The organism is Prevotella sp. oral taxon 313 (genome assembly GCF_003043935.1).
GTDB lineage: Bacteria > Bacteroidota > Bacteroidia > Bacteroidales > Bacteroidaceae > Prevotella > Prevotella jejuni.
This window is the reverse complement of the sequence record NZ_PYXE01000002.1, coordinates 115,343-342,231: the sequence shown is the minus strand read 5'-3', so window position 1 is coordinate 342,231 and position 226,889 is coordinate 115,343. Positions and strand designations below refer to the sequence as shown.

220 protein-coding genes, 3 tRNA genes and 1 pseudogene (1 of these 224 cut by a window edge) are annotated in these 226,889 nt (G+C 38.1%); 95 read left to right on the top strand and 129 right to left on the bottom strand.

What is annotated here, in order from left to right; translation table 11 throughout:
• The first annotated feature begins 39 nt into the window (after positions 1 to 39).
• Genes AXF23_RS15755 through AXF23_RS15745 form a run of 3 tightly spaced genes read left to right on the top strand, consistent with a single transcriptional unit; the run spans position 40 to position 1,465 of the window.
• The gene (locus AXF23_RS15755) at positions 40 to 735 is read left to right on the top strand and encodes a LexA family transcriptional regulator (RefSeq protein WP_107624712.1); all 696 of its coding nucleotides are present in this window, start codon (positions 40 to 42) and stop codon (positions 733 to 735) included.
• Positions 736 to 749: 14 nt separating this feature from the next.
• Complete coding sequence (locus AXF23_RS15750) at positions 750 to 1,007, top strand: hypothetical protein (RefSeq protein ID WP_107624711.1); 258 nt, start codon at positions 750 to 752, stop codon at positions 1,005 to 1,007.
• 44 nt (positions 1,008 to 1,051) lie between these two features.
• Positions 1,052 to 1,465: a hypothetical protein gene (locus tag AXF23_RS15745; RefSeq protein WP_107624710.1), complete on the top strand. Its 414-nt coding sequence runs from the start codon at positions 1,052 to 1,054 to the stop codon at positions 1,463 to 1,465.
• 449 nt (positions 1,466 to 1,914) lie between these two features.
• Here the strand turns inward: AXF23_RS15745 and AXF23_RS15740 are convergent, their stop codons facing one another.
• The 5 genes from AXF23_RS15740 to AXF23_RS15715 all read right to left on the bottom strand — a co-directional run bounded on the left by AXF23_RS15740 (position 1,915) and on the right by AXF23_RS15715 (position 8,805).
• Positions 1,915 to 2,127, bottom strand: coding sequence for a hypothetical protein (locus AXF23_RS15740; RefSeq protein WP_107624709.1), 213 nt, complete (start codon positions 2,125 to 2,127; stop codon positions 1,915 to 1,917).
• A 478-nt stretch (positions 2,128 to 2,605) separates the two neighbouring features.
• Complete coding sequence (locus AXF23_RS15735) at positions 2,606 to 3,778, bottom strand: serine hydrolase domain-containing protein (RefSeq protein WP_107626170.1); 1,173 nt, start codon at positions 3,776 to 3,778, stop codon at positions 2,606 to 2,608.
• Positions 3,779 to 4,271: 493 nt separating this feature from the next.
• Positions 4,272 to 6,860, bottom strand: coding sequence for an ATP-dependent chaperone ClpB (gene clpB / locus AXF23_RS15730; protein ID WP_107626169.1), 2,589 nt, complete (start codon positions 6,858 to 6,860; stop codon positions 4,272 to 4,274).
• Between the two features lie 725 nt (positions 6,861 to 7,585).
• Positions 7,586 to 7,897, bottom strand: coding sequence for a DUF3592 domain-containing protein (locus AXF23_RS15720; RefSeq protein ID WP_107626167.1), 312 nt, complete (start codon positions 7,895 to 7,897; stop codon positions 7,586 to 7,588).
• Positions 7,894 to 8,805, bottom strand: a complete 912-nt coding sequence (locus AXF23_RS15715; RefSeq protein WP_107626166.1) for a tRNA modification radical SAM protein MnmL/YtqA — start codon at positions 8,803 to 8,805, stop codon at positions 7,894 to 7,896. The genes AXF23_RS15720 and AXF23_RS15715 overlap by 4 nt, the downstream gene beginning before the upstream one ends.
• A gap of 55 nt (positions 8,806 to 8,860) precedes the next feature.
• On the opposite strand from AXF23_RS15715, the gene AXF23_RS15710 reads away from it, so the two are divergent.
• The 6 genes from AXF23_RS15710 to AXF23_RS15680 all read left to right on the top strand — a co-directional run bounded on the left by AXF23_RS15710 (position 8,861) and on the right by AXF23_RS15680 (position 22,027).
• A complete protein-coding gene (locus tag AXF23_RS15710) occupies positions 8,861 to 11,050 on the top strand; it encodes a S9 family peptidase (protein ID WP_199222217.1) in 2,190 nt (729 codons plus the stop codon).
• A 723-nt stretch (positions 11,051 to 11,773) separates the two neighbouring features.
• Positions 11,774 to 13,849 (top strand): GDSL-type esterase/lipase family protein, encoded by a 2,076-nt coding sequence (locus AXF23_RS15705; protein ID WP_370445520.1) that lies wholly within the window; start codon positions 11,774 to 11,776, stop codon positions 13,847 to 13,849.
• Positions 13,850 to 14,762: 913 nt separating this feature from the next.
• Positions 14,763 to 15,842, top strand: coding sequence for an efflux RND transporter periplasmic adaptor subunit (locus AXF23_RS15700; protein WP_107626163.1), 1,080 nt, complete (start codon positions 14,763 to 14,765; stop codon positions 15,840 to 15,842).
• Positions 15,843 to 19,037 carry an efflux RND transporter permease subunit gene (locus AXF23_RS15695; protein WP_107626162.1) on the top strand — a complete coding sequence of 1,065 codons (3,195 nt, stop codon included), beginning with the start codon at positions 15,843 to 15,845 and terminating at the stop codon, positions 19,035 to 19,037.
• Positions 19,015 to 20,445: a TolC family protein gene (locus tag AXF23_RS15690; protein ID WP_107626161.1), complete on the top strand. Its 1,431-nt coding sequence runs from the start codon at positions 19,015 to 19,017 to the stop codon at positions 20,443 to 20,445. Before AXF23_RS15695 ends, AXF23_RS15690 begins: the two co-directional genes overlap by 23 nt.
• 1,243 nt (positions 20,446 to 21,688) lie before the next feature.
• Positions 21,689 to 22,027 (top strand): energy transducer TonB, encoded by a 339-nt coding sequence (locus AXF23_RS15680; RefSeq protein ID WP_146156770.1) that lies wholly within the window; start codon positions 21,689 to 21,691, stop codon positions 22,025 to 22,027.
• 232 nt (positions 22,028 to 22,259) lie between these two features.
• Here the strand turns inward: AXF23_RS15680 and AXF23_RS15675 are convergent.
• Positions 22,260 to 22,332, bottom strand: a tRNA-Lys gene (locus AXF23_RS15675).
• A gap of 232 nt (positions 22,333 to 22,564) precedes the next feature.
• Positions 22,565 to 22,638 (bottom strand) — tRNA-Thr (locus tag AXF23_RS15670).
• A gap of 256 nt (positions 22,639 to 22,894) precedes the next feature.
• Here AXF23_RS15670 and AXF23_RS15665 point away from each other — a divergent pair.
• From AXF23_RS15665 to AXF23_RS15615, 10 genes are all read left to right on the top strand, one after another.
• Positions 22,895 to 23,428, top strand: a complete 534-nt coding sequence (locus AXF23_RS15665; protein WP_009011273.1) for a DUF4199 domain-containing protein — start codon at positions 22,895 to 22,897, stop codon at positions 23,426 to 23,428.
• 110 nt (positions 23,429 to 23,538) lie between these two features.
• Positions 23,539 to 24,492, top strand: a complete 954-nt coding sequence (locus tag AXF23_RS15660) for a glycosyltransferase family 2 protein (protein ID WP_107626158.1) — start codon at positions 23,539 to 23,541, stop codon at positions 24,490 to 24,492.
• 41 nt (positions 24,493 to 24,533) lie between these two features.
• Positions 24,534 to 25,037 carry a DUF6452 family protein gene (locus tag AXF23_RS15655; RefSeq protein WP_107626184.1) on the top strand — a complete coding sequence of 168 codons (504 nt, stop codon included), beginning with the start codon at positions 24,534 to 24,536 and terminating at the stop codon, positions 25,035 to 25,037.
• Entirely contained in the window at positions 24,991 to 25,683 is a 693-nt protein-coding gene (locus AXF23_RS15650; RefSeq protein WP_107626157.1) for a DUF6048 family protein, read from the top strand. Before AXF23_RS15655 ends, AXF23_RS15650 begins: the two co-directional genes overlap by 47 nt.
• A gap of 151 nt (positions 25,684 to 25,834) precedes the next feature.
• Positions 25,835 to 26,851 carry an FAD:protein FMN transferase gene (locus AXF23_RS15645; RefSeq protein WP_107626156.1) on the top strand — a complete coding sequence of 339 codons (1,017 nt, stop codon included), beginning with the start codon at positions 25,835 to 25,837 and terminating at the stop codon, positions 26,849 to 26,851.
• A gap of 52 nt (positions 26,852 to 26,903) precedes the next feature.
• Positions 26,904 to 27,569 carry a Crp/Fnr family transcriptional regulator gene (locus AXF23_RS15640; protein ID WP_089366048.1) on the top strand — a complete coding sequence of 222 codons (666 nt, stop codon included), beginning with the start codon at positions 26,904 to 26,906 and terminating at the stop codon, positions 27,567 to 27,569.
• 890 nt (positions 27,570 to 28,459) lie between these two features.
• Positions 28,460 to 30,544, top strand: a complete 2,085-nt coding sequence (locus tag AXF23_RS15630) for a M3 family metallopeptidase (protein ID WP_107626154.1) — start codon at positions 28,460 to 28,462, stop codon at positions 30,542 to 30,544.
• Positions 30,545 to 30,675: 131 nt separating this feature from the next.
• Entirely contained in the window at positions 30,676 to 31,179 is a 504-nt protein-coding gene (locus tag AXF23_RS15625) for a dCMP deaminase family protein (protein WP_009011266.1), read from the top strand.
• A gap of 161 nt (positions 31,180 to 31,340) precedes the next feature.
• Positions 31,341 to 33,011, top strand: coding sequence for a S41 family peptidase (locus AXF23_RS15620; protein WP_107626153.1), 1,671 nt, complete (start codon positions 31,341 to 31,343; stop codon positions 33,009 to 33,011).
• Between the two features lie 5 nt (positions 33,012 to 33,016).
• The gene (locus tag AXF23_RS15615) at positions 33,017 to 33,559 is read left to right on the top strand and encodes a 5-formyltetrahydrofolate cyclo-ligase (protein ID WP_107626152.1); all 543 of its coding nucleotides are present in this window, start codon (positions 33,017 to 33,019) and stop codon (positions 33,557 to 33,559) included.
• A gap of 376 nt (positions 33,560 to 33,935) precedes the next feature.
• On the opposite strand, the gene AXF23_RS15610 is transcribed toward AXF23_RS15615, so the two are convergent.
• The 3 genes from AXF23_RS15610 to AXF23_RS15600 all read right to left on the bottom strand — a co-directional run bounded on the left by AXF23_RS15610 (position 33,936) and on the right by AXF23_RS15600 (position 36,856).
• Positions 33,936 to 34,637, bottom strand: coding sequence for a hypothetical protein (locus AXF23_RS15610; RefSeq protein WP_009011263.1), 702 nt, complete (start codon positions 34,635 to 34,637; stop codon positions 33,936 to 33,938).
• A gap of 14 nt (positions 34,638 to 34,651) precedes the next feature.
• Positions 34,652 to 35,593 (bottom strand): hypothetical protein, encoded by a 942-nt coding sequence (locus AXF23_RS15605; RefSeq protein WP_107626151.1) that lies wholly within the window; start codon positions 35,591 to 35,593, stop codon positions 34,652 to 34,654.
• 114 nt (positions 35,594 to 35,707) lie between these two features.
• Complete coding sequence (locus tag AXF23_RS15600) at positions 35,708 to 36,856, bottom strand: replication initiation protein (protein ID WP_107626150.1); 1,149 nt, start codon at positions 36,854 to 36,856, stop codon at positions 35,708 to 35,710.
• Between the two features lie 452 nt (positions 36,857 to 37,308).
• Between AXF23_RS15600 and AXF23_RS15595 the strand changes: the two genes are divergently transcribed.
• Complete coding sequence (locus AXF23_RS15595) at positions 37,309 to 38,265, top strand: LuxR C-terminal-related transcriptional regulator (RefSeq protein WP_107626149.1); 957 nt, start codon at positions 37,309 to 37,311, stop codon at positions 38,263 to 38,265.
• 55 nt (positions 38,266 to 38,320) lie between these two features.
• Positions 38,321 to 38,935: a response regulator transcription factor gene (locus AXF23_RS15590; protein ID WP_107626148.1), complete on the top strand. Its 615-nt coding sequence runs from the start codon at positions 38,321 to 38,323 to the stop codon at positions 38,933 to 38,935.
• Between the two features lie 38 nt (positions 38,936 to 38,973).
• Here AXF23_RS15590 and AXF23_RS15585 read toward each other — a convergent pair whose 3' ends face one another.
• From AXF23_RS15585 to kdsA, 3 genes are all read right to left on the bottom strand, one after another.
• Entirely contained in the window at positions 38,974 to 40,320 is a 1,347-nt protein-coding gene (locus tag AXF23_RS15585) for a phospholipase D-like domain-containing protein (RefSeq protein ID WP_199222216.1), read from the bottom strand.
• Between the two features lie 87 nt (positions 40,321 to 40,407).
• Complete coding sequence (locus tag AXF23_RS15580; RefSeq protein WP_107626146.1) at positions 40,408 to 41,379, bottom strand: KpsF/GutQ family sugar-phosphate isomerase; 972 nt, start codon at positions 41,377 to 41,379, stop codon at positions 40,408 to 40,410.
• A complete protein-coding gene (gene kdsA / locus AXF23_RS15575) occupies positions 41,376 to 42,134 on the bottom strand; it encodes a 3-deoxy-8-phosphooctulonate synthase (RefSeq protein WP_107626145.1) in 759 nt (252 codons plus the stop codon). Before kdsA ends, AXF23_RS15580 begins: the two co-directional genes overlap by 4 nt.
• A gap of 281 nt (positions 42,135 to 42,415) precedes the next feature.
• Here kdsA and AXF23_RS15570 point away from each other — a divergent pair, with 281 nt between their 5' ends.
• On the top strand, positions 42,416 to 42,967 hold the full coding sequence (locus AXF23_RS15570) for an outer membrane beta-barrel protein (protein WP_107626144.1): 552 nt from the start codon (positions 42,416 to 42,418) through the stop codon (positions 42,965 to 42,967).
• Positions 42,968 to 43,854: 887 nt separating this feature from the next.
• Here the strand turns inward: AXF23_RS15570 and AXF23_RS15565 are convergent.
• Complete coding sequence (locus AXF23_RS15565) at positions 43,855 to 46,218, bottom strand: mechanosensitive ion channel family protein (protein WP_107626143.1); 2,364 nt, start codon at positions 46,216 to 46,218, stop codon at positions 43,855 to 43,857.
• Positions 46,219 to 46,402: 184 nt separating this feature from the next.
• Between AXF23_RS15565 and AXF23_RS15560 the strand changes: the two genes are divergently transcribed.
• The 11 genes from AXF23_RS15560 (at position 46,403) to AXF23_RS15510 (ending at position 58,019) form a co-directional block, all read left to right on the top strand.
• Complete coding sequence (locus AXF23_RS15560) at positions 46,403 to 47,293, top strand: ATPase (RefSeq protein ID WP_107626142.1); 891 nt, start codon at positions 46,403 to 46,405, stop codon at positions 47,291 to 47,293.
• A 284-nt stretch (positions 47,294 to 47,577) separates the two neighbouring features.
• Positions 47,578 to 47,928: an NADH-quinone oxidoreductase subunit A gene (locus tag AXF23_RS15555; RefSeq protein WP_089366034.1), complete on the top strand. Its 351-nt coding sequence runs from the start codon at positions 47,578 to 47,580 to the stop codon at positions 47,926 to 47,928.
• Complete coding sequence (locus AXF23_RS15550) at positions 47,919 to 48,848, top strand: NADH-quinone oxidoreductase subunit B (RefSeq protein ID WP_089366033.1); 930 nt, start codon at positions 47,919 to 47,921, stop codon at positions 48,846 to 48,848. The genes AXF23_RS15555 and AXF23_RS15550 overlap by 10 nt, the downstream gene beginning before the upstream one ends.
• 18 nt (positions 48,849 to 48,866) lie before the next feature.
• Positions 48,867 to 50,441 (top strand): NADH-quinone oxidoreductase subunit D-related protein, encoded by a 1,575-nt coding sequence (locus AXF23_RS15545; protein WP_009011250.1) that lies wholly within the window; start codon positions 48,867 to 48,869, stop codon positions 50,439 to 50,441.
• Between the two features lie 44 nt (positions 50,442 to 50,485).
• Positions 50,486 to 51,577, top strand: coding sequence for an NADH-quinone oxidoreductase subunit NuoH (nuoH, locus tag AXF23_RS15540; RefSeq protein ID WP_107626141.1), 1,092 nt, complete (start codon positions 50,486 to 50,488; stop codon positions 51,575 to 51,577).
• A 12-nt stretch (positions 51,578 to 51,589) separates the two neighbouring features.
• The gene (locus AXF23_RS15535) at positions 51,590 to 52,126 is read left to right on the top strand and encodes a 4Fe-4S dicluster domain-containing protein (RefSeq protein ID WP_009011248.1); all 537 of its coding nucleotides are present in this window, start codon (positions 51,590 to 51,592) and stop codon (positions 52,124 to 52,126) included.
• Between the two features lie 12 nt (positions 52,127 to 52,138).
• Entirely contained in the window at positions 52,139 to 52,678 is a 540-nt protein-coding gene (locus AXF23_RS15530) for an NADH-quinone oxidoreductase subunit J family protein (RefSeq protein WP_107626140.1), read from the top strand.
• On the top strand, positions 52,675 to 52,983 hold the full coding sequence (gene nuoK, locus AXF23_RS15525) for an NADH-quinone oxidoreductase subunit NuoK (RefSeq protein ID WP_004360908.1): 309 nt from the start codon (positions 52,675 to 52,677) through the stop codon (positions 52,981 to 52,983). The genes AXF23_RS15530 and nuoK overlap by 4 nt, the downstream gene beginning before the upstream one ends.
• Before the next feature lie 13 nt (positions 52,984 to 52,996).
• A complete protein-coding gene (locus AXF23_RS15520) occupies positions 52,997 to 55,051 on the top strand; it encodes an NADH-quinone oxidoreductase subunit 5 family protein (protein ID WP_107626139.1) in 2,055 nt (684 codons plus the stop codon).
• Between the two features lie 4 nt (positions 55,052 to 55,055).
• Entirely contained in the window at positions 55,056 to 56,567 is a 1,512-nt protein-coding gene (locus AXF23_RS15515; RefSeq protein ID WP_009011244.1) for a complex I subunit 4 family protein, read from the top strand.
• A gap of 12 nt (positions 56,568 to 56,579) precedes the next feature.
• The gene (locus tag AXF23_RS15510) at positions 56,580 to 58,019 is read left to right on the top strand and encodes an NADH-quinone oxidoreductase subunit N (protein WP_107626138.1); all 1,440 of its coding nucleotides are present in this window, start codon (positions 56,580 to 56,582) and stop codon (positions 58,017 to 58,019) included.
• A gap of 842 nt (positions 58,020 to 58,861) precedes the next feature.
• Here the strand turns inward: AXF23_RS15510 and AXF23_RS15505 are convergent.
• A complete protein-coding gene (locus tag AXF23_RS15505) occupies positions 58,862 to 59,266 on the bottom strand; it encodes a DUF3127 domain-containing protein (RefSeq protein WP_107626137.1) in 405 nt (134 codons plus the stop codon).
• A gap of 210 nt (positions 59,267 to 59,476) precedes the next feature.
• Between AXF23_RS15505 and dnaN the strand changes: the two genes are divergently transcribed.
• The 12 genes from dnaN to AXF23_RS15445 all read left to right on the top strand — a co-directional run bounded on the left by dnaN (position 59,477) and on the right by AXF23_RS15445 (position 79,469).
• Complete coding sequence (dnaN, locus tag AXF23_RS15500) at positions 59,477 to 60,601, top strand: DNA polymerase III subunit beta (RefSeq protein ID WP_009011235.1); 1,125 nt, start codon at positions 59,477 to 59,479, stop codon at positions 60,599 to 60,601.
• 94 nt (positions 60,602 to 60,695) lie between these two features.
• On the top strand, positions 60,696 to 61,550 hold the full coding sequence (locus tag AXF23_RS15495; protein ID WP_107626136.1) for a 3'-5' exonuclease: 855 nt from the start codon (positions 60,696 to 60,698) through the stop codon (positions 61,548 to 61,550).
• 4 nt (positions 61,551 to 61,554) lie between these two features.
• Complete coding sequence (gene coaBC / locus AXF23_RS15490; protein WP_107626135.1) at positions 61,555 to 62,766, top strand: bifunctional phosphopantothenoylcysteine decarboxylase/phosphopantothenate--cysteine ligase CoaBC; 1,212 nt, start codon at positions 61,555 to 61,557, stop codon at positions 62,764 to 62,766.
• Positions 62,744 to 63,628: a type IX secretion system protein PorD gene (locus AXF23_RS15485; RefSeq protein ID WP_107626134.1), complete on the top strand. Its 885-nt coding sequence runs from the start codon at positions 62,744 to 62,746 to the stop codon at positions 63,626 to 63,628. Before coaBC ends, AXF23_RS15485 begins: the two co-directional genes overlap by 23 nt.
• A gap of 63 nt (positions 63,629 to 63,691) precedes the next feature.
• Complete coding sequence (recN, locus tag AXF23_RS15480; RefSeq protein ID WP_107626133.1) at positions 63,692 to 65,365, top strand: DNA repair protein RecN; 1,674 nt, start codon at positions 63,692 to 63,694, stop codon at positions 65,363 to 65,365.
• A gap of 20 nt (positions 65,366 to 65,385) precedes the next feature.
• Complete coding sequence (locus tag AXF23_RS15475) at positions 65,386 to 67,068, top strand: tetratricopeptide repeat protein (RefSeq protein WP_107626132.1); 1,683 nt, start codon at positions 65,386 to 65,388, stop codon at positions 67,066 to 67,068.
• An 88-nt stretch (positions 67,069 to 67,156) separates the two neighbouring features.
• Positions 67,157 to 67,231 (top strand) — tRNA-Arg (locus AXF23_RS15470).
• Positions 67,232 to 67,471: 240 nt separating this feature from the next.
• Entirely contained in the window at positions 67,472 to 68,647 is a 1,176-nt protein-coding gene (locus AXF23_RS15465; RefSeq protein WP_107626131.1) for a site-specific integrase, read from the top strand.
• Positions 68,648 to 68,832: 185 nt separating this feature from the next.
• Entirely contained in the window at positions 68,833 to 76,542 is a 7,710-nt protein-coding gene (locus tag AXF23_RS15460; protein WP_107626130.1) for a zincin-like metallopeptidase domain-containing protein, read from the top strand.
• 11 nt (positions 76,543 to 76,553) lie between these two features.
• Entirely contained in the window at positions 76,554 to 78,044 is a 1,491-nt protein-coding gene (locus AXF23_RS16535) for a glucosaminidase domain-containing protein (protein WP_158267712.1), read from the top strand.
• 38 nt (positions 78,045 to 78,082) lie between these two features.
• The gene (locus AXF23_RS15450; RefSeq protein WP_107626128.1) at positions 78,083 to 78,703 is read left to right on the top strand and encodes a hypothetical protein; all 621 of its coding nucleotides are present in this window, start codon (positions 78,083 to 78,085) and stop codon (positions 78,701 to 78,703) included.
• A gap of 49 nt (positions 78,704 to 78,752) precedes the next feature.
• Positions 78,753 to 79,469, top strand: a complete 717-nt coding sequence (locus AXF23_RS15445; protein ID WP_107626127.1) for a hypothetical protein — start codon at positions 78,753 to 78,755, stop codon at positions 79,467 to 79,469.
• An 86-nt stretch (positions 79,470 to 79,555) separates the two neighbouring features.
• Here AXF23_RS15445 and AXF23_RS15440 read toward each other — a convergent pair whose 3' ends face one another.
• The 5 genes from AXF23_RS15440 to AXF23_RS15420 all read right to left on the bottom strand — a co-directional run bounded on the left by AXF23_RS15440 (position 79,556) and on the right by AXF23_RS15420 (position 83,510).
• Positions 79,556 to 79,768 (bottom strand): hypothetical protein, encoded by a 213-nt coding sequence (locus AXF23_RS15440; RefSeq protein WP_107626126.1) that lies wholly within the window; start codon positions 79,766 to 79,768, stop codon positions 79,556 to 79,558.
• 4 nt (positions 79,769 to 79,772) lie between these two features.
• Positions 79,773 to 80,531, bottom strand: coding sequence for a DUF4099 domain-containing protein (locus AXF23_RS15435; RefSeq protein WP_146156769.1), 759 nt, complete (start codon positions 80,529 to 80,531; stop codon positions 79,773 to 79,775).
• A gap of 99 nt (positions 80,532 to 80,630) precedes the next feature.
• Positions 80,631 to 81,560 (bottom strand): BsuBI/PstI family type II restriction endonuclease, encoded by a 930-nt coding sequence (locus tag AXF23_RS15430; RefSeq protein ID WP_107626124.1) that lies wholly within the window; start codon positions 81,558 to 81,560, stop codon positions 80,631 to 80,633.
• On the bottom strand, positions 81,548 to 83,011 hold the full coding sequence (locus AXF23_RS15425) for an Eco57I restriction-modification methylase domain-containing protein (RefSeq protein ID WP_107626123.1): 1,464 nt from the start codon (positions 83,009 to 83,011) through the stop codon (positions 81,548 to 81,550). The genes AXF23_RS15430 and AXF23_RS15425 overlap by 13 nt, the downstream gene beginning before the upstream one ends.
• Positions 83,012 to 83,126: 115 nt before the next feature.
• Complete coding sequence (locus tag AXF23_RS15420) at positions 83,127 to 83,510, bottom strand: VPDSG-CTERM exosortase interaction domain protein (RefSeq protein ID WP_107626122.1); 384 nt, start codon at positions 83,508 to 83,510, stop codon at positions 83,127 to 83,129.
• A 162-nt stretch (positions 83,511 to 83,672) separates the two neighbouring features.
• On the opposite strand from AXF23_RS15420, the gene AXF23_RS15415 reads away from it, so the two are divergent.
• Positions 83,673 to 84,686: a glucosaminidase domain-containing protein gene (locus tag AXF23_RS15415; RefSeq protein WP_107626121.1), complete on the top strand. Its 1,014-nt coding sequence runs from the start codon at positions 83,673 to 83,675 to the stop codon at positions 84,684 to 84,686.
• A gap of 9 nt (positions 84,687 to 84,695) precedes the next feature.
• Positions 84,696 to 86,147 carry a coiled-coil domain-containing protein gene (locus AXF23_RS15410; protein WP_107626120.1) on the top strand — a complete coding sequence of 484 codons (1,452 nt, stop codon included), beginning with the start codon at positions 84,696 to 84,698 and terminating at the stop codon, positions 86,145 to 86,147.
• Between the two features lie 13 nt (positions 86,148 to 86,160).
• Here AXF23_RS15410 and AXF23_RS15405 read toward each other — a convergent pair whose 3' ends face one another.
• The 11 genes from AXF23_RS15405 to AXF23_RS15355 form a co-directional block, all read right to left on the bottom strand.
• Positions 86,161 to 88,341 carry a type IV secretory system conjugative DNA transfer family protein gene (locus AXF23_RS15405; protein ID WP_107626119.1) on the bottom strand — a complete coding sequence of 727 codons (2,181 nt, stop codon included), beginning with the start codon at positions 88,339 to 88,341 and terminating at the stop codon, positions 86,161 to 86,163.
• Between the two features lie 6 nt (positions 88,342 to 88,347).
• Positions 88,348 to 89,046, bottom strand: coding sequence for a hypothetical protein (locus AXF23_RS15400; protein WP_107626118.1), 699 nt, complete (start codon positions 89,044 to 89,046; stop codon positions 88,348 to 88,350).
• Positions 89,043 to 89,759: a hypothetical protein gene (locus AXF23_RS15395; RefSeq protein ID WP_107626117.1), complete on the bottom strand. Its 717-nt coding sequence runs from the start codon at positions 89,757 to 89,759 to the stop codon at positions 89,043 to 89,045. Before AXF23_RS15395 ends, AXF23_RS15400 begins: the two co-directional genes overlap by 4 nt.
• Positions 89,740 to 90,246 (bottom strand): PH domain-containing protein, encoded by a 507-nt coding sequence (locus AXF23_RS15390; protein WP_107626116.1) that lies wholly within the window; start codon positions 90,244 to 90,246, stop codon positions 89,740 to 89,742. Before AXF23_RS15390 ends, AXF23_RS15395 begins: the two co-directional genes overlap by 20 nt.
• A gap of 4 nt (positions 90,247 to 90,250) precedes the next feature.
• Entirely contained in the window at positions 90,251 to 92,224 is a 1,974-nt protein-coding gene (locus tag AXF23_RS15385; RefSeq protein WP_107626115.1) for a hypothetical protein, read from the bottom strand.
• A gap of 54 nt (positions 92,225 to 92,278) precedes the next feature.
• Positions 92,279 to 92,845, bottom strand: a complete 567-nt coding sequence (locus AXF23_RS15380) for an OmpA family protein (RefSeq protein WP_107626114.1) — start codon at positions 92,843 to 92,845, stop codon at positions 92,279 to 92,281.
• Positions 92,846 to 93,099: 254 nt separating this feature from the next.
• The gene (mobV, locus tag AXF23_RS15375; RefSeq protein ID WP_107626113.1) at positions 93,100 to 94,629 is read right to left on the bottom strand and encodes a MobV family relaxase; all 1,530 of its coding nucleotides are present in this window, start codon (positions 94,627 to 94,629) and stop codon (positions 93,100 to 93,102) included.
• Between the two features lie 473 nt (positions 94,630 to 95,102).
• Positions 95,103 to 95,465 carry a hypothetical protein gene (locus AXF23_RS15370; protein ID WP_107626112.1) on the bottom strand — a complete coding sequence of 121 codons (363 nt, stop codon included), beginning with the start codon at positions 95,463 to 95,465 and terminating at the stop codon, positions 95,103 to 95,105.
• Positions 95,466 to 95,516: 51 nt separating this feature from the next.
• Positions 95,517 to 96,200 carry a hypothetical protein gene (locus tag AXF23_RS15365; RefSeq protein WP_107626111.1) on the bottom strand — a complete coding sequence of 228 codons (684 nt, stop codon included), beginning with the start codon at positions 96,198 to 96,200 and terminating at the stop codon, positions 95,517 to 95,519.
• 11 nt (positions 96,201 to 96,211) lie between these two features.
• A complete protein-coding gene (locus AXF23_RS15360; RefSeq protein ID WP_146156768.1) occupies positions 96,212 to 96,631 on the bottom strand; it encodes a hypothetical protein in 420 nt (139 codons plus the stop codon).
• A gap of 28 nt (positions 96,632 to 96,659) precedes the next feature.
• Positions 96,660 to 97,691, bottom strand: coding sequence for a hypothetical protein (locus AXF23_RS15355; protein WP_158267711.1), 1,032 nt, complete (start codon positions 97,689 to 97,691; stop codon positions 96,660 to 96,662).
• A gap of 209 nt (positions 97,692 to 97,900) precedes the next feature.
• Here AXF23_RS15355 and AXF23_RS15350 point away from each other — a divergent pair, with 209 nt between their 5' ends.
• The 5 genes from AXF23_RS15350 (at position 97,901) to AXF23_RS15330 (ending at position 100,833) form a co-directional block, all read left to right on the top strand.
• Positions 97,901 to 98,113 (top strand): hypothetical protein, encoded by a 213-nt coding sequence (locus tag AXF23_RS15350; RefSeq protein WP_107626108.1) that lies wholly within the window; start codon positions 97,901 to 97,903, stop codon positions 98,111 to 98,113.
• Between the two features lie 117 nt (positions 98,114 to 98,230).
• On the top strand, positions 98,231 to 98,815 hold the full coding sequence (locus tag AXF23_RS15345) for a ParA family protein (protein WP_233251351.1): 585 nt from the start codon (positions 98,231 to 98,233) through the stop codon (positions 98,813 to 98,815).
• 213 nt (positions 98,816 to 99,028) lie between these two features.
• Positions 99,029 to 99,394, top strand: a complete 366-nt coding sequence (locus AXF23_RS15340; RefSeq protein WP_107626107.1) for a hypothetical protein — start codon at positions 99,029 to 99,031, stop codon at positions 99,392 to 99,394.
• Positions 99,395 to 99,672: 278 nt separating this feature from the next.
• A complete protein-coding gene (locus AXF23_RS15335; RefSeq protein ID WP_146156767.1) occupies positions 99,673 to 100,395 on the top strand; it encodes a hypothetical protein in 723 nt (240 codons plus the stop codon).
• Positions 100,396 to 100,470: 75 nt separating this feature from the next.
• Complete coding sequence (locus tag AXF23_RS15330) at positions 100,471 to 100,833, top strand: GntR family transcriptional regulator (RefSeq protein ID WP_107626183.1); 363 nt, start codon at positions 100,471 to 100,473, stop codon at positions 100,831 to 100,833.
• Positions 100,834 to 100,962: 129 nt separating this feature from the next.
• Here the strand turns inward: AXF23_RS15330 and AXF23_RS15325 are convergent, their stop codons facing one another.
• The 29 genes from AXF23_RS15325 to AXF23_RS15175 all read right to left on the bottom strand — a co-directional run bounded on the left by AXF23_RS15325 (position 100,963) and on the right by AXF23_RS15175 (position 118,023).
• Entirely contained in the window at positions 100,963 to 101,400 is a 438-nt protein-coding gene (locus tag AXF23_RS15325) for a protein-export chaperone SecB (protein WP_146156766.1), read from the bottom strand.
• 4 nt (positions 101,401 to 101,404) lie between these two features.
• Positions 101,405 to 101,809, bottom strand: coding sequence for a hypothetical protein (locus tag AXF23_RS15320; RefSeq protein ID WP_107626105.1), 405 nt, complete (start codon positions 101,807 to 101,809; stop codon positions 101,405 to 101,407).
• Positions 101,806 to 102,204 carry a hypothetical protein gene (locus tag AXF23_RS15315; protein ID WP_107626104.1) on the bottom strand — a complete coding sequence of 133 codons (399 nt, stop codon included), beginning with the start codon at positions 102,202 to 102,204 and terminating at the stop codon, positions 101,806 to 101,808. Before AXF23_RS15315 ends, AXF23_RS15320 begins: the two co-directional genes overlap by 4 nt.
• Positions 102,205 to 102,447: 243 nt before the next feature.
• Positions 102,448 to 103,722: a type II toxin-antitoxin system HipA family toxin gene (locus AXF23_RS15310; protein WP_107626103.1), complete on the bottom strand. Its 1,275-nt coding sequence runs from the start codon at positions 103,720 to 103,722 to the stop codon at positions 102,448 to 102,450.
• 3 nt (positions 103,723 to 103,725) lie between these two features.
• Entirely contained in the window at positions 103,726 to 104,043 is a 318-nt protein-coding gene (locus AXF23_RS15305; RefSeq protein ID WP_107626102.1) for a helix-turn-helix domain-containing protein, read from the bottom strand.
• A gap of 171 nt (positions 104,044 to 104,214) precedes the next feature.
• Entirely contained in the window at positions 104,215 to 104,379 is a 165-nt protein-coding gene (locus tag AXF23_RS16040) for a hypothetical protein (RefSeq protein WP_158267710.1), read from the bottom strand.
• Between the two features lie 10 nt (positions 104,380 to 104,389).
• On the bottom strand, positions 104,390 to 105,001 hold the full coding sequence (locus AXF23_RS15295; protein WP_158267709.1) for a P-loop NTPase family protein: 612 nt from the start codon (positions 104,999 to 105,001) through the stop codon (positions 104,390 to 104,392).
• Positions 104,964 to 105,926, bottom strand: coding sequence for a DUF7833 domain-containing protein (locus tag AXF23_RS16035; RefSeq protein WP_158267708.1), 963 nt, complete (start codon positions 105,924 to 105,926; stop codon positions 104,964 to 104,966). Before AXF23_RS16035 ends, AXF23_RS15295 begins: the two co-directional genes overlap by 38 nt.
• A 22-nt stretch (positions 105,927 to 105,948) precedes the next feature.
• Positions 105,949 to 106,488: a hypothetical protein gene (locus AXF23_RS15285; RefSeq protein WP_107626098.1), complete on the bottom strand. Its 540-nt coding sequence runs from the start codon at positions 106,486 to 106,488 to the stop codon at positions 105,949 to 105,951.
• Positions 106,489 to 106,498: 10 nt separating this feature from the next.
• Positions 106,499 to 107,191 carry a DUF2786 domain-containing protein gene (locus AXF23_RS15280; protein WP_107626097.1) on the bottom strand — a complete coding sequence of 231 codons (693 nt, stop codon included), beginning with the start codon at positions 107,189 to 107,191 and terminating at the stop codon, positions 106,499 to 106,501.
• 69 nt (positions 107,192 to 107,260) lie between these two features.
• Positions 107,261 to 107,476 (bottom strand): hypothetical protein, encoded by a 216-nt coding sequence (locus tag AXF23_RS15275; RefSeq protein WP_107626096.1) that lies wholly within the window; start codon positions 107,474 to 107,476, stop codon positions 107,261 to 107,263.
• Positions 107,477 to 107,513: 37 nt separating this feature from the next.
• Positions 107,514 to 107,735: a hypothetical protein gene (locus AXF23_RS15270; protein ID WP_107626095.1), complete on the bottom strand. Its 222-nt coding sequence runs from the start codon at positions 107,733 to 107,735 to the stop codon at positions 107,514 to 107,516.
• A gap of 69 nt (positions 107,736 to 107,804) precedes the next feature.
• Positions 107,805 to 108,374 carry a hypothetical protein gene (locus tag AXF23_RS15265; protein WP_107626094.1) on the bottom strand — a complete coding sequence of 190 codons (570 nt, stop codon included), beginning with the start codon at positions 108,372 to 108,374 and terminating at the stop codon, positions 107,805 to 107,807.
• 260 nt (positions 108,375 to 108,634) lie between these two features.
• Positions 108,635 to 108,835: a hypothetical protein gene (locus AXF23_RS15255; protein WP_107626092.1), complete on the bottom strand. Its 201-nt coding sequence runs from the start codon at positions 108,833 to 108,835 to the stop codon at positions 108,635 to 108,637.
• Complete coding sequence (locus tag AXF23_RS15250; protein WP_107626091.1) at positions 108,835 to 109,305, bottom strand: hypothetical protein; 471 nt, start codon at positions 109,303 to 109,305, stop codon at positions 108,835 to 108,837. The genes AXF23_RS15255 and AXF23_RS15250 overlap by 1 nt, the downstream gene beginning before the upstream one ends.
• Positions 109,306 to 109,354: 49 nt before the next feature.
• Positions 109,355 to 109,579, bottom strand: coding sequence for a hypothetical protein (locus tag AXF23_RS15245; protein ID WP_107626090.1), 225 nt, complete (start codon positions 109,577 to 109,579; stop codon positions 109,355 to 109,357).
• A 31-nt stretch (positions 109,580 to 109,610) separates the two neighbouring features.
• Positions 109,611 to 111,206, bottom strand: a complete 1,596-nt coding sequence (locus AXF23_RS15240) for a DNA cytosine methyltransferase (protein ID WP_107626089.1) — start codon at positions 111,204 to 111,206, stop codon at positions 109,611 to 109,613.
• A gap of 88 nt (positions 111,207 to 111,294) precedes the next feature.
• Positions 111,295 to 111,621 (bottom strand): hypothetical protein, encoded by a 327-nt coding sequence (locus AXF23_RS15235; protein WP_233251350.1) that lies wholly within the window; start codon positions 111,619 to 111,621, stop codon positions 111,295 to 111,297.
• Positions 111,622 to 111,682: 61 nt separating this feature from the next.
• Positions 111,683 to 112,543, bottom strand: a complete 861-nt coding sequence (locus tag AXF23_RS15230) for a hypothetical protein (protein ID WP_107626088.1) — start codon at positions 112,541 to 112,543, stop codon at positions 111,683 to 111,685.
• Between the two features lie 405 nt (positions 112,544 to 112,948).
• A complete protein-coding gene (locus AXF23_RS16440) occupies positions 112,949 to 113,290 on the bottom strand; it encodes a hypothetical protein (protein ID WP_233251349.1) in 342 nt (113 codons plus the stop codon).
• A 10-nt stretch (positions 113,291 to 113,300) separates the two neighbouring features.
• Positions 113,301 to 113,705 carry a YopX family protein gene (locus AXF23_RS15215; protein WP_107626086.1) on the bottom strand — a complete coding sequence of 135 codons (405 nt, stop codon included), beginning with the start codon at positions 113,703 to 113,705 and terminating at the stop codon, positions 113,301 to 113,303.
• Between the two features lies 1 nt (position 113,706).
• Positions 113,707 to 114,177, bottom strand: coding sequence for a hypothetical protein (locus AXF23_RS15210; protein WP_107626085.1), 471 nt, complete (start codon positions 114,175 to 114,177; stop codon positions 113,707 to 113,709).
• 1 nt (position 114,178) lies between these two features.
• Positions 114,179 to 114,379, bottom strand: coding sequence for a hypothetical protein (locus tag AXF23_RS15205; RefSeq protein WP_107626084.1), 201 nt, complete (start codon positions 114,377 to 114,379; stop codon positions 114,179 to 114,181).
• A 5-nt stretch (positions 114,380 to 114,384) separates the two neighbouring features.
• Positions 114,385 to 115,254, bottom strand: a complete 870-nt coding sequence (locus tag AXF23_RS15200; protein ID WP_107626083.1) for a phosphoadenosine phosphosulfate reductase family protein — start codon at positions 115,252 to 115,254, stop codon at positions 114,385 to 114,387.
• A 190-nt stretch (positions 115,255 to 115,444) separates the two neighbouring features.
• On the bottom strand, positions 115,445 to 115,648 hold the full coding sequence (locus AXF23_RS15195; RefSeq protein ID WP_107626082.1) for a hypothetical protein: 204 nt from the start codon (positions 115,646 to 115,648) through the stop codon (positions 115,445 to 115,447).
• Entirely contained in the window at positions 115,645 to 115,845 is a 201-nt protein-coding gene (locus AXF23_RS15190) for a hypothetical protein (RefSeq protein WP_107626081.1), read from the bottom strand. Before AXF23_RS15190 ends, AXF23_RS15195 begins: the two co-directional genes overlap by 4 nt.
• A 127-nt stretch (positions 115,846 to 115,972) precedes the next feature.
• Entirely contained in the window at positions 115,973 to 116,587 is a 615-nt protein-coding gene (locus AXF23_RS15185; RefSeq protein WP_107626080.1) for a hypothetical protein, read from the bottom strand.
• A gap of 112 nt (positions 116,588 to 116,699) precedes the next feature.
• Entirely contained in the window at positions 116,700 to 117,725 is a 1,026-nt protein-coding gene (locus AXF23_RS15180) for a toprim domain-containing protein (RefSeq protein WP_107626079.1), read from the bottom strand.
• Between the two features lie 37 nt (positions 117,726 to 117,762).
• Positions 117,763 to 118,023, bottom strand: coding sequence for a helix-turn-helix domain-containing protein (locus AXF23_RS15175; RefSeq protein ID WP_107626078.1), 261 nt, complete (start codon positions 118,021 to 118,023; stop codon positions 117,763 to 117,765).
• Between the two features lie 334 nt (positions 118,024 to 118,357).
• On the opposite strand from AXF23_RS15175, the gene AXF23_RS15165 reads away from it, so the two are divergent.
• Complete coding sequence (locus AXF23_RS15165) at positions 118,358 to 118,693, top strand: helix-turn-helix domain-containing protein (protein ID WP_107626076.1); 336 nt, start codon at positions 118,358 to 118,360, stop codon at positions 118,691 to 118,693.
• Between the two features lie 51 nt (positions 118,694 to 118,744).
• Here AXF23_RS15165 and AXF23_RS15160 read toward each other — a convergent pair whose 3' ends face one another.
• From AXF23_RS15160 to AXF23_RS15085, 16 genes are all read right to left on the bottom strand, one after another.
• A complete protein-coding gene (locus AXF23_RS15160) occupies positions 118,745 to 119,194 on the bottom strand; it encodes a hypothetical protein (RefSeq protein ID WP_107626075.1) in 450 nt (149 codons plus the stop codon).
• Positions 119,195 to 119,241: 47 nt separating this feature from the next.
• The gene (locus tag AXF23_RS15155) at positions 119,242 to 120,066 is read right to left on the bottom strand and encodes a Fic family protein (RefSeq protein ID WP_107626179.1); all 825 of its coding nucleotides are present in this window, start codon (positions 120,064 to 120,066) and stop codon (positions 119,242 to 119,244) included.
• Positions 120,067 to 120,173: 107 nt separating this feature from the next.
• A complete protein-coding gene (locus tag AXF23_RS15150) occupies positions 120,174 to 120,560 on the bottom strand; it encodes a hypothetical protein (protein ID WP_107626074.1) in 387 nt (128 codons plus the stop codon).
• Positions 120,560 to 121,126, bottom strand: a complete 567-nt coding sequence (locus tag AXF23_RS15145) for a Panacea domain-containing protein (RefSeq protein WP_107626073.1) — start codon at positions 121,124 to 121,126, stop codon at positions 120,560 to 120,562. The genes AXF23_RS15150 and AXF23_RS15145 overlap by 1 nt, the downstream gene beginning before the upstream one ends.
• Positions 121,127 to 121,232: 106 nt before the next feature.
• Positions 121,233 to 121,421: a hypothetical protein gene (locus tag AXF23_RS15140; RefSeq protein WP_107626072.1), complete on the bottom strand. Its 189-nt coding sequence runs from the start codon at positions 121,419 to 121,421 to the stop codon at positions 121,233 to 121,235.
• A gap of 16 nt (positions 121,422 to 121,437) precedes the next feature.
• Positions 121,438 to 121,725 carry a helix-turn-helix domain-containing protein gene (locus tag AXF23_RS15135; protein ID WP_107626071.1) on the bottom strand — a complete coding sequence of 96 codons (288 nt, stop codon included), beginning with the start codon at positions 121,723 to 121,725 and terminating at the stop codon, positions 121,438 to 121,440.
• A gap of 820 nt (positions 121,726 to 122,545) precedes the next feature.
• Positions 122,546 to 122,968, bottom strand: a complete 423-nt coding sequence (locus AXF23_RS15130) for a hypothetical protein (RefSeq protein WP_146156764.1) — start codon at positions 122,966 to 122,968, stop codon at positions 122,546 to 122,548.
• Positions 122,965 to 123,507 (bottom strand): Panacea domain-containing protein, encoded by a 543-nt coding sequence (locus tag AXF23_RS15125; protein WP_107626069.1) that lies wholly within the window; start codon positions 123,505 to 123,507, stop codon positions 122,965 to 122,967. The genes AXF23_RS15130 and AXF23_RS15125 overlap by 4 nt, the downstream gene beginning before the upstream one ends.
• A 126-nt stretch (positions 123,508 to 123,633) precedes the next feature.
• Entirely contained in the window at positions 123,634 to 123,924 is a 291-nt protein-coding gene (locus AXF23_RS15120; protein ID WP_107626068.1) for a hypothetical protein, read from the bottom strand.
• A gap of 1,323 nt (positions 123,925 to 125,247) precedes the next feature.
• The gene (locus AXF23_RS15115) at positions 125,248 to 126,234 is read right to left on the bottom strand and encodes an ATP-binding protein (RefSeq protein WP_233251348.1); all 987 of its coding nucleotides are present in this window, start codon (positions 126,232 to 126,234) and stop codon (positions 125,248 to 125,250) included.
• Between the two features lie 108 nt (positions 126,235 to 126,342).
• Positions 126,343 to 126,621 (bottom strand): AlbA family DNA-binding domain-containing protein, encoded by a 279-nt coding sequence (locus tag AXF23_RS16435; protein WP_233251347.1) that lies wholly within the window; start codon positions 126,619 to 126,621, stop codon positions 126,343 to 126,345.
• Positions 126,622 to 126,651: 30 nt separating this feature from the next.
• Positions 126,652 to 126,825: a transcriptional regulator gene (locus AXF23_RS15110; protein ID WP_107626067.1), complete on the bottom strand. Its 174-nt coding sequence runs from the start codon at positions 126,823 to 126,825 to the stop codon at positions 126,652 to 126,654.
• 148 nt (positions 126,826 to 126,973) lie between these two features.
• Positions 126,974 to 127,552 carry a hypothetical protein gene (locus AXF23_RS15105; RefSeq protein ID WP_107626066.1) on the bottom strand — a complete coding sequence of 193 codons (579 nt, stop codon included), beginning with the start codon at positions 127,550 to 127,552 and terminating at the stop codon, positions 126,974 to 126,976.
• Between the two features lie 1,389 nt (positions 127,553 to 128,941).
• On the bottom strand, positions 128,942 to 129,646 hold the full coding sequence (locus AXF23_RS15095; RefSeq protein WP_107626064.1) for an SH3 beta-barrel fold-containing protein: 705 nt from the start codon (positions 129,644 to 129,646) through the stop codon (positions 128,942 to 128,944).
• A gap of 6 nt (positions 129,647 to 129,652) precedes the next feature.
• On the bottom strand, positions 129,653 to 129,991 hold the full coding sequence (locus AXF23_RS15090) for a hypothetical protein (RefSeq protein WP_107626063.1): 339 nt from the start codon (positions 129,989 to 129,991) through the stop codon (positions 129,653 to 129,655).
• Between the two features lie 1,454 nt (positions 129,992 to 131,445).
• Positions 131,446 to 131,757, bottom strand: coding sequence for a hypothetical protein (locus AXF23_RS15085; protein WP_107626062.1), 312 nt, complete (start codon positions 131,755 to 131,757; stop codon positions 131,446 to 131,448).
• Positions 131,758 to 133,070: 1,313 nt separating this feature from the next.
• Between AXF23_RS15085 and AXF23_RS15080 the strand changes: the two genes are divergently transcribed.
• Genes AXF23_RS15080 through AXF23_RS15070 form a run of 3 tightly spaced genes read left to right on the top strand, consistent with a single transcriptional unit; the run spans position 133,071 to position 134,611 of the window.
• Complete coding sequence (locus tag AXF23_RS15080; RefSeq protein WP_107626061.1) at positions 133,071 to 133,415, top strand: helix-turn-helix transcriptional regulator; 345 nt, start codon at positions 133,071 to 133,073, stop codon at positions 133,413 to 133,415.
• Positions 133,399 to 134,106: an ImmA/IrrE family metallo-endopeptidase gene (locus AXF23_RS15075; protein ID WP_233251346.1), complete on the top strand. Its 708-nt coding sequence runs from the start codon at positions 133,399 to 133,401 to the stop codon at positions 134,104 to 134,106. Before AXF23_RS15080 ends, AXF23_RS15075 begins: the two co-directional genes overlap by 17 nt.
• Positions 134,096 to 134,611, top strand: a complete 516-nt coding sequence (locus AXF23_RS15070) for a PIN domain-containing protein (protein WP_107626060.1) — start codon at positions 134,096 to 134,098, stop codon at positions 134,609 to 134,611. The genes AXF23_RS15075 and AXF23_RS15070 overlap by 11 nt, the downstream gene beginning before the upstream one ends.
• Before the next feature lie 380 nt (positions 134,612 to 134,991).
• On the opposite strand, the gene AXF23_RS15065 is transcribed toward AXF23_RS15070, so the two are convergent.
• Positions 134,992 to 135,282, bottom strand: a complete 291-nt coding sequence (locus tag AXF23_RS15065) for a hypothetical protein (RefSeq protein WP_107626059.1) — start codon at positions 135,280 to 135,282, stop codon at positions 134,992 to 134,994.
• Positions 135,283 to 136,648: 1,366 nt separating this feature from the next.
• Between AXF23_RS15065 and AXF23_RS15060 the strand changes: the two genes are divergently transcribed.
• A complete protein-coding gene (locus tag AXF23_RS15060; protein WP_107626058.1) occupies positions 136,649 to 137,515 on the top strand; it encodes an SDH family Clp fold serine proteinase in 867 nt (288 codons plus the stop codon).
• Positions 137,508 to 137,711: a hypothetical protein gene (locus AXF23_RS15055; RefSeq protein WP_107626057.1), complete on the top strand. Its 204-nt coding sequence runs from the start codon at positions 137,508 to 137,510 to the stop codon at positions 137,709 to 137,711. The genes AXF23_RS15060 and AXF23_RS15055 overlap by 8 nt, the downstream gene beginning before the upstream one ends.
• A gap of 396 nt (positions 137,712 to 138,107) precedes the next feature.
• Here the strand turns inward: AXF23_RS15055 and AXF23_RS15050 are convergent, their stop codons facing one another.
• The 5 genes from AXF23_RS15050 to AXF23_RS15030 all read right to left on the bottom strand — a co-directional run bounded on the left by AXF23_RS15050 (position 138,108) and on the right by AXF23_RS15030 (position 143,439).
• Entirely contained in the window at positions 138,108 to 139,364 is a 1,257-nt protein-coding gene (locus tag AXF23_RS15050) for a DUF2971 domain-containing protein (protein WP_107626056.1), read from the bottom strand.
• 19 nt (positions 139,365 to 139,383) lie between these two features.
• Complete coding sequence (locus AXF23_RS15045; protein WP_107626055.1) at positions 139,384 to 140,757, bottom strand: RNA-binding domain-containing protein; 1,374 nt, start codon at positions 140,755 to 140,757, stop codon at positions 139,384 to 139,386.
• A gap of 30 nt (positions 140,758 to 140,787) precedes the next feature.
• Positions 140,788 to 140,961, bottom strand: coding sequence for a transcriptional regulator (locus AXF23_RS15040; RefSeq protein ID WP_107626054.1), 174 nt, complete (start codon positions 140,959 to 140,961; stop codon positions 140,788 to 140,790).
• Between the two features lie 148 nt (positions 140,962 to 141,109).
• Positions 141,110 to 141,688 (bottom strand): hypothetical protein, encoded by a 579-nt coding sequence (locus AXF23_RS15035; RefSeq protein WP_107626053.1) that lies wholly within the window; start codon positions 141,686 to 141,688, stop codon positions 141,110 to 141,112.
• 1,331 nt (positions 141,689 to 143,019) lie between these two features.
• On the bottom strand, positions 143,020 to 143,439 hold the full coding sequence (locus AXF23_RS15030) for a hypothetical protein (protein ID WP_107626052.1): 420 nt from the start codon (positions 143,437 to 143,439) through the stop codon (positions 143,020 to 143,022).
• A gap of 1,503 nt (positions 143,440 to 144,942) precedes the next feature.
• Here AXF23_RS15030 and AXF23_RS15025 point away from each other — a divergent pair.
• The 20 genes from AXF23_RS15025 to AXF23_RS14930 all read left to right on the top strand — a co-directional run bounded on the left by AXF23_RS15025 (position 144,943) and on the right by AXF23_RS14930 (position 168,543).
• Positions 144,943 to 145,341, top strand: coding sequence for a hypothetical protein (locus AXF23_RS15025; RefSeq protein ID WP_146156763.1), 399 nt, complete (start codon positions 144,943 to 144,945; stop codon positions 145,339 to 145,341).
• Between the two features lie 13 nt (positions 145,342 to 145,354).
• Positions 145,355 to 145,717, top strand: coding sequence for a DUF4134 family protein (locus tag AXF23_RS15020; RefSeq protein WP_107626050.1), 363 nt, complete (start codon positions 145,355 to 145,357; stop codon positions 145,715 to 145,717).
• Positions 145,718 to 145,881: 164 nt separating this feature from the next.
• Positions 145,882 to 146,172, top strand: a complete 291-nt coding sequence (locus AXF23_RS15015; protein ID WP_233251356.1) for a DUF4134 domain-containing protein — start codon at positions 145,882 to 145,884, stop codon at positions 146,170 to 146,172.
• Positions 146,173 to 146,178: 6 nt separating this feature from the next.
• Positions 146,179 to 146,487 carry a DUF4133 domain-containing protein gene (locus AXF23_RS15010; protein ID WP_107626048.1) on the top strand — a complete coding sequence of 103 codons (309 nt, stop codon included), beginning with the start codon at positions 146,179 to 146,181 and terminating at the stop codon, positions 146,485 to 146,487.
• Complete coding sequence (locus AXF23_RS15005) at positions 146,481 to 149,426, top strand: TraG/VirB4 family ATPase (protein ID WP_107626047.1); 2,946 nt, start codon at positions 146,481 to 146,483, stop codon at positions 149,424 to 149,426. The genes AXF23_RS15010 and AXF23_RS15005 overlap by 7 nt, the downstream gene beginning before the upstream one ends.
• 16 nt (positions 149,427 to 149,442) lie before the next feature.
• Complete coding sequence (locus AXF23_RS15000; protein WP_107626046.1) at positions 149,443 to 152,160, top strand: hypothetical protein; 2,718 nt, start codon at positions 149,443 to 149,445, stop codon at positions 152,158 to 152,160.
• A 51-nt stretch (positions 152,161 to 152,211) separates the two neighbouring features.
• Positions 152,212 to 153,000 (top strand): hypothetical protein, encoded by a 789-nt coding sequence (locus AXF23_RS14995; RefSeq protein ID WP_107626045.1) that lies wholly within the window; start codon positions 152,212 to 152,214, stop codon positions 152,998 to 153,000.
• A gap of 12 nt (positions 153,001 to 153,012) precedes the next feature.
• Positions 153,013 to 153,759 carry a DUF5045 domain-containing protein gene (locus AXF23_RS14990; RefSeq protein ID WP_107626044.1) on the top strand — a complete coding sequence of 249 codons (747 nt, stop codon included), beginning with the start codon at positions 153,013 to 153,015 and terminating at the stop codon, positions 153,757 to 153,759.
• A 69-nt stretch (positions 153,760 to 153,828) separates the two neighbouring features.
• Positions 153,829 to 154,995 carry a hypothetical protein gene (locus tag AXF23_RS14985; RefSeq protein WP_107626043.1) on the top strand — a complete coding sequence of 389 codons (1,167 nt, stop codon included), beginning with the start codon at positions 153,829 to 153,831 and terminating at the stop codon, positions 154,993 to 154,995.
• Between the two features lie 6 nt (positions 154,996 to 155,001).
• On the top strand, positions 155,002 to 155,619 hold the full coding sequence (gene traK / locus AXF23_RS14980; RefSeq protein ID WP_107626042.1) for a conjugative transposon protein TraK: 618 nt from the start codon (positions 155,002 to 155,004) through the stop codon (positions 155,617 to 155,619).
• 17 nt (positions 155,620 to 155,636) lie between these two features.
• Complete coding sequence (locus AXF23_RS14975) at positions 155,637 to 156,005, top strand: hypothetical protein (protein WP_107626041.1); 369 nt, start codon at positions 155,637 to 155,639, stop codon at positions 156,003 to 156,005.
• An 11-nt stretch (positions 156,006 to 156,016) separates the two neighbouring features.
• Complete coding sequence (traM, locus tag AXF23_RS14970) at positions 156,017 to 157,318, top strand: conjugative transposon protein TraM (RefSeq protein WP_107626040.1); 1,302 nt, start codon at positions 156,017 to 156,019, stop codon at positions 157,316 to 157,318.
• A 60-nt stretch (positions 157,319 to 157,378) separates the two neighbouring features.
• Positions 157,379 to 158,239 (top strand): conjugative transposon protein TraN, encoded by an 861-nt coding sequence (traN, locus tag AXF23_RS14965; RefSeq protein ID WP_107626039.1) that lies wholly within the window; start codon positions 157,379 to 157,381, stop codon positions 158,237 to 158,239.
• Positions 158,240 to 158,252: 13 nt separating this feature from the next.
• Positions 158,253 to 158,795, top strand: coding sequence for a hypothetical protein (locus tag AXF23_RS14960; RefSeq protein ID WP_107626038.1), 543 nt, complete (start codon positions 158,253 to 158,255; stop codon positions 158,793 to 158,795).
• Between the two features lie 54 nt (positions 158,796 to 158,849).
• Positions 158,850 to 161,297 (top strand): hypothetical protein, encoded by a 2,448-nt coding sequence (locus AXF23_RS14955; RefSeq protein ID WP_107626037.1) that lies wholly within the window; start codon positions 158,850 to 158,852, stop codon positions 161,295 to 161,297.
• Between the two features lie 71 nt (positions 161,298 to 161,368).
• The gene (locus AXF23_RS14950; RefSeq protein ID WP_158267707.1) at positions 161,369 to 162,502 is read left to right on the top strand and encodes a M23 family metallopeptidase; all 1,134 of its coding nucleotides are present in this window, start codon (positions 161,369 to 161,371) and stop codon (positions 162,500 to 162,502) included.
• Positions 162,503 to 162,505: 3 nt separating this feature from the next.
• Positions 162,506 to 165,109 carry a hypothetical protein gene (locus AXF23_RS14945; RefSeq protein ID WP_107626035.1) on the top strand — a complete coding sequence of 868 codons (2,604 nt, stop codon included), beginning with the start codon at positions 162,506 to 162,508 and terminating at the stop codon, positions 165,107 to 165,109.
• A gap of 196 nt (positions 165,110 to 165,305) precedes the next feature.
• A complete protein-coding gene (locus tag AXF23_RS14940) occupies positions 165,306 to 165,611 on the top strand; it encodes a helix-turn-helix domain-containing protein (RefSeq protein WP_107626034.1) in 306 nt (101 codons plus the stop codon).
• Positions 165,608 to 166,942, top strand: coding sequence for a type II toxin-antitoxin system HipA family toxin (locus AXF23_RS14935; protein ID WP_107626033.1), 1,335 nt, complete (start codon positions 165,608 to 165,610; stop codon positions 166,940 to 166,942). Before AXF23_RS14940 ends, AXF23_RS14935 begins: the two co-directional genes overlap by 4 nt.
• Before the next feature lie 404 nt (positions 166,943 to 167,346).
• Positions 167,347 to 168,543 carry a site-specific integrase gene (locus AXF23_RS14930; protein WP_107626032.1) on the top strand — a complete coding sequence of 399 codons (1,197 nt, stop codon included), beginning with the start codon at positions 167,347 to 167,349 and terminating at the stop codon, positions 168,541 to 168,543.
• 94 nt (positions 168,544 to 168,637) lie between these two features.
• Here AXF23_RS14930 and AXF23_RS14925 read toward each other — a convergent pair whose 3' ends face one another.
• From AXF23_RS14925 to AXF23_RS14695, 47 genes are all read right to left on the bottom strand, one after another.
• Positions 168,638 to 169,069: a hypothetical protein gene (locus AXF23_RS14925; protein WP_107626031.1), complete on the bottom strand. Its 432-nt coding sequence runs from the start codon at positions 169,067 to 169,069 to the stop codon at positions 168,638 to 168,640.
• Positions 169,069 to 169,623: a glycoside hydrolase family 108 protein gene (locus AXF23_RS14920; protein WP_107626030.1), complete on the bottom strand. Its 555-nt coding sequence runs from the start codon at positions 169,621 to 169,623 to the stop codon at positions 169,069 to 169,071. Before AXF23_RS14920 ends, AXF23_RS14925 begins: the two co-directional genes overlap by 1 nt.
• 13 nt (positions 169,624 to 169,636) lie before the next feature.
• A complete protein-coding gene (locus tag AXF23_RS14915) occupies positions 169,637 to 169,861 on the bottom strand; it encodes a LysR family transcriptional regulator (protein ID WP_107626029.1) in 225 nt (74 codons plus the stop codon).
• A complete protein-coding gene (locus tag AXF23_RS14910; protein WP_107626177.1) occupies positions 169,858 to 170,127 on the bottom strand; it encodes a MerR family transcriptional regulator in 270 nt (89 codons plus the stop codon). Before AXF23_RS14910 ends, AXF23_RS14915 begins: the two co-directional genes overlap by 4 nt.
• 5 nt (positions 170,128 to 170,132) lie before the next feature.
• Positions 170,133 to 170,414, bottom strand: coding sequence for a VanZ family protein (locus AXF23_RS14905; protein WP_146156761.1), 282 nt, complete (start codon positions 170,412 to 170,414; stop codon positions 170,133 to 170,135).
• On the bottom strand, positions 170,411 to 170,887 hold the full coding sequence (locus AXF23_RS14900) for a hypothetical protein (RefSeq protein ID WP_107626027.1): 477 nt from the start codon (positions 170,885 to 170,887) through the stop codon (positions 170,411 to 170,413). Before AXF23_RS14900 ends, AXF23_RS14905 begins: the two co-directional genes overlap by 4 nt.
• A complete protein-coding gene (locus AXF23_RS14895) occupies positions 170,880 to 171,368 on the bottom strand; it encodes a DUF4376 domain-containing protein (RefSeq protein WP_107626026.1) in 489 nt (162 codons plus the stop codon). Before AXF23_RS14895 ends, AXF23_RS14900 begins: the two co-directional genes overlap by 8 nt.
• A 12-nt stretch (positions 171,369 to 171,380) precedes the next feature.
• Positions 171,381 to 172,667, bottom strand: a complete 1,287-nt coding sequence (locus tag AXF23_RS14890; RefSeq protein ID WP_107626025.1) for an RNA-directed DNA polymerase — start codon at positions 172,665 to 172,667, stop codon at positions 171,381 to 171,383.
• A 369-nt stretch (positions 172,668 to 173,036) separates the two neighbouring features.
• Positions 173,037 to 180,449 (bottom strand): leucine-rich repeat domain-containing protein, encoded by a 7,413-nt coding sequence (locus tag AXF23_RS14885; protein WP_107626024.1) that lies wholly within the window; start codon positions 180,447 to 180,449, stop codon positions 173,037 to 173,039.
• Positions 180,449 to 180,955, bottom strand: coding sequence for a DUF6712 family protein (locus tag AXF23_RS14880; RefSeq protein ID WP_107626023.1), 507 nt, complete (start codon positions 180,953 to 180,955; stop codon positions 180,449 to 180,451). The genes AXF23_RS14885 and AXF23_RS14880 overlap by 1 nt, the downstream gene beginning before the upstream one ends.
• Positions 180,945 to 182,117 carry a hypothetical protein gene (locus AXF23_RS14875; protein ID WP_107626022.1) on the bottom strand — a complete coding sequence of 391 codons (1,173 nt, stop codon included), beginning with the start codon at positions 182,115 to 182,117 and terminating at the stop codon, positions 180,945 to 180,947. The genes AXF23_RS14880 and AXF23_RS14875 overlap by 11 nt, the downstream gene beginning before the upstream one ends.
• 21 nt (positions 182,118 to 182,138) lie before the next feature.
• On the bottom strand, positions 182,139 to 182,534 hold the full coding sequence (locus AXF23_RS14870; RefSeq protein ID WP_107626021.1) for a hypothetical protein: 396 nt from the start codon (positions 182,532 to 182,534) through the stop codon (positions 182,139 to 182,141).
• The gene (locus tag AXF23_RS14865; protein ID WP_107626020.1) at positions 182,535 to 183,131 is read right to left on the bottom strand and encodes a hypothetical protein; all 597 of its coding nucleotides are present in this window, start codon (positions 183,129 to 183,131) and stop codon (positions 182,535 to 182,537) included.
• A 14-nt stretch (positions 183,132 to 183,145) separates the two neighbouring features.
• Complete coding sequence (locus tag AXF23_RS14860; RefSeq protein WP_107626019.1) at positions 183,146 to 184,207, bottom strand: hypothetical protein; 1,062 nt, start codon at positions 184,205 to 184,207, stop codon at positions 183,146 to 183,148.
• A 20-nt stretch (positions 184,208 to 184,227) separates the two neighbouring features.
• Positions 184,228 to 185,433, bottom strand: a complete 1,206-nt coding sequence (locus tag AXF23_RS14855; RefSeq protein WP_107626018.1) for a Clp protease ClpP — start codon at positions 185,431 to 185,433, stop codon at positions 184,228 to 184,230.
• 153 nt (positions 185,434 to 185,586) lie between these two features.
• The gene (locus tag AXF23_RS14850) at positions 185,587 to 185,817 is read right to left on the bottom strand and encodes a hypothetical protein (protein WP_107626017.1); all 231 of its coding nucleotides are present in this window, start codon (positions 185,815 to 185,817) and stop codon (positions 185,587 to 185,589) included.
• Positions 185,818 to 185,824: 7 nt separating this feature from the next.
• Positions 185,825 to 189,145 (bottom strand): phage tail tape measure protein, encoded by a 3,321-nt coding sequence (locus tag AXF23_RS14845; protein WP_107626016.1) that lies wholly within the window; start codon positions 189,143 to 189,145, stop codon positions 185,825 to 185,827.
• A gap of 11 nt (positions 189,146 to 189,156) precedes the next feature.
• Positions 189,157 to 191,241 carry a hypothetical protein gene (locus AXF23_RS14840; RefSeq protein WP_107626015.1) on the bottom strand — a complete coding sequence of 695 codons (2,085 nt, stop codon included), beginning with the start codon at positions 191,239 to 191,241 and terminating at the stop codon, positions 189,157 to 189,159.
• 3 nt (positions 191,242 to 191,244) lie between these two features.
• Positions 191,245 to 192,348 (bottom strand): hypothetical protein, encoded by a 1,104-nt coding sequence (locus AXF23_RS14835; RefSeq protein WP_107626014.1) that lies wholly within the window; start codon positions 192,346 to 192,348, stop codon positions 191,245 to 191,247.
• A complete protein-coding gene (locus tag AXF23_RS14830; RefSeq protein WP_107626013.1) occupies positions 192,345 to 192,854 on the bottom strand; it encodes a hypothetical protein in 510 nt (169 codons plus the stop codon). The genes AXF23_RS14835 and AXF23_RS14830 overlap by 4 nt, the downstream gene beginning before the upstream one ends.
• Positions 192,851 to 193,276: a hypothetical protein gene (locus tag AXF23_RS14825; protein ID WP_107626012.1), complete on the bottom strand. Its 426-nt coding sequence runs from the start codon at positions 193,274 to 193,276 to the stop codon at positions 192,851 to 192,853. Before AXF23_RS14825 ends, AXF23_RS14830 begins: the two co-directional genes overlap by 4 nt.
• Positions 193,260 to 193,808, bottom strand: a complete 549-nt coding sequence (locus AXF23_RS14820; protein WP_146156759.1) for a hypothetical protein — start codon at positions 193,806 to 193,808, stop codon at positions 193,260 to 193,262. The genes AXF23_RS14825 and AXF23_RS14820 overlap by 17 nt, the downstream gene beginning before the upstream one ends.
• A 2-nt stretch (positions 193,809 to 193,810) precedes the next feature.
• A complete protein-coding gene (locus AXF23_RS14815) occupies positions 193,811 to 194,989 on the bottom strand; it encodes a PBSX family phage terminase large subunit (protein ID WP_255413689.1) in 1,179 nt (392 codons plus the stop codon).
• 2 nt (positions 194,990 to 194,991) lie between these two features.
• Positions 194,992 to 195,396: a hypothetical protein gene (locus AXF23_RS14810; protein ID WP_107626009.1), complete on the bottom strand. Its 405-nt coding sequence runs from the start codon at positions 195,394 to 195,396 to the stop codon at positions 194,992 to 194,994.
• A 20-nt stretch (positions 195,397 to 195,416) separates the two neighbouring features.
• Positions 195,417 to 196,328, bottom strand: a complete 912-nt coding sequence (locus AXF23_RS14805) for a GREB1-related protein (protein ID WP_107626008.1) — start codon at positions 196,326 to 196,328, stop codon at positions 195,417 to 195,419.
• Positions 196,325 to 197,101 (bottom strand): ParB N-terminal domain-containing protein, encoded by a 777-nt coding sequence (locus tag AXF23_RS14800; protein ID WP_107626007.1) that lies wholly within the window; start codon positions 197,099 to 197,101, stop codon positions 196,325 to 196,327. Before AXF23_RS14800 ends, AXF23_RS14805 begins: the two co-directional genes overlap by 4 nt.
• A gap of 189 nt (positions 197,102 to 197,290) precedes the next feature.
• Positions 197,291 to 197,944 carry a toprim domain-containing protein gene (locus tag AXF23_RS14795; protein ID WP_146156758.1) on the bottom strand — a complete coding sequence of 218 codons (654 nt, stop codon included), beginning with the start codon at positions 197,942 to 197,944 and terminating at the stop codon, positions 197,291 to 197,293.
• Positions 197,945 to 197,964: 20 nt separating this feature from the next.
• Entirely contained in the window at positions 197,965 to 198,717 is a 753-nt protein-coding gene (locus AXF23_RS14790; protein WP_107626005.1) for a DNA-methyltransferase, read from the bottom strand.
• Positions 198,718 to 198,728: 11 nt separating this feature from the next.
• Complete coding sequence (locus AXF23_RS14785) at positions 198,729 to 200,093, bottom strand: PcfJ domain-containing protein (RefSeq protein WP_158267705.1); 1,365 nt, start codon at positions 200,091 to 200,093, stop codon at positions 198,729 to 198,731.
• The gene (locus AXF23_RS16030; protein ID WP_158267704.1) at positions 200,047 to 200,217 is read right to left on the bottom strand and encodes a hypothetical protein; all 171 of its coding nucleotides are present in this window, start codon (positions 200,215 to 200,217) and stop codon (positions 200,047 to 200,049) included. Before AXF23_RS16030 ends, AXF23_RS14785 begins: the two co-directional genes overlap by 47 nt.
• Positions 200,217 to 200,876: a Cas9 inhibitor AcrIIA9 family protein gene (locus AXF23_RS16025; protein ID WP_158267703.1), complete on the bottom strand. Its 660-nt coding sequence runs from the start codon at positions 200,874 to 200,876 to the stop codon at positions 200,217 to 200,219. The genes AXF23_RS16030 and AXF23_RS16025 overlap by 1 nt, the downstream gene beginning before the upstream one ends.
• Before the next feature lie 2 nt (positions 200,877 to 200,878).
• A complete protein-coding gene (locus tag AXF23_RS14775; RefSeq protein WP_146156757.1) occupies positions 200,879 to 201,208 on the bottom strand; it encodes a DUF6633 family protein in 330 nt (109 codons plus the stop codon).
• A 190-nt stretch (positions 201,209 to 201,398) separates the two neighbouring features.
• Positions 201,399 to 202,091, bottom strand: a complete 693-nt coding sequence (locus tag AXF23_RS14770) for a helix-turn-helix domain-containing protein (RefSeq protein WP_107626002.1) — start codon at positions 202,089 to 202,091, stop codon at positions 201,399 to 201,401.
• Positions 202,088 to 202,441: a VRR-NUC domain-containing protein gene (locus AXF23_RS14765; RefSeq protein WP_107626001.1), complete on the bottom strand. Its 354-nt coding sequence runs from the start codon at positions 202,439 to 202,441 to the stop codon at positions 202,088 to 202,090. The genes AXF23_RS14770 and AXF23_RS14765 overlap by 4 nt, the downstream gene beginning before the upstream one ends.
• Positions 202,442 to 202,443: 2 nt before the next feature.
• Positions 202,444 to 204,159: a DEAD/DEAH box helicase gene (locus tag AXF23_RS14760; protein WP_233251345.1), complete on the bottom strand. Its 1,716-nt coding sequence runs from the start codon at positions 204,157 to 204,159 to the stop codon at positions 202,444 to 202,446.
• A 6-nt stretch (positions 204,160 to 204,165) separates the two neighbouring features.
• Positions 204,166 to 204,753 (bottom strand): hypothetical protein, encoded by a 588-nt coding sequence (locus AXF23_RS14755; RefSeq protein WP_107626000.1) that lies wholly within the window; start codon positions 204,751 to 204,753, stop codon positions 204,166 to 204,168.
• A 15-nt stretch (positions 204,754 to 204,768) separates the two neighbouring features.
• Positions 204,769 to 205,185 carry a NinB/YbcN family protein gene (locus tag AXF23_RS14750; protein WP_107625999.1) on the bottom strand — a complete coding sequence of 139 codons (417 nt, stop codon included), beginning with the start codon at positions 205,183 to 205,185 and terminating at the stop codon, positions 204,769 to 204,771.
• Entirely contained in the window at positions 205,185 to 205,745 is a 561-nt protein-coding gene (ssb, locus tag AXF23_RS14745; RefSeq protein ID WP_107625998.1) for a single-stranded DNA-binding protein, read from the bottom strand. Before ssb ends, AXF23_RS14750 begins: the two co-directional genes overlap by 1 nt.
• 1 nt (position 205,746) lies before the next feature.
• Entirely contained in the window at positions 205,747 to 206,703 is a 957-nt protein-coding gene (locus AXF23_RS14740) for a hypothetical protein (RefSeq protein ID WP_107625997.1), read from the bottom strand.
• A 6-nt stretch (positions 206,704 to 206,709) separates the two neighbouring features.
• Positions 206,710 to 207,048 carry a hypothetical protein gene (locus tag AXF23_RS14735; protein ID WP_107625996.1) on the bottom strand — a complete coding sequence of 113 codons (339 nt, stop codon included), beginning with the start codon at positions 207,046 to 207,048 and terminating at the stop codon, positions 206,710 to 206,712.
• Positions 207,049 to 207,050: 2 nt separating this feature from the next.
• Entirely contained in the window at positions 207,051 to 207,731 is a 681-nt protein-coding gene (locus tag AXF23_RS14730; RefSeq protein WP_199222215.1) for a Rad52/Rad22 family DNA repair protein, read from the bottom strand.
• Between the two features lie 127 nt (positions 207,732 to 207,858).
• Positions 207,859 to 208,095: a hypothetical protein gene (locus tag AXF23_RS14725; RefSeq protein WP_107625995.1), complete on the bottom strand. Its 237-nt coding sequence runs from the start codon at positions 208,093 to 208,095 to the stop codon at positions 207,859 to 207,861.
• Positions 208,092 to 208,268 carry a hypothetical protein gene (locus AXF23_RS14720; RefSeq protein WP_233251344.1) on the bottom strand — a complete coding sequence of 59 codons (177 nt, stop codon included), beginning with the start codon at positions 208,266 to 208,268 and terminating at the stop codon, positions 208,092 to 208,094. The genes AXF23_RS14725 and AXF23_RS14720 overlap by 4 nt, the downstream gene beginning before the upstream one ends.
• 28 nt (positions 208,269 to 208,296) lie before the next feature.
• Positions 208,297 to 208,626, bottom strand: a complete 330-nt coding sequence (locus tag AXF23_RS14715; protein ID WP_233251354.1) for a helix-turn-helix transcriptional regulator — start codon at positions 208,624 to 208,626, stop codon at positions 208,297 to 208,299.
• 222 nt (positions 208,627 to 208,848) lie between these two features.
• A complete protein-coding gene (locus AXF23_RS14705) occupies positions 208,849 to 209,091 on the bottom strand; it encodes a hypothetical protein (protein WP_107625992.1) in 243 nt (80 codons plus the stop codon).
• A 512-nt stretch (positions 209,092 to 209,603) separates the two neighbouring features.
• Positions 209,604 to 209,843, bottom strand: a complete 240-nt coding sequence (locus tag AXF23_RS14700; RefSeq protein ID WP_107625991.1) for a ribosomal large subunit pseudouridine synthase B — start codon at positions 209,841 to 209,843, stop codon at positions 209,604 to 209,606.
• 42 nt (positions 209,844 to 209,885) lie between these two features.
• Positions 209,886 to 210,074 carry a hypothetical protein gene (locus tag AXF23_RS14695; RefSeq protein ID WP_146156756.1) on the bottom strand — a complete coding sequence of 63 codons (189 nt, stop codon included), beginning with the start codon at positions 210,072 to 210,074 and terminating at the stop codon, positions 209,886 to 209,888.
• Between the two features lie 182 nt (positions 210,075 to 210,256).
• Between AXF23_RS14695 and AXF23_RS14690 the strand changes: the two genes are divergently transcribed.
• From AXF23_RS14690 to AXF23_RS14610, 17 genes and pseudogenes are all read left to right on the top strand, one after another.
• Positions 210,257 to 210,967: a S24 family peptidase gene (locus AXF23_RS14690; protein ID WP_233251343.1), complete on the top strand. Its 711-nt coding sequence runs from the start codon at positions 210,257 to 210,259 to the stop codon at positions 210,965 to 210,967.
• Between the two features lie 109 nt (positions 210,968 to 211,076).
• Positions 211,077 to 211,643 carry a S24 family peptidase gene (locus tag AXF23_RS14685; protein ID WP_107625989.1) on the top strand — a complete coding sequence of 189 codons (567 nt, stop codon included), beginning with the start codon at positions 211,077 to 211,079 and terminating at the stop codon, positions 211,641 to 211,643.
• Positions 211,644 to 211,941: 298 nt separating this feature from the next.
• Positions 211,942 to 212,343 (top strand): hypothetical protein, encoded by a 402-nt coding sequence (locus AXF23_RS14680; RefSeq protein ID WP_107625988.1) that lies wholly within the window; start codon positions 211,942 to 211,944, stop codon positions 212,341 to 212,343.
• Between the two features lie 548 nt (positions 212,344 to 212,891).
• Entirely contained in the window at positions 212,892 to 213,362 is a 471-nt protein-coding gene (locus AXF23_RS14675; protein ID WP_146156755.1) for a hypothetical protein, read from the top strand.
• Between the two features lie 318 nt (positions 213,363 to 213,680).
• Entirely contained in the window at positions 213,681 to 214,121 is a 441-nt protein-coding gene (locus AXF23_RS14670; protein ID WP_370445519.1) for a hypothetical protein, read from the top strand.
• 465 nt (positions 214,122 to 214,586) lie between these two features.
• Positions 214,587 to 215,024: a hypothetical protein gene (locus AXF23_RS14665; protein ID WP_107625986.1), complete on the top strand. Its 438-nt coding sequence runs from the start codon at positions 214,587 to 214,589 to the stop codon at positions 215,022 to 215,024.
• A gap of 225 nt (positions 215,025 to 215,249) precedes the next feature.
• On the top strand, positions 215,250 to 215,471 hold the full coding sequence (locus AXF23_RS15875) for a hypothetical protein (RefSeq protein WP_146156754.1): 222 nt from the start codon (positions 215,250 to 215,252) through the stop codon (positions 215,469 to 215,471).
• Between the two features lie 2,302 nt (positions 215,472 to 217,773).
• A complete protein-coding gene (locus AXF23_RS14655; protein ID WP_107625985.1) occupies positions 217,774 to 218,301 on the top strand; it encodes a hypothetical protein in 528 nt (175 codons plus the stop codon).
• 413 nt (positions 218,302 to 218,714) lie between these two features.
• Positions 218,715 to 218,999: a hypothetical protein gene (locus AXF23_RS14650; protein WP_107625984.1), complete on the top strand. Its 285-nt coding sequence runs from the start codon at positions 218,715 to 218,717 to the stop codon at positions 218,997 to 218,999.
• The gene (locus AXF23_RS14645) at positions 218,996 to 219,463 is read left to right on the top strand and encodes a hypothetical protein (RefSeq protein ID WP_107625983.1); all 468 of its coding nucleotides are present in this window, start codon (positions 218,996 to 218,998) and stop codon (positions 219,461 to 219,463) included. The genes AXF23_RS14650 and AXF23_RS14645 overlap by 4 nt, the downstream gene beginning before the upstream one ends.
• Before the next feature lie 111 nt (positions 219,464 to 219,574).
• Complete coding sequence (locus AXF23_RS14640; RefSeq protein ID WP_370445518.1) at positions 219,575 to 222,088, top strand: RHS repeat-associated core domain-containing protein; 2,514 nt, start codon at positions 219,575 to 219,577, stop codon at positions 222,086 to 222,088.
• A gap of 89 nt (positions 222,089 to 222,177) precedes the next feature.
• Positions 222,178 to 222,531, top strand: a complete 354-nt coding sequence (locus AXF23_RS14635) for a hypothetical protein (RefSeq protein WP_146156752.1) — start codon at positions 222,178 to 222,180, stop codon at positions 222,529 to 222,531.
• Positions 222,532 to 222,593: 62 nt separating this feature from the next.
• Positions 222,594 to 222,953, top strand: coding sequence for a DUF6078 family protein (locus AXF23_RS16430; RefSeq protein WP_233251342.1), 360 nt, complete (start codon positions 222,594 to 222,596; stop codon positions 222,951 to 222,953).
• 418 nt (positions 222,954 to 223,371) lie between these two features.
• Positions 223,372 to 224,205: pseudogene (locus AXF23_RS14625) on the top strand (hypothetical protein); the annotation flags it as partial.
• 82 nt (positions 224,206 to 224,287) lie between these two features.
• Positions 224,288 to 225,214, top strand: coding sequence for a hypothetical protein (locus tag AXF23_RS14620; protein ID WP_233251341.1), 927 nt, complete (start codon positions 224,288 to 224,290; stop codon positions 225,212 to 225,214).
• Between the two features lie 141 nt (positions 225,215 to 225,355).
• Positions 225,356 to 225,877, top strand: a complete 522-nt coding sequence (locus AXF23_RS14615) for a hypothetical protein (protein ID WP_107625980.1) — start codon at positions 225,356 to 225,358, stop codon at positions 225,875 to 225,877.
• Between the two features lie 350 nt (positions 225,878 to 226,227).
• Positions 226,228 to 226,889: the 5' portion of a hypothetical protein gene (locus AXF23_RS14610; protein ID WP_107625979.1), read on the top strand. 568 nt of this gene lie beyond the right edge of the window; only the first 662 of its 1,230 coding nucleotides appear in the window; its start codon is at positions 226,228 to 226,230; its stop codon lies beyond the right edge, outside the window.

Below are 226,889 nucleotides of genomic sequence, written 5' to 3'. Positions count from 1 at the left end.
CAAATATTTAGGCAATTATTTTACGCAAAATGTTTAATTATGGAGAAAAAGGATAGACTTTTAAAGCTTATAGAACACTATTCTGACGGAAATAAGTCAGAATTTGCTCGTATAATAGGCGTATCTCCACAGGCTGTTAATACATGGATTAGCCGGAATACCTTTGACATTGATATTGTTTATGCAAAATGCGTAAACATTTCTCCAGAGTGGCTCCTCACAGGCCAAGGTCCCATGCTCAAACCCACAACAGAAGAGTCACAAGTAAAGGTGAAGCCTATACACCAACCTCGCAGCATAGAGAAAAAAGAAGATACGCAAGTAGTATATCTCTATGACTTTGAAGCTACTGCAGGACTGAAGGCCCTCTTTGACAACAACAAGCAGAATATCATTGATACTATTAAGATTCCTAATTTACCCAAGTGTGATGGTGCTATTCGTATTGTTGGTGATTCTATGTATCCCTTGCTCAAGTCTGGCGATATTATACTGTATAAGCAGCAGTCAACCGATATGAATAATCTACTCTATGGAGAAATGTACCTGCTTTCTTATGATATTGATGGAGAAGACTATATTGTGGTAAAATACATCCGCAAGTCTGATAAGGGCGAACCATTCGTAACGCTCGGCTCAGAGAATCCTGCTTATGCAGCAAGGGATATCGACTTTCGCCGTATTACTGCTCTTGCCCTCGTCAAGGCATCTGTACGCATTAACTGTATCATTTGATAAACATATATACTATGATAGACCCGGAGAAGACTGAACTTGAAGAGTTCTTGAAAGAATATGCCAGAGTACGCTGTAATGCAGTGTTCTTTGTAGAAAACTATTGGAACAAGTTACATCCTGACAAGCCTGTTATATTGACAGATGACGAGAAACAGCAGTTATACGATAGGTATAGAATGGTTCCACTGGTTCATGATATCACAGCCTATACAAAACGCTTGGAAGAACTGCGTGCAAAGGGCTACAAAGATTGGGAGATTGATGCATAACTATTTTCAATTATAATACGTCTAATAACTTAAGTTTATATTATATGAAAGAGAAAAAGAAATGGAGTGAGAGGACTCCACAAGAGAGGAAAAAGGCAAAGCTTAATCTTTCTATATTAGCGGTTATTGGCTTAATCGTAATATCAGTATTAATTGCAGGTGCATTTAGCGATTCGCCAGAACCACAAGAGAAGAAAGAACCTGTGGCTGTTGTTCACAATGATGTATTAGATGCTTCAGTACGCCAGGTAAAACAGTTCTTAAAAAAGAATCTGAACGATCCTGAAAGCTATGATGGTGTTGAATGGAGTCCAGTATCACAGAACCCACACACTAAATGGTTCATAGTACGTCATAAATACCGTGCAAAGAATCAATATGGTGCAACACAGATCTACAACCAAATCTTTACACTTGACAGCCTGGGCACAGTTATAAGCATTTCTGATGTTGAATAAGGTGCACGATAAGGCGCAAAAGTGAGCACGCACACACTTTTGTTGGGTGTAATACATCAAAATTAGCCTAAAAGCCTTGAAAATAAAGGAAATTCGACAATATGTCTATTAACGAGATATGATATTATACCCCTCCTTATACGGAATAAATGGGGGGGGTAAATGATTAAAAATAGGGTCTATCCGCTTTTTTTCGTCTTTATTAGGGGGGTGAATGTGGTCAAAAACATAAAAAAAGTGTCACCCCTAATGTCACCCCTCTTTACACATTTCGTTTTACACTGTCACTCCAATCGTCACCCCTAATGTCACTCCAAAGCCATTTTTTACCTTAAAAACACACCTTTACAACCCAATAAAATAAAGAAAACGGCTTTCAACCGTTCAGAAACGTATTGAAATCCGTTCAACTATCGTTCAATCAGCGTTTTAGCTGTTTATACATACCCTTATTTTATCACCTTTGAGCGTATAAGCTCACCAGCCCTGATACAAGCCTTTTTGTTCAGTACAACCCCTCCCTTGCTCAGTCCTACACGCTCCAGCGAGCTTTGCTTAATACCAATCTCCTCAGCCGTCAAAACGCTGTAAATCGCAGGAATTGAGCCAAAGTAATAATTCTTCCTCCCTTTCATCAATTGTACGTGTATTACCTTTGTCATAGTTATCTCTTTTTGTTTGCAAATATACAAAATAGTTACTATATACGATATTTTAATCATATAATATTTTACTAAATGCGTAAAATAAAAGGTAAGCTGTAAATAACCTACCTCATCAATTTATACATAAAACAACCCTGTCAAAGCTATTTGCTTCGCCTTTGTCGCCGTCAATACTCCTTACACTATTAAGTACACATATTCAGGCTTAAAACGTCCCAAATCGCCCCATTTACCCTCCTATGTAACATTTTTCTCTCAAACACCATTCAAACGCTCATCGAATGTAACGCAAATGTAACACGATTGTAACATTTCGTTTTGCACCTCATTCATCCTCTAATATTCCGTAACTCTCTGATAAACAAACAATCTAATCACGTCCACCCAAACATCGTATTTACACATTTCGTTTTACCCCCCTTATTACTTGTCATTACCTACAAAATATATTCAGAATTTTAACTACTTATTTTGTTTAGAACAATTTGTCGCACAAGGAGTCGAAAAATGACATTTCCCACCCCATCCAATTGTAGTTGTTTCCTATTCGGGCAATAATCACATTCTTCTTCTGATTAATATAAATGAATTGGTGTCCGACACCAAACGCATAGAAAGAAGAGTTATCGGCATTGTTATCGCGATACTGATGGTACCAGCAATAATGATAACCTTTATTCTCGGTAGTCTTTTCTAAGCTCTTGTCTATCCACTCCTTGCTGACAATTTGCTTCCCATTCCACGTACCATCATTCAAATATAATCTTCCTATTTTTGCAAGGTCATACACGTTTGTAGCAATACCTCCAAAGCCTTGTGTGTGATGATGCTTACGACTGTCTATTGTAACCCATGCATCGCGTTCCATACCTAATGGTTTCCATACCTTCTCACTCATATAGTTTGCATAGGTTTTACCTGTAGCTCGTTCAATAATCCAAGAGAGTAGAGCTGTTGTTAAACTGTTATATTCATATTTCTTGCCAGGCTGACTTTTAAACTTTATGTGTCGGAAAAGTCGGGTGAAGTCGTGCCCATATTGCAGTTGAGTTATCTTGAATATTTTAAACAAACCTTTTAGAGTCAATTCATAGTCCTCGTAAAAATCGAAACCAGCCTGCATATTCAGTAGGTGGACAATCCGTAACTTTTTGAATGTAGCATTGTATTGTGCCAATTCTGGAATATAATCAGTTACATAGTCGTCTACGCTCTTGATATAACCTTCATCTACGGCAATACCACAAAGAAGCCCCGTCAACGATTTGGAAACAGAGAAAATGGTAGCATTCTTTCTTGGATAAAAAGGCTCTGTCCATTGGTCGTAAACAATACTGTCGTTATGAATAATAAGCAATTGCCCATCTTTTCCAAACCATTGCTCAACGAGTGAATCTATTCGCATCTCCTCTGCATTTCCTGCCTTTTTGTGAGTTATATGCATACTTCTATCTATGCAACGATGCGATGCAGCAAGTGGAAAATGAAGCGGATTGTTTCCTTTGAAAATAGTGTCTCGTTCCAACTTCTGATATTCATATATATCTGGACCAGAAGGACCATCGAGTGTGAGTCCACGGAATACGCTGCAACTACTGAACAACAACATTGCTACAATAAATAGAACGTTATATGCTTTTGATGCCATAATGAAAATGTATTTAAGTTTTATAGCACAAAGTTACAAAAAAATATTCGGCTCTATAACGAATCGTGTGGGTAATTAAGTTTAAGCTCCCCTGTTATGAAATAGACCATATACTTAAAGTTTTCTGTATTTACGAATCCCCTTGCCCTTCTTTTAAGAAGTTGCTTCTGATAGGCTCAAAGCCTGTGTAAATATCTCGGTACTATTCATATGACAAAGGTAATATTTTCTCTCCATAGTGGATAAACCACAATAACCCTTTTATCATGTCATATCATCGAGCGGATACTCAGCACCAATGGTGCGGACGGTGAACACCAACAGTGCGGACGGTTATGACACGTAGAATTACTAAGGATAATAAAACATGTTGGTCGCGAAGAAGCCTAAAGGAGAACAGAAATTTACGTCATAAAGCTCTATAGTAGTATCAGTCGAAATGTCGGATGAAACAAAAAAAAGGAGTGTGTCAAATGACACCCTCCCTTTTATATTAGTTTCTAAATACTAAGCCCTCGCCAAAGCAATCAATGACTACTGGTTTGTCACGATTGACAGTACCTGCAAGCAATGATTTGCTGAGGTCGTTCAATACGTAACGCTGGATAGCTCTCTTGACAGGACGCGCACCGAACTCTGGGTCGTAGCCAACATCTGAAAGATAGTTGATGGCTGGGTCGGTCCATTCGAGATTGATACCTTGTGGTTCCAACATCTCCTTAACTCTTTCGAGTTGCAAACGAACAACACCACCAATCTGATTCTTTGTCAATGGCAAGAACATAATTGTCTCGTCAATACGATTGAGGAACTCTGGACGAATAGTCTTCTTCAACATATCCATTACTGCAACTTTTGCCTTATCAATTACCTCCTCACGGTTAGTATCGTTAAGATGTTCAAACTGTTGCTGGATGTATTGTGAACCAAGATTAGACGTCATGATGATAATCGTATTCTTGAAGTTCACTGTTCGCCCCTTATTATCTGTCAATCGACCATCGTCCAATACCTGCAGAAGAATGTTGAATACGTCAGGATGTGCCTTCTCAATCTCATCAAAGAGAACCACTGAGTAAGGTTTACGGCGTACAGCCTCAGTCAACTGACCACCCTCGTCATAGCCTACATATCCTGGAGGTGCACCGATGAGTCGAGTTACACTGAACTTCTCTTGATACTCACTCATATCAATTCGCGTCATCATAGACTCGTCATTGAAAAGATAATCAGCCAATGCCTTTGCCAACTCGGTCTTACCTGTACCCGTTGTACCTAAGAAGATGAAGGAAGCAATAGGCTTCTTCGGATCTTGCAATCCTGCACGTGAGCGACGAACAGCATCTGCTACAGCTGTGATAGCCTCATCTTGACCGATGACACGCTTGTGCAACTCATCCTCTAAGTGGAGCAACTTATCCTTCTCACTTTGTAACATTCGGGTGACAGGAATACCCGTCCAGCGACTTACCACCTCAGCGATATCATCCGCAGTAACTTCCTCACGCACCATTGCCTCACCGCCTTGTGTTGCTTGCAACTGCTGTTGAATATTCTTGATATCATCCTCCAGTTGTTTCAAACGAGAGTAACGAATCTCTGCAACACGCTCGTAATTGCCCTCACGCTCAGCACGATCAGCCTCATACTTGAGCTGCTCAATCTCTTGCTTGTCTTGTTGAATCTTATTCACCAATCCACGCTCGCCTTCCCACTTAGCACGGAAACTATGTTCCTGCTCTTTGAGTTCGGCAATCTCCTTGTCGAGTTGTGCAATCTTTTCCTTATCGTCTTCCCGTTTAATCGCCTCACGCTCAATCTCCAGTTGTTTCAAACGACGAGTAATCTCATCCAACTCCTCTGGAACAGAATCACGCTCCATACGTAGTTTTGCGGCTGCCTCATCCATCAAGTCGATAGCCTTATCAGGTAAGAAACGATCTGATATATAACGCTCAGAAAGTTTTACAGCTGCTATACAAGCGTCGTCTTGAATACGAACCTTGTGATGGTTCTCATAACGCTCCTTCAATCCACGAAGGATAGAGATGGCGTCCAATTCGTCAGGTTCATCCACCATAACTGTTTGGAAACGACGCTCAAGAGCCTTATCTTTCTCAAAATATTTCTGATATTCATTCAGGGTTGTTGCACCGATAGCTCTCAACTCGCCACGTGCTAAGGCTGGTTTAAGTATGTTAGCAGCATCCATGGCACCTTCGCCACCACCTGCACCAACCAATGTATGAATCTCGTCAATGAAGAGAATGATGTTACCATCAGCCTGCATCACTTCCTTAACCACACTCTTCAATCGCTCCTCGAACTCACCTTTATACTTAGCACCAGCCAACATCGCACCCATATCCAATGAGTAGAGTTGCTTATCTTTCAAATTTTCTGGCACATCACCACGAACGATTCGCTCTGCTAAACCCTCAACAATAGCGGTCTTACCAGTACCTGGCTCACCAATGAGAATAGGGTTATTCTTTGTACGACGAGACAGAATCTGCAATACTCTTCGAATCTCCTCATCACGACCAATCACTGGGTCGAGCTTGCCTGCACGTGCATCCTCGATAAGGTTGCGGGCATATTTCTGTAATGACTGATAATTCTCATCACCACTTTGCGACTGCACCTTCTGACCTTGACGAAGGTCGTTGATAGCTGCCGTCATCTCCTTCTCTGTGCAACCCGCATCTTTCAATATCCGACTTGCGGTGGAATTTACAGCCAACAGAGCGAGCAACATCGGTTCAATGCTCACAAATTCATCGCCCATTTTCTGCGAAATATCCATCGTGCGTTGCATTACCTGATTGGTTTCAGAAGAGAGATAAGGTTCACCACCAGATACTTTCGGTAAGTGGCTCATCTCATTCTGAATGGCACTCTCCACAGCTTGTGCGTTCACACCTAATTTCTGGAAGACGTAATTAATCACGTCCTTTCCCTTTTCCATCACACCAGCCAAAATATGCACTGGTTCAATGGTCTGCTGTCCATTTCTCTGTGCAATATTTATCGCACTCTGAACAGCCTCTTGTGCTTTTATTGTAAATTTATCAAATGTCATATCTAATATCCTTTCTTTATTCCCTTTCCCTTGTATAGGATCAGGTATTAAGTTCTTTTTTTTAATTTCTGATGACTATATATCAAATCATGTGCCCATGCCTTGTATCTGACAAAATGACACTGCTTACAGTCAAATTGTCAGTTGATTGTTTCTTGAAAAGGGAAGCTAAGAGAGGATGAGAGAGTGTGCTTCTCAATGTTCAATTCTCTTGGCGTTTACAGTATATAAATGCACAGATATAAATAAGTATGCCCCAGAGAATATAGAAAATCCTTTCGTAAGGCATATCTGTTTGTTCCATCCAAAGATAAATGTAGTAGAGTAGGGATGATAGGGCAATTATAAGAAATGTATATTTCCTTTTTCTGCTTATTCCATATACTGAGAATGAAAGGATAAAACTAATGACAAAGAGCAAGGAGCTATAAAGGTATAGAATACCAGTCCCTACATCGTGCCCATTCCTAAAGTTTTCTTGTACAAAGCTAACCCCAAGAATATAGATAACGGTTAAAGTTGAAATTATTATACCTTTGCTAAGTTTATTCATTAGTTTGATTGTTCTTAGTTCTTTAAGTCCTCTTTCTTTTTGCTGTAAACAAGTGCACAGTTATACACAAGTATGCCTCAAAGAATATAGCAAAAACCTTTCATTTGGCGTTTCCATTTATTGTATCTATCGGTACAGGGTAGATATTTGATGCCCTATAGGCTGGAGCTTGTTATTTATTCTTCCTTATATAGGCTTCACTATTGTTAGGGTTACTTTTTTGATAATAGACGGTAATAGTGTCACCAATTTGTAGGCTTTCATATTCTCCATATCGTTTACCATTCCCTTTGTAGGTTTTCTTATCGATAGTATATAAATAAGAAAAGTAAGGAGTAGCGCGAACTTTATATAGTTCATTAACTACACCTTTGGTATAAGCTGGGTCTTCAATTATTCTACTGCTCTTCCATAATTGCCACAAAGACAATCCTGTGAGTGAGATAACAATATAGACAATTGAAAGTTTATGCCTTCTTTTCATTTATCTAATAGCTCTTTATTATTCAGACATTCTTTCATATAGTTATGAAGACGATGTGTAAACTCATAATTCTTCAGTCCCCATTTAGGTGCAATGAGCAGTTCTGGAGGACTCTGACTGACGAAACGTTCAAGAACGAGGTCGGATCTGAGAAGGCTAATATAATTTGCAATGAGCTTGATATACTCTTCAACCGTATAAAGATTGAATGGTTTTTCAGCGTACATCTTTGCAAGACGAGTGCCACGGATAATCTGCAACTGATGAATTTTCAGTGTTGTTAACGGGAGAGAAGAGATGATTGGTGCTTGTCTGAGACTTTCTTCGGCATCCTCGCCAGGCAGACCAAGGATGATATGTGCTCCAACACGAATACCACGTTGGGCAGTCTCCTCAATTGCTTTACGTGCACAAGCAAAGTCGTGACCACGATTCACGAGTCGTAAAGTCGCATCATTGCAGGTTTCCACACCATATTCAACGATGAGAAACGTTCGATGATTAAGTTCTTCAAAGTAGTCTAACAGATCGTTATTGATGCAGTCAGGCCGTGTACCGATGACAAGTCCGACAATATCCTCTACTGCAAGAGCTTCTTCATAAAGTTTTTTGATATGTTCATTAGACCCGTATGTGTTTGTATAAGCTTGGAAATAAGCAAGATACTTCATATCAGGATACTTGTTAGAGAAGAATCTTTTACCATCTTCAAGTTGTTGAGTAACACTTTTACCATTGTCGCAATAGGCCGGATTAAACGTTTGGTTGTTGCAATAGATACAACCACCATGTCCAATTCTCCCATCCCGATTAGGGCAGGTAAAGCCAGCGTTAACCGAAATCTTTTGTACCTTATAAGGGAACTGGGTACGCAGCCAACTCCCAAAGTCGCAATAATATTGTTCCATTCGTTTGCAAATATACAGATTATTTTATATTTTTGTGCTGTTAAAACTTGAATTTATGAAACGAATATTACTTATGTGTTTATCGGTGCTAAGTGCACTTCAGTTGACAGCTGGGGAACCTATCTCTTTGAAAGACATTACTAATGGTGCCTTTGCAACTAAGCGCATCTCTGGTGTTAACCCTTTAGAGGGTACCTCAGAATATGCACAAATCTCGTCTGATGGGCGTCAAGTGGTGAAGTATTCTTTTAAGACAGGTAACGCAACAGGGGTTATCTTCGACCTCGCTGATGCCAAGGGCGTGCAGTTAAGTTCATTTGATGATTATCAGATCTCGACAGATGGCAGTCGACTATTATTACAGACGAATACTAATCGTATCTATCGTCGTTCGTTTACAGCCGATTTCTATCTCTATGATGTTAAGACGAAGCAGTTGAAGAAACTGTCACATGATGGTTCAGAGCAGATTCCCACCTTCTCACCTGATGGTCGTCAGATTGCTTATGTTCATCAGAACAATATCTATATAACGGATGGTGAGAACGTAAAGCAAGTTACTACCGATGGTGAATTTAATAAGATAATCAATGGTTTACCTGACTGGGTGAATGAAGAGGAGTTCGGCTTTAACAATGCACTTGCTTGGAGTGCGGATAGTAAGACGTTAAGTTGGATCAAATATGATGAGAGCGAGGTAAAGAGTTTTACCCTCCAGCTCTATAAAGGTTCTCATCCAACCTTTGAGATGTTTGATGTCTATCCTGGTGACTACAGCTATAAATATCCAAAGGCAGGTGAGGCAAACTCAAAGGTGAACGCTTGGTCTTACAATTTGACCGATGGCGCTGTGCGTAAATACGATTTACCATTGGCTGCCGATGGTTATATTCCACGTATTAAGACAACTTTCGATGCCAATAGAATCATTGTCTATACAATGAATCGTCATCAGGACGAGCTAAATCTCTATGCTGCTAATCCGCTTACAGGTACTTGTAAGTTACTGATAAAGGAGAGTGTACCTAAGTATGTGAAGGAAGAAGCGATGGAAGGGATTAGTATTATGAAGGATTATATCCTTGTTCCTTCTGACCGTGACGGCTATATGCACCTTTATTTATATGATAAGAATGGCAAGCTTATACGCCAGATTGATAAAGGAAACTATGATGTAACAGAGATTTATGGGTATGATGCAAAGACAGGTAATACCTACTTCCAAGCAGCAGCACGTAAGCCAATGCAGCGTGAGATATATGTTGCTGATAAGTCAGGAAAGTTGACTTGTCTTTCTGCTCGTGCGGGATGGAATGTAGCATCATTCTCTGGTGATTATAAGTATTTCCTCAACACATGGAGTGATAGCAATCATCCATACGTGTTTGCCATCTATGATAACAAGGGAAAGCAAGTGCGTGAGGTCCTCAATAATGATGAGTTGCAGGCAAAGTTGGCTAAGTATGGCAACACAGGAGTTGAATTCTTTACGTTTACAACCTCTGAGGGTGTGAAACTAAATGGCTGGATGGTGAAGCCTGCCAACTTCGATGCAACAAAGAAGTATCCTGTTATTATGCATCAGTATAGCGGTCCTGGCAGTCAACAAGTTGTCGACAACTGGAGTGTAGGGTCTATGGGTAGCGGTGCAATGTTCGACTACTACTTGACACAAAAGGGTTATATTGTTGTAACAGTAGATGGACGTGGCACTGGTGCACGTGGTGCAGCGTTCGAGAAGTGTACTTATCTGAGACTTGGAGACTTAGAGTCAAAGGATCAAGCAGAGGCAGCTTTGTGGTTGGGCAAGCAGAGTTACGTTGATGCTTCACGTATAGGAATATGGGGTTGGAGCTTCGGCGGCTTCAATACATTGATGAGTATGAGTGAGGGACGTAATGTTTTCAAGGCTGGTGTGGCCATCGCTCCACCAACAAACTGGCGCTATTATGATTCTGTTTATACTGAGCGTTATATGCGTACACCACAAGAAAATGCTGAAGGATACGCCATAAATCCTATTAATCGTGCTGAGAAGCTTCATGGAAAGCTTTTGATATGTCATGGCTTAGCAGACGATAATGTTCATCCACAGAACACATTTGAGTATTCTGAAGCCTTAGTACAAGCCGACAAGGATTTTAAGGAGAATCTATATACAAATCGTAATCATGGTATCTATGGTGGAAACACACGTAACCATCTATTAAGACAGGTCGCTGAGTGGTTCATCAATAATTTGTAATAGATACTTTCTATAGACGAATGTTCTTGATTTTGGTTGATAGAAACCCTGGGAGTTGTAACTGACTCTTGGGGTTTCTTGCTATAATGACCCTTCTTGTATGGGTCCATTAAGTCTATTGCAACTGTATGCTTGTATTTATTAACCGCTAAAGTATGGGATGGTCGTAAGTGTATTACGGTAGATGGGTATTGTAAAGATATCTACTATTATTAATAAGGTATATAAAAAAAGAAAAGCGATGGCCTTCACAGGAAATCGCTTTATTACTCAATAGGTATTAGTCTTTAAAGGTAAAAGATTGTTTTCAGGATAACAGTCACAAAGATATAGTAATTTTACGGCTTCTGCAAACTTTTAGTAGATTATTTTTTCATCAATTAGATGTGTGCGAACACATGTTCTTTTAATTTCTTTCCAAAGGCTTCAAAGCGTCTGTTTTCTTGTTTTTAAGGGCTTTCTTTAGTGTTTAGTGACGATGTGGAAATACGACATTTGAAGTTAGAATGATAAAGGTTTTTTGCGTTATGTGGGTAAGAAACTGACTTAATAATTCTTCCGTATAGTTTTCTTCTTTGTGTGATAAAATACTCGTGATGGCTCTTTTTATTAATTATAGTATCCCTTTTATTCATAATTTATCGTTAACTTTGCAAAGACATACTTTCGTCTTTACTTTAAAGTAAAAATCAAAATCTATCATTACTACAAATATACATGATGATGAAACAAAGGATTCTCTTAGTATTAGGTTTGTTCTTAACTGTCTTAACCGCCGTTGCAGGAGGAAGAATTAAGGTGGCATGTGTAGGCAACAGTGTTACTTGGGGCTTAACGATTGCCGATAGGGAGAAGAATTGTTACCCCTCTCAGCTACAGCAGATGTTGGGAAACCAGTATGAAGTCAAGAACTTTGGGCACTCTGGCGCAACGTTGTTGAGTCACGGACATCGTCCATATATTGACCAAAAAGAGTTTCAAGAGGCTTTGGACTTTAAGGCAGACTTGGTTGTTATCCATCTTGGGCTCAATGATACAGACCCACGAAATTGGCCAGAATATAGCGAGGAGTTCAATGCAGACTATATCCGTTTGATTGATAGCTTCCGTCAGGCTAATCCGAAAGCAAAGATTTGGCTTTGTCAGATGACACCTATCTTTGACCGACATCCACGTTTTGAAAGTAGTACACGTGATTGGTACGACCAGATACAGCGCCATATTCGGCAGGTGGCTAAGGCCACAGGACTCCCACTCATCGACTTAAACACACCTTTATATAGTCGTCCTGACCTTCTTGCAGATGCTATTCATCCTAATGCAGAGGGTGCGAAGATTATTGCTGAGGCTGTCTATGGTGCACTGACAGGCAACTATGGTGGTCTTGCTGTCTCACCGTTGTACACGGATGGCATGGTTGTTCAGCGCAACAAACCTATTGTTTTCCGTGGAATAGCTAACACAGGCGAAACAGTTAAGGTCTCTTTCAATGGTCATACGCTCTCGGCTTTGGCGGATGGGGCAGGGAAGTGGAAGGTTTCATTCCCTAAACAAGAGGCTGGCGGCCCTTATAAGGCTGTGATAAGTACAAAGAAACAGAAACTGACGATTAAAGACATCTATGTAGGAGAGGTATGGCTTTGTTCAGGACAGTCGAATATGGAGTTGCCAGTGAGTGCTGTACAGAGTAGAGAACAAGACCTCAACGAAGCAGAGAAACAGACACGTTTACATCTGTTTAATATGTCTGCTATCTATCTAACAACCTCTGTTTCATGGTCGGTAGGTGCTTGCGACTCTGTCAATCGGCATCAGTATCTACGTGTTGGCCCTTGGAGTAATTGTACACGAGCGTCTTTGAGTGGCTTCTCTGCTGTGGCTTATCATTTCGGTAAGAAGTTGGCTGATAGTCTACAAGTGCCTGTTGGCATTATTTGTAATGCTGTTGGGGGTACGACTACGGAGTCATGGATTGATCGCCATACATTAGAACAGCATGTGCCTTCCATCCTTCATGATTGGTATCACAGCGATTTCGGTATGAAATGGGCACGTGAACGAGCCTTGCAGAATGTCAAGTTGAGTAAGAACCCGCTGCAGCGCCACCCCTATTCACCTGCCTATATGTTCGAGACAGGATTACTTCCTTTGAAAGGTTATGGTGTCAATGGTGTTATATGGTATCAAGGTGAGTCGAATGCCCATAATATGGAGCTACACGAACGTCTCTTCCCATTGTTGGAGAAGAGTTGGCGTAGTTTCTTCCATAACCCAGAACTACCATTCTATTTCGTTCAGCTTTCAAGTCTGAATCGTCCTTCTTGGCCTCGTTTCCGAGACTCTCAACGACGTATGGCATCAAAGTTACATAACACGTGGATGGTTGTGACAACCGACTTAGGCGACTCTTTAGATGTTCATTACACAAATAAGCAGCCTGTAGGTGAGCGTCTTGCCCTACAGGCATTGAACCATAGTTATGCTTACAAGATAGAGTCTGAGGGACCTGTCTGCCATTCTGTATCCGTAAAAGACGATGGTCTTGAACTGCAATTTACGCATGCACGGTCGTTGTCAGCTCATGGTAACCATCTTATTGGGTTTGAAGTGGCAGGAGCAGATGGCGTCTACTATCCTGCAGAAGCCCAGATAACGTCGGCTAACACAGTTCTCGTTAAGTCCTCTTCTGTATCTCGCCCTGTCTCAGTTCGGTATGGTTGGCAACCTTTCACACGTGCCAACCTTGTGAATGAAGTTGGTTTGCCATGTAGTACATTCCAATGGAAGATTAGACGGTAAATACCTCAATCATGTTTCTCTCCTCACCCACAAAGAGGAGTGTGACGAGTGAGGTAACCCTTATAGGGCTACTCGCAAAAGCACTTGGGTTTTTCATTTCTCATAGAGTACACAGCGATTTTAGTCTCTTTTTGTACATGGGGAAAACTCAAGAAGGGCGATAGACATACAGAGAGTGCAGGGCACTTTTGCCAATATTGACTGTAATCTCTGTGCTATCTCATACTTGAACAGACCTCTGTGTGGCTCAACCTGTGAGGTACAAGTCAGTGTCGTTCTGTTAGAAAAATGGCCGAGACATCCCTATAAGATTACTGATAAAAGACGAAGAAAGGCTAAACGTGTAAGAAGATATTGTAAATAATTATTGATAATCATTTCTCTCTCCATTTGAGAAGAGGCCAAGAATGATAAAAGAAAAGGCCCTTCTTTGTTCGAGAACATGCCCTTCTTGGGTGCAGAAGACGCTCTTCTTGAAGCAAGAGGGGCGTCTTCTATAATGATATTCGTAATAGGTTGATTTATTACATGTTATAGTCTTGCGTTTAAGAGGTGATACACCCCTACATTAAGCGTATTTACCTCAATGCTATGTAAAGATATTTTACGATTATATAGGCTCTTTCGAAAAGTGGAGAAGCAAGCGATAAATTCTGATGAAGATAGCGAGAAGGGCAGAAGGTATGGCATATACTGTTTTTTCAAGGTAAGACTTTTGTTCTTCTAATTTGTGGGTAAGATTAATAAAGGTATTGACCTCCCGTGAGAAAGATACTTCCGAAGTTGTGAGAAGGTCGCTGGAAAGAATATTTTTATCTATGGAGAATACTTTTATCACAAATTATTATTGCGTGAATAAATATTTTATTGTACTTTTGCAGATTAGTTAAAACGGGATAATAGATAATAGATTATGGTACAGAGAATTTGTTTTCTTTCTTTACTTTCTATCCTTTTATGGAGTTGTCATTCTAAAAAAACAGAAGAGAATACGAAGGCTGTCTTTACAGCAACAACTCCAATGGTAACTAATATTAGTCTTCCTCAAAGCTATGTGGCTAACATTCAATCATTAAGAAACATTGAGGTGCGCTCACAGCAAGAAGGAATACTACAGCAGATATACGTAGATGAGGGCCAGATGGTACGTGCCGGACAACCTTTGTTTCGTATTGCTATAGTAGGAGAAGACGAGGAGATTGCGAAAGCAAAGTCTGCGCAGGAACAAGCTGAGATAGATTTGCAAAACACAAGTCGGCTTACAGAGAACAACATCGTATCTCCCAACGCGCGTCGAATGGCCAAAGCAAAGTACCAGTCAGCAACAGCAGATTACAAACTCGCCGTTTTACACAAACGATTATCTATTATTCGAGCACCTTTTAGTGGTGTTTTAGGAAGGATACCACAGAAGGTTGGTAGTTTCATTCAGCAAGATGATTTGTTGACGACACTGTCAGATAACTCTAAGATGCAGGTTTATTTTAACATCTCAGAGAGCGATTACTTAGACTTACAGCAACATCCACAACTTTATATGCAGTTACCTTTGAAGTTGCTGTTGGCCAATGGCAGTACCTTCCCAGCCAGAGGAAGCATAAAAGACATATCAGGACAATTCGATAATGCGACAGGAACGATATCTGTTCGTTCGCTATTTGCTAATCCCAAAGGCTTACTACGTAACGGACAGTCGGGAACTGTACAGCTACTTGTACAGAAGAAGAATGCTATCGTTATCCCACAAGAAGCTGTCTACGAGTTGCAAGACCGCAAGTATGTGTTCGTCGTTGATAAGAATAACATTGCTCATCAACGCCAGATACAGATTTCAGCTGAGTTGACAGGAGTCTATGTCATCTCATCAGGCCTTACAGCGTCAGACCATTATCTAATTGATGGTATACAGAAAGTGAATGATGGTGACCACGTGCATACTCGCTTCGTGACACCACGACAATCAATAAAGTCAAACGAAATCGCTATTCAATAAATGTTCAAGATATTTATTCGTCGACCGGTTCTATCTATTGTGATAGCACTGGTCATTGCTTTTATTGGAGTTCTGTCTTTGTTTAATCTTCCGATTACGCAGTTCCCTTCCATCTCACCGCCTAAGGTGAATGTGGTAGCTGATTATCCAGGAGCAAACAATGAGTTGTTGATTAAGTCAGTGATTATACCATTGGAGCAAGCCTTGAATGGTGTTCCTGGTATGAAATATATAGAGAGCGATGCAGGAAACGATGGTGAAGCAGAAATAAACGTAGTTTTCAAGTTAGGTACTGACCCTAATGTAGATGCTGTAAACGTACAGAACCGTGTTTCAGCAGCTACGAATAAATTGCCACCTGAGGTCATACGAGAGGGTGTTAAAATCTCACGTGAGGAGCCTAACATCCTTATGTACATTAATCTCTATAGCGATGATCCAAGTGTAAACCAAGATTTCTTATTCAACTACTTTGATATCAACATCTCTCCAGAGCTGTTGCGTGTAGATGGAGTGGGCGACCTTGATATTCTTGGTACGCGTAGTTATGCTATGCGTGTATGGTTGCATCCAGATAAGATGGTAGCTTACGGCTTGTCAACGGATGATGTTAGTGATGCGTTGGAAGACCAGAACATAGAGGTCTCACCAGGTAAATTAGGTGAGAGTGGTGGTACACGTCCACAGGTGAAGGAGTTTGTCTTGAAATATCCAGGTCGTTACACCACTGCAGAAGAGTATGGGAATATCATCATCAAAAGCAATGCGAACGGTCAGGCTGTTCGATTGAAAGATATTGCCGACATACATCTTGGCAGTGAAGTCTATGATATCTATTCAACGCTCAATGGTCGTCCGTCAGCAGCTGTGACGTTGAAACAAGCATACGGAAGTAATGCAAGCAACGTCATAAAGCAAGTCAAGCAGGTGATGACTCGCCTTCAGAAAGACATGCCAAAGGGTATGCATTATGAGTATAGTTATGACATAAGTCGCTTCCTTGACGCAAGTATAGATAAGGTAGTCCATACATTATTTGAAGCCTTCATACTTGTAGCCCTTGTTGTGTTCGTCTTCTTAGGCGATTGGCGTTCGGCTGTAATACCGATTATGGCGGTCCCAGTGTCTTTGTTGGGTAGTTTCATTGCGATGCTTGTTTTCAACATCACACTTAACATGATATCGTTGTTTGCCCTTGTAATGGCGATTGGTATTGTCGTTGATGATGCTATTGTGGTTATAGAGGCCGTGAATGTAGAGATATCGCGCAATAAACTGACACCTGTTGAAGCAACGGAGAAAGCAATGAAAGAGATTAGTGGTGCCATTATTGCCATCTCTCTTGTTATGGCTTCCGTGTTTATTCCAGTGGCATTCATGGGTGGTCCAGAAGGTATGTTCTATCGTCAGTTCTCTATAACGATGGCATCCAGCATTCTCTTCTCAGGTTTTGTGGCACTGACCTTGACACCTGCTCTCTGTGCGCTCATCCTCACAAAGGAGCAAGAGAATCATGTCAAGTTAGGATTTATAGGTAGATTATTGCAACGCTTCAATGCTCAGTTTAATGTTGGTAGTAAGAAGTATGCACACGTCTTACAACATACTGTGAAGCATAAGGCTTTCACGATGATTGCTGTTCTCGTTTTCTGCGGTCTTGCTTATTGGGTTAATCTCGGGCTTCCATCAGGCTTCATCCCACAAGAAGACCAAGGAATGATTTACGCAGTCATTGAGACACCACCAGGCTCAACTATTGAACGAACAAATGAGGTTGCTCGTCAGTTGTTAGCAATAGCGGAGAAAGAGGAAGGAGTAGAGAGTGTTTCTTCACTTGCAGGATTTGAGATTCTCTCTGAAGGAACAAGTGCTAACTCTGGTAGTTGTCTTATTAACTTAAAGGATTGGAAGCATCGTAAGCGTACAGCAAAGGAGATTATCGAAGACCTCGAAGATAAATGTAAGGTGATAACGACAGCCAATATTGATTTCTTCGAACCGCCTTCAATTCCTGGTTATGGCGCTGCCAGTGGTTTTGAGCTACGATTGCTTGATAAGACAGGTAATAATGATTATCACGAGATGGAGCGTGTGAGCAAAGACTTTGTCCGTCAGTTGAACAAGCGTCCGGAGATAGGAAATGCCTTCACGTTCTATTCTGCAAGCTTCCCGCAGTATATGCTCAATGTCAATGATGCCATGGCATTACAGAAGGGAGTTGAACCTGGTAAGGCTCTCAACAGTCTTTCTATATTAGTAGGTTCTGATTATCAGACGGGATTTATCAAGTTTGGTAAGCCTTACAAGGTTATTGTTCAGGCAGCACCTCAGTATAGAGCCTTCCCAGAAGACCTGCTTCATCTTTATACAAAGAATGATGCGGGAGAGATGGTACCCTATTCTGACTTTATGTCACTCAACAAGACCTATGGTATGAGTGAGATTACACGTCATAATCTCTATAACTCTTCAGAGGTGACAGGTGCTCCGGCACCTGGTTACTCAAGTGGTCAGGCACTAAAAGCTATCAGTGAGGTTGCCCAACAGTCGCTTCCTAAAGGATATGACTATGACTGGGCAGGAATATCAAAGGACGAGGTAGATCAAGGTAACACGGCAATCATCATCTTTATTGTGTGCTTGGTTTTCGTCTACTTAATCTTAGCAGCACAGTATGAGAATTTCTTACTCCCACTGCCAATTATCATCTTCTTACCAGTGGGTGTGTTTGGAGCATTCTTATTGTTGAGGCTGTGTGGGTTAGAAAACAATATATATGCACAGATAGCATTGGTCATGCTTATCGGACTCTTGGGTAAGAATGCGGTGTTGATGGTAGAATACTCCGTACAAAGAAAGAATATGGGACAGTCCATTGCACAAGCTGCTATAGAAGGAGCTGTGGCACGTTTCCGTCCAATTCTTATGACCAGTATTGCGTTTATAGCCGGACTTATCCCGCTCGTCTTTGCTACTGGTGCTGGTGCTATTGGTAATAAGACCATTGGAACGGCAGCTGTGGGTGGTATGATGATAGGAACCATGTTCGGATTGGTTATTATTCCTGGTCTTTATTATATCTTTGCTTCAATGGCCGATAAGATTGTGCATTATCAAAAGGATAAACCTTTAAGCGAAGAGAAAGATAAACGATATCATAAAGAAGTAACGAATGATGATGAAGAAGAGAAATAACAAGTGTCTCGCCTATGGTCTCATGACACTTATATCATTGTTGGGCGTGGTTGCTTGTAAGACTCCACAAGCAACATTGCCAAACGATACAGTAAAGGCTTCTATGCCTGTTGCTACAGCTGATACAGTGACGGCTATACCCCTATGGCGCGACTTCTTTAAAGATCCAACGCTATGTGCACTGATAGATACAGCGCTCGCAAATAACCAAGATCTTAAAATAACGCTTCAAGAGATGGCCATTGCTAAAAGCAATATCTTGGCGAAGCGTGGACAGATGTTGCCTTCAGTTACGGCTAATGTTGCTGCCGGTGCATCTAAGGCGGGCCGATATACAGCAGAAGGAGCTGGTAATGTGGGTACGGAGATTACGCCAGGACATAATGTGCCAAACGTTGTTCCTGATTTTGCACCTAATCTACATTTAGATTGGAGTGTCGATTTATGGAACCAACTTAATAGTACGAAGCGTGCAGCTGTTGAACGTTATCTTGCATCAGAAGAAGGACAAAGGACAATAAAGAGCCAACTCGTTGCTGATGTGGCTGAGAACTATTATGCTTTGTTGGCACTTGATAATAAGTTGGATATTATGCAGCAGTACATTGCTTTGCAGAAGAAAGCTGTACAAATAGCACGTGTTCAGAAAGAGGCAGATGCTGATACCCAGTTAGCTGTTGAGAAGTTTGAGTCAGAACTGGCTAAGGCTTCTGCTGAGGAGTATCAACTTCGACAGGCTATCACTGAGACAGAGAATAATCTGAATTTGCTTTTAGGTAGATATCCTACTCCTATTACGCGTAATAAGAATGTCTTGATGGAACAGTCATTGCCTAATACGTTGCAAGCAATCCCTGCAAGTCTACTACTACATCGGCCTGACATTGTTGCTGCTGAGCACCAACTTAGAGCTGCCAAATGGGATGTCGAAGCTGCACGAAAGGCTTTCTTGCCTTCTCTCAATATCTCTGCATCTTTGGGACTTGACGCTTTTAATCCTAAATACTTGCTTCAGCTGCCTAAGTCTTTAGCCTTCAGTGTGGTGGGGGGATTGACGGCTCCGCTGATTAATAAGAAAGCTATTCAAGCAAACTTTGACCAAGCTAATGCATTGCAATTGGAGGCTTTATATAATTATGATAAGACCTTGCTCACAGCTTACAGTGAAATGTCTACTTTGCAAGCCCGTGCACGTAACTTGGCTCAATACCAAGTGTTGAAGAAGAAACAGAATGATGCTTTGACCAGAGCCGTCTCTGTCTCTCAACAACTCTACAATTATAATCGTGCTACCTACTTAGAGGTTCTTGATAGTGAGCGCGACCAACTTGATTGCCAGGTAGAACTTGTTGATACACAACTGCGACAACTGTCAACGCTTATTGACCTCTATCGGGGTTTCTTCTAAGCTGCATCAGTCTGTTGAACGATCATAAGATGCGAGAGAGAGGCAAACAGACTTTTTGAAGTTGCTGTCATTTCTGTCATCATATACTCCTGTTTATATGTTTGGATATGAAGCTTTTACGCTAAATGTTAAAAATGACAGCAACAGAAAATAAAAATAAATTAGGGGTTTGTAGGTACTGATAGTGTTACTTTACATTGATGAATAATCATTGTGTGGCTTTGTTTCTATATCTCTCATCGATGTTTATAAAGAAGTGTATATTTGTCGTCGGGAGTGGTCTGCTTTATTACTAATTATTCTTCAATTTATCTTGAGATTTGATAGTAATAATGTATTTGCAAGATAATACAAAGCACAGCGTCTGTAGCTATTGAGATTTACAGATGACAAAAAGTGTTTGATGAAGAAAAAGTACAGCATTGTTGATGTTGCTACAATCTGAATTGTCTTTTGAAAGGTATAGGGAAAAGGATTTCTTCAGTCTCCTTTGAAGTAAGATATTAGCACATGTAAGCAGGGGAAGAATAGTACTGCGCCATTAGCGTAGGTCTTAAAGGTATTTGAAAATTAAGATTAGGACAGTAAGGTGGATAAATCAAAGTCTAAATAGATTGACGTAATGGGCATTTATAGTATATCAGGATTTTTGACGATATGTCTGGTTTGCTATCTCTTCTACTGTTTAAGACGATTACAAAGCAAAAAGACTTCGACCATTTCTGCTGCTTGTATCCTCTTATGTCTTCTTCTTTTGGGTATTATTGGATTATTTTACAGTCTTTTAGAAGGAGTAAATTATATTATAATAGGCATTATCATGATATGGGTTTGTGCCAAGTCTCATCATTCTGGGGGAGGTGGTGAGTATATGTATATAAGAGGCTGGATAGGTGCTATTGTGTCACTGATATATGGTATATTAAAGGTACTGGGCATGTTATAAGTGAACTGTTAGTGGTATAAATATCTTTATACGGGTTGAAAACAGAAATCTATCATCTGACAAGAAGCTCTTGTATAATGCGAAATTATAGGTTCTACACATGGTATTTGGTAAATAGTTTATGAGGTATAGCACTAAACGATGCTTATAAATTGCCCACATGTTTGTGAAAAATGATAAGTAAAGAATAAGATAATGAGGCTCTTAAGACATATAGTCCCAATATTGATTATTTTCTCTTTAATCAGTTGTAGAACAAGTCATCTACAACAAGAACGTCCTTTGATAATCTCCAATATGGATATTCATTATGATAATACCGCTGGAGTATATTTCCCAAGTGTATTCCTCAGAGGTAGGGTAGAGAAGTATATATGTCATAATTTCTCATGGAGGAGAGCTGGATATGTATATAAAAATGGTGTACAGGGAGAGAGTGTTGTTCAGTTTGATTATGATGCATCAGACAATAAGATAAAAGATGTACGAGTGTTAATGTCTACCAATATTTTGTCTGTTGATGAAGAGCTTATTCATAGTGTAAGCGCAATTCGTTTCGTTAATGCTATAAAGGGCGATAGAAAGGTAATCGTTAGGTTCTTGTTGCGCATAAAATATAATGAAATTGGAAAATAAGTGATAAAAAGAATCCCATCTTAAATCTCTTTTTTTCATTTATGTCCGATTGAATTATGATTATATTTGCCTTAGTGTAAGTTCCATGGATAGGATAGGGGATGTGGCAGAAAAGAATAATCAGTAAGGATTGTAATGCCCTTGAATGAATGAGAAGTCTTTCAACTGTATTTGAATAATGGGATATAAAAAAAGAGAATAACGATATAGTTACTCTCTTATCTTACTTTAGTGATCCGCATGGGGCTCGAACCCATGACCCCAACATTAAAAGTGTTGTGCTCTACCAGCTGAGCTAGCGGATCTCCCTGTGCTCTTATTAAAAGCGAGTGCAAAGGTAGTGAGAATTTTTGATAACACCAAATTATTTATAACTTTTCTTGCCTCTTTAAGCAGTAAATAGATGAAATATACTGATTTGAGGCGTTTGGTAATTAAGTATCTGATGTATTAAGGTTCATTGATATTAATAAAAAGCGAAAGAGGATATGCCTCACGACATATCCTCTTCTATGTTCTTAGTCATTTTATTATTTGAGCCTCTTGTCGGATTCGAACCAACGACCCCGAGATTACAAATCACGTGCTCTGGCCAACTGAGCTAAAGAGGCGGGGGTGGACAAGCGATTCCTATCGCACCGCTACAACCTTCTGCCCTTGCTCCGTTCCCGTCCTGGGGGATTCAAAGGGAGCTGGTCGTAGGAGACTTGTCCGTGTTGTGCTTATCTCAAATAAGCGGGTGCAAAGTTAGTGATTTATTTTTATACCAGCAAGGAGACGTTAATACAATTTCTGTTTTTTAACAAAAAAAATTAAATTTAATAGTGTCCTACATTATTTATAATAAATAATACGTACTTTTGTAACATGATTCATGAAGATTATAAACAGTTGACAGCATACGCTCGATATGATGGTATTTATCTTGCTATCATTTGGGCGGCAAGTTTTGCTTGTCTTTTAGGTATAGAGGCATTACCAGTTTTGGCGCAATTTAGTTTTTTACTTATTCTTTCGACCCCTTTCTTCGTAGCTTATCGATTGAAGATATTTCGTGAGGAAGGGCGTAAAGGCGTTATATCTTTCCGTCGAAGTCTGTTCTATTGTCTACGTGTTTTTTTCAATGCAGCAATTATCTTTAGTTTTTTGCAGTGGTTGTATATGCGTTTCTTAGACAATGGAAAGCTACTCATGATGTTTAGTAATATCTATTCGAGTGCGGAAGGGAAAAAGACACTTACTGCTATGGGTTTCTCGTATAACCAGTTCATGGCGATATTACCAGATGTTTTACAACCTTATTCTATAGCTTCCAGCACTTTTATCACGGCAGTTTTGTTTGGAGCAATTTGTTCGTTATTGATAGCTGGTGTCATGTCTAAGAATGTTAAACGCCAATAGTTATAAGATTATTAGGTAAATGGATGATAGATATTATAGGTCATAATCCTTATCTTTCAGTCTGAACTCCTAAATACTAAATTGATAATAGAAAATTCCTAATACATAATATGGATATATCAGTAATTGTTCCTCTTTACAATGAGGAGGAAAGTCTCCCCGAATTATACGCTTGGATTCAGCGTGTCATGAAAGCTAATGGCTTCACTTATGAGGTTATTTTTGTCAATGATGGCTCTAAAGACAAGAGTTGGGACGTCATTGAAGATTTGCATCGTAAGGATGCTGAACATGTGCATGCAATCAAGTTCCGTCGTAACTACGGTAAGAGCCCTGCACTCTATTGTGGCTTTAAGGCAGCGAAGGGTGATGTTGTTATTACAATGGATGCCGATTTACAAGACTCTCCTGATGAGATACCAGAGCTTTACAGGATGATCATGGATGAGAAATACGACCTTGTAAGTGGCTATAAGCAGAAACGTTATGACCCATTAACCAAGACTATCCCTACAAAACTATTCAATGCGACGGCACGTAAGATAAGTGGAGTACACAACCTGCACGATTTCAATTGTGGATTAAAGGCCTATCGTAGTGATGTCGTGAAGAATATTGAGGTCTATGGGGAGATGCATCGTTATATTCCTTACCTTGCCAAGGAGGCAGGCTTCGCACGTATTGGAGAGAAGGTGGTGCATCATCAGGCACGAAAGTATGGTAAGTCAAAGTTTGGTATTAATCGTTTCTTCAATGGTTACCTTGACTTATTGACCCTTTGGTTTCTTACTAACTTTGGTAAAAAGCCAATGCACGTCTTTGGTTTGATGGGTTCTTTTATGTTCTTCATCGGTTTTATCGCTTTTCTTTGGTTAATTGTTGAGAAGATTATAATGCTTCTTGGAGGAGAATATGGCGACTTACTCTCAAATCATGCATCCTTCTTTATAGCCTTGGTAGCGATGATATTAGGTACACAACTATTCCTTGCAGGATTTATAGGCGACCTTATAAGTCGTAGTAATCCAAAGAGGAATGACTATCAGATAGAGAAAGAAATGTAGGATGATAAGCCTTGCTTTTAAGCAGTTAACAAATTACAATGATGAACTACAGAAAGATTAAGCAGGTATTGAGCAAAGTCTTCATGTGTATTACCTTCTTAGGAGGAATGGTATGGATGAGTTCTTGTTCTGATATTGACTGTCCTGTAACCAATGGTGTATGGTCAAATTATGTCGTAAAGGGCGATACTTTGCACGATACACTTACTATATCAGCCATTCGAGAGAATAAACCTGATACGGTACTACTGAATAAACAGGTAAACACAACGAAGTTTAGTCTTCCTATGAGTTATAATGGAGAAACAGATAAGCTTCGTTTTGTATTTACAAGTAAGGCTGGAGTGACAACTATAGATACGGTTACGATATCGAAAACCAATATAAGTCATTTTGAAAGTGTAGATTGTTCGCCAACTTTCTTCCATACGCTCACAGCTGTTACAGCAAAGGGAACACGTGTGAAGAAGGTTGATATTAATAATCCAAACGTTGACTATGATGGTACGAAAGAGCATATATTTATCAGTTTTACTAATCCTTAATGTACTGTTCCTATTGACTCCGATGGTAGCCAATGCGCAGCGTCGCCCATCACTACCAAAGGTTAAGGAAGATAGTATCCCCTTTTTTAGAGGAGTAGCTGTTGGTGTCGACCTTGTTGGACCCGCTATGCGTTGGCTTGCCTCATACGGTCAGTATGAGGGAATGGTACGTGTTAATCTGAAGGATAGGTATTATCCCGTGATAGAAGTGGGTGTTGGTCAGGCTGATAAGACGGACGAAACCACAGGGACAACCTTCAAAACAACTGCACCCTACGGTCGTGTGGGGTGTGATTTTAATATGTTAAAGGATAAACATGACGCATACCGATTCTTAGTAGGCGGTAGAGTAGGGTACACATCATTTAAGTATGATGTACTTAGTCCTGGTATTCTTGACCCTATTTGGGGCACTCAGTCCCCTTATGGTAATCTTGGTAATAAAGGACGTCAGCTTTGGGCCGAGCTTGTTGGTGGTGTAGATGCTAAGATATGGGGGCCTATTCGTATGGGGTGGAGCGTTCGTTATAAGCTTCGCCTTGCTCGTAAGATGAGCGAAATAGGCGAACCTTGGTATGTCCCAGGTTATGGTCGTAGTGGTTCATCACAGCTTGGTGCAACCTTTAATGTTCTTTTTGAATTATAATAAGATAAGTTGTTAGAAATAAGATATATATCTTCAGATGTCTCAATAGCATCTTCATGTGACTATCAAGAGGGTTGGTTGTTCATGTGTTAAGGATATTGTTCTCTATTTCTAACATGAGTATTGATACTAAATTAATATAAAAAAGGAGATGAATAAGAAGAGATTATATTGGCAGATACCATTCCTTTTGATGCTAATCATTGGGTCTATAGTTATTGTTAGCTATCAACATTCAATGCCTTACCAGCACAATAAGGGATTTATCTTTGGTACTACCTATAATATTACCTACCAAAGTGATGAAGATCTCCAGCCACAGATAGAGGCAGAACTTAAGAAGGTTAATCAGACCTTCTCAACTTTTGAACCCAACTCAATGATTTCCTTGATTAATCAAAATAAGTCTGTAAAGGTAAATGAGATGTTCAGAGAGGTCTTCACACTTGCTGAAACGGTTTCAAAAGAGACTGATGGTGCATTTGATATTACTGTTGCACCGATGGTTAATATGTGGGGCTTTGGATTTAAGACGGGTCAACATCCATCTAAACAGGCTATCGACAGTCTTCATCAAATTGTTGGATATAATAAGGTGAAATTGGTTGGTAATACCGTTCAGAAGGATAACAAACGTATTATGTTAGATTGTTCTGCTATCGCAAAAGGCTACGGCTCAGATGTTGTTGCCCGTTTCCTGCGTCGCAATGGGGTAGAGAACTTTATGGTAGAGATAGGTGGCGAGATAGTTACGAAGGGTAATAGCGAGCAACGTTTACCATGGAAGATAGGTGTAACAAAGCCGACGGATGATAGTTTGAATACCAATCAAGAGATTCAGACGGTACTGAATGTTACAGATAAAGCCATGGCAACGAGTGGTAATTACCGTAATTTCTATTATAAAGGAGGTAAGAAATATGCTCATACCATCGACCCTAAAACTGGTTATCCAGTACAACATTCCCTTCTCTCTGCCACAGTCTTAGCCAAGAACTGTGCTACTGCTGATGCCTATGCTACCTCATTTATGGTGATGGGAGTTGAGAGGGCACGCCAGTTACTTGATCGTCATCCTGAATTGATGGCCTATTTTATTTACTCAGATACGAAAGGTAATCTGAAAACATGGTATAGTCCTTCTATGAAAGGGAAATATGTAGAATAAGACATATTCGCTTTCTCTTTTGAAAGCGAATATATATTATCTTTCAGAGTCAATGCTTCAGCTCTACGATAAACTTCTCGAACTACCACTTTTCATCGGTATTAGTACGGATGAATTGGCTGATATCGTGGGACAAACAAAGTTTGGCTTTTACAAGTTAGTGGCCGATAAGTCGCTTGTCAGTACGGATGATAAATGTACACATCTCTTTTTTCTGATGAGTGGAACACTCCGTGTGGTTAGTCATGCGGATAATTATTGTTATCGAATAGAAGAAGAATTGTCGGCTCCTGCCGTTATCCAGCCCGAACATCTCTTCGGTCTTATGCAAAGATACACAAAGGACTTCACTGCACAGACCGATTGTAGCCTCTTGTCTTTGGATAAGACTGAGGTCTTACGCCTGCTTGATAATTACCTTATCTTCCGTCTTAACCTTCTTAATAGTATATCTATGCAAGCACAGCGAATGGGGCGTATTCCATGGCGTCAGCAGCCTATCGATATTCGTCAACAGTTTGTAAGTTTCCTTCGCCTACGTTGTCTCACTCAAGCTGGTAAGAAGGTGTTGAGGATAAGGATGGAGGATCTTGCCATAGAGTTACACCAGAGTCGCCTAAATGTTTCTCGAATGCTTAACACTCTGCAGCGAGAAGGATTCTTAACGATGAGTAGAGGGATTATTACAATCCCACAGTTGGAGACTCTACGAACGTAATCTTTCCTCGAAATCGGCATAGATTACTATTTTCTCTATTATCCTTTGTTTGTCCCATTCAGCTTTTTGATGGATGTTTCAAACAGTTCTTATTGTCTTAGTGGATGCTATTTGTGTGTGAAATCTTGTGTCTGTCTGTGAGCAAATGAGCACACTCTATTACATTGATAAGTATCTCCCTGTTTACAGCCCATCAATCTATCCATACTTCTGGATAGTTGGTAAATACGTAAAAAAACATTACATCGTATGAAACTAAACATCCTCATGAAAGGAGTATATTGTTTCTTAAAACAGAGTTTGTAACCTACAATAAATCAGCATGTTATAAACAGCTTTGAAGAAGACGCCTTTCATGCTTCAAGAAGGGCGTCTTCAACGTGCAAGAAGGGCATGTTCTTGATCGCAGTTAGGCCTCTTCTTGTTTCTTCTTCGGCCTCTTTTCAAATAGAGTGGGGATTGTTTGTTGAAATAACTCAACAAATTTAGCTTGTTCAAATAGCGTTCTTTCTTCTTTTATCGACAGCTTCGTAGGGCTCACCTCACTAATTGTTCTCCTCTTTGTGGGAATGGGGACGGATGGAGAGACAGGCTGTATAGGGGTAAGTTCACTAATCATTTCCCTTGCTGGGAAGGTGGAAAGAAAGAGAGCCTGTCCCTATGAGTATTGTTGATTACAATCAACACCATCTTTGTTAATCATCAATAAGAATGCAGAAAAAGACAAGAAAGGGAGGTGTAATTCATCACTAAAATTACATTATCCGCTTAGTTCTTATCCATAACACACCATTGAGAAACAAAATTGCGTTAAATTCCACCTTTTTATATGGGTTTTCTCCTTTTTTTGAGTTATCTTTGTAGATTAAAATAAGAGAAAGTTAATAGAGATGATAGATAACGAATTAGATAAGAAAGAACGTGTAAATCCATTCTTTCTACCTTACGATACGCCGCATGACACAGTGCCTTTCGATCGCATAACACTTGCTGATTATGAAGAGGCAATGATGGAAGGCATCCGTCGCGATGATGAAGAGATTGAGAAGATAATTAATAATCCAGACGAACCAACCTTCGACAATACGATTATTCCCGAAGATGAGGTGAAGGGTCGTAAGCATTATTATGACTTGCTGAGCCGTGTTGAGAGTGTGTTCTTTAATATGCTTAGTGCTGAGACATGTGATGAAATGGACGCATTGGCACAGAAGATGAGTCCAATTCTTACTAAGCATAATAATGATGTCAGCTTAAATCCAAAGATATTCGAGCGTGTTAAGTATGTCTACGAGCATCATCGTGAGTTGACACAAGAAGAGAATTGTCTGTTAGAGAAAAGCTATGAGGGCTTTGTACGTAGTGGTGCGTTGTTAGATGAAGCTGGAAAGGACAAGTTGCGTAAGCTAACAGAAGAAGCATCCATGCTTTCATTGCAGTTCTCACAGAATGTTCTAAAGGAGAATAAAGCCTATACGCTACATCTCACAGACGAGAAACAGCTTGACGGACTACCTGATACAGCACGTGAAGCAGCGCATGAAGCAGCAAAAGAGCATGACTTAGAAGGATGGGTTATCACCTTGGATGCACCAAGTTATAGTCCTTTCATGATGTATAGTACGCAGCGTGAACTACGTCAAGAACTCTTTATGGCACGCAATACACTTTGCATAAAGGATAATGACACCAATAACCTGGAACTCTGCAAACGTCTGATTAATCTGCGTAGGGAGATTGCACAGCTTCTTGGATACGACACCTTTGCTGATTATGTGATGAAACATAGAATGGCAACAACGGTCGAGAATGTGTATAAACTCCTCAATGACCTCATTGAAGCATACAAACCAAAGGCTATCGAAGAACGTAAAGAGATCGAGACATTGGCTAAAGAGCTTGAAGGGGACGACTTTAAGATGGAGCCTTGGGACGTGGCTTATTACAGTCAGTTGCTTAAGAAGAAGAAATACGACCTCGAACCAGAGATGCTTCGACCCTATTTGGAATTGAACAATGTGATTAAGGGTGTCTTTGGATTAGCTACACGTCTCTATGGTATCACCTTCAAAGAAAACAAGGAGATACCTGTCTATCATCCTGATGTTAAGCCATACGAGGTGTATGATAAGGATGGTAGTTATTTAGCCGTACTGTATGTAGACTTCTATCCACGTAAGGGAAAGCGTGATGGAGCGTGGATGACGGAGTTCCAAGGACAATGGATAGAGCGCGATGGCACGAATGTACGTCCTCACGCATCACTTGTGATGAACTTCTCTAAGCCTACAAAGGATAAGCCTGCCTTATTGAGATTAGGCGAGGTCGAGACCTTCTTACATGAGTTTGGCCATTCTCTTCATGGCATCTTTGCGAATACACGCTTTGAGAGTCTGTCTGGTACCAATGTATGGTGGGACTTTGTTGAGCTTCCTTCACAGTTTATGGAGAACTTTGCAGTAGAGAAAGACTTCCTTCGCACGTTCGCTTTCCATTATCAGACAGGTGAGCCAATGCCCGACGAGTTGATAGAGAAGGTAATAGCCAGTCGTAATTATGGTGCCGCAATGGCTTGTCTACGACAAGTAAGCTTCGGCCTGTTGGATATGGCTTATTACACATGTAAGGACGAGTTCACCGATGATATTATTCCTTTTGAGAAGCAGGCTTGGGCACCAGCTATCATCGATGAACAGCGTATGGATACATGTATGACGGTGCAGTTCTCTCATATCATGGCGGGAGGATATGCTGCTGGCTATTACAGTTATAAGTGGGCTGAGGTACTCGATGCCGATGCTTTCAGTGTATTCAAGAAGGAGGGTATCTTCAATCAAGAGGTTGCCCAGCGTTTTAGAGATAATGTTCTCTCACGTGGTGGGACGGAACATCCAATGGTTCTCTATAAGCGTTTTCGTGGTCAAGAGCCTACTATTGATGCCCTGAAAGAACGTGACGGACTTACAAAAGCATGAAGGTAAGGCTTTCCTCGATGCCCTTTAAGGAACGACTATGGTTGAGGGAAAAGCTATTGCCATCTATACTTCTTAAGTATCGCATCGTGCTCTCATTGCTAAACAGCAAAGTATAAAATCATAATAAATAAATGAATAACAAGCATATAACAGAATCTTCATCAGCTTCTTCTTCCTTATTAGAAGGGAGAAGCAAGTCTGCTGTCGACTATCGTTACCTTCGTATGGCTCGAATATGGGCTGAGAACTCTTATTGCAAACGTCGTCAAGTAGGTGCGTTGGTCGTTAAAGACAAAATGATTATCAGTGATGGCTATAACGGAACACCGAGTGGTTTTGAGAATGTATGCGAAGATGAGGAGGGCATAACAAAGCCTTACGTACTCCATGCTGAAGCCAATGCAATCACAAAACTTGCTCGAAGCGGTAATAATAGCGAAGGTTCAACTCTCTATGTTACGGCCTCTCCTTGCATTGAGTGCGCAAAGCTCATCATTCAAGCAGGTATTCGCCGAGTTGTATATGCTGAGAAGTATCGTCTTACGGATGGTATAGATTTACTGACAAGAGCTGGTGTTGAGGTTGAATACAAGAGTCTTGAGGAGGACAATGATCCCACTTCAGATTCTATTTAATATGTATGCCAAATGCTTGTAGCCGTGTGATAGCGAGGAACAATCGGTCTTACAGATTCGAAAAAGATTGTTCCCACTATTATCAGAACCATATTTTATAGTTGAATTATCGAATACTCTTTTAATTATCTCCTCTTCAGAAAGAGGGAGTTAAGGCTTTTATGAATCAGAATAAGAATAATCGTTTCATGCCGTTACTAATGGCGCTTTGTGTTGTCATTGGTATTTTTATTGGTACTTTCTATGCCAATCATTTCTCTGGTAACCGACTAAACATCATCAATAATGGTAGTAGTCGACTCAGCAACCTGCTGCACATCATTGATGATCAGTATGTTGATTCTGTTAATATAGACGAACTTGTAGACAAGGCAATCCCTGAGATATTATCAGAACTCGACCCACACTCTGTTTATATTAGTGCGAAAGATGTCCAACTGGCGACCGACGACTTGAAAGGCTCGTTCTCTGGTGTTGGTATTGAGTTCAATATTCGACAAGACACATTACGCATTCAGAATGTTATTAAGGATGGTCCTGCTGATAAGGCTGGGTTATTAGCTGGCGATAAGGTTGTTAGCATCAACGGAAAGTCGTTTGTTGGTAAGATTGTCACTAATGAAGAAGCAATGCATAGACTAAAGGGTCCGAAAGACTCTAAGGTCAAGATTGGTGTTAAACGATATGGTGAACAAGGTGTTAAGATGTTCACTGTGACACGTGGCGACATTGCTGTGAAGAGTGTTTCTGCAGCTTATATGCTCAATGATACGACAGGTTATATTCGTGTCAAGAGCTTTGGCGAACGCACTTATGCTGAGATGTTGGCTGCCTTACAGTCGCTTAATATCCGAGGTGCCGACCACTTGGTTATTGACCTTCGTGATAATGGAGGCGGTATATTGGAGGCTGCGGTGCAGATGGCTAATGAGTTCCTTCCAAAGAATCGATTGATAGTATATACGCAGGGCCGTAAGAGTCCACGTGAAAATTATCGTAGCGATGGGAAAGGAAGCTATCAACATATACCAATGGTTGTACTCATCAATGAAGGAACAGCTTCTGCAGCTGAGATCTTTGCTGGTGCTATGCAAGACAACGACCGTGCTATCATTGTTGGACGTCGTTCTTTTGGTAAGGGTTTGGTACAGCAGCAAATACAGTTTAATGATGGTAGTCTGATAAGACTGACCATAGCACGTTACTATACTCCATCTGGTCGTTGCATACAAAAGCCATTTAAGCCGGGTGATAACGCCGACTACGATAACGATATACTAACTCGTTATCAGCATGGAGAGTTCTTCTCACAAGATAGTATTAAACATCAAGGTCCTGCCTACCATACTAACAATGGACGCATAGTCTATGGTGGAGGTGGCATAACGCCTGACATCTTTGTTCCAGAGGATACTTCTAAGGTGACATCTTACTATAAAGAGGCTGTGGTAAGCGGTTTGATGCTGCAATATGCGTTCAATTATACAGATAAGAATCGTAAGAAACTAAGCGGTTTCGGTGAGGTCTTGCCTTTAGCCAACTACTTAGACCATCAGAACCTCGTAGGTGATTTCGTCGGATTTGCCGAGAAGAACGGATTGCGTCGTCGTAACTTGATGATTATGCGGTCACATTCTTTGTTACAGGAGTATCTCAATAGCCGTATTATCTATAACATTCTTGATGAACAAGCATGGATAGAATATGTCAATCGAAACGATGCCATGATTAAGGCGGCCGTTAATGCCTTTCATCCCAAATCTCTTCTGCTTCTTAAACCGAGGCCGAAGAGTACGGATAAGTCTATGCTAATGCGTAAAAGAAAAGTGTAATAGCTATGGAACAAAACGAGAAATCCCTTCTTCGCAAGGAAGTAAGAGCACGAAAGAAACAGTTTACTGAAAAAAAACTGATTGCTCAGTCGGAGCCACTCATTAAGCGTGTGTTAAGTCATCCACGCCTACAAGAGGCAAAGACAGTCCTTTTATACAATTCACTGGCAGATGAGGTCTATACACACGACCTCATCCTGCAGCTTCACCAAGAGGGGAGAAGGGTTCTTCTGCCGGTAGTTATAAGTGATACAGAGATGGAACTTCGTCTTTACAAAGGACAAGATTTCTTCAAGTCAAGTAGTTATGGCATACTTGAACCTATTGGAGAACCTTTTACAGATTTCTCTTCTATTGAATTTGCACTCATTCCTGGTATGGCTTTTGATGGTCAAAAGAACCGTTTAGGACGTGGGAAAGGGTATTATGATAGGTTCCTTCCACTACTAATAAATGCTTATAAAGTGGGTATCTGTTTTCCTTTCCAGTTCTTGCCAACTATTCCAACAGAGCCAACTGACCAAAGGGTTGATGAGTGTATCTATTAGGTTTTATGAGAGAACGAAGTGGTTATGTGGCTTAAACCCTTAGTTCTCTTATTGTCTTAATGATGTTAACCAATCTCTTCTCTTATCTTCTGCTATGGTGAGGTGTGTTAATAGTAATGGTATGGAGCGTTAATACTAACGAAAATAGGTGATAACATCAGTCTGTCTGACGATAAGATACCTTGCAATGTGTTGTTAGTATGAGTGCAGGGTATTGTTAGAAAAAGTGTGTACTATCTAAGGTAAACATAGTGTACTTGGTTAGTTGGATGTTATCTATTGGTTTACAATATGATATAACACGCTATATGGCATAATTAAAGGAGTCTGCCATATAGCGTAATTAGTCTAAGTGAGCAAAGAGATAATGCTAAGTCTAAACCAAGTCTTCGTAGGCTTGGTTCATTTCATTCATTAAGTTCTCAAAGTTATCAGCGTTTAATGATACCTTTCTGAACATCATTTCTAAGTTTTCTTCCTCAAAGTTAACAGGCGACTCATGGAGTAAAGCCATCATTCCCGCTATCATTAATCGATAGACAGTAGCCTGATGTAGACCATTGACTCCTGTTTTAGCTTGTGTTATCCCTAAGGCGTAAGCTTGCATCTGAACCCGAACAATAGAACGAATGGCCAACGATACGGGTACACAGTCTTTGTCTATCAAAGCTGGACAGTCTACATAGTAGTCTTCTACAGACTGTAAATGTCCATTAAGTAAAGAGAATATTTGCTTCTGATATTCAGCAGTTACGAGAGTATAAAGTTCTTTACTTCCACAAGCATAACGTAAGAGTATCTTTGCTGAAGTAGTCTCTGAGAAATGACGTCGCTTCATATCTTCAGTCACAAACTCAAGGTCTGAATAGTTTAGACGTATGAGAATAGGAAAGAGAACAGACACGAATTGAGTAGAGAGGTTGTCGAAGTTGTTTACTAAAAGCTGTTTGTACTCCTTCGGTTCAATCCGTTTTTTCCCTGGATATAAGGCATCTACTTGTCCTGAAAAGAAAGAATGAAAGTAGCCTCTAACCATTGCAGAGGCTACTCTTGAACGACTAATATCTGTTATTCTCATATTATCTTTTACTACTACCTATGTCCACCAAAACTGCTGTTGTTACTTGGTACGTTTGAACGACTTGGGGTTGATGGAGCCTGATTGCTATTTGCTGGTGCGCTTGGGAATGATGAACGTGATGCATTCCCAAATGATGAACCACCGTAATTACCTGATGATTGACGACTTGGAGCAGGGTATTGCTGCTGTTGAGGTTGATATACAGGTCTGTTAGACTGCTGTCTTGGTCCATCAAACTGCTGATTATAAGAGCTATTTGGCGTAGAATAGGTGTTATTTCTTCTTGCATTGCCAAAGCTACTATACCCGTTATTTTGCTGTGGAGTATTCCAAGCACCGCTATTCTGATATATGTCCTGGTTCGTTCTGGTACGATTTGTTACGATAGGAGGGTTACGGCGTGCACCGAAACGGCCTGCGTAATAGCTGTCATTATATCTGTTTCGCCCGCCACGATAGGTATAGTATTCTGCAGGAAGGGAGCGATAATAATAGTTGCGGTCTGCATAACGATTATAAACCCTATATGCATAGTTGTTATTATACCAATAAACAGGACGATAGAAATAGTCTTCACCTATATAATAGTTATATTGGCGTGCATTTAAGACATAGAACAAGTCACTATTGCGACGTGTCCAATAGTCACCGTAAAGAGAGCGCTCACCCTGCATGTTAAGGAGGTAGTCAAGATTAATCTCGTACACTGCTTGATATTGTGCATCGGTAAGTCCAAGTTCGTAAGCCATCTTGTCTGACAAGAAAAGCGCTTGTCTACGTGCCTCTTCATACCCAATTCGACCGTATGTGCTGCTGTATCCAACGTTATAACCATCATCGTAAACAGCCATAGGACCACCATAACCACCACTGGCAGATAGGTATGCGCCACATGAAGAGAGTGAAAGACTTAGGAGACCTAAAGCGAATGTATATAAAATGTTCTTTTTCATATCTGTAACCTTTAATGTAAACTACTTTTGTTCATTCTCTATTGCAAAAGTAGTCTTTTGGTTTCAAATATCTTATAGGCAAATTCCTATTCGGTTGGGGAAAGTTCCTATAAGTTATTCCACTTCCTCTACGATGGTGTTAGGGACTTCCTTTGATTTCAACATTTCATCAAGACTTTTGAAAGTGTAGGCTGCCTTGTCTTTTACAAACGTCTTAGAGAAACGGTCGCGTAGGCTCATGAGTTTTTGTACAGCTTCTTGATAAGTCTCGGCGGTAATGCGGTCTGCCATTGCTTGTGCATTCACAGGGGTGAAATCGAAGTATTGTACGAGGTACTGTTGGAACTGTCGACGTTGAGTTTGCGTCATTTCCTGCAACTGTACATTCATCTTATCCTTTGCACGATGTATGATGAAGATTAGCTCATCAGGCTCACCACCACGTTGTCCACGGTCATATTTCTTCTCATACTCAAAATGGCAATCACAGAACCCACGCTCTGCAAGTTCCTTTAATTCCTGCATTGCTGGGTCAAGAACACGGCGGCAGAAATCAGAGAATTTCTTGTAGTTGTTTTCCAAACGAAGCATCTTGCGGAACTCGAAGGTCTTGATAACAGTACGACCTTTGTCCACCCATGATTCGATGAACATATAAATACGCTGCGTATAACGGTTCTTACAAGCGAAGACAATCTGTTTTCCTAAACGATGATAACCAAAGTCTAATGATACAAGACGCTCGGCAACAGTATGATCGAGCTTTAGAATGGCGTATTTGTTATAGGAACGATCCTCTGGTATATATACATCACAAAGATTAGTAGCCTTGGTGTACTTTCTTCCTTCAGCCGTTTTATATGGGATTTCGACAGGTATTGAAGCCAACATCTTCAGTGAGTTACGTAACTGTGGATAGTGGTTCGGGTCAACACCTAATTCCTTGAAAGGTAGCTTGATAGGCATACGTCCATCCTCATCCAACTCATCCGTGTGGAATAAGTCAAGCTGAAAGCCTCGCTTATTGTTCAATATTCCATGCAAGATAGACTGTAGACTCTCAACAATAGACACCAAAATTCTAACCTGAATGAGCGAATAGTCATGGCGCATCATGGTCACAGCAATAGGCTGAAGAAGCCATGTCTCTTCTTCTATTGGGATAAGATCATTCGAGATAGTACGGCTTTTTAAGGGAGCTTTCTGTGCTTTTGCACCGCGTTTACGCGTTACCTTTCTTACGGCTGTTTTATCTGTTGTCATATTAACTGTCTTAGCTTATCATGTATCTTATAACACTTTACAAGCTACAAAGATACCGCTTTTATTTGGAACAAGCCACTAAAACAACAAAAATAGTTTCTTCTTAGTTTTTTGATGGCTATCTTGTAGATGCTGTTCTATTAATAAGTAAAGCCTCTTTGGGTAACTCGTTGTATGGTGTTAAGCCTTATTACGATTGGTGTTTACAATTAACAAATTTCGTGTGGTGTATTACTACGTTTTAAAAAGAGCGCCGAAAGAGTTATATAAGGTAACATGATATATATCAAGTAGGTAGGGATAAGGAAATAGTGGATAGCAAAGTAGTACTCTTTTTGTGCTTTCCTCGAGGATAATAATTAATGATAAAAAACCAAATACTTTACGACTACTATTGCATTATTGACTTTTTTTTTGTTATTTTGCATACGATATCATTACGAAGTAACAAGATGAAGAATCAGAAGATGTATGAGCCTGATGATAAGATGATTTATCTTATCAGAGATAATTATGACTTATTACAAAGCTTAGGGTGCTTTGGAATAAGTTTGGGCTTTGGTGATAAGACCGTGAGAGAGGTTTGTGATGATCAGAATGTAGACACTTACACATTCTTGGCAGTCGTTAATTTTACGATAAATGGATATAAAGCTTTTGATGATGTAGACCGATTGTCAATCCCAACCCTTATGCAATACCTGCGAGCAAGCCATACTTACTATCTTGAATACAAGTTACCTTTCATACGGAAGGAGCTGTGTGCGTCTTTGGATGAGACTGATAATCTTGCTCGTCTAATCCTTCGTCTATATGATGAATATGCCCATTCTATCCATAATCACATGCAGTATGAAGAGAAGAATGTGTTCCCATACGTGGATTCGCTGCTGAATGGTGAGTCAAATGACGCATACGATGTCGAGACTTATTCTAAGCATCATAGTCAAACAGATGTGAAGTTACGTGAGTTGAAGAGTATTATTATCAAGTATCTACCTTCTGATACGCATCATAATAATCGTCTGACAGCTACTTTATATGATATCTATAACTGTGAAGCATGGCTTGAACAACATGCTTTAGTAGAAGAAGAAATCTTCATACCAGTGATTAGACGCTTAGAACAAAAGAGTAAGCAGAATGACGTAAGTGTGAAGATATCAAACATGATTACGCAGAGTCCTCTGTCTGATGAGGTACTTAGCGATCGTGAGAAAGATGTTATCGTTGATGTAGCGCAGGGTATGACGAATAAGGAGATAGCCGATCATCTTTGTATCTCAACGAACACAGTGATTACACATCGTCGTAATATTGCACGTAAGCTACAAATACATTCACCAGCAGGATTGACGATTTATGCAATTGTTAATAATCTTGTGGATATCAGTAGTGTGAAGCTATGATGAGTAAGAACAAGTAGGAAAGGAGAAATTCTCAGTTACTTAAAAACAAATACGAATGAAACATCCTTCTAACTTGGATATGGGTCGTCCTAAGATAGCCATAGTCGATTCCAATACACTTGTCATCTTGGGCTTGAAACAGCTTCTACAGAATGTAATGCCTATTATGACTGTAGAGTCGTTCTCTACTTTTCAAGATTTTGAAAAGGCGCAAGTAGACTCGTTCTATCATTACTTTGTATCGCAAGTAATTGTCTTAGAGAACAGGCAGTTCTTCTCTCAATGTATCCATAAAACTATTGTTTTGACAATTACGAAAGACCCTAATTCACAGCTCTCAGGCTTTCATAGCTTCTGTATCAATGTGCCTGAGGATGAGCTTGTCAAGGCAATCTTAAAGATAGTACAGTATGGTCATTCTGGTGGAAAGAACCTTCCAGAACTTCCTCAGGTACTAAAGAATAAGATACTGAGTAATCGTGAGATAGAAGTTATGTCGTTAATTGTACAAGGATTGATTAACAAAGAGATAGCAGAAAAGCTGAATATAAGTCTGACAACAGTAATAACGCACCGCAAGAATATTATGGATAAACTCGGAATGAAGAGTGTATCTGCTTTGACAATCTATGCTGTTATGCACGGTTATATAGACATAAACAAGATATAAGAGCTTAATCTCAACCTTTATATATCTCCTTTCTGTTATTATAAGAAAGGAGATAATAGATGAGCAAACCATCCACGGAAACGTTGCCAAGGTGTGCGCCATTGTTTCCACTTAGTTTCTGTCAGTTTAAAACTATCTTTCTTTTGTACTTCAAAAAGGGTATCTAACTCGTGAGTCGTACATGCGTCTATAATGACAGCATTCTCTTCACGGTCCCAACGAAGACTTCTTGCATTAAGATTGGCCGACCCAACGGTACAGAATTGACCATCTACAGTAATAATCTTTGTGTGGTGGAAGCCTTTCTCATACAGCCAAACAATACATCCTTCTTTCATTAATTTGTGTGCATTATAGAACCCACAGTCAGGGGTTAGAGGGATATCACTCTTCACACTGAGTAGTATCTCCACCTTTACACCTCGTTTAGCAGCATTGCGTAAAGCCTTCTTCAAGGCCCTACTTAGTGTGAAATAAGGGTTGATAAGCTTGATACTATCTTTCGCATCATTGATAGCATTAACATAGAAGTAGCGGATAATATCTTTTGATGTATGTGGTTCACGGTTGATGATACCAACCATTTTATTCCCAACAGTACCACAAGTGTCTTGTTTTAAGCCTTTTATATAATCGGCATTAGATACACCACGATAGTATTTTGCACCATGTATCTTCTGTCCAGATGCCAAATACCACATTCTTAGAAAGATGTTTTGAAGCGTGTTAACCTCATCTCCCTCTATACGACAGTGCATGTCATGCCATGAACCAACGACTTTTGTCCCATTGATGTAGTAGTCTGCCACATTCATCCCACCTGTGTAAGCCACCTTCCCATCAATGACAACAATCTTGCGATGGTCACGATTGAAGATATCATGCAACCATGGGAACTCCATAGGCTTGAACTCGTAAATCTGAATGCCCTTTTCACGGATAGACTTCAAGTTCTTTTTCTTCATAGGGCGATTATTGCTTGCATTACCAAAGCCGTCGAAGACTGCCCTCACCTCAACCCCCTCTTTTGCTTTTGCTGCTAAATGCTTAATCAACTCCTCGTTGATAGAGTCATTACGAAAGTTGAAGTATTCCAAATGAATACTCGAACGTGCTTGGTCAATCGCCTTAAAAAGGTCATTAAACTTTTCCCTTCCTGTTGTAAGTAAGGTTACGGAGTTGTTGTGAGAGAAGCGTACACCTTTCTTTCTAAGCTGGTTAACAATCAAAGAATCAGCCCTATCTGCCGTCATCTCATGTCTTTCAGCTAAAGAGCCTTGAGCCTCTGTCTGTGCTGAAAGACGTGTTGGACATATTATACTATATAGTGCCATCACCGTTGTGATGGTTTTTCTTATGCTAAAACTTACTTTTATCTCTCTCATTTTTCGTCGATAGCAGTAGCAATCTATTGTTGTAATAGATTGTCCCACTCAATATAAATACATAGATAAGATAATCGCATCTTATCTTTACAGCATACAGCTATAATGGTCTACAACACCTAAAAGGTGTTTCTCCTTATCGCATACCAATACAGTATGGATCTTGTTTTGCTGCATAATATGCTGAATCTCTGTTATTTTTGTTGTTGGCAAGACCGTTTTAGGGCTCTTTGTCATAATGTCACTGACCGTATGATCAAAGAATTCTGCCTGCCAATGCTCCATAGCTCTACGGATATCGCCATCAGTTATCAGTCCTATCACTTTCCCATTATCAACTGATACACCCAAGCCAAGCTTACCTTTACTGACATGTATGATTGCTTCGCCTAAGTGCATATCCTTTGGTATGATAGGAAGCTCGTCTGAACGCATAACATCTTGTGCTGTTGTCAGTAGGCGTTTACCTAACTCTCCACCTGGATGGAACTGTGCGAAGTCCTGTGGCTTGAAGTTACGAACACGCATGAGAGCAACTGCTAATGCGTCACCCATGACCAGTGCTGCTGTTGTCGAGCTGGTTGGAGCAAGGTTGAGAGGACAGGCTTCTTTCTCGACCCATACTTTTAGGTGGGCTGTAGAATACTTTGCCAATAGAGAATTAGGGTTGGCACTCATTCCAATAATAGGGATATCCATGTGAAGAACTATCGGAATGAAACGGAGCAATTCGTCTGTTTGACCAGAATTAGACAAGGCTAAGACGACATCCTCCTTGGTCATTACTCCCAAGTCACCATGATAAGCGTCTAAGGGATTGACGAAGAAAGCAGGTGTACCTGTTGAAGAGAGTGTTGCCGCTATTTTTGCACCTATATTTCCACTCTTGCCAACACCGGTAACAATGATTTTACCCGTACAATGATACATCAAGCTAACGGCCTTATCAAAGTTCTCATCCAACTGATTTATTAAGTTGAGTGTTGCGTCTGCCTCCTCTTTTATACATTGTGTAGCATACGCTCTGACTTGTGTCAATCTCTCTTCTGCTTCCATCATATTAGTTTTCCTATTAATTCGTCTAACTTTTCAAGCTCTAACATATTGGCTGCATCAGACAATCCTGCGTCTGGTGTAGGGTGGACCTCAAAGAAGTAACCTGTTGCACCGAACGCTTTAGCTGCCAAAGCCATTGATGGTACGAACTTGCGATCGCCCACAGTTTTCCCATCTCCAGCGCTTGGCCTCTGTACACTATGCGTACAATCCATAATGACATCAGGAACAATCTCTTTCATGTCAGGTATGTTTCGAAAATCAACAACAAGGTTGTTGTATCCAAAACAGTTCCCACGCTCCGTCAGCCACACCTCTTTAGCTCCGCTCTCTTGGCATTTCTGAACAGGATAACGCATGTCTCTGCCACTAAGGAATTGTGCTTTCTTTATGTTTACAATCTTGCCTGTCTTTGCGGCAGCCACTAATAAGTCTGTTTGTCGACATAGGAAGGCTGGTATTTGAATGACATCAACAACTTCTCCGACGGCTTTAGCCTGATAACTCTCATGAATATCAGTCAACAGGCGTAGTCCATATTTATCCTTGATAGCCTGTAACATCTCAAGACCCTTCTCAAGTCCTGGGCCGCGAAAGGAGTGTATGCTCGTTCGATTAGCTTTATCAAAGCTCGCTTTGAAGATGATATCGATGTCGTATTTGTTGTTGAGTCGCACTAACTCTTCGGCTACAATGCCGAGAAGCTCTTGACTTTCTATAACGCAGGGACCTGCAATGAAGGTAGGTTTATTCATCATTATTCGATTATATAAATAGCTTCTTTTACCATGAAGGGCTGATATTTTCTGCCAGAAGCGAGTACAAAGTTATATATAATAAGGTGAAGAGACAAGTAATTAACGTTCATTTAGATGTTTAAAGTAAAACTTATGCGTAAAATTTGGCAGTTTAATAGAAAACCCTTTACTTTGCACACAGAAAACAAAGCTTATTGTCTCTTACGGCTTAAACGGTTGTTGAGAGATATAGCACAAGGTAAAACAGATATAATTCAGTATTAATTAAAAAGTTTTCTATTATGAAAAAGATTTTATTGTCATTTGCAGTAGCATTTGTTTCACTTGCTGCAAGCGCACAGGTTTACGTTGGTGGTAGCGTTGGTATTGCTTCTTCTAAGACAGACGGGTCTGATGCTGTTACTACTTATCAGTTCCTCCCAGAGGTTGGTTACAACATCAACGGTGACTGGGCAATTGGTACTACACTCGGTTGGGGTAAGGGTGACCCTGTAGAATATGAGGGTGAGTCTCGTAACTACGTTAAGGTTGCACCATACGCTCGTTACACTTTCGTACGCTCTAAGTATGTAAATGCTTTCGTAGATGGCGGCTTCGGTTATGCTCATTACAATCACGCTCACACTCGTGGTGCTTCTATTAATGAGTGGGAAGCTGGTTTGAGACCAGGTCTCGCAGTTAACCTCAGTCCAAAGGTAAGCTTTGTAACTCACGTTGGTTTCGTAGGTTGGAAGTCTTCTAAGGCTGATGTAAGTGGCGCTAAGGCTAACAATGTTTGGGGTGCTTCTCTTAATGGTAACAATATCACCTTCGGTGTATATTACAATTTCTAATCAATAGAGTTGAAGAAACTTAATAAGTATATGGAGGAACGCTGTTTAGCGTTCCTCTTTTCGTTTCTGTTTCTTTCTCTTGTGGTGCCTACCTGCATGCCAAAACCTATATTTCTCTGTGAAGGAAGAAAGACCTCTTTTTTAGCTATCATCGTTTCCAGTAGATTAATTTAGTATTCTCTCTATACTTCAAAAGAATTAGTAGGCTTGTGAAAAGTCATTACAAAACATTGAGTAAATCATTCTCAAGAAAAGAGTATAATCTCTCCTAAATGTTAGCCTGTAACTCTCACGAAATCAGCATATTACAAGTAGCGTTGAAGAAGACGCCCTTCTTGCCCCAAGAAGGGCGTCTTCTATGAGCAAGAAGGGCATGTTCTCAATTGCAAGTAGGCGTCTTCTATTACCTTATAGAGCATATAGTGGATTCTAAGGAAGTAAAAAAAGTAGCTTTCTCTCCAGTCTTTCCGAAAGAAAGGGAGTATCTACCGAGATAGAACTCGCTGTTATATTGTATTCAATGAGCAAAGAGAGTGAACATCACTCCAGCTTTTGCTTGTCTTGTTCTCCAACTTGCCTTTTAACGAGGAAGGAATTTATTAGCTAAAGGTGAGTATTAGCAAGATGAGTAAAATGTATTCTTTTACTCGCAGATCATACTAATTTTTGCGCACAGCAATACAATATAACGAGGTGTTCTGCCCTCGAAGTTTTTCGTGTTTATACTCCGTACTACTCGTGTACATATTCCTCCCGTTCGTAAGAAAGGAACTTAAGGCTTGTGTTAGCTGCCATGAAAGAATAGAATGAGTCACTGATAACTAATTATATAGTAATGGTATTATTCAAGCTTTGATGCGTTTTGAATACATGAATAGTCCCGTCACTTAATTATTATTTTGTTGTTTGATAGTGATTTCACGCTGTGGGAATGGGATTTCAATGCCATTCTTATTAAGCGTCTCGTAAATACATTCCATGATATCACCAATGTCACTACCTCGTGTAAATACATTCAGCCAAACAATAATGCTCAATGTAATGCAGCTATCATCAAAACTTTTAAGTCTGACAACGACTGGTTGTGCTTCGTAAGTGACTCCCAATGAAGTTATAGCGTCTGTAAGAAGAGCTTTTACCTCCTTAATATTAGTCCCGTACGCTACTCCAACCTCAAGGATATCCAACTCATAACCATGATTCTTTGTCATGTTCTTGTAGTTTTTGGTGAATAGTTGTGAGTTTTGGAAAGCAATAACCGAACCATCGAGTGCTTCTATCATAGTCGATGTATAGCTGATAGAGCTTACCCTACCACGAATGTCATCACAAATGATGTAGTCGCCAATCTTGATACGACCAGCCATCAGAGAGATGCCATAATAGATGTTTTCGAGGATATCCTTCATCGCAAAACCTATACCCGTTGACAGTCCACCCGTCACAACGACCAACCATGTGCTGCTGACCTTGATGATGCTAAGTGTAGTTAATAGCCATGCACCCCAGATAACAACCTGTAATACATTGATATACATTGTTGCGCGTGCTTCAGCTGTTGATGGGTCGTTTCGTTTGAGATACAGTTTAATTGCATCACGAATCGTTAGGTTTAGATAATTAAATACGAACCAAAGAATGGTTACAACGGCTATGGCGTAGACACTAATCTTTATGTTCGTAGAGTCAATGAAGTTGTCACGAATCAAATCCCAAGTCAACCCACTAAGATTGAACACGTCTGTTGCCCAATAAACAGCCATAAAGAAAGATATGACCAAAGCAATTGGGATGAGAACAATGTCTATGAAGTGTAGTGCCCATACCTTTATAGGCGATAAGTTCTTGATAGGGTGTTTAGCTCTATATTGATTCAGATAGTCTTTGAAGAAGGCGATTGTAAGAATACATGCCAATTGCATTGACCACCAGATAATTACTTGTACGGCAAACATCGTATATCCTATCCATGCACTCACAAGTGAGAAGACAAAGACAAGTTGAGACATATAAGCGAAGTTCAGGTCGTAACGAGGTACAAGCTTGTGATATCTGTAAATCATTCTTGCCTGCCACAAGGTGTCGATAAGTAATAGAGGCGGGAAGAGGAGCGTCACGATAGAGCTTGGGAGCATTACAATACGGAAGGTAATGACGAAGAACCCAATCATTATCAATGGATAGTAGATGCGATAAGCGTTGTGTGTCTGTGAGCCTTCTACACGCAGGAGCAGGGAAGCAAAGATAACTGTCAGCATCCATGTGTACTCTAAGAGTAGGCTGCAAGCCATGTGTACGAAATTAGAAGGTGAGAACAATCTGATGATAACAAGTATGATACTAAACGTAATCACGGAAGCCAACATAATAATACACGTACGCTTTGCAAGGAAAGCATGACTTTTCTGCTCAAACCTATTGGTCTTCATGACCTTAGTCACTAAGAAGCGAATACTCAGATAGTTGATAAGGATGGCTATTAAACCATAAATGAGTATCATACTAAAAAGTGTGATAATCCACTTTACATCCCATTGTGAGGCAACAACAGGGTCGGAAGTGTATTTTTCGGAGAGTGTTGTGTTCATTTGGTTGAAGCGTAGTCGGGCAGTCTTTAAGAACTTGAAATAGTTGTCTCCAGAGTTCGTAAAGATACCAGACTGTATCTCCTCGTACCTTTTCTGTGCGTAGGCATCGAGTGCTTCTAATTGTTGTTGGCTAAACTTATAGTATTGGATGTATTCTTGATAGGAGTCGTTGCGCTCTTTTAGCATCCTTCGAATACTTGCTGCAAGGGTAAGACAGACGTTACGGTCGGTCTTCATCTTAGGCGTGAGACCAAAGATATACATCGTACTAAGTACGTTGATCAATGAGTCGTAGCGTGCTATCTCTTCATTACTTTCTGTGATAAGGTCGTGGAAGGGACGGGTCTTGGTTTGAAAGTCTTTCCATAATTCGGTTGCTTGTTGGCAGGCATAAGTAAGGTCGAAGATGTTATCCGTCTTTTGAGAATAAAGCATCAAGGATATTTGGGCAGACTTATCACCAATCTCCTTCAGTTGACTTGTAACTTGTTCGGTAATAAATCTTGATTTATTCAGCTGTTTTGTTTGTTCTAAATGCTGCGCAATCAGTTCAGAGCGTAGTACTTGTAGAGAGTTTTTCAGTGAGTCCTCTTGTAGAACAGCATGTATTGGCAGTGTGAGGATGAAAAGTAATATAGTGATAAAAAATAGCTTTTTGCGCATATCTGTTTTACTCTAAAAAGGGTTGTTATGTATTATATAGGTGTACAAAGATACGGAAACTTTGGCATTTAGGGCTGTATAGGAATGTAAAATGATACTAAAGATACCTTTGTTTGTGCTTTTCTTATCTCACATGGCGTGTAAACGAATAAAAAATAGTAAGTTTGCACGAAAAAAGAACACTATGATATTAATTGCCGATAGTGGAGGTTCTAAAACAGACTGGGCATTGATAAGTCTGCCAACAGATACCAGTAAGTGCGTTCTGAGAGTCCGTACACAGGGATTGAATCCTTTTCATCAGTCGAAGGATGTCATTTTACATACATTAGAACAGGAGCTAATACCAGCGTTAATCAAGGCTACTGAACAAAACAACAATTCTCTAAGGGAGGCTGATATAATCAAGTTGGTCACACAGATATACTTTTATGGGGCTGGATGTACAAAGAGTCTTTCACCCATTGTAAGTGAAGCACTCAGCATGGCATTCCCTTCTGCTTCGGTGAAAGTAGAGAGCGATTTGTTAGGTGCAGCTCATGCAGTATGCGGACATGAGGCCGGAATCGCTTGTATATTAGGTACTGGTGCTAATAGCTGTCAGTATGATGGCGAGCAGATTGTAGCAAATATCCCCCCTTTGGGTTATATCTTGGGAGACGAAGGCAGTGGGGCTGTTCTTGGAAAGTTATTACTCAATGGCATCTTCAAAGGCGATTTGCCAACAGAGATACGTGATCTGTATTTAGAATGGAGCGGATTGAGCTATCCTGAAATTATTGATAAAGTATATCGTCAACTACTTGCAAACCGCTTTTTAGCAGGGATTTCAAGATTTATCAAAGACAACTTGCAACATACTGAATTAGAGGCTTTAGTAGAATATAATTTCGATAATTTCTTTAAGAAAAATATCTTGAAGTATAAATCATCTCCAATCCGTACTATTTCAGCGGTTGGAGGGATAGCAGCAGCTTTTGAACCGCAATTAAGAGCCAGTGCTAATCGCTTCGATTATCAAGTTGGTAAGGTGATAGCCTCACCTATAGAGGGTTTGATTGAATATTATTCTTAGGATGAATTGTTAATTATGACCAGTGAATCTGATATTTATGTAGCCTGTTCTCTCTGCCCTTTGGGTACAATAGGAATTTAATACAATGTATTTAACAAACAGCCGATTATCGTCTTGTAAATATGGCAATACGTCGTTTGTAAAGTAGAGTTTGCAAAAAGTGGTATGTTTTTCTGTTCAAAATGCAGTTGTTCTCAAATAATTTTGTAACTTTGCAGATGTTTTAAAACATATTACATTAAGAGCAAGATTGCACAATTAAATTATAGCTATATATAAAGTTTATGTATTTCACACTTTTTGTTACCGTTTTGATAACGGCCGCATTCTTGGTAGTGGCAGCTTATGCTATCGCTAAGTTGATTGGCCCGCGTTCATACAATCCTGCGAAGGGTGAGCCTTACGAGTGTGGTATACCGACTTACGGAACCTCTTGGTTACCAGTACATATCGGTTACTACCTCTTTGCTATCCTTTTCTTGATGTTTGACGTGGAGACAGTATTCCTCTATCCATGGGCAGTCGTTGTAAAAGAAACCGGTCCACTTGCACTTGCTACGATTGGTTTCTTTATGCTGGTATTAGTATTTGGTCTTGCGTATGCTTGGCGGAAAGGAGCACTTGAATGGAAATAAGAAAGCCAAAAATCAAGTCTCTTCCATACGAAGAATGGAAAGACAATGACACGCTTAGCAAAATGGCAAGCGAATTGAACGATGGTGGTACAAACCTTGTTCTCGGTAACTTGGATCAGCTCATCAACTGGGGTCGTAGTAATTCTCTTTGGTCGCTAACCTTCGCAACATCATGTTGTGGTATTGAGTTTATGTCTGTTGGATGTGCACGTTATGACTTCTCTCGCTTCGGATTTGAGGTTACACGTAACTCACCACGTCAGGCTGACTTGATTATGTGTGCTGGTACAATTACGAATAAGATGGCTCCAGCATTGAAGCGTCTGTATGATCAGATGGCTGAGCCTAAGTATGTAATTGCTGTCGGTGGTTGTGCTATCTCTGGTGGTCCATTTAAGGATAGCTATCACGTTATGCGTGGTATTGATGAGATTATCCCTGTGGATGTTTATATCCCTGGTTGTCCTCCACGTCCAGAGGCCATTATCTATGGTATGATGCAGCTTCAACGCAAGGTGAAGGTCGAGAAATTCTTCGGTGGTGTTAACCATAAGCAGACAGCTGAAGAGCGTGAATTAGGTAAGAGTAATTCTGAACTCATCTTTGAAGAGAAGTTAGGTATTAATCCAGAGGAGATAAAGGAGAAGCGTGAGGCTGCTTGGAACGAGGCAAAGAAACCTGCTCCAAAGCCAGCACGTCCTGTCGCTAAGCCTGCTCCTGCTGCTGTTAAGCCTGCTGAAGCAGCTGAGAAACCAAAGGAAGCTGCGGTTGCATCTTCTTCAGAAACTGTTGTTCCAAAGAAAGATACGATTGTTGTTGACCAGCCTGTAACAAAGGAAGATGTTGAAAAGTTGGGTAAAGAAATCGATCAGATAGGTGCAACAGGTAAGGTTTCAGACGAGACTTCTACTAATAATTAATATATAAGGTACGCGAGAATGAAATTAGAAAATAAAGAGTTCGGTTTTGATAGCTTTGCTTCTGAGATGGCAAAGCTAAAGAATGAGAAGCATTTCGATTACCTTGTAACTGTTGTCGGTGAAGACTTTGGTGCAGAGGAAGGTCTTGGATGTATCTATATCCTTGAGAATACAAATACTCATGAACGTTGCTCTGTAAAGCAACTTGCAAAGAAGGTAGGGGAGGAGTCTGTTATTCCTTCTGTCTATCAGCTTTGGAATGATGCAGACTTATTAGAGCGTGAGGTTTATGATTTCTATGGTATCAAGTTCCTTGGTCACCCTGATATGCGTCGTCTCTACCTAAGAAACGACTTTAAGGGATATCCACTCCGTAAGGATTATGACATGGATCCAAAGAAGAACATGTACACAACGGAGGATGATGTAGAAGTTGATACAACAACAGAATGGAATCTCAATAATGAAGGTGAACTTGTTCAGACACAACATGCGCTGTTCACTGATGATAATTTCGTTGTGAATATCGGTCCTCAGCACCCATCTACTCACGGTGTGCTCCGTTTGCAGACTGTGTTGGATGGTGAGACTGTAACCAAGATCTATCCACACTTGGGATATATCCATCGTGGTATTGAGAAGCTTTGTGAACAGTTCACATATCCTCAGACCTTGGCATTGACTGACCGTATGAACTATCTGTCAGCAATGATGCATCGTCACGCACTTGTTGGTGTTATAGAGGAAGGTATGGGCATTGAGTTGTCTGAGCGTATCCTCTATATCCGTACTATTATGGATGAGTTGCAGCGTATTGACAATCACCTCCTTTATACATCTTGTTGCGCTCAAGACTTAGGCGCCCTTACAGCTTTCCTTTATGGTATGCGTGATCGTGAGCATGTATTGAATGTAATGGAAGAGACGACTGGTGGTCGCCTGATACAGAACTATTATAGAATAGGTGGTTTGCAGGCTGATATAGATCCAAACTTTGTTTCAAACGTGAAAGAACTTTGCAAATACTTACGTCCAATGGTACAAGAGTATTTGGATGTCTTTGGTGATAATGTCATTACTCACCAACGTTTCTGCAATGTTGGTGTAATGGATGAGAAGGATTGTATTAGTTATGGTGTGACTGGTCCTGCTGGTCGTGCAAGCGGTTGGAAGAATGATGTTCGCAAGAACCATCCATACGCCATGTATGACAAGGTTGATTTCGAACAGATAACCTTGACACACGGCGATTCTATGGATCGTTACTATTGTCATATACAGGAGATTTATCAGAGCCTTAATATTATTGAGCAGTTGATTGATAATATCCCTGAGGGTGAGTTCTATATCAAACAGAAACCAATCATCAAGGTTCCTGAGGGACAGTGGTACTTCTCTGTTGAGGGTGCAAGTGGTGAGTTTGGTGCTTATCTGGATTCACGTGGTGACAAGACAGCATATCGTTTGAAATTCCGCCCAATGGGTCTGACACTTGTTGGCGCCATGGATAAGATGTTACGTGGTCAGAAGATTGCCGACTTGGTGACTACTGGTGCTGCGCTTGACTTCGTTATCCCTGATATTGACCGCTAACATGGTTATCAATAAAGTAATCAATTAAGAATTAAATTCATACTATGTTCGATTTTAGTATAGTTACAAAATGGTTCGATGAATTGCTTCGTGTCACTTGTGGACTAAGTAATTTTTGGGCCGTTCTGATTGAGTGCGTTGTGGTGGGATTGGCAATACTTCTTGCTTATGCTTTACTTGCAATAGTGCTTATCTTTATGGAGCGTAAGGTCTGCGCCTACTTCCAGTGCCGTATTGGTCCTGTCAGAGTAGGATGGTGGGGAACTTTACAGGTCTTAGCCGATGTGTTGAAGATGTTGATTAAGGAAATCTTTGCTGTAGATAAAGCGGATAAGCTACTTTATTATATGGCACCTTTCTTGGTTATTATCGCATCTGTCGGTACATTCTCTTTCCTTCCTTGGAATAAGGGTGCCCATATCCTTGATTTCAATGTTGGTATTTTCCTGGTGACCGCCATTAGTTCTATTGGTGTTGTTGGAGTATTCATTGCTGGATGGGGTAGTAATAATAAATATTCAGTCCTATCTGCTATGCGTGGAGCAGTACAGATGATTTCATACGAATTGTCATTAGGTGTATGTTTAATCTCGGCTGTTATCCTAACACAAACAATGCAGATTTCAGGTATAGTCGAAGCGCAGACAGGTCCTTGGCAGTGGTTGATAGTACAAGGACATATCCCAGCTATCTTGGCTTTCCTTGTATTCTGTATTGCGGGTAATGCGGAGGCTAATCGTGGTCCATTTGACTTGGCAGAGGCTGAGAGTGAGTTGACAGCAGGTTACCATACAGAGTATAGTGGTATGGGATTTGGTTTCTACTACTTGGCTGAGTACCTTAATCTTTTTGTTGTATCAGGTATTGCATCTACAGTGTTCTTAGGTGGTTGGGCTCCTTTGAACATTGGCTTGGATGGCTTTGATGCTGTTATGAATTGCATTCCTGGTATTGTTTGGTTCTTAGGTAAGACATTCGTAGTAGTATTCTTATTGATGTGGATAAAGTGGACGTTCCCACGTCTTCGTGTCGATCAGATTCTTAAATTAGAGTGGAAGTATCTTTTGCCGCTATCACTGATTATCCTCGTATTAATGACAGTGTGTGTAGCATTTGGTTGGACATTCACTAAGTAATGGTTAAAGAGAATGGAAGATAAAAAACAATCATATTTTGGTGAAGTCGGGAGTGCACTCAAGACTCTTGCTACAGGTATGAAGGTGACCATGAAGGAATACTTCACACCAAAGTCTACCGAGCAATATCCTGAGAACCGCAAGACGACTCTTCACGTAGCTAAGCGTCATCGTGGACGTTTAGTATTTAAGCGTGATGAAGAAGGAGTGTATAAATGCACTGCTTGTACTATGTGTGAGAAGGCCTGTCCTAATGGTACTATTAAGATACTATCTGAGATGGTTACCAACCCTGAGACAGGTAAGAAGAAGAAACAACTTCTTGATTATGAGTATGACTTAGGCGATTGTATGTTCTGTGAGTTGTGTGTTAATGCTTGCAACTTTGATGCAATCGAGTTTACGAATGATTTCGAGAATTCTGTTTTCGATCGTTCTAAGTTGGTATTACACCTTGATAAGGAAGTATATAAAGGTGGTTCATTACCTGACCTTATCGATGGAGGTGCTGACTGGAAGGTTGGAACGTTCAATACTAAAAAGAAATAAAGGTTTAGAGATATGGCAAGATTAATTATGTTTGCGGTACTCGCCGTTATTATACTGGCTTCAGCCGTATTCTGTGTATCGACGAAGCGCATCATGCGAGCAGCAACAGCATTGTTGTTTGTTCTCTTTGGCGTTGCAGGTCTCTATTTCCTGCTTGATTATACGTTCCTTGGAGCTACTCAGATCAGCATCTATGCTGGTGGTATCACTATGATGTACATTTTTGCTATTCAGTTAGTAAGTAAGCGTACATTACAAGGATTATCTGAGCGTTGGTTAGGAAAGCGCACTTTCCTTGCTGCTATTATTGCTTTAGTAGGTTTCGGCACAGTAATCTTAGTTTTGTTAAAGAATGAAGTCTTGCGTTACACAGCTGTAGACGGAAGTGCTTTTGCAAACGAGATTACAATGAAAACTATTGGTGATAACTTAATGACAGCTAAGAAATATGGATATGTTCTCCCATTCGAGTTCATTTCTTTATTCCTTTTAGCTTGCATCATCGGTGGATTAGTTATTTTGAATATCAAAAAGAAGGAGGAAAGCAAATGATACCTGTAGGATATTTCTTTGTCCTTAGTGGACTCTTGTTCTTTATCGGAGTATTTGGTTTCGTAACCCGTCGCAACCTTGTTGCAATGCTTATCTCCGTAGAGTTAGTTCTTAATAGTGTCGATATCAACTTTGCTGCATTTAATCGTCTACTTTTCCCTGATGGTTATGAGGGTATGTTCTTTACACTCTTCTCTATCGGTGTAAGTGCGGCTGAGTCAGCTGTTGCGCTCGCTATTATCATCAATGTTTACCGTCATTTCCACAGCGATCAGGTGAACAGTATTGAAAATATGAAATTATAAAAAGAAAACAAATATGTTTGATTACGCATTTTTGATACTTCTTCTCCCGTTCTTGAGTGCTATTGTACTCGGATTGTTCGGAATGAAGATGCCTCGCAAGGTTGCTGGTATCATCGGAACCTGTATGTTAGGAACATTATTTGTTCTTAGCCTTTACACTGCTTACCATTATTTCTTTTATACTGGTGAATATACAGCAATGGGCGAGACATTCAATGTAACTGATGGTCGCTTGGCTAATGGGGCATACCCAACTGTAACAGTCTTCAACTTAACATGGTTGAAGTTTACTGACCTTCTTACATTTAACATTGGTTTCCGTCTTTCTCCAATTAGTGTAATGATGTTAATCGTCATTACTACTGTCAGCTTGATGGTTCACATCTATTCATTCGGTTATATGGCTGAGCGTGATGAGAACTATAAGTTCGAAGAGTATGAGCACGGCTTCCAGCGTTTCTATGCCTACTTGTCACTCTTTACGATGTCAATGCTTGGCCTTGTCGTAGCAACCAATATCTTTCAGATGTATCTCTTCTGGGAGTTGGTAGGTGTATGTTCATATCTGTTGATTGGATTCTATTATCCAAAGCATACTGCAGTACATGCCAGTAAGAAGGCATTCATTGTTACACGATTTGCAGACTTATTCTTCCTAATTGGTATATTGTTCTTCAGCTTCTATGTAGGAACATTTAATTACGATCTTAGCGTTAATCCTGGACTTACTGAGACTTTGAATAGCTTAGCCAAGAATCCACATTTAACTTGGGTACTTCCTACTGCGCTCTTCTTGATGTTCATTGGTGGTGCAGGTAAGTCTGCAATGTTCCCATTACATATCTGGTTGCCAGATGCTATGGAAGGTCCAACACCTGTATCTGCTTTGATTCACGCAGCTACGATGGTTGTTGCTGGTGTATTTCAGGTTGCATCATTGTTACCAATCTATGTGCAGTTTGGTGCACAGGAGCAACTCCATTGGATTGCTTGGATAGCAGCATTTACTGCCTTCTATGCAGCAGCAGTAGCTTGTGCTCAGCGCGACATTAAGCGTGGTTTGGCATTCTCAACCATATCACAGATTGCCTACATGCTTGTTGCACTTGGTGTTTGCTTCTATGACAGTAAGCATGGTTCTTTTAATAGTGCAGAATATCTCCACCACGGAGGTCTTGGCTATATGGCAGCAATGTTCCACCTCTTCACTCATGCAATGTTTAAGGCTCTGCTCTTCCTTTGCTCTGGTGCTATCATTGTTATCATTGGTAGCAACTTTAAAGAGTATATGGGTGGTTTGCATAAATACATGCCAATAACTAACATCTGCTTCCTTATTGGTTGCTTGGCAATTGCTGGTTTTCCACCATTTGCTGGTTTCTTCTCTAAGGATGAGATCATCTCAGCATGTAATGCACTTCCTGGTGTAGAAGGACAGGCTTTAAAGTGGATAATGACACTTGTAGCTGGTATGACAGCATTCTATATGTTCCGTCTCTACTACGTAATCTTCTGGGGTGAGTCTTACTACGAGCAGGACCCAGAGAACCGTCGTCGTCCACAGGAAGTACCTTTCGTAATGTGGGGTCCATTGGTATTCCTCGCAATTATCTCTATCACTGCAGGTTGGATTCCATTTGGCCACTTTGTGAGTGCTAATGGTCTCAGCTATGATATCCATATTGACAGGAGCATCGCTGCAACCAGTATCTTTGCCGCACTTATCGGTTTCGCTCTTGCAACTTGGATGTATGCTGGTAAGAAGCAACCTGTTGCAGATGCGTTACAGCGCACCTTCCCACATTTACATAAAGCAGCTCTCAATAGATTCTATATTGATAATGCTTGGCAATTCTTTACACATAAGATTGTGTTCCGTTGCTTCTCTATTCCAATCGCATGGTTTGATCGTCACGTTATTGATGGCACCTTCAATTTCATGGCTTGGGGTACACAGGAGGCTGGTGAGTCTATCCGTTCATGGCAGAGTGGCGACGTTCGTCAGTATGCCGTATGGTTCATCACTGGTACAGTAGCATTAACATTAGTATTACTTTGCTTGATTTAAAGAAATGAGTTGGATATTAACTGTATTTGTAATTATCCCCGTCCTGATGCTCTTAGGCTTATGGGTAGCCAAGAATGACAATCAGGTACGCGGTGTGATGGTAGCTGGCGCTACAGCACTTTTGATAGGTGCAATCTGGCTGACCGTTTATTTCGTTCAGCAACGCAACGCAGGTAATCATGATGCGATGCTGTTAACAAATTCTGTGATGTGGTTCAAGCCTTTGAATATTGCTTTCTCGGTAGGTGTAGATGGTATCTCTGTCGTGATGATTCTGCTTTCTGCAATCATCGTCTTCACTGGTACTTTTGCCAGTTGGCAGCTTGAGCCTATGAAGAAGGAGTATTTCCTTTGGTTCGTACTCTTATCTTCAGGTGTATTTGGCTTCTTTATCTCTACGGATATGTTCACGATGTTCATGTTCTATGAGGTTGCGCTGATTCCAATGTACCTCCTCATCGGTGTGTGGGGTACTGGTCCAAAGGAATATTCTGCAATGAAGCTTACCTTGATGTTGATGGGTGGTTCTGCTCTCTTAGTACTTGGTATTCTTGGTATCTACTATTTCAGTGGTGCTACCACAATGGATGTCACAGAATTAGCACGTATGCATGCTATGCCTAAGAACATACAGAACATCTTCTTCCCATTGGTATTCATTGGCTTCGGTGTACTTGGTGCATTATTCCCATTCCATACATGGTCTCCTGACGGTCATGCTTCAGCACCTACAGCGGTATCAATGCTCCACGCTGGTGTATTGATGAAGCTCGGTGGTTATGGTTGTTTGCGTATTGCAATGTTCCTTATGCCAGATGCTTTGGAGATGTGGGCACCAGTATTCCTCGTGTTGACAACTATCTCTGTTGTATATGGTGCACTTTCAGCTTGTGTACAGACTGACTTGAAGTATATCAATGCTTATTCTTCAGTATCACACTGTGGTATGGTACTCTTCGCTTTGGTTATGACCACACAGACAGCTATCACAGGTGCAATTCTTCAGATGCTTTCACACGGTTTGATGACAGCTTTGTTCTTTGCATGTATCGGTATGATTTATCACCGTGCAGGAACACGTGACGTACGTTACCTTGGTGGTCTTATGAAGGTTATCCCATTCTTGGCTGTATCTTATGTAGTCGCAGGTCTTGCTAACCTTGGTTTGCCAGGTTTCTCAGGCTTCGTTGCTGAGATGACAATCTTCGTAGGTTCATTTGAGAATGCAGGTATGTTCCACAGAGTAGCCACAATCATTGCTTGTACAGCGATTGTTATCACCGCAGTGTACATCTTGCGTGTTGTAGGAAAGATACTCTTCCAGAAAATTCCTAATAAGAAGTTCTATGAATTGCATGATGCTACGTGGGACGAGCGCTTTGCGATTGGCTGTCTGATCTTCTGTGTTGCAGGCTTAGGACTATGCCCACTCTTCTTTGAGAATATGATTTTGGATGCGGTTCATCCTATCTTTGAGCACATTATCACGTATATACCAAATTTGGGTAATCTTTAATAAACGGGCGAAATGAATTATAGTGATTTCTTTAAGATGATTCCGGAGGCAAGTCTTGTTGCCATCCTGATAGTTTTGTTCGTTGCTGACTTTGCAACGGCAAAGGCTGAAGAACGCAAGTGGTTCAATCCGCTGGCTTCTATACTCTTGCTTCTGAACACATTTGTGTGTCTCTATCCTATGGGTACACAACATCTGTTCGGTGGTATGTATGTAACAAGTTCTGCTGTCAACGTTATGAAGGCCATCCTTTCTATGGGTACCTTTATCGTTGTAGTACAGAGTCGTACCTGGGCTGCAAAGACTGGTAAGGAAGCTGAGTTCTATATGCTCATCGTTTCAACATTGCTTGGTATGTTTGCGATGATGAGTGCAGGCAATTTCGTAATGTTCTTCCTTGGGCTCGAAATGGCGTCTGTACCATTGGCATGTGCCGTTGCTTTCGATATGTATCGTAAGAACTCTGCAGAAGCAGCAGCCAAGTTTATTTTGACAGCAACCTTCTCAAGCGGTGTAATGCTCTATGGTATCAGTTTCCTATATGGTCAGTTTGGTACACTTTACTTCGAAGATATTGCTGTAAAGATGCAGGCGACTCCATTGACAGTCATAGGTCTCGTATTCTTCTTCAGTGGTCTTGGCTTCAAGATTTCCCTTGTTCCATTCCACTTCTGGACGGCAGATACCTATCAAGGTGCGCCAACAACTGTTACTGGTTATTTGAGTGTTATCTCAAAGGGTGCTGCAGCCTTCACGTTGTTGAGTATTCTCTTCCATGTCTTCGGTGGCATGATGGAGTACTGGCACGTGTTGCTGATGATTGTAGTTGTTCTTTCAATTACTATTGCCAACCTCTTTGCTGTACGTCAGAATGAGTTAAAGCGTTTCATGGCATTTAGTTCTATCTCACAGGCTGGTTATATCATGTTGGCAGCTATTGGTAATAACTGGGCAAACTCTGTTGCTGCTCTTAGCTACTACGTTTTGATTTATGTTGTTGCCAACATGGCAGTCTTCACCATCATATCAGTCGTAGAGCAGAACAATGGCGGCAAAACCGACATTAGTGACTACAATGGATTTTATCAAACCAACCCACGTTTGAGTTTCTTGATGACCTTAGCGATGTTCTCTCTCGGTGGTATCCCTCCGTTTGCAGGTATGTTCTCTAAGTTCTTCATCTTTATGTCAGGTGTAAATGGTGCTGATATCAATACAACAATGGGTGCTTGGGCGTATGGCGTTGTATTCATAGCATTGCTCAATACGGTCATCTCACTTTACTACTATCTCAAGATAGTAAAGGCAATGTATATTGTTCGTACAGACAACCCATTGCCTAAGTTCAAGAGTGATTGCAATACTAAGTTTGCGTTGGCAGTCTGCATGGCAGGTATCCTGCTCTTCGGTGTTTGCAGCTTTGTATATGAATGGATTGCAGCAGCAGTTTAAGAGCTTCTGATTTATTAAAATAAGTAATATGAATCGCCTAAGGATTTCGATGGATCCTTAGGCGTTTTGTGTTTTTATAATGGCTTGTTCTTATTGCTATATGAAAACATTTCTTTATCCATAGACGTTCCATATTTTACAAGTTGATAAGCTGTATATTCTTCCCTTTCAATCTTGAATTATAGTATTAATGTTTGAAATATTTCTTGTTATTTCTCCGCTCGTATTGTGTTATTCGTGAATACAATTGTTTCTCACCCCCAAGTGGCTTTTAATGTTTAATTGTAGTGAATGTAGTTGATAGTTAGAGAGATGCAATGTTGTGAAAGGCAAAGGATGTAAGTGTACACGCCTCTTTACTTTTATACTGATATAGAATGTTTGTTGTTGTGTATTTAATGCTCTCTATGTCTCCTCTTTGTCCTATCATTTAGTATTGTTTTTCTTGATGACAAATACTTTACAAAAACACAGTAAGTAAGGCCTTAAAATCAAGGAGAAAGTTTAATGTCTTTAGTTTTGTATCTATTTGATAATTAAAAGATTATAGAGACGACTGTAGAAGGGGCCTGTCAAGGTGTAAGAAGAGCCTTAGTAACACGCAAGAAGGGCGTTTCCTATAAGCTACTTAGGCATGTTCTTTAAGACAAATAAGGCTTGTTTGAAATATAAAGGTGATTTTATTTTTACAAAAGGAATTATCTTCGCACCTTCTTATAACGCAAAATACTATTATAGAGTAAAGTAGTATTTTATCAAAGATAGTTTTCTAAAAACAAAAAGACAGACTCTGTTAAATCGGAGAGCCTGTCTTTTGTTGTATCGGAAATAGTGTATTTCTATTAGAATGGTAGGTCGTCAGTAGAGTTCTCCTCCGGTTGTGCAGGAGGGAATGGGGCTGGTTGTGATTCTGCTGCAGGTACTGGCTGCGGATTAATAGGGGCAGCTGCTGCAGGTGCACCAGCCATTACAGCCGTAGCATCAACACGCTGAATGTTCCATGCACGAATATTGTTAAACCAACGACCGTTGTATTCATGTGCATCAATATCGAAGCTAACATTGAGTTCTTCACCTGCTTTAATAGCAAACTGTTCAATTCTGTCAGCGCCAAAAACATCGAAAACCATCTTTTTGGGATACTGGTCATGGGTTTCGATGACATACTGTTGTGACTTCCATGGTCCTCGAGCAGAAGTTCCTTCACGTGCAGGGAGGACAGCGATTACTTTTCCTTGTAAATCCATTTATCTACTTGTTTTGGTTATTTTAATACTTTATTCTGTTTGCGAAATTACTAAAATAGTTCTAAAAACCGAAACTTTTATACTTAATTTTTGTTTTTCACGGCGCTTTTTTGTATTTTTGTACGATGAAGAAGAAAGACGACTATGATGAGAAGTCTGGTGTCTTAATTCGGATATACATAATATGAATATTAACTAAAATACATACTAATGAGATTTAACCTTTCAAGTACTGCATTGAGCAGCCGGTTGTTGACTCTCTCTCGAGTAATAAATAGTAAGAACTCTCTGCCTATTTTGGATTGTTTCTTGTTTGAAGTTCATGATGGACAGCTTACAATAACAGCATCTGACAGCGAGAATGTCATGCGTGGAACATTGAACCTTGAGAATTGTGAGGGCGAAGGTGATTTCGCAGTGAACAATCATACGATTCTTGATGCTGTGAAAGAACTTCCAGAACAACCACTAACATTGGATGTTAATTTGGATGAGATGAAGATATATGTTACCTATCAGAATGGTTCATATAATTTTCCTATTCTTGGAGCAGATGAGTATCCGAAGGCTCAATCAGTGTCTGAGAATGCAACAACCATCACACTTCAAGCTGAGATGTTGTCTGATAGTCTGACACGTTCACTCTTTGCAACAGCGCAAGATGAGCTTCGCCCAGTTATGAATGGTGTTTACTTTGATTTGAAGGAAGATGCTTTGGCTGTTGTAGCCAGTGATGGGCACAGACTTGTAAGGAATAAGATTTTCTCTATTAAGAGTGATACTCCAGCCTCATTCGTCCTACCTAAAAAGCCTGCTTCATTATTGAAGAATGTGTTGGCAAAGGATGGTGGAGATGTTATTATTCGTTTTGATGAGCGTTCAGCAGAGATTTCTTTTGCCGAAGGTAATCTTTCTTGCCGTTTGATAGAAGGTAAGTATCCTAATTATAATAGCGTAATTCCTCAGGACAACCCTAACCAAGTCACGATTGATCGTAAGACTTTGATTGGTGCTTTGCGTCGTGTGTTGCCGTTTGCGAGCGATTCTTCTCAGCAAATTCGCTTCCATGTGTCAGCTGGTCTGATGGAGTTGAATGCTGAAGATATTGATTTCGCAACAAGTGCAAAGGAGAGTGTCACCTGTGGATATGGTGGTAATCCTATGAGCATAGGCTTTAAGGGTTCAAGTATGCTTGATATTTTGAATAATATTGAGAGTGATGATGTCATTATACAGTTGGCAGATCCCTCTCGTGCTGGTGTTATTGTACCAGACAAACAGCCAGAGAATGAGGACATTCTCATGCTGATTATGCCGATGCTATTAAGCGATTAAAAGAGTAATAAAATAAATCTTATTGGGGGGATGGCTGTGTATCTCTATATAGCCATTCTCCTTTATGATTATATATAGGGTTATACACAAACGTATGAAGCTGAATTTGACAAAGCCATTGATAGTCTTTGATTTGGAGACAACAGGGCTTGACCTCGTAAACGACCGTATTATTCAAATCTCTTACATCAAGGTTTATCCTGATGGAAGGGAGGAAAGAGAGAATATCTTTATCAATCCTGGAAAGCCTATACCTACAGAAGTAACGTTGTTAACAGGTATTTCGGACGAGGATGTGGCTAATGCGCCTACCTTTAAGCAGAAGGCAAAGGAATTATCAGAGAAGTTTGCAGGATGTGATTTTGCTGGCTTTAATTCCAATCGATTTGATGTTCCGATGTTGGCAGAAGAATTCTTACGTGCGGGTGTTGATTTTGATTTCTCAAAGTGTCGTCTGATTGATGCACAGAATATCTATCATAAGATGGAGCGCCGCAATCTTGCTGCAGCATATAAGTTCTATTGTGGCAGGAAAATGGAGGATGATTTCGAAGCGCATAGAGCTGATCAGGATACTGAGGCTACATGGCGTGTTCTGCAGGGTGAGCTTGATATGTATGCTCCCGGTAGGCAGGAAGAAGAAGATCGTTCGCTGAATAATGACATGGATGAGCTTGCAGAGTTCTCAAAAATGAATGATTTTGTAGACTTTGCGGGTCGTATGGTATGGCGTGATATGATAGATAAAGAAGGTAATCAGCTATTGGATGCCGCAGGAAAACCACGCCGACATGAAGTGTTTAACTTTGGTAAATACAAAGGTTGGGATGTAGCTGAGGTGTTACACAAAGATCCTGGTTATTATAGTTGGATGCTTGCAAGCGATTTCACCTATAACACAAAGCAGGTGTTGACGCGTATTCGACTAAGAGAGTTTAATAATAGATAAGGTGATGTTGACGGGGAAGAAAATAGTTTTAGGCATAACAGGTTCTATAGCGGCTTATAAGAGTTGTCTTATTATTCGTGAGCTGATAAAGAGTGGGGCAGAGGTACAGGTGGTTATCACCCCTGCTGGTAAAGAATTTATTACCCCTATCACATTGTCAGCCTTGACACATAAACCTGTCGTAAGTGAGTTTTTCTCGCAGAAGGATGGTACGTGGAATTCCCATGTAGACCTTGGGTTATGGGCAGATGCTATGGTCATTGCACCTTGCACAGCTGCTACGTTAGGCAAAATGGCAAATGGAATAGCTGACAATATGCTTATTACTACTTATCTCTCTATGAAAGCACCTGTCTTTATTGCGCCAGCAATGGACTTAGATATGTATAAGCATCCTTCTACACAGAAGAATATTGAGACACTGCGTAGCTTGGGTAATTATATAATAGAGCCAGGTAGCGGTTTTCTTGCCAGTGGTTTGGAAGGGAAAGGGAGGATGGAAGAGCCAGAGAATATCATCAAGGCATTAGACAAATTCTTTTCTGTTTCATCTGAGTCACAGTCTGCTTTAGATGACCTAAAAGATAAAAAAATTCTTATAACAGCTGGTCCTACATACGAAAAGATTGACCCAGTACGTTTTATAGGTAATTATTCGTCTGGTAAGATGGGCTTCGCTTTAGCTGAGGAATGTGCCCGACGTGGTGCAAAAGTGGTGCTTGTAGCAGGACCAGTAAGCCTTACGTGTTCTGATGGTATCCAACGAGTAAATGTTGAAAGTTGCGAGGAAATGTATGAGGCTGCTGTCGGAGTATTCCCTGATTGCGATGCTGCGATACTTTGTGCAGCTGTTGCTGACTTCCGACCTGAGGCGATTGCAGAAGAAAAGATTAAGCGTGTAGGTGACGACTTAGTCTTAAAGCTGAAGCCAACACAGGATATTGCTGCGACAATAGGGCGTATGAAGGAAAAGAGTCAACGCATTGTTGCATTTGCATTGGAGACGAATGAAGAAGAAAATAATGCTCAAAGAAAGTTGGAAAAGAAGAATGCTGATTTCATCGTATTGAATTCAACGAGGATACCAGGGACGACTTTTCAGGCAGATGATAACCAAATAACGATTATCAACAAAGAAGGTAAGAAGCGTTATGCAAAGAAACCAAAGACAGAAGTGGCTCGTGATATTATTGATGAGCTTGTTGCTATTCTCTAATAGAGAATTATCAGCACAGGAGTTGAATGCAAAAGTGACCGTGAATCATAATCAGATTCAGGGTACGGATGCTTCTGTCTTTGAGAATTTACAACAGACTTTAGAACAGTTTATTAATACTCGTCAATGGACTCATTATCAGTTCCAAAGAAAGGAACGTATAAACTGTAACTTTAATATTACTGTTAGTAAGTATGACCCAGGTAATAACCTTTTTACTTGTACGGCTTTAATTCAGGCAAACCGCCCTGTTTATAATGCAGCCTACACTTCTACGCTCTATAACAATCAAGATGGAGATTTCAATTTCACCTTTGCTCAATTCGATCAGATTGAGTTTAATGAGGAGAATATAGATAATCAATTGACAGCACTGATAGCCTATTATGCTTATCTTATTATAGGATTAGATTTAGACTCTTTCGCTCCTATGGGTGGTGAAGATATTCTTCAGCGTTGTATGGTTCTGACGAATAATGCACAGAATCTTAACTTTACGGGTTGGAAAGCTTTTGATAATTCACGTAATCGGTTTGCTATCATTAACGACTATCTTGATGGAGCAATGAAACCATTTCGCCAGTTACAATATGACTATTACAGAACAGGATTGGACGAGATGGCTAACAATGCTGAACGTGGACGTACAAACATAACTATGGCATTGGAAAATGACTTAAAGAAAGCACATGTAAATCGCCCGATAAGTATGTTACCACAGATATGGACAGACTATAAAAAGGACGAATTGGCTAATATATACAAAGGGAAAGGAACACAGAAAGAAAAGGAGTCGGTTTATGATATCCTCTTTGGTATCAATGCCAGTCAGAACATTACATGGGACAAAATAAAACAGTAGTAATTCTATTGTAGTATGAAATAGTCCTATATTCTAATTTCACTTAGTATTATTGATAAATATATGCTGAAACATCTATATATAAAAAACTATACGTTGATAGACCAGTTGGATATAGCCTTTCATTCTGGTTTCTCGGTTATTACTGGTGAAACAGGTGCGGGTAAGAGTATTATCCTTGGTGCTATCGGATTATTGTTAGGTAATCGAGCTGATAGCAAACAAATTAAACAAGGAGAGAAGAAATGTACTATTGAAGCACATTTTGACCTTTCTAACTATGGTTTTGATTCTTTCTTTGCAGAACATGATATTGATTTCGAACCAGAAGATACAATTGTTCGTCGTGAACTAACGGCTACGGGTAAGTCTCGTGCTTTTATTAATGATACGCCAGTGTCGTTGCAGATGATGCGTGCATTGGGTGAGCAGCTAATAGATGTTCATTCACAGCATCAAAACCTATTGTTACAGAAGGATGATTTTCAATTGAATGTTATAGACATCATTGCTCAAGACAGTAAGGAACTGGCTGCTTATCGTTCAGCGTTTCAGCAATACAAAGAGGCTGAACGACGTCTGTCAAGTGTGAAAGAGCAGATCTCAAAGGCACAGGAAAACGAAGAGTTTATGCGTTTTCAGTTTAGTGAATTGGATAACGCAGGGTTGGTTGAAGGCAGGCAAGAAGAGTTGGAGCAAGAGAGTGAGACTCTCTCACATTCTGAAGATATCAAAACAGCTTTCTATGAAGCTGATAATCTGCTGAATGATGATGATAGTGGAGTTATTAGTAAGCTTGGAAAGAGTCTGGATAGTCTTGGTGATATAGAGAAGGTGTATCCTAAAGCACAAGAACTGGTACAACGACTGTCATCAGTACATATAGAGTTGAAGGATATTGCAGGTGAGGTTAGTAGTGAAGTTGAGAATATCGACTTTGACCCTTCACGTTTGGATAGTATCAATCAGAAGCTTGACTTACTGAATACACTTGAACAGAAATTCCATGTTTCTACAGAGAAAGAGCTCATCGAGATTCGTGATAATATTGCAGAACAGCTTAAGAATATTGATAACAGTGACGAAGAACTGGATTTACTTGAACAAGATGTGAAAGCAAAACTTGTAGCTTGTGAAAAGCAAGCAGAGAAGTTAACAGGGCTAAGACATAAAGCTATAAAGATTGTTGAAGAACAGATGAAGAGCCGTCTTATACCACTTGGTATTCCTAATGTTAGGTTTAAGGTTGATTTGTCGCCTAAGGCTCTATCATTAGATGGCGCAGACAAGGTTCAATTCCTTTTCTCTGCCAATACAAGTACAGCTATGGAACCAGTAGCACAGGTGGCTTCCGGTGGTGAGATTGCTCGTGTGATGTTGTCGTTAAAAGCAATGGTAAGTGGAGCAGTGAAGTTACCAACAATTATTTTTGATGAGATTGATACTGGTGTTAGTGGTAAGATTGCACAGAAGATGGCGCTCATCATGCAAGAAATGGGCGATAATAATCGTCAGGTTATTTCTATCACTCATCTTCCACAGATTGCTGCTTTGGGTAGCTCACATTATAAGGTTGAGAAAGAAGAAACAGCAGAAGGTACTCGTAGTCACATGCGTGAGTTGACACAAGAGCAGCGTGTGACAGAGATAGCACAGATGCTTTCGGGAGCTGATATCTCTGATGCAGCTTTACAGAATGCTCGTGAACTGTTAGAATTAAGCAAGAAGAAAAAATAACACCTTACTAAAAACATACAATGAAAGAAAGAATGAACATGAAACTAAGAACTTTAATTTTGGCCATTTCACTTGTGTTTGGTGTATCTACAAGCCTTTTCGCACAGCCTGCTGCTGTGAAGAAAGCTGCAGATGCAGCCTTTACATTGACAACTTTTAAGGCAGATGGCAGTATTTTGGCAACTTCTAATGGTGTTTGCATAAGTACTGATGGTATTGCTGTCAGTCCATGGAAGCCTTTTATAGGTGCTGATAAAGCTGTTATTGTAGATTCGAAGGGACAGAAGCATGACGTGGAATGTCTGCTTGGTGCGAATGAAATCTATGATATAGCAAAGTTTCAAGTGAGTGGTAAGACTGCTGCTGCACCTTTAGCAACAACTGTTTCTGCAGGTGACGAGGTTTGGCTTACTCCTATACTTAAAAGTGGAAATGCTGAGAAAGCCAATGTGACAAGCGTTGAAAAATTCATGGATAAGTATAACTATGCTATTTTAAGCTCATCTGCAACAGATAAGATGAATGGTGTTCCGGTCTTTGATAAAAAGGGACAGGTTATAGGTTTGTACAATAAATCTGGTGACTCCCAGAGTTCCACGGATGCTAACTATGCGAAGGACTTTGTTCTTAAGGGTCTTTCACAGAATGATGTAACGCTTCGACAGAGTGATATACGAATCGGTTTACCTAACACGTTGGAAGAGGCTGTTGTTGCTTTGATGCTTTCTTCAGAGAAGCCTGCTAATATACATGAGGCTATTGTCAACGAATTTATTACTAAGTTCCCACAGTCAAATGATGGATATTATGCGTTAGCGAACATACAGATTGCTAAAGGTGAGGTCGCAAATGCTGATAAAACAATGCAGACTGCTATCGGAAAGGTTACTGCAAAGGATGAAGCTCACTATAATTTTGCTCGTCTTATTTATCGTAATGCGTTTATCCCTGAGTTTGAGGAAAAAGCTAAAGCTATTGGGTGGACACTTGATAAGGCTTTGGATGAAGTCCAAAAGGCTCAATCTGCAAAAGCCAATGATGCTTATCGCCATTTGCAAGCACAAATTACTTATGCAAAGGGTGATTATGCAAAGGCTTATACAGACTTTGAGGCACTAACTAAGACGAAATTTAATAATCCAGAGTTGTATTTGGAAATGGCACAGAGTCGCCAACATCTGGGAGGTACTGATCAGGAGATTCTCGACTTGCTCAATAAGAGTATCGAACTTTGTGATACGCCATACGTATCTACTTCTGCACCATATTTCTATACACGTGGACAACAGCTGGAGAAGATGGGGGAGTATCGAAAGGCTGTACAAGATTATTATACGTATGAATATTTTAATCAAGGACGTCTTGGCGCAGCATTCTATTATATGCGTGAACAGTGTGAGGTGAAGGGACGTATGTGGCAGCAGGCACTACAAGACATTCTTGTTGCATCACGACTTGACCCTAAAGAAGCATTATACCCAACGGAGGCAGGAAGCCTTTTGTTACGTTTAAATAAGCTTGATGCTGCAATGAGTGCTGCTCAACAAGCAATCCAACTTGATGACGCTCAGCCTGATGCATACCTTATCTTGGGTATAGCACAATGTGAAAGTAAACAGAAAGAGTCTGGAATAAAGAATATTCAAAAAGCAAAGGAACTTGGTAATACACAAGCCGATACGTTTTTACAGAAATATAAATAATTTGACAAGATAGTTTAATAGGTATGAAATTTGAAGGAATGGAATTTGGCAGAACCGAATTTATTCCGTACCTTTGCACCCGCATGATGGTTCCGTAGCTCAGTTGGATTAGAGCAACAGCCTTCTAAGCTGTGGGTCTTGGGTTCGAATCCCAACGGAATCACTGAGAAGATTTAAGAGAATAACTATACCGGTTATTCTCTTTTCTTTTGATATTCAGATAGTTACAAAATAATTTATTATCTATATACTTAATAAAAATGTTTTTTTATGGCAGATTTACACGATTTTATTTACCGATAGTTACCGATATTTACCGTTATTTACTTATCTTTGTACCCACAGTGATACCCTTTGTGATACCACTTTAGTAATTTATTTGAGATACCAATATATGTAAATTATGATTTTATCATATCCAATATCAAGATTTGTTTTTGATAGAAAAAAAATCTCATCAGAGAAAAGGAAGGGGCTTATTCAAATCGAAGTACGTTACGAAAAGAAAAGAAAGTGGATAAGTACAGGTATTAAAGTTTTTAAGGATCAATGGCATGATAAAAGATATATTGTTAATAGCCTCGATTCCGATGAACTTAACGAAAGACTTTTCCTCTGTAAAGAAAAGATAGATTCATATTTTAATAGTCTTATGGAAAAAGGAATTACCTTTTCATGGGACGATTTTGACATATTCTTAAAGAGGATGGATACCTCCACGTCCTCTGAGACTTTCATTGATTATGTTGCTCGACGAATAGAAGAGCGTAATGATATAAAACCATCCACAAAGGCAAATCACAGAAAGTTACTCACATCTTTGGATGAATTTGGAAAGATACTTTATTTTTCAGATCTTACAAAGAGTAATGTTGCTGATTACTACAATTTTCTTTTAGGGAAAGAAGTTATTATCCAAGGTAAGGTTCAGAAACTGAAACTTACTACAACTAGCAGTTACATGAAATTCTTAAAAGTATATATAAATGACGCAATACAACATGATAAACTTGATAAGAACCCTTGCAACGGACTAAAAGTAAAACGTGGGTCAGCTGAAAATGGTAGATGGCTCTCTTTAGAAGAACTTAGTAGAATTGAGAATATAGAAAATATTCCTTCTTCTCTAAAAATAATTCGTGATTTGTTTTTAATACAGTGTTATACAGGTATGGCATATACGGATTTAATGGATTTTAGTCCTGAGAAACTTACAGAGATAGATGGTGTTACTGTATTGTCTGGTAAACGTAAAAAGAGCGGAGAGTATTATGTAACTGTCATTTATCCTACTTTAAAAAATCTACTTGATAAGTATAATTATAATATTCCAAAGCGAACAAATCAGTCTTATAATCGAGCTTTGAAAATTCTAAGTATGGCTTGCAACATCGATAAGCCTTTAGCTACTCATTGGGCTAGGCGCACTTGTGGAATGCTTATGTTAAACAAAGGTTATTCTATAGAAGTTGTTGCTAAAGTTTTAGGTCATTCAGATATAAAAACAACACAGCAGTGTTATGCAAAAATACTAGATAGAACTGTTATTGATTCTTTTAAAAAGATTGAAAACGTTTAGAATTTTATAGGGTGTCCAATAGGGTACCCTATTTTATTTATAGACAAATAAGTAAAAATACTTAACAAAACAAACCTTTGATAAGTCATCTTCTTTACTGAATTGTTAATTTAGAAAGATTTTCTAAGGCACTTTTATTTTTGCTGATTTTTTCTTTTCCTTTGAATAAGAAAGAATTAGCAATTATGTCCCCAAAGAAGAATACTCACGAGGCTACGTTTTCTGAGGCTGTCATTCCAGAAGAATTACAGTCTACTAGTCTTGTTGATATAAATAATTTTTCTCTTCCTTCTCCTAATCACAATGTAAGAGAAAAGCTTAAAGGTTCTGCTATTACTTCTCGTAATATTGGTAACTTGGGTATTGGTTCTGTTAATCTTTATGGAGGCAATACTGTATCTTACAGAGAGGTTAAAAAGGATGTTGATTTATCTGATTTTTATGAAGCTACCTCCGCCGAGTTTACAAAGATTTCTTCTGACAAGTCTGTTTTTTCTTTCTGGGAAGGTCTTAAATCAGACAAAGATCTTAAATGGCACCATTCTCCTTTAAGTAATAGTGAATATTTAGTGAATCATCATACAGGTGACATTTATCGTTTCTCTGACCATTGGGGCAAAGTAGCTTCTTGTGAATGGAGTCTGAATGATGAGCCAACAGAAGGTTGGAGTATTGGAGTAGCAAACATTCAGTCTTTTAAATCTCTGCCTTTTAGTCGTAGTCTTGTTCTTAAAGGTTCTTTCGTTAATCAGCTTAATCAAGTAATAGCAAATTTATACGATATTATTGATTCTACAGATATAAAGAAAACAGATTCTGCTCTTAGAACACTTAATAAGAGATTAGATGATTTGAAATCACATAAGGCTTCACTAAATGATTGGAAAGTTTATGTTGAAAACGCTAATTTAATAAAATCTAAAGATATATCCGATATGGCTTATAAAAAAACTAACGCCTCTTCATCAGCATCATCTTCTTATTCAGATGCTGTTATTCAGCAATTTGCTGATATGATGATAAAGAGAATGGAGGACATGAAAGAGAGTAACTGGAAGAAAGGTTGGATGGATGGGCGTGGTGATGCTGGTTTCCCACGCAATGCTCTTACTGGTAGACAGTATAATGGTATAAATCCATTTATGCTTATGTATAATACAATCGAACATGAGTATACTACTTCTATGTATTTGACTGCTCGTCAACTTTTTAGTATGAATGAGTCTTTAAAAGATCCGTCTACTGGAAAAATTGCTTTAGAGAATCTTGATAAAGTTATGAAGATTAATAAAGGGGAAAAAGCTTTTCCTGTTTATTATATGATTCATAAATATAAGGATATGCAGGGAAAAGAATATTCAGATCAAGAGTATAATGACTTATCTGAGGAGCAGCGTAAAGATATTAAAGCATATTTTTATCCCAAGGTACACCATTTATTTAACATTGACCAAACAAATATGAAGGAAGTGAATCCTTCATTATATAATAGTTTTGTCGATAAATACACTAAACGTCCTTCTCTTCCAGATAGTGATGGTATGTATTTCAATGAAGATATAGATAGCCTTCTTGCACATTCAAAGCCTTCGGTTTGGAAAAGTGGAAAGGATAATTTATCTTGGTACTGCCCTATAGACCAAACAGCTGATATATCTTCCCCTCATTATAACCTATCTAAAGATTTTATCAAAGTTCCTCTTAAAAATCAGTACAAAACGAGTGATAGTAAGGAAGGTGTTTTTGCAGATGGGCAAGAGTTCTATGCAACCTTGCTTCACGAAATGGCTCATTCTACAGGTCCCAAAGGTCGTCTTAATCGTGATCTTAGTGGCTCTTTCGGTGATAAAAAGTATGCAAAAGAGGAACTTGTTGCTGAATTGTCAGCAGCTCTGATTTCGAGTACAATGGGATTTGATAAGCGTATTAATGATAATAACGCTAAGTATGTTTCTTCTTGGCTTAAAGTTTTAAAGGAAGATCCATCTTTCATTAAAACAGTTCTTTCTGATGTTGGTAAGGCTTCAGATATGATTACTGAAAAGATAGATGCACAGCAAGTAGCTTTAGGACAGCCACTATTTAAAGAAAAAACATTACAAGAGTCTGTATCTCCATCAGCTGAACAGGTTAATAACATTAGTAACGTAAGGGCAATTTCATTAATGCCTGAATCAACCGAACTTATCTTCAGTAATGGAAAGCAGCGATGGGACAGTTTCGATAGTTTTCTCAAAGCTGCCAAAGAACATCAAATCACAAGAAGTGAGTTTATGGCTATGTCAGCTCTCAATACTGTCAAGGACTTACATCCCCATAATTTTACTCAATCCGCTATTGAATATCTACAGCAGCAACATAAGGGTTTTACACCCGAGGAACCTATAGCTCCAGGTAGTCCTTTATATGATGCAATCAGATTGTTGAAGGAAGGCAAAGTATTTGCCGAATACAGAGAAAACAGAGAGGTTGATCTAAGCTCTTCTATAAAGGATGGCGAAATGCTTTCAGCTGAAGAGATAGAGAAGTTAAAAGCCATGGCTTCAGATGCAAGTTATGGTAAAAGTAAATCAAGTAATATAGACAATAAGCCTCTTATAGAGAAGGTTCCCTATGGTGAGTTTTATTTACCTGATTGGTCAATTCCCTATTTCAAAGACAATATAGAAGACGGATTATCAGCAGAGCAGCTAAAGACTGTAAAAGATTTCGAGAAAGATTTTCCTTCTAAGTTATCTATTGAAATTACAGAAAGTTCAATTGAAGGGAAGCATAATACAGAGCTTGGTCCTGCAACTACTGTTGATAAGGCAAAAATTTATTATTTCGAGCAACATATTAGCGATCTTTTTCCTACCGATGAGTCTACTCGTGATAGGCTTGACAAAGATTTTTTCGAAGACAATAAGAGTCGCAAGACTCTTTCAGATCTTCAAGCTCAATACAGCATTATTAACGCCCAGTATCCAGCTGCTGTGAATGATGAAAGAACTCACCAGTTGGCAAAGCGTATAAGACAGGCGGAGCAGATTATCACAGCTTATAATGCCAATGTAGAAGCTGTATATGGTCATGACTTTATGTTTTCTGAGGAAGCAACTAAAGTTATGATTCCCCAATCCATCTATTCTGGTCAGTTAAAACCCCTGTCTGTTATTCGAGAGGAACAAGCAGAACGAGAGAAGAAACTTATCGCCTCTGGACATTTTATTATCCCTGTTTCCGCAGACTACGAAGGCAAGAGAGGTAAAGATGGAGACAATATTTGGCACGTCCCAGTCGATGAATATGAAGATAGGCTATCAATAGCATTCGAAGACATTTTACCTCGTGTAAAAGGCACTCTCCACAGGAATCTGGTGGGAGAGCTAACCCTTACAGCAAAGATAGAAGGTTACGAAAAAGAATTTAAATCAAGTTTTATTCCTGAACATCTTAGAGCCTTCATAGATGTGTCACTAAACAAGGAAGAGTACCGTAGTATGCAAGGTACAATTAAAGGTAAGTTCGTAGATCTTGTAGCAGCTGATGTCTTTTCCCCTATTCTTATGGAGAAAGAAAATCAATCACTCCTGAGAGGCAGTAATTTGAAAGGACAAGATAACGAACTTTCCAATTCATCAAGACCAGGAAGGACGGAAAATGAAATGTCATTGAATGAGCTTATCGACTATCAGGTTGAGACGGACACTGGCAACAGGACTGAAGCTGATACGAATCATTATGATGATAAGCGTTTATATCTTCCTCTGTTGGTTGATGGGAGAACATCTCACTTAGCTGTGGAGGCAGTAGTACCAGACGCTATTACCGCCCCTTCCTATCGACGAACTGTATATAATTTTGGTGATGAGGTAGAGACAAAGGTTGATAATGTCTGGCAGAAATGGGAGAATATTAGCAACGAATATAACCTATCTGTAGAAGATGCGGACAGATCCGTTGTTGACAGCGATGCCCCCTCCTTGAAATTCCGAAGCGTGGACAGTGCTGTTAAATTTGCTGACTGGATAACTGCAAAATACGTTAAATCAGAACAAAAGTCAGATAGTCTCTCTACAGAAGAACTTAGAGAGACAAATAGAAAGGATAAAACAAACGCAACGCCAATAGATGAATCGTTATCTACAAAGTCAGAAACTTTTGTATCACCAGAAGGCATGCCTAAAGTTGATTTACAATCACAATGGGAAAATATAAAGAAACAACTTAATACCGTTGCTAAAGATGAAAGGCAAAGTTCAAATTATGATTTAACAAAAGATACTTCTCTGGCTCGTGATTACATAGCTAATAACTTTCAAGTTAGTAGGGAAACTTTTGATAAATTCTCTGATTCCGATAAAGAAAGGTTAGTTTCTCTGTATTCTAACTATTCATCTTCTCTCCTTACTACATTTACAGAACAACAGAAAGTTGAAAAAGAAATTTCAAATTTCATTTTATTAGGTGGTCTTCTTGATCCTGAAAACGCTCAGAAAGTTTTAGAAAAGGGATATGAAAAAATGACTTTGCTTCGTGAAACTCCTAATGTAAATTTAGCTGTTTTAAAAAGCTCTGTTCTTTCTCTTGCTGATAATCAGCATAGACAATCAAACCCAATCGCTTATGGACAATATGATATTCCTATTTGGGCTGTAAAACATCTCTCAGAAGGTAAAGACTCTTCTCTTTCAGAGGCTAAGTTATCTGAAATAGAGTCTTTCAAATCACAACTTCCTAATAATTCGTTTTTTGAATTTAAGGATTCTAATGTTTCTTATTCGGAGAAACCAGCTTTTGGTCCAGCAACAAATGTCATCAAAGCTCATATCTATGTTTCTCGTGACCAACACCAGGAAGAAAGTGTTTCGATTAATAATAATGTAAATGATAGTGAAGAATATACTATGGCAAGAAAACTCCCTCAACAAGACAGTAAAAAGAATGAAGAAATATTCTATTCTTCTGTCGTTTCTATCAAATCCGGTGAAGATTTGCAGCTATTCGACTCAATGCGTGAAAAAGGTCACCTTAACAAGATGCTTAAGGTAGCAGCAGAATATGATTATGGTGAAGATATTTCCCTGGATGCAACTCATAAGTCTCCACTTCAAAACAGTGGTGATGAGGTGTTGCGTGAAAACAAGAATTATGCTGTTGTTTACAACAATTCTGCAGGAGGAGCTTATGAAATCTTCCGTAAGTCTCCTCAAAGTGAGATTTTGAACAGTATAAATCGCTATGGACTTCCTGATACAGCCTCTGAGGATGTAAAAAGGCTCAGTGGACGTAAAGACTATTCTAGTGATCATGATTTATATGAAGCTACTCAACATGAGGATCATGATGCTCTTAACTATGCAGCAGCTTCTCGTGGGATGACTCCAAAGCAGATGGAGGAAAGTTTGGCAGCTGGAACTGAGGAAAGACTCCCAGATTCATCAGAATTAGATAAGAAGCGTGGTCTTGATGATAGAGAAAAGGAGATTGAACTGAAAAATGAAGAGCTATCTGGTGAAGTATCCTCAAAGCAGGAGTTACAAGACAAGAACGCAGAAACACGACGTAAGGAAGAGAGTCAACGAGAAGCTGAAAAAAAAGAAAAGGAAAAGCAAGAATCACAGAAGAAAGATGATTCTTCTGCTAAAATAATAACAGCTGCTTTCTTGCGGTCATCATTACTTTCAACTGCTCTTCTTTCTGCTAAAGACAACAATAGAGTATGGTTAAATGCTGATGGAAAGAAATCTCCAACTTTCCATCAAGCATCTTGGGATGTTAGTCCTTACAATCAAATATTTATGTCGCTGAATAGTGACAAAAATGGTTATGCAACTAATGTCTATACAACCTTTAAACATGAGGATAGTCTTGCTGTAAAGAAAGGTTCTGAGTCTCTGCCATACAGTTGGACAGATTGGTCTATGTATAAATCAAAAGGTCCAGAGCCAAAATCAATAACATCCAACCAATACGAGAATCTATCTCCCGATGAAAAAGAGCATTTCAAGAAAGCTCCTGTAAAGTTTGACAGAAAGATTTTTAATATCGACCAGACCGTTTTAAAGGGAGCAAATCCAGAACAGTATAATGCCGTTTTGAAGGAGCATGATACACACTATAAGGAAATGCAAACTATTGCTTCCACTGATTCTGTCGATTTGGTTTCCGATCGTGCTTCTAAGATAAAAAAACAACACCCTGACCATTTAGTGTTATTTGCTCATAATGGTGTTTATAACGCTTTTGGGAAGGATGCAAAGACTATTCACCAACTAGCTAAAGATAGTGTTACATTAGATTCTTTTAATAATTCAAAGTCTAATCGTAAAACGTCTATTGCATACTTCAAGCTTTCAGATTTAGATAAGGTGCTTAAAGCTGTAGTTTCTTCTGGTCAGAGAGTTGCTGTTGCAGAAAATTCTGAAGGTTTGAATGCACCTAAGGAGGCAACTAAAATTTTATCAAAAGCAGAATCTGTACTTGATAATTACTCAAAGTCTACTGGCATTAACGTTCAGAAGTCTTTAACACAGCCAACTAGCTATGATAAGGAGACTGACACAATAATTCTTAATAATAAGAAATCGGTCAATCCTGGCAATGAACTTAGAGCTGCTGTTGAGAATAGCAATGCTATTTACTTTGCTATTTCACAGTCAGTAGCTAATAATAAGCGTTTGGATATTTCTAATCAGTTTTCTATGCCAGAAAAGGATATAGAGTCTGTTAAGCAGCTTATTGCTACATTGTCTGCAGGTGTACTTTCTCTCAAACAAGCACACCCTGCTGTTCTCTCTGATCAAGTAAGTCATGAAAGTGTTGAATCTTGGGCTCAAGATATTAAGAATGATCCTCATTTACTGTCTTCGTTAGAACGTAATGTCAACAACACTGTAAATACCATTGAAAAGCTTATTAAAGGTGAACAGGTTGACTATGCAGCTATAAATGGGAAATCATTGCATGACAAAACTAAATCATTTAATTATGTTTCAGAATTGAATGAGATTGCTAAGACCGATCCTATGTCTGCTGTCATCATACGTGACAAGAATAATGCTAGTACCTCCGTCATACTTTCTACAGGGATAGAGACTGTAAGTGAAAATGGTGTTCTCAATAATAATAAATTTCGTCAGGCTTTATTACAACAGGGAGACAAGGATATAAAATTTTATCAATCAGGCGGTACCCTCGGTCTAAACAAAGATGATTCTTTTTTCAAAGACAAGACTCTGCAAATTGTTTCTTTCAATGGAAAAGATATTCTTCCTCAGCAAGATCTACATATTAATGATCATTCTCAGAATGTAAGTTATTCATTTGAGGATGTTTCTGCTGTAAAGGATGATAATAATAGGTGGCATCTTTACATAAAAGAAAAAGGCCAACCATATTTCATTATTCAGCCTGATAAAAGTGATTTAAGTAGATTATTTGAAGCATTTAAAAGTCATGATCAGCAATCAATATATGATGCAAAAACTTCTCTTGGAGAAAAATACATTAATCTTGCTCAAAGTCATCCAGAATTGAAGGTAGACTTCTTGATGCCAAAAGTCCCTTCACAAGATATCGCTAGAATACAAAGTGCAGGTATAACTCGTGATGCACAGGACAGGAATAAGTATTTAATTTTTGCCACGATAGATGGAAAGAATTATCATCAAGAGATTTCTCGTGAAGATTTCCGCAGAATGTGGAAAGTTGATAACATGCAAAGTTATAAGAATGCGTTAGCTGCAAAGATTTTCTCAAATGTATTACATGAAGGTCAGTCTATATCTGATACTTCCTTAAAGGAAGAAAAGGAACAGACAAAATTATCATCTGTTGAAAAGATAGATACTAAGCAATCATTTGAGAATGATGAAGATGTAAATTTCAGTAAAGGTATGTCTCGTAAGTAATGTTTAAGTTTATGGCAACTTTTGAAGAACAAGTCGATTTTACTCGTAAGTATGCACAACTGGCAATAGAGCAACATATTAAATATGGCATCCCAGCTTCGGTCACTCTCGCACAAATGGCTGTTGAGAGTAGCTGGGATAAGTCTGGTTTGGCTGAGCGTGCGAATAATTTGTTTGGTGTAACTGCTGGAAGTAGTTGGAAGGGTCCAACAGTTAAAGAATATGACGACAACCGTTGGAAGGATTTTCGAGTCTATAATAGTAAGGAAGATAGTATCGAGGATCATTCACGTGTATTGTTGGGAAGTAACTACATGAGGTATTGTGCTCACTTATCGAGTACAGACCACTTAGGATGGATAAAGGGTATCAAAGCTGCTGGTTATGCTACAGCTCCAGATTATGTTTCCTCCATTGAAAATGTTATTAAGTCAAATGGTTTTGAGAAACTTGATCAGATGGCTTTAGAACAAGCTGCTCAACAAGGAGTTCAAATTGGATATATGCGTGGAAGGCAGAATGAATATAAGAGTAGTTCTGTTTCCTCAAATATTAGCAAGGAAAAAAAATATATCCTTAGTTTCATACCTGGTACATTTTCTCTTCCAATGAACACAAACAATATGATTGTTACATCAGAAAGAGGAGAAAGAAACTTAGGATTAAAGGGTGCTAGTCGTAACCACAAAGGTATTGACATAAAGGCAGACAATGCTCCATTATTTGCAACAGAGGATAATGGTCGTGTTATTCAAGCAGGTTTTTCAGGTAAAGGTGGCAATACTGTTTCTATTGAGTATGACCGACCTGATAACAGTAAAGTTGTAGTTACATATATGCACCTCAGTAAAATACAAGTGAAGGAGGGTGATATTGTTAATGGACACCAACAAATAGGTGTTTCTGGTGCAACTGGTAACGTTACGGGCCCTCACCTTCATTTTCAAACAGATTATATTGACAGTCAAGGTAATAAGAAGAATTTAGATTCAGCAGCATATTTAGCTGAGATTTCTCTTAGAACGAATATTCCTGTTCGAGCTATATCGGAGAAATCAAAAGTAGATTTGGTTGCTTCTTATAAATCAGAAATGGCCATTCTTCCCTCTTCAACTCAGTTATCCATTGCAGATAGAATAAACGAGAATGGGTATGATACTGACGAAGAACGTCGTCGTCGTGAAAACCAGCAAGATGGTAGCCAAGAGTCAACAGGAGATCTTCTTGCAGATCTAATTGCTCCACTTCTTAAAAGTGCAATATCTCTTGCTATACAGCTAAGTTCTTTGGACGAGCAAGGCTCTGTTTCTAAAGAAGATGCCGATCTCCAAGCTGAGAAGGAGGTTATGGGAGAAAAAGCCTCTATAAAGGTTGAAGCATACCATTCTGATAGAGAACTTGCAGCTGTAGATGTGAATAAACTATCTCAGACATCATCGGCTATATATGAAAGTGAGATTGCTGTTGAAAAACAACAACAAAATCAGATAAAAATGAGTTAAACGTATAATTATTTCTATTTACATTAAATATTTATTTTATGATACAATGTAGTATACAAGCTTGTGGTGAGATTTGCCAACCTGCTTTAGAGAAAACCAATAAAGATGGAAAAAAATTCTTATCTTTTACTGTAAAAATTCCTGTCTCTGGCTACTATGGACCAAGAGCTGATCTCTTTCTTTCCGTATCTATAGATGGAGACTACTCTCAGATAGGGAAGTATTCGTTAGGAAAGAAAGTTAGTTTCAAAGGTAAGATGATACCTAGAAAATATAAGGGGCTTATTTACTATAATGTACATTGTGAAGATACTATCTTAACAGCAGATCCGGAGTGTACCCCTTTTATTTCAGGAACTTTGGATTTTAAGGGGAAGATTGGTAAGAAAGTGCAGGACCTTACTGATAAGAAAGGTCGCCCTTTCCAAGCCTTTTCTGCTTTTTCTTCAAGTAAATCTGGTGAGGAAAAAGAATTTATTTGGATTCATTTTATGAATTTCCATCTTACTGATAAGAATAGAATTTCTCCAGAACAATCTGTTTCCATCTATGGTGATTTTCATTTTAATGTTTATAATGCGAATTTAAACATGGAGTGTGTAGTACAAGACATTTCTCTTTGGGAATGGAAAAAAGACCGCTCTGTAGATGATAAATAGGTGTTATAAATTTACGTCTTTATTAAAATCAGATAACTATAAATGAGATATGGTTATAAAGAACTTTATATTCAATCGTGACGCTTTAAGGTCACGATTGAATTATATCAAACTAGGGGAGAGTTGGTGCGAGACAAAAGATACTCTTGATGAAAATCAAAAAACTTCTTTATTAAATTCCTTTATGGATAAGATGAAAGGAATAAGAAAAACTGAAATAACTTCTTCTGAAAAGAATTACTACAATCCTCAACGTGAAGAAATGAATATGGGTTCTCCTACTGACGTACAAGTTCAGATAGGTGAGACTCTTCATCAACTTGTTCATCATCTTCGTATAAACAAAATAATGAACATTAGTTCTTTAGAAGAATACTATAAAGAAGACCTTATTGCAGAGATTGCAGCTGCAGAATACTCTGCAAAGTTATCATTATCAAAGATTATAGATGAAAGGCTGGCCTCTAGATTGGACTATTATCGTAGTAAAGGATCATCTAACTCCTATATTGATTCTGTTCTTAGTGAAGCAAAGAAATCCAGTGTTCAATTATCTACTTTCCTTAATAATGGAATAGAACAAGAAGAAGACGAGCTATCATCAAAAGATGAAGAACTTGATCTTCAAACAATAACACCTGGGAATATTGACGCAGATGGTGATGGTATCATAGATTCACAAGAGAATTTTCATGCTGACAAGAAACAAGGATCAAGGGAAAAAGAACAATTTTCACATAGTATTCATCATCGTGCTTTTAGATAAAAGAAGCCAGGAGCTTGACACGACTCCTGGCAGTTGTCATTACTAAAAAAATGTGGGTATAGATTTAAATAATGACTTATAAGAAACTAATACGTTTTATCTTCTTCTATTCCATCTTCTTTCCAGAAAAGCTCCCCAGACTCTATTTCTTTAGGGTTTAGCCCCTTCTCCTTACAAAAAGAAAGGTATTCTTCTTTTTTATACTTACTGTGATGCAGAAAATATTGAACTTTAGTGATATCTCCGTCAATAAGAAGATTTATTAAGTCTCCTTCGTTGTAAAATCCCTTTAATTTCATCTGTTTATCTTGATAATTGACTTCTAACTGCGTTTTGTCCAGCAGTCCTTTCTAATTCTGACTGTATTTCTTCAGTATATTTTTCTTCAGGAATATATGACAAATGTCCATTTTGGTCGGAAAGCCAGCATCCATAGAACCCAAAATTATATTCTGGCATATCGCTTATATATGCTTCCTCTTTCCATATAGCTGCGTCTCCATTTACAATTCTCAAGCCATCTACTTCGTTTAGGTCTATTCCTACAGTCACAATGTCTGAACTAGATGTAGAGCGGATCTCTGCTAGTTGTCCGTTTTTTACATTTTGTTTATTAGTCTCATCAATGTGTCCCTTCTGGAAGAAAGAATCAATATTGTGCTGGATCAGTTCCACAGGAACTCTCATAACTTGATTTGTCATTGTATCAAGCTGGGCATAATAAAGATGCGTATCTTCTTCTCTCATAATGACTAATCCATTCATGAGCTTTTGTTGCTCTTCAATAGAAAATTCCTCTAAGTCAGCAGATTCCCAATAAGGAGCAAACCTTAATGAGACAGAACCATCTGTATTACGTACCAGGCTTATTCTTGCTTTTGTTTCAACAGTTTGTCCTTCTTCATTAGATGTCTGCAAAAGCAGAACTGGTGTATATTGCCCTGTTGTAAGAAGTAGCATTACTTGCCCAGGAAGATCGTCTATCATTTCTTGGGTGATACCGAACTTATCCAGTGCCTCAAATGGGATTTCACTTTCATCAAATTTATCTGTATATACCATTTGCTTCAAATATTTTGTATTTGCTGCAAAGTTAGTCTTATTTTCTTTTATCCAAAATTTTTATGTACTGTACTTTTGAAATTAACAATTCAGTAAGTTTTATCTTGGTCCTAAAAATTTATCACCATTTAAGTGTATCATGTGATCAGGTGTATCCGCAATCCATACTTCTGTTTCCCACGCTAATTCTTTTGAGAATTTTTTATATTTATCAAAATTCAAAAACGCTGTAACATATATCTTTCCTGCTTTAACATTTTGTGTCATTTGTTCTATATCTCTGATTCTAGCAGGACTCATTGGACCAACAGAGTCGACCGCCTCTATAAAATAGAGCCAATTTTCATCTTCTTTATATAAAACTACGTCAGGCATTTTGTCGTGTAGTGTAATATCAAATCCTATTCCTTTTAGTTTCTCAGTATTCTTCACCATATCTTTTTTTGTGGTATCACCGACATAAAGACATTCTGATCCTACTGCAAACCGAGGCGCAAATTCTTCTATTATTGCCTTTTGAAGTTTATTATGTGCCCCAGGGCTAAAAGTATACTCCTTCTCATTTATCTTCACAGGCATTTTTGCCATAGTTTTTTTTGATGCATACAACTGTTTTAGTTTTGTATGTTTTTTCACGAATTGTTCTAATTTTTTACTGTTTATGTTGTTTTTATAAGCTTCTTCATAACTTCGTAAAACAGGTAAAAATTCTTTTGTTAATCTATATTTAGTGTTTGGACTATTTGTGGGCTTTCCATTATCTTCTATTAACGCTGCGTTTCTAAAATGATGTATTCCTTTTTTTCGAATAGTTTCTCTAGAGTTCTCCGCATATTTTACATTGTAGTTTTTTTCAATATACGATCTTATATCGTGTATTCTCATCCATTCATTCGAGGCTATTGTAAATTTGTCATTTTCATGTAACCCAGCCATAGCTAATATTATCAGAGAACATAAGTCAGACTGCTGTTTTACAGGCATTCCAACTTCTTTTAATAGTTGTTTTACAATATTTATTTTATCCATTTTGCTAAAATGTTATCACATTCAAATTGTGTTAATTCTCTCTCTCTTATTTCTTCCCCCATTTTGCAAATTATTTCCGTTGAAGGCATGGGAATTCTGTTTATTTCTGTTGAATTAACTTGTGTAGACCCATTTAAGATTCTATAATATTGATCATAAATACTAGAGTTGAGTATTACATAAAGCCCGTATGCTTCTTGTTCACTATGACACTTTATATAATTTATTTTGTTTTGTGTGCTTATATATTTAAAATCTGGATGTTCTTTTGATAAGTATAAACCACACTGTAATCTTCTTTTTTCCTCTTTTGCTGTAAATCTTTTAATAAAGACATAATTAGAGTTCTCTTGTAAATAACCCTTCCTTTCGGTTTCTATATATTCATTTTCCTTTCCGATAGGAAAAAGAACTCTTCCGTTTTTGATATGCTGGGAATAAAACAGAGGATATGTTGTTTCTGAAGCATTACTCCTCAGAAGCTCTTTACTACGGAAATCAACAATAATTCCTGTTTTCATTTGGAGGTTATTTGATGGAAGTGTATTTGCTAATCTATTAAGTGTAGCAAGTGTCTTTGCTTCATCATGATTTGTGACTAAATATACATATCCGTTTTGTGGGACAATGGTATCATAGTCAACACAGAAATACTTTATATCAGAGAAATCAGAAGTGTTGGATGATGTTATTTTAATTTTTTCTGGTCTCTTTCTTTTCTTTACAACCTTGATAATCATCGTTTCTTGTAAGACATTTTCTTTGTCAAACACTTTATCTCTTCTTTCAAATATGTGTATATCTGTTATTACCGTTTCTAATAGCATATACTTTCTAAAACTCTCAAAATATGCTCCAGATGTCCACGATCTTGGAACTATATATACTATTTCACCTCCATCCTTCAAGTTGTAAATTCCCATAGCCCAAAAAAGAAAATACAGATTAGGTGCACCATAGCATATTTCTTTCATGTGTGTTGCCTCAGGTGTGTTTTTCGCAATTTTTTTGTATGGCGGATTTCCAATGATTAGATCATAGTTCTCCTTCTCATTTGTTTTTTTGTTCGAGGTGTCATTTTTATATTCCTGTGATGTTATATAATTCTCGCCTCGTATTTCAAATGAAAATTTTCTATCTTCTATTGAAGAAAGATTCTTTATAAGTGCATCTAGAACTTTATCATCTGTTTCATAACATATAAGCTTTATGTGACCTTTATATCCTGTTTCTCTTAACCTACAATATAAAGCTATAGATAATATGCCACTCCCAGCCCCAGCATCAAGAAGAGTCAAGGACTTTTTGTGTAAATTTACAGAGAACAATGAAGCCATAAATATAGCTATGGATTCTGATGTAAAAAATTGTCCATATTTTTTTCTTTCCTCCTTTGAATTTGAGGAAATAAAATCTTCTGTTCTATTTACAGCTTCTCTTAAAATAGACATTTTCTCTTTTTATTTTGTTGACAAAGCTACGTTTAATTATTGTCAGAAACAATAATCATTCTATCATGAATGAGTCAATTTTATATATAACCATTCAAAGTAGAAACTACTCTTCCTAGATTTCCCCTTTTATGACAGGTACAGTCATAGGCATACCAGCGTTGTTAGTATAACTATATGTTCCTACCCGTTGTGGTCTTTTTACAGTTATTACTTGATTACTATAAAAATCATCACCAACAAGTACAACTGTATTTCCATTGAACCATTTGTATTCTTTATCAGAGATTTCGTTTGCTAGAGCAGTGTTTTTATCAATAACTTGAAATACCTGAAAAGATGTTACTTTTTTGTCTTCGTAACTAACGGGGTGTTCAAGAAACTGTATAGCATCATTTTTAGTTTCTTGTTGACCACCAATATAGGCTAAAAGAATTACTCCGACTATTGTCAAGGCTATTCCAGACAACATTCCAATAATAAAAGATTTTAAGTTCATGATCTATTATTTTTTTCGATTACAAAGATAGTTTAAATGATCGTTATAAACAAGTAAAACGTCTCTTTTTACTGAATTGTTAATTCAGTAAATAGCATTAATTCATTTCTTTTATTAAAAATAGCAGCTTTATCTTTGCATAAGTCACTATCAAATTATAATATGATTTCAAGATTAATAATATTATTATCTTTATGTTTATCTGTCTTTCTTCCATCATCTGCACACAGAGCAGTAAAAGATAGATTAGAGAAAGACTATTGGATAGAGAAATATCTTAGTGTTAGTTTGCCACTAGATAAGATTATTATTACTTCTTCTTTCGGCACCAGAACAGACCCCTTTTCAAGAAGTCAAAGTCATCACTCAGGCATAGATTTGAAAGCTCATTATGAGGAAGTCCTTTCTATGCTTGATGGATATGTAATTGGAGTAGGGCAGGATAGTAGATCTGGGCTATACGTCATCTTAGAATATGGTAAATATACGATTTCATATTGTCACCTTTCACGTGTTTTAGTTAATAAGGGCGACATGGTTTTTGCAGGTGATGCCGTTGCTATTAGTGGTAACACAGGAAGATCAACAGGTCCTCACCTTCATATTACTTGTAAGCGTAATGGTTTAAAGGTAAATCCATTAGATTTGATTAGATACGTCGAGAATGTACGTTCTGAGGCTTTACAGGCACTCCATGCTTTAGGATCTTTGAAATTGAGTCGTAAGGAGTTCTTCAACTTATATGCTCCTGCAGCTATGGATCATCAAGTTAAATATGGCATCCCAGCTTCGGTCACTCTCGCACAAATGGCATTAGAAAGTACATGGGGAACTTCTGACCTTGCCCGTTTAGGTAATAATTTCTTTGGAATTAAAGCTACTACCTCTTGGTTAAGCCAAAACTTACCCTATAGTACACATGACGATGATTATCGTTCAGAGAAATTTTGTAATTTCTCTTCCCCTTTGGAAAGCATGGAATATCATTCAAAAATTCTTATGTCCAATCGTTATCGTCGTTGTTGGAACTTTGGTCCTACGGATTATCATAATTGGCTAGTTGAGATTAAAGCTGCTGGTTATGCTACAGCTGGAAATTATGTCACTAAATGTGAACAGATAATCTTGCAGAACAAATTATATTTATATGATCAATTAGCCGAGAAACGAATTTAATATTTTATTATGACATTTATCTTTAAAGGAATTAAGAAGAAGTTTTCTTCCTCTCAATCTACATCAAGTGACTCTTCTTTACCAGTGCCTCTTTCTGTGGGTAAGATGCTTGATAGTAATACCCCTATTATTCAATCTTCCTCTGCAATATCAGCTATTTGTTTGCAAGTTGCAGATTTCCCACAGATGCTTTCAGCAGCTCTTGGAGATATTGACATAGCTTTGGAAGCATCTAACGATTGGTATTGTACACACGAAAGAGAATTTGATATTGTAGAATGTGTCATGAGTATTTCGAATGAAGTAACTCGTGAACAACTCGACTTTGTATCTTCTCGTTTGGAAGAGACATTAGGTATAAAAACGCTTGCTATCTTTGTACATAAGGAACAGGGGTATTTTTCGAATGGGAAGATTCATTATGATCCCCATGTTCACTTTATTTGTGACTTTAAAAACGTAAAGAAATATAGTTTAAGGTATGACCTTCCCACAGAAGTTTCATTAAAGGAAAAGGTTCAATCATTTGCTCAGTTATACGATAAAATGAGTAAAGATTATTTGAATATTCAGAACGAACTTAAAGAGCTTAAACTAGCTATGCCCATTGAAATAGAAAAAGCTCGTCAGTCAGCTTACAATAAGGCAAAACAACAAAGCTACGATGAAGTTAGCAAAGAACTAGATGATTATCGTATGAAGTGTAAATCTCTAGATGTACAACTGTCTCAAACAGTTGAACTTTTACATACAGCAGAGAATAGTTCGAAGAAAGCAAAAGAGAAATTAACCAAACTACAAAATAAATCGGAATTAGAATTAAAGAAAACACTTGCCGAAAATGAAGCTGCTTGGCATACAAAACTTGATAATTTAATCAATGAAGCACTTTCAAACGAAAAAAACGAAAATAGAAAGAAAATTGAGAAATGGGAAAACAACAATCACGAGCTTGTTAAGAACCTTAATGATCGTGAGGTTCTCATTTCCTCATTGCAAGAGCAAATAACCCAACTCCAAAATAAACTTGAGTCAACTGAAAAGAAGTGTAATGACTACTATACAAACTGGTCCCAAGTTGTAGATGAAAACTCTGAGTTAATCAATAAACTTGATAAGGCTACTCAAGAAATTAAAGAGTTCTCTTTGTTAAATTCTTCTTCGAATGAGAGGCAGCAAACACCTCTCTATGAAGAGCTTTCTTCTGTAAAAAAAGACTTTACTAAAGCTCAGAAAGAGCTTTCTGAGATAAAAAAAATTAGAGATGCTCAGAGAGAAAAGATTGCAGATTTGAATAAGGAGATTGTCGATTTACAAGAAAAAAATAATTCGAATGGTAATCAGTCTGCTTTGCTTTCTGAGAAAGAGGAGCAAATTACACAGCTTATAGCTAGACAAAATGAACTTAAGCATACTATTTCGGACCAAAAAATATTAATAAGACAATTACAAGGGAAATAAGGGGGGGTGCCCCTTATTTCTTTACAAATTCCTTCTGTATTTTTCCAACCATTTCTTTTACCTCTTGATTTATACGCTCAAAATTGGCATATAGCACCCTTTCCCTTGCATCTGTTGATTCAAACTCATAATACTTTGGAATAGGGTAGTTTTTGTAATCAGCTTCTTCTTCTTTTATTTTTTCCATATCAAAGTTTGTTTTACAGAAGAATTTTGCTGTTTCAAATTCTTTTGATTCTTGTATATTCATCGATCCATCTCTACCTGTTTTGGTTTCTGTAAAATCTCTTGCCGTTAGTCCACAGATCCATCCAGTAGGGAGGTCAGATATTTTTGCTGCTGGAACTAGGCTATCTACATTTTCATTATAATTAATTGATGTTTTATCTCTATCAATGGTAACTCCTTTCTTCATTTGAACCACTTTTCCAAAAATGTCATTAGACAACCAATCTAATGTTTCTTTTGCACGTGCAGAACCTGCAATGATATTACCGTTTGTTGTTATAATTTTTTGCATACCTGTCTTGCCATAGTCTGCTTCAAGTTGTGGCAATTCTTGGAAGCCTAATGTTACAGCTACTTTATTGCTACGTGCAGTTCCGATAAGGCGGTCTATCTTATGAAAGTATAGTGTTGGCAACTCGTCAGCGATTATACTTACAGGAACATTTTTTCCCATACCGCTATTAACACGTGTAACTAGTCGGTTAAGTATCATAGCATTCAATGCTCCAATAATACTTTCCATGTCTGGGTCATTCGCTATAAGAAGGTAACTTGGGTGCTTAGGATCTGAAACCTTTAAGTCAAAGTCATCACCTGAGAAAACCCAATATGCCTCTTTTGTGGCAAGTCTTGAAATCTGTACACGTAGTGTACCAATCATACCTTCGAGCTGGTCCATAGCTTTATTCTGGAAGGCTGTAACAAAGGATGCTAATAATGGATATACTTCAGGATCTGTCTCCAAGACTTCAAATATTTCTTCATAAGAATGGTTCAAGAATGAAAGTACATGTGGCATATCAGAATATCTACCTAGCCAATAAGCAGGCTGTACTTTCTCTTGCATTGTATTATCTTTAAAAACACGTCCAGTTAGTTTTCTATGAAGTGTGTCTTTGTCAGTTTTATATTCTGCAACTAATTCATTGCCATCTTCATCGTATGGTTTTTTATCATAATTTACAAAGAAGTATATACATGCAGCTAAGAAGTTTGTTGCTGAAGTTTGGAAGAACTGGTCAGCTCCCCCGGAATCTTTCTTTCCTTTCTGCAATGACTCAAGTAATGTTTCAGCAGTTTCAGATGCTGCAGCAAGATTTGGTATGTATTTTTGCTGAATAGGATTTACTCTTCGTGAATATTCTACATTGACAAAGTTTATTATATTAAATTGACATCCTTTTGGTACTTTGTCTAAATGTTGGTTTTTCCTATATTGGTAATATAGTTTAGTTGCTAATGTTGGAAATTTGTAGTCATATACCACCATGGCAAACCCTTTTTCAGAATGTTGTCTTATAAATGGTTCAATTACAGAGAACGTCTTACCAGATCCAGGTGTTCCGACAACGAATGTGCCTCGGAAAGGATTTACAATATTAACAAATCCATGCCTAAATTTACCTCTATAGTAGTATCGCATTGGTATATTAACACTGTATTGATTCTCATCTTTGTTCTCCATTTGTTTGAAGCTCTCATTCTCAAAGTTGAATTTGTCTTTGATGAGTCCGTCTTTAAAGTACTTAGATATGTTGTCAAGTGCAACGTTCATCATCATTACACCATACAGTGATGGAGCCATATATATCCATGACGTTGACCTTATATGATACCATCTTGTTTCTCCCTCAATATAAAAGATTATAATAGAGGCTATTACCATCACAAGTCCACAAGAAAGCGGTATTACTACCATCTTCTTGGCATTAAATTCTAAGTTTTTTTTGGCTTTGGTTCCCATACTTGCGATACACAAGAGAACTATTGTAGTAATTTTACTTAGAAAAATATTGTTATATATTGGAATTGATTTTAATTTTTCGTGAAATGTCACTATTATTCCATTCATATAATCAAGAGCGACAGGGTCTAAGGCATACATGAAAAACTCAATACCTATAGAAATATAGACGCTCATTCTAAAAATCTTATATAGACTTTGTATCTCCTTACTTTCTTCCATAATTTTTTATCTTATAGTCATATGAGCAGCTCTTGACCATCTGTGCATAGCCTCTTTACAAATTATCTCTTTACTTTTCTTTTTATATGATGTAGCAAGTCCTACAAACTCATTCCAGTCATCTACTAAAGAAGTATATGTTATAGCCCTTGACAGCATCCACATTTTTTTGTTTAAGGTGGTTATATTTTCTCTTATTCCTTCGAGTAAAGTTATTCTCGACTTTTTTGAGATTCTATTTTCTTTTCTCAAGAAAACATCCCTTATATCGTTGATAAGCTTTCCTGTTGTATCGCTGACATCTAAAATAAGTCCATTTTTTCTTGCAGAGAGTGATGTTGCTAATAGTCCAGTTGGATGTTTTCGTAAGGCAGTTTTCAAATCTCTAATAGCCCTTATAGACTCCTTAACTTGTATATACAATCCGTATGAAGTACCAACATAATTAAGAACACTATCTACATCAGTTAGAAAATCGTCATATTCCTTATTTAATTTTGTAATTCCTTTAACCTGTTTTGCGACAAAAGTATGTCCCTCTACATTTGCAGCGATAGCAGCAGCTTGTGCCTTATACCATCTTTCTTGTCTTTGTTTAAGTTCTAAGAAAAGTGCTGCCCTTGCTGGATCTACTCCTGCCTGTACTTCCCATGGGAAACATACTGAAAAACATATAAAGAGTAATAATGTTTTTATTTTCATCATTTTTTTCGATATAATTTCATATTATCTTTCTGCCTTTTAATCCATTCTTTCCTTTGTCTCTCAGCGATCTGGCCATGTGTCCATCCTACTTTCCCTGCAACAACTTTATCCCATACATGTATCAATGTATAGTGGTTGATACATTCAGCTAAAGTCTGTACTTTATCATTTAATTTTGTCAGCTTGTCAGACAGTGTCCACATAAGCAGTACTCTTTCAGTTCCATTTAGTTTGTACTCTTTTCCTCCCTTTGAGACTGTTGTTTGGAGTATTCTAAATGTTGAAATGAATTCCGCTGTGACTTCCATGTATAAATCATTCATTGGAAAATTTGCAGCAATTCCTTGTGGGTTGTTTTGTATAGCCTTCTTCAATAACAGTAAGTTATCTAAAATGCGCAAAGCTTGTATATAGAGGTTCTTCCCTGCTGCCATGGCTTTTCCTACATTCCGTTCATTACTTAGATAATCTTGGTATGAACCTTTCCATTTTCTGACCCTTCTTTGTTCTCTGTATATGGCACCTTGTAAGGCTGCTATTGCTACTTGTTTCCTTATTTGTGACTTGATATTTTTACCAATAGAATCATAACCCAGCTCTAATGCAACATACTGCGTTGGGTTATTTTCTTCCAAAGAAACTTGTGCTTTTATTCCTAGCGATAGTGAAAGCATTAGGAGTAGACAACTGATTCTACCTATTAGTGAATTCATATATTTTTTTCCTCTGTTTATTATATTCAACTCTCTTTCGTATTTCTTCAGTTATATGACTATCTTTTGAAATTCCATACATTTTAAATTCAGGTAAACTGTGATCACCAGAAATAATTGTTATAGTTTTAATCTTTGCTATCTGTTGTTGCAAACTGCTATGTTCTCTATAATCTACTATTCTGTAGAGTTCCATATAGTCTTTTGCTTGTCCTATAACGCCATGTATATATATAATCTGTTGATCCGTGATTATATATTTAATTCTCAGAAGATAAAGCAATGTATAAGCAAGATATAGTAAAAGAATAACTCCTGTCCAAAATATAAATGTCGCATAAGGCATATTGTCTATGCCAGCAACGAACAGTGAAATGCCACAGATTAAAATTAGAGGTATTTCATTTACGAAAAATTGTTTCCAACTTGGTGTTATCACTAAAGTTGTAAAACTGGATTCATTATCATAAGAAAAAAAATTGTTCATATAATTATACTCCCATTCCAATACCTTTAGCTTGTTCTTGACTTGGTTCTTCTCTCGCAAGATTCTCATAATTAGCAGCAGCCATTTCTGGCGACAGCGAACCTGCTTTTGAAAACGTTACAGCCTCGTGCATACTTCTGTTTTCATACACCTCAGGTATTTGCCTTCCTCCCATAGGAGAATTCATAACAACATCTCGGGCAACAGTTAACGCTGCTAATAATTTTTCTCCAATATTTGTTTTGTATTTTGGACGAGTTTTTATATCTGCTTCTGGGAAGAGTTTTGCAAACATTTTCATTCTGTGATAATCATCCTGTGCTAGGAACTTGTTAAAATCTTTTTCGGATATTGTTGCTTCAAGTTTCTCTGTGCGCCCTCCTATGACAGCTGTCATCTTATAACTACCTTCTCTTATTCTTTCAACATTTATTTTTTGTACATCTATTTCCCTTCCATTATTAACGTCAACATAAAATCCCTTATGACTATTAATGTTTCCTAGATCACGACCATCTACACTTTGTTCTTTAGAGTGTGCTATCTTGACCTCTTCTGTAGTCATGATGTTTTTACCATCAACAACAATAACATCTTGATATAGTTCTCTAGGATCAGCTTTTCTAATAGCTATTTCTTTAGAGAAAACTCTCTCAAAGTCTTTGAGTCTTGTTTTGTCATCATGTGCTAAAAATAGAGCATATTGATTTGCTGTCAACGAATGTTCCTTAGACCATTCTCCATTGATCATCGCTTTCATAACATAAGAGCCATCTTGTTTTTTGTCAGCTCTTATCTCACCGATTACGACCTCTCTTCCATGAGCAGCTGCAGTAAAAAAGCCCATACCTGTAATTAATCTCCCTATATCACGACCATTTACGGCATTATTATCCTCATTGATCCTTTTTGACTCTTTTTCAAGTCGTTGGATTTCTTTCTCCCTTGCTACTCTAATAGTATTTTCCCACGTCTTCTGTTCACGAATAGTCTCATTTCTTCGATCTTGTTCTATGAAGTCTTTTTCTACTACAGCTTTAACTTCGGGTTTAAGTTTTATATTTATCAAGTTTCTAGATTCAAGCTGTTCTTTTGTTACCTTACCATCAAAATCTTTCTTGATAATATTATTGATAACATTAAGTCTGTTATCTATAGAGTAACCCTTTTCCTTTCCATTAGACACCAATCTTGATGCCGTAATTTTTTTTATTTCATCATCATGTAAATCGTAAGTCACATCTCTTCTTGTTTCTGAAGACTGTATGGTGAGTGTTTTCTTCGCTTGGTCTAAGATAATTCCATGCGTTTTAAGTACTTCCAAAAAGGAATTCTTGTCAAAATACATGGGAGAGTTTGTATTAACTGTTTTTGAAAGAGGTTTTGCCATACCCTCTGGGCGTGGAGCTGGGAGAACAGATTGGTTTTGAGTTTGTTTCAGAGGAGTAGTCATAACAATATTATCTCCCTTGTATCTGAAGCCGTAAGCCCCTGATTGTAACTCTCCTGGCATCATTCTACCATCTTTTCGCTCTCGCACAAATGAAGGTTCAACACTCCTCATATATGGAGGCGTAGCAAATAACGGTCTATATGGATTCTCGCCCATCATCCACTCTCTTTCTCGTAATGGATTTCTGTAACCATGAATTCCTGTTACAACATCACGTACCCCTGCGGATTGTGCGTTTGTAAATGTCGGTGGTACACTAAAGTCTTTTCTAACAATATCCACTAATTGGTTGTAAGCTTTCTCTATCAGAGGCCCACCACCTAATGCTGTTAATTGATTAAGTTGCTCATGGGTCAATTTATAGCTTTTTTCTGCTACCATGTCAGCCGTACGTACTACTAGATAATTATTACCAGAAGCATCTTGTCTTATATTGGCGTTCATACCATTATCATAAAGTATCTTCTTTAGCTCATCTTGAAGATCATAACCATACCCTTGTGCTCCACTTCTGAATTGTATCATGATGCTTTCTTATTATATTTATTTTCTATTATAGTAAAATATGTTTCCTTTTTGTTAAATCCGATATAGAATAACGCACACCATTCTATTATCCTCCTCCTTTGGAAAATTATCTATTCCCCCTAAACTAAAAGCACGTAGTCTTGTCTTTAAAATTCCAGCATCTTTAATATACTGAAGGATTCTTTTTGCTCTACGGATAGCAAGTAAACGATTATCAGCTTCATTACCTGTTACACTATCAGCAGCACCCATTACCTTTGCTATTAAAGTAGGGTTATTTGAAAGGATATCAAGAATACTCTTTATTTGAGTTACTTGTCTTCCATCTACAAAATCATCTTGATTCTTCTTGAAATAAAAAAAGAAAGAATCTACGTATTTGGTACTATCAGTATCTTCCTCTGTTCTTAGTTCCTTAATTTTGTTCCACTTTATTCTCCGGCTAAGTAAATCAAAACCACGATTTCTATTCTCAACACCTGTTTCAGGTATCAAGATCTCGGAATTACTTTTGGACTGCTTTATATAGTCTCTTTCGTCATCGCTTATATATGCTTGGGCCATCAATGGAATTGAAAAAAAAGACATCAAGGATATAGCTAAGATTTTTTGTTTCATACAAGTTGTTATTTTTTTGCTAAATTATTGAATATAATTATTACATCATAAGAATAGACTCTGTACTTTCTAAATTAACAATTCAGTAATACTTTTCTATATTCGACATCAGAGTAATACTCTTACATTTATAGTCATAAATCTTTACATATTCCTTGTTTATTTTATTCACAAAGTTATTCCATTCCTTATTGTAAATAATGTGATAATATTAGTTGATTTATTTATTACTTATACATCGCATCCAATTTCTTTTATCGCTTTAAATTGCGTTTTTTACTTGGTTTCATTAAGTGTAGTGCCATTCCAAAACTTCTTCTTCTCCAAGCCCAATCATCTTCGTCATCTTTCTTTCCCCAATCAGAAGGGAGGTTTCCTCCTCCGCCGCCTCCATGATCTGTAGCAAATTTTATTGCTTGATCAATATATCCAAAATATAATGCTGTTGCAACAGCAACGACTTCATTTGTTTTTGCAGCCATATCATCAACTGGCGAACCTCCAAAAACAGCGGTATTGTAGTTGTCAATAATCTTTCTTTCATTTTCATTTAGTCCAGCTTCATATTCTTCTGCTTTTTTTATCTGGCTATTTCTAGACTGTCTAAAATGATCCAAAGCTAAGGACTCCATATTGCTCATTTCCCTATCTTGGAGATTAAGTGTTGTTCTTTCTATTTCTCGCACCAGTGACTCTTGCTTCTCTTGGAGATCAAGATTTATTTTTTCATTGTCATCTTTTTGGAGTATAAGACTACCTATTTCTGTCTTAGCTTTTTTTAGTTTATCTTGTTTATCATCTAATTTTTCTTCTATGTTTTTTAATTCTTTTTTTAGATTTACTATCTTCTCGATGAGTCCGTTATAGTCACCGCCACCTGCTGCTAACTTTTCTTGTAGCTTATCTATTTCCAATTGTTTTTCTGCATGGATTGTTTCTAGATTTGAAATCATAGTTGTCAAACCTTTCAGCTTTGTTTCAGCTCTTTTAATGTCACTTGAAATGTTAATAATATAGTCTTCTTGTTCCTTAATTGTTATTCTCTGTTTTGCTACTTTATTTCTTAATTCTTTTTGTTCCCATTGATGATACTCTTCCAGAGTTCTGTGTTTTGCTTTTGTTCTTGAAATATCATCACCTCGTTCTAACTGATATTTTTTATTTACTTCTGCTAATTCATCATGTAATTTAAGCATACGGTCTCTATACTCAAATTTATCAGCACCAGCAATCACTTTTTTCCATGAAAATTTATTCTTTTCAGTGATAGGTAAAATTGTACAATGAATGTGAGGGTTAGTTTCATCCAAATGTACAATAAAAGCTGCAATATTTTTTTCACCATATTTCTTCGACATGAAATTATACATATCGACAGCCCAGTCTTCAATGTCTTTCATTCTAGTTATGCCAGAATTATCACTTCCTGGATCAAGAATAACTGTTTGATTACCGAAAGCTAAACGATGCATTTGTCCACGAGATCCACCTAGAATAAAATTAGCAACTGTTCTATATCTAGGTTTATCTAAGCCTATGTTTGGATCCAAAATTCCTCGTGCTTTTAGGATCTCTCTTATACGTGTTGGGATAGATTTTGACTTGTCAATATTCTTTACAATTCCTCCTTTTACAACTTCAAAATTCAAATGTTCTCTGGTAGGGTCATAATTGCCCGACCAGCTTTTGTTTTTTACGGCTGTTCTTGCTTTTCTAAGATGTTCATCACTTTGAGAAACTGATATTCCTTTTCCTGCAGCTAAGTCACAAACTTGTTTTGCCATACGATATAAACTACTTTATTTTTTCTTTTTTTTTCTACAAACAGTTCACAGAGCTTGCTCTTTTTCGTGAATTAAAAAAGGTCTCAGACCCCGTTTGTTTTCGCCACTTTTTGTGAAAAGTGGGTATTAGGCTCCCCCCTGACTCATATTAGTTATAAAATTCGCAAGCGAATCGTTCGTAATTTTTTAATATTCCCCAGATGATTTTTACTTGATGCAAGTTATTTTTGTCGTATCCGAGATAATAAAACTCTTTTTAATGAAGTGTATGAGTTGAGAAGATTTAAGACTTTATCTTTTGTTTTTTTGAAATGCTTTTTCTTCTTTTTGAAAGGCGACCAAGAAATATTATTTTCTTTGCTTTTCAGCGTTTTTATCCTATTTGATATACCATGACACTCTTTTGTCGAAAAAAGCCGTGAGAGGACAAAAAATGCCCATTCTCACGGTTTTATAGTATAATTGTACTATTGTCATTCAATTTTTGCATTAGAAATGCTGAATTTTATTAGTCTTGTATTTCTTTCTAGAGTAATAGCACCGATTCTTTCTAAATCTTCAAGAAAAATATTTACATTTTGTCTTGACCATCCCCATTGTTCCATTATTTCACTGCAAGATGCCATTAGATAGTTCTCGTCTTGAATAAGTAAAGCTTCTCTTTGTTTTTTTATTAGATCATAATAAGCTTCCGCCTTGGTCAGTTTCTTAGCTTTTTTTTGTTGATCTTTGAAAAGGTATTCCCATAATTTGTAGTTTGTTCTAATAATAAGATCTGGTCTCTTTACCTTTATTTTATTAACATCCTCTTTATCTTCAATTCTTTTTGTTTCCATTCTGTTATTTTTTAGTTATACAATAAAAAAGTAAACCTTATTTTATCTATTTTATGCAGCTATTTTATCAGCAATTTTGTCCTTCTTATACGTGTCTTTATTTATCTTTATTCGTGTGCCTCCATGAGGAGTTCCGCCTTCTTTTTTTTTCGGTATAATAGTACCCCAGATTAATGTAAGAAATAAAATTTCTCCTAACAAGAAGAAACGTCCTCTTCCTATTATCATTGACACTATAATTATTACACACAACAATATAGTTATTTTGTTACTTGAATGTATCTTTGTTAATAATTTATTTGACCATTTATACCGAAATAATATCAGTGTGTAAATCATTGAAGAGATTGTAACAATAGGCGATGTTATAAATGGGAATAATTTCATTAAAGCTTCTTTGCTTTGATGAACATCATATTTGTTACCTATAATAGAACCCACAGCAGCTTGTGTTGCTTCAGAATCAATCCATTGATATATTATCATTGTAATAATCAAAAGCATTATAAAAAACTTTCTAGCATTATCTGAATGCTTCATCGCTTCATATATTCTTTTGAATATATTTCTTATCTTTTGGGTTCCATTTGCTACACTCTCACTATCGAGATGTGCAAGAGAAAAAAGGTTTCTCCACTTACCATTCTTTGTCTTTGGTTTAATAAAAATTGCAAATAAGAAAGGAATAGTTGACAATAATATTGCCAGTGCTATTTTGATATACAAGTAAACCATAATTTAATGTATTAAAAGAATATTGATATAAAATTTTTTATTGTCATATTTTCTGTACGTCTCATAATCCCTGGGTCTCTTTTTAATAATTTTAGTAGCTTTGTGTAATAAATTTCGAGGCTATCGTACACTTCTGCAGAAATATAATCTGCTACTCCAAACATATCTGATTCAAGATATATTATATACATGTTTTCTCTTGAAGGATAGCTGAAAAGTATCCATTTCTCCTTCATACCTCCTTCTTCTTCCTCCTTGTAAAGTATGTTAAGAGTAGGTAGATTTTTCTCTACATCCCCAAATAAAAATTGTTTTTCTGAGGGATAGTAAAGTTCAGTATTTTCAACTGTCTCATTAGACTTCATTTTTTCTATATTTATAAAGTCTAATTTTTTTAGCAAGTTGTTTAGATTTTGAATATTTTTTTCCATATTAGCATTGTGTATATTATATTTCATTTTATACGAGTGATCTCAAATATGCTTTTAAGAAATAATTTGACAACATGTCAATTAGATGCTGTGAATTTTTCTTTGCTTCTTCTGTATCTCCGTCAAGATAACATATATACTTAGGTAAGTTGTCTGCTATTCTAAGGATTTGTTCTTCTTGATCATTAGTTAAACAGGTAAGTGAGTAGTTATCAAGTGTCATCATAGGTTGAATCAACATCCATCTATAATTAGCTCTTTGCATTCTATCTAGATGTCTCTTTGCTTTTATGTCGTTCTCACAAGCTAAAGCATTGAGAATAACTCTTCGATTAAATCTCATGGTAAGAAAAATCATTTCCCTACTATCATTATTCTTGCCTGTTACCGTTTTATATAATTCACCAAATATATCTCCTGTTTTATCAGAAATATATTTCAGAGTCGGTTGTTTTATTTGTGGTAAGAATTGTATTAACGAGCGAAAACAGATATCTTCTTTTGTCATGAATTTACTTACCTCTGTTAGGTTCTTGAATTTCTTTGTATTATTGATTAAATTAATATAATTAGTGATTGCTGTATTCGGATTAGAATATAGACCTGTTTCATCTAACTTACTAAAATATGATACTGCATCTCTATAATCTTTTGAAGCCATCATCTTTTCTCTTCCTCTTGCTGTTTTGATTTTTAATGAGATAACATCTTTCAAAGACCTTGGTTCTGAATTTGTTATTCTTGCTATTTCATGATGTATAGAATCTGCTACTTTGAAATAATCTTCAGCAATCTTACTGTTTATTGTGACAGAACTATCACGATCCATAGTAGTATATACTGAATCTTCTAGTTGTAACCAGTCTGACGTTAGATCAGTCAGTTCATCAATATCAGCCTTTTTCTTTTCTTTAAGATTAGCAAGATGAACTCGGCATTCTTGTAACGCTTGTTGTGCATTTGCAAAGCTATATTTTGGTTTACTAGAACAGGAACCTAATAATATTGAAGTTATCACTACACAGATAACAAATAAAGACTTTGTTGTTTTTTGTTTCATATCCATATCTTTTTTTTATGCAAATATATTGATTATCGAATTTAATTATTAATGAAAATAGATGTACTTTCTAAATTAACAATTCAGTATATTTCATGTTACTTATTAGTATTGTTTACTCAAAGATGTGTTCTCTTATCATTATTTTTAATTTTGTAATTTTATCGTATATAGTTATTATTTTGTATATTTGCAAAAAAATAATTTATATGACAAAGATTATTCACGTACAACTTCTTCAAGGAAGAAAAAGTTATTATTTCGGATCAATCCCTGCTATATATTCTGTTCTTTCTTCTGAACAGATTGGTATTACACAATCTTCACTTGAACGTGTTGGATTAAGTAAAGGTGGTGTTGTCCTAAATAAAAAATCTTATATTAGTTGTGGTACGCTTATTAGGTCTAAAAGAAAAGATTAGGTAAATGTTAAATTTATAATTTTAACAATACATATTTTCTACTTTTTGAGAATACGTATATCTTTGTATTCATAATTTTAGATATATAAAAATGCGTATTTATAAATTGTTTTAATTATGAATAGTTCAACAAAAATCATAGCATTTGCTAACCATAAAGGAGGAGTTGGCAAAACAACGACTACAGCAAGTATCGGATCAATTCTTGCTAAATACGGATATAAGGTTCTCCTTGTTGATTTGGATGCTCAAGCAAACTTAACTTCCAGTATTACCAATACTACGGATTATCAAAGCATATACGAGATCCTGGTTAATAATGAGATGCCTCGACCTCTTTCTGTTAAGGAAAACCTTGATCTCATACCTTCTTCACAGGAATTAGCTTTAGCAGATTTGCAATTAGCATCAGTGATATCAAGAGAATTTATTCTCTCACGTGCTCTTTCTTCTGTTAAAGATCAATACGATTTCATTTTAATGGATTGTCCGCCTTCTCTCGGACTCCTAACGCTAAATGCCTGTAGTTTTGCCAATGAAATAGTAATTCCACTTGTTGCAGAAGTACTTCCTTTTAAAGGTCTGACAATGATAAATGAATTTATTAAAAACATTCATGATTTATTGAATCCTTCTGCTCACATAACAGGTGTTCTACTAACAAGATGGGAAAAAACAAATCTTACTTCTGGTATAGAGTAGCAGTTGAGATCGTCATGGGGAAATCTTATTTTTGACGTAAAAATACGAAAGAATATCACCATAGCAGAGGCCCCCTTGGAATCATCCAATATAGTTGAGTACGCTCCCAATAGTCATGGAGCACAAGATTATATAGTCTTTACTTCAGAATTGTTATCAAGAGTACAATAATTTATTCTTTTCTTCCGTAAAGAAATTAATTAATATAAAATTATGGCAAAGAAAAATCTCAATAGTTCGATTCAGAATCTTATGTCAGGTTTAGTTTCGACTCCAAAAGAACCACAAAATTTAAATCCTTCAACATTAGAATCGTCAATTTCTACAGACACTGTTGAAACTCCTAAGAAACGTGGTCCCAAGCCTAGAAAAGAGGTGACAGAGCAAATAAGTACTGTAGTATTAAAGTCTGATATGGAGAAATTGCGTGTGGTTTGTCAGCTGGAAGGATGTGCAATCAAAGATATTATTGGTGCAGGAATTTCGAGCTTTCTCAAAAGGTATGAGAAGAAGTATGGTGAGATACAAGTTAAGAAAAGTAATCAAGGTCGTATTAACGATATTATTGATAGTTTCTAAACAATATATATTGTTATCAACAGAAATATGTTAAAAGCAAGATATTTATATTGTTTTATTTTGTTGTTACAAGAAAAACATATATCTTTGCATTGTTATATAATTGGATTATTCCCTCCAACAAATTACGATTTCCCCTCTGTCTATATGGCAGAGGTTTTTTGTTAAAAAATAAATTTTTACTTATTACAGTATTTACAAACCAAATATTATATATACCTTTACACATCATAACTTTAATTTTTAAATAAATATTATTGTCCAATATTTAAACATTTATGAAAAAGATTATAATCAGCGCATTGACTTTTATGTGCGTAACATCATCTTTTGCGCAAAATAATCAAGTAGTAAAAGAGCCAGAGTTTATCAACAATTACTGCATCATGACAAATGACACTTCTTTTGTAGTACTTCCAAAAGAGAGTGGCATAATTAAGAGTCATCAGAACAAAGTTTCTAAATGGTCAAAAATTATTGGTGGCGTTTCTTCCGCTGTTGGAGCTGCTGGCTTAATAGTGGGTGTTAATGCTAATTCTATAGGTGCACTTTCAACTGGCGTTAAAACAATGAGTACAGCATCTGGTGTTGGTCAGATGGCGGATGCTGCAGGAGCACTCGCAGGCGCAAATGGAATGGATATTGTATTTGAAGGTCCTCATTCATCTTATGTTATACCAAAAGAAATGAAAACTATTTCTTTAGTCATCAAAGCTAAGGACAATGAAAGTGATCCTATGGAACTCTATCGCATTGTTCGTTTCAACAATTCCAAGAAAGATCGACGTATTCAATGGATGGAATTTTCTCCAACTCTCCTTGGTTCTGAAAAAATTCAGAAGGGAGGATATGTAAATTTTTCTGCTCATAAATATGGTGTTCAATCATATATCCTTACATTTCCAGAAAGTGAAATGATACCAGGTGAATATGGTATTTTCTTTTTATCCATCATTAATGGAACAGCAATACCTGTAGGTACATTCAGTATAGCCAAGTAAAGTAACTAAAAGTATTCCATTAAGAATAGGATTAATTATTTACAGATGCGGGGTTTCTCTTATGGATTAACGTTTATGACTTTTATTTGTAACAAGACTATCTATGAGCAAGTATACGACCACTTTTGCGAAGATATTATAAAAGGAACATATAAAGTTGATGATCGAATACCGTCTATTCGTGAGTTTGCTGTTATGTTACAGGTGAATCCTAACACTGTAGTGAAGGCTTTTAAGCTCCTCTCTTTTAAGAAAATCATCTATAAACGACGTGGTCTTGGCTACTTTGTCTCATCTGCTGCATGTGAGCAAATTATAACTGTTCGTCTTAAAACTTTTCTTATTCATTCTCTCCCTTCCATCTTCCGTGAGATGAATTTATTAGGAATAACAATGGAAGATTTTGAAAGAGAATGGTTGAAGTATAACAATAAGTAGAATGAGTATTATCCCGTATATTTTTATTAAAGAACAAAAGAGGATGTATTAAGACATCCTCTTTTGCTTTAATACTTCTACCAATTAGTAGCGTTATTTTCTATGTCAGCACCTACATTTTTGTTATAGTCATTTGTTGGTTGTGAATCCTTCATTAGAACTGATTTTATCTAATAGTTCTTTACCGACACTTTCCATATTTAGTGTCGGTAGAATTATGGGTGACATTCCTCCAAGAGCTGTTATGTTAGTTATATAAGCTCGTATATATGGGAACATGATTGCCGGCGCATTAAATCCCAAGTATGGAACTAACTCTTGTATATCATTAGTTTCATATTCGAACTTTCCTGTAACAGTCATTTTAACTTCTAAACTACTCTTCTTGTCTTTGACCAAAACATTTAGTGTAAGGATAAACATCTTATTGTCTTCCTCAAATATGCCATTAGGTTCTATTCCAAACTCTACATCATCACTTATATCTTCTCCTGTAAGTTTGATCGACGTTTCTTTGAAAAGATATTCAACGAATCTGAAACGTGCTTTTTCTACCTTTTTATTCATATCTTTATGCAGCTAATGCGTAATTATTAGAGTAATAATTACAGTCTTGAATTTTATATAATGGTGAAGAAAAATTAGAAGTCTGCGTAAGTTTTTCTTTTGCTATGTTTATATCAAAGAATTTAAATCTAGATTTTATTATTTCTGCATTAGAAGAAAGTTTAAAATACTTTTCTTCATCACAAAATAAAGGCGAATCATCACCATAAAGAAAATTCATCTTATCTTCAAAATCCATAGTTTCTTTAATAAAAGAATCGCTTTCTTCTATTTTCTGAATAGGTGAATAGGAAACGAGATATATTCCTCTTGTTTCGCTATATTCAAATTTTATGTTTAACCACTTATAGCGATCAACCATTTGCTCAAACCAATTCCTAAGTTTGGTTTCTATTTCATTATTTATCATATATTTCCAAAATAACGTTTTAATTTAGATATCAGCCTATTAGCTTGATCTCTACATTCAAGACTTTCGTCAAGACTAAACTCTCGTTCAGAATAATCAGCATCAACCCTATCTTTTTTCAAATCTCTTACATCATGAACAAAATCTCTTGCTTCTTTAAAATCAGAAAATCTTTCTTTGATTTCAAAGATAACATATTCATGAGAACTCTGACATTTTGTTTGTTGAGTTTGTTCTTCATATGTTATCGGGTTGTCTGTATGTGCTAATATATATTTCATATACTGTAAAACAGCATAATATGAACAATGTATGCTTGCAGTATTTGAGCAAGCTTCTTTTTTATCGATTAGCGACTGTGCGACTTTTAGATTATCTAAAGCCTTTGCTTTCATTACTTTATTTTTTCATTTCGTATGCAAAGATAACCAAAATATTTTATTATGGCAATTTATTATTTTGTTTATTTATACTTCTGTATAAAAAATAATTATATTCACAAAGAAATTTGTAATTACTCTTTTTTGAATAGTTCAATTCTCTCTATTAATTTTGTCTTATAGGTCTAGAAACATCATTTATGCTTTTATATGGTATAAGCAAAAGAGAGACAGATTGAATGTCTCCCTTGCTTAATCTCACCGACGAAGTCCCGAACTATACTGAAAATCCATACCTTTCTCAAATCGTTCCGTGAAGTATTTGATTTCTCGTCGGGGAAGTCCTATATTCTCTGCCATATTCTCCCAATACTTCATGTTTCTTGTTACGTCCATTATAATGCCTCTTGCTGTTGTTTCATCCAGCATATAAAGCTTATGGGCATTGTAAAGGCTGTTGAGAGAACTATCGTTTGTGTTGGTATCGATAAACAATGCTTGAAATATACTATTCGTAGGATTCATATCGTATGCAGGAGATAATTCCCAACCCTCCCTTCCAAGCAGGAACGAATGATTTCTAAAGTGATCGTCGGTATTACCAATACAGATATTGAAGGCAACTCGCTTGTATAGTTCTTCTAAATTAGCCTCTATATGGTTGCCACCTCTTGAAATGATAAAATCCACAATATCCAAATAGCCTTTTCCTGTTCTTTGTCCGTCGCCATCAGTGAAGCCAAGGACGGTAAGAGAAGAAGCCATATGGATTCTCTTGTTGTCTTCTGTTCTATCAAATCTCTTAGAGAGAAGTATATCTTGACCATTCCCTGCCCTAATTATCTGTGTTTCGGCAACATTGATACCACATTCCTTAGCCATCAGATGAGCGAAATGTTCCCAGCGTGATACGTTAATGTCGTCATTGATGGAAGGGAATTTGGCAAGATAAAGATGACCGTCACTCTGCACACAAGCCTTTGGACGTGCGCCACCCATCGAAGAACCTGGCTGGAAAAGCCTTTGTATCCACTTCTTTTCTGGTTCCAAATGCTTATACTCACTTTTCTCAATCTCTTTGGCAGCTTGTAATAGTTCGTCAATGTGTATGGCAGGCGGAACGCTGTAACCAGGCGTAGAGCTGATAAATGCTCCGCTATCTGGATCCTTAAAGCGAAAACCACCCATACGCAGCTCATCTTCCACTCCTTTAAGATAGTCCCAATCAGATAAGGTATGACTTGCTTTCCCTTCTGCCTCTAGTGAAGTACGCAAGTCTATCAGTCGTCGCCCCCATCTGTCAGGGAGAGCATCAGAAAAACAACCGAAGATGTGGTTATCTCGGCTATATTGTACTCCAGTATATGGGCGGAGGTCTTGCCCAAAGTCAATCTTAGGAAAGGTTTTGAGCCAGTTTTTATCAAACTCAAAAGAAAACACATCAGAGCCTCTTAAATATTCATGCCCAAGAGTGCCTACCTTCTCTTCCTTATCCATCCAGTCGAAACTGGCTATCACATCTAATTTTTCCATGTGTTATCTTTTTGAAGCTCGTTTCTTATTCTTAATACCTAAGTCCTGTACCATGTGCCCCAGCTCGTCATCTTTTGCTAAGTGAAGAATATCATCTTCGAGTTGCAGGGCATTGAGTACTCTCATTACCACACCGATTGACACTGTAGGTTCACCTTTCTCCAAACGTGAAAGGGTAAGCCTTGTACATTGTGCACGTTGTGCAACTTGATCCATGGTCAGGTCTCTTCGTAATCTGGCGAGGCGTATTTGTTCTCCCACTACATTCAGTTTCTCTTGCAGTGCCCTGGTCATCCAGTTTGCCTTGGTGAATTTTGTCATAATGTATCTTTTACTATGCAAAGATACAATAAAATGTTTAGTTTATATTACTTTATTTATTTTTCTTTCATCTTATTCCCAATTTTATGTGAGCGATGATTTACCAATACTGATATAAATTAATTTATCTTGTTGGAGGATTTAATATTGAAGTTATTTCTTTTCGTTATCTTACAAGTAATCCACTTGTAACTCATTTTCACCAACGATAGTAAAAGAGCTTCTACTGTCGTTACAATAATCATTAAGATACTGTACGCACTCTTCATAAGTACCCTCAAAGCATGGAGTTTGTTTCCATCCTCCAATTGTCTCTTGTACAAAATATTTTTTCATATCCTTTGTTTTATTTTCTAAATGTTTCATTTTCAAATGGGATTGTTTCCATCATTTCCCTAAATCTATCAGCCAGCCTCTCATCATAATACTCTTTGATTTTTTCTGGGGAAAGATTTGAAGATATAAATGTTGTTAACTGTGTATCATACCTCTCAGAGAGTATTTCTATGCACGGCTTCATTACATTTGCATAGCTTGATATTACAGCTGGTTCCTGTCCAAGATCATCTATTGCAAGTAGAGTTCTCTTGGCAAGTGATTTAAACTCGTGATAATTATTCAGTGCCATTGATGCAAGGTCTGTTGCCTTTATTATAGTCATCGTTGGCTTAAGTCGAGTGTTAGAGTAATACCAGTCCACAACCATTTTGATAGCTTTTATCATCGTTGTTTTACCTGTACCGCAAAATCCTGTGAAATATAAGCCTGGCTTTTTATTTTCCAACGTCAGCCAAGATGCAGTAAACTCAATAGCCCTAATAATATCATCGTCTTCGAGAAAATGGCAATGTCTGTTTTCAACTTGCGCTTTGTAGGCAGCCGTTAAAATCTTTATTGCTTCATTCTCTGAAATATTAAGCTTAAAACGCTGAACGGTAGTTAGCTGTTTTGCAAACATTTGCTGAAAGTCCTGTTCGCTTCTGGTATACTCGGTTTCTTTCATTGTCTCTTCTTTCTTGGGTTAGTTGAATTCTTAACCAGTTATCGAAATGCCTCTTTATGTCTCTTATGCTGTCAGAGCTGCTCATTGCACAAATTCTGTGAATGCAATATTTGTTGATCATCTGGTACACTCTATCAGCTGTGAGGTTATGATATTGGGATATTGCTTCCAACCATCGTTGGTCGTTTTTTATTTCTTGGACCATTTCCTCTTCCGTTTTGCCATTTTTTTTCGTGCGCATCACCGTCGGGTCTTTTTCTTTTTTTTCTTTTTTTTCTTTATAGGGGGTGTGGGGGGAATTTTCTTTTGTTTCTTTTGTTTCTTTTTCTTCAACTTTTACACTGCTTGTCATCAGCTTGTCGATTTTAGGACTACAACTGTCATAAGTTGTTGACATATAATCTTTTATGTTTGACACCTGTTTGTCCGTGGTAATTTCTTGGTTTGACACTTGTTTGTCATTGGTTTGACACTTGTTTGTCAATTTATCACAGACAATCATGTTATCTTTTGATATACAAGTAGTTATGTTATTATTTCGCTTGTCGTTTTCTTTTGTCTCTGTATGAGAACCTTTATTATAGACTGCATCTGCTTTTTGATACATATCATAATCTATAATTGTAATGATACGGTAATGATTATTTGTCATTTCTTTAATCTCACCGCTCTTTAATAGGTTGGAAAGACAAGTTCTTATTTTCCTTATAGATATTCCTGTTTCTACTGACAGCTTTGACAATGAAGTTATGACTTGTCCCTTTTTAACTTCTATCATTCCATGCCAGCCGTCTTCTTCTCTTGCTGAAATCAGCAGATTAACCCATAGGTGTACCATAGTGCTATTATGATACCACCTCCACTCTTTTGTTATATTCACAATTATTCCCTTAATTACTTTATTATTTAACCTTACCCTCACAGACATTTTCTACGTATTCCAAAATGTCTTTAAGAACACTATAGTTGTTCTTTGAGAAGTTTTTATGTTGTATATCATCAAGAAGTTTTCTATAAATATCTTGATCCTTCTTATAGTAGTTAAGTAGGAAATATCTTTTTCCTACATCTTCTCTATCAGAAGAATACTTAAGCATCATCATAATCATTGCATAGATCATCTTCTGGTCACTACTATTGAATACGTAGGATAGTCCAGTTTCTTTATCCAAATAATCGAATAGAAGATGTGCTTTACCTTCTTTTCTATCTATGGTACATTGAAAGCAGTCTATCTTATATATCTTTAGAAGCTCTGCATTGATCCTCATAAGGTCTTCTATAGTGTTCTCCTTTTTTATTGGCACAACAACCTCTCTGATAGCCTTACGTGGCAATCTTAGATTCTTAGGTATTCTTTCTTCCATCTCTTTATAGGAAGCTTTACTCCATGATTCGGATGTTACATCTAAATCCGTATTTCTTGCTTTAAAGATCTGCATAATATCCTCCTTATCTTATCTCCTGGTATAATCTGGTATTTCTACCTTCTACGATACCACTTGTGTAAGCATTCTCTTCTTTGATGTCTATCTCAACTTTAATTCGTTCTCTGTTAGCATGCTTTTCTCCCCATGAATTAATCTTTGATTTCCATCTTATAGCTAAGAACTTCTCCTCAATATTTTTTTCTACACTATCCAGATGTTCCATCAGGCCATCTACACAACCGAGAAGGAATGACTCCATATAATCATTTTGTTGTTCAAGAGTCATATTTTCTTCCTCTTCTTCATATTTATCAATAAGTCCATTTTTTGCTTTAAGAAGAAATATTTCAGAAAGACGATTGTAAAGCTGTATGACTATTTCTACATTTTCTTTCTTACCTATCACCATCATTATTGATGGTTGCTCTAAAATACCCAAATTCCGACAATAGTTTCTCTCAGTTAGCTTACCCATAAGGATATCTCTCCAATTGCCGTACTCATCATGAGCTTGCATTTTGGGTGATATATACAAACCGTCTTTTTCATCGTTATCTTCACTTGTTATTTCATCAAGTGATAGATTATACTTTGTCAGTAGTTTATGGATAGCATTAGCAGCTGCAAATGCTTCACCGCTTTGCCCTACATTTTCTGCAGAGAGCTGCAATTCCATAAGCTTCCTAATCTTCTGAATAATTGCATTTCTTTCCATAATTGTTTATTTTGATGTTTTAAGAAAAATCCTACCTGTTTAGGTGAGGAAACATTTTTTTTCACGAGATTATAGCTCCTCAAACTCTTTTTCAAGTTTTTCTTTTAATGACTTACAGAGTTCTTGAACTTTACTATTTAATTCTTTATCTACGCAAAAAAAACATCCTCCTCCTCCATCAAAAATCAGTTCAAAACTATCTATTTTTTCAATTATACATATTCCTTTTAATGCGTCTATACGTTTTAAAAGTCGTGTAGCTTTGTTGTATTTATTTCTTTCCATACACTTTTATTTTTAAGTTCCTTAATAAATTATATTCCTAATCTTTAGGCAATGGTAGCTGAGCAAAAAACGCCAAATCTTCCTCTTTTAAGGAAATTCCTATGTCATCTACAATGTTCCACCCATTTTCTGGGCTTATCCCTGCATTGACCGCATATTTACAAGCTTCAATAACGTTTTGAAACTTGTAGTATGTGTTACTACTGGTGTTGAATAAGACAATTTCTCCCGGCTTTAAGTTAAAATCCTTGTAATTCATACTTATCTTATTTTAATAATAGTAATTTTCTTTGAAATGAGGACATTTTATAGTTTCTTCTTTATATTTCTATTCTCCTATCTCTTTGTGGTACAAGCGTAATGTTTCTTTCATACGACTTGCAGCTTTTGTTGCTTTCTCTTCAGTATGGAAACTGTTGTAGTTTTCTACATGCAATTTATTTTTAATACTATCACGATATATCGTGTCATTAACCTCAAATGTTGAACTGATGTAATAATATTTATCATCTTCTTTTGGCTCCCACCAAATCCTTTCTACTCGCTTTTCTTTTTCATTCCACTCTAATCCGTTTTCTTTCATCTTATAAAAAAGGAATTGTTTTTCTTCTTCTGTAGCGTGTCTTACATTTTGTTTAACCCCACAATAATACATAGATTCTTCTGAGGCAACATTAATTCTGCCACCAGAAAAGCATACATAATAGTGGTTTCTATAATCTTCTGGGTCTGATTTATTTTCCCTGAATATAAAGACTATATCATTAGTAAACATTGAGGTGAGAATATCTCCATCCTCAAAGTTTTTCTTAAAGACTATCACATTGTCTTTAATTACTGGCACACATCCTTCAGGGATATTAATGCTATCTCCTTCTTTTAATTCTTTTGTTTTCATATTTATTTTTGTTTTAACGTTTTATATATTTTCCAGCTATCTCAAAGAGCTTACAAAGTAAATAGCCTAACGATAGTCTACATACTCTTTTTGCTTTACGTAAATATAAGCGAAGCCCCTTACCTATAGGTTTTGACTCCTGTTCTTTAAGTAATAAGAAACATATACACGCTGACAGCATGTAGTATATTCTATATGGAGGCTTTTCCTTCTTATGTTCCTTTCTATTTGTTATATTCATAATAATTTCCTTAATATTATTATTTTGTTTTCAAGTGTGACATTCCTGCTTTATCCATCCACTCATTGTAATGCTTTACAGCAGCATCGCCAGTGATACCCTTTGCAAGTCTGTCTTCCAGTTCTGCAGCATATACTCTTTCTTCCTCTCTCATGTCTCGTCCTATACAATCGAGCTGATTGGAAATCCGTTGTAGTTGTGTTAATATATCTCCCTTCATTATTTATTCTTTCTATAATTAAAAATGCCGGTTCTTACTCCCTCTCTACGCATGATAGAGCAAAGCATAGCAACCTCTCCCATATTTTCACATACTACTTCTTCCGCTTCTTTAATAATGTTTATCATACTGCCATTCCATTCTAACAGTCCCCATGAAATTGGAAGTTCTGCTGGTTTTATAATACCCTCTGGTGCTAAGTAATATCTTTTATTACCAAGTGCATAATGTCTATATTCGTCATCTTCAGTTCTAAATTTCTTCGCTTTGTCTTTCAGAAAGTCTCCTCGTGAGGTCTTAACTTCTATCATCATTGATTCGAAACCTGTTGTTCCCCATACATCAGGATTTTCTGCATTTACAGTACAAAGCTCTATGGCAACTATTTTGTAAGAAGACCACTTCTGCTTACGCATCCATTTTGCACCTTCACAGCAGAGTTTATAATGTAAACTTTCAGTTTTACTCATATCAGTATGCTCTTAATTACCTTATAGTATCACAAGTATATGTTATCTATCAGTCCTTGTGAAACACAGATTTCTGAGATATTGCATCTAAACTAAAGTTGCTTAGTTTTTTGCGAAGCTCCTTACAAAACTCCATCTGCGCTCTCATTTCAGAGTTATATCCCTTTCTGTCACCCCATAACTCATCTTGAAGATCGTAGATAAGGTTTATAATCTCTTCTTTTGCCATATAAAATCCCTTTTTAAGGGATTCATTTTGTTTTATTTTATTCATTCCAACTTTAATCTTTATAATTAGTTCTTTGTTAAATAGCAATAGATTTTTGCATTAATCTATCACATATAGCTTCACAAAGAACTTTACTCATATTGACTTCAACAGCATTGCCAATATATTTTTTTTGTTCAGCTTGTGTTCCGACCAGTATATATCCCTTTGGAAATCCCATAATACGTTTTAACTCGCTTATGTTCAGCATTCGCATCTTAATGTCTATTATGCCATACATAGCCATAAACTCCTTAATTTTAAGGGTCATTTCGCTATCTGTATCAAACATTCTTATTCCTAATCCTTTTTCTGTGTTAACTAGGTACGGGGGCATTTTATCCATCCTAGCAATCAGAGTAAAGCACGGTTTATCAACATCACCACCGGCTGATTTAAACTGTGGATTCATCAGAAAGCAATCCACAACTTTTTGTTTGGGTGTCGTTAGGACGGCAGGACATGGCGCGTCAATACTTGACAGCTGTCCACCGCCGGAATACTCATTGGTCAAGAACCTGCTTGATATTAAACCAAGCCGGTCTTTTGTCGTGAGCGTAGGACATGGGGACTCAACGGAGCGATTCCCTCCGTTTCCGTAGTAAGCTGTTACAAAGCAATGATGATCCTTGGTTGTAATGGTTCCTGCAGGTACATCAATCGACTGGTTTTTGGAGTATGGATCTCCACTGAAAGCCTTAGACATAAAGTTGACATTGGCAACGCCCAGACGATTTTGGCAAGCTACAGTTGGACATGGTTCATCAATGCTAGGAGCTGTATATTTTCCTGTTTGGTTCATTGAATTGTATTTTATAAGGAAGGCCTCTTTTCCTCCTGCTACAAATTTTATTAACCCAGCATATATCCTCTTCAAAGTCTTTTCACATAAAGGCTTCTTTCTATTGAAGATACTTTGCCCCTTCTCGTTCATGTCAAGAACCTCTCGAACAGGTTTCCACTTCTTATAGATCTGGAACATTCCACTATCTCCATTTTTTGAATATGTTGGAATAGGAAATGCTATAGGAAGTCCTTTCTTTGCAAATTGTCCGAAAAATCTCTTTCTTGATGTATACGCTCCATAATCAGCAGAGTTTAATAATCTCCAGTCATAATTATATCCATAAGACATAACTTTATTAGTCCATCGGACATAACTTCTACCCTTTAGCTTTGATATTGGATGTCCCTTTTCATCCATATCACCCCAGCTCATAAACTCTTCTACATTCTCTATTTGAATGTAATCTGGATCTATCTTTTCTATGTAACGAAAAAGATGATCTGCAAGTGTTCTACTATCTGCATCACGTGGCAGTCCACCTTTTGCCTTACTAAAATTAGTACATTCAAGCGAAGCCCATAGAACTACTAAAGCTGCAGGATACTTTGCCTTCATTCTTGTTAAATGTGTAATAAGATTAGTAAGGTCTAAAGTGCGGATATCCTCCATAAAATGTAATGTATGAGGATGGTTAGCTTGGTGTGATGCAATGGCATTTACGTCATGGTTTACACACGCAATAACTTTTGCACACGCCTGTCCATCAAACTCTGCTTGTTCAACGCCAGTGGTAGTTCCTCCTGCTCCACAAAAAAGATCTATGTATAAAAGTTTAATATTATTCATTTGTTTTCTTCTTTGACATAATGTACGCTAATTCTCTAAACTACAGTTTCCTGGAGAAGAATCATGATTTTCTATAATTCTTACCGTTTTATACAGTTGAATTTATAATCTCGTCTACGGACTCAAACTGTGGTTCTCCTAACAGTTCTTGGCATACATTGATTATATCAAATGCCATGTCATCAGCTTCTTTATTAGACTCGCTGCCAATCTTCTCTATCATTGACTTTTTGATGTATTTTAGTTCCTTATCACTAAACTCGTCATCAAATTTACCCTCAGTCCGTCGTGCTGTTATCTCAATAGTATAGCCATCTTTCCTTTTGAATGACATTCTAATTTTACCAGCATTCATTCTTTGACATTGGCTAACCATTGCATCTAATTGGTTTGCCAAATCTGTATTTTCTTTCATATAAAATATTATTTATGAAGTTTTATTTAATCTATTGTTTTTAATAGAGGTATTCCATTTTCTAAGGTTCAATTTTATCTTCTATATCTCCATCCTCTATTATTTCTCCGTTAATTAATCTATACCATTTTGTTTCTTTTATTTTTTTCCCATCTACCTTTATTGCTTTGATATCTTTTAGAGGATATGATCGTCCATTAAATTCACCTCTCTCTGTGAGGATTAGCCAGCAGCCTACCTTTCCATTTGCTCTACCTCTTGTCCCACATACAATCGCAATAGATTCTTTACCTTCTACTTTTGCAAATGACCTTTCAGAAGTAGCTATTGCAACAGAATAATCTCCAGTACTTACTGCTATTGAGTACTCTGCATTATTTATTGCAGCTGAATATTGTTCAGAGCATCTTGCTACAGAATACTCTCCAACATTTGCTGCAATAGAGAAATTACCTTTACATTCTGACACTGATTTAAGTCCTGTATTTGAAGCAATACATTGCGAACTCTTATCAGCAGCTATTGCTAAAGATTCAATTCCAGTATTTGAAATAACACAAAAAAGTCCTTCATATTCAGCTATTGAATTATCAGCAGTATTTACTGCAGCTGAATGGTAACCTAATTTACTTGTAGTGGTGTCATTTTTATGCTTTATTACTATTGTTGTATCTTTGAGTCCTATGATTTCAGGTAAATTATCTATAGGTATAGAAGAGCTGTTTTTTTTAAGCCTTGCTTCTCTTTCTTCCTTTTGCGCTAACTTTTCAAGTCCCTTGATTATTCGAATGAACCAGTTAATAATCATACATATGATGATGAATAACGCAACGACAATTAATATAAAAGAAAATTCTTTCACTGTATATGTATTAACTACACTTCCAAAAGTGTTCATGCCATTTAATAATAATTTTTCCATCTTATTGAAGTATTAATTGTATATGAAAATTATAATCATTGCATAAAGCTGCAATCTGTTTAACCTTTAATGGTTCTTGGTCACCATATGGGAAGAAAATTATTCTTTCTTTTTGAATGACATTCTAATTTTACCAGCATTCATTCTTTGACACTGGCTAACCATTACATCTAATTGGTTTGACAAATCTTTGTTTTTTTCATATGCCAAATTTACGTAGAAGTGACACCCAAGACCGAGGAAGAGCGATATTACTGCTATCCATATCCAAAGAGCCTTATGCACATACCACATCAAATCCAATGTTACTAGCGAGATTAAGATATAGGTAATGATGGTAGTACCTATAAAAAAATATATATGTTTCATTTTCTATTTCTTTTTTATAATTTCTACTTTCATTTGCTATTTTATATTAATCTCTACCTTGTAACCTTTATTTTGAAGGTATGTAGCAATATATCCATCATCACCAATATCTTTAAGTACGTCAAAAAGGTACTCTTTTACATACTTGGCAATAGCTTTAGAAGAAGCCAATTCTATATGCTGAGATATGAACTTACATTTCTCTGTCCTACCTAATTGATTAAACTCGTATTCTAGTCTTTTATAATCGATATCTTCAAACAGCTCAGATATGTCACCTTGATGGTAATATTCTCCATTAACACCCTTTGCCGTCCCATCACAGTAGTACTGCCTTAGTTCTACTACCTCACCTGTCTTTCTAAGTTTTGCTTTCATAATTTAAATGCTATTTGATTAGTTCTGGGTTGTCGTGGATATTTCCGATAACGCAAACACTGAACTCGCGCATCATATAGCCCATATCTGTTGTATCTCTTGGTGTAGGGCTAAATTCGGACTGCATCCTATAAGCACCATCATAGTATATTACCTTTGCTTTTAGTTTCTCTGCGATGATGACTACATCCCCCTCAAAGATTTGCTTCCCGTTCTTGTCTTTTAACCCTGTGTATTGACCTATGGTGTCTGGGTTCACGGCATAGAAATTGTACGCCTCTTTCCATGATGTCGGTACACAGACGCTGATACAAGGCACATTACTCGGTGCCATTAGCCCATAGTTGAACAATTTCCCGTAAAGCCATACTCCTATACCGATAGATTTCCCTCTGAATAAAATTTCTCTGTTCATATTACTTACTGAATAAAAAGTGATACAAAATAACTGCGGTCGCAACTCCCCATCCACTAAACGCTATCATGTAGAGAATAAACTTGAAGTATTGCAGCTTTGAAAATATATTGCTAATTTTGTCTCTGCACTTAATCACATCCCCATAGTATTCATAGAATGTATCTTCGCATATATTCGTTACCATTTGGTTGACTCTTCGTCTGTCGTTTTCAGAAAGGAGAGGATTAAAATTTTCTTTTTTGTATAACCCGTTCTCAAAGCAATAAGAATTTACATCAAAAGTTGCTCTACTGCCTTGATAAGCGTCTCCATCCTTTAGCTTAATAGATGTATCAATGGTAATTTTGAAAACGCCACGTTCTTGGTAATACTTTTCCGCAAGCTCCTTTATCTCCTTATCGTGGAGCTTAGCCTTTTCAAATAGTTCATTATATTCAGACTCTCTTAGCTGATAAATTCTTTCTGTCATATTACTTTTCTTCTTTTAGTTCCTTGAACACTCCAAACCCTCCATGACCATGTGCTAAATCATGAAAGTTTTCACACAAAACATTGCATGATAAAGAGTATCCATCTTTGTTTAAATTACACTTGTCACAATCAATGCAATCGTCTTCCTCTCTTGTTGCAATGAAGATGTACTGCTTATCGTTTATTGTTATTCCGTTCATAACTATTATTCGTTGAAGTTTATTTTCTGTTGTAAATACTTCTCTGCATACCACTTTTTGTATGACTTGCCACTTATCCACCAATCAAACATATCATCAGAGGACAAGTCGTAGTACACAAGTCCTTTTTCCTTTAGTTTTGCGCACGCCTTTATCCAATTCTTTTTGACGTGCGGATAATCTTTTATCTCTCGCACTTTCTGTTTGAAAGAACTCATTGGGCAACAGATACAACCAATACGCCTATATCCGTTATCGTATAAACTGCAATGCGCTATGTTATTAGCATTAAGAAACGTCCAAACATCATCGTCAGTCCAATATAGAATAGGGCTGACAACTATCTTTTCTTTGCCGTTTCCCATACACTGCACAAGGCTTTCCTCGTGTTCGGAGAATTGGTCAAAGTTCCATTGCTTGCGCTTCTTTGGGTTTGCTTTCACACTCTCAACGACTTCTCTCTTTGACCGCCTTACGCTTTCTGCTTTTCTCACGCCTATTAGCGTTATATATCCTGCGCCTGATGTTTCCTTGTATTCAGCACAACACCATCGTAATCGCCTTGTAGGCAATATGCCCTTTTCGACTGCCATATTATAAATACTCATCTTTGGCTTAACCATTTCGACTTCTGGATAGTTTTTCCTGACAAAGCGAATAACTTCGGGAGGATCTACACTTGTTAAATTCATATACGCCTTAAACTTTACGCCTGCCATAAGCGCAAGGTGATATAACACTTGGCTGTCTTTCCCTCCGCTAAAGGCTAACCAAAAGCCCTCATAATTCATTGAAATGGCAAGCCGTTCGGCTTTCTGTATTACCTTTATGGAGTAGTCGATTTTCTTCTGTAAACTTGGTGTTATTCCGTTCATAACTAATTAATGTATAAATTCAAAATTAGCTTGATGGTGATTAAAATCACCATTGCCGAATATGGTTGCAGAATAATACTTACCATCTTCAAATATAAATTCCAAATAATTTTTATCTTGGAAATAGACATCTACATTTGGCAATGGATTTTCCTCTAAAAATGATTTCTCTATTCATGATTTACTATTTTTATTTATTGCAATCTTCTTTCTCTTTTTTTTGTACAACTTCTCTTAAGACAGTCATCCTTTCATCTATTTTAATTATCCATTTGAGAATACGATATAGGATATTCAGTAATGATACACCAATAATAATTAATGTAACCAATCCTACTGTATAGCCAACTGCTACCTCCTTGAGTTGGTTAGCTAAAAGTAATAAGCTACTCATCTTACTTTTCTCCTTTCTTCTTTTTCTTTGTTTGTAATACTATCATCCATTATGATTTCTATGAAAGCTCTAAGGATATTCTTTTTATTCTTGACGCAATCATAAAGTCCTGCCTCTTTTACAAGAAGTATCATCTGTTGTATAGTTGTGTAGACTGCCCATAGCAGCATCACAAGGAATATTATTCTTAAAATCATGATCTTGTTTTTAAATTAATATCTTATATCATCATCACCCAAGGTGTTCTTTATCTCGTGGTAGATACTTGCTATCAATCCGATAACAACAACAATAATTACAAAGATTGTTATATACTCCATACTTTTATTGTCTTGTCAATAAGTCTTTCCAATAAAATCGGATGCACTCAAAACCATCATACAAGCTGCTCATATCAACTACAGAGCTGCCTTTAATCATTTCTCTGAGTGTATTAACCATAACCTCTCCACACTGGTCGTTGTGGAAATAGCAGAGTATCTTTTTATATTTCTTTGCAATTTTTCCTAACTCAGTAAATGTTGAGAAGTCTCCCATGATATAAAAGTCTGCATTTTCTATATGTTTTTTCTGTGCTGCCATATAAGTGCACCAGGCCATATAATCCAAAGAGTCATGAAAACAAAATGCTATATCATTGTTTTTTTCTCCAGACACTATAGTCAATCCCTTTTCTCCAACTGATACAGGATACAGCATTAGACTCCTATTGTAGAACTCATAACCTTTTTTTGAGTTCTCAATTCCAATCCCTCTATATTTCCTGTTCAGACTCTGAAATTCAATCACTCTAATAGGGAGATTTACTATATTCCAGTCAATCCCTTCTTCCAAAAGTTCATCACGTACAATCTTCTCAGCTGAAGTTTGATTATGTGATACTTTTACTTCTCTGATATTACGCATCAAAGAGAGTCTATATTTTTCTAATTTTTCCATACCCACATTATATTAGTTCATATTTTGAGTAGTTAGTAAAGACAGACCAAAGTGTCAAGTTTAATCTATTCTTCTGAAAGATATTATTCTATGTCAGTATGCGTCTTACCGTCTATCTCACTTGCGCCTCTATGATTTTCATTAATTCATCTCTAGTTCTTCCTTCTAAGAAGAAATCACTTATATCTTTGGATGTCTTTTCTCCAGATAGTGGCAATACGACTCTACTTGTTTTGTATTTTTCTTTCCATTCTTCCACTCGTAGCAATGATTCTCTTTTTCCTGTTTCGTCACAATCATAGAGAAACACGATATGCTTAAATCTCTTGCTCAGCTCTTCTATCATTGTAGATTGCAGATGTGCTGTTTCGCTATTTAAGCTTATAGCACTGAAACCATGAGCTGCCAGCGATAAAACATCCTTTTCTCCTCCTGTTATAAAAACATAGTTTCCATTCTGTGTGAGTTGTTCCCATCCAAAAATATAAGGTTTAGGAAGTCTTCCTGCATAAAGGAACCTGACAGGTGATTTTGGCATGTATAGTTTTATACCTTTCCCTTGATTAAAGAGATATGCAAAGACAGGCTTCTTCTTTCCTCCATATACAGTATATTCCTTACCATTTTCTTTTTTAAATTTGCAGTTATATACACTTCTTACGTTATACGTATTTAGTGTCGTCTTGCTTATTCCATATTGACTCCAGAACTCTATATCTTCTGAAAGGAAATCCTTATAAGTTGGAGAAAAAGAAACAACATTCTCTTCTACTGATTTTGTGATTTCTTGAGATCTCCAATTACTCTGAGAATACTGATTAGGAGATTCTGTGAAGATGCACAATCCCATTTCGCTATCAATCTTCTTCAATATCTCAACAAAAGAAGTTCTTGTGTTTAAATTGAAGATTCTGCCAGCTATGGTAAAGCAGTCACCAGACCATTCAGAAGAGCCATAATCCTTCATATAGAACCTGTCACCAGCACTTTCCTTGTGTAAGTATAAGTGACAGCTTGGATTACTATCTCCACGAAATGGATTTAGAAAGAGTTTCTTTCTTACAGTTTCTCCGAAGAAATGTTCAAAGACCCTCAGTCCTCCATTAGTCCTTTGTAATATTGCTTCTGCTTCTTTCATACTTTTTGTATAACTCTTAAGTTATTAATAAAAGAGATTATTGATTAGGCAGCATTTCATTAAAAGCTTCTTTTCTTTCTATGAAACGTTGGAGTGCTGACCTCTTATAATACACACGCTTTCCCCTCTTACAGCGTGGTATCTTTTCTCCAAGATTATATAGAGTTCTCTTTGCAAGATGTAAGAACTCTGCTGCTTGATCTATTGTGAGGTAGACCTCATTTGGATCAATATCGTTATTAGGAGACATAACGACAAGTTCTTTTGCAATCATCTTTGCATCCCTTCTTGTTAGCATAAGCTTTTTATTTTTCTCTTTTTACTATAACCGTCCTTGTATCTCTGTCAGATCTAACCATGTACTTACGGTCTAATGACATACTGATACCAGAAGCAGCACTTCTTACTGATAAAATCTTCTCCATCGGAAACGCAATCGTTTGTCCGATTTCCATATTCCTTAATGGTCCGCTAATTTTAATACCCATACTTAATATTTATTATTTAATACTTATTATTATGCTGCAAAGATAAGTAATATTTGAGAAAAACTCAAATGCAAGTTGAGAAAATCTCAAATAATAGCAAAATTTAACAAATAGATTTGAGAAATAATTGGTTAATTTTACAATATGGATATTTATAAGAATATAAGAGAAATAAGGCTGCAAAAAGGTATAAATCAGCAAGCTTTAGCAGATGCCCTTAATTTAGATGTTGCAGTAATAAGCAATATTGAAAAAGGGAAAAGAGACCTTCGAGTTAAGGAACTTGAGATAATCTCAAATGTATTGGGACTTACTGTTGTGGACCTATTAACATATCCTCAACAGTACGTAAATATTATTGATATTCCACGTTCTGATGATTCAGAAGTTTCTATTCAAATAAAATTAAAAAAAGATAAGAGAGATCAAGTAATGCGCCTTATCTTTGGTGATAATGATATTGAGATTTTAAATAAATAAAAAAGGTTCCAGAATTACCTGGAACCTTATGTTTTATTTGTGACTATATTGTTATTTTACCATCCTCTGTAGTTCTTCTACAGCTGATGGAATCCTTTCTAAAGTATTAGATGTTCCTATTTTGTCTTTAGTTAGTTTATCAAATTGCAGTTTAGTTACCTTCTTTTTTATTAACCACCTTTGGATAGCATTATAGTTATCGTCATGCCAGCATAATTCCCAACCAAGGCTTGTAATATAATTAAACCCCCATACTGGTATATCAAAGCACACAATATTGCCATTATCATCCTTAAATGGTGTCATTTCACCATCTGTATCGTTTCCTATATAAGGAACATATACATCCTTCTTTCTTGCAGTATCTCTCATTCTAACAATATTAAAGTCTGTATAGTAATACACCATTTCTTGTGCAGTTTTGGCACTAGTTGTTTTATTCTGTGCATTTGCTACTACTGTCATTGTAGCAAGTGCTATTATTAATAATATCTTTTTCATAACTTATATTGCTTAGTTGATTTATAGTTTATCGACCAGAGTACAGACTATCTACGAAAACCTCTATGTGGTTTGACATCTTCGTCGCCCATAGAAAGTTTGTAGTTTTCAATTTCTTCTTGTAAGTTCTTTGCGTGTTCCTCAAACATAAAGTCCAAGAAAGGAGCTTCGCTTTCTTCCTCCTGTGATGTTTTTAATGCTTTTATATATTCTGCCTTATCATCTTTTACAACTTTACTTGGGACTAATCCGAATTCGTATTGAAGATGATTCATAATCAATCTCGACATTCTTCCATTGCCATCTACCCAGGGATGTATTGTAACAAGTTTCAAGTGAGCATAGAAACTCAATTTATACTGTTCGTATATATCAGGACTTTCTAACAGTTCCTTCCGTCTTTCATTAATCTCTTTGCAGAATTCTTCTAACTTCTGTGGTACTTTCAGGTAATTCATATATGTTTTACCACCAGCCCCAGCTGTAACATTCACAAGGCGTAAGTCACCTCTTGATGAGTCAAACGAACCACTAAAGACATTAACTTCTCCACCTGTTCTTCGCATAACAAGTGAAGCTAAATGTTTAAGTACACCAATAGAGATCGGTGTATGTGCTTTAGCTAACTCCATACTTCTCTCATAAGCAGCTTTTAAGTCAAGGTTCATATTTTGCTCTATGATACTTTTTCCTTTGGCTGAAAGTCCTTCGTCAAAAAGCAGCTGATTATCAATCTCTGTCATTGTTGATCCTTCAATGGCAGTTGAATGAGTTACGATTGAGTATAGATAAAACTTGTTATAGTCTATCTGATCTTGGAAGCCCAGCTTGTTATGTTCCATTAGTATGTTCAAGAATTCTTTTTTATTCATAGGCATTATATGAATTAATACTCTAAGTCGTTGCACACTAAATGTATGAATATCTTTTATTACTGTTCAAATAGATGGTAATATTACATATTTTCTTAGAAGATATCTTATATTGTCTGTAAAAAATCTTCAAAAAGCTTTATATTTTTCATATTTTGAACCGAAGAGTCTAGTATTTCTCTATTCCTCCTTTTTGTTCTTCCTTTTTCAACAACACGCATCATTTTATAAACCTCCCCAGTTTGATTCTTAATTTTTACATGCTTGTAATCTAATTGAATATTATAAAGCTCGTCTGCACAAGACCGAGATATAAATGTGACGCCTGTCATATCTAGATAAATCTTTCTTTCTTTTTGTATAAAGACTTTTATCTTTTCTATTGCAGCTCTTGACCTAATCTCAGAGCCAAGCTCTGTCTGCATTTTTATAATTCTATCCATTTCTATCTTTTCTTGTAAATTAGATAGATTTTCTTGAACATCATCAAACATTATGCAAGTGCCTTTTTAAGAACTTGTTTATTTCGAATATATTCTATCATTTCTTCTGAAGCACCACCAGAACGTGCTATATCAATTAGTGTAAAAATGTTTTTTTCTGGGTCATCCTTCATTTTTTCTATGATAGAATTATACACCTCATCATGAGTCATTTCTGATAATTTCTTAGAGTTTATGTTACCATATTTTTTTATAGTATCATCCAATATTTTCATATCAATAGAAGTGAGTAAATCTATATTGCAGTTCTGTAAAGCAGTTGCTTTTTGTCTCACAACTTTTATAGAATTGCCAAACTCCTTTAACTCGTTACACTCATTAAAGTCATCTCCATTTTCTATCATCTTTAATACTTTATATGTAAGAGTTGGGACAGGCCCACGATCTCTTGCTTTGAAAGTGTCATCAAATATAGTTTTTCCGTACAAGACGAGTGATTCTCTTTGTGCAAAGTATAATAGTTTAGAGAGTTTTATGTAGTCAACTCCTGTAGGCATTTTATTTAGTACATATAGCACAACAGCCTTAATTTTTTCTATCTGTTCTATTGTTTTCATCTTACTTTTTTTTGTTATTTTCCTTACGAATAATAACCAAATAGTCTATAATTGCATTTTTGCAACAAATTAAGTGTTTTACCTTTATTTGCATACTATGAGCAGTTTATAGATTCTGACCATGATCATGGAACCATGCAGGGGCATCACGATAATTGGAGTCCTTTCTTCTGTAGCTTCTTTTCGAGCTGCTACTCTTCTTATATTTTTTCTTCTTCTTTTTCTTATTTCCACCAGTAAAGGTGTCAAACACTTTAACAGCTACAGCTGCTGCGAATAATGTTGTTAAGTCCATAATTATTCCCTTTCTTTTATTTGGTTAATAGTTCTTGTTTCTTTATTATGTCACAAATATATTTTGACAAGTTTTTAGCTTTTATTTTATCAAGTATAAGCTCCGTTTCATGATCCAAGGAAACGGAAATCTTCTTCGTGATGATTCTTATCTCTCTTTTTGGAATGTTTCTTTCCCTTAGGATGCGGTATATAGTTTGTTCAGACAGGACACCTGTCATTTTACAAATCTGTTTTATCGTATATTTCTCAGACCTGTATAGCCTTACGACTTCTTCTTCCTGTTCTAAGGTTATTAGTCTCATTCTAATAGAATTTTTTCAAGGCATCTATAATGTTCATCAGTATATCAACCCCTATATTATATTTACCTTCTTCTATGTTATTAATTTATCTATTACAAAGGTAGCATTTTATGTTGATTATTCAAAGTGTTTTCCTACTTATTTTTGATTGAAATGTTAATTAATAATAAATAGATATATGTATTATCTATTAAAATTATCGTATATAGTGATTATATACGTACAAAATGATATTATACTTTAAGTTTTATGCAAATATATGTATGCCACCACCTTATTCCATGTTCTCTGGAAGAGACAGATTTCTTAGATAAATCTAAGAACACGCTATTGAAAAGTTGGCTCTATAACGAATTGTGTGGGTAATTATAGAAAACTCAGATAAAAATATTACCTTTGTTTTATGAATAGTATCGAGATATTTATACAGGCTTTAGGGCTATCAGAAGCAACTTGTTAAAAGGAGGTAAGGAGATTCGTAAATACAGAAAACTTTAAGTATATGGTCTATTCCATAACAGGAGGGCTTAAACTTGATTACCCACACGATTCGTTATAGAGCCAAAATATTACCTTTGTCTTATGAATAGTACCGAGATATTTACACAGGCTTTAGGCCTATCAGAAGCAACTTGTTAAAAGGAGGGTAAGGGGATTCGTAAATACAGAAAACTTTAAGTATATGGTCTATTTCATAACAGGGGAGCTTAAACAGGATTACCCACACGATTCGTTATAGAGCCATAAAAATAAATCGTCCTAACCTCCTAAAGAAAAAAGAAATGGTGCATCAAGCGATACATCATTTCTTTTTTTTAGTTTAATAAAGGAAAGTACCCTTTTCTATTTTAGAGAATAATCTCGATTTCCTAGCACTCTGTAGAAGTTCTTCTAAATGTTCTTCCACCATATTACCTATAAAAGTTGTCTCACCAGTATTTATGCTTGACACAATTCTCTCACGTGGTAACTTTAGTATATTTGTAGCACATAAGAATGAGTCATAATGAAGAAAGCTATAGTCTTTTTTCCTCATAGGATATTGCATAGCAATTTGTTCAGGCTTACTTTCAAGACTTTTGTTGATATTTGAATTGATGAAGAAGAAGCCTGCAACCTCATTTTGCGAAACGCCAATGATGACAAAGAACTTCCCATGGTCTATCTCTCTAAACATTGTCGAATGTAAAATTGCACCTCGTGAGACAGAAGATTCTATATAGCTTATTGGTAAATCCATCATCTTACGCTACACTCTAAGTCCATTTTAGAGGCTATATAATTTACATAGTCTTCGCTATCATTAACCTCACGCAATATATCTTTAAAAGACATTTCTCTATCACGTGCTGTGTTCCTATATGCAAAGTCATGCGTATAATCAGTGAGTTCTCCAAAAGTTTTATCTTTGCAGAAATCAATAGCATCATTCAAACACTCAATATCAGTTTCAGAGAGATAATCAATATTGCTATGTTTTAAGGGCTTTACCGTATAGCGATTAATAAACTCAAAATAGTCTTTCAACTCTCCTGCAGGGAAATAACTATCACCACGTACAGCTTTGAAAATATCATCAGTACGTGAAGGGACTGGTCCGTACTCCATAGCGATATAAACATCACCTGTTATTGTACGTCCATATTTACTCAAATGTTTTTGGTCTGCAAGATATAACGTCTTAAAGATTTTGTGCATATTAGAAATACCATTCATGTGTTCTAATATATATAGCACAGCATTAAGTGTCACATCCTTATCAAATAAAATCTTCGTGTTCATTCCTTGTTAGCTTTTAATGCTTGCAAAGATACTAAAAATATTTATTTCTTTGTATATATCAAGCATTTATTCTGAAATCTGTTAAACTGCCCGTCCAGCCGTTAGCCCAGCTTTATGGTGTAATTATTAATCCTCCGTAACACTAACCGAGTAGACACAATCGTCACTTGCAGCTTCAATGAAATATGCAATTATAACAACCGTGTAGGTTGTCTGCCTTCCTCTCTTTACTTTCCCTTTAACAGTGAACTTTCTATCTTCATCAGAATAGACATATCCAGTAGCGCCATACATCGCAAAGAACCTTTCAGCATCTTCCTTTCCACTAACTACATATCCTTGATGATCAATCATTTGTTCTACCTCTTTCTTAACAGTTTCAGCAGACTTTGTGTCTTTAATTTTTATTGTTTTCATATCCTTTGTCTTGTAAATTCCAAAGTTAGTATATTCTACAGAATATCAAATTTTAAGCTCTGATACTAATAAATTTAAGAACATTGTTTAAATCTTCCTTGCTACCCTCTATGCAGTAGCTTGTACTTGCCCAATTGGCCATAATTATTTTGTCGGTGTTTATCCTGTTGACTGCAGTTCTGTTATATTATTGAATTATCGGGTTTCTGGAGCCGGTAGCCTAAAACTATTTTCCATTTCCGTCTGCCCGAGTTTTTTTTATATATTCATCGGTACATCTTTTCGCCGTATAGCCTTTTTACGTGCAAAAAGGAAGTGTGGTTATAAGTAGTATAAGCCAAGACATCACAGTAAAATATCATTGGAATACCACTTTTTTCATTAGACAAAAAGTGGAAGGCTGCCATTGATATTTTTCTGTTAAGCGTAGCGTTGTCTTTGCGTTACTGCTGACCACCTTAACTTTGCAAAGTGAAACAGGCTTGGCGCAATGATATCCGATAAACCTCTATAATAGCGAGAGGCAGCGAAAGAAATGGAAATGTAATATATTCAAAAATACAAGTATAGTAAAATATATCAATACGTATTGTTTAGAATATGCGTATAAGTATTGAAACATTTATGTTTCTTTTTTCATGGTGAGAAAAAGGCACCGTCCTTACCTCTCTCCCAGAGTCCCTTAAAAGTCTCTGTTGAATTCTCTGAAAGAGAAGAAGCAGTGTCTTTTATGGGATTAAAACGGCCCAGACCGTTTTAAGGGTTTCTTGCGTAGCTTGTGTACTGTAGGGTAGTAAGGAAAAGCACGCTCATACAGATGAAGTGAAAGTCTGAGTAATTAGGCTTTCTGCGTAATCTGTATGAGATACGTGCGTTCCTGCTACCAGTAGGTACACTAGCGAAGCAAGGCAATTCACAGGACGCAGAGTAAGCGTGCTGTGTAAAAACGTTAGGAACACTCAGCGACAGCAAACGTGCCTAAGCCGTGTGTTCCATACCTCTCTCCCGTAGTCTCCCTGTAGGGTGTCGGAAGGGAGATCCGCTTTCATTCCCTACAGAGTAGAGTATGCAAAGGAATTGTCTTTGTGATGATCTACTCTGTAAGGAATATGCGGAGGGTTTATTCACCTGTAAGGTGTAGGCAATCATCGTTAGATACCTCTAAGCGGACGAAGCTGAATGGTTCGTTCCGAAGGCTGCAACCTATGGGAGTAGCCAACCAAATAATTATTCTTATACAATGACTACATTAATCTTTTATTAGGTTTCTAACAATCGAAATTACGTTAAACAAAATATTAATATTGTCTGTTATATTATAGTTTATTTTCTAATTACCCAGACTCCATCGTTGTCTTTCCCCTCATGTCTCAAAATACCAATCTTTTGCAAAGTTGAGAGGTCACGTTCGATGGTGCGCTGGCTCACCGACAAAATCTTCGACATTTGTTTACCAGTGATTGTCGGAGACTCTTTGATGAGATTAAGTGTTTTTTGCTGACGTTCAGTAAGTTTCGTCTCCGACACGTCTCCGTCATGGTCTCCGACATTTTTTGTGTCGGCAGCAGCATAGATAATGGTCTGAAATTGAGTTGGAGTGGATTTAAATACAGGTTTCAGCTCATCCCTATATCCATCCAATGCTTTGGTTTCATTGCAGATGCGTGTAAGTCCACTACCTCGTTTCTCCATATAATCTAATTGAGCCATCACGTTTGCAAGAATTGGATTGCGTCTTTCAGAAGAAACATCAGCAATATCTAAATCCTGTATCAATAAGCCATTATACATACCTCCTGGAGAGATGACTGTAAGTCGGTCATCATAAATATCAAGATGGACTTCACCACCCATAACAGTATAGTCGCGATGGATGAAATGGTTTACCATTGTTTCCAAAACTGCACGTTCTGCATACTCCAGTTTGTTCTTTCGGCCATTAGGCCGTTTCTCCCAGCCCCTCTTGGTGTTAGATTTCACAAAGTTCATTGCTTCACGAAGCAACATTAGGATATTGCCTGTAAACTCTGCATCGTTGATGGCATCACCTTTTTCTACTCCTGCCCATCGTGTACAATAAAGACGTGATTGGCAGATGGGATTGTCATCCGAAAAAAGTGCACCAGCATTAGTAAGATTGCCTGTACTAGTGACAAGTCCAAATGACAAGAGAAACTTTTCTTCCCATTTCTGATTGGTACGTTTTATGAATGTGTTAGCCAAAATAATAAAAGAATAATCCTCTACCTTGTAATCGGTATGAAGGGAATCGAATGTCTTATTTGTCCCTTTCAGTACCAATCGAGCCATCTGTTCAGCTGTCGCAGGAAGACTTTCATCACCGACACGTACAAATGCAACTCTTTGACCATCACCTACATAATAATATGGACAGTAGTGACCTGCGTTTACTTTTGCTTACAAGACATCAAGATTACCAATTTTATGCGGTATTATCTCTACATCTGGAAGAGGGTCCATGTAGTCACGAATTTTACTACTGATGGTTTCGCAAATGCGCTGTACTTCCTCAATTCCCTTAATATTGCCATCATTATCTATACCAAAGAAAAGAGAACCGCCTAAGCCATTGGCAAAAGCACTCACGCTTTTCAGCCAACTCTTAGGTTTCTTTTCTTCAAGCATCAACTTGAAATCGTATGACGTACATTCTGCTATCAGAGTATCTAATTTCATTTACAATAATGGTTATAATAATAGAAAATACTATGCAAGTTTGAAAAGTTCTTCACGTTCAAAGAAAATATCACCATCATCCGTTTCAGCAGAGATAACAACCCCTACAAACTGATTTTGTTCTACGTCGATAATCTTTCCCTTAACCCAATCTGTCTGATGGGTCAAGTCGGGAGAAATCAAAACGTTATCACCAACTTTCATATCACAAATATTTTATCGTTTAATGCAAATATAGATATTAAATTTGATTTCCCCTAACTTTTACTTCATTTATTACATGTAATATTAGTGTTTTCTCTTATGTTTATTCTTATTTTGTGGAGAGGTGGTTAACCTCTCCATTACCTTATTATTCAGTATACTCGAATTCGTGAATATTGATGTAATCATCATCATTTTGATGCTCATCATTCCAATCTTCGACTTCTTCCTCTGTTACCTCTTCTTTTTCTAATAAGTTTGCTACAAATTTCATAGTCTGTTCTTTGGTCTCAAACTCTTCATATTGATATTCACCTTTAACACAACAATCAACTAAGAAATTGTATTTGAAATGTTTGCCATTCATGTCATTTGTTTGGTATATTTCACAGCCAGTTTCTTCTACACAATAGTAAATTATAAGCTCTGGCATTAATATTTCTAAGACCTTTCTAAAGTCTGTTACGCCCCATGCTTCTTCAGCTGCAATTCTTAGAATATTATTATCAAGTTCGTATGTTTGAATGAACCCACGTAAATAGTAAGTTTTCATTTGTTCTTCTGATGCTCCTAATCTTTCAAGGATATTACCCTCCCAACTTTTATCTGCTTTTTCATCATTAGGCTTTATTTTTTCTGTCATAAAGCCGTCAATAATCTTGTAAATTTTTTGTAAGTTTACTTTGCTACCTTCAATACAGTAGCTTGTGCTTGCCCAATTTGCCATACAATAACTGTCGGTATTTATCCTGTTGACTGCAGTTTTAGTTAAAATTTTATCGGGTTTCTGGAGCCGGTAGCCTAAAACTAATTTTCCATTTCCGTCTGCCCGAGTTTTTTTTATATATTCATCGGTACATCTTTTCGCCGTATAGCCTTTTTACGTGCAAAAAGGAAGTGTGGTCATAAAGTAGTATAAGCCAAGACATCACAGTAAAATATCATTGGAATACCATTTTTTTCATTAGACAAAAAGTGGAAGGCTGCCATTGATATTTTTCTGTTAAGCGTAGCGTTGTCTTTGCGTTACTACTGACCACCTTAACTTTGCAAAGTGAAACAGGCTCGGCGCAATGATATCCGATTAACCTCTATAATAGCGAGAGGCAGCGAAAGAAATGGAAATGCAATATATTCAAAAATACAAGTATAGTAAATTATATCAATACGTATTGTTTAGAATATGCGTATAAGTATTGAAACATTTATGTTTCTTTTTCATGGTCAGAATAAAGTTCTGTCCTTACCTCTCTCCCGAAGTCCCTTGAAAACCTCTGTTGAATTCTCTGTAAGAGAAGATACAGTGGTTTTCATGGGATTAAAACGGCGTAGACCGTTTTAAGGGTTTCTTGCGTAGCTTGTGTACTGTAGGGTAGTAAGGAAAAGCACGCTCATACAGATGAAGTGAAAGTCTGAGTAATTAGGCTTTCTGCGTAATCTGTATGAGATACGTGCGTTCCTGCTACCAGGAGGTACACTAGCGAAGCAAGGCAAATTCACAGTATGCATAGTAAGCGTGCTGTGTAAAAACGTTAGGAACACTCAGCGACAGCATACGTGCCTAAGCCGTGTGTTCCATACCTATCTCCCGTAGTCTCCTTGTAGAGTATTGGAAGGGAGACCCACTTTCATTCCTTACAGAAAAGAGTGTCCACAGGCATAGTCTTTGTGACGTTCTTTTCTGTAATGAATATATGCGGAGGGGTAGTTCACCTGTTAAGGTGTAGAAAATCATCGTAGATACCTATAAGCGAACGAAGCTGAATGGTTCGTTCGAAGGCTGCGACCTATGGGAGCAGCCGACCGAAAAAAGTCCTCCTGTTACAAGCAGAAGGACTGATGCAATTATTATCTCTATAGTGTTTCTATTCTTCCGTTAATTAAGGCTTTTTTGTAACCCTCTTTTTTCAAACATTCCCTTTCTTGATTTATATAATTGTTTACTCTATTTTTTGTTTGAAAGATCTTAAACTTTAATTGTCTATTTGGTCTTCTTGTCTGTACCTCAAAGTATTCACGATATATTGGTACATAATTTTTTCTTTTAAAAGAATCAATTCTTGGATATTGCATATTGTTTTAATAGTGGAGAGGTGGTTAACCTCTCCGTTGCCTTTTATATTTCTGCTAATCTTTCGGCTGCTCTACAAATGAGTTTTTTAAGCTGTTCTTTGTTCAAGTAAGGAAGTAAATCAATAACTTTTACTTCTTCTACATTTTTACATTTATAACCTTTTGACTCTATGATATTCTTTAAGTTTATCTCAGAAATATCAAGTGATTCCAATTTTTCTTTATCTCTGACACAATGAAAAGATTTAATATACATGTCAAGTTCTCCAATTTCACCGATACCTATAAAATCATCAATTTTAAATGTGATTTCTTCTTTTTTGTCGGTGTCAAAATAAGTGAAGATTCTTTTTTCTTCATCTATTCCAGCAGAGAGGACACCATGAGTATAAAGGATAGAACCATCTTTTTTTCTATATGCAAAAGCTGTGATACCATTCTTTCTCATTTTTTCTTTTAATTTGACTATCAACGCTATACATATGTCGTGATGCTCTTCTTCTGTCTTTTGTCTAACGTCACCTACAGAAACAAGATTTTCAGTAATGAAAGACCTCCAAGCTTGGCAGTCAATATCATAGTAATTTAATGTCCATTTACATCTTCTTCCTTCATTCCCTTTTATTGTATGTCCTATGCCGTAAAGTGTTCCGTTTGCATTACGTCTGCTACCATCTTTTTTAAGGTACACAAAGGAAACAATTCCTTTGTGTAACTTTTCTTCTAATGATATAATTAATCTGTTCATATCTTTTCAATCTGTTGTCATATAGAAATATTCCATTTCCTCTCCCTTTAAGTTCTCGCAAGCGTAGGAGTCAGCTTCTTGCCATAGATTATTATATAACCTTGCTATGGTTTCATTCTTTTCATACCATTGCCAAATCTTATGGTTCAAAACTAAAACTAGTTCTGTAAGGTATTTATAATTACCTTTCCATTCTTCAAATACTTTTTGAAAGGTATCCTTAATACCTTTTTCCCCGAAATGGTCAGCAATAGAAAAATCACTCCAAAAAGAAGTAATAGGTTTGTAACCATTAAAAGCTTCGATGTTCCATGTTGGAATTGTTATATTAATTACGTTTCCCATAAAAATAATGTCGGTGTTTATCCTGTTGACTGCAGTTTTAGTAAATATTTATCGGGTTTCTGGAGCCGGTAGCCTAAAACTATTTTTCCATTTCCGTCTGCCCGAGTTTTTTTTATATATTCATCGGTACATCTTTTCGCCGTATAGCCTTTTTACGTGCAAAAAGGAAGTGTGGTTATAAGTAGTATAAGCCAAGTCATCACTGAAAAATATCATTGGAATACCATTTTTAGTAAAAAATGGAAGGCTGCCATTGATATTTTTCTGTTAAGCGTAGCGTTGTCTTTGCGTTACTGCTGACCACCTTAACTTTGCAAAGTGAAACAGGCTAGGCGCAATGATATCCGATAAACCTCTATAATAGCGAGAGGCAGCGAAAGAAATGGAAATGTAATATATTCAAAAATACAAGTATAATAAAATACATCAATACGTATTGTTTAGAATATATGTATAAGTATTGAAACATTTATGTTTCTTTTTCATGGTCAGAATAAAGTTCTGTCCTTACCTCTCTCCCAAAGTCCCTTAAAAGTCTCTGTTGAAGTCTCTGTAAGAGATGAAGCAGTGTCTTTTATGGGATTAAAACGGCTCAGACTGTTTTAAGGGTTTCTTGCGTAGCTTGTGTACTGTAGGGTAGTAAGGAAAAGCACGCTCATACAGATGAAGTGAAAGTCTGAGTAATTAGGCTTTCTGCGTAATCTGTATGAGATACGTGCGTTCCTGCTACCAGGAGGTACACTAGCGAAGCAAGGCAAATTCACAGGACGCAGAGTAAGCGTGCTGTGTAAAAATGTTAGGAACACTCAGCGACAGCATACGTGCCTAAGCCGTGTGTTCCATACCTCTCTCCCGTAGTCTCCCTGTAGAGTATTGGAAGGGAGACCCGCTTTCATTCCTTACAGAAAAGAGTGTCCAAAGGCATAGTCTTTGTGACGTTCTTTTCTGTAAGGAATATATGCGGAGGGGACAGTTCACCTGTTAAGGTGTAGAAAATCATCGTAGATACCTATAAGCGGACGAAGCTGAATGGTTTGTCCGAAGGCTGCGACATAAGGAGCAGCCGACCGAAAATCTATGCATACACAAGGAAGATATAATATTAATATGGGTTTTAGGACTGACCCATTAATATCTTCTACTATATTTTTATAATTTAAGATGATAGAGTGTCAAAGTTTTATTTACATTTTGTAATTTCTTGTTATTGATTTTTAGTTGATTATGTCAATAATAAAAGCGAGTCATCCGATAATCGGTAGTCGTTATTTATTCGTATGCCCATACCTATCATATTAAAAGCAAAAGAGACTCTTGTGGAGCCTCTTTTTTCACTTATGACAGTGTTTTATTTTTTATAGCATACATTCTCTAACTGTTTCATTAGTTTGAAAGTTTCTGCTTTACAGTAGACCTCATTACATTTCTCTAATGTGTCGCTGTCATGTAATGTATCAAAACCAAATACCCATATCTTTAGGTATTTCCACGTCTGAAAGATTAATAATCGGGTATGGAAATTGTTCCCATGCTGCTGCGTAGGTTATTTGTCCGTGAACGTTAACAAGTTCTTCCACCTCATGCCATTTTTTCCCCCACCATGGATGCTCCTTAGGTACAGACACATATCCGTTAGCATATCCACAGTCTGGATGATTGATATTACCCCTGCATAAGTTATTTCTAACCGTACACAGAAAAGGAACACATTGTAAACCTTCACCCATTCCCAAACTCTCAATTGCTATATTAATTACGTTTTCCATAAAAATAACGTCGGTATTTATCCTGTTGACTGCAGTTTTAAGTTAAAATTTTATCGGGTTTCTGGAGCCGGTAGCCTAAAACTATTTTCCATTTCCGTCTGCCCGAGTTTTTTTTATATATTCATCGGTACATCTTTTCGCCGTATAGCCTTTTTACGTGCAAAAAGGAAGTGTGGTCATAAAGTAGTATAAGCCAAGACATCACTGAAAAATATCATTGGAATACCACTTTTTTCATTAGATAAAAAGTGGAAGGCTGCCATTGCTATTTTTCTGTTAAGCGTAGCGTTGTCTTTGCGTTACTACTGACCACCTTAACTTTGCAAAGTGAAACAGGCTAGGCGCAATGATATCCGATAAACCTCTATAATAGCGAGAGGCAGCGAAAGAAATGGAAATGCAATATATTCAAAAATACAAGTATAGTAAAATACATCAATATGTATTGTTTAGAATATACGTATAAGTATTGAAACATTTATGTTTCTTTTTCATGGTCAGAATAAAGTTCTGTCCTTACCGCTCTCCCGAAGTCCCTTGAAAACCTCTGTTGAATTCTCTGTAAGAGAAGAAACAGTGGATTTCATGGGATTAAAACGGCGAAGACCGTTTTAAGGGTTTCTTGCGTAGCTTGTATGTTGTAAGGTTGGGAGAATTTGCACGGTTATACAGATGAAGTGAAAGTCTGAGTAAGTAGACTTTCTGAGAAATCTGTATAAAGCACGTGCATTTCTACAACCTGTAAGCATACTAGCGAAGCAAGCTCATAAATAAGAAATGCTTTACCTCTCTCCTGGCAGTCCTCCTTATTTGCCTCTGTAAAGCAGTGGCAAACATGGAGTGACTGTCAGGGCATCACCAGAACCCTCCTTATATCTCTCACAGTTCACTGAGTAAGTGTGCTGTGTAAGAAATGTTAGGGACACTCAGCGAAAGCATTATTGCCTGAGCCGTGTGTCCCATACCTTTCTCCCATAGTCTCCCTGTAGGGTGTCGGAAGGGAGATCAGCATTCATTCCTTACAAAGTAGAGTGTCCAAAGGTGTTATCTTTGTGACGTTCTACTTTGTAAGGAATGTATGCGGAGGGGTTATTCACCTGTAGGGTGTAGGAAATCATCGTCAGATACCTCTAAGCGGACGAAGCTGAATGGTTCGTCCGAAGGCTGCGACCTATGGGAGCAGCATATTCTATAAATATAGAATAAATTATATATAATTACTATTAATAAGCTGTGGCAGAATTTGTATATTACATTTAATTTTCTTAAATTTGCCACAACTATAACAATGAAACTATTATAACTATCAAATTATGGACGAAATTATTGGAAGAAACATCAAGAAACTGCGTAAGGCTAATAATTTTACGCAGAATGATATTGCAAATTTTTTAGGTATAGAGCGATCTGCTTATGCCAATTATGAAGCTGGTGAAAGAACTTTCCCATTACCTCTTTTGGAGAAAACAGCAGACTTGTTAGGCTGTGAGCTTTGCGTTCTGTTTGAGAAGGATATTAATACTCTAAATAATGTTTTGACTTGTGCTTTTAGGATTGACAATCTTGGACAACAAGACATGGATCAGATTGCAAAGTTCAAGAATATCGTAATTAGTTACTTGAAAATGAAACGTATTGAGAATGAACATGAGATTTAGTAGGAATGACATAGAACAGAAAGCGAAATGCTTTCGTGTACGGATGGGACTAAACACGACAGAGGCAATAGATGTAAAGACTATTCTTAGAAAGAATAATATTTTGACAGTATATTTGCCAATGTCAAAGGATGCTTGTGGTCTTTCTTTACAATCCCCTGAAAAAGATAAATTTATACTTGTAAACAGCAAGATATCCAAGGGAAGACAACATTTTACCATTGCGCATGAGCTTTACCATTTATATTATGATGAATATCCTCATCCTCATATATGTTTTAAGGATGGAATTTCTAATACAGAAAGAGCAGCAAACTGTTTTGCATCAGCACTTCTGATGCCAGAAGAGGGAGTCATAGGATTAATTCCAGAATCTATCCTTAAGGAGAAGAACTTACCACTGTCTATTGTGCTGAGATTAGAACAATATTTTAGAGTTTCACGCTCTGCATTGCTATATAGATTAAAAGAATTAAAACTTCTTGAAGAAAGGAAACTCCAAGAATATTTAAGTTTGCCAGTTAAACAAACAGCATTGGAGTATGGATACGACACAACTCTCTACTCACCAGGAAATGAAAATCTTGTTATCGGTGATTATGGTGAGAAGGCAAGAATACTTTATGATAATGACCTTATTTCTGAAAGTCATTATGAAGAACTGCTAAATAAAATTCAGGATGGCAAATAAAAAAATAGTATTAGATGCTGATGTTATAATACACTTTTCTAAAGTGAATAAACTATATCTGCTTGCTCGTTTTCTACCTAAATATGACTTTATTGTCTTAGATATAGTTTATAATGAAATTAACAATAGGACTAGAACGAATCTTAAAAATGTTATTGACTCTCTTAAAGAGATAAGTTTGGTAACATTTCCACAGGATGTAAATATGATGAGTGAGTATGGAAAACTTACAAGAAATTTAGGTAAGGGTGAAAGTGCTTGTATGTCTTATTGTCGCTTTTCTTCTAATGTAGTTGGTAGTAGCAATTTTATAGATATAAGGAATTATTGTACTAAACATAGTATTCCATACGTAGGGACAGTTGACTTCTTATACTATGGAATAAAAAATGGGGTTATAAATGAAAAGGAAGCAGAAAGTCTGCTGAACAGTATGATAGATCAAGGAGCAAAGTTACCTTCTTTTTTCGATTATTCAACACATATTCCTTCTGCTATTTTGTAAATTTATTATTTGTACCTTATTACGCCACTCATCTTCTTGATAAGTGTATGTTAAAATGCAAATTAATAACTTGACAACTTTCAAGCTATAAGTAGGTATTTTCTAAAAGCAAAGAATAGACCATTTCTGTATTCAAAATCGAGTACAGAAATGGTCATTTTTAAAGAATTGTTTCAAGCTGTAAGATTTTTAAAATAATATATGTATTTTAACACATGCTCTTGTTTGTCGTTTATTTAAGTATCTATACCTTTGATAATCTGTTTTTTATATATACTATAGGCTTAAAATAATTTGAGATTACATTCTTAATGTAAAGAACTTAAAATCTATAACAAATCTGCTCGTCCAGCTATTAGCCCAGCTTTATGGTGTAATTATTAATCCTCCGTAACACTAACCGAGTAGACACAATCGTCACTTGCAACTTCAATGAAATATGCAATTATAACAACCGTGTAGTTTGTCTGCCTTCCTTCCTTTACTTCCCCTTTAACAGTGAACTTTCTATCTTCATCAGAATAGACATATCCAGTAGCACCAAACATCGCAAAGAACCTTTCAGCTTCTTCCTTTCCACTAACTACATATCCTTGATGATCAATCATTTGTTCTACCTCTTTCTTAACAGTTTCAGCAGACTTTGTGTCTTTAATTTTAATTGTTTTCATATCCTTTGTCTTGTAAATTTCAAAGTTAGTATATTCTACAGAACATCAAATTTTAAGCTCTGACACTAATAAATTTAAGAACATTGTTTAAATCTTCCTTGCTACCCTCTATGCAGTAGCTTGTACTTGTCCAATTTGCCATAATCATTTTGTCGGTATTTATCCTGTTGACTGCAGTTTTTTGTTATATTATTGATTTATCGGTTTTCTGGAGCTGGTAGCCTTATAATATTTTTCCATTTCCGTCTGCCCGACTTTTTTTTTAATGTTTCATCGGTACATCTTTTCGCCGTATAGCCTTTTTACGTGCAAAAAGGAAGTGTGGTCATAAAGTAGTATAAGCCAAGACATCACAGTAAAATATCATTGGAATACCACTTTTTTCATTAGACAAAAAGTGGAAGGCTGCCATTGATATTTTTCTGTTAAGCGTAGCGTTGTCTTTGCGTTACTACTGACCACCTTAACTTTGCAAAGTGAAACAGGCTAGGCGCAATGATATCCGATAAACCTCTATAATAGCGAGAGGCAGCGAAAGAAATGGAAATGCAATATATTCAAAAATACAAGTATAGTAAAATACATCAATACGTATTGTTTAGAATATGCGTATAAGTATTGAAACATTTATTTTTCTTTTTTCATGGTGAGAAAAAGGCACCGTCCTTACCTCTCTCCCAGAGTCCCTTAAAAGTCTCTGTTGAATTCTCTGTAAGAGAAGATACAGTGGTTTTCATGGGATTAAAACGGCGTAGACCGTTTTAAGGGTTTCTTGCGTAGCTTGTGTACTGTAGGGTAGTAAGGAAAAGCACGCTCATACAGATGAAGTGAAAGTCTGAGTAATTAGGCTTTCTGCGTAATCTGTATGAGATACGTGCGTTCCTGCTACCAGGAGGTACACTAGCGAAGCAAGGCAATTCACAGGACGCAGAGTAAGCGTGCTGTGTAAAAACGTTAGGAACACTCAGCGACAGCAAACGTGCCTAAGCCGTGTGTTCCATACCTCTCTCCCGTAGTCTCCCTGTAGAGTATTGGAAGGGAGACCCGCTTTCATTCCTTACAGAAAAGAGTGTCCAAAGGCATAGTCTTTGTGACGTTCTTTTCTGTAAGGAATATATGCGGAGGGGACAGTTCACCTGTTAAGGTGTAGAAAATCATCGTGGATACCTATAAGCGGACGAAGCTGAATGGTTCGTCCGAAGGCTGCGACATAAGGAGCAGCCAACCGAATAATTAATCTTACACAATGACTACATTAATCTTTTATTAGGTTTCTAACCATCGAAATTACGTTAAAAAAAGCATTAATATTGTCTGTTATAATAATTATTATTATCTTTGTAGAAAATAAAGCGGCAACTTAGACATGAAAAATTCAATTAATGAAGCAATGAAAGAACTTCTCAACTCTACACTTTGTAGTATTGAGAAAAAACTCGATTGTGATGTTCTTACCTATTATGGACCAATTGTAGAGGGTAATGAAAATGCTCTGCTTGAAATTATAGAAGAGTTAGGAAAAAATTGTGTGCGAAAATCCATGTTAGCAATTTTATTAACTACTACAGGAGGGATTACTACTGCAGTTGAAAGATATGTAAATATTATAAGAAAGCATTATAGTAAGGTGATTTTTATAGTACCTGATTATGCTTATAGTGCTGGTACAATATTCTGTATGAGTGGTGATGAGATATGGATGGATTACTTTTCTGTGTTAGGACCTATAGATCCACAGGTTCAGAATAAAGAAGGTAAATATGTTCCTGCACTGGGCTATTTAGATAAGATAAATGAAATGATAGAAAAGTGCAAGAACGGTACAATTTCAAACCCTGAATTTCTAATTCTTAAGGATTTTGACTTAGCAGAACTTCGTCATTATGAACAAGCAAAAGAACTAACAATATCTTTATTAAAAAAGTGGTTGGTTAAATATAAGTTTAAGAATTGGAATAAGCATAAAGATGGTAATGACGTAACACAAGAAGAGAAGGAGGCACGAGCGGAACAAATTGCAGATGCTTTGGGAGACAACAATCAATGGAAGACTCATGCTCGTCCTATTAATATAGAAGAATTGGAAGAATTAAAACTGAAGATAGAAGATTATAGTGACCGTGAGGAAGAAAGAGAATTAATTAGAAAGTATTACAATCAAATAAGAGATTATACTTCAAATTATAAGCTCCAACTTTTTATACACACACGTAAATTTATTAGCTATGGGTAGTACTTTTGATGAAATACTTGAAATCAGAAAGAATTTCAAGCAATCTGAGAATTCCAAAAAAGAATTGGAGGATTTGGAAAAGTCAATTAAAGACTTTCAAGAGATGGTAGATGATGGGCTTGTTCAACCAAGAGGTTATACTCTTAAAACTATTGATGATGAATGTTTTACATGTTCTATTAATATATCTTACTAAGTTAATTTTATGATTTTGATAAAGAAAGTGACTGTATTGAATTTTTGGCATTTCTCTTTATCTATATCCTGTCGAGTATGTTAAAAATAAAAGCGAGTAATCCGATTTGTTCGGTACTCGCCCTTTATATTTCGACTAACTTATAACATCAAATGTTAGTCCTTTTATATTATGATTTTTTATGGTCTTTGATGTAAAAGTATACTCCGATATTTGCTATAGCAATAACGAAAATCATCATTAAAGTTCCTGCATTCATATTATTTTCCCTTTATTTTGTTTATCCCGGGTATGTTATCTGAACTGTGTCATTCACTTCTTTTCTTATTTTAAGCATTACCTAATTGTTTCATAGGTCGTGAATTCGCAAGTACAAATATCTTAATTAATCATAATTTATATATTATTTATTTCTACAGCCTTCAGTTTTCCGAAGTGTTTTTCATCTATTTCCATCTGGAAGAACTCTACTCTATGTTCTTCCTTTATATTAACAATTGAATGTTTGGTATTATCCCAAACTCTCTTTTCGTTTACCCACTTATATCCTTTCAGAATATTTATAATCTCAGCTTGCTTTTCTTTTGGACATTTTAAACCGAAAAAAATAGCGGCAATACAGTCCTTTGCGTCAATGCTATCATATTTTCCTGTTCCTTTCGGGTCATAAGTGAACAATCGCAGCTCATTCTCATATTCCCATGCTTTGCCCTTCACAAAGAAGGCGTCCTGTAAGTTGATAGCACCATTCTTCCTATAGAAATCCATGTCTGAAGTGTATTTTATATCCCGAAAGTATGTTATTTGACTTTTAGTTTTATCTGCAAATTTTGTAATGTCGTTATTGAAGTGGTACTTTATACACACGCCCTTGTGATTATCGGCATAGTGAGCCCACATTAGCTCGTTTAGATATTCTTCAGGATCGTTATCGTGCTTTTGCAGCCTCATAGGATTGTTTTCTTCATCCATTTCTGGCATGACTTTAGTATTCTTTACAAAACATGTAATTTTCACGCATTCCTTGTATGCTTCACTGGTGAGTTTGGATATATCATCTCCATACAATGTTAGAAGCTCCAATATTGGACAATCGAAAGGGTCGTTGAATGTAGTAGGTGATGACATACTCAATTCTTCATTCTTAAAAGAATCTATGAGATATTCGCCCGCAGTCCTGTAAGCATAACACTCATCTACTTTATATGAGAAATGATTTGCCTCCGCCTGAGAATAATAAATAGCTTTCTTCAGGTATTCTTTCAAATCCTTATTAGATGCAAGGGATAATTTATGAAGACATATAACAAGACTGAAATACAAAGCTTCTTTAAATTTATAAAGATATTCAACTTTCCTCTCATAATCTAACAATTCGCTCTGCAGCAATTTTACTTTATCTTCTGAAAGATGATTCGACAAACATAGATTAGCTGAATACGTGTATAACGCAGCTCCATATAACCTATCTCCATCCTCGCCACTTACCATATAACCTACAACATCTTTCCAACTCATATAGTTATTAAGGAACTCCTCCACAACTTTATCGGCTACCGCTGTATCAAGCGTTTCTTGATTCGAGATGCCGAACTGCTTAAGTGTTGGAATATCTACATGTCTCATATCTTTAGTTATTACTCCTGTACTCATATCTCAATTATATTATAGTTTATTTTCTAATTACCCAGACTCCATCGTTGTCCTTACCCTCATGTCTCAAAATACCAATCTTTTGCAAAATTGAAAGGTCACGTTCGATGGTGCGCTGGCTCACTGACAAAATCTTCGACATTTGTTTACCAGTGATTGTCGGAGACTCTTTGATGAGATTAAGTGTTTTTTGCTGACGTTCAGTAAGTTTCGTCTCCGACACGTCTCCGTCATGGTCTCCGACATTTTTTGTGTCGGCAGCAGCATAGATAATGGTCTGAAATTGAGTTGGAGTGGATTTAAATACAGGTTTCAGCTCATCCCTATATCCATCCAATGCTTTGGTTTCATTGCAGATGCGTGTAAGTCCACTACCTCGTTTCTCCATATAATCTAATTGAGCCATCACGTTTGCAAGAATTGGATTGCGTCTTTCAGAAGAAACATCAGCAATATCTAAATCCTGTATCAATAAGCCATTATACATACCTCCTGGAGAGATGACTGTAAGTCGGTCATCATAAATATCAAGATGGACTTCACCACCCATAACAGTATAGTCGCGATGGATGAAATGGTTTACCATTGTTTCCAAAACTGCACGTTCTGCATACTCCAGTTTGTTCTTTCGGCCATTAGGCAGTTTCTCCCAGCCCCTCTTGGTGTTAGATTTCACAAAGTTCATTGCTTCACGAAGCAACATTAGGATATTGCCTGTAAACTCTGCATCGTTGATGGCATCACCTTTTTCTACTCCTGCCCATCGTGTACAATAAAGACGTGATTGGCAGATGGGATTGTCATCCGAAAAAAGTGCACCAGCATTAGTAAGATTGCCTGTACTAGTGACAAGTCCAAATGACAAGAGAAACTTTTCTTCCCATTTCTGATTGGTACGTTTTATGAATGTGTTAGCCAAAATAATAAAAGAATAATCCTCTACCTTGTAATCGGTATGAAGGGAATCAAATGTCTTATTTGTTCCTTTCAGTACCAATCGAGCCATCTGTTCAGCTGTCGCAGGAAGACTTTCATCACCGACACGTACAAATGCAACTCTTTGACCATCACCTACATAATAATATGGACAGTAGTGACCTGCGTTTACTTTTACTTGCAAGACATCAAGATTACCAATTTTATGCGGTATTATCTCTACATCTGGAAGAGGGTCCATGTAGTCACGAATTTTACTACTGATGGTTTTGCAAATGCGCTGTACCTTCTCAATTCCCTTAATATTGCCATCATTATCTATACCAAAGAAAAGAGAACCGCCTAAGCCATTGGCAAAGGCACTCACGCTTTTCAGCCAACTCTTAGGTTTCTTTTCTTCAAGCATCAACTTGAAATCGTATGACGTACATTCTGCTATCAGAGTATCTAATTTCATTTACAATAATGGTTATAATAATAGAAAATACTATGCAAGTTTGAAAAGTTCTTCACGTTCAAAGAAAATATCACCATCATCCGTTTCAGCAGAGATAACAACCCCTACAAACTGATTTTGTTCTACGTCGATAATCTTTCCCTTAATCCAATCTGTCTGATGGGTCAAGTCGGGAGAAATCAAAACGTTATCACCAACTTTCATATCACAAATATTTTATCGTTTAATGCAAATATAGATATTAAATTTGATTTCCCCTGACTTTTACTTCATTTATTACATGTAATATTAGTGTTTTCCCTTATGCTTGTTCTTATTTTGTGGAGAGGTGGTTAACCTCTCCGTTACCTTATTATTCAGCATACTCGAATTCATGAATGTTGATGTAATCATCATCATTTTGATGTTCATCATTCCAATCTTCGACTTCTTCCTCTGTTACCTCTTCTTTTTCTAATAAGTTTGCTACAAATTTCATAGTCTGTTCTTTGGTCTCAAACTCTTCATATTGATATTCACCTTTAACACAACAATCAACTAAGAAATTGTATTTGAAATGTTTGCCATTCATGTCATTTGTTTGGTATATTTCACAGCCAGTTTCTTCTACACAATAGTAAATTATAAGCTCTGGCATTAATATTTCTAAGACCTTTCTAAAGTCTGTTACGCCCCATGCTTCTTCAGCTGCAATTCTTAGAATATTATTATCAAGTTCGTATGTTTGAATGAACCCACGTAAATAGTAAGTTTTCATTTGTTCTTCTGATGCTCCTAATCTTTCAAGGATATTACCCTCCCAACTTTTATCTGCTTTTTCATCATTAGGCTTTATTTTTTCTGTCATAAAGCCGTCAATAATCTTGTAAATTTTTTGTAAGTTTACTTTGCTACCTTCAATACAGTAGCTTGTGCTTGCCCAATTTGCCATACAATAACTGTCGGTATTTATCCTGTTGACTGCAGTTTTAGTTAAAATTTTATCGGGTTTCTGGAGCCGGTAGCCTAAAACTAATTTTCCATTTCCGTCTGCCCGAGTTTTTTTTATATATTCATCGGTACATCTTTTCGCCGTATAGCCTTTTTACGTGCAAAAAGGAAGTGTGGTCATAAAGTAGTATAAGCCAATACATTACAGTAAAATATCATTGGAATACCACTTTTTTCATTAGACAAAAAGTGGAAGGCTGCCATTGATATTTTTCTGTTAAGCGTAGCGTTGTCTTTGCGTTACTACTGACCACCTTAACTTTGCAAAGTGAAACAGGCTAGGCGCAATGATATCCGATTAACCTCTATAATAGCGAGAGGCAGCGAAAGAAATGGAAATGCAATATATTCAAAAATACAAGTATAGTAAAATATATCAATACGTATTGTTTAGAATATGCGTATAAGTATTGAAACATTTATGTTTCTTTTTTCATGGTGAGAAAAAGGCACTGTCCTTACCTCTCTCCCATAGTCCCTTAAAAGTCTCTGTTGAATTCTCTGTAAGAGAAGAAGCAGTGTCTTTTATGGGATTAAAACGGCCCAGACCGTTTTAAGGGTTTCTTGCGTAGCTTGTGTACTGTAGGGTAGTAAGGAAAAGCACGCTCATACAGATGAAGTGAAAGTCTGAGTAATTAGGCTTTCTGCGTAATCTGTATGAGATACGTGCGTTCCTGCTACCAGGAGGTACACTAGCGAAGCAAGGCAAATTCATAGTATGCATAGTAAGCGTGCTGTGTAAAAACGTTAGGAACACTCAGCGACAGCATACGTGCCTAAGCCGTGTGTTCCATACCTATCTCCCGTAGTCTCCTTGTAGAGTATTGGAAGGAAGACCCGCTTTCATTCCTTACAGAAAAGAGTGTCCACAGGCATAGTCTTTGTGACGTTCTTTTCTGTAATGAATATATGCGGAGGGGTAGTTCACCTGTTAAGGTGTAGAAAATCATCGTAGATACCTATAAGCGAACGAAGCTGAATGGTTCGTTCGAAGGCTGCGACATAAGGAGCAGCCGACCGAAAATCTATGCATATACAAGGAAGATATAATATTAATATCTTCTACTATATTTTTATAATTTAAGATGATAGAGTGTCAAAGTTTTATTTACATTTTGTAATTTCTTGTTATTGATTTTTAGTTGATTATGTCAAAAATAAAAGCGAGTCATCCGATAATCGGTAGTCGTTATTTATTCGTATGCCCATACCTATCATATTAAAAGCAAAAGAGACTCTTGTGGAGCCTCTTTTTTCACTTATGACAGTGTTTTATTTTTTATAGCATACATTCTCTAACTGTTTCATTAGTTTGAAAGTTTCTGCTTTACAGTAGACCTCATTACATTTCTCTAATGTGTCGCTGTCATGTAATGTATCAAAACCAAATACCCAGCTATCTTTAGGTATTTCCACGTCTGAAAGATTAATAATCGGGTATGGAAATTGTTCCCATGCTGCTGCGTAGGTTATTTGTCCGTGAACGTTAACAAGTTCTTCCACCTCATGCCATTTTTTCCCCCACCATGGATGCTCCTTAGGTACAGACACATATCCGTTAGCATATCCACAGTCTGGATGATTGATATTACCCCTGCATAAGTTATTTCTAACCGTACACAGAAAAGGAACACATTGTAAACCTTCACCCATTCCCAAACTCTCAATTGCTATATTAATTACGTTTTCCATAAAAATAACGTCGGTATTTATCCTGTTGACTGCAGTTTTAAGTTAAAATTTTATCGGGTTTCTGGAGCCGGTAGCCTAAAACTATTTTCCATTTCCGTCTGCCCGAGTTTTTTTTATATATTCATCGGTACATCTTTTCGCCGTATAGCCTTTTTACGTGCAAAAAGGAAGTGTGGTCATAAAGTAGTATAAGCCAAGACATCACTGAAAAATATCATTGGAATACCACTTTTTTCATTAGATAAAAAGTGGAAGGCTGCCATTGCTATTTTTCTGTTAAGCGTAGCGTTGTCTTTGCGTTACTACTGACCACCTTAACTTTGCAAAGTGAAACAGGCTAGGCGCAATGATATCCGATAAACCTCTATAATAGCGAGAGGCAGCGAAAGAAATGGAAATGCAATATATTCAAAAATACAAGTATAGTAAAATATATCAATACGTATTGTTTAGAATATGCGTATAAGTATTGAAACATTTATTTTTCTTTTTTCATGGTGAGAAAAAGGCACCGTCCTTACCTCTCTCCCAGAGTCCCTTAAAAGTCTCTGTTGAATTCTCTGTAAGAGAAGAAGCAGTGTCTTTTATGGGATTAAAACGGCCCAGACCGTTTTAAGGGTTTCTTGCGTAGCTTGTGTACTGTAGGGTAGTAAGGAAAAGCACGCTCATACAGATGAAGTGAAAGTCTGAGTAATTAGGCTTTCTGCGTAATCTGTATGAGATACGTGCGTTCCTGCTACCAGGAGGTACACTAGCGAAGCAAGGCAAATACACAGGACGCAGAGTAAGCGTGCTGTGTAGAAACGTTAGGGACACTCAGCGACAGCATACGTGCCTAAGCCGTGTGTTCCATACCTTTCTCCCGTAGTCTCCCTGTAGAGTATTGGAAGGGAGACCCGCTTTCATTCCTTACAGAAAAGAGTGTCCAAAGGCATAGTCTTTGTGACGTTCTTTTCTGTAAGGAATATATGCGGAGGGGGCAGCTCACCTGTTAAGGTGTAGAAAATTATCGTAGATACCTATAAGCGGACGAAGCTGAATGGTTCATCCGAAGGCTGCGACATAAGGAGCAGCAAAAAATCCCTCCTGTAGGAGGCAGGAGGGATAAAACAATCTATAATAGTAGCGTATTACAAAATAACCTACCGTGTGCGAAGTTACATTTTTTCCTTCAAATTACCATTTTTCTGAAGCACTATTATTTCATTGGCTTTAATAATTTCTTAATTAATAGCTATAACGGTAATATTTGACTTGATACTACTATATTAGTTATTATAATATTGTTTTATAACCAAAGTGTTTTTTCATACTTCGTATATCGTAAAAAAGATAATTTCCTACTGAATTGTTAATTTAGAAACTAATCTATTTGTTATTTCCTTTTTTCTGTTAAACTTATTTCCTTTGTCACAAAAATAAAGAAACTATATGGGATCATTTGGAATATTTTTCTTGTGTCTTACATTTTTCTATCTGCTCTATTATGCTGTGATGATCCTTATGGATATATACGGTAAGAAAGCTCGTCAGACAGATGGAGTAGAGGAGTTTAAAGTGGGCGGTGGTGCAGGAACTGTAGAGAATCCAGACCAGGTACTTGAAAGAGAAGATGGTGGATACGAGATAAAAGGGCATGGAGATGAAATTCCTGTTGCTTATCCCGTGGAACAATCTATGTCAACAAGTGAAACTTTATCAGAAGATTCTAATGGAGAGTTTTCTAAGTCTTCGATACATGAAGTCTCTTCTTACTTTGAAATGTTCTCTGCCAAGTCAGAAGGCAAAGCTATCACGAAAGAGTTTCAAGAGGAGTACAACGAGGAGGAAATGTTTGAAGCATCTTTGGAGCCAATGGATAGTTCACGTAAGTTATTCCGCCACATAATCACTACTATCTAAAATATCTTATCATATGAAGAAATTATTTTCTAAATCATTTTTTCTATTGATGATTTCTCTTTTTACAGATATCGCCACGGTTTCCGCTGCCACATCAATTGGTTCTACGGACTATTCCAGTGGTTATGGTGGTCTATCTGAGATGACAGCTTGGGTCTTAGGTTTAGCCAAAGGTCTTGGTTTATTAATTTACGCTTTAGCTGCTATCCTTTCATTGTATAGTGCTACAGCTATATATATAAAAATTAATGCAGGCGAGGAAGGATTCTTGAAATCAGTTTATATACTAATCGGCTCAGTCCTATTCTTAATTTTCTCTACTATGTTTATGCCATCCTTTTTTGGGTTTGAACCTCTTCATGTCAATGGCCTTTAAGAAAGTGTTTTATTATAATATAACATCATTAATCAATTAATTAACTAATTAAAATTTTCAAAACAATGGAAATCATTAAATCAGTAACCTCTTCTGCAAAGAGAGGTGCAATCTGGGTTCAGAATTTTGTTAAGAACCATCAGGGTGTTGTTCGTACAGCTTTGATGCTGTTGTTATGTGTGTCAGTAACTTCTGTTATGGCTCAGACATCTGCTGGTTCAGCAGGTACAAAAGCCTTCACCTCCGTTACTGCAGACTTGAAATCTTACGTTCCTCTGGTGCGTAACCTCTGTTATGGTCTTGCAGGTATCGTGGCTATTGCTGGTGCTATCAGTGTTTATATAGCCATGAACAACGAGGAGCAAGACGTGAAGAAGAAGATAATGATGGTGGTTGGTGCCTGTGTCTTCTTGATCGCAGCAGCAACTTATCTCCCACAGTTCTTTGGTTTATAATCAGTCATGAAGCAGGTCGTCCGAGAAAATCCGAGCTATCCAGTTTTTAAGGGACTTCAACGTCCTCTTGAATTTATGATGCTCCGTGGTCGCTATATCTACTGGGGGGCGGGAACCATCCTAGGAGGTATAGTAGGTTTTCTCGGGGGCTACCTGCTTTTCGGGTATGTAGTTGCCCTGGTCATCGCTACCGCCGTACTTTCGTACGGTGGTGTGATGATAATGCTCAAACAGAAAAAGGGTCTTCACTCAAAGAAAGAGTATAAGGGTCTTTATATATTTACTCATTCACGTTGTTATTATAGAAAATGGTGACATTAATTGCAATCTTCTGTTTTTGTTCGATTCTTCTTGGGATGGCTCTTTCAATTCGTCTTTTCGGTACAGGTGGAAAGCGCTCAAGAATTTTCTCCGACATCTACTATAGTATAGAAGATGCAGGTGATTTTGCCGTTGTCTATACAAAGAAAGGTAATTTCTCTGCTGTTATAAAGATGACAAATCCAGTCAGAAAGTATTCAGCAGATATTGATGGTTATTATTCTTATAATACACTCTTCAGCAATATACTTCAGACATTAGGTACTGGTTTTGCTTTACATAAGCAGGATGTTTTTGTACGTCGTCGTTTTGACATGATGAAGGCAGCAGGCAAAGATGTTCATTATGGCTTTCTTACCTCAGCCTACCTTAAATTCTTTTCTGGCCGATTGTATACAGATGTTACAACTTATCTTGTTATTACTCAGAATAATAAGAAGACAGGTTTTTCGGCTTTTGATGATAAAGTATGGCGTGCTTTTAAGACTAAAGTAGCTAAGGTTATGGACCAGCTTCATGATGGTGGCATCAAAGCATCCTTCCTAGGTGTTAATGAGTGTCGTGACTATGCGGATCGTTTCTTTGCAGTCAATTTCCGTGATGATGTCTTTTCTATGACAGATTTCAAAGTTGATAATGAAAGTATCCGTATGGGTGATCGTCATTGTAAAGTGTATAGTCTCTTGGATGTTGATGATGTTGGTCTCCCAAGTGTTCTTCGTCCTTATACAGACCTCCATGTCAACAATACAAGCATGCCAGTAGACCTTCTCAGTGCTCTTGATAGTATTCCTGGTGCAGACACCGTCATATATAATCAAGTTATCTTTATTCCGAACCAAAAATCCGAGTTATCAAGACTTGATAAGGTAAAGAATCGCCATGCTTCACTTCCGAGTCCAGGAAATCAAGTTAGTGTTGAAGATATAAAGAAAGTACAAGAGGTTATTGCACGTGAAGGAAAGCAGCTCGTTTATGCTCATTATAACATGATCGTAGCTGCCCCCGCAACACAAGACTTACAGAAAATTACCAATCATCTAGAGAATATTTTTGATCGTCAAGGCATCCATTTATCTCGTCGTGCCTACAATCAGTTAGAGCTGTTTGTATCATGCTTTCCTGGTAACTGTTTTCAATTAAACAAGGACTATGATCGTTTCCTTACACTAAGTGAAGCTGCTCTTTGTCTTATGTATAAAGAGAGTCAAGTGAAGGGTGATGAGAGTCCATTGAAATGTTGGTACACAGACCGTCAAGGTGTGCCTTTAGTCGTTGATACTACAGGAAAGGAAGGCAAGATAAAGTATACCGATAATAGTAATTTCTTTGTCTTAGGTCCATCTGGTTCTGGTAAAAGTTTCTTCATGAATACTGTTATGAGACAGTATTATGAGCAGAATACAGATTGTGTTATCGTAGATACAGGCGATAGTTACGAAGGACTTTGCAATATCTTTGAAGGAACGTATATTAGTTATAGCAAGGAGCATCCTATCTCCATGAATCCATTCAAAGTCACCGAGGCAGAGTATAACGAAAATTTTAATGAAAAGAAAGGTTTTCTTCGTTCACTTATTTTCCTCATCTTCAAAGGAAAAACGGAACCGTCAATACTCGAAGAAACTATTATCAATCAAACAATCATAGAATACTATCGAGAGTTCTTCACACCATTTGAAGGTTACACCGCAGAGGAGCGTAAAACTATTAGAGATCTACTTCTTTTAGTTGATAAGAAGAATGGAGAATATGAAAAGTATGAGAATGAGTTAGAGAAACTCTACGAAACAGGGAATATAGATGTAGATAGTGATTCGGATGAGATCGAATCAGAACTTCGTCGGCGTGAGGCTAAGCGTAACAGAAATAGGAGATTACGTACCAAACTCCAGAATGTAATAGAAGATGCTGCAGCCACAGCAGGTGAAAAAGAATCCGCAATGACTGCTCTTCAACGCCTTACTCCAGAGGTCGTAGAGGGAAAGTATCTTGCGAGATTAAATAAACGTATTGACCGTATGGAACAACGTCGCAAGAAACTAAGAGTAAAAGAACTCTCTTTCAATAGTTATTACGAGTATGTATTGGAGCGCATACCTCAGATCATGCGTGAACAAAATGTTCTTTTTGACATTGACAACTTCGCAGCTATTCTTAAACCATTCTACAAAGGTGGTGAAATGGAGGTTACCTTGAATAATGATATGGATTCTTCTCTCTTTGACGAAAGGTTTATTGTCTTCGAGATAGATAAGGTGAAGGATGATCCTGTTTTATTCCCTATCATAGTCCTAATTATTATGGACGTATTCACACAGAAGATGCGTATCAAGAAAGGTAGAAAATGTCTTGTAATTGAGGAAGCGTGGAAAGCCATTGCTACTCCAACCATGGCAGAGTATATCAAGTATCTCTATAAGACCGCTCGTAAGCACTGGGCAATGGTGGGTGTTGTCACCCAAGAGATCGAGGATGTCACCTCCAGTGAAATTGTTAAGGAGGCTATTATCAATAACTCTGATGTGTTTATGCTTCTTGACCAGAATAAGTATAAAGAGAAATTTGATAAAATCAAGACAGTCCTTGCGCTTACAGACATAGACTGTAAAAAAATATTCACTATTAATCGTTTAGATAATAAGGGTGATAGGAGTGCTTTCAAAGAAGTATATATCAAGCGTGGCATCACTGGTGATGTTTATGGTGTTGAAGAGCCTCGTGAGTGCTATATGGCATATACGACCGAAAAAGCAGAGAAAGAAGCTTTGAAATTATATAAGCGTATGCTCTCTACTGATTATCAGCACGCTATTGAAGCTTTCTGCCGTGATTGGGAGCGTAGTGGCATTAAGAAATCTCTTGAATTTTCAAAGAAGGTGCTAGCAGAAGGGAAGCCTTTGAACCTCCAGAAGAGCATTACTTCAAATTAGAATATATCATAAAGCAATGAAGCATATAAAGTTACATTTACAGTTTATATTAGTTATGATCTTCATAGTTTTACCTGTGAGGTCTAGCTATGCTGCTTCATGGGTTTCTATCAATTACGATTATAAAACCACTGCAGCTATGGTAGCAGCATTATTTGCAGAAAATGAAACAGAAAAGGCTTCCAATGAGGCACTCAATGAGATACTTGCTAATTACAAGTCAGCAGCTATTGCTTCTACTGGTATATATTTGAAAGAATACATGGAGCATAAGGCTTTGAGTGATCCAACAAGTTATTTTACCTCTTCCAAAGAGTATTTTTATTATAGGCATATTTTCGATACGGCTGTTGGTATAGGTAATAGTGTCAGTAAGTTAGCTCCTTATTTAGTAAAGTCACCAGAAAAGATTTTCTATTGGGGAACATATATGTTCCAGACTTGCGATGAGACGCTTGAACTCTGTAAGCTTTTCCAGTCAGTCTGTACAAATGGCAAACTTGGTTTTGAGGGTATCCGTTTCCGTGAGCTTGCTCCAGATTTAAAGAAGTTTGTTAATCCAATGAAGATGGATTTAAAGAACTATGAGGAAAAGATTAATGATCTTACATCTACGAAAGGTCTTGAAGACCTTGATGAGACGGACTTACAAGCAGCTTTGTATGATGTTGCGCAAGCAGGTGTAAGTATAGCGTCTAGTGGTTGGCATGGTGTTGATGATCTTGCTTTGCAACTTAATCCTAAATCAAGGATAGTAAAAGCATTGAAGATGAAGTACACTGACGCTGTGTACCTCTATGAAGGCTTTAGGGAGACCCGTGAGCAGATGCAGCGACTTACGAACATCAATGAAATAAAGAATACTATTCGTAACCTCATAGAGGTCAATGGGCATGAGGTAGCTGATCGTATATTTCATATAGCAGACTATAACGTGAATACCTATATGGCTGATTACGCAAAAAAAGAGTCAGATGGTTACTTTACACAGCGATATTATATATACAGTGAAGATGCAGGTACAAAGGTTCTTTGTGATTATAATCCAAAGGCCGGTGCAATCGATCATGACGATCCTTCTGATTGGCCAGAGTGGACATATTATGAATCTGATAGTTATAGCACTTTAGGTGGAGCTAATTCTGCAAAACATGCTGTTTCTAATGAAGATAAGGCAAAGGCGCAACAACGTTCAGAAAGCATATCAGGTTGGTCACGTGAGAAAGTACAGACCTATAATAGTACCCATCCTGGTCATTCTGCAACTATCTCTTATATTTTCCATACTGAGCGTCGTACATGGCGTCGTCATCATGGTCATTATTACTTTCGAGATTTTTATGCGTATAGTATTAAGGTCATAGATACATGGAATACAAAAACAGAGGTTTATGATGTTGTTTTCGATAGTCGTACAATGACTAAAGAAGTCTTTGAGGAACAGATGAAGATGAAACTTGCAGAGCTCAATAGTAAAACAGAGGATGAAATATATAAAATTGGTTATGACAGTCCTGTTCCTTACCAGGCAGCCTCTCCATCCGAGCTATCTCAAGCCAGTACTGCTACTTTTACTCTTGATTGTCAATCAGGAGAGAAACTTGCTTCTGCCTCTTTACAATGGAAGGAGAATGGCGACCAAGGTCGTAGTCTTTCCTCTTCATCCATATCTTTTGCAATGGAGACAGAGTTAAACCTATCCTCTTTAAAGAAGGATCTCGATGCAATGGACCGTCTTATAGAAGATAATGCAAAAGAGAAACGTCAAAAGAAACAAGAGATAGATGCTTTAACAATAGAATACAAGAGCTTATTCAACCTTATGCAAGAAGAGTCTCGTCGAGGGAACTACACAAGATATCAAGAGTTACGAAAGAAAATAAAGGAGTTAGACGATAAGATACAAATTCTTAAGACGCAGTACAACGCCCTTGATGAACAGGCTGCCATTTTAAAGGCTAAGCGTGAAGAGCTTAAAGAAGACTATGACGATACGACAGATGGAGGCAATAGACTCCCTGCGATAATGAAGAATTTAGAGTCATCGTTTGGTCTCACTTGGAAAGGCGAAGGGCAGTGGGATACAAGTGATGGTTCTTGTTACCGTTATACTCGTAAAGCCAACTATAAAAATCTTGGTGAGTTAACATTTAAGGCAGAACTTACTCTATATTCTGGTCCACAATATTTTATTGGTATTCGTATTCACAGAGCGAAGTTAAACATTGACTGGAAGCTCACGAATGAGAGCCCTCATTCAGATGTTGTGGAGGTGATGCAGCTTAACAAAGAATGGTCTGATAAAGAAAAGGCTGATAATGTTAATAATCGCCTATCTTACTGGCTCCAGAATAATCCTAATTGCACTTGCAAGGTAGAATACAATAAGGAGGATAAGGATAGTCTTAATGAAATTGATGATGCAGCACATATGCTTTGGGTTAGCGATCGTCTTGCCATAGCAAGTGAGATAGACAGTCGTCTTTCGAAGATTTACTCCGATCTGCAATTTCTTTTAGGATATTATCAGGTGCAAACAAGCATCAAAGATTTCCTAAAGCAGCAGATAATCTCGATAGTATCTGTCAATGCCAAGAGTACTCTTTCTTTAGACTGTCTTGAAAGATGGAGGTCTTGTAATGATAGTACAAAGTATTCCAAGTCAAGAGAGGGAGAGCGTCTTAACATTCATGAGTTAGCCAGTAGACCCATAGTCTCCCCTGCTTCTCAATAAATATAAAATTTAACTGATAATGATATGGTAATGAAAAGAGTGTATTTTTTTATGGCATTCAGTCTTCTTCTCCATTGTTCAGAGGTATCCGCAAAGGGGTATAATTTCGATGTTCTAAGTGTCGAAGCCGTTATAGAAGAAAGCAGGTCAGCAGGTTCTATGAATCTCTCTCGTGCAGCCATTGAGTTTTATAACAGAGGTGTTCACAAAGAGAGCAATGAAAAGGCCATAGACTACGAAAAGGTTGAGAAGTGTTTAGACAAATATCTTCGTTGTTTGGATTATATAGATGTTCTTTACACAGGTGCTTCAACAGTTGGTCAGTTTATGCGGACGTATGGCACTGTCAAGGAGAGCATCAAAGAATATCGCACTTTACTCAAAGAGTATGGAGACTATATAGTTCATACAGGTCGTATCTCAACAGCAGATTCCTATATCATAAGAAACTGCGAGGAGACTATCAGCCAAGCTATAGAGGACTCAAAAGATGTTTATGGTACTCTTATCATGATAGGAACTTTTTGCTCTAGTAAAATTCCTTGTAAAGCTGAGAATTTGCAACTCATTTTAGCAGGTTTGAATCTCAACTTACAGCAGCTTGGTAACAACCTCATGGCAGGTAGCGAGCGACTTAGGTCGTATATGCTTTTACGTACATGGGGGTGGGGTAAAGGTCTTTATAAAGCTCGTCCTACAAGTGAGATTTGTGATGAAGCCCTTTCACGTTGGAAGAACAAGGCTATTAGTATTATGTCAGGGCGTGATACAGAATACGCAAGAGGCAAGGCTAATCCTTTTGCTGCTAGTTACGACAATCATTCTCCTTGGGAGAGCTAATCTCGTTTAGTTATGAATTATAAGAAAATGAATATCCTTTGTGTTTGGATCTCTCGTGGTTCTCTTTTGCTGCTTTTATTATGCGCATCAAGCATTGTGTCAGCAGTTGTTGAGCAGACCTACAATCATGACGAGTCCTTCATGCAGCAGTTTTTAGTATCAGAGACTGGTGCAGGTCATCTTACGCCTAATGTGTTTTATAGGACTCTACATAGTTCATATCAGAAAAAGGCTTATCTATTTAGTAAGGCCCCAGCACGTCTAAAATACATGGTAGACTTAAAGAAAGAAATCGAGTATGCAGAAAGTATTGATTCTATATTTAAGAGAAGGGCTAAGATAGCTGCTCTTGATATGGCAGAGCGCACTCCGCTTGCTGATTTTGTTTGGTATCAAGGAGCAGGTAAGAATATCACTGCAGCTCTTGGTATTATGAAGACTAATATTCAACGTCTATCATCGTTTGGAACGGAGAAGGAGTTTACGGAGTGGCAAAATCAGTATAATCTTCTACAAGGTTCTGTAAACTGTATTCGTCAAGCCTACCTTCCGAACTCAGAACGTCAGCGTGAATATACACGTATATATTCCAAAGCACAGCAGTTAAATGAAGAATTAACATCACGTATAGATTTCCTCTATGCTTACCGAAAGATGCAAGACGCAGAAGCAAATGCACGTCCAATTGAAAACATTGATCACGCAGCCATTGCAGCTCGTGTCTTACTCAAATGGCAAGATAGGTGGAAAAGCAATTAATTAATTAATTAAATATTCGAGATAAATATCTTTGAACATGAACCGCCGAAAGGCATAAAACAAACTATTATGGACTTAAATGAAACCCTCAACCAACTGTCAAGTACGACACTGGGAGCCAATCTTTTTGAAGATGAGATTGACAATGTTGTTTTTGCAACAAACTCCTTTTTGACCGATCCCTCTTTCACAGGTCAGCATGGTCCTTTCTGGTGGATCCTCCAGATGTCTATGGCCCTTGCTGCTCTATTTGCTATTATCATGGCAGCAGGGATGGCCTATAGAATGATGGTGAAAGGAGAAGGATTAGACCCATTGAAGCTGCTTCGTGTACTTGGAGTAGCAGCAGTACTCTCGATGTGGTATCCGAATGTTTCTTTCTCTATTTTAGGAGATAGTGTTTCTGGATTTAGTGTATTAGATGTCCTCGCTTACATTCCTAATATGATAGGTGGATATACAAAGGCACTCTATGATTCCGAAGCCACGCAGGTTAAAGAGACCTACGTGAAACTCCTTCCTCTTGTAGAGAAACGTGATACAATGTCTATCAACACACAAGCTCTGACTGGCGTTGCAGCAAAAGTACTCGATAATACAAATAAAGAGAATGCGCTAAATTCTCACATAGGTACAGAGGCAACTACTAAGGAGCGTATCAATGTAGAGAAAGCTGCTGGTAAGGCAGTCTTTGCAGGAACCGTTGTTGCTTTGGATAAGGTTGTAATGTTCCTTGCCATTCTCCTTTATCGAATAGGGTGGTGGTCTACGATATATTGTCAACAGATACTTCTTGGTATGCTGACTATCTTTGGACCTATCCAATGGGCATTTAGCCTTCTACCGAAATGGGAGGGTGCATGGGCTAAATGGATTACGAGGTATCTCACCGTCCATTTCTATGGTGCAATGTTATTCTTCGTAGGCTTTTATGTTCTCCTACTTTTTGATATAGTACTTTCAATACAGTATGAGAATCTTAAAGCTATCACCAGTGGAGCCTCTGCAGGTCTTTCTGCTTATGTCAATAGTTCTCTTATGACATCAGGATACCTTCTTGTTGCTAGTTGTGTTGCAATAAAGTGTCTTAATCTTGTTCCTGACCTTGCAGCATGGATGATTCCAGAAGGTGATACAGCTTTCTCTACTCGAAACTTTGGAGAAGGTGTGGCAGCAGAAATGCGTTCAGTAGCACAGTCTATCAGTCGTGGTATTACAAGAGGTTTAACAAAGTAATATACTATGCCAGTATTACAGAATTTAGAAAATAAGATAAAGCTATGCCTAACCATTAGTACCCTGGTTATCATTGCCAGTGTTGTTGTTAGCCTTGGCAGTATTGTGATAGCAAGAGGCATGGTAGCAGATGCCAACAAGAAGATTTATGTTCTTGACGGTAATGTTCCTGTCCTTGTTCGTCAGACCGAACAGGATGTCAATCTCAGTATCGAGGCAAAGAGTGATATAGAGTTGTTTCATCACCTCTTTTTCACACTTTCTCCAGACGATAAGTATATTCAATATACGATTAAGAAAGCTCTTTACCTTGTTGATGAGTCAGGTGCAGCACAATATAATGCGCTGAAAGAAAAAGGCTTTTATAATAATGTGATAGGTACGAGTACTGTTTGTAGTATCTTCTGTGACTCTATCAAGTTTGACGAGAAGAGTATGAAATTCATCTACTATGGTCGGCAAAGGATAGAACGCCGTACAAGTATTCTTTATCGTTCTCTTATCACTGCAGGTAAGTTGAAACGTATCCCTCGTTCTCCTAACAATCCTCATGGCCTTCTCATCATCAACTGGAGGACGTTAAAGAACCAAGACATAGAGGAACAAGCAAAAACAGATTTTTAATCAAAAAGAAAATTATTATGGGAATTAAGAAAATCATCATGGGCGAGCCAATGCCTGATAAGAATGATCCAAAATATAAGCAGAAATATGAACGTGATGTAGAGGCAGGTCGCAAATTTGCGAGTGCATCTGGTTTAGGATGGTTAAGTGCGAGGATTACTATCTTTGCACAGGAAAATAAGGAAGCCTTCCTTTTCATTAGCTTTGGTATCGTCATCCTATTATTTTCATTAAATATAATAGGAATGGTTAAGAGTTATCGTGCCAGCCATTCAAACCAGCCAGCCCAGAGTGTTCAGAGAGTTGATTCAGCTATGCGTCGACAGGCATCTCCAAAGCCCTCTGATATTATACGTCACGGTAATCCTCGCCTTTATGGCGAATAAAACCTATTATTATGCAACTATTTAAGAAAGATATACACATAAATTTTCGTCAGCCGAAATATGTCTTCCCTGCCTTTCTCTATCTTCCTCTGTTGCTTGTAGGCTATGCAATAACAAGTATGTTCTCATCTCCAGAGGAGGCAAAGGGTGCTCAGCGGAACGATTATATTCAGAGTGATTTACCTGAGGCAAATATTTCAGCTGATCTCGGAGATAAGGAGTCAAATATAGAAGACCAATATGGTATGATATCTGATTCTACGGCTATGAATAGTGTAGAAAACGATAATGATTCTGTTAATAAGAAACTTGACTATCAGTCACGTTATTCTGGTCGTGATCTTGAACAATTACAGCAGCAGCAGAATGACCAACGAGAGTTACAACAGCTTCGTGCTATGCAGAATCGTGTACAGCGTAATACTTCTGCAGGAGGTGGTGATTTCTCTTCTCCCATCAGTGAGTCCGACATCAAGAGAGTACAGCATAAACGTCGCCAGAATGCTTTGAGTCAGATGGAGGATGATTTGTATGGTGATGACTCAGATGACGCTATGAAAAAGCTTTATGAGTCCTATGGGCTTGATGCAAATGGTAATCCACTTCCAAATAGACCAAGAAAGGGGACTGGCAATGGGTACTCACAAAATGAGGGAGGTCAACCAACATCTTCAATCCAAGATGTAAAGGATAAACCTCTTGCTGTAACAAAGGCTAAAGCAGCTTCGGATTATTTCAATACAATTCGTTCTGGTAAGACACAGTCATCTCTTATTACTGCTATAATTGATGAGAATATAAAAGCAGCAGAAGGAAGTCGTGTACGTCTTCGTCTTCTTGACGATATTGATATAGAAGGTCTTATTGTAAAGAAAGGGACATATATCTATGCTATTATGGGAGGCTTTGGATCTCAGCGAGTCCATGGTACTATACAGAGTATTCTAGTAGGTGATGAGATTGTACACATCAGTCTTTCTATGTATGATACTGATGGACTTGAAGGATTATATATCCCAGAAAGTTCCTTCCGTGAGACATCCAAAGAGATAATGGAATCTGCAACAGAAAATCCAAGTTCTCTAACAAATAGTTACGGCTCATCTCAGAATAATTTGAAGACATGGGGTAATCAAGTAGTTCAAAACGTTTCTCAGAAAGTTATGAACAGTCTCCAGCGTAGGATTAGAAAGAACCGTGTTCTTTTGAAATACGGTACACGTGTCTATCTAATCAACTCTTCTGCGGATTCTGGTAATAACACTCGTAATCGCCGTGGACTTCAACAATCAGATTTCACAAGTGATAAATAGATAAATACATATATTCAAGTATAAGAATTTACGTATATATAACAATTCAAAAATTAAACAATGGATATTTTTAAGTTCTTCAATATAGGTCGCAAGGCTGCTCTATTTGCAGCAGCATTGTTTTCCACTTCTACCTTTGCACAAAAGACCTGCATGGATGTAGAAAAGATAACTGTTAATGAAAACGTCACAACGATCATTACAGCCTCCGAGCCTATCCAGCTTGTTGATATCTCAACAGATAAAGTGGCTGGTGCTAATCCTTTAGATAATGTTGTTACTGTTAAGCCTAAGCAAGGTGGTTATAAGGATGGTGATGTCCTTGCCATAGTAACAGTTATTACAGAACGTTATCGTGTACAGTATTCCCTAGTTTATACGACCCATGTAGACGAAGCTGTGTCAGACAAAGAAGTAGAACTTATTGAGCGTAACGCCTTTCACAATCCGGCTATCAGCATGTCAACATCAGATATGGTCGGTTATGCCATGAAGGTTTGGAATAGCCCAGCTCATTATCGTAACGTTTCAACACGTAAAGATAAATTAAAGATGCGTCTTAACAACATTTATGTGGTAGGTGACTATTTCTTTATTGATTTTTCAGTAGAGAATAAGACCAATTTACAGTTTGACATTGACGAACTTCGCATTAAGCTGCAGGATAAAAAGATAGAGAAGGCAACAAATGTACAGACTATTGAATTACGTCCAGCCTTAGTTCTAGATCGTTCTACGAGTTTCAAGAAAGGTTATCGTAATGTCGTTGTCCTTAAAAAGATGACATTCCCTAATGACAAAGTACTTACATTAGAGTTGTCGGAGAAGCAAATTAGTGGCCGTACTATATCATTGGATCTTGATTATGAGGATATTCTCAGTGCCGACTCATTCAGTTCCATCTTACTTACTGGTAAATAATAAGAAATCACTTATGAAAAGAAATACAAGCTTTGGATGGAAATGGAAGGGAGTTTACCTTCTTATTTCTCTTTTCTTTCTCTGTTCATTTCCAAAAACTCTACATGCTCAAACAAATGCTAACCACCTTTTAGCAGGTGGTGGCATTTCCTATAGGAATGGTGTAGATGCAACTATAGGTTTTGAACACACCACTTCTTATCATAACGCATGGGAGTATTTTGCAAATGGTTATGTTCAATATGGGAAGGACTCAGAAACAGGAACGATTACTAATCGTAGTTTTTTTCACAACTACCATACTTGGATGTTTGGTGTAGCTTATAAGCCATGTGTCATTAGAGGTCGAAACCATCATGGTAATATTCGCATTGGTGGAATGGCAGGCAGTGATACAGAAAAATTTGTAGGCGGTGGTTCTGTAGGATACGAACATTCATATACTCTTCATAATGATTGGGAAGTCTTCTTTCTTGTAAAAGAAGATGTTGTTGCAAGAGGGGAAGATCTTTTCCGTACAGGGTTATCTGTTGGAGTAAAAATTCCTCTAAACTAATAAGGAGTAATAAGATATACTAATATTGTAAGAATTTCTTCAAAAATTATAGCTATGCCAAATCCTATTGAAATACTTGCAAAAGGTGGAAAAGCCCTTTTAAAGAAAGCAGCTGAAAGCAAAGCTGCTGCAGAAGATCTTGCTAAAGATGGAGCGAAAGCAGGGAAGAGTGCATTGCGTTCTTCACGTTCAGCCGCTAAGGATCTGTTAGAAGATTCACATAGTCTTTCTTTCAAACAAAGTGTTCCTCGCTCAGAAGTAAAAGTACCCAAGGTAAAAACCGCTTCTCATTCCGCTGGGAAGCATATAGAAAAGCCCCTTCCTATTGAGCACAGTACAGCGGTTAGAACTAGTAAGGCACAGCCAATAGAGGTAAAATCTGTTAGAAAAGGTAGTGTTTCCACTGCACATAAAACAGAGTCTCTTGCTCACGAAGGTCATAAAACAAGTCCTACTAAGTCGCAGAATCATAGCACAGGGACATCTCATAAAAGTAGCCCAGAAGCTGTTTCTACGCACGAAAAGTCCTCTGCCAATAGAGTCGCTGCAAAGAAAGTCTCTCATTCTGAAACTACAGTCTCAAAAGATTTCTCAACAAAAGAGAAAGCTGTTTCAAAAGCAGCTAAGAAAGCTGAGTCTCATTCTGTTCCAAAAGTAGAAGAACATAAATACTCTGTAAAAGAACCAGTTGTAGAGAAGAAATCAGTAAAGTCATCTTCTTTGCATACAGAGAAAGAGACAGCATCAAAGTTGGAAAAAGAGTCACAGCCAAGTAAATCGTCATCATCTTCTTCTGAAACTAAAAAGAAATCAGTTTCTTCTTTAGAAAATGCAAAAGAAAATGACAGCCTAGTTAATGAGGCAAGGATCGCACGACAAAATGCCGCAAAAGCAGAAGCTCTGTTTGACAAACATGGTACTCACGAGAGTATGATTGCTTGGCGTGAGGCAATGGAAAAGTCTGCAGCCCTTGATGAGAAGGTAATGGCTTTAGGTGAATCTGCTGCTAAAGCGTCTGGCTTGAAGAATGGATCTGCTATTAAGTCAGAAATAGACAATGCTATTGATTCTGCTGTTGAAGCACGTGTTCGTGTAAAGGAATTGAAAGAACAGGTTAAAGAAAACCCGGCATTACAAAAGGAGCTTTTCTCTGCTCTTGATGCAGAAAAATCAGCTACTGAACGTGCTATGAAATATGGTTACTTTACTGAGAAAGAAATTACCAGAGGGTTTAAGTCACGCTTCCCAGATGTCGAAAAGGCTGCCAATGAAACTGTAGTCAAGGGGCAGCCTGTAAACTCAATTCCCAATAGAGGTATCCCTCAAGGGAAGTATTCAGGACTCTCTGAGGAAAATCAAATGAAGATTCTTTCTGAAGAGAATGCTATTGAACGTAGTAAGGTATCTGTGCAAGAGAAAAAGGTTGATGTAGATGCCTCTATCAAACAGGAAGACTCTGCTCTCAAAAAGTTTAAGGCTGAGAATGAGGCAGAACTTGCTAAAGAAAAGCTTGCTATTGAGAAAGAGAAGATAAATGCAGAAGCTGCAGCAAAGCAGGAAGAACATTCTCTTAATAGATTCAAAGCTGAAAACGAAGTAGAAATCAGCAGAGAGAAAAATGCTATTGATAAAGAGAAAGTTCTCTCAGAATCCAAACGTAGTGACCGTGAACTGGGTCTAAAAGAAAGGGAACTTGATCTAAAAGAAAAAGAGATAAAAAATGAAAAGATAAAATCTGGTATTGAGATTGTTAAAAAGCCAATAGGAGTTGTTGCTGCAGTTACAGGAGGATATGTAGGATTAAAGATTGTTGCTCATGATGGTGGCCTAGTTAAACAGGTTGATAACACCTTGAATGGTGTTCAAGAGGCAAAGAAAGGCAAAGATGGGAAGCTTATTGAAGCAGAAACAAATCTTCTAGGTCATACCTCGGAGAATGTGCTTGGCAAAGAGACAACACAGAAAATTGGCACTACGGTTGATGGGTTACAAGGTGCCGCAGGAACAGTTCTTAATGATGGCCAAAAAGTATTTGATTTCACTTTTGATACTGCCAATGGCGTAAAGAATAAGGTTTCTGATGCGGTAGACTATACTGGCAAGAAAGCAACTGATTATCTAGATAATTCTGGTGATTCAAAGTATTATAGTCGTGCAATAGATCCTGCAACAGGACAGCCTGCTGCTGGGCAGTCATCCCCTCACAGTACAGTACAAGAAACTATTGATAATTTAAGAAATGGAAGGATAAATTCTAGTGAGTTAGGGAAACTTGGAGTAGCAGGTATTGCAATGAAAGCTTTTGGAAAGGGAACTTTAGGAATTGCAGGAAAGATTGCTGGTACCGTACTTGGTCTAGATGGTCTCCATGATATGAATGTTCGTAATCGTAATCAAGGAGTTGGACCTGTTACAGGAGGTTACAATCCTTATTATGAAGAAAACCTTGTTGAGTCGATTAAACCTGCTTCACATGATGATTCCTATCACATGAAACGTTAAGCAGATATTATAAGTGTTACCAATGGGACAGTATTAATAAAACTATGCCATCTACTTCAAAACTTACAAATATGAGATATTCAAAAGATATGCTATTGGAGTCCAATTCAGGATTTATGATGCCGTTCGAATTGGATGAAAACAACTCTGTTCCCGTTATTTTGGACTATGGGCAGCAAACACATCCAAACACTGGAGAGATGTTCTTTCATAGAGGTATTGACTTTGCACTTTCTGAAAAGCCTCTTTTTGGGATAGCTACAGGTACAGTCAAAGGTTCTGGGGAAGAAGGACTTCATGACAAGTTTATTATTGTTTCATATGGTAATTACGAAGTAGAGTATGGCCATCTTTCTGAGTGTTATGTAAGTTATGGAGATACGGTAAAGGCAAGCCAACACATTGCTTCTAGTGGTCCATTTCTTCATATAGGTGTTCGCTTTCAAGGTAAGGATATGAATCCATTTGAGTTTCTTGATATGATATATTCAAATATCAAGCATTTATCTACTTGTAAGAAGACTCGTACACCTTTTATGGATGATTTTGGTGTAATAGTGCCATCTTCCTATGATAATGAAATGGAAGAAATAGAAAAAATGATGGCCAGATGGTTGCCTAGCTATTATAATGAGATTAATAACAAGAGCTATATATCATCAAATCGTGTTTCTAGAGCTTTACAAGAACTGCTTTCGCAGGCAGCAGAAGAGAATCTTTATTATGAAGTATGTCCTACTGTTAGTAACCCTCTTGGTCTAAGTAAAAAAGGTGTAAATGTTGCATCTAAAATACTCGATCTATTAATTGAAGATTTTCTTGCATTTGTTGTTCTTCGTTTTAACGTGTATCCAGAAACATGGAGCAAAGACAGATGTAATGAGTTTTCTAACGCCTTAGTAAAGGATGGCCTTATTGTAGATCCCTTATCCGATGTTCAGCCTGATATACGTAGCTATGATATAAAGCGTGTTGCAAGCATCTATTTTGATACATCGGGAAGTAGAGTATGGACAAAGGCATGGTTTAATGGAAGTGAGAAGGGGGAAAATGCCATTGAAATAAATCGTGATATGGCTATAAAGTTCAACAAGAATGAGATTAGTCGAGATGTTTGGCTTTCAAGATTCTTTCCTAAGCAGATGCAGAATGTGAGGAAAGCTGTTTCAGAGGCAAAAATGCAGGTGTTTGGTATAAAACAGTAGGATATGGGTAATTTGAACAAAAAAGATCAGACTATTGCAGAACTTGAATATTGTTTTAATCAATATTTTGGCAAACATATAGCTCCAGTTTATGAGCAAGGACTGAAATATGTTAAGCAGCAAGCAGACAATGAAGTTTCTGACTATATAAAACAAAATCACACCAAGAGCGTAGCTAATCCTATGGATGACGCTGCAGCATATTTGGGTGAGTCTGTATGGGTGCGTACAACAGGATATTGGAATAACATAAATTTCTCAGCTTTCTCTACTGTGGTTGGGAAAAAGTTTGCTAACAACTATAAATTATGGGATGACCTCGACCTGTTAACAGCCAAATACAGAGAAGCTTTTATTAAGAAAATGGGTGCTGCTAAATATAAAAGTCTTTCTGAAGAATATGGCCAGTTTAATGGAGTACCAGACGTAGCTATGAATTATGTTCTTGCTAAGCTCCATGATTTAACAGTTAGAAAATTCTCTAGGGATAATATGCCTAAGAATAATATGGATTATGTATGGAAGAAGGGATTTGAGGATAGTCTTATTAAAGGTTTCTATAATCTAGCAGCTAATCCTCAATCTGAGTTTCTTTCTGAAATCCGTCATCGTGGTGTTGAGAATTACAAGGCAAATACAGCTGTAAAATTGGGTGCGAGAACTGTTTCTTCACTTATTGATGCTCCATTATTTGCAGCTACTGGAGGATATGGGACAGCTGTAGCAGCAACTAAGACAACAGCTGTGGATGTTGGAGTACGCACTGCTTTTGAGGAGGGTTTCATTGAGAAAACTATTTCTGCTTTACGTCCTGGTAAACCAGGATTTGCTCTTATCTCTCCTTTGGGTGCTGCTATCTTACCTCGGTTATTTCCTAGCTTGTCAAAAGATGAAACTACAGATAATCTAACCTCAATAGAGGCTATTAGTGTTGATATTGCCGGCAACAAGAATTATCTTGATAATTTAAATAAGCAGAGTAAGAAATTTAGAAGTAATTCTAGTCAGAATATTTACTCTATAAACAATAGTCTGAGAAACAAGGTATCTGTTTCATTCAATAACTCTATCTCACAAGCGACGTTTTTTAAGCTCTTAAATAGATGGAAAGATAATGCTACTGTAGCTCGTGAAGCAACACGCAAGACATTAAATATGTATGACATAGGGTATCGAAGTACGGCTGCGGTACCAGCGTGGATGAGCAAGATTTCTGAGAAAGATTGTATTCGTTATGGAGCTCGATTTCTATCTTATGCTGTTCGCATGCACAATCAAGGAATTGATAAATTAAAGATAGGCAGCCATACTTTTTCATTGAACCAGATAGCACAACGTGCTTTTGATTATGTCAATGCAGCAGAGAAGAAGCAACAGCTTCGTAAGGAACATTCAATCTCTGTAAAGCCTTCAACTGTATCAGACAATAAACGAATACAGAAACAAAATATATCTTTCAACTACAAAGCATTTCGTGATCATCGTGAATATGATATGCTAAGTATCATAGGAAATAGAGTTGATACGACTCGTAAGGTTCCGTCTTGGATGAATAACATCAAAAAGCAGGAATGTTTGCGCTTAGGGAATTACTTTTATCATAAAGCAATTACAGCTATCCAACACAAAGCAAATGGTGCAACTGTCAATGGAAAATGGATATCAAATACTAACCTCATGCAACGTGCAATGGATTACTACAATGCAGCAGCTTCCAAGGATATTCATTCTCGCACACAGAAAGCAAATAGTCGCACTCTGCAGCATTTTGTTTCCACGATAGAGAAACCAGAGGAGAGGCATGTATCATCTATAAAAAACAACATGCAACATACATCTCATTTAGGAAAAATAGAAAAAAATAATAATGTTGCAAATAATCGTTTTTCATCAAGTCAGAAGCCTACGCATCAATTAGCATCTTCTCCTAATAACGAAACATCTCAACAATATAAAACAAAGATGGAAAAACCTGTAAATTATTATAAAGAGACACCTTCAAATCAACCAGTTCAGCCACCTTTAGCAGGAAGAAGTGTGTCTGGCTGGGAAGGTGTTCTTTCTCAAAATAATTCAGGCAGTTTTTCTGACGTGACGGCAAATCTTGGATATGTCATAGCTATGCTTCCAGACATGCTAATAAACATGTTTACTGGCAAGAATCAGAATTTCCGCTTCGAGAATAACCTCCTTCCTATAGCATCAATCTTTGGGGGGATGTTTGTTAAAAACCCATTTATTAAAATGTTAATGGTTGGATTAGGAGGAGCAAGTTTAGTCAATTCTGCAGGAAATGAACTTCTTAGCTATGATAATCCAGATAAAAACAAGGTGTATAGGAATTATCCAGATGAGCCTTTAGATTCAAGGCTCTCTGACCCTGCCGTTAAAGGTTCTTCTCTTTTCGTCGATATTGATAATACTCCTATGGTTATTAATATCAGTAAGAACGCTGCTATAGCTTATAGGGATGGGTATTTACCTTTGAATACACTCGCTAATAAGGTTCTAAAGATATATAATCAGCAGATGCAAGCTGCTGAAACAAACTACAATATTAATGAAACAGCGGAGAAAGACATGGAGCGCCAGGTTGCTCTTCGCTAACTGAGGTCGTGAGATCTTTTTTTTTTAATGTTCAAAGTGAGCCACTATGCAAGAAGTCCAGCATAGTGGCTTTTACATTTCACAGGTAGATTTATTTAGTATATAATGTTATAAAACTATAATATTATATCAAAATAAAGTTATTGGTAATATGATTTTATAATTTTATTGTACCTTTGTAGAAAGAGTAAATAAAATGTGGAAAGAAAAGTCTAATCCCTCCATCTTGAAAGAGATAGGAAAGAGAATACAAAGAGAAAGGTTACGCCAAGACATCACTCAGGCCTGCTTAGCTGAATCATCAGGAGTAAGTTTGATAGTAGTCCAACGTATCGAGAAAGGTATGTCAATATCCCTTCAGAACCTTCTGGGGATCCTCCGTGCTTTGAATATGTTAGAGGGGTTGGAACAACTTTTCCCAGAACCCCCTATAAGTCCCATCTTACTTAAAAAACTTTCTGGTAAGACACGTAAGCGTGCTTCAAAAAATATATATAAATGAAAGATTTAGTTGTTACAATTTCGTTATATGGAAGGACAGTTGGCTATGCCTCTTGGGATAATAACAGAGGCTCTGCATCCTTTGAATTTGAACCAAAGTTTATTAATTCTGGTCTTAATGTTTCTCCCTTAATAATGCCGTTAGCAAAGTCCAAAGGTAGAGTATATAATTTCCCAGAAAACATCAATAATTGTTTTGGTGGCCTACCTGGCATGCTCTCTGATTCATTACCAGATAAATATGGGTCAGAAAAGATCGATGCTTATTTTGCTTCAAAAGGATTACTAACCTCTGATGTAACACCTTTAGATAGACTGTGTTATATCGGTAAGCGTGGAATGGGTGCATTGGAATTCGAGCCATCTAATAGTTATAAAGACCTAGAAGAGTCAAGTGCTCTCGATATACAAGCTATTGTAGATGTAGCAAAAGAGATATTCCAAAGCAGAGAGATGTTTAAGGACTTACTTAATCAAAAAGATAAACGAATTATCGACATTCTAAAGGTTGGGACATCGGCTGGAGGTGCAAAGCCAAAAGCTATTATAGCTTATAATGATGAAACGAATGAAGTTAGATCTGGTCAGGTGAAAGCACCAGAAGGATTTGGATACTGGCTTTTAAAATTTGATGGTGGTGAGTTTCTTGAACATAACCAAATTTGCGAAAATCCTAAAGGAATAGGGCAGATAGAGTATGCTTATTATAAGATGGCTAAGGCAGCTGGTATAGATATGAATGAGTGTCGCTTATTAGAGGAAGGAGATAGTCATCATTTTATGACACGACGCTTCGATCGAACAATGACTGGAGAGAAAATACACATGCAAACACTTGCTGCTATTGCACATTATAATCGGGATGAGAGACACTCCTACGAACAGCTGTTCGAAGTCATGAGAAAATTAGACCTTCCTTATACTGACTACAAAGAAATGTTTCGCCGAATGGTATTCAATGTTGCAGCAAGAAATCATGATGATCATACTAAAAATCATTCTTTCTTAATGGATAGAAATGGTAAATGGTCTTTAGCCCCAGCATATGACCTATGTTATTCTTACAATAAAAATGGGAAGTTTACAAAGTACCACCAGATGTTTCTCAATGGCAAACAGGACAATTTCACATATAATGATTTAAAAAATGTGGCAGACAACATTGGTATTAAATTTTCTGAGAATATTATAAATGAAGTGATGGATGTTACTGCAGAATGGAAATTATTTGCTAAAGAGGCAGGCGTAAGAAGGGAATACTCAGAAGAAATTAATGATAATATTTTGTCACTAAAATCTTCTCCTGGTATTTCCAAGGGTATTAGAAGATGATATATACATAACAATAATATAAAATTATACTATTATGTGGTTTCTTATTAGGTTGTAATATAAAAATATAATATTAGAAGGTGGTTATATTGTATTATATGGGGACTGAACATATAAGACTTCAAAATGTACGAATTTCATCTTGTTTCCTTAATTTGTATCTATAATGATACCGAATAAGCAGATTAATTTTGTAAATAGCTTCATAACAAGGATTTACATAGAGTGTTACAGACCCCAACGGAATCACCTCTTGAAAAAGTACCTATAACACTGGTTTTTAGGTACTTTTTCTTTTTCAACTCCCCAGCCGTTACGCTATTCGGGAATAAAAAAAACGCTTATTTCGTCCAAATTTGGACCGCTAAGCAAGTTTTTTCTATTCGTTTTAAGAATTAAGTATAATGGCAACAATCAAACTCGCAGTGCTCAAGCACACAAAATCAAAAGATGGTTCATACAAGATTCGTATTTCCATTGGTCACCGATCCGAAACTCATTACATCGTTACACCTTATTCTGTTAACGCTCTTTCAGAGTTCGATAACGGAATAGTGGTAAGAGTTCCTAACGCACATGAAATTAATATTAAGCTCCGTAATCTCCTTAATGACTATGAAGAGAGATTAGAGCGTATTAACTCTCCAGAAGATTATACCTGCAAGGAACTTCGGGACCTTCTAAAGTCGATGCGTACTCATTCCTCAAAGGTTACATTTAAGCAAGTATCAGAACAATATCAGAAGGAACTCATCGAGGACGGACGTGGCTCTTATGCTGGCATGCTTCAAAACTCGTTGAGGCTCTTCTTTGAATTTACAGGAGGCTATGTATTTCTTTCTGAAATTAGTACTATTACTATATCAGAGTTCGAACGTTGGTTAAAACGAAAAGGGGTGTCACAAACATACATCAGTATGACCCTTTCAATGACCCGCACAATCGTTAATCGTGCCATAAGAATGCAACTCGTAACCTATAGCGTACACCCCTTTACATATTGGAAACGACCAGCAGACCCAGAACGTGAGCTTGATATATCAGTAGAAGACGTGCGAGCTATTAGAGACGCACAACCACGATTAAAGAAACAGAGGATTGCTCGTGACATCTTCATGCTCTCCTATTATCTCGGAGGCATCAACCTTATAGACCTTCTCGAGATAGATTTTCGTGGTGTATCTGTTCTTGAATATACTCGGCATAAGTCACGCAATATGAAACTATCCGATAAACGTATTTCTTTCACTCTCCAGCCAGAGGCAAAGGAATTAATTAGCAAATGGATGAATCGTAATACTGGCAGGCTTGATTTCGGTTATAAATTCTCTTATAAGAATTTTCTCGCCTATGTCACTCGCTCAATAAAGAGCCTTGCCAAGGATATCGATATACAAGATTACCGAAAGGTATGCTATTATACAGCACGTAAATCATTTGTTCAGCATGGTTTCGACCTCGGTATTAGCCTCGAAGTATTAGAGTATTGTATCGGGCAATCTGTAAAGAACAACCGACCGATATTTAACTACTTAAAGATAATGAGAAAGCATGCCGACGTTGCTTTCCGTCAAATACTCGATAATCTTGCAAGTATATAAGTTACCACAGAAAAGAATTGGACGCCGTAAAAACGAAAACTGATAAAAATAAGATGGTGCGATACTCTTCCTGTATCACACCATCTATTTTGTATCATCTTCTCCATCGAATGTATACGAAGCCTAATATCCAAAGCACTAAACACACTACAAATATCATCAATGGTAGCGACTTTTCTTTTTCTATTTTAGTCTTCCGTGCAGGCTGTTTGATATATATACTATCTCGTGCAGCTTTCACATATACTACCTTCTTCAAAGTGTCTGTACGTACTCTCCAACGGTCTACAACTCTCTCACGGATGACAAATACCGTATCTGTTCCATTGATAGTATCGTGCTTCGTCTGAATAGTCGTTGTTTCTCGCTCTGAGACGCTATCCTTTATCAGCCTTATAACTATACTATCTCTTGTTTTATAGACGCTGTCATGTACAATTTGTGTCTGTACGAGTTTCGTTGCTCTACAGCCTACAAGTAAGCACGCTATCACCACTATAGAGAATACTCCTATTAACTTCTTCATTAGAAACTCACCTCCTTTCCATTGCTATACACGAGCGAACCATACTTAATGCCGTCCAGCCTTCGCAACCATCCTCGTAGGAATTTCTTTTGTTTAGGCTGATTCTGTACGAACTTCTGAAGGTACTCCCGCCTTCTATCTTTCAGCCACGCAAAGAACTCTTTTGGGTCTTGCTTGTTCAGTGCTGCAATAGTCTTCGGACCTACCACACCATCAGCAAGTACACCCAGCTTCGCCTGTGGTATCTTTATTCCGTATACTCCTGAAGCCCATACCCAGTCGACCAAGCAGTTAGCGATTGACTGGTCTTTAATGGCATCAGCTTGCCACTTATTCCAGAAGTTTTTACGCATAATCATCTTAGCGTCATCAAGGGTTATAGCCTTCAAGTCCTCAACGTCGATATCTCCGTCTCTATCCTTGTCGTACCCTTGCATCTTCCAAGTACCTATCGTAACACCATACTTCGTCGCTCCTCCTCTATCTACAGGATCGTTACCGTAAACGCCTTCATAACTGAAAATGAAAGGTGCTAATACATCTAATTTTGCCATACTCTTTTATCTCCTATTCTTTTGTTAACTTCGCAACCGCTGCCATACCTGCAGGAATACCGATTAAATACGGATAAATATCCTGCCACCATTGAGGCTCAACGGCGTTACCGGCTACCAATGCGACATGAATAGCAAGTGCAACACCGCTAAAGATAGAGCTTACATAGATAATTCTCTTGAAAAAGAAAGGTGTCGTTGCTTTCCATCTTTCTTTTAATGATTTTAGACGCTTCAAAAGTCACCTCCTTTCTGCATTCCCGGTCTGTCCATTTTTACATCGTTAAGGTGCGTAACCTTAACATTAATCTCGTCGAGCTTTTCCTTAATATCCTTCATATCATCCTGCGATTTCCTGTTATTCTCATTATATAACAGATGGTCGTTATTAACCTGCACTTCCAAGATAGATATGCGAGAATTAAGCTGTACCCACGCTCCGACAAACGCTACTACCACGGTTCCTAATACACCTAAAAGTGTATTCCTTATTCCTCTATCCATAGTCTTCATGTCATTAATATTACTGCCAGTATCATTCCAGCAAATGCACCTGTTCCGTCTGCGAGCAAGTCCTTCATATCGAACTGCTCGCCATCGCAAAAATCCCATGTCTCCTTGACGATACCAGCAATGACTGCTACCAGTGCTCCAATCATCACGGCAAGCCAGATATTATGGTGAAATACCACCATGTCAAGCCGTGTTGCTATGAGCACAAAAAACACACAAACAACGAAGTGTAGAACCTTATCTACATCTTTCGCTAACCATTCAAATAACTTTCTCATTCCCATAACGATATAATTAATATAATATATGCTGTCGCCTCTGCCCAGAATGTTATATCACTTCTCTTTTTTTTCTTTAGCAACCCAGAGAGTATATAAACTACGACAGGCATCCAGCCGAACAAAAGAATAGGGTTGATAATACCTACTATGATTTGAGCTACTATGCAAAAACCGAAACCTCCAATATTATGTAATGTCGTTGCTTCCGTACGAAAATAAGGTGACGCTGCAACAGCCCATAATCCTAACATACAGATAAAACCGAGGAACTTCCATACCTCTGGCAACTTTTCAAATAGAACTGGAGATAATAATAGCATCTCCACTCCAAAGAACGTTGTAAACATCCAAGATGGTAGGATATAGGAAATCGACGAAACAGAAACTAATGCTTTTCCACTCTTCAATCTCGCTAACGCTGCGTATACTACAGCTATCATTACGGCAATCGATAAAATTATACTACTCATTGTACACGAATTTTTCCCAGTTAATACTATCTTTTTCCTCCCATCCTTCTTGTAAGCATTTCTGTACGAAAGCCATTGCACCAGAATAGAATGCCATAAATTCTTCGAGAGTTTCAAAAACTTCATATTCGGCATTATCTACCGTTCCCAGTTTTAACTTTACAGGTAACGTTTTTCCCTTTGTCTGTACGGCTAAATCAAAAGCAGCCTTATAGTTGAATTGATTTTCCATCGAAAGCCATACCTGCTTATCATTATATCGATATCCAGATAATATCTTCAAGTCGACAGCATCGTTAATGATAGCTGTTATCTCATCCTTCAACTCTTCCAGCGTTGGCTTATAGCGGTATTGTTTACGATAATTATATCCGTTATCGCCGTCAGTGCCGTATCCGAAACGTGCCTCATACTTATTCCTCCCTATTTTATAAAGCCCGTCCTGACGCTCTTTTGCGCCGTATACTTTTTCAAAATTCATAACCTCTTATCATTAAGTGAACATATAACGAACCTTGCCTCTATCATAAGTCTCCGATTTTATAACCGTTTCAAAAGGTAGTTCTCCCATCGATTGTATTTTCTCCAGATACCACAGCTGTTGTTTGTCAGCCGTGAAATATTTACCCATTTCCCCATCATCATACTGGAAAGAAACTACTGTCCTCGGACCATTCTCCGTTGTTACATCTTTCTCAAAGTCTACTACTCGGATATGGATATTAGTAAGAGTACGTAGGCTAACCTGCTTACCTCCGAACCTCTTTTTACCATCCTCTGCTACATATTGTAGCCCAAGCTCTTTAAACGTCTTCATATATCTACCAGTTAATTGTTTGTATAGGTTGCAGCAATCACCCCATTTTGCCATACCTTTGAAAGATCCGATTATTTCCCTTCTCCTTTTCCGGCTTTTTACTTTGGATAGTTTTCTTGCAGCCTTTTGTTTTGTTCTCTTCCTTAATCTCGAATGGGTACAATAGTTTATATAACCGAGGAAATCTAATCCAACCCTCGTAGGTCTTACAGCCTCATCTGGTTTAATCTTCAAACCCAGCTTCGCCGCTTCTTTGTGGATGATAGTACACCATTTCCAAAGCCTCCTTTTGCTGTTAGAAAGTAAAACGATGTCATCACAATACCTATAGTAATATCTTACATGCTCATTTTCTTTCATTCTATGATCAAGCCTACTTAACAGAATGTTCCCAAAACACTGTGAGGAACGTAAACCAATAGATAAGCCAGAAGGCATGAGATTTATAAAGCTATCTAATATCGGTAATAATTGTTTGTCTTTTATGTACCTTCTTACTACCTTCTTCATTTGCTTTTGGTCAATGCTCTGGTAGAACTTCTTAATATCACATTTATAGTAATATTTCGTCCCTTCAAAGTCATGCCCTATATCACTTCTTACTTTTCTAAACAGCTTATGCATTCCTCTTCCTTTTATGCTCGCTGCTGAGGTGTTAATAGTAGTCGGATAGACATACTTTTCAACGACTCTCATAATGGCATTACAACCTATTCTATCAACGACCGTAGGAGATTGTATGAGCCTTTTCTTCGGTCCATCTTGTACCCAAAATTCTTCATAATTCTCTACATGAAAAGTACCATCTCTAATCCTTTCTGTCAGAACCTCAAGAATACTGGAACGTTTCTTTTCGTAGTGCTCCTTTCTTTTCGGTTTCAACCCTCCGACAACCTCATCAAAAGCATTGCCCATATTTGTAGCATCTATTATCTGAGGTATTATATTTCCATATCTTTTCATAATGATTATTTTCCTTCGTTTCGCAATCGTTAAGGTTTTCCGTTATCGTACTCATCTATCATAGATTGCACCCTTTGATGTTTCGGTTTTCCAGTTTCCTGCTATTACCGAGGCTCCGTTCCCTCATCCTCTGCTTTCCTCCAATTCATAGAAGTATGCCGTAGAGATGATTATATCTTTAGATTGCAAGACGGGCACCAACGTTCGTATTCGAATTCGTAGAAGCGTCATACGCATTCGCATAAACGAGACCTCCATTCGCATTCGCATTGTTACAAGCACGCAACACACACCGCCTAAAGGAACTTCCGCCTTTCTTTGGTCAGTCTGGAGATGGCGCACCACCTCCAGACCTCCTCGCTTTTCGTTTTACTCTTCGCTATCGATTTCGCTTTCGTTTTCCATCACTCCGTCGAAGGCAAGACGGGCACCAACGTACGTATACGAAACCGTAGAAGCGTCATACGCACTCGCATAAACGAGACCTCCACTCGCACTCGCACTGTAACAAGCACGCAACACACACCGCCCCTTTGCATGTGAATATGCTTGTTGTGCAGCATATCCTGTTGAGAAAGCATTTCTATCTGTAGAGAATGATGAGGCTATCACATCACAGAACCTGCCGTGCTTTAGTCGAGTGATATTAAAGCCAGAGCTATTAATACCTTGCACAACTCTTTCCGCCTTTGCCTTCTCATCATAGATATGCCATTTAGCATCAGTAGGCATCGTGTTATCGTTATCTGGTTTCTTTGCAGCCTTCCAAGCAGCAAATGAAGATACGTTTACACCGACATTATCCATGACCTCCCACATACAAGCGATGAACCCTTCAAGCCCCCATACTTTATTTGGCATATTATTAGCGTTCCCATATACCGTATCGGCTTTTCCTATAGCGTCCTGTCTTCCTGTAGTATAGTCAGAACCACATCCGAAACCATATATCCTCTGATCATCTCTGTTACCATAGTAGCATTTCGATAATATTGCCATAATCTTTGATTGCTCATAGCTTATCGAATGATAACCTTTTCCACGTTGTCTGCACAAGTTAAGAAGGTCTTGATACGTGTAGTTAAGTGCCCCTAAAGGCATATTGGTAGGGTTTCCTTCTATATCGTATAACCATTCATCAGAGGTCTTCCCTGTACCATTACCTCTTCTTGTTTGCTTACCGCTCACAGAACGAATTAAGCCTAAATCGTCTATAGTTCCTCCGTAGATACCTATAAGTTCCGCTTTATGCTCAACCCATCCTGGTTCGATTGCTTCAATATCTTCACTATCTACAGATAATACGATATGGTCTTCGTCGTTTAACCCACGTAGACAAGTGAAGTATAGATACTTAGCACCAGAAGGAACGGAATTATAAATATAGTCTCCGTTCTCATTCTTAAAATCGAGTGGACTACCAGAGATACCAGTAATTGCAAGTACATGCTTTTCTACAATTCTCTCGTTACCATCAACGAATACTGCACAATATGTAGCGTTATTCAAACCAATATATCGAGCCTGCTTCATGCCTTCTACATCAAGCCTGTATGTCGCACATGAAGACAGATCGCCCAGACATTCATCGTTAAATTGTACCCCTACATTCGCCTTTGAGCTTATAACACCTTTCGCATCAGCATATAGGCACTCGCTTAATAGCGGCTGGCTCTTTTTAGTGAATGTTGTCTCTGGCTCTTCTCTGTTAGAGCTTAATAGGGTATGTTTCTCCTGCGATTTGAAGTCGTTAATACCCTTATACCAGAAGTGCGGAATAAACATGAAGCAATCATACTGTTCACCGAGTGAATCCTTATTGTCAAAAGCACTGCCATCAGCAAACTTTGTATAGTCACTCTCACTAATCTTAGTGAGGTGCATCTTTCCGTTTGCTTTGTTGAATTTTCCCTTTACGGGCACACTCTTCTTTCTTATCTTTAGTATGTGACCACTTGCTACATAGTCTTTACTGAAATCATAACCAGTAGAATTATCCACATTCGTTATATTTTCCGTATCTTCTACATTGTCAAATTCTTTGTAATCGCTATAAGCCTGCTGCTTAATAGATAGTAATGGTAGCGAAGTCCTCCATCCTTCTAACGTCGTATCATCAGTGTACCTCGTCAAACGATAGATACCCGATAATACAGGCTGTGCGCTTACAGACAACGTGGCATCAATTCCTTGTAGGTTAAGGCTCTTCAACTTCTCCAGCTCGTTTCCATCTCCAGATGTCTTTATGCCTGTAATTCTTACGTATTTTAACGATGTATTAGTAGCGCCTACACACTTCATCATTAATGCCCACTGGTCTATCTTCTCACATCCTTCTACTACCAATGTCTCAATACTACCAGAATTTTCTAATACTATACCTGTATTAGTTAATTTTGGCAGATAGCGTAAAACGAGCTTCTTATAAGTTGCCGGTACTTCCAATCTTTCAATATTACCAGCCTCGGCGACATTTATCTTTGTCAGCTGTGACCCAGTAGCCTGTACCCTCTTCAAACGTGGGCAATAACGAGCATCGATAGTTGTAATAGCGGTGTTACGCACATCTAATACCTCCAAGAACGGGAGGTTACCGAGCGCAAGATTGGTAAGATACCCCTCGTTGTTATTTTGCAGTTTATAATTAGCTCCACCGATAACCAGCTCCTTTACCAAAGTAAGTGCGGAAATATCCCACGAAGCAGGGGACGGTGTACAGCCGCTTATATCCAACATCTCCAGCTTATCTGCTCCGAACACATATAACATCGTACCGCTACCTGTATTAGTCATTCCTGATTGTAGCGTATAAGTCTGACCGGCTTTCAAATAACAGCTATCTGTCGCAACGTTTGCACGGTCTACACCGATACCAAAATAACCATCTTTAGCTGCTCTTATCTTCACGCTTACCAGTTTACCAGTAGCACGCATAGATACTACAGAGCTATATAGGTCGCCTGTCTGATAAAATCCATCTCGGAATAAGAACCTTGTTTTGATAAAGTCTTTCAATCTCTGAATAGATAGACCATGTAAAGCGTAGAAGTAATTAGCCGTAGCCTTGCTATGCTCAATATACTTACGCTCCCCGTCAAACGAGCTAACCACCTTCGGCCACTTCATCAGTCGGTCGGTAATCCAATACTTTACAAGACCAGCATACGAGAATGGTACAAGTCCATCCTTAGTCGTTAACTTACGCATTTCCTGTGCTACAGAACGCATCGTAATAGTATTCTGCCCCTTATCATCGAGCCAGAACCCATCGTTACCTACAGCAGCATTCTGGACGAATAGCACGCTATCATGTCCTTGATATACTCCTGCCTCATCGTTATTCGGGTCAAGCAGTGCCGGAATAGTTAATCCGCAGTCATTATCACTACCGAGAATGGTATCACCATCGTAAAGGTGGTTAAGATACATTCTTACGATACCATCTCTGTCGAGATAAAAGCCTACCATCATATTCTTGCTTCTCTGGTCTACAGCAGCGAGATAGTCGGTAAATATATGATAGCAAAGAACCGAATACACATTAGCTACTGTATGTAGCTCCTGCTTCCATTTCTTTAATCGATTTGCCTTAGTGCCAGTAACATTATTACCACCTAAAGAAATAGTACCATCATTCTCTGTCAAATGTTGGTTACAATCTTGACAAAAACGCAACCATCTATACAGCTGATACGGAACTTTCTTTCCCTTCTTGTACAGAGAATTAAGATCGTCGTTATCTGGGTATCGACTTTCAAAATATTGCATCCAGATAGGTTTGCCTTCTGTGTCAAGCGTTAGCATATCATCTACGCTATTCACACCTTGAAACCAGTCTAAAGCGTCATATTTCAATAGTTCGTAATTCTCTACAGGGTTAACAACATCGCCAGTTATGACCCACTTAGAGCCGTTATACAACATCGTACCTGTAGTTTCTCTCCATCCTCCGTTCTCTTGCTTATGGAACACTTTGTATTTTGGTCCGCAGAACTCGCTTACAACAACGACATCGAAAGTCTTCGTTTTCTTTTCATCAGAATAGAATACCCACTGGTTTTTGTCCTGTCCGTTCAAAAAGACTTCTAAAGATTGATTCTTTCCCGCTACAAGCTCGTAAAAGTCTCCATAGTTAAGACATTCCTTGTTATATCCTGCAACGCCTTCAAAGCCGTAAATCTTAGCGTCTCCTTTATCCTCGTTCCAGTTTCCTTTCGCATGGAAATATCCATAACTTGGCGAAGTCGCATCTGGGCTAAATCTGTCTGTACGGAAAAATGCGCAAGGAATAGAACAGATAGAGCTGTTAATAGTATACTTAGTAGTACCATTAAAAGCCATCTGTGCAGGTGTAATATAATTCGCTCCAAGTTCTCTTTGTATATCGTTATACAGATTTGTCGAAGCACCATTATTCGCACCTCCGCTCTCCGAGTAGTCAACCTTCACCGTAACAATATTAGTAGGCAAAGAAGTGTCGAGAATTTGTATTTTACCTTTCGCCGCATTTGTAAGACATTCGTTATACTTTTCCAACTCCTTACCGCTAAATTCATCTGCGGTGTGGAGTAGGGTAATGACTGCCGTCTTAAACTTCATCTTAATGTTCTTTATCGGTCTCTTAGACGAGGTTGTTCCCTGGTTCGTCGTAGGAACTCCAATAGCTTTGAAGTCTTGCCATGGACGGTCTGGGAAATAAGCATATACATCGTATGTCCTCTTAGTCTTCTTATCTCCATCCAAGCCCTCCAGATATTCTGGATAATTATCCTTTGCTTCATTATCTGCTGTGTCTTTATTCTTGCAAAGAACAAAGTAAGGTATACCGATATCATACAGCTTTTTCGCCAGCGGTCTATTCTTCGTCGTATTCTCCGCTGTAACAGAACCCATTACATCGTTGAATCCGTACTCTGTTATCATCGCATCGGTATCTACCATAGTAAGAAGGTAGTTGTTAAACTCCTGTTCAAAACCAAAGTAGGTTCTCCAAGCCTTGATATTATACAGATACAAGTCTCCTTGAGTTCCATCGAATATCACCTCTGCATTATGAGCAATCAAAGAACCTGCCGTATAATAACATGCTCCTACTTCTTCGCCATCAAAGTACATCTTTGCTACACCGATACCAGTATAAGGCGCAACTGTAGCAGGCTCGATAATTATAGCTACATTAGTCCTCTCATTATCATCGAGAGCAGCTGTAATCGTATGTGCTACCGTCTTCCCGTCATCAAAGGTAAATACCACATTCTTTCCGTCAACCCAGAAACCAAATCCATTCTTTACGCACGAAATCAACTTTGCATCATCTTCTGCTATATTCTTCTTCATCAGAGTGAACTGAACCGCCATTCCATTCTGCTCTGTAGCAGCATCGTTAAAGGGGCTATAATGGAGCTTTCCTGTAGCATTTTCTGCAATTCTTAAAGCCATATTACCCTCTGCTACAATCGTACCGAAATTATCCGATACAAAGCCATTCGTAGACCAGTTAACACCTTCTACGTCTAATCCTACACCTGCATCACTGATAGTATGATCCGACTCTGTATTAGAACGGCTTGAGAAATCAAGACTAAACTGTCTTTGTGTCTTTACCTCCTCAATAGCTAACATAGTTCCGAGAATACGAAAATTCGCTCTCTGGCTTGCTACTTCTCCGCTCTCAACTACAACACCGAGTGTAACGCTTCCATCTATCTTTGCATCGGTTACCTTCTTTGTGAAGGTGTATGTCTGTGAACGATAAGATACACGCTGAGCCTCTTTCTCTTCGCCGATAAATACTTCTGCTGTTGGTGCGGTATTCTGACCATCATATACAGCATAATCGACTGATATAGTCTCGTAGAGCTTCTTTACGCCTTCTTCTCCTTCACTATACCATCGTGTCGCTACTATAGGTGTTTTATTCCCTTCTTCGACTACCATAATAGCTGTGTGAAGGTAATTTCCAATAACTCCAGTACCGACAGCACCATTTTCTCGACTGCCTATATCTTCTCCATGTATTCGAATTGGGTATGCTCCATGTGTAAGAGTTTCGCCACCACCCAAGACGTTAATCGGGTTGAAACTTACAGGATGTGAGTAGGTATCTAATACCGTTGCTTCTCCAAGTTTCTGCCATCTTCCAGAAAGATATATCTCCGTAGTTACTAATATACCCTTATCGCTCGCATTGTTAGCGAACTTATACATTTGTAAGGACTTTACACCGCCACCAACATTTAGTACCGTATTAGTGGTGTAATTAAGTGTCTGAACGCTTTCTATCGTTACGTCTACCGCATTAACATTGGTGTTCTTGCTCCCAGAATGTTCGCTATCGTCATAAGCTACAAGTTGGAAACGTCTTGCACCAGCCTTAGTAAAGTATGAACTTACATCAATCTGAAAGTCGAACGTCTCACCATCTGCACTCGAAGACTTATTCACATTCAAAGTCTCCAATACTTGCTTTGTATCTCTATCGATAAGCTCTAATCTTTCGATATTATTTGTTACCTCCTTGGTCCCCTGCATCTGTACCGACCTAATAGAGGCTTCCATGACTACAGAACCGCCTGCCTTAACATACATAGGAGACTTTTTGAAGAGGATAGATACTACCGTTCCTCCACCTCCTCCAGAACCAGTGCCTACTGCAAATGAAACCTCGTCGCCTAATCCGTCACCATCTGCATTTGTCATTTGCATTTTTACAACACCTTTTTCTTCGGTGTTTACCTTTAATGTAGTCGGTATCAGCGCATGAGCCCCACCAGTAGAAAAGGCGTCTTTTCCATTAGCTTCCGTCTTATCCTTTATCTTCTGTACTCCACCTCCTGCGCCAAAGTCTTTCCACAAAGCAATCTCGGAAAAATCGTTCAGTTCGCCCTGAAATTGCTTCGTCTCCATCTTATTAGCTGATACACTATAGCTAATAATAAGACCTTTCTTCGCATACGTTACTCCTGTTTTTTCTTGGCAATAGAGCAAAGAGGCAAGAGCCGTTTCCAAAGTATAGAAGTCTCCGACCTTGTTTTGCTTTGGCAGGCTATCGATAATAACCATTGTCTCGCTACCAGCTGCGAGGCTTCCAAAGTCCTTCCAATTTTCAATGTTTACCCAGTTATTCTCTGTAACCGTCTTTCCGATATACTGAAAAGTCTTCCAAGTACCTGCGCTTAGTTCAAACGAAAGAATAAGACCTGATAAAGCCTTCTTTGCTCTCCAAGCAGCATGTACTGCACTGATACTCTGATTGTCAGTATCACACAGCACATAATATCCGCTGATAGGAACCTCGTTTGTCGCATTAAAGATACTTGCTGGCACATCATTCTTTAGGCTTTTGTCTTCCAGCTTCTTAACACGGACGTTTATTGCATCAAGAAGAGATGTAAGGGTGCTATCATCCTTTACTCCTCCAAGAAACGCAATGACCTCGTTAAAGCTCTCTATCGCTTGGCTTGTATTCTTACCTGTCAAGGTTTCTATTTGCCCCTGCAAGGCTGTTATAAGCCCCTGCAGAGCCTCATCCTTGGTACTTCTATTCGTACTTTCATCCTGCAATCCCTTCTGGAGATTAGCAAGGGTATTCTGCAAAGAAGTAATACTTTCGTCCCTTGCTCCATCTGCACCTTTATTGCTATTAACACTATCCAACAGCTGTGCGATAAGGTCTGCTGCGTCCTGCAAAGCACCTCCCACACGTCCTGCGGTGTTCTCTCCAACTGCGGTGGCATTTGCCACCAAGTTAGCCTTTGTTCTTAAATCATTTATTGTTGCCATTACTCACCGATTGAATGAATCCTTACTCTTGTTCCTCTTATAGGCTTTACGTTATCTCCTTCTACACACTTCAAGTATGCCAGGCATGAACCCAGATACTTCTCTGCCACCTCCATTGCATCATTGTACATTCTCACCCTGTTTTTATCATCCTCTCTGGACGCATAACTATCGTTGTGCTGCATTAAACCAGTTCTGGTGAGCAATCCTCCATCTGACATCACCATCTTAGCGTAGACGAAATAAGAAAGGGCTAATCGTATGCCTGAACATTTCCTTAATGTCCCCTCCTTATCTTCATATTCTCCGCCTTCAAGAAGTATGTTTTTTACATCTTGCGTATTTTCTTGCAAAGCCTTGAAACGTACCAGACCAATAGCCGGAATAATATATATATCTTCGCATTCGCGAATAAACGTGTTAACTTCTCCATCATCAATATGTTTTGACGTCGGTCGAGCAAGTTCCTTAAAGCTCTCAACCGTTATTAAATGCTCATTCTCCATTAGATTTATCGTTTTTGTCAGCAGAGATATATTTTAACGGTTTGATAGAGAAATCCTGCGGTATCATCTTATCATACCAGTTAGCGAATAGCATCGTAAAGGCTCTTTCGATAAATCTCTGTTCGTTCGTTACCTCTCCTGCATAGTATTCATACGCATCACGCATAACATCACCAGAAAAACCCAACTTACCGATACGAATAGAATAGAATAATTCCTGGTGAAACTGCGAATAAATTCTTTCTACTACACTCTCATCAGTTACTGTAAACTCCTTATCAAAGTTTCGTGCTGGGAACTGAACGACCTTCGGCTCGTCTTCTCCATTCTCGAGTTCAACCACCATAATTTTTGAGCCCCTCGTATCTCCTTGGAACTGCCTCAAGTCCTCATCAGAAATCATCTTTTGCTCGACTTCCTTTCCGTTTTCATCAACATTCGGCAATCCCTTCTTCGTTACCAACATGCAGGCTACGAGAAAATTATTACGGACATTTCGGTATTTGATATTTCCCAACCCTTCATCGGTCGAAATCTCCGTAATAACAGCATCATAGATAGGCGTTGGATATTGATATTTCCCATCGATAGATAACCATAACACTTGCCCTTTATAATTATCTATTCCTCCGCAATCTTCTATCTGTCTCATCACTACCAGCGGATCGGGGTTAAATACAGGAAAACGAGTTATATTCTTATCGATGACCATCTGCTTTTGCCCGTTCTTAGTTTTCTCTCCCTTCCAGTCAATATGCGTAAGGATATGAGCAACTACACCAGCATCGTCTGTTTCCTCTAATCTACATTGCTCAAAGGGCAGGTAGTTAACCTCCGTTACCTGCCCCAGAACATTGTAATTAATATGAAGAGCGAGCCCACCAAAGCGTGTGAGGTCTCCCGCTACACTTTTCAGAAGGTCATCCATAGTTACACCATCTCGATTTATTTTCCATTCAGAGAAAGCCTCGTTGTTAAATCCGTAACCTTCTACAAATTTCTCATAACGAGATAAGCATAACTTTGCGGTACCAGACGCATTGGTAATATCCACAATATTCTGTGGATAAAGATTATCACTACCATAGCGTTGCATCTTAAAGCGTAGCTCGTAATTTACCTCTACACGCTTCTGTGGTTTCTTTGCTGTCTTTACATTCATTTTCGCTCTTCTTTCGTATCGTTACTTCTCGCCGTCTCCAGCATTCGGATCGTCTTCTGGAACCTTCTGGAACAAGTCTTCATTATCTGGGAACTGCTCCAGATAATTCTTTGCAACCTCATCAGTAAGGTTATCATTCGTGAATACCTTACCACCCATAAATGTCGGGCAATTGATAATCGCACCAGCTCTCAATCTGTAATTTGATTTTTCTGCCATCTTTCCGTATTTTTTAATGTAATGATAAATTTCTATAAGCCCATCATGGTAACACTGTTGGCACGAAGTGGGTACAAAAGTCTTTCCTGTTACTTCGTAGTAAAGGTATTCTATCGTAGACTTATCAGAAGATCCGAAAGGGGCATCAAAGCGCCCTTTCAGTTCCTCTATCGTCTTATTTACTTCGGCCAGCTCCATTTATCCAGCTTCTGTTAGTAAACTCTTAAACTGCGTTTCAGTAGTCTTTGAGTCCGTATTAAAGTAGAACAAAGCAGCCTTAGGCGCACTTGTTTCCTGCAAGGTCACAAGCCAGCCACCGTCTGTATCTTCGCTATACTTATCACTCTCTATAGCAGTAGCACGCAAGCCCTGGTAATATCCATATACTTGATACTCTGCCTTGCCACCTTCTCCCTTATGCACATTCTTAGTAATGAGCACGAATGAGCCGTTTGCAAGCCCGTCAATGATGTTCTGAGCAACGTCTGGACCATTATCAAGCACGGCAATAGAAATCTCGTTTGTGAACGTATTTCTGTACGTTCCAGTGGCTAACGAAATCTTTGTGCCTGTGAAAGGTTTGCTACCCTGCTGTACAACAGGATAGCCTTTCTTTCCGCTCTTCAAAATAAGGGTCTTCAACATATTCTTGAAACTCTCATCAAATACACTCTTAGAGAAATCAACATCCGCACGATTACAGATAACTGCATCGGCTTCCAAACCTTTTACGATAGGGTTCTCGCAATTCTGCTCGATACCCTTACTGATAATACTATCGCAAATTCCTGCCATAATTCAATCCTCCATTAATAAGCAGCGTGGAACATGTCATCCTCGAGAATCTGTGTACCGATACGACCAGTAGCATAGATATAGTTTCTGCGCTCCTTCTTATCGAACCAGATATCGAGGTCTGAAATCAAGCCGTCGGCATCAGTACCAACCTGCAACTGATTGATATTAGCATACACAGCACGATAAGGCTTGTTAAGCATGGTGCCTGTATTCTCGTATGCCATGATAAAGCGGTCCCAGATAGATACACGTACCAACGTAACACCATTGTACTTCGCAACATCCACACCGTCGAAAATTTTCTCCCATGGCATGATGTTCTGATAACACTTCTTAATATCATAAGTAAGTGCGTCAGCCAAGCCCTTAGTAAGTAAGATAACAGCACCGCTATCAGCAGAGATACGACTGTCTGCATCCATCAACATATTGTCAAGGATACCAGTCGCAACACCCTTACCGAGGATAGCCTTCTTCTGGTCGACAAACGTTGTCTTGCTGTTAGCTTCAATAGCTGTAAGCTGATTAGATTTAGAAGTACACTGCGTGAAGATACGCTTAAACAGACCATCACACGTGGTGAAGAGTTCCGTCTTTGTGCCAGTGGTAAGAGTACCACCGCCTGCAATATCTTTAGCAGCTGTATCACCGAACCAACCAAAACGCCAAATCATACGCTTCAACTGACGCTCCAGAGCAGGACGAAGGATATATGTCATAAACTCGGTACTTGTCAAATCTCCAACCGGTGTACCAGTCTTCAATGTGTACTCTGCAATAGTACCCTGCAAGCTCTCATAACAGATTTTGATAGGTACTTGCCAGTCTCCGAGTGCCCAACGCTTCTGAGAATTAGCAATGCCAACCTCGTTATAAGTAGGGTCACAACCGCTACCTTTGATACCTACATCATCCATCTCACCGAGGAAAGCTACTGGGTCGCCATTCTTTACCTTCATAAGGTGGGTAAAGCGCTGGAAATCCTCATCTTGGTCAATACTCAATGGGATAACCTCTTTGAGGTCTGTAACATCTTTCGGATTGACCGAAATGTTTTCAAAAAATTTTGTCATCTTCTTTTCTCCTTATTATTTTACTTCTTGTTCTTGTAACTCCCATTTTTACGGGCGTTAATCTCCTTTCTCATAGGTGATTCGTCCTCCTGACCCTCTGCTTTCTTCGAAGCATTCGTGCCCTCTGGCTTTCTTGGCTCTGGTTTATAGCTTGAAGAGATGTTCGCCAGAGCTTTCTCTCCTCCTGCAATTTTTACAGCATTGAGGATACGTAAATCCTCTTGTGTCTTTGCCATAGCCTCTGCCTGCTTACGTGCATTTTCTGAGCTCTCCAGCTTCTCCTGTAACTCCTTCACTTCATTTTCCAACTCAGCGACACGTTTCTCCAGATCCGAGCCTTCTCCTCCTTCATCGCCTCCACTTGAAGATGTCTTAATGTCGGTGATAACGCCATCGTTCACGACGATAGTCTTACCGTCTGGCATCTCAAACGTACCATCAGGACTTGCTTTGTCGCCAATCTGCGGCTCGCCATCCTCTCTCTCTACGGTCAACGTCTGCCCATCACTCGTGGACAAATCCAGACCTTTTGCCAGCTCTTCAATGTTCTTCAAACCCAGCTTCGCCAGCGCACGGTCAAGTAAAGAGGCTTTAACCTCTACTTTCTCATTCTTTTCTGCCATTTTATTCTCTTTTTTGTTGTTAAACACTAACCCTTGCTTCTTGGCTGAAGCTGGGGCGATTATCTCTCCAATTAAACCGAGTTCCATAGCCCTGTCAACTCCGATATACTTATCTTCATCCATCAGTGCCTGCATCTCTTCTTTATTACATTCGCAACGCTCTACATACAAATTGAGCATCTTTTCTTGTGTCTCTTTCAGATCCGAAGCTGCCTTCTCCAATTCTGCTGCCGTAAGAGTATCACCCAGAGCATAAGCTGGCACCCACGGATTGTGCACACATATCTGAGCATTCTTATAGGCTCTTCGTCTTTCCTTTGGTGCTGCCATCAAGATAACTGTAGCCATAGACGCAGCATTACCTTCTACTGTACAGGTAATATCTTTGCCTGTTGCTCTCAATCTGTCGTAAATGCCCCAGCCTTCAACTACTGAACCACCATCACAATGTATTCGTACATCTATAGAATTATCACCTTTTGGAATAGCCTCGCAAAACTCGTCTACATCCTTGAAACATACTCCTTCGGCTTCTCCGAAGTACTTGCAAAAATTCTTCTCATTCTCGGTTTGAATGTCATTGAATATCTTTAGAACTGCCATAATAGATTTTATTTCTGTACAAATTTACTTTATAATTATAAAGATTTCCTTTATTCGTCTTTATCTTTACTCTCATATCGTGCGACAAATAAAAACAGGGTGTTCTATCTTCGCAGACAAAACACCCTTACTAATTAATCTAAACGTATGAAATTATCTTATTTTTTGTGTCATCCTCTTTACAACTCGATACACTGTAGCCTCGCTACACTCATACTGCTGACTTAGATAGTAGACAACATAACCAACTTTATGACCTTCTTTTTTTAGCCTCATATACTCTTTGTACATTTCCAAGTACTTAACATCCTTAGCGTCTACATCGTTACTCATCAGAACGAAGAGCAAACTTTCTGCCGTCTTTAATAATTCATATTGTGTCATAGCTATTTTATTTTATCGTTGCAACTCTTTCTATCGCCTTAACTCTTCCTGCAGTATTGTTTATCTCTTCAACACTTACTACTGGTCTCGGTGCCATTGTCATACCTCTTGCTACAGCTCGTGCCAGAAACTCCTCGCCTATCTGTGCACCGCTTCCAGCGTATGACATTATAGGTACTCCTCCTCCTATCTGGTTAAATGCCGATAGGGCAGGGGCGAACATTCTTGTAGCTGAAGCTGTCATAACACTCTCTCCGTTGGACAGCTGTGCTGGTATGCTATCGCTCGTTTCACTTCCCGGACCAGTCACTAAACCACCAGTAGCGAACTTTGCAGATTTAACCGTTTTAACAGCCGAAGCTACATTTGCAAGGATAGTAGTCACTGTAGTTGCAATAGCAGCTATATTGCTCGGGAAAGGTACGCTTTGAGCCTGCTTAATACCTTGTGCAAGAGCTACACCAGTGTTTATCGCTATCTCCGCTAAAGCAAGAACCTTTGACGCTCTCGCCATTCCTTTACTCTGCTCTCCGAAAGCCTCTGCTACCTGTTGAGTAGCTCCTATCATTCCTGCAATAGCTTCATATTTACCTCTCTCTATTTCAACCTCTTTATCGCTAACAGCTTTCTTCGCCTGCTGATAGTCCTCTTCTAATTGCAGCTTACGAAGATTAAAGGCTTCTATCGTCTCTCCTTCTTTCTGCTGTGCTGCTTCCAGTAAGGCTTGCTTCTCATCCATCTGCAATCGTAACACTCCCAGCTCGTCTGCTCCATTAGAATCGATTTGCGTCTGCAATATCTGAGATTTATATCTGTCTTCTATTGCCTTTGTCTGTTCCTCCAGCAGCTTGTTATGGTAATCCTTGTAAGCCTGCTGTTCTTGCGCATAATACTTCTCATTAATCGATGCGAGTAGCTTATTCTTTTCCTCTTCGCTCATTACCTGTTTATTTGCTGCATCAAGCTCTAATTCGTAGGCTGCCTTAATATTCCTTATCTTTAGCTGATACTCTTCCTTAGAGCCTTTCTCTACAGCTGCCAGCATATTCTGGATATACGTCTGCTCTCTCTTTATAGCCTCATCTTTAACTTGCTGGTCAAATTCTGATAACTTCTTTTGCTTTACTTGCTCCAGCAGTGATATTTGAGCATATAGAGCTTTCTTTGCGTTCAACGTCAAGCCCTTTTCTGTCTTCAATCTACGCTGTACATCCTCTATCTGCCTATCATACTGCACCTCGATAGCTTTTCTCCTCTGTTCGTCCGTTTGTTCTATAAGTTGGCTTAACAAGTCTTCTGCCTTCCTTATAGCCTCGGCTTCCTTCTTCGCCATCTCCTCGGCTGATATCGTCTTTTCCTTCTTCGTTTTCTTCTTCTTATCTTTCTTCTTTTTCTTATCTCCTCCAAGTCCTTTGCCAGTTCTTGGCGTTTCATCAGAACCACTCTTATCACTTCCTTCTTCTACAACATAAGCAGGTATCTCGATATGATGTATTTTACTATTCTTTAAGACGTTATTAATCGTGTCAACTCCATTCTGTGCAAACTCTTTAGCAAAGCTCTTAATATCTCCGAAACCTTCCTTAATACTCTTAACGAAACCACCACCTATCGTGTTAAAGCCTTTCTTAATCTTATCAAACGATAGTGTTACAATACCTTCTACTATCTCGGCAAGTCCTTTCAGTTGCGAGCCTACATTCTTTACTGCATCTATAATCAGATTAAACACCAGCTTTACCGTTGTCCATAACTGCTTAAAGTTACTTACAATAGCTTGTACGCCTGCACGTACTATCATACTCTCGTTATACAGGTCGATAAAGTAGTTAATAACATTGATTACACCCTTCAACAACTTAGTAATGCCTTGTATTGTTAGTATCTTCACATTCGCCAGCATACTACCAAAGCCTTTATCGCTCATATCGAACATAGCGGCTAACGTCTTATTCAGTTCCTCGTTAGCTTCTTTCTGTTCGTTCATCTTCTTGCCATACTCTCCAGTAGTTTTTTTCAGCTTCTCGAGGTCGACATTCATAGTATCTAACTGCTCTATCATCTTCAAGCCAGCATTCGCACCCTGCTTTCCGAAGACATCCTTTAAGACTGCACCCACTTCCTGAGAGTTCTGCGGGAACTCCTTTAACTTCGTGCTTATCATCTTAATTACATCATAGGTCGATTTTGATCCGCTTACCAAATCTGCCTCGACCTTCTTAGAGCTGATACCGATACCTTCCAAAGCCTCAACCGTCTTTGTAGACATCTCACGTATCTTCTTGCTTCCCATCTGGATAAGTGCCATACCACTATCACTAAAGATACCGCTTCTCGTCTGCTGAATAGTAGCTACAAGTTCCTTTCCAGATATACTTGCATCGTGAAAAGCAGGGGCGTACTGCTTAATCTTAGCAAGCATATCGCCGTTAAGGTCTGCGCCTGCTTGGAAACCATCATTAATTATCTTCAACGCCTGCCCAGTATCATAGCCGTATTGAGTTGTAAGCACATCGACAGCCTCCAGAACCTCCTTGTAGTCCTTGCCGTATGTATCTGCCGTTGCTTGTATCTCATCTCTTACCGCTTTCAGATTATCTCCAGTAAGTCCGAGGAACTCTCTCGTTAATCTCGTACTCTCCAGTATGCCCTTATTATAGTCAAAGAACCACTTAAACGCTACACCAGCCCCTGCAATGCCAGCCAGTGCGAGAAATACAGGGTTCGACATAAAGCCCATAAGCGTAGACCCGAAAGCCTTTGCACTTGTTATCGCTCCATCAAATACACCAGATAGCCCCTTCCCATTTGAAGCCATCTGCATAATAGAATTAGCGAAGTTGTTATTAACGCCAAGTGCCGACTTAATGCTCTCCTCATAGTTACCGACGTTCCTATAGAACCTTTGCGTTTCCGCCTCTGCCTCCTTTAATTTATCGGTAATTTCGTTTATATGCTTCTTTAACTCCTGTCCCTTTGCTCCCTTACGTTCAGCCTCCGAAAGGCTGTCATACGCCTTTGTGGCGTTGCTTAACTCTGCACGTAAAGACCTTAAAGAGCCTTCCTGCTCCTTCTCCGTCTTGATGTTATTCTGTACTTCCTTCGATAGCTCCCTGACGGTGCCCTTATAGTCCTTTACCTGCTCACCAATAGCAGTAATGGTTGTGGCATACTCATCATAGGTAATCTTGCCGTTCTTGAAGTCATCTTTTAACTTATTCTCCGTCTCCGATAACTCCTGTAGCTTCTCTTTGTATCTGAGAATGCCATATATAGCGTCCTCGTACTTTACTTTGATATTTAATATCTTCTCTTCTTCTGTACTCATAGCTTTATCTTTTACTCAAACACTAATTGTAACATCGTAACCTCCGCAATACCATTGCTTGAAGACCGTATTTCTGTTACCGCAAAGTAAGCACCGTACTGCGCAAGATACACTGGTATAGTTTCGTCGAAATTAAGCAGCTCTATATCTCGCATTAATATCTTCTCCTTAATTACCTTTGGCTGCTGTAGGGTACGTGCTACATCCTTATACTTATCATCCAGAATATCCTGCATGTTGATATCGAAGTAAGCTGCCGCTAATCCTTCTCCATCCGCACGCAGCCTTAATATTCTGTCCTTACATGCCGCATAAGAAGGCTCTTTTGTTTTTTCTATCTCGTCCTTTTTCCCTTCTCCTCGCTTATCTCCAAACGCAGAACCATCCTTTGTGCTTTTATCGAATTCTACCTTGTACATAGGCACTGAATTTCCATCAGTAGCAGCAAACGGGAATTCGTACATTACTTTCTCGACATCAAGGGTTTCGTTGTTTATTTTCAGATCGCCATCATAATGACCTTTTACCGTGTCATCAGCTTTCCACTTATAGCGGTTATGCTGCCCATAGTTCTCAACCTTATAATTGAGTTCAGAAGGCTTATTCTCGCTTGTAGGTGCAATAATCTTATTCGTCCAGTCTATTGCCTCATCTCTACGCTTCCATATCTTAGATAGCGGTGCAAGCCTAACGATACCATCTTCTGTTATCTGTAACGGGAAAGAGCCTGTAATAGCTGTTAGGAACTTCACAAAGTCGATAACCTTTATCTTTGGTAGGTTATAAGCAATGGGAAAGAAACCACCGTCTGGGACGTTCTCTCCCTTAGATATCGTAGCCTTGATAGTTCCTTCTAACACCTTCATGTTAGGAAAATTTGTAGCATCCACCCAGTCAAACGTAATGGTACTTCCTTTCACTACTTCTATCTTTCCATAACCAGCATTGTTAAATCGACATTCACCCCTATACCCCTTTGGAACTACAACAGAAAAGACATCTCGCTTCTCTCCTATATCGTAGACCTCCTGCTGCTCTCCTTTCGTTATCGTCATTCTTAACATGCATCCGCTTCTGAAATTGTACCTATCATTCTCTCCGCCTCCCCAGTGGTTAGCAGTCCCGACAGGCTTTATCCTTCCTCCAAGCTCGAAAGACCATTCAGCAGATATATCGAATATCAATGTAGCATCAGTTGTAACGGTAATAGCAGTTACTCTGCTTCCGCTTTGCTCTCCAATTACACTACTCGTTCCAGTTACATTCAATGTCATCCGCCCCTGCTGCCTGCTCATAGGGTCAAAAGTACCACTAAAAGCCCCTTCAGATGTTAACTCGTTTGCCTTACGATTGATGAGAGGTAACACAAGGGTATTAATATATTCCTGCGCCTCTTCATGGAAACGAAAATCTACTCCCGTCTGTGACTTGATGAGTGAAAGCACAAAAGGAACACGTACAACAGGGTGAAGGAGTGGCAAACCTTTCCTATTAGGGTCTCTTTGACCACCAAATGACATCCTATATTCAAACCATGTCTTTTTATTTCCGTCTCGTCTACCTCCTGGCGAAACCATGGATAAACCAGTCCGCCACGTTAAATCTTCCTCTTCCTCATATCTCCATACATTATAACCTGCATAGAAGTATGGCTTTTCCTTCACATCCTCGAACTTCTCTACTTCATTTGCTAAGTTATATAATATCTTATCATTACTCTTCAAGTCATTGAGTGTCGTCCCTTTACTTATTAGGCTACTAAATTGTGAGAATAGCCCCCAGACGATACACACCTCTATAGCCGTATCAGTAACCTGTAGTATCGTTAACCTTCCGTTCTTGATTATCTCTACACCATTACGAAAATAACGTGCTGTGTGCATTAAGTACGGATAGTTATTCCTTGCCTGAACAAGATCCGAATGCTTTAATATCGTTTGGTTTCTTACCGTCTTTGGTAACTTTACCGTATAAGTGCTATTAGATACTATCTGCGAAACATCACGAAACAGATTACTCTTAATATCCATCGTGATTTTCGTAGTGTCATCAATATCCACTAACTCGCCATCTATATATAATCTTTCGTCATTCATAGCTTATAACTTTTGAATAGTTACGTCTGGCATCATTATACTACATATAAAGTCCTGTAGAACTGCTTTCGCTTTCGTATAAGAGCCTGAAACAATAGTTACAGGCATCCACTTCGGCTCGTCATTCTTGTAGCCTACGAACAAATCTACGCACGGACTTGTAGCAATGTCGAAAAGCATATCCCACGTATCACTATCTACCAATGGGGCGCACACTGGTATCGTGTCTTCTCTGCTCATTCTCTGCTGCCTACCCGTATAACCTTGATATCCGTAATTCATATCATAAGATAGAAGGTTGTTGCGCATAAATGCGCCATCACTCGTCACCTTCCGAGCCTCATCCCCTGGCTTAAAGAGATAGTAGCAGTAGAACCCATGCCTATTTATCCAACGCAGATAATATCCCTCGTCGTAATCATCAATTATATCTATACGTATCTTCTCTGTCTTCGTGCCTACATTACTATACCTAAATGTCATATCAAAGGTGTTATCAAACGTCACCTCGGCAAAAGCTCCAGTACAATCGCTTAGTAGGTAGAACCTCTTAGCGTCTTCTGTATTCTTTAGCGGGATATTCCATACTCCCTGCTCTGGCAGGTTAACGAACTTATCTGCTACACCATCCTTACTGAACATGATAGAGCCACCACCAGCAGCATATACACCAACCGTAAAAGGAAAGCCACGGAACCAAGTAAGGGTACGATAGCTATTATACACCTCTTGACCTCCTATCTTCAACGCTCCCCAGATATAGAATACTTCAAACGTATATTCTACCGTTGTACTTGCCTCATCACTCTTCGTAGCCGTCACTGAGAAAGAAACCCTTTTACCCATAGCCGTCTGCCTTTCTTGATTATAGTCGACATCACTAAATGCTAAAGTATCAAAGAAGGTTTGCACGTACTCCCTTACATCGGCGTAACATCTTCCTTTCATCGCCTCCATCCAGATAGTCTCCTTCTTTTCTCCTGCACGTATATCTATAGTCATCTTTACCAGCTCATCTCCAGACGCTACGAGCAAGCAAGGGTTAAACGCAAAACCTATCTCATCGGGGTACGACAACGTAACCCCATTATTTGTTATCTCTCTCATACATCAACATTGTTTAGCTTAATACTTTCCACTTCTAATTTGAGCAGCTCTACAATACGGCTTTGTATTCTTTCTATTGCTGCCGGTATAACGTTCGAGTATATATCATCTCTTCCGCCCTTACGAAACAGCCTTGTACCTTCTCTTTTTATCTTCCTCGCTATCAGAAAGGAAAGCGAAAGATTACCCCTTTCTTGCGGCGTGTATTTATGTGGTCTATCCGTCTTATATGGTATCGGCGTTGCACTTATACCTTTATCCGTCATCCACTCTCTGATGATACTCTGAAAGCCCTGAGGAACTTTGCCCGGCTTTCTACCAGTTTCCAATGTACCAAAGGGCAAACGACCATATAATGTGCCTTCCTCCTCTGTGACTTCTATACGTAGACTTGCTGCCGTCCTTCCACTGGCTTTCTGTCCAGCCCCTACATGCTGAGCTATGATTTTCGCCTTCAGTGCTTCCAGCTCCTCCGTCAGCACAACACTAACTGCACCCTTTATCATAAGCAAACCCCCTGTAACTCTTTCAATGTCAACTCAACACACACACCAGTAAAGTATGCGCTGGCACTCTCCAGTATCGTAGTATACTTAACACTCCCATCTATAGGTTCGAAGTAACGGCTTTTATTCATAGCCGTTATAAAGCTCGCTGCACTCTCCTTCATAGCGCTATACACCTTCTCATTGTCTTCTCCGTTTGCATCACGTGTAACCTTATCAACGAAAGCGAGCATACAATCTTCTCTATCCTTTACCGTTCCACGGTTAAACAGCAGATGACCACCTACAGGCAACACACACACTATAGCAGGCAGGGAAACTCTATCTATCTGCTCTGCTGCTCCGTTCCAGTCTTCAAATACATAGCTAAAGTTCGGGAACTTCTCTTTCGCTATATCTCGTATCTTACTTTCTATGCTCATCTTCGTATACCTTTTGTAGTTTCTTTCTGTAATCGTTTGTTCTCTTATCCATGTCAAGGCACTTATATACACGCCCCCATGGCACCTTTGTCACTTCCTCATGATCCGTTATACCCATTCTGAGTGCATACCAGTCTATCAGACCGAAGATACCAAAATTTAACTGGTTAATACCTGCCCTTATCTCCTCGTCACTTGGTTGGCTCTTTGCTTTATCGAATAGCTCGTTAATCGTCTTTACCTTACCAAGTACCCAGCCAACGAAACGAACGACCTCTACGGCAAAACAATCATCTACTTTCTTCGCCTCCATTCCTAACAGCACTTTGCACACTCTATAGAAGAGTTCCGCACCTGTCTTGCAGTCACTCATCTGTACCATCTGCCCTAACGTCATATCATCAAGGCTTGAAGGCGTGCGCACATTACCTACCTTCATCGGTCGTGTACACTTCTCCAGCTCCAGCCCTTCAATATCCTTGCTGAATGAAGCTATTATCATCCAGTGTTTGAATTTCTTTCCCTCTCTCATTCTTAATCAAGATTTATAACGTGCGCCTTCGGTCCTCCAACTCTTCTGACATTAAGCCTCATCAAGCCAAAGTACCTCGTTGCGTCGATAGCGTGGTTAAACTTATCAACAGGGGTATTCGTTTTCTTACCGTCTCTGTCCTTTTTCCATTTGTAGCTTTGTAGTTCCTCAATCAAGCCAGATGAACGCCGTGTAACGTTCCATTTGTAGCGATGGAGTATGTCAATACCTACTGTTATGCTATCTCCTCCTTTCACCGTCGGGACAACCCACAACCCAGCGTTACGAAGCTCGACTATACTCTTAGGCTCTGCACTATCTGCGATTATCTGATCTGCCTTCGTTAACCCTGCTTCCTTTGCCTTCTCTGCTATCATAGGGTTCGTTAACCCAGTTTCGTAAATTACTCCATCCGTCCACAACTCACCGTGCGCAATAACACAATGTACCAAAGCCGTTGGATCGTTAGTGAAACCAAAGTCCAACCCATAACCCTGCATCTTCCAACTCTCACGCTCTGGCAGCCTGTCAACGATACGAAAGTTAGGAAAGATAACCCCTGATAGCTTACCTGTCAAGCCACGTGCATATACCTTCCATAGCTCTTTATCTTCTATACTCTCGATGCGCTCGTGCTCCTCCTTCGTTAAGAATGGGTTTCCTCTGTGGTCTGAGATAATCATCTTCACGCCTTCACGTCCTTTCACTTCATTATGCGCCCAGAACCTCTCCGAAGGGTTATAGTCTATCCATATCTTCTTACGTGTACGAATAGCCAACTGCCAGTATATCTCATAGCCTATACCATTCGCCTCGTTAACGAATAGATAGTCACGCTTACCGTTCTTTGCGTCTTGCTCGTCCTTGTAACTCTTAAATTCAATTACAGAACCATTCCTACACTGCAAGTAATGTCCGCTCTCGTGCATATCAAAGTAACCAGCCAGCCAGTCCGAACCAGCTAATATTGTCTTTGCATCACGAAGTGCACCTACCTTCAAGTTCGGCAAATCTTGACCTACTACCGTCGTTATACTACCAGCCTCCAGCAATGCAACATAAAGAAGTACCTGCATAATCGTGTATGTCTTTCCAGAAGACGTGCCCCCCTGGTTAATATACACTCTTGCAGTCTTTTCTGTGTTCGCTCGAAACAACGGTCCTATAACCTTAAACGGCATTATCATACATCGACCTCGCTTTCATCGCTAACAGGCTCTACACCTGTATCGATAAACCCTATCTGTATCTTATTATCGACATCAGCCTTAACATCGATATAGTTTTGATTAATAGCCCTTCTTTCCTCTTCTGTGCATATCATTCTATATAGACTTAACAACTCGGCAGCCTTACCACTTATGCGCAGCTTCAAACGAATGTAACGCTTAACCTTTACCCTGTTAGTATTTATCAGCGCCAACAATTCGTTATACTTGTCAGAACCTTTCGGCCACCAACTATAAAATGTAGGTTTCGATATAGGAAGTTCAGCTACCACATCGTCGAGAAACAATATATTATCATCCCCTTCTATAACGTTCTTAGCCTGCTCGTATATCTTTTTCTTATCCTTCTCCTTGTACATCTTTTTAGTCGTAAAATTCGTTAAACAATCCCTTTATCTCTCTTCGGCTCATTTGTAAATGGATAATCCTCTGGATAGGTGTCCCAAGCTATATTATTACGCTCTCCCTTCATTAGTTTTGGAGCGAGATACTTATAATCAATCCTGTGGTGTATTCTGTTTCCATTCATTACCTGTCTTTCTGCTCTTATGGCAGATGGGTATTGAATAGGCGTAACCATAGCCTTGTTATATAGATTGCATTCGTTATATAGATCCGTTAAACCTCCTTTAGCTGTGGCGGATATAGTCTGCTGTAAGGTTATACCATCAGCCAACGAGCCAGTAAACAAGCCTTCATTAAGCACTCCAGCGAATTGCGAGGTGTCATTGTCTTGCACGCCTCTTTCTCCACGATAGATAAACCTTGTATCATAAAACGTTACGTTCATAACTTTCCGCCTCATCATCGCCAGGTACATACCTCCGTAGAAGTCTCCTGTTTGCGACACCCCAAACAGACCTATTCTATACCGCCTCATCATCGCTGCCACCATATCAAACGTTTTCTTTACCGTCTCGCCAGAGGCATTATGCACCCATACACCCTTTACTCGAAACTGAAAGTCTTTGGTGTCATCATCCATTACAACATACTGCTCGATACCTTTTTTCTTCGCGTAGTCCTGAAACATATTACGAGCCTGTCCAGCACTTCGTCTGGAAACGCTCGCTCGATGTACATAGTCGAACCTCTTTCGTGCCTCTGTCATATCAAAGACCACCAAATGAAAGCCGTACTGCTTCGCTACCGCCTTATACCTCTCTCTATCGTCTGCCTCATCATCTACAAAAACGTAAACATGCTGCATATCGTAGTCTATCTTTTCCAGATACCTAACTGTTTTCAGATTATCCGCTCTGTGATATGACGGTATAAATACATCAATCATCCTTCGCCCTCCATTTCATTTGTAATCTCCGCATTGAGTATTCGTAGCATTTCGTCCTCGATAAAGCCCTGTTCGCCATTATCGACCAGAACCAACCGCAAACGCTCTATAGCCTTCTTCTCTTCCTCCGTGGCGTTGAACGCATAGTAATTAGCCACACTTTCAAAATCTATCTTAATGAAACGATAAGCAAAGAATTTCAAAACCTCCCTTTGTTTATCTGTCAAGTCGTATTCTTTCAGAGCCTGCAACTTCGCATTGAACTTATCCAAGTTCACACACTCCTCCAGCTTTAACGTAGGCTTTTCTTTTGGCTCATAGTAACATGAGTTATATTGCAGTTTACTTAACTCTTCCGTCTTACTCTTCAAAGGCTCCTTGACATTATAGACCTCTAACACCTCTTTGTCGAGTTCTTCTTTCATCTTCACATAGTCGAGGTCTATATTCTCTTGTGCTGTTTTATTGTCAGCCAAAGCCATCTCTCGCCCCTTCTCTGAATTCAGCGACAAATCCGTGCGCTTTACAGCAATAACCTTTGTTCCGTCCGTCTCAACGATAACAACGTCATTTATGCCCAGTTCCTTTGCCGTTTCCTGCGTCTTGTTACCAGCAATTATATTGTTATCCTTATCCAGAAGGATTGACCGACCAAGCCCCAAAGTCTCGATACTGTGCTTCATCATTATAGCACCTCTCTTCGTGCCTTTATTGAAGTTTTTATCATCCTGCTTTAAGGAATCGATATTGGTTTCTGTTATCTTTTCAGCCATATATTAAAATCTTTATAAATATAAAGTAAATTACGTTACAAAGATAATGAAAATCTTTATAAATATCAAGTAATTACAGATAAAAAGAAAGTTCTCTTTATCCGCATAGCTCTCTTTGCAAACTATCACGCAAAAATGGGGGTGCAACATCACTGCTACACCCCCACCAGAAAGCAACAAGGAATTTAATTATTTTTTTTCTGCCTCTCTAAAGCAGAAATCTGCCCATAGTTCCTTAAAATAAACGCCTGCGTGTTTCGCTTTTTCTTCGCTCTCGAAGGCAAGACGGGCACCAACGAGCGTACCCGAATACGTAGAAGCGACACACGCATACGCACAAACGAGACCCCCAAACGCAGACGCATTGTAACAAGCACGCAACACACACCGCTGCTTTTTCTCTTCGGTAAAACGGCTATATTCTTCTTCTGTGAAGAGATAGTACCATGGATAATACCTCCATTCGTTTTCTGTGAACTTCGGTTCCCATCCTTCATTGATAGCTGCTGTTATAATTCTTAGCTTAATATAGGCTAACGTATCCGCACCAAGCAGTCCTATAAAAGCATTCTCTACACCATCGCTTGCCATACTTAGCGCATCGTAATAACCCTCAACAAGTGCATTGTTACAACCACCCAAAGCTGTACATGCATCATCGAAAGTCTTTATATCTTTCCATGACGTTTCTTGCTCCTTTAGCGTAAAGTCAAATATAGACCTCTTCATCTCTGGGGCTTCTTCAACATTAGCAAGAACCGCCTTTTGAGCATCTTCTTTTGTCTCATACATTCCAAATCTCTTGCCATCACAAGCATACTCAACTACATACATTGTTTTCATACGTTTTTTTGTTTTATAAGTTAAAATAATAATGGTTGTTTATATCTTAGAACTCTATTCGTTGCCAACTTATAGAACTCTTTTTTTATTTCAAAGCCATAACCTCGTCTTCCAGTATTAGCTGCTGCCAATAGAGTAGAACCAGAACCAGCACACGGATCGATAACTACATCCCCCTTATCTGTGAATATCTCTATAAGCCTCTCAAGCAGTGGTACTGGCTTCTGTGTCGGATGTACCTTTGGCGTTGTGGAATCTTGTACCCAGTCAAAGCAGTTAAATATCATCTGCCCTTCATTCCTGAATTTCGGCAACTTATCACGATATAGTATCAAACCATATTCGCAGTTGCCAACGACCTTCATATTAGCTTTCAGAACCTGCGCTGAGAACTTCTTACGAAAGACCAGATTAATATAGTTATTAAAACCGTACTTCTTTCCAAGCTCTATGTACTTAAACTGCTGTTCGAACTCGCAAAACAACAGCATACAAGGTGCTTGGTTTCTCTCTTTAGGCTCTTTCCGTAACATCTGTGAACAGAAGTGCATAAACTCTGCAGGGCGAAAGTCCTTATCAGTATCGAAAAACTCCTTACCTGCAAGTGCGCTTTCTCCGTTCTTGTTGTCTCCTCCTTCATACCAAGCAGGGTTGCTCGCATAGGCATTTTTACCCAGATTATAAGGTGGGTCTGCAATAATCATCTGTGCTTTTGGCAAGCCGTATACCTTGAAGTTCTGGAAATGGTCGTTAAATAATTCTATATTTTTCATCTTATTTTATGCTATTTTGCCGTACAAGCCGTTTTTCTTAGTAAAGGCATATACTTTATAACCATGTTAACGATAGCGTCGTGTTGAGCCGTTCTGCCATTACAGACCGCTCTCGACTGTATAACCTTCCATGATTTGGTATTTACCTCGATAGTCTCTAATCTCTTTCCTTTCTTGTCTTTTGCAGACAATATAAGGCTGTCCGGATGTCTCTCTTCGTCATAGTAACCCATAGCAAATACGCAATGGTGCATCGCCTTACCTTCTTCCGCAAACTCCCTTACGCTATGTAAAGGCTCTATCCTTATATCCTTATCTCCGAAAGATAGTCCAGCAAAGTTTTTCATCCTCTCCTTGTATAGCTTATCTTGCTTTTCAATTTCCTTTGCTTTACGTTCCATCTCTTTCTCTGCCTCTATCTTATTCTTTTTCTCCAGCAGCTTATCATGTGCTGCCTTTAAGTCGACAGGGCAAACGTACTTCGCATTATGTGTATCAAGATTAAAGTATCGTAGTAACTCCAAATAGTCCATATAAAGGCTGCCATCCTCTACGATATACTTGTTTCTCTCACAGATACGCACAGCGTGTTGCCACTGAGTGCGGTCTTTTAACCGACCTCCAGCGTGCTGCCAAAAACCTAATATGCCATACTGTCTCTGCTTTACCAGTTCCTCGACAAAGGCATCATCCATTCTGATTAACGACTTCATTAAAGGGATAATATCTATCTCTTTCTCTTTCAGTATATCCATCGTCCAGCCATTTCTCTTCAGTAGCTTTGTTACCGAACCACGAGCATACATATAGTTACCAGTTATATCGAACATGTCTTCATAAGCGATATAACTAACACTTGCGTTATGTCGCTTTATGCTCATCTCGCTGTTATAATCCCAGCTAAAATGAAACATACTTCTCGAATAGTCCAGACCGATTATAGTCTCCTTTCCCGTTTCTCCTATCCAGTTCTGCCATAACTCCACACAATCATACATCGTACTACTATTTCTGTAGTTGCACCTTCTTACATTAAATGTCCTTATCACTTGATAACCCTTATATGCCTGAAATAGAGTAAAGTATCTTGAAGTATTGCCCTTGGTCTTGGTTGGCCTGTAATAAACTAACTTTAGTTTCTTTCCACACTCTGGACACTCGTAGCCGTTCTCGCAGCCAAGAGCGACCCCTAATAACGAGCTTGATAGTCTCGAACTGTGTCCACAGCACTGACACCACACCCAGCCGTTTTTCTTATACAAACCTATATCTTCGAAACAATGTTCATAAGCATATCTCTTTGCTGCTTCGCTGATAGGCTTAAGTTGCTTAGAGAGCTGTAGTACGTGCTTCTGCTCCTTCGTCCTTGGTTTCATAGTCTCTTTCGTTTGGTTCGTAATTATCATTGCAGTGCAATAGATTTAATCCACACTCTATCGTCGGACCTGTATCAACCGAATGTGTACAGGTCTCGCACAACCCCCAGTATTTATCTTCCATCAGTATTGCCCTCCGAATAAATCTCCCATTATCGCTGCTTCTTTCTCTTGCTTCTCCTTTGCAGCTTGTAGCCTCTTCTCTTTGGCTTTCCTTTCTCGCTCTCTCTGTTCTTCTTCCAACTTACGCTCGAAGTTCTTCTGTGCCTTCTTCATAGCTTCCTGCTTCTGCTCCTCTGTCAAGTCCACATGAGTATCTACAACGACACGAGATACACTATTAGCCTTGCTTCCTGGGTCTTTCAGTTCAGCCTCATCGATAAAGTGCTTTGCCATTCCGTAAATCTCTTCATCAGTCCAGCCGCTTTGTCTCGTCTTACTAACTTCCGAAAGGATATAGTTACAAACAGCCTCGGGTGTCTTCTCTGGCTGCTCCTGCATCCTCTTGGCAAATTCTTGATCCGCATCGGCTTCCTTTTTCAAGTACTCCTCGATACGCTTGATAAATAAATTCGTTGCTTTCATATTCCTTATTGTTTTGTTACGTATTTCAATGTATCCTCGTCTTTCCGTTTCTCTAAGCGTCTCCCAGTCCGTACCTTCTACAAGTACCTGCCATTCGGCATTTACCGTCATACACTTCGGAAACTTAAAACGTTCTTGTATCTTTCTAATAGTAGCTATGTCTCTTATCTTATAATAGACTACGATAAAGTACATCATCACTATCCGGCTACTTTGTGGTTATTCTTTCTCTTTTTTATCTCGGTGTATTCTTCATAGCTAACTGCATTCTTTCTGTCCTCTTCCATCTTCCTCTCTCGCTCTCTTTGCTCTATCTTTTCTATGATTTGGTTCCTCTCGTCAAAGAAGGTGCGCAAAGCTCGCATAATTCTTACAGCATCTATGCACCCGTACATCTCTCCGTAGTCTCCGTATTTCAATCGCTGAAAGAATAACATCAACTCGGATAGCTTCAAGAAGTAATACCGACTTAGTATCATCTTAGACATCTCTCGAACTACTCCTAACGTCGCTTTGTTTTCTTCCTTCACTCCGACAAAGTTCTGATAGTCGTTCAGCTCTATAATTAACCAGTCAATAGAGACCTGCTCTCCATAATCTCTGCTTACTTCTGCAAGCGTTGGGGCTTTACCGTTAACGCACCTTTCTGGATAAGAATAACATCTCGATTGAAAAGAAGGGTTATACTTCTCCAGTAGCTCTCGTGCCTCCTCTTTGCTTTTACTTATAGTGAGACATGACTTCGTCGATGACCTCTTTATTTCGTGCCTCTCTCTTTGCAGTATTTGTGTCACTGTTTCTACCATACTCTTTGCCTTTTCCGTTTCCGTTCGTTAGCCATCTATTAACCATGCTATCGATACGCTTTATTTTTTGCCCTCCAGTGGTTACCCAGCCCTGGGCGTCATAGTAATAATAAAAGTTCTTTGCCTCCTCTTCACTCATACCCTTATCGGTACATATCTTTAGCACCTCTTCCAGCGTCGGTGTCGTAGGCTCTATTTTCTTAATCGGTTTTGATTTTTTTCTTTTCTCCTCCTTGAATAGTAGGTTAGCCTCAACCTGCTTCTGCACTTTCTTAATTTTCGGTTTAGGCTTTTCAGCCTCCTTCTTCGTCGGGTGCATAGCTTCGTAAAGTTCCATGTCTATTATATAAGATGGCTGCCTCCGTCCATTCCCAGCCTCATAGGCTATTATATTGTTCTCAATAAGACGTTTGCGTGCCGTTATTATCGTTTTAATATTCATTCCTAATAAAGTACACAACATTTCATTTTGAACCTCGCAACGGGTCGGGAAACCTACTATCTTAAAGTATCTCAATATACCGAACCAAAGAGCTATCTGGTAGCTATCCAGCCTCAACGCCTGAACACGCCCCCAGAACCATTCTATACGCTCCTCGTAACTCATGCCTCGATATATTCCTTGATAGCCTTTTGGAACTCCTCCAACGAATGGCACACTACGTATTTGTTTTTCATACGCTTTGCAAGTTTCTCGTATTCTCTCTGGCTCTGTGACTGCTTACCTACAGGCGTCTTCATCTCAATACATAGCGAAGCATAACCACCCATAGGAACTTGAAGTATAAGATCGGCTACACCAGACCTTACGCCCTCGTCTTTCATTATCTTTGCAGTCCATGCGTTTCTTGCTCCTCCATTAGGAACAGCAAAAAACAATGGTTCGATACTCGGATAAGTCTTCCTGAACCACTCTACACACTGCTTTTGTATCTGACTTTCTGTTAACGGTTTCATAATTAGTATTCTCCCCTGAACATATCGAAGGCGGCATCTAACAACATCTGCTGCGTGTTAACCTTCTTTTCTTCTACATTATCAATCGTACCAGTTACTCCGTTGGCTATATCCTTCTTCGTCTGTATGAGTTGATACATATACTCGTCTATCGTCTCCTTTCCCAACAAGTATGTACAGGTAACAGCATTCTTTTGCCCGTTTCTGTGCGCTCTGTCCTCCGCTTGACAACAATCTGAATAAGTCCAAGGGAACTCGATAAACAACACATTAGAGGCTGCTGTAAGCGTTAAGCCTGTACCACCGCTTCGATAGTTTAAGATAATCAGTTTCGTATCTGGGTCCTGTTGGAAAGCATCAACACTTCGTTGCTTTGCTCTGTCATCATCATCACCCGTAACCGTAACAGCCTTTGGGAACTCCTCTTTAAGTTCCTGTACAACCTGCTTTAGAAAGCAGAACACAATCAGTTTTTCGCCTCCGTCTATAGTGTTATGGATGATGTCAATAGCTGCCTTAATCTTTCCTTTTGATGATATCTGCTTTAATATACCCATCTTTACCATTACAGCCCCTCGAATAGCTCTCTGTATCTTATCATCATCTGCCTTCTTGAACTCTCTTAGATACTGGATAACATCTCGTTTTGCCTCGTTGTACTCCTTCCTATTCTCAATATCAACTAACAGATACGAACGTGTCTTGTCTGGTAGCCATTTCAAAACGTCTTTCTTTTGCCTTCTGAAAAAACAAAACTTATTCAAATAGTAGTTAAGTTCCTTTAGGTGGCTTGATTGATTCTCGCCTGCGCAATATCTTTCTTTGAACTTCGTATATCCTCCGAAGTCCTCCAGACGCTCCATAATATTAAGCTGCTGTATAAGGTCGGTATTATTGTTCACTACAGGTGTACCTGTCAACTCCAGTACAAACTCTTTACCCTTAGCAATACCCTGCACGAATTTACTTTGCTGTGTCTTGCTTGATTTGCATTTATGGCTTTCGTCAATGATGACAGACTTAAATAGATTTATCCTCTCGTCAAATTCAACACTCTTTAGCGTAAATCGTTGCTGGCTCTTTACTCTCTTAACAAAGTACTTCTTTAAACTCTCATAGTTCGTAATGAATACCTTTGCTAAAGGTTCTCCTGCGTTATTGCGTGACTGCCAAAATAGCTGCCATGTATTTCTATTGGCGTCGCTTAGTATTACAGCTTGCACACCTCCGAACTTCTTAAACTCTCTCTGCCAGTTTACTTTCAGTGACGCTGGACATATTACCAGTGCTGGCCATGCCCCGCTCGCTGTCATCGTACCAATAGCCTGTGCCGTCTTTCCAAGTCCCGGCTCGTCTCCCATTATGCACCTTTTCTTCTCCAGTGCGTATGCTATACCTTCCTTCTGGTATTCGTATGGTTCAAGCGTCATATTATGCTCTACTTCCAGCTTCGGCATCTCTGGTATCTCGTAGCTCTCTACTGGCTCCTCATCTTTCAACCACTGGACACTATTGCATAGATGGCGTTGTACAGCCCAGTCTGCCATTAGCCTTAAATAGTTCTCATCAGTAGGCGAGACTTCCCAAAATTTACCGTCAGCCCTATAGCGAGCTGACGGTATTCTTTTCACACATGCCACCAATAAAGGCTGGTAATTAAAAACGACCTTGTAGCAGTTAGGAGTTAAGGTAAACGTCATTATATTTAGACGCATCATAAATCTTTAAGCTACTTCTGTTTTCTTTTTCCTTCCTTTCTTCTTTCCTGTAGCGTGCACCTCAATAGATACCTGTGGTACTTCTCCAGCCTCAACACCTGCAAACGGATCGCCTGCTTCATCGAAATTTAATTCGCCTTGTTTCAAGCCCCATTTACGCTCATTAACGTACTGCTCAGCTTCATACCTCACATTGTCGATAGCTAAAGATAACTCTGACAGATACCTATAATTTTCATCGTCTACTGTGGATATTTTCGGTGCATTTAGGTTCATTACGTCTCCTCGGTCCAGTACACGAGTACCAGTTACAATGACCTCATCGCCACTAAACGTTACAGAACCAACAGACATTCGAGTAAAGATACTCTTTTCCTCCCAGCTTCTTTGCTCCTCCAGTTCTTCCAGAGTGTTATTATACGCCTCTCTCTGTTCTGTCAACATAGCCAGATGGGGAACGAGGGTTTTAATCGCCTCCTTGAAGTCCTTGTGCACAATGTTAGCACCTACCATCGTAATGGTATCTCCATCACGATTAGAATACACCACATTAAGCGTATTCTGCTTTGTTAATTGAATTTTCTTAAAGTCCATTTCACTTGTTTTAATTTAGACATTATATTGCTGATAAAAAGCCTCAAAGTACCTATCATCTGGTATAGGTAGCATTATACCAAGTTCACTTGCTGCATCCGCCTGTATCTTGTTCAAAAACTCTGTCATCTGTGTAGTATTAAGCATAGATGATGTCTCGTACACCTTCTCTACCTTTTCTCCAACTCGGATGACTTTACACAAGAACTTCTTGCAGTAATACATGTAGATGTCATTCTTATCCGTTCCAGTACTATTCTCAATACACTTAAACCACATCCACATTAAATCGTTTTGATTTATCGTTCTTTTCTCACTAACACGCTTCAATATCAGTGAGTAGCTACCATTTTTTAACGTTGAAAAAAGATAGTCGAGATCCGTATCTAACGAAACCCGACCATCTCGCTTCTCAACTTTTACAACTTTCATTAAAATGGTAAATCATCTTCGGGGGCGGGTGGGAACAGTGCACCCGTATTTGGTTGTGTATAGCCTCCCTGTTGGTTGTTAGCTGGTTTCTGCTGTACAGGCTGCTGTGGAACTGTAGCCTGTTGAGGTTGCGTATAACCTCCATAAGGCTGCACAACCCCTTGCCATTGCGGGTCTACATTCTGTGCTGGGGCTGCTCCTACATTCTGCTGTTGCCCCTGTGGTATAGTCATTAATACCATACTATCTGCGACAATATCCGTCGTATACACATCAACCCCTTGCTGGTTCTTATACGTTTTGTAGGTAATCATTCCATCTACGGCTATCTTCATTCCCTTCTTTACGTAATTACCCGCAAAGTCTGCAAGGTTATTCCACGCTACAATACGGTGCCATTGTGTTACCTCTGGTACATCCGTACCATCTTTCTTTTTGTAACCACCAGTAGACGTTGCAAGTGAAATCTGTGCATAATGTACACCTTGTTGCGTCTGCCGTAGTTCGGCATCCTTTCCAACTACGCCTATAAGGCTAACTGAATTCTTACTCCGTGCCATATCATAATACGTTAATCGTTATACTTCCTTTGACTTTTGACACTTTCAAGCACTCTTTGTATACATCCGGGTACATCTTCTTTACCTTTGCCGTATCTATACTCTCACGTGTGCTATCCAGCTTACGAACTATCTGTATTCGTTCGCTTTGCCACTTCTTTACGTTGTGCTCTTCCATGAGATTGTATAAGCCTTCTTTCAGCTCTTTCTTTCTCTCTTCCATCTGCTTTAGCTGGGTTTCGATTTTAATTATCTCGTCCTCGGCATCCTTCAGCGTAGCTGGTAAAGCCTCCTCGATAGGCTCTAATTCTGTAGAAGTCTCTTTAGCTCCGAAATACTTCTCTCTGTATGGTGTTGAATCTTCCTTTGCGAGGTATGCCTTAACTATCTTCTTACAATCAGTTGCACTGATACGGTTAAGTTCCATCAGTTCCGCCTTTCCGTATTGTTCTTTTGGCAGCCAGACAACAAACAATCGTCCAGCCTTCTTGCCCTTGTTACACTTTTCGAACAGATAAGCGTAAATAGCCAACTGCAACGATACATTGTTTTTGTGTATCTTGCTCGTAGTCTTGATGTCAGCCAGCGGATAGCAGCCTTTCTCGTCCTCATCGAAGACAACATCAATACTCGAAGCTATATTCTTTCCATCATCTACGAGATACTCGTTTTCAGCCGTTGTAAGCCCGTTTTCTTTCTTTAGCCTTACATACTCCTTAACCTCTGGCAAATCATCTCCAAAACCGCAATTATCGTATTGCTCGCACTTCTTGTGAATAAGCGAACCATGCTCGGCTGCCTTCTCTAATACAGACTGCGGGATGTCCTTATAGGTGTCTGGGAACATCCACTTGACAATTGCCGTAACACCACTCAATCGTACACCATTCAAAGTGTACGTATGTGCACCTTCATCAAAGATGACAGGGCTTTTCTTTAATTCTATCTTTTTTTTCATCTTACTTCACTCTGATAATTCGTTAATAACATCGCCTAAGTCATTAATATATCTGTTCCCGTATTCATCATCTGCAGGGAAAAGATATGAAAAATCTATATAGTTATTGTTGCATCCATATCCATCTCCAGATGGTGAAAAAGCTAAGCATTCTTTAACCTTGTCATATTCCTCTTTCTCGATCAAAGATGTTACTTCTTTAAGGCGTTTAACAACTTCTATCTTTAGTTTCTCCTTGTACTTGCTTGAAACTAATTTATTTGCTTCTTCATCATTAAAGCCTGCATCTAACAATAGCTCGATAAAGTCTCTACGAAAGTCTTTATGTAATATATTCTTTTCCATAGTTACGCTGCTTTTTCAATTTTCTTTGACTGCTTCGTGCACGCATCAACAAATACAGGGTCTTTCTTTAGACCCGGATAGAGATTATAAGTATCCTCCAGCTCCTTCCGTGTCGTAGCTCTCTTTACTCGGTCGATAGCCTCTGCACGCACATCATCCAACTCGCTCGAGTTACCCCAAGTATAACGTACCTCTCCTTTATCATCCTTGATTTCGATAAAGGATACTCTACGCTGGTCATCATATTCTATAGTCGACACGACAAATCTCGGTTTTGGCTGTCGCTTTCCATTATACCCAGACTTCCATTCGTCTTCCTTTAGGTTAATCCAGACAAATGGACACGTGTAAAGTTCACGACCAATACCCCAGTTAACACAAGCACGCTTAAAAGCATCAGACGCTTGCCCCTTCTCTTTCTCTGTATAGCTTTCGGTTCCTACGTCTTGTTTTGTCACCCACTCGCCATTATCAGATAGCACGGCTACCGTACAGAATAGACTGCCGTTAATCAATTCATGGCTGCGCTTCCATTTTTCCGGTCCGACAACCTCATCAAGTAGCGTCATATCTACTCTCGCATTCTTGTACATTAGAAGGCTGCACCCTTTGCCATCCGTAACTGCTCCGACCCTACACTCTATCTCGTCTGCATGTAAGGTTCTAAAATTTAATTTATCCATACGCTTAATTAATTAAAAATCGTAGGTACGGCGGTATCGAACCGCCCAGACAATCACTTGCCCGCACCCTGCTGCACCTTCCAATACTTCAAAATAAACTAAAAAAAGACTCTCACAAAAGTGAAAGCTATTCGTTTCTCCTGTTTAATCTCCTTACCAGATAGCCTGCACAAAGCGTAGCCCCTGCAGAAATGATTAACGCACCTCCAGCAGCTATCGCAGCAATGATAATACAGATAGCTATCAGATTAACTAATAGCACCGTACCTCTCGTTACTGGCTCTTCCATGATTTTGGTATAGAGTTCGCTCTGCTCGTCAAGCCAACTAACGACCTTGTTTTTATTTATCTTCCTTGTTTTCATTTTGCTCTTGCATATCGTAGGACATCGGCAGCGTTTACCAACCATTTGCCGTTCTGGGCTTCTCCGTTGCCCTTCTCGGCTCTAATCTTTCCAGCAGTGATTAGCCTTTCCAGTCTGGCACGACCTCCTACTATCTTCTCGCTGAACCTCAATCCAAATGTTTTACTATTCATTACTCGCATTATGATCAAGAGCTTTTCACTATCCGTAATCATGTAGTTTCCCATTTCTTGACCTTATTTCAGTTCTCGCACGTCTCGACATCCTACATCTTCGTAAATCTCCTCCGTTGTTCGTTACTTGCAGAACGACGAAAAGCAAACTAAAGAGTATCTCGATACCATGCTTTCGTATCTCCTTGAGGTCAAAGTTTATCTTTAACCTCGCACAAACCATCCACCATAACAGCTCGGTATCTTTCGATATACCAAGTTTCCTGTAGATTGTTTTCTTTTGCGTCTTCACCGTCCAATAGCTTTTGCACAACTTATCGGCTACTTCCTTATCAGAATAGCCTTTGCAGTACTCCAGTATCAGACGGTGTTCTGCTTCAGATAGTACAGCTTTAGGATATTCTGGTGACTTCTACCACCAGCCCCAAAGTCTTCATCTGAAATTTCCATCCTTCACGTCGCTTTATCGCAGAAATACGCCCTGTGGTAACTCTTACCACATCCAGACGCTCTATCGGCCATATTTCCGTATCTCCTACCTTCATTCTCTTTAAGGTAGGCATAACCGGTTTATTCTCTTCTACCATCGCTCAATCAATTTGTTTGTTAACTTCTTAATGTCGTCTACATCCTCCTTCATCTTCTTAATCTTATTAACATTCTTCATCCAGTAATCTTTATAATCATTAGCAGCTTTTTTGTAAGCCTCCGTCAAGTACTCCTGACCTTTTAACTGATTAGTAAGATCGTCAACCTTCTTCTGTAACTCTTCATTCTCTTTCTGTAACTCTGCTACATCAGTAGTCTTTTTCTTTTCTTCCATAACTATTTTGAATTTAATTAATAATACTTGTGACTGGCTGACCTACTACGGTCTGTTTGTGTTACTATTCTTCGCACTATGCTGTCGAGTTCAACGACGCCAGCCTATTTTGTTACTTAGCTCCTTGTTACTTTCTTCCCCGCTGCTTGCCTCGACCCTTATAGGGCTGCTTGCTTCTACGGTTGGCCTCTGCTTCATCGCTATACTTGGATATTATTTCAATCCTGCAATTTACAGCCCCATCAGGCAGGGGAACCGCTACATTATGCGTAGCCTTCGTGGCAAAGGTGGATTCGAACCACCATCGAGCCTCATACTCTTTTGCCTTGGTGATTAAGGCTCACCTCGCCCGATTGTTGTGGTACAATTCTAAACCACCCGCTTTCAGTCATTTTTATTTTTGAGAGATGGCTCAAAGGGTTTCCCCGAAAATCTGTACTCTCTGCGCTGTGGGTGTCTCGGAGTTGAACCAAGTAGCCAGCCTTTAACTGAACACCCTGTATAGTGGTTAATTAGTGTGCGTAATAAGTTACCTTCAACCCCCTTCTTAATTTGCATACGCATTTATCTTGACCTGACTTGTAAGCTCTTTCAATCTGCTTGTTTGCATGCTCTGTTCCTATCAGAAGGATGAGCCCTGAAACTCCTACCAGTTTATCAACCTTCTTGCCTTCCTCCGTATATCCGTAAACTTTAATCTTAAAGTCTCGATTTATCTCTCGTGTGCTGTACTGTAATTTTGTTGCTTTCATAAGAAGTCTTTTAAAGTATGCCCCTTATCGGGGCATATTAGTTTACCTGATAGCATTTCTGAATATTTCACAAGCCTTATTGTTATCAACTCCTAACTTTTTCATTATAAGTTGGATGTACATATCTACATCACTCTTGTTATTGATAAGACCTTTAACAAAATCTGCAAGGATAAAATCTTGCACCATTCTTGTTTTTGCTAACTTTGCTGTAACTTTAATTGCTTTCATATTCAAGTCTTTTTTTTTATTTACCCCGTTTGAGGTATTGTTTATTTTTGTTTGTTTCAAAGTTTATTTGTATCTTTGTTTCAGAATTACAGTGCAAAGATAAGAACAAAAATTATTATTGCAAGAAAAATAATAATAAAAGTTCTTCTATTTAACTCTTATTAAGAATTAAAGTTATTATTATGAACAGAAATGATAGACTTAAAGAAGCTTTTGAGTTCTTACGTAGCAATGGGAAAGTTCATACCCAGAAGGACTTAGCAGTACAAATGGGTGCGACACGCCCAAATGTATCTGGCGCATTTAAGGGTGATCCGAAAATATTAACGGATAATTTTATTAAGCGCTTCAATCATGCCTATGATGATATCTTTAATCTTAATTGGTTGCTTGATGGAGAAGGCGATATGCTGAACATACAAGCAGACGATATAAATAGCATCACACAGATAAATGTAGCACACGAGGATAGACCAAGAGTGTCGCACACAAGCGGACGACCCTATTACAATGTAGACTTTATTGGAGGTTTTGATTTAGTTCTCAACGACCAAACTATCGTACCAGAGTATAACATTGACTTCGCACCATACAATCAAGATGGGGTGGTGTGGTGCAATATCACAGGAAACTCTATGCAACCAAAAATATCACATGGCGATATAATCGCTATTAAAGAAGTCGTAGGCTGGCAGGACTACCTAAGCATGGGAGAGATATACGCTGTCGTGACGGCTAACCACCTACGCACCGTTAAAATTATACGACAAGGCAAGTCAGAAGGTACACTGCGATTCATACCTATCAATACGGCAGAATTTGACGAGCAGGAAGTACCAATCAAGATGATTACACGTGTCTTCGAGGTGCTTGGATGCATGAAAAGGCTATAAATGGCGTATAATCGCTTAAAATAGTAGCAGACACACAAACACCCACAACGTAATAAATAACATCACAACGGCAAAGAAAACCGTATCTATAACAATAAATAATGAAGTTATGGAAGGAAACGAAGTAAGAAAAGCCCTGCAAGATAATCATATTAACCTTGCTTGGCTTGCAGAAGAGTGGGGGATAACCCCGCAGGCTCTATCAGCAAGGCTAAACGTTAAGATGTTTAAGCGCGGATATCTTATAGAGATAACACAGATACTCGGTAAAGACATCTTCGGAATAGGCATAAAAACAGAGCAACAACCAGTACTGAATATCTCGGCTAATTCTACTGCCAGCCTCAACGCTGGTAATTACCCTGTCATCGAGTATGTATCCGTGCCTTACTTCTCTGGGTGTGTAGGTATCCACTATCTAAGATATGACGCTGAGCCGAGATACATGTTTGGCGATACCATCTTCTTACAAGAAGCTACTAACGTCATGCCTGGGCAAATATACCTGTTTTTCACCGGCTCTGATTGGTTCATCCGTAGAGCACTCTTAACTGATAAAAGCGGAACCTACAATCTCGTTGCTCTTAATTCTTACTATCCAGATTACGAGGTTAAGAAAAAAGATATACTACAGATGTACAAGATCGTCGGCACAATTTCACGAGAGCAAACATAAATTTTTCTCGCGCACACGCATATAATAACTATATATTATATTATAAATATATTATATATATAATTTATATAATAAACTATATTAAGAAAGAGAGTATAAGAGAAAGAAAAAGCAGCGTTTCAATACCAAATACGGAACTGAAAGCAGCGTTTCAATACCAAATACGGAACTGAAAGCAGCGTTTCAATACCAAATACGGAACTGAAAGCAGCGTTTCAATACCAAATACGGAACTGAAAGCAGCGTTTCAATACCAAATACGGAACTGAAAGCAGCGTTTCAATAAAACAATTACAATATGAAAAAGTACTTACTTATCTTTATGCTATCAGTCACAAGTATGGCATACGCACAAAAAGCACATCCAGCATACTGCGAGGTTATGGCTTACAACTTCTGGGGTGTTGGAAAAGTTTACATAACTATTGACCTCGGAGCAGAACGCAATGGTACTATATGCGACAATAACCAGAAGCCGGTAAAATTTAATTCTCATATAGACGCACTTAACTATATGGCAAAGTTAGGATGGCGAGTAAAAGATACTTATTTCTTATCTGAATTAAAAGATAAGGTATTACACTTCTTACTTGTTAAAGATGTAATTGATGATTCTCAAATAAGCGAAGGGATATACGTAAAACCAAAGAAGACAAAAGAGCCATATAAACCTGGAAAAGATGGCGATGGTGTCTATTAAAATTCCATCAACTCGCAATAAAACGAATATATCATAAAAAAGATAAGCAGCGTAATAACTTACATATCAGTATATAACATCATTTCACTCGGATAGCCTTCTAAGCTGTGGGTCTTGGGTTCGAATCCCAACGGAATCACTGAGTGTTATAAGAGGAATATCCGCAAGGATGTTCCTTTTTTTTATTTTTATTATCAGAGTGTTTATAGTGTTACAAGCTAAAGTACTGGTGGCATCGATAATAAAGAGGATTTTTTATTAGGCTTATTAATTCTTACTGATAGCTACTTTTATTTACCAATATTTGTTTATCTTTGTTTATTGGATGATATTACTTGTTATACAAATATTGCGGTCTTGTGATTAATATATAGCTAACTTCTCTTTATGAGAATTCCCAGGAACGTACGACGTCTATGTATTAGATGTTTGATATAGAGTCTAATGGAATAAGAGCTGTTTATCATAAAGCTATTGGAGATAGCTTTAATATAAGTCATGAAGGATAATCTGATAGATTCAGATATTTAAGAACAAATAAGATGGTTATGATGGACTGGTATCAAATAAAGAAACATATATATTATACTAATGATGATTATGTAAGAGATATAATTGTTTTTCATCTTAAGAGAGGTGCTATGACAGCTATCTACAACTATATCTGTAAAACCCCTTTCCTCTCTATGGAAGAGAGTATTAAAGATTTTGCAGACTGTATAGAACATGGTGTTCATAATCAAATAATAACTGTTTTCTTATATAATAAACCTGTTATTAGATGGTACTTAAATAGTACAGAACAATTAGAAATGGATATTGATGTTCGGTTTGTAAATAGTTTGAATGTTCACAATAAGATTTGTGAATTTCTCACAGGCTTATCTCGTTTAATCGACGATGATATCTATATATTAGATGATGTTATTAAGGAAAAGCCTTTAATCTTAATGGCTTTTAAGCCTCAGACACCACCTCAAATAATAGAAGGTAATCTACGTTTACAGCAAGAGACTTAAACAATATATAAAATCCTTTTGTGAAACAATGTTGATTCATTACCTTTGTTGTCAAAAGGTAGATTCAATCTGTAGGAGAAGTAAACCACTGAATGTATAAGAATTCAACTCTATCATTTCTTTCACGCCATTCTGTATAGTTGAGTTGGCCTAATGAAGGTATAGGCTTCGGGGCTTTTTGCAAGGGAGTTTGGCAACTATTGGCTCTATAGAGTTGGTATTGACCCCTCTTTTTTCATTTGAAAATAACAGTCTAACAAAGTGTAATAAGAGGATGGAGAAGCCTATACTTGGAATAAGCAGTGTGAACGTCTGCAGGTGATGAACCTTACAGCGGATGGTCAGACTGTGATGGAGAACAGGTATCAGTATGATGCTGTGGATAATATCCTCGGTATCACGAATGCTGCCAACCCAACGTCGCTGACGAAACTCAACAAGGCGAAGCTGGGAGGAAAGAGTTCGCATACGTATGAGTATGGCGAACTGAACCGCCTTGTTCATGCAAACGGTAAGGCTAAGCGTGCATCGTATGATATGGCGATGTCGTTCGGACGGATGAGTGAGCCGCTGACGAAGGTGCAGAAGGTGGACTCAACGACAACTGCTAAGTCTTATAACTTTGCTTATAAGTATGAGGACAGTAACCACCCAACTGCTCCAACGCAGATAGGACATGATTATTACACCTACGATTCCAAAGGTTGTCCTATGCTGGAATTGAATAGTACAACGAATGGTCCCGCAAGATGTCCCTAATCTTACAAGACAAAAGTTCTTTGATTCAAGGATAACTTTAAGCCACATAGATGTCATGATGTATGCATAATGTAAATGGAAAGAAACGTATCTTATAAAGGCAATCATTGTTCTTATTAATATATGTATAGAGTGTCGCTTATAAGGGACCGAGATGGTAAACCCTATTATACAAATATGTGTGACATTGATAATTATAATGCAGGGAGTGTAGGCTGGTAGAGCAGGACGAGGTTGGACTATTTCATGTAAAGCCTTGGAGGCATTAGAGAGCTATTAGTAAGATATACATAGTAAAAATACCATGGTTTACTAATTTGTAGAATAGGCTGGTGTTAACAGAGGCAATAAAGTTTACAGGTAAGGACAATACTATAAGCAAAGGATGCTACAAAAAGGGTATGAACTTACTTGGAAAAGAATCTATGACTTTCAAAGTCTTTCTTTAAATATGTTTTATATAAGATGAGAAAATATGTAGTATTTTTAATTATACTCATAGTATCCCTGATGTTGTTTTACGAAAGTAGACATTTCTATAAAATAGGGGATAGAACTTTAACTGTTTGGAAAACGAACAATGGATGTTTTGTCATACCATATTCGTATTATGGGATTCTTCCACCTCAAAAGAATTATCTTAAACTATCTAATATTGGTACAGTCCATATCTTTATCGTACCTAACGATAGCTTATATATTTTTGCAGAACCATATAGTGATGGTTACAGTGAATTGAGTAATCAAATGAATAACTCTAAAATGATTACCTATTCGGCAGACACTCCGAATGCAATAGTACAGAGTAAATTATGGGTAGATTCTTTTGAGAAGTTTAGAAAACAGTATCCCTACATTTCTGTAGATGCGAGATATATGGATGTGTTGATAAAGGGACAATAACTCTTATAGAGCTTTATTTATTCTGAAATATACTTTTAGTTCGATGATTTAAGCTACGACTCTTGAATACCGTGTGTTGTTGATGACTTATCCTAATGGTGACGTAGTAATTTATCACTACAATACCGTAGGATAGGTGGTGTGCTTGACGAGCAATAGACAGGTCAGTAGAGTGTTATAGTTGACAGGGTAGGTTACGACAAGGTGGTCAGACTTAGTGACAATTTGAGTTCATCATTTTGCATTACAGACGAATTAACCAACATCATCCAGCTACATGATGATAATCCTCCGTACGGAGAACTCCTCGTAGAGGAAGACTCTATATCCAAGGATCTGGCGTATGAGTTCAACTGTAGGCAGTTAGATGAGAAACTGGCTTGTACTAATATTAAGGTACATGAATTCAATCATAAGTATATAGCATGGGGTAGAGCCATTGGCTGAGAAATACGTACGAACTATCCTTTATCTATTTGGTGGTGGAAATCCTGTCCGGATAATTGATTCTTGAACATGTGTAGTACCTAAAATTACCTGTAGCCTTCTCCGTCTTATTTGCTAATATGGGCAGGGGAATGGCTGCTATCTTTAAGTTTAATCCTATTAATTATAAGAGGTAAATTTGTTTCGTGAGTTCATCTCTATTATTGATTATGAATATAAAATATAAGATATCTAAAGAGTTACTTGTTTTGCAAGCTATAGCAAGTTTCTTGCCATTAGGAGCATTTATGTTCTGCTTAATGAATATTAGTTAAACCTCACCAATACTTTATATTGTATTTAGTTGTCTTTTTCTTTTAGTATTATTAGTGTGTTGCATAAGTTTTTATTTTATATTTCAGCGTTTATGGAATAAAGTCTACTTATATACTCAAAAGGATAGGATCTATTTTTATGATTGTTTAAAAGCTAAGTATGTTGAAGTAAAAATAGCTGATATAGGTGGAATTAATGATTATAATCTTTCTATATATCCCTATTCTATTCTTATCATTTATACAAATAATGGTAAAATATTTACATGTCCAGATCTTGCAGAGGGAGGAAAAGATATAATCTCTGAAAGAATCTATGAGATTATATATCAAACAGGAAATGATAGCGATTGATATTACAGAATTTTAGTAAGTGAATTCTTCAATGTTAGGTAATAAGGAATTAAGTCTCGACAACGATAATTTGTCTTCTTGGGTGTCTTATGTAGCTTGTAGTAAGCAAATGGTACATGATTGCATTTTAGTATTTGAATGGAACTTCTATAGTTACACTAATAACCTAATTTAGTTTTATTATTTTTGTTGCTGTCATTTTTAATATTTCGTGTAAATATCTTATTATTAAGGTGTTGTGGCCTGTAGAATTACGATGTAAGTGACAAGAAAATTGAAAAATAAACGTTCTCATGATATTTTATGACAATTTAGAGAAGGCAGTACTCTGTTGTCTAAAAGAAGAAGGACATTTGTGGTGTTGTAATAAAGATTCATAAATAAAGATTAGTAGGTGGTCTTTATCAAAGTAAAAGATGCCGTTTTACAAACCAAAATATGCTCTTTTAAGGCGTTAAAAACGCCCTTTTGCGGTATAAAAGGGCACCTTCTTGAAAGGAGTTTGTAAGACGTTGGTAAACAATGGAATACAAGATTGAATCCTTTGCATATCTCCTGAATTTGTAGACTTACTACTTCAACTTTTTGTAAATATACTTCAGGTGATTTTGTGATGGTTCGGTGTTATAAAGAAAGGCGGATACGTTCACAAGAAACAATATTGTATAGTTATATTATTAACAACTATTTCTTATAATTATCAGTGATCCTTTTCCATTCAAGGACAAAAGACAATTGCATACCGTTTTCTATTTTGCTGTCACTTCTGTCACCCTTTTATAATCATTAATATTCTGAATATGAAGCTATTATGCGAAATGTTAAAAATGACAGCAACTAAAAATGAAACTAAATTGTGGTTTTTAGGGGTACAGATATTTGGAGTGAAAAGTGTGCCGGCTAAGTTTATAATTTTGATGAAGTGTCACACAGAGAAAAGGAGAGTACGGAGGATTATTCATACAAAGCAATGGTAGTCACGGAGGCACTGTCGGTATGTAGAGCTACGTAGGTTGTTAGTATATTTTATTAGCGACTTTATGCCCAAAGCGTTTATCCCAATAGTTATCAGGAATCTGTACGCTATACCTCCGTCACTCTTTGCGCCATTACAACTCTGTGCCATTGTCTTTACCTCTGCTCCCTCCGTGTGCCTTATGATATAAAAGCTTTAGTTTATCATTCCATATATCAGAAGATCCTTTTATTATTCTGGTATGGTTACATTCATACGCACACAGCACTTCGTCTTTCCCCATTTTCCCATGATCTTAAGACCCATTTACAAAATAATGTTGTATATTTGCCTTTGAAAGTGGTATGTTTAGTTTATGTATTCTTTTCAGTAAGAGAATAACATTGCCAGCATAGCTACGACATAACACATAACGCTGAGCGTCTGCAGGTACTGGACCTTACAGTGGATGTCGGGTTGTGATGTAGGAAAAGCGTCTTCTCAATGCTGTGATGAACGTCACAGTAGAGGAATGATTTCCTCCTGTTTTGTTCCTATCTATAACAGAATTATTTTTAGAAGAAGTATCAAGTTTAGAAGACGCATAAAGATATACTCTTACTGAGCAGGAAAAGTACAATAATAAACAAAGGAAGAGTAAAATTAAAAACGAAATAAGATGTTTAGCTTTTTTGATAAAAACAAAATGGAGGAGCAAGATTTCAACTTTCTTAAAAATGTGATTTGCATCTTGCCAACTAAATGGAACTTTCTACTAAAGCAAATAAACAACAAATATATTATCGGAAAATGTAAGAATAAACATTATGGAAAGGGGTTCTATAGTTTGGTTCTCAATAGAGAATACCATGACTATAGTAATTACAAATATCCTGAGTTGATAACATTGTCAGATATCTATATTTGGGATAAGAAGAAACAAGAATATGTAGAAGTACAGCTATTTATTTCGTTTGGTACAATAATTGGTTATTATTTTAATTCTAAATTTAAACATTTAGATTGGTGTAAAGTTCGCCTTACCACACTGAAAGAAAATACACATGCAAATCATTCAAACGGGAAGAAAGCTTTTATAGAAAAGCTTTTACATAAACTTCCACCAGAAGAACTAAAGCTAATAGATGTAGGTGATATTAATGAACTTGAGATTGGGGGAACACATATTATACTATTAGGAACTTAAATGATGGCGACTATATTGCCATTAATAATATAGGTGAAGTCTTCATTATAACTCACTCTCCTTTTGAAGTAAAGCAGTTGTCTACATCAATTGAAGCTTTCCTCAACAAATATCGTGGCTATTAATCTATGCTGGAAATATCATGTTGCAAATACTTGTTACCAATAATTAGACAGGTGATAAGTACAGCAAAACCGACGATTATAATATCAGATAGTTGAACCTGCTTTACGAAATATTATTTCATTGGTGACAAACGGAACGCTTCAATGATAGGAACAGGTACGTTCAATAACGTTTATGGACGCAACGGTTCATACGTTACTATAAGGGTATCACTTCTAGTACCATCCAAGATCAATCATACTATCTAACAGAAAGAGTTCTAAAAACGCCTTCATATATCCCCTATTTTGGAAGGCAATGTGCATAATGTCCAAAGATCTGCTCAAAACCTAAAGGAATTAACCGCCTTAGGTATTAGTTCTAAAAAGCAATTAGCAAAAATATTTGCTACAACATTAGTCAAAGGAACTGAAGTTTCTAGAAGCACTAATAGATATGGTATTACAATAAATAAAGTTTTAAATATTGGTAAGAGAGCTCAGATTCAAACTAGTTTTTTCTACGCTGGTGGTGATATGACAAAAGCACCAAAAGTAACAACAATCATTCCCAAAATATTTAAAAAGAAATGAAACTTAAGATTATAAACTATTTTACATATAAAAAATTAAATTATGATTCAGTTTTTGATGATTCCCATAATGATTCTTATCGAATATATGGGAAATTAGTGGAAGGCAATTTTTATGCAAAAATAGCTTGGTCAAGCGACTTATTACAACCTGAGTTCCTAAAAATATATCCTAAAGTATATGCTATAGGAATTGACCAAAATTTTGCTATTTATGATTTTAGAAATAAACATAGGATCATGTGTTTGGATTTAATGTATCTTTTTTGCGAAATGGTTATGTATGACAAAAAGATATTTGTAGCTACTGAATTAGAGGTTTTTGTTATAGATATAAAGCAATATGAAGTTATAAAAACAATATCATTACCTGACACATACAATAAAATTGAAAATAATTGTGGTAAAATTGAAATTCATTGTATGGATAATACTTTAATAAAATATCAAATTAGTAATAATTAAAAAATATACAATGTATGTAACCTCCTGACGAATCTTACGGCAGAACTTAGGAAGTCGATATCTGACAAGGGTTACATCTCTTACACCTACGACTTCGAGCGGCTGCATGAGGTGCTTTATCCTGAAAACCTCTTTAACCGTGTTATTTATACCTATGGTAAGGCTGGCGATAAGTATAACCGTGCCGGTCGTCTTGCCCTCGTTGAGGATGCTTCGGGTGGTGAAGCCTATTACTATGGCAAGCAGGGTGAGGTGACGAAGACCGTCCGTACGGTGATGGCGAGTGTGGCGGATATCAGGACTTATGTCTATGGTGCTACCTATGACAGCTGGAACCGGGTGCAGACAATGACTTATCCTGATGGTGAAGTGGTGACTTATCACTACAATGCTGCAGGACAGGTGGAGAGCCTGACGAGCAATAAACAGGGACGTCAGAGCGTTATTGTTGACAGGATAGGTTACGATAAGGAGGGTCATACGGTCTATACGAAGCTTGGTAATGGCACGGAGACTACCTATACATATGACAAGCAGCGTGAACGTCTGCAGGTGATGAACCTTACAGCGGATGGTCAGACTGTGATGGAGAACAGGTATCGTTATGATGCTGTGGATAATATCCTCGGTATCACGAATGCTGCCAACCCAACGTCGCTGACGAAACTCAACAAGGCGAAGCTGGGAGGAAGGAGTTCGCATACGTATGAGTATGATGAGCTGAACCGTCTTATTCATGCAAACGGTAAGGCGAAGCGTGCTTCGTATGATATGGTGATGTCGTTCGGACGGATGAGTGAGCCGCTCACTAAGGTACAGAAAGTGGACTCAACGACAACTGCGAAGTCTTATAACTTTGCTTATAAGTATGAGGATAGTAACCATCCTACGGCTCCAACGCAGATTGGTCACGACCATTACACATACGATGCCAACGGTAATCCAACGCTGGTAACGAACGACTCTACGAACACTACCCGTGAGATGTACTGGGATGAGGACAACCGACTCATGGTCTTAAGCGATAACGGTAAGACAAGTCGTTACACTTACAACGCTGCCGGCGAACGTATTATGAAGAGTTACGGTACGATGGAGGGTGTGTATATCAACGGTGCACCACAGGGCATCACGTTCCACGAGACGGATAACTTCACGCTTTATCCTGCAAGTATCCTCTCTGTCAACAAGAATCGCTTTACAAAGCATTACTTCATTGGTGAAAAACGAATTGCTTCAAGGATAGGTACGGGTCTGTTCAATAATGTCTATGGGCGTAACGGCTCATATGTAACCGCTGGTCAGCAGGACTATGCAGAACGTATGAATCAGATACAGAAGCAGAAAGAGGCATACTATAAACAGCAGGGCATTGCCCCTGGTGTACCTACAATGAAGGGTGCGTATGGTGACCCCGAGAATACAAAACGAGGGTATAACTCTATCATTGACACACTCGGTAACCACGATGTGCCACAGGGTTGGATTCAGACTCCACGCCCCAACACCACACCGAATACCAACCCCGGTCCACCTGTAAGCTGGAACGACCCAAGCAACCCTGATGACCCACAGGCTGGTTATGGTTACATTCCAAACGACACTACGAAAGAGGAAACCTTCTTCTATCACAGTGACCACCTCGGCTCAACGTCTTACATCACGGACGACCACGCCAATATCACCCAGTATGATGCATATCTTCCATACGGTGAACTGTTAGTTGATGAGCACAGCAGCAGTGAAGACCTACCGTATAAGTTCAACGGCAAACAGTTCGATGAAGAAACTGGCTTGTACTATTATGGTGCAAGATACATGGATCCCAAAATTTCCATGTGGTTAGGGGTAGATCCGCTAATGGAGAAATACCCGAATGTTACAGGGTATTGTTATACGATGGATAATCCTATAAAGTTTATAGATCCTAATGGTAAGGAAACATATGTGATTAAAAACAAAACAGGTACTTATACTGTTGTTGGCGGTATTCTCAACAATAATAGAGGAATCTATATTGCCTCAAAAGATAAATCTGGAAAATATACGATTAAAGGAGAAATGATAGGGATTTCTACTTCTACCACAACTTTTTATAATACTGATGCCAATAAAGGTAAAGGGGGGTGGGCTATAGGTGCTCAAATTAATCCCAATGATAAAAGCGGTATAAATTTCCTTAATAAGATTGTAAGTTCTAATGTAACATTAGGCGATTACATGAATAATGCGCGAACAAATCATCCATATGACTTTAAGGTGACTAATGGAGGGGATAAAGTTATAAGTAACACTCAAACCTACATATATAGAGGAGTGCCAATAGGAAAAGATGGTTTCGGGTATATCTTATATTCATCCGGACGTGATATTGGCAATATGGCTGCTGGTATTGTTGCTGCAAAAAATGGTATTCCATGGAGTATCGCTAGAGCTGCGTTTGATGCTTACCAAACAAAAAATAATATGGATAAGCACGGGTATTCTCTTGACAATATAAATGTAGAGGGAAAGTCTACGCGAAATGCAGAATATTACGGATGGTCGCAGATTTACAAATACTCAAATACTAAATCTAAAGCATCAAATCTTTGGAATAGTATTAAAAGATTCTTTTCTAAATAAAAATGAAGTACATAATTATATATGCATTCGTTTTACTTCTTGTTATTTCCTGTACAAACAAAAAGATAAAAAAGCGATATTATTGTGATATGAATAATATTTATATATCCGTTTCCGAGGGTGATAAGTATGATAGTCTCATCATTGGGGATACAGATTCTATCATTATTCGCAAAACCAATGGTTATTATGGAGAGATCCTGCTCTATTTTATTACCGGAACAGATACAATTTATGTAGATAACTTATATAAGAACATTTACAGGATACACCCACATTCCTTCTTTTATAAAACGATACGAAGAGATGGGGCTTTTAATGTGTTGGATTCTTTCCCCATGAAAGGGAGGAATATCGGTATTGTGGGTAACGGGGCTGAGTATTATTCTTTCTCGGCAGAAAAGAATGGTCGATACGTAAAAGATTTAGAGATTATCAAGTAAATTATTATCTTTGTAGTTGTAAAAAAGAATAAATTAACAGCTATATTTGATTAATCATATTTATGCAGATTGAAGAAATCCCCTTCGGCTACGCCTCATGCTACGCCACAGACAAAGAATGCGCGAAAGCAGTACACTGCCTTCGCCGCCAAGTTGCCCGACTATATCAGTTGCAACCCGAACCGCCGACAACGAACTATTGCGTAACGCCCGCCTACGTAGCACAAGTAGCGAAAGGCGAAGCGTGCCGCGAGTTTCGCAGTGACGCCCCCATGCGATACGCCCGAGGCATGCGCCGACTGTTCGACCATATCCCCAAAGCGCAGTACCACAGCGTGCGCTACGATGTAATGAACGTGTTCAGCAGCGAGCGCGCTTTCTATTACGCCCAAAAGGGAGACCAGCTCATTTCGCCCGAGTAGCAGGCAGAAATAACAACAATATTCAATGAATACGAACTCCCCGCCCCGCAATTCGACAGCTACGAACAGCGCCCCGACTGGGAACAATGACATATACAACATGTTCAAGGCGGACAACACCGAACGAATGAATCGATACAACGCACTAAATCATTTCGCAATAGTACTGCAGAGATTCTGCACCCGCGTTGCAGTCTCACTGCAGAAGCCTTGCAGAAACACTGCAGCACGCATGCAGTAACACTGCAAGGCCTTTGCAGAAGAACTCAAGACGTATGCAGTAATCGTGCAAACTAAGTAAATTAAAATTCTTCGATAATATAACAATGAACAATACGAGTACACGGAACAACCTCAACTACGCATCTACGGCAGACAGGGCGAAGTTGTTAAGACTGTCCGAACGGTCATGGCGAGCGTGGCAGACATCAGGACTTATGTCTATGGTGCTACGTATGACAGCTGGAACCGTGTACAGACGATGACTTATCCTGATGGCGAAGTGGTGACCTATCACTACAATGCTGCTGGACAGGTGGAGAGTCTTACGAGCAATAAACAGGGACGTCAGAGCGTTATTGTTGATAGGATAGGTTACGACAAGGAGGGTCATACGGTCTATACGAAGCTCGGTAATGGCACGGAGACTACCTATAGCTACGACAAGCAGCGTGACCGTCTGCAGGTGATGAACCTTACAGCGGATGGTCAGGCTGTGATGGAAAACAGGTACCAGTATGATGCTGTGGACAATATCCTCGGTATTACGAATGCCGCCAACCCAACGTCGCTGACGAAACTCAACAAGGCGAAGCTGGGAGGAAGGAGTTCGCATACGTATGAATATGACGAACTAAACCGCTTTATTCATGCCAGCGGTAAGGCTAAGCGTGCATCGTATGATATGGTGATGTCGTTCGGACGGATGAGTGAACCGCTGACAAAGGTGCAGAAGGTGGATTCAATGACAACTGCTAAGTCTTATAACTTCGCTTATAAATATGAGGACAGTAACCACCCGACGGCTCCAACACAGATTGGTCACGATCATTACACGTATGATGCCAACGGTAATCCTACACTGGTAACAAACGACTCTACGAACACTACCCGTGAGATGTATTGGGATGAGGATAACCGCCTCATGGTCTTAAGCGATAACGGTAAGACGAGTCGTTACACTTACAATGCTGCCGGCGAACGTATCATGAAGAGTTACGGTACGATGGAGGGTGTCTTTATCAATGGAGCATCATAGGGTATTGCCTTCTAAGAGTAACAAGAAGAGGCATGAAGGCAATTCTCGCTATAGAACAATAATAATCATTCAAGAAATGAAAAAGAAACTCATTTTTATTTTATTCAGCTCTGTATTGATTTTATTTTGTATAAATGTAAAAGGGCAGAATGCTTCTCTAAACAAAGCATTAGAAATATCATACTATAATTTCTTAAGAACAGTACCTGACAGGTGGAAAGATAAATTTGACAGAAAAGATTTCTATCTCGTCAATAATTATAATCCATATGGTTTTAATGTTCAAAGAATAAAGGGCTGGAATAATTTACACCTTAAGAACGGTAAACTTATAATAGGAAAGAATCTTGTCGGATATCCGCTTTTACAAATGATAGGCAGGGATACACTGCTAATAGAGATAGGGCAGATCTTTTGCAGACAAGATAAAATGTGGGCTTTTACAGACGGATATACATCACTCTTTAATGTAGATAATAAAGCTTTTAAGGCAATAAAAATTTCTCAGAAAGACTTATACTACAAGCCTGAAAATGCTAAGAAGCAAGGAAAACTTATAGACTTTGATAGTATTTATGATAAGGCCGTTAATAGAGCGATTGGCTATTTGGAAAGATCGGGAGTACCTCGGCATTTAATATATATAAATAAGGAATATTTTCCAAGTTGTTTTTTCAAAAACCAACAAGAGAATGTCATTGAAGGTTCTGAATATAAAAAATACATCAAAAAGAATTATTACATTATCGGTTGGCCTATTTTATTTATAAAAAAAGGAAATATAATCGTCAGGTTACATTGTTCATACAAATCTGGTATAAGAAAGAAAATTATTTCAGAAGTCCAATATACATTTGACGAAAATAAAAACAAATGGACACTTCATAATGAAAATTCCACTACTATGTCTATTAAAATGAAATTAGTTGATGAGCATAATAGCAGTGAGGATTTGCTATATAAAATCTACGGCAAGCAATACGATGAGGAGGGTGACTTGTAACTATGGTGTAAAATATATGAAACCTGTAATAAGTCTTTAGTGTGTGGTAGATTCGTTGGCTGAGTAATATGCCACAATGGCTATATCGCTCAGTCGTACAGGGAATAATGCTGGAAGTGAAATTTATCAAAAACTTACGAGATGATGAATCTAAAAAAAATATTAAAGGAAGAAGCAACTTGGTATTTCTTGGCTTTAGCAGGGCTGTTGATACTACTTTATATGGGAGCGAATGTCATTATAGATACGTATTTCTATATGATATCATTAAACATTTTGATTTTTCTATTTTCTTATATAATACTTAGGATAAAGAAAAAAATGCATTACTACTCTTATGTTGTAGGCTGTGCGTTTTTTGTAGTTTGGTTAATCTTTTATAGTATATGCGATTTGAAAAGCAGAAGTTTGAAAGGTTATCTCACCAAACAACTCCCAGTATTGTATTATATTCCAACGGGCTCTGGAGGGAGGTGGGCAAGTAGTGGATTTAGAATAGAATGTAAAGGAAGTAAGCAAAAAATCCCAACATCTCAAGAATCAGATAGCCTGTATCAGATTTACGGGGACTCGGTCATCAATCATATCGTAGTACGATTTTTGCTAAAGGAACCTTTTCCCCATGTATATTATATAGATAGCGTAGGAATAACTTATAAATAAGTTAGTTCTCTCAAAACATACTGATATGACGAACTAAATCGCTTAAATTTTGCTACAGGTATAGTTAAAAATGCCTTTTACTCTAATGAGATGACTTTTGGACTGATGGATAAGCCAATTTGTTAAGGTGTAGAAGGTGGACTCAGCATCGACAGCTAAGTCGTGTGGATAAGACAATACGTTATACTTACAATGCTACAGGTTAGCGCATCGTGATGAGTTACAGTATGATGGAGAGTGTGTATATCAATGCTATTGTTCGGTGCATTTCTCTCTGTAGGCTGACTTTAGTGCCTAATCATATCAATTTTGTAAGAACAAATATATAATGAAATAATAATTATAGTGTTATGAGTAAAGTATGTCTTTTATTACTTATTCTAAATGTCGTAGGGATGGTGAGTTGTATGGAACAGCCTCCGAAGCAATCTCGAAAACAACAGGGCCATCAAGAAAGACTTGTGAAGAGGGAGGTAGACTTGATAAAGAAAAATGACCACAAAATCAGAGAATATTATCGAGAGCTTGCAGAAGTGGGACTTGATGGAGTCACGGTAATGCCTATAGACAAGAAAGTGGAGTATACGGATCTTGCAGTAGAATTGAATTTCGAAATCCTTAAAAGGATGGGATTCCAGCCTGTTAGCGATGTTGTGGCACAAAAGGCTCTCAAGAAGTATTATAATATAGATATATCTGAAAGAAATAACTCTCTGTTTAAAAAAGGACTTCGCAGATATGTATTTAAAGACGGGCTACCTCAAGAGCGTTTGGAACAGCGTAGGTCTATGGACGATGGAGCTACGGAAACCCTATTTTGCTTTTGGTATCGGAATATTTTTGTTCCTAAATACAACTATATTATATTCCATCCTATAATTGAAGGTGCTATCGATCTTGAAGGCTTTGATGACGAAGATGCTGATAATAATGTAGTCAAAAAGGGTAAATTATCTTACAGGACAGATGAAGATCTTTTCTATAAAAATCAATTTATCTTCCACGACAGTAA

What these genes read in the sequence shown, in the direction of transcription:
- AXF23_RS15755 (WP_107624712.1), top strand. Translation starts at nt 40, where the DNA reads ATGGAGAAAAAGGATAGACTTTTAAAGCTTATAGAACACTATTCTGAC.
- AXF23_RS15750 (WP_107624711.1), top strand. Translation starts at nt 750, where the DNA reads ATGATAGACCCGGAGAAGACTGAACTTGAAGAGTTCTTGAAAGAATAT.
- AXF23_RS15745 (WP_107624710.1), top strand. Translation starts at nt 1,052, where the DNA reads ATGAAAGAGAAAAAGAAATGGAGTGAGAGGACTCCACAAGAGAGGAAA.
- AXF23_RS15740 (WP_107624709.1), bottom strand. Translation starts at nt 2,127, where the DNA reads ATGACAAAGGTAATACACGTACAATTGATGAAAGGGAGGAAGAATTAT.
- AXF23_RS15735 (WP_107626170.1), bottom strand. Translation starts at nt 3,778, where the DNA reads ATGGCATCAAAAGCATATAACGTTCTATTTATTGTAGCAATGTTGTTG.
- clpB (WP_107626169.1), bottom strand. Translation starts at nt 6,860, where the DNA reads ATGACATTTGATAAATTTACAATAAAAGCACAAGAGGCTGTTCAGAGT.
- AXF23_RS15720 (WP_107626167.1), bottom strand. Translation starts at nt 7,897, where the DNA reads ATGAAAAGAAGGCATAAACTTTCAATTGTCTATATTGTTATCTCACTC.
- AXF23_RS15715 (WP_107626166.1), bottom strand. Translation starts at nt 8,805, where the DNA reads ATGGAACAATATTATTGCGACTTTGGGAGTTGGCTGCGTACCCAGTTC.
- AXF23_RS15710 (WP_199222217.1), top strand. Translation starts at nt 8,861, where the DNA reads ATGAAACGAATATTACTTATGTGTTTATCGGTGCTAAGTGCACTTCAG.
- AXF23_RS15705 (WP_370445520.1), top strand. Translation starts at nt 11,774, where the DNA reads ATGAAACAAAGGATTCTCTTAGTATTAGGTTTGTTCTTAACTGTCTTA.
- AXF23_RS15700 (WP_107626163.1), top strand. Translation starts at nt 14,763, where the DNA reads ATGGTACAGAGAATTTGTTTTCTTTCTTTACTTTCTATCCTTTTATGG.
- AXF23_RS15695 (WP_107626162.1), top strand. Translation starts at nt 15,843, where the DNA reads ATGTTCAAGATATTTATTCGTCGACCGGTTCTATCTATTGTGATAGCA.
- AXF23_RS15690 (WP_107626161.1), top strand. Translation starts at nt 19,015, where the DNA reads ATGATGATGAAGAAGAGAAATAACAAGTGTCTCGCCTATGGTCTCATG.
- AXF23_RS15680 (WP_146156770.1), top strand. Translation starts at nt 21,689, where the DNA reads ATGGATATTCATTATGATAATACCGCTGGAGTATATTTCCCAAGTGTA.
- AXF23_RS15665 (WP_009011273.1), top strand. Translation starts at nt 22,895, where the DNA reads ATGATTCATGAAGATTATAAACAGTTGACAGCATACGCTCGATATGAT.
- AXF23_RS15660 (WP_107626158.1), top strand. Translation starts at nt 23,539, where the DNA reads ATGGATATATCAGTAATTGTTCCTCTTTACAATGAGGAGGAAAGTCTC.
- AXF23_RS15655 (WP_107626184.1), top strand. Translation starts at nt 24,534, where the DNA reads ATGAACTACAGAAAGATTAAGCAGGTATTGAGCAAAGTCTTCATGTGT.
- AXF23_RS15650 (WP_107626157.1), top strand. Translation starts at nt 24,991, where the DNA reads ATGATGGTACGAAAGAGCATATATTTATCAGTTTTACTAATCCTTAAT.
- AXF23_RS15645 (WP_107626156.1), top strand. Translation starts at nt 25,835, where the DNA reads ATGAATAAGAAGAGATTATATTGGCAGATACCATTCCTTTTGATGCTA.
- AXF23_RS15640 (WP_089366048.1), top strand. Translation starts at nt 26,904, where the DNA reads ATGCTTCAGCTCTACGATAAACTTCTCGAACTACCACTTTTCATCGGT.
- AXF23_RS15630 (WP_107626154.1), top strand. Translation starts at nt 28,460, where the DNA reads ATGATAGATAACGAATTAGATAAGAAAGAACGTGTAAATCCATTCTTT.
- AXF23_RS15625 (WP_009011266.1), top strand. Translation starts at nt 30,676, where the DNA reads ATGAATAACAAGCATATAACAGAATCTTCATCAGCTTCTTCTTCCTTA.
- AXF23_RS15620 (WP_107626153.1), top strand. Translation starts at nt 31,341, where the DNA reads ATGAATCAGAATAAGAATAATCGTTTCATGCCGTTACTAATGGCGCTT.
- AXF23_RS15615 (WP_107626152.1), top strand. Translation starts at nt 33,017, where the DNA reads ATGGAACAAAACGAGAAATCCCTTCTTCGCAAGGAAGTAAGAGCACGA.
- AXF23_RS15610 (WP_009011263.1), bottom strand. Translation starts at nt 34,637, where the DNA reads ATGAGAATAACAGATATTAGTCGTTCAAGAGTAGCCTCTGCAATGGTT.
- AXF23_RS15605 (WP_107626151.1), bottom strand. Translation starts at nt 35,593, where the DNA reads ATGAAAAAGAACATTTTATATACATTCGCTTTAGGTCTCCTAAGTCTT.
- AXF23_RS15600 (WP_107626150.1), bottom strand. Translation starts at nt 36,856, where the DNA reads ATGACAACAGATAAAACAGCCGTAAGAAAGGTAACGCGTAAACGCGGT.
- AXF23_RS15595 (WP_107626149.1), top strand. Translation starts at nt 37,309, where the DNA reads ATGAAGAATCAGAAGATGTATGAGCCTGATGATAAGATGATTTATCTT.
- AXF23_RS15590 (WP_107626148.1), top strand. Translation starts at nt 38,321, where the DNA reads ATGAAACATCCTTCTAACTTGGATATGGGTCGTCCTAAGATAGCCATA.
- AXF23_RS15585 (WP_199222216.1), bottom strand. Translation starts at nt 40,320, where the DNA reads ATGAGAGAGATAAAAGTAAGTTTTAGCATAAGAAAAACCATCACAACG.
- AXF23_RS15580 (WP_107626146.1), bottom strand. Translation starts at nt 41,379, where the DNA reads ATGATGGAAGCAGAAGAGAGATTGACACAAGTCAGAGCGTATGCTACA.
- kdsA (WP_107626145.1), bottom strand. Translation starts at nt 42,134, where the DNA reads ATGATGAATAAACCTACCTTCATTGCAGGTCCCTGCGTTATAGAAAGT.
- AXF23_RS15570 (WP_107626144.1), top strand. Translation starts at nt 42,416, where the DNA reads ATGAAAAAGATTTTATTGTCATTTGCAGTAGCATTTGTTTCACTTGCT.
- AXF23_RS15565 (WP_107626143.1), bottom strand. Translation starts at nt 46,218, where the DNA reads ATGCGCAAAAAGCTATTTTTTATCACTATATTACTTTTCATCCTCACA.
- AXF23_RS15560 (WP_107626142.1), top strand. Translation starts at nt 46,403, where the DNA reads ATGATATTAATTGCCGATAGTGGAGGTTCTAAAACAGACTGGGCATTG.
- AXF23_RS15555 (WP_089366034.1), top strand. Translation starts at nt 47,578, where the DNA reads ATGTATTTCACACTTTTTGTTACCGTTTTGATAACGGCCGCATTCTTG.
- AXF23_RS15550 (WP_089366033.1), top strand. Translation starts at nt 47,919, where the DNA reads ATGGAAATAAGAAAGCCAAAAATCAAGTCTCTTCCATACGAAGAATGG.
- AXF23_RS15545 (WP_009011250.1), top strand. Translation starts at nt 48,867, where the DNA reads ATGAAATTAGAAAATAAAGAGTTCGGTTTTGATAGCTTTGCTTCTGAG.
- nuoH (WP_107626141.1), top strand. Translation starts at nt 50,486, where the DNA reads ATGTTCGATTTTAGTATAGTTACAAAATGGTTCGATGAATTGCTTCGT.
- AXF23_RS15535 (WP_009011248.1), top strand. Translation starts at nt 51,590, where the DNA reads ATGGAAGATAAAAAACAATCATATTTTGGTGAAGTCGGGAGTGCACTC.
- AXF23_RS15530 (WP_107626140.1), top strand. Translation starts at nt 52,139, where the DNA reads ATGGCAAGATTAATTATGTTTGCGGTACTCGCCGTTATTATACTGGCT.
- nuoK (WP_004360908.1), top strand. Translation starts at nt 52,675, where the DNA reads ATGATACCTGTAGGATATTTCTTTGTCCTTAGTGGACTCTTGTTCTTT.
- AXF23_RS15520 (WP_107626139.1), top strand. Translation starts at nt 52,997, where the DNA reads ATGTTTGATTACGCATTTTTGATACTTCTTCTCCCGTTCTTGAGTGCT.
- AXF23_RS15515 (WP_009011244.1), top strand. Translation starts at nt 55,056, where the DNA reads ATGAGTTGGATATTAACTGTATTTGTAATTATCCCCGTCCTGATGCTC.
- AXF23_RS15510 (WP_107626138.1), top strand. Translation starts at nt 56,580, where the DNA reads ATGAATTATAGTGATTTCTTTAAGATGATTCCGGAGGCAAGTCTTGTT.
- AXF23_RS15505 (WP_107626137.1), bottom strand. Translation starts at nt 59,266, where the DNA reads ATGGATTTACAAGGAAAAGTAATCGCTGTCCTCCCTGCACGTGAAGGA.
- dnaN (WP_009011235.1), top strand. Translation starts at nt 59,477, where the DNA reads ATGAGATTTAACCTTTCAAGTACTGCATTGAGCAGCCGGTTGTTGACT.
- AXF23_RS15495 (WP_107626136.1), top strand. Translation starts at nt 60,696, where the DNA reads ATGAAGCTGAATTTGACAAAGCCATTGATAGTCTTTGATTTGGAGACA.
- coaBC (WP_107626135.1), top strand. Translation starts at nt 61,555, where the DNA reads ATGTTGACGGGGAAGAAAATAGTTTTAGGCATAACAGGTTCTATAGCG.
- AXF23_RS15485 (WP_107626134.1), top strand. Translation starts at nt 62,744, where the DNA reads ATGAGCTTGTTGCTATTCTCTAATAGAGAATTATCAGCACAGGAGTTG.
- recN (WP_107626133.1), top strand. Translation starts at nt 63,692, where the DNA reads ATGCTGAAACATCTATATATAAAAAACTATACGTTGATAGACCAGTTG.
- AXF23_RS15475 (WP_107626132.1), top strand. Translation starts at nt 65,386, where the DNA reads ATGAAAGAAAGAATGAACATGAAACTAAGAACTTTAATTTTGGCCATT.
- AXF23_RS15465 (WP_107626131.1), top strand. Translation starts at nt 67,472, where the DNA reads ATGATTTTATCATATCCAATATCAAGATTTGTTTTTGATAGAAAAAAA.
- AXF23_RS15460 (WP_107626130.1), top strand. Translation starts at nt 68,833, where the DNA reads ATGTCCCCAAAGAAGAATACTCACGAGGCTACGTTTTCTGAGGCTGTC.
- AXF23_RS16535 (WP_158267712.1), top strand. Translation starts at nt 76,554, where the DNA reads ATGGCAACTTTTGAAGAACAAGTCGATTTTACTCGTAAGTATGCACAA.
- AXF23_RS15450 (WP_107626128.1), top strand. Translation starts at nt 78,083, where the DNA reads ATGATACAATGTAGTATACAAGCTTGTGGTGAGATTTGCCAACCTGCT.
- AXF23_RS15445 (WP_107626127.1), top strand. Translation starts at nt 78,753, where the DNA reads ATGGTTATAAAGAACTTTATATTCAATCGTGACGCTTTAAGGTCACGA.
- AXF23_RS15440 (WP_107626126.1), bottom strand. Translation starts at nt 79,768, where the DNA reads ATGAAATTAAAGGGATTTTACAACGAAGGAGACTTAATAAATCTTCTT.
- AXF23_RS15435 (WP_146156769.1), bottom strand. Translation starts at nt 80,531, where the DNA reads ATGGTATATACAGATAAATTTGATGAAAGTGAAATCCCATTTGAGGCA.
- AXF23_RS15430 (WP_107626124.1), bottom strand. Translation starts at nt 81,560, where the DNA reads ATGGATAAAATAAATATTGTAAAACAACTATTAAAAGAAGTTGGAATG.
- AXF23_RS15425 (WP_107626123.1), bottom strand. Translation starts at nt 83,011, where the DNA reads ATGTCTATTTTAAGAGAAGCTGTAAATAGAACAGAAGATTTTATTTCC.
- AXF23_RS15420 (WP_107626122.1), bottom strand. Translation starts at nt 83,510, where the DNA reads ATGAACTTAAAATCTTTTATTATTGGAATGTTGTCTGGAATAGCCTTG.
- AXF23_RS15415 (WP_107626121.1), top strand. Translation starts at nt 83,673, where the DNA reads ATGATTTCAAGATTAATAATATTATTATCTTTATGTTTATCTGTCTTT.
- AXF23_RS15410 (WP_107626120.1), top strand. Translation starts at nt 84,696, where the DNA reads ATGACATTTATCTTTAAAGGAATTAAGAAGAAGTTTTCTTCCTCTCAA.
- AXF23_RS15405 (WP_107626119.1), bottom strand. Translation starts at nt 88,341, where the DNA reads ATGGAAGAAAGTAAGGAGATACAAAGTCTATATAAGATTTTTAGAATG.
- AXF23_RS15400 (WP_107626118.1), bottom strand. Translation starts at nt 89,046, where the DNA reads ATGATGAAAATAAAAACATTATTACTCTTTATATGTTTTTCAGTATGT.
- AXF23_RS15395 (WP_107626117.1), bottom strand. Translation starts at nt 89,759, where the DNA reads ATGAATTCACTAATAGGTAGAATCAGTTGTCTACTCCTAATGCTTTCA.
- AXF23_RS15390 (WP_107626116.1), bottom strand. Translation starts at nt 90,246, where the DNA reads ATGAACAATTTTTTTTCTTATGATAATGAATCCAGTTTTACAACTTTA.
- AXF23_RS15385 (WP_107626115.1), bottom strand. Translation starts at nt 92,224, where the DNA reads ATGATACAATTCAGAAGTGGAGCACAAGGGTATGGTTATGATCTTCAA.
- AXF23_RS15380 (WP_107626114.1), bottom strand. Translation starts at nt 92,845, where the DNA reads ATGAAACAAAAAATCTTAGCTATATCCTTGATGTCTTTTTTTTCAATT.
- mobV (WP_107626113.1), bottom strand. Translation starts at nt 94,629, where the DNA reads ATGGCAAAACAAGTTTGTGACTTAGCTGCAGGAAAAGGAATATCAGTT.
- AXF23_RS15370 (WP_107626112.1), bottom strand. Translation starts at nt 95,465, where the DNA reads ATGGAAACAAAAAGAATTGAAGATAAAGAGGATGTTAATAAAATAAAG.
- AXF23_RS15365 (WP_107626111.1), bottom strand. Translation starts at nt 96,200, where the DNA reads ATGGTTTACTTGTATATCAAAATAGCACTGGCAATATTATTGTCAACT.
- AXF23_RS15360 (WP_146156768.1), bottom strand. Translation starts at nt 96,631, where the DNA reads ATGGAAAAAAATATTCAAAATCTAAACAACTTGCTAAAAAAATTAGAC.
- AXF23_RS15355 (WP_158267711.1), bottom strand. Translation starts at nt 97,691, where the DNA reads ATGAAACAAAAAACAACAAAGTCTTTATTTGTTATCTGTGTAGTGATA.
- AXF23_RS15350 (WP_107626108.1), top strand. Translation starts at nt 97,901, where the DNA reads ATGACAAAGATTATTCACGTACAACTTCTTCAAGGAAGAAAAAGTTAT.
- AXF23_RS15345 (WP_233251351.1), top strand. Translation starts at nt 98,231, where the DNA reads ATGAATAGTTCAACAAAAATCATAGCATTTGCTAACCATAAAGGAGGA.
- AXF23_RS15340 (WP_107626107.1), top strand. Translation starts at nt 99,029, where the DNA reads ATGGCAAAGAAAAATCTCAATAGTTCGATTCAGAATCTTATGTCAGGT.
- AXF23_RS15335 (WP_146156767.1), top strand. Translation starts at nt 99,673, where the DNA reads ATGAAAAAGATTATAATCAGCGCATTGACTTTTATGTGCGTAACATCA.
- AXF23_RS15330 (WP_107626183.1), top strand. Translation starts at nt 100,471, where the DNA reads ATGACTTTTATTTGTAACAAGACTATCTATGAGCAAGTATACGACCAC.
- AXF23_RS15325 (WP_146156766.1), bottom strand. Translation starts at nt 101,400, where the DNA reads ATGAATAAAAAGGTAGAAAAAGCACGTTTCAGATTCGTTGAATATCTT.
- AXF23_RS15320 (WP_107626105.1), bottom strand. Translation starts at nt 101,809, where the DNA reads ATGATAAATAATGAAATAGAAACCAAACTTAGGAATTGGTTTGAGCAA.
- AXF23_RS15315 (WP_107626104.1), bottom strand. Translation starts at nt 102,204, where the DNA reads ATGAAAGCAAAGGCTTTAGATAATCTAAAAGTCGCACAGTCGCTAATC.
- AXF23_RS15310 (WP_107626103.1), bottom strand. Translation starts at nt 103,722, where the DNA reads ATGGAAAAATTAGATGTGATAGCCAGTTTCGACTGGATGGATAAGGAA.
- AXF23_RS15305 (WP_107626102.1), bottom strand. Translation starts at nt 104,043, where the DNA reads ATGACAAAATTCACCAAGGCAAACTGGATGACCAGGGCACTGCAAGAG.
- AXF23_RS16040 (WP_158267710.1), bottom strand. Translation starts at nt 104,379, where the DNA reads ATGAAAAAATATTTTGTACAAGAGACAATTGGAGGATGGAAACAAACT.
- AXF23_RS15295 (WP_158267709.1), bottom strand. Translation starts at nt 105,001, where the DNA reads ATGTTTGCAAAACAGCTAACTACCGTTCAGCGTTTTAAGCTTAATATT.
- AXF23_RS15285 (WP_107626098.1), bottom strand. Translation starts at nt 106,488, where the DNA reads ATGCAGATCTTTAAAGCAAGAAATACGGATTTAGATGTAACATCCGAA.
- AXF23_RS15280 (WP_107626097.1), bottom strand. Translation starts at nt 107,191, where the DNA reads ATGGAAAGAAATGCAATTATTCAGAAGATTAGGAAGCTTATGGAATTG.
- AXF23_RS15275 (WP_107626096.1), bottom strand. Translation starts at nt 107,476, where the DNA reads ATGGAAAGAAATAAATACAACAAAGCTACACGACTTTTAAAACGTATA.
- AXF23_RS15270 (WP_107626095.1), bottom strand. Translation starts at nt 107,735, where the DNA reads ATGAATTACAAGGATTTTAACTTAAAGCCGGGAGAAATTGTCTTATTC.
- AXF23_RS15265 (WP_107626094.1), bottom strand. Translation starts at nt 108,374, where the DNA reads ATGAAAACAAAAGAATTAAAAGAAGGAGATAGCATTAATATCCCTGAA.
- AXF23_RS15255 (WP_107626092.1), bottom strand. Translation starts at nt 108,835, where the DNA reads ATGAAGGGAGATATATTAACACAACTACAACGGATTTCCAATCAGCTC.
- AXF23_RS15250 (WP_107626091.1), bottom strand. Translation starts at nt 109,305, where the DNA reads ATGAGTAAAACTGAAAGTTTACATTATAAACTCTGCTGTGAAGGTGCA.
- AXF23_RS15245 (WP_107626090.1), bottom strand. Translation starts at nt 109,579, where the DNA reads ATGAATAAAATAAAACAAAATGAATCCCTTAAAAAGGGATTTTATATG.
- AXF23_RS15240 (WP_107626089.1), bottom strand. Translation starts at nt 111,206, where the DNA reads ATGAATAATATTAAACTTTTATACATAGATCTTTTTTGTGGAGCAGGA.
- AXF23_RS15235 (WP_233251350.1), bottom strand. Translation starts at nt 111,621, where the DNA reads ATGAAAGAAAATACAGATTTGGCAAACCAATTAGATGCAATGGTTAGC.
- AXF23_RS15230 (WP_107626088.1), bottom strand. Translation starts at nt 112,543, where the DNA reads ATGGAAAAATTATTATTAAATGGCATGAACACTTTTGGAAGTGTAGTT.
- AXF23_RS16440 (WP_233251349.1), bottom strand. Translation starts at nt 113,290, where the DNA reads ATGAAAGCAAAACTTAGAAAGACAGGTGAGGTAGTAGAACTAAGGCAG.
- AXF23_RS15215 (WP_107626086.1), bottom strand. Translation starts at nt 113,705, where the DNA reads ATGAACAGAGAAATTTTATTCAGAGGGAAATCTATCGGTATAGGAGTA.
- AXF23_RS15210 (WP_107626085.1), bottom strand. Translation starts at nt 114,177, where the DNA reads ATGACAGAAAGAATTTATCAGCTAAGAGAGTCTGAATATAATGAACTA.
- AXF23_RS15205 (WP_107626084.1), bottom strand. Translation starts at nt 114,379, where the DNA reads ATGAACGGAATAACAATAAACGATAAGCAGTACATCTTCATTGCAACA.
- AXF23_RS15200 (WP_107626083.1), bottom strand. Translation starts at nt 115,254, where the DNA reads ATGAACGGAATAACACCAAGTTTACAGAAGAAAATCGACTACTCCATA.
- AXF23_RS15195 (WP_107626082.1), bottom strand. Translation starts at nt 115,648, where the DNA reads ATGAGTAGCTTATTACTTTTAGCTAACCAACTCAAGGAGGTAGCAGTT.
- AXF23_RS15190 (WP_107626081.1), bottom strand. Translation starts at nt 115,845, where the DNA reads ATGATTTTAAGAATAATATTCCTTGTGATGCTGCTATGGGCAGTCTAC.
- AXF23_RS15185 (WP_107626080.1), bottom strand. Translation starts at nt 116,587, where the DNA reads ATGGAAAAATTAGAAAAATATAGACTCTCTTTGATGCGTAATATCAGA.
- AXF23_RS15180 (WP_107626079.1), bottom strand. Translation starts at nt 117,725, where the DNA reads ATGAAAGAAGCAGAAGCAATATTACAAAGGACTAATGGAGGACTGAGG.
- AXF23_RS15175 (WP_107626078.1), bottom strand. Translation starts at nt 118,023, where the DNA reads ATGCTAACAAGAAGGGATGCAAAGATGATTGCAAAAGAACTTGTCGTT.
- AXF23_RS15165 (WP_107626076.1), top strand. Translation starts at nt 118,358, where the DNA reads ATGGATATTTATAAGAATATAAGAGAAATAAGGCTGCAAAAAGGTATA.
- AXF23_RS15160 (WP_107626075.1), bottom strand. Translation starts at nt 119,194, where the DNA reads ATGAAAAAGATATTATTAATAATAGCACTTGCTACAATGACAGTAGTA.
- AXF23_RS15155 (WP_107626179.1), bottom strand. Translation starts at nt 120,066, where the DNA reads ATGAATAAAAAAGAATTCTTGAACATACTAATGGAACATAACAAGCTG.
- AXF23_RS15150 (WP_107626074.1), bottom strand. Translation starts at nt 120,560, where the DNA reads ATGTTTGATGATGTTCAAGAAAATCTATCTAATTTACAAGAAAAGATA.
- AXF23_RS15145 (WP_107626073.1), bottom strand. Translation starts at nt 121,126, where the DNA reads ATGAAAACAATAGAACAGATAGAAAAAATTAAGGCTGTTGTGCTATAT.
- AXF23_RS15140 (WP_107626072.1), bottom strand. Translation starts at nt 121,421, where the DNA reads ATGGACTTAACAACATTATTCGCAGCAGCTGTAGCTGTTAAAGTGTTT.
- AXF23_RS15135 (WP_107626071.1), bottom strand. Translation starts at nt 121,725, where the DNA reads ATGAGACTAATAACCTTAGAACAGGAAGAAGAAGTCGTAAGGCTATAC.
- AXF23_RS15130 (WP_146156764.1), bottom strand. Translation starts at nt 122,968, where the DNA reads ATGATGGATTTACCAATAAGCTATATAGAATCTTCTGTCTCACGAGGT.
- AXF23_RS15125 (WP_107626069.1), bottom strand. Translation starts at nt 123,507, where the DNA reads ATGAACACGAAGATTTTATTTGATAAGGATGTGACACTTAATGCTGTG.
- AXF23_RS15120 (WP_107626068.1), bottom strand. Translation starts at nt 123,924, where the DNA reads ATGAAAACAATAAAAATTAAAGACACAAAGTCTGCTGAAACTGTTAAG.
- AXF23_RS15115 (WP_233251348.1), bottom strand. Translation starts at nt 126,234, where the DNA reads ATGGCTCGATTGGTACTGAAAGGGACAAATAAGACATTCGATTCCCTT.
- AXF23_RS16435 (WP_233251347.1), bottom strand. Translation starts at nt 126,621, where the DNA reads ATGAAATTAGATACTCTGATAGCAGAATGTACGTCATACGATTTCAAG.
- AXF23_RS15110 (WP_107626067.1), bottom strand. Translation starts at nt 126,825, where the DNA reads ATGAAAGTTGGTGATAACGTTTTGATTTCTCCCGACTTGACCCATCAG.
- AXF23_RS15105 (WP_107626066.1), bottom strand. Translation starts at nt 127,552, where the DNA reads ATGGCAAATTGGGCAAGCACAAGCTACTGTATTGAAGGTAGCAAAGTA.
- AXF23_RS15095 (WP_107626064.1), bottom strand. Translation starts at nt 129,646, where the DNA reads ATGAACAGATTAATTATATCATTAGAAGAAAAGTTACACAAAGGAATT.
- AXF23_RS15090 (WP_107626063.1), bottom strand. Translation starts at nt 129,991, where the DNA reads ATGGGAAACGTAATTAATATAACAATTCCAACATGGAACATCGAAGCT.
- AXF23_RS15085 (WP_107626062.1), bottom strand. Translation starts at nt 131,757, where the DNA reads ATGGAAAACGTAATTAATATAGCAATTGAGAGTTTGGGAATGGGTGAA.
- AXF23_RS15080 (WP_107626061.1), top strand. Translation starts at nt 133,071, where the DNA reads ATGGACGAAATTATTGGAAGAAACATCAAGAAACTGCGTAAGGCTAAT.
- AXF23_RS15075 (WP_233251346.1), top strand. Translation starts at nt 133,399, where the DNA reads ATGAACATGAGATTTAGTAGGAATGACATAGAACAGAAAGCGAAATGC.
- AXF23_RS15070 (WP_107626060.1), top strand. Translation starts at nt 134,096, where the DNA reads ATGGCAAATAAAAAAATAGTATTAGATGCTGATGTTATAATACACTTT.
- AXF23_RS15065 (WP_107626059.1), bottom strand. Translation starts at nt 135,282, where the DNA reads ATGAAAACAATTAAAATTAAAGACACAAAGTCTGCTGAAACTGTTAAG.
- AXF23_RS15060 (WP_107626058.1), top strand. Translation starts at nt 136,649, where the DNA reads ATGAAAAATTCAATTAATGAAGCAATGAAAGAACTTCTCAACTCTACA.
- AXF23_RS15055 (WP_107626057.1), top strand. Translation starts at nt 137,508, where the DNA reads ATGGGTAGTACTTTTGATGAAATACTTGAAATCAGAAAGAATTTCAAG.
- AXF23_RS15050 (WP_107626056.1), bottom strand. Translation starts at nt 139,364, where the DNA reads ATGAGTACAGGAGTAATAACTAAAGATATGAGACATGTAGATATTCCA.
- AXF23_RS15045 (WP_107626055.1), bottom strand. Translation starts at nt 140,757, where the DNA reads ATGAAATTAGATACTCTGATAGCAGAATGTACGTCATACGATTTCAAG.
- AXF23_RS15040 (WP_107626054.1), bottom strand. Translation starts at nt 140,961, where the DNA reads ATGAAAGTTGGTGATAACGTTTTGATTTCTCCCGACTTGACCCATCAG.
- AXF23_RS15035 (WP_107626053.1), bottom strand. Translation starts at nt 141,688, where the DNA reads ATGGCAAATTGGGCAAGCACAAGCTACTGTATTGAAGGTAGCAAAGTA.
- AXF23_RS15030 (WP_107626052.1), bottom strand. Translation starts at nt 143,439, where the DNA reads ATGGAAAACGTAATTAATATAGCAATTGAGAGTTTGGGAATGGGTGAA.
- AXF23_RS15025 (WP_146156763.1), top strand. Translation starts at nt 144,943, where the DNA reads ATGGATATATACGGTAAGAAAGCTCGTCAGACAGATGGAGTAGAGGAG.
- AXF23_RS15020 (WP_107626050.1), top strand. Translation starts at nt 145,355, where the DNA reads ATGAAGAAATTATTTTCTAAATCATTTTTTCTATTGATGATTTCTCTT.
- AXF23_RS15015 (WP_233251356.1), top strand. Translation starts at nt 145,882, where the DNA reads ATGCTGTTGTTATGTGTGTCAGTAACTTCTGTTATGGCTCAGACATCT.
- AXF23_RS15010 (WP_107626048.1), top strand. Translation starts at nt 146,179, where the DNA reads ATGAAGCAGGTCGTCCGAGAAAATCCGAGCTATCCAGTTTTTAAGGGA.
- AXF23_RS15005 (WP_107626047.1), top strand. Translation starts at nt 146,481, where the DNA reads ATGGTGACATTAATTGCAATCTTCTGTTTTTGTTCGATTCTTCTTGGG.
- AXF23_RS15000 (WP_107626046.1), top strand. Translation starts at nt 149,443, where the DNA reads ATGAAGCATATAAAGTTACATTTACAGTTTATATTAGTTATGATCTTC.
- AXF23_RS14995 (WP_107626045.1), top strand. Translation starts at nt 152,212, where the DNA reads ATGGCATTCAGTCTTCTTCTCCATTGTTCAGAGGTATCCGCAAAGGGG.
- AXF23_RS14990 (WP_107626044.1), top strand. Translation starts at nt 153,013, where the DNA reads ATGAATTATAAGAAAATGAATATCCTTTGTGTTTGGATCTCTCGTGGT.
- AXF23_RS14985 (WP_107626043.1), top strand. Translation starts at nt 153,829, where the DNA reads ATGGACTTAAATGAAACCCTCAACCAACTGTCAAGTACGACACTGGGA.
- traK (WP_107626042.1), top strand. Translation starts at nt 155,002, where the DNA reads ATGCCAGTATTACAGAATTTAGAAAATAAGATAAAGCTATGCCTAACC.
- AXF23_RS14975 (WP_107626041.1), top strand. Translation starts at nt 155,637, where the DNA reads ATGGGAATTAAGAAAATCATCATGGGCGAGCCAATGCCTGATAAGAAT.
- traM (WP_107626040.1), top strand. Translation starts at nt 156,017, where the DNA reads ATGCAACTATTTAAGAAAGATATACACATAAATTTTCGTCAGCCGAAA.
- traN (WP_107626039.1), top strand. Translation starts at nt 157,379, where the DNA reads ATGGATATTTTTAAGTTCTTCAATATAGGTCGCAAGGCTGCTCTATTT.
- AXF23_RS14960 (WP_107626038.1), top strand. Translation starts at nt 158,253, where the DNA reads ATGAAAAGAAATACAAGCTTTGGATGGAAATGGAAGGGAGTTTACCTT.
- AXF23_RS14955 (WP_107626037.1), top strand. Translation starts at nt 158,850, where the DNA reads ATGCCAAATCCTATTGAAATACTTGCAAAAGGTGGAAAAGCCCTTTTA.
- AXF23_RS14950 (WP_158267707.1), top strand. Translation starts at nt 161,369, where the DNA reads ATGAGATATTCAAAAGATATGCTATTGGAGTCCAATTCAGGATTTATG.
- AXF23_RS14945 (WP_107626035.1), top strand. Translation starts at nt 162,506, where the DNA reads ATGGGTAATTTGAACAAAAAAGATCAGACTATTGCAGAACTTGAATAT.
- AXF23_RS14940 (WP_107626034.1), top strand. Translation starts at nt 165,306, where the DNA reads ATGTGGAAAGAAAAGTCTAATCCCTCCATCTTGAAAGAGATAGGAAAG.
- AXF23_RS14935 (WP_107626033.1), top strand. Translation starts at nt 165,608, where the DNA reads ATGAAAGATTTAGTTGTTACAATTTCGTTATATGGAAGGACAGTTGGC.
- AXF23_RS14930 (WP_107626032.1), top strand. Translation starts at nt 167,347, where the DNA reads ATGGCAACAATCAAACTCGCAGTGCTCAAGCACACAAAATCAAAAGAT.
- AXF23_RS14925 (WP_107626031.1), bottom strand. Translation starts at nt 169,069, where the DNA reads ATGAAGAAGTTAATAGGAGTATTCTCTATAGTGGTGATAGCGTGCTTA.
- AXF23_RS14920 (WP_107626030.1), bottom strand. Translation starts at nt 169,623, where the DNA reads ATGGCAAAATTAGATGTATTAGCACCTTTCATTTTCAGTTATGAAGGC.
- AXF23_RS14910 (WP_107626177.1), bottom strand. Translation starts at nt 170,127, where the DNA reads ATGGATAGAGGAATAAGGAATACACTTTTAGGTGTATTAGGAACCGTG.
- AXF23_RS14905 (WP_146156761.1), bottom strand. Translation starts at nt 170,414, where the DNA reads ATGAGAAAGTTATTTGAATGGTTAGCGAAAGATGTAGATAAGGTTCTA.
- AXF23_RS14900 (WP_107626027.1), bottom strand. Translation starts at nt 170,887, where the DNA reads ATGAGTAGTATAATTTTATCGATTGCCGTAATGATAGCTGTAGTATAC.
- AXF23_RS14895 (WP_107626026.1), bottom strand. Translation starts at nt 171,368, where the DNA reads ATGAATTTTGAAAAAGTATACGGCGCAAAAGAGCGTCAGGACGGGCTT.
- AXF23_RS14890 (WP_107626025.1), bottom strand. Translation starts at nt 172,667, where the DNA reads ATGAAAAGATATGGAAATATAATACCTCAGATAATAGATGCTACAAAT.
- AXF23_RS14885 (WP_107626024.1), bottom strand. Translation starts at nt 180,449, where the DNA reads ATGGCAACAATAAATGATTTAAGAACAAAGGCTAACTTGGTGGCAAAT.
- AXF23_RS14880 (WP_107626023.1), bottom strand. Translation starts at nt 180,955, where the DNA reads ATGGAGAATGAGCATTTAATAACGGTTGAGAGCTTTAAGGAACTTGCT.
- AXF23_RS14875 (WP_107626022.1), bottom strand. Translation starts at nt 182,117, where the DNA reads ATGAATGTAAAGACAGCAAAGAAACCACAGAAGCGTGTAGAGGTAAAT.
- AXF23_RS14870 (WP_107626021.1), bottom strand. Translation starts at nt 182,534, where the DNA reads ATGGAGCTGGCCGAAGTAAATAAGACGATAGAGGAACTGAAAGGGCGC.
- AXF23_RS14865 (WP_107626020.1), bottom strand. Translation starts at nt 183,131, where the DNA reads ATGGCAGGAATTTGCGATAGTATTATCAGTAAGGGTATCGAGCAGAAT.
- AXF23_RS14860 (WP_107626019.1), bottom strand. Translation starts at nt 184,207, where the DNA reads ATGACAAAATTTTTTGAAAACATTTCGGTCAATCCGAAAGATGTTACA.
- AXF23_RS14855 (WP_107626018.1), bottom strand. Translation starts at nt 185,433, where the DNA reads ATGGCAGTTCTAAAGATATTCAATGACATTCAAACCGAGAATGAGAAG.
- AXF23_RS14850 (WP_107626017.1), bottom strand. Translation starts at nt 185,817, where the DNA reads ATGACACAATATGAATTATTAAAGACGGCAGAAAGTTTGCTCTTCGTT.
- AXF23_RS14845 (WP_107626016.1), bottom strand. Translation starts at nt 189,145, where the DNA reads ATGAGTACAGAAGAAGAGAAGATATTAAATATCAAAGTAAAGTACGAG.
- AXF23_RS14840 (WP_107626015.1), bottom strand. Translation starts at nt 191,241, where the DNA reads ATGAATGACGAAAGATTATATATAGATGGCGAGTTAGTGGATATTGAT.
- AXF23_RS14835 (WP_107626014.1), bottom strand. Translation starts at nt 192,348, where the DNA reads ATGAGAGAGATAACAAATAATGGGGTTACGTTGTCGTACCCCGATGAG.
- AXF23_RS14830 (WP_107626013.1), bottom strand. Translation starts at nt 192,854, where the DNA reads ATGATAAAGGGTGCAGTTAGTGTTGTGCTGACGGAGGAGCTGGAAGCA.
- AXF23_RS14825 (WP_107626012.1), bottom strand. Translation starts at nt 193,276, where the DNA reads ATGAGCATAGAAAGTAAGATACGAGATATAGCGAAAGAGAAGTTCCCG.
- AXF23_RS14820 (WP_146156759.1), bottom strand. Translation starts at nt 193,808, where the DNA reads ATGAGAGAGGGAAAGAAATTCAAACACTGGATGATAATAGCTTCATTC.
- AXF23_RS14815 (WP_255413689.1), bottom strand. Translation starts at nt 194,989, where the DNA reads ATGCCGTTTAAGGTTATAGGACCGTTGTTTCGAGCGAACACAGAAAAG.
- AXF23_RS14810 (WP_107626009.1), bottom strand. Translation starts at nt 195,396, where the DNA reads ATGTACAAGGAGAAGGATAAGAAAAAGATATACGAGCAGGCTAAGAAC.
- AXF23_RS14805 (WP_107626008.1), bottom strand. Translation starts at nt 196,328, where the DNA reads ATGATTGATGTATTTATACCGTCATATCACAGAGCGGATAATCTGAAA.
- AXF23_RS14800 (WP_107626007.1), bottom strand. Translation starts at nt 197,101, where the DNA reads ATGGCTGAAAAGATAACAGAAACCAATATCGATTCCTTAAAGCAGGAT.
- AXF23_RS14795 (WP_146156758.1), bottom strand. Translation starts at nt 197,944, where the DNA reads ATGAAAACAATGTATGTAGTTGAGTATGCTTGTGATGGCAAGAGATTT.
- AXF23_RS14790 (WP_107626005.1), bottom strand. Translation starts at nt 198,717, where the DNA reads ATGAAAAATATAGAATTATTTAACGACCATTTCCAGAACTTCAAGGTA.
- AXF23_RS14785 (WP_158267705.1), bottom strand. Translation starts at nt 200,093, where the DNA reads ATGAAACCAAGGACGAAGGAGCAGAAGCACGTACTACAGCTCTCTAAG.
- AXF23_RS16030 (WP_158267704.1), bottom strand. Translation starts at nt 200,217, where the DNA reads ATGGAAGATAAATACTGGGGGTTGTGCGAGACCTGTACACATTCGGTT.
- AXF23_RS16025 (WP_158267703.1), bottom strand. Translation starts at nt 200,876, where the DNA reads ATGATGTACTTTATCGTAGTCTATTATAAGATAAGAGACATAGCTACT.
- AXF23_RS14770 (WP_107626002.1), bottom strand. Translation starts at nt 202,091, where the DNA reads ATGAGTTACGAGGAGCGTATAGAATGGTTCTGGGGGCGTGTTCAGGCG.
- AXF23_RS14765 (WP_107626001.1), bottom strand. Translation starts at nt 202,441, where the DNA reads ATGAAACCGTTAACAGAAAGTCAGATACAAAAGCAGTGTGTAGAGTGG.
- AXF23_RS14760 (WP_233251345.1), bottom strand. Translation starts at nt 204,159, where the DNA reads ATGATGCGTCTAAATATAATGACGTTTACCTTAACTCCTAACTGCTAC.
- AXF23_RS14755 (WP_107626000.1), bottom strand. Translation starts at nt 204,753, where the DNA reads ATGGACTTTAAGAAAATTCAATTAACAAAGCAGAATACGCTTAATGTG.
- AXF23_RS14750 (WP_107625999.1), bottom strand. Translation starts at nt 205,185, where the DNA reads ATGAAAGTTGTAAAAGTTGAGAAGCGAGATGGTCGGGTTTCGTTAGAT.
- ssb (WP_107625998.1), bottom strand. Translation starts at nt 205,745, where the DNA reads ATGGCACGGAGTAAGAATTCAGTTAGCCTTATAGGCGTAGTTGGAAAG.
- AXF23_RS14740 (WP_107625997.1), bottom strand. Translation starts at nt 206,703, where the DNA reads ATGAAAAAAAAGATAGAATTAAAGAAAAGCCCTGTCATCTTTGATGAA.
- AXF23_RS14735 (WP_107625996.1), bottom strand. Translation starts at nt 207,048, where the DNA reads ATGGAAAAGAATATATTACATAAAGACTTTCGTAGAGACTTTATCGAG.
- AXF23_RS14730 (WP_199222215.1), bottom strand. Translation starts at nt 207,731, where the DNA reads ATGGATAAATTAAATTTTAGAACCTTACATGCAGACGAGATAGAGTGT.
- AXF23_RS14725 (WP_107625995.1), bottom strand. Translation starts at nt 208,095, where the DNA reads ATGAAAACAAGGAAGATAAATAAAAACAAGGTCGTTAGTTGGCTTGAC.
- AXF23_RS14720 (WP_233251344.1), bottom strand. Translation starts at nt 208,268, where the DNA reads ATGAATAGTAAAACATTTGGATTGAGGTTCAGCGAGAAGATAGTAGGA.
- AXF23_RS14705 (WP_107625992.1), bottom strand. Translation starts at nt 209,091, where the DNA reads ATGGAAGAAAAGAAAAAGACTACTGATGTAGCAGAGTTACAGAAAGAG.
- AXF23_RS14700 (WP_107625991.1), bottom strand. Translation starts at nt 209,843, where the DNA reads ATGAAAGCAACAAAATTACAGTACAGCACACGAGAGATAAATCGAGAC.
- AXF23_RS14695 (WP_146156756.1), bottom strand. Translation starts at nt 210,074, where the DNA reads ATGAAAGCAATTAAAGTTACAGCAAAGTTAGCAAAAACAAGAATGGTG.
- AXF23_RS14690 (WP_233251343.1), top strand. Translation starts at nt 210,257, where the DNA reads ATGAACAGAAATGATAGACTTAAAGAAGCTTTTGAGTTCTTACGTAGC.
- AXF23_RS14685 (WP_107625989.1), top strand. Translation starts at nt 211,077, where the DNA reads ATGGAAGGAAACGAAGTAAGAAAAGCCCTGCAAGATAATCATATTAAC.
- AXF23_RS14680 (WP_107625988.1), top strand. Translation starts at nt 211,942, where the DNA reads ATGAAAAAGTACTTACTTATCTTTATGCTATCAGTCACAAGTATGGCA.
- AXF23_RS14675 (WP_146156755.1), top strand. Translation starts at nt 212,892, where the DNA reads ATGATGGACTGGTATCAAATAAAGAAACATATATATTATACTAATGAT.
- AXF23_RS14665 (WP_107625986.1), top strand. Translation starts at nt 214,587, where the DNA reads ATGAGAAAATATGTAGTATTTTTAATTATACTCATAGTATCCCTGATG.
- AXF23_RS14655 (WP_107625985.1), top strand. Translation starts at nt 217,774, where the DNA reads ATGTTTAGCTTTTTTGATAAAAACAAAATGGAGGAGCAAGATTTCAAC.
- AXF23_RS14645 (WP_107625983.1), top strand. Translation starts at nt 218,996, where the DNA reads ATGAAACTTAAGATTATAAACTATTTTACATATAAAAAATTAAATTAT.
- AXF23_RS14635 (WP_146156752.1), top strand. Translation starts at nt 222,178, where the DNA reads ATGAATAATATTTATATATCCGTTTCCGAGGGTGATAAGTATGATAGT.
- AXF23_RS16430 (WP_233251342.1), top strand. Translation starts at nt 222,594, where the DNA reads ATGCAGATTGAAGAAATCCCCTTCGGCTACGCCTCATGCTACGCCACA.
- AXF23_RS14620 (WP_233251341.1), top strand. Translation starts at nt 224,288, where the DNA reads ATGAAAAAGAAACTCATTTTTATTTTATTCAGCTCTGTATTGATTTTA.
- AXF23_RS14615 (WP_107625980.1), top strand. Translation starts at nt 225,356, where the DNA reads ATGATGAATCTAAAAAAAATATTAAAGGAAGAAGCAACTTGGTATTTC.